Genomic DNA, 225,311 nt, shown 5'->3' on the forward strand with positions numbered 1-225,311 from the left:
ACCGACACCTCGTGGCACTTCACGTGGTCGGGGTGCGGGTAGCCGCCCTTCTCGTCGTAGGTGAGCATCACGTGCGGGCGGAAGTCGCGGACGGCGCGCACCAGCGGCTCGGTCGCGGTCTCCAGCGGCTCCAGCGCGAAGCAGCCCTCCGGGAGCGGCGGCAGCGGGTCGCCCTCCGGGAACCCGGAGTCGACGAAGCCGAGCCAGCGCTGCTGGACGCCGAGGATCTCGCGGGCCCGCGCCATCTCCGCCTCGCGGACCTTGCCGATGTCGGCCTTGATCTCCGGACGGTCCATCGCGGGGTTCAGGATGTCGCCGCGCTCGCCGCCGGTGCAGGTGACCACGAGCACCTCGACGCCGTCCGCGACGTACTTCGCCATCGTGGCCGCGCCCTTGCTGGACTCGTCGTCGGGGTGGGCGTGCACCGCCATGAGCCGCAGCGGCCCGGCGCCGCCGCCGCACGGCCGGTCGAGCGTCGTACCGTCGATGACCTCGGACACGGATCTTCCTCTCGGAACTCTTCATGGGCGCCCCCCGGTTCGAGGCATGCGCCGGCACAGACGAGAATTGTCCCTGACAACGTCCGCCCACCGCACGGAGATTCCCCGCCATGACGACCAGCGTGTCGAAACCCGCGGCGCCCGCCGAACCCCGGCGCGGCCGGCTCGGGATGGTGATCGCCGGACTGCTCGCGGCGTCGACGGCGCTCGGTATCGGGGTTCTCGCCGCCCATGCTGGGCAGACTCCCGGCATAGTGCCACAGACCGTCTCGTACGACATCACCGATACCTCGGTGACGATCACGTACACGGTGGCCAAGGGAACGGGCGACGAGGTCCGCTGCACGGTCGACGCCTACGACGCCGACTTCGCGATCCTCGCGAAGAAGGAGGTCTCCGTACCGGCCGGGAAGTCCGGAGTGAAGGGCACGGAGACGCTGACGACGCCGGCGCGCGCCACCGGGGCCCGGATCCACGACTGCCGGAAGGCGTGACCGGACGGACCGGACCGAAGATGCGCCCGGGGCACGGCGACCCGCGATTGGCGGATTGCGGACGCCGAGTTCAGGGAACCTTTACCCGCACACACCGGATAGGCTAGAGGTTTCACCCGGCCGCACTTCATGTCGATGTGACACCCACCCGCGTGGGCGGGTGAGGATCGCAACATGTGGATGAGGAGTACCCGTGACCGAGACCCGCGCTGACAACGTCACCTGGCTCACCCAGGAGGCGTACGACCGGCTCAAGGCTGAGCTGGACCATTTGTCGGGCCCGGGCCGCATCGAGATCGCTCAGAAGATCGAAGCGGCGCGGGAGGAGGGCGACCTGCGCGAGAACGGCGGCTACCACGCGGCCAAGGAGGAACAGGGCAAGATCGAGGGCCGCATCCTGCAACTCCAGGGCATCCTGGAGAACGCGCGCGTCGGGGAGGCCCCGCGCACCGAGGGGGTCGTCGGCCCGGGCATGACCGTCACGATCTCCTTCGAGGGCGACGACGAGGAGGTCACCTTCCTGCTCGCCTCCCGCGAGGAGGTCGGCGCCCCCATCGACGTGTACTCGCCGAAGTCGCCCCTCGGCTCGGCCATCGACGGCAAGAAGGTCGGCGAGAAGGCCACCTACACGCTGCCCAACGGCCGCCCCATGACGGTCGAGATCATCGACGCGACCCCCTACGGAGCCGCCTGACCGCCCACCCGGCGGCCCCGGCCGCCCGGCCGGAGCGGCACTCTTTCGCGGCCGAGCGCAGAGCGTCTCCGGGCGCACCCGGCGACACGTGGCGACACGTGGCGCGGAGGACTCCGCCCAGGCGGCGTGCGCGCCCGGTCCCCGGTCGGCAGCCCGGCGATGGAGACGCGCACGCGAGGTGATGGCTTCACGCGGTGCCCTGCCGGTCGGAACGCCCCCGGGCGTTCCGACCGGCAGGGCACCGCTCATTTCTCGCGGTTCTGTTCTCGCGTCCCGGTGGCCGCCCGCACCAGCGGAAGGGTGCGGTAGGGGATCTGGTTGGCCAGGGAGATCACCGAGGAGGCGCGCTCCACGCCCGCCACGTCCACCAGCACGTCGATGACGCGCTGCAGGTCGGTGTTGCTGCGGGCGACGACGCGGCACAGCATGTCGCCGGGGCCGGTGATGGTGTGCGCCTCGATCACCTCGGGCACCTGGGCGAGCCGCGCGGCGACCGGGTCGTGCCCGCCCGCCTGGCGCAGCTGCAGGGTGACGAACGCGGTGACGCCGTAGCCGAGCGCGGCCGGGTCGATCTCCGGGCCGAAGCCGGCGACGACGCCGTCCCGGGCGAGCCGGTCCAGCCGCGCCTGGACGGTCCCGCGCGCGACGCCGAGCCGGCGGGACGCCTCCAGGACGCCGACGCGCGGCTCGGCGGCGAACATCTCGATCAGCCGGGCGTCCAGGTCGTCGATCGCCACGGCACCTCCCGTGATCGTGGTCACGATGTACAGAAATACCGGTGTGTTCCGGAGTTCACTGTACAGATTGTGCAGTGATTCAAGCCACTCTTGCGCACCTTGTAGCCGTCCGCCGAGATTAGGTGGCATGGATGAGTTTCCGGTCAAGGGTATGGACGCCGTCGTCTTCGCCGTCGGCAACGCCAAGCAGGCCGCCCACTACTACTCGACCGCGTTCGGGATGCGCCGGGTCGCCTACCGCGGCCCGGAGAACGGCAGCCCCGACGAGGCGGTGCACGTGCTGGAGTCCGGCGGCGCCCGGTTCGTGTTCCGCGGCCCGGTGAAGGCGGGCACGGAGATCGGCCGGCACATCGCCGCGCACGGCGACGGGGTCGTCGACCTCTCGATCGCGGTCCCGGACGTGGAGCACGCGTACCGGCACGCGCTCGCGAAGGGCGCGAAGGGCCTGGAGGAGCCGCACGTCCTGGAGGACGAGCACGGCAAGGTGACCATCGCGGCGATCGCCACCTACGGCGAGACCCGGCACTCGCTGGTCGACCGCTCGAACTACACCGGCCCGTACCTGCCGGGCTTCGCGCCCGCCGACCCCATCGTGGAGGGGCCGGACAAGCGGTACTTCCAGGCGATCGACCACTGCGTCGGCAACGTCGAGCGCATGGACGAGTGGGCCGACTACTACCACCGCGTCATGGGCTTCACCGACATGGCGGAGTTCATCGGCGACGACATCGCGACCGAGTACTCGGCGCTGATGTCCAAGGTCGTCGCGGACGGCACCCGCAAGGTGAAGTTCCCGCTGAACGAGCCGGCGGAGAGCCGGCGCAAGTCGCAGATCGACGAGTACCTGGAGTTCTACGGCGGGCCGGGCGTGCAGCACATCGCGCTCGCCACGAACGACATCCTGGCGTCGGTCGACCGGATGCGCGCGGCCGGCGTGGAGTTCCTCGCCACCCCCGACTCCTACTACGAGGACGCCGAGCTGCGGGCCCGCATCGGCGAGGTGCGGGTGCCGATCGGGGAGCTGCAGAAGCGCCACATCCTGGTGGACCGGGACGAGGACGGCTACCTGCTGCAGATCTTCACCAAGCCCGTCCAGGACCGTCCGACCGTGTTCTTCGAGCTGATCGAGCGGCACGGCTCGCTGGGCTTCGGCAAGGGCAACTTCAAGGCCCTGTTCGAGGCGATCGAGCGCGAGCAGGAGCGCCGCGGCAACCTCTGAGGCCCCGCCGCCGGCGCGCCCCGCCGCCGGGACTCCCCGCGACTCGGGGCCCGGTTCCGGACACCGTCCCGTCCGGAGCCGGGCCGGCGCGGTGTGCCGCGTTCGGCCGGCAGCGGGCACACTGTGGGGGCATGAGCGAACCCCCTAAGGACCCACGGCCCGCGGAAGGCGACTGGGCGGCCCCCGGCGCCGGAGGCGAGTCGCCGCCGGCCGAGGCGCCCGGCTCGTCCGAGCGTCCGCCCCCGTACCAGGGGACGTACGGCGCCCAGCCCGGCCAGGCCCCTCCTCCTCCCCCGACGGCCGGTCACGGGCAGCCCGCACCGCCCCCGGCCGGCTACGGACAACCCGCATACGGACAACCCGGTTACGGCCAGCCCGGTTACGGCCAGCCCGGATACGGCCAGCCGCTGCCCCAGGCGCCGCCCCTCCCCGGCTACGGCGCCCCCGGCGGCCCGCAGAACGAGCTCGCCGGGCGCATGGCCCGCCTCGGCGCCGGCATCATCGACAGCATCGTCCTCAGCGTCGCGGCCATCCCGGCGGCCCTGTTCTCCATCCGCTGGGACAAGATGCAGGAGTCCGTCGAGTCCGGTGAGCCGATCACCGACCCGATGGACCTGTACAACATCCCGCGGCTGCTGACCGGGTATCTGATCGTCTTCGTGCTGGGCTACGCCTACTTCACCGTCCTGCACGCCAAGTACGGCCAGACGCTCGGCAAGAAGGCGTTCAGCATCAGGGTGGTGAAGGCGTCCGACCTGTCCGCGGTGACGTGGGGGCAGGTGTTCGCCCGGCAGGGCTTCGTCTACGCGATCGCGCTCGTGACGGTGGCGCTCAACTTCCTGTCGGCGAGCGCCGGGATCATCGGCATCCTCGGGCTGCTCGACAACGCCTGGATCCTCTGGGACGAGCGGCGCCAGGCGGTGCACGACAAGGTCGCGGGGACGGTCGTGATGAAGGCGACGCCGTGGACGCCGAACCCGTACGCCCGTACGCCCGCGCCCGGTCAGGCGAACGGCCCCGGCAATATTTGATCATCAATGGTGACCATTTCGGACGATCCCGGACGCGGGGATGTTTGGACGGCGGTGGCGCGGCCACGCTGACGGCATGACGCAACCGCCGAGAGACCCCGCGTCCGGGGAAGGGCCGGAGGAGAACCGGCCGCAGGGACACGAGGAGCCCGGGCGGCCGGGGCCGCACCAGGGCGAGCCGTACGGCGGCCTGCCCCGCTACGGCGATCAGCAGTCCTACGGGCAGCAGCCGCAGGGCGAGCAGCCGTACGGAGGGCAGCAGCCCTACGGCGGTGAGCAGCAGCCCTACGGGGGCCAACAACCGTACGGTGAGCAGCAGACCCACGGAGGGCAGCAGCCCTATGGAGGCCAGCAGCCGTACGGCGAGCAGTCCTACGGCCAGTCGCCCTACGGCGGCCAGGCCGGGTACGGGAGTGTGCCGGGGTACGGCGGGGGCGGCTACGGCGGCCCCACGGCGGAGCTGGCGAGCCGCTGGGCGCGGCTCGGCGCCGGCATCCTCGACCTCATCATCGTCGGGATCGTCGCGGGCCTGATCTCGATCCCGTTCATCAACTGGGACCGCGTGGTCAACCCGGAGCCGGGCACGAACTTCTACAACGGCGCCCAGGTGGGGACGAACGCCGTCAGCGTCATCGTCGCGTTCCTCTACTTCTGGCTGATGCACGCCAAGTGGGGGCAGACGCTCGGCAAGATGCTGCTGCGGATCCGCGTCGTCCGCGACGACGACGGGCAGGCGATCACCACCGGGCAGGCCCTCGGGCGCTCGGCGTTCTACAGCGTGCTCGGCGGCATCTGCGGCTGCATCGGCCTCATCGACATCCTGTGGATCCTGTTCGATCCCCGCAAGCAGGCCCTGCACTGCAAGGTGGCGCACACGGTCGTCGTCAAGGCGGGACCGAACATGCCCAACCCGTACGACTTCCGCTGACCCCGCCACCGGCGGATCCGAGTTGCCCGGCGGGGTTCGGTACGGGCAGGCTGGGCGGGTGCATATGGCCGGATACTCCCCCAGTCACCGCCCGCAGGGGTCGCGGGCCGTCCGCGGTGCCGCGGGGCTGGCCGCCCTCGCCGTCGCGGGGTCGCTGACCGCAGCCTGCCAGGTCCCCCTCGGCGACGACGACCCGGGCGGGTCCGGCGGGTCGCCGAAGGGGGCCGCGACCGGGCCGGCGGGCCCGACGACGGCGGGCGACAACTACGTGCCCGGCGACGGCAACGGCGGCTACGACGTCCAGCACTACGGGCTGAAGCTCACCATCACCCCGGACGGGCCGACGCAGCTCGACGGCACCGCGACGATCACCGCGACCGCGACCGAGCGCCTCGCCCGCTTCAACCTCGACCTGACCGGCCTGGACGTCTCCTCGATCAAGGTGGACGGGGCGGCCGCGCGGCAGCAGCGCGCCGGCGAGGAGCTGGAGGTCACCCCGGCCAAGCCCCTGCAGAAGGGGACGAAGTTCACCACGGTGATCAAGTACTCGGGCAACCCGGAGCCGGTGTCGGACCCGGTGCTCGGCCGGTACGGCTGGATCCGCACGTCCGACGGCGTGTTCATCGCCTGCCAGCCGAGCGGCGCGCACACCTGGTTCCCGAGCAACGACCATCCGAGCGACAAGGCCACGTTCGACTTCGAGATCACCGTCCCGCAGGGCCTGACGGCCATCGCGAACGGGGAGCCGGAGACGCCGCCGCAGGGGACGGGCGGGGCGCCGACCCCGCCGGGCACACCGCCGACCGGCGGTCCGGGCACGGGCGGCGGCCCCGGCGTCGAGCCCGTCGCGCAGCACGGTCGCACGCTGCCCGGCACGGCGCTCGCCGCTCAGGGCAAGCGGGCGATGACGACGTCGAAGTGGCGCGTGAAGAACCCGATGGCCACCTACCTGGCGACCGTCGACGTCGGCCGGTTCGGGGTGCGGTCGAGCAAGACGGCGAGCGGGATCCCGAACATCACGGCGGTCGACCCGACGCTGCCCGGCGTGGACCTCGACCAGTTCCACAAGCTGAACGCCGACATCACCGAGGAGTGGTCGAAGCTGTTCGGCCCCTACCCGTTCTCCTCCACCGGCGGGCTGATCGACAACGCCGACGTCGGCTTCGCGCTGGAGACCCAGACCCGCCCGGTGTACGGGGCGTTCGGCCTGCAGCCGACGATCGTGGCGCACGAGCTGGCGCACCAGTGGTTCGGCGACAGCGTCAGCCTCACCCGCTGGCAGGACATCTGGCTGAACGAGGGCTTCGCGACCTACGCCGAGTGGCTGTGGGACGAGAAGACCGGCGGGGAGACCGTCCAGCGGCACTTCGACGAGGCGTACGAGGTGGGCGGCCGCGAGCTGTGGGACGTCCCGCCCGGCAACCCGGGGCGCAAGCAGATGTTCGGCCGCTCGGTGTACGACCGGGGCGGCATGACGCTGGTGGCGTTGCGCGGCCGGGTCGGCGAGGACGTCTTCTACAAGATCCTCCGGGAGTGGACGAAGGAGCGGGCGCACTCCAGCGGGACGACGGAGCAGTTCGTCGCGCTGGCGAACAAGGTCTCCGGCAAGAACCTCGACGCGTTCTTCGACGACTGGCTGTACCAGAAGGGCCGGCCCGCGAAGTAGCGGCGGGACCGGCCGAAGCGGCGGGCCGGATGCCGGATCCGGCCACAAAATCGCCTCCTCCGGGCGAAGTCGAGACCAAATCGCGCTTGCACGGGCCCGGATCACGAGAAAGTCTTGATCACGGTTGTGACGGCTTACCGATGATCCGAGGACGAGGTCGATGAGCAGAACCCCCAGAGCCCTGGCCGCCGTGTCGCTGGGCGTCGCCGCGAGCCTCGCGGTGACCGCCGCCCCCGCGGGCGCCGCCACCGCGCGGTTCACCCCCGGCGCGCCCGGCGCGGGCGACCCCTACTTCCCCGACATGGGCAACGGCGGCTACGACGTCGCCCACTACGACATCGGCCTCAAGTACGACCCCGCCACCAAGGGGATCGAGGCCGTTACCAAGATCAAGGCCAAGGCGACGCAGAACCTGTCCCGGTTCGACCTGGACTTCCTCGGCCCGCTGAAGATCTCCTCGCTGACGGTCGACGGGCACAAGGCGTCCTTCACGCGGACCGGCGCGCAGGAGCTCGTCATCACCCCGCGCAAGGGGCTGCGCAAGCACCGGACCTTCACCGTGACGGTCGCGTACTCGGGCGTCCCGACGACGATCAACGACGCGACGCTCGGCACGTCCGGCTGGATTCCCACGGCGGACGGCGCGGTCATGCTCAACCAGCCGTTCGGCGCCGCGACCGTCTACCCGGTGAACGACCACCCGACCGACAAGGCCACGTACACGTTCACGCTGTCGGCGCCGAAGGGCCTGACGACGCTCGCGAACGGCGACCCGCGCGGCAGCCGGACCCGGGACGGCTGGACCACCACCCGCTGGGACATGCGCAGCCCGATGGCCAGCGAGCTCGCCATGCTCGCGATCGGCAAGTACGACGTCCTCAAGGGCCGGACGGGCGCGGGCATCCCGAACCTGACCGCGACCGACCACGCGATGGCGATCAAGCCGGAGGACGCGAAGAAGTTCTTCGACCAGACCGCCGCGGTCACCGACTTCGAGGCGTCCGTCTTCGGCCGCTACCCGTTCGCCTCGACGGGCGGGATCGTGGTCAAGGCCGGTGTCGGGTACGCGCTGGAGACGCAGGGGCGCCCCGTGTACGACCTGGGCCGCAGGCCGGGAAGCATCCCGAGCGGCGGCCTGCTCGCCCACGAGCTGGGCCACCAGTGGTTCGGGGACGCGGTGTCCCCGGCGAAGTGGGCCGACATCTGGCTGAACGAGGGCTTCGCGACGTACTCCGAGTGGCTGTGGGCGGAGCACGCGGACGGCACGCCCGTCCAGCAGAGCTTCGACTCCGTCTACGCGACGCCGGCGAGCGACGGCCTGTGGAAGGGCAAGGTCGCCGACCCGGGCCGCGACCACATCTTCGACGGGCTCGTCTACGACCGCGGGGCGATGGCGATCCACGTCCTGCGCAAGACGATCGGCGACCGGGACTTCTACCGGCTGCTGGAGGCGTGGCCCGCCGCCCACCGGTACGGGAACGCCTCCACGGCGGAGTTCGTCCGCTTCACCGAGCGGCTCTCCCACAAGAACCTGGACGCCTGGGCGAAGGCGTGGCTCTACTCGGAGGGCAAGCCCTCCCTGTGACGTTGATCTGCGGCGTGTTGTTGTTATGAGGGCAGCGAAAACAACAACACGCCGCAGATCAACGAAGGGTCAGCTCAGGGTCAGGGTGTAGCCCTTTTCGCGCAGGCGGCCGATCACGTCTTCGGAGTGGTCGGCCCCTCGCGTCTCCAGGTGCATGAGGACCTCGGCCTCCTCGACGTGCAGGCGGGCGGCGATGCGCTCGTGCATCACGTCCAGGACGTTGACGCCCAGCTCGGCGAGCTCGCCCAGCAGCGTCATCAGGGCGCCGGGACGGTCCTTCAGCCGGCAGCGGACGACGAGGTACCGCCCGGCGCCCGCGAGGCCGTGCCGCAGCACCTTCGACAGCAGCAGCGGGTCGATGTTGCCGCCCGACAGCACCACGACGACGGGCGGCTCGACCGCGTACGCGTGCTCCAGCAGCGCCGCGACCCCGGCGGCGCCGGCGGGCTCGACGACCTGCTTGGCGCGTTCGAGGCAGAGCAGCAGCGCCTGCGAGATGGACTCCTCGGTGACGGTCACGACGGCGTCCACGAGGTCGGTGAACAGGTCGTAGGTGAGGTCGCCGGGGCGGCCGACGGCGATCCCGTCCGCCATGGTCGGCTCCAGTTCGACCGCGACGGGCCGGCCGGCCGCGAGCGAGGGCGGGAACGCCGCCGCGCGCTTGGCCTGGGCGCCGAGGATCTTGACCTCCCGGCCGCCGGCCTCCTTCATCGCCCCCTTGGCCGCCACCGCGATGCCGGACAGCAGGCCGCCGCCGCCCACCGGGGCGGCGATCGTCCGGACGTCCGGGCACTGCTCGGCGATCTCCAGCCCGATCGTGCCCTGCCCCGCGACGACGTCGGGGTGGTCGAACGGGTGGATGAACACCGCGCCGCACTCGTCGGCGTACTTCTGCGCGGCGATGAGGCAGTCGTCCACGGTCGGGCCGGGGAACACGACCTCGGCGCCGTAGCCGCGGGTCGCGGCGATCTTGGGGAGCGGCGCGCCGACCGGCATGAACACGGTGGCCTTGCAGCCGAGCATGGACGCGGCGAGCGCGACGCCCTGCGCATGGTTGCCGGCGCTGGCGGCGACGACGCCGCCGGCCCGCTCGGCCTCGCTCAGCCCGGCGATCCGCACGTACGCGCCGCGGATCTTGAACGAGCCGGTGCGCTGCAGGTTCTCGCACTTCAGCAGGACGGGCCCGCCGAGCTGCTCGGACAGCACCCGGGACGGGATCAGGGGGGTGGGAACGGCGACCTCGCTGAGCAGGTCGTGCGCAGCTCGGACGTCGTCGACGCTGACGGTGGTCATGCCCCGATCCTCGCACCCCGCGCCGCTCAGCCGGCACTCCAGTAGCGGTCCTGCGCGTACACCAGGGCGGCCGCGCCGACGAGCCCGGCGGTCTGCCCGAGGGCGGCCGGGACGATCCGGGCGCGGCGCGCGAAGTCCATCCGGGCGTGCGTCCGGAACGCCTCGTCGAGGGGGTCGAAGAGCAGCGGCCCGGCCTGCGAGAGGCCGCCGCCGATCGCGGCGACCTCCAGGTCGCACAGGTGGGTCGCGGACGCGATCGCGATGCCGATGGCGCGTCCGGCGCGCCGCATCGCCGCCCCGGCGACCGGATCGCCCCGGCGCGCGTCGGCGGCGAGCTCGACGCCGGTGAGGTCGGAGCCGCCCTGCCGCCACCCCTGCCGCCGCGCCCAGTCGACCAGGCCCGGCCCGCGCGCGATCGCCTCCAGGCAGCCGCGCCCGCCGCAGGCGCACGGCGGCCCGTCCGGTTCGACGACGACGTGCCCGATGTGCCCGGCGTTGCCGCTGGCGCCGTTGACGAGGCGGCCGTCGAGGATGAGCCCGCCGCCGACCCCCGTCGACACGACCATGCCGAGGACGTTGTCGTGGCCGCGTCCGGCGCCGAGCCAGTGCTCCCCCGCCGCGACGCAGATCGCGTCGTTGTGGATGCGGACGGGCAGCCCCGGATGGCGGGCGCGGAGCCGCTCGCGCAGCGGGAAGCCGCGCCACGCCGGGATGTTCAGCGGGGACACCTCCGCGGCGGGCCAGGTCATCGGCCCGCCGCAGCCCGCGCCGACGCCCGCGAGCGGCGGGTCGCCGGCGTCGGCGGCGACCTTGTCGAGCAGGGCCTCCAGCGCCCGCCACAGCTCATCGCCGTCCACGCCCGGCTCGTTGGGGGTGGGGGCGCGGTCGTAGGCGGCGATGCGCCCGTCCGGTTCGACGAGGGCGGCGGCCAGTTTCGTCCCGCCGATGTCGATCGCGAGGACGGGGCCGTCGATCGGGTCGCTCAAGAGTCCTCCGCACGGCCGAACGCGAGGATGGACGCGGTGAAGCCGTGCACGTGGTTGCGCCCCGAGACGGGGCCGATCTCGCCGGCGGCGAAGAACCCGCCGACCCCGGCCGGGCCGAACGCGCGGTCGAGGACCTTCGCGTCGTGGTCGGAGTCGGGGAACATCGCCTGGCCGCGCCCGTTGCAGGAGAACAGCAGCGCGCCCTCCACCGGCGCCAGGTCGAACCGTTCGAGCAGCGCGGCGAGGTCCTCCTCGGCGGCGCCCGCGTCCCGGACCTGGAACCGGACGGTGCGGCCCACGTCGACGACGTCGCCGATCGCGATGGCGCCGCTGTCGGTGTCGGCGCCCACCACGCCGCGGACGAGGAAGTCGCCGTGCTCGTGCTCGTCGGCGTACTCGTTCATCGCGACGCCGATGAGCAGCCCGCGGCCGGCGAGCTCCTGCTCGTCCTCCGGCAGGCCGAGGACGATCTGCTCCAGCTTCTCCAGCGCGGGGACGCCCGCCAGCTCGTAGAGGACGTTCTCCTCCGCCTTCGTCACGACCATGTCGGGCCCGATCGGGCGGGCGCCCTGGCTGACCACGGTCGCGGCGGCCACCGGCCCGCCGATCACCACGCCGACCGCGCCGTCCCCGTAGACCTCGCCGCCGACGAACAGCCGCGCCTGGCCGCGTCCCGGCTCGCCGGTCAGCCCCTCCTCGCCGGGGCCGGCGCTCTCGGCGAGGCCGCCGACCAGCGGAAGGCCGGGCAGGGCCTCGTCAGAGCGCTCCACGAAGGCGTCCACGGGGAAGCTGTACGGGTCGGCGAGCAGCACGCCGACGACGTCGTCGTCCTGTCCCTCCGGCATGCCGACCACGACGAGGCGGTCGTCGGCCTTGAGGGTCTCCAGCCGGAACGCGTCGAGCCGCGCGCCGGGCAGCACCGCCGCCCACGCGCTGACCGCGCCGCGCTCCTCCACCCCGCGCCCGGCGCCGATCACGCCGGACGCGCTGCAGCCGAGCAGCATCGCCGGGCCCGCGGCCCGCTCCGCGGCCACGGCCGCCGCCTCGATCTCGTCCGGGTCGTCGCCCGTGACGAACACGCACACCAGGTCGGGCGCCGCGCTGAGCGGGGCGAGCGCCTGCTCGACCGCCGACTCGGCGGCGCTGGACAGGTCGGGCCCGAGGGCCAGGCCATCACCGAATCGCGCCATCGGCGCCGCCTCCCTCACTGCGTTCACCGGCTCCGTTCACACTCTCAGTGTCCCCCGCCGGAGGCGCTCCACCCAAACGTCATCGAGACGGGCCAACCGGACGAATCCAGGGGCGGAGGGTGCGATTCCGCGGGACGGCGACGTAGTGTCGGTCGCGTGCGTCCATCCACACCCCGTGAAACGACACGCTCTGGAACAACGCTGGGCGAGCTGCGCAACAGCGGCCACGTGCAGCTCTCGGTCAAGGCCGAGATCCGCCGCAACCTCCTCGACCGGCTGCGCTCGGGGGAGCCGCGCTTCCCCGGCATCCTCGGGTTCGACGACACCGTCCTCCCCCACCTGGAGCGCGCCCTGCTCGCCGGGCACGACCTGGTGCTGCTGGGCGAGCGCGGCCAGGGCAAGACGCGGCTGATCCGCACCCTGGCCGGGCTGCTGGACGAGTGGACGCCCGTGGTCGCCGGTTGCGAGATCAACGACCACCCGTACGCGCCGGTGTGCGTGCGCTGCCGGCGGCTCGCCGCCGAGCTGGGCGACGCCCTGCCGGTCGAGTGGCTGCATCGCGACGACCGCTACGGCGAGAAGCTCGCCACCCCCGACACCAGCGTCGGCGACCTCATCGGCGACGTCGACCCGATCAAGGTGGCCGAGGGCCGCACGCTCGGCGACCCCGAGACCGTGCACTTCGGGCTCGTCCCGCGCACCAACCGCGGCGTCTTCTCCATCAACGAGCTGCCCGACCTCGCCGAGCGCATCCAGGTCGCGCTGCTGAACGTGCTGGAGGAGCGGGACGTGCAGATCCGCGGCTACGCGCTGCGGCTGCCGCTGGACGTGCTGCTCGTCGCGTCCGCCAACCCCGAGGACTACACCAACCGCGGCCGCATCATCACCCCGCTGAAGGACCGCTTCGGCGCGGAGATCCGCACCCACTACCCGCTCGAACTGGACGCCGAGCTCGCGCTGATCCGGCAGGAGTCCGACTTCGCCGACCTCGCCGGGCTGCCCGCCGAGGTGCCCGACCACCTGATCGAGGTGATCGGGCGGTTCACCCGGCTCGTCCGGGAGTCCACGGCGGTGGACGCGCGGTCCGGCGTGTCGGCGCGGTTCGCGCTGGCCGGCGCGGAGACCGTCGCGGCGGGCGCGGTGCGGCGCGCCGCGCTCACCGGCGAGGAGCACGCCGTCGCGCGGGTCTGCGACCTGCCCGCGGTCGTCCCGTCGCTGATGGGCAAGGTCGAGTTCGAGGTCAGCGAGGAGGGCCGCGAGCAGGAGGTGCTGGAGCACCTGCTGCGCCGCGCGGTCGCCGAGACCTACCGGCGGACGCTGGGCGCCGCCGACCTGACCGGGCTGCTCGACAAGTTCGACTCCGGCGAGCGCGTCGAGTCGGGCGAGCTGGTGCCGGCGAACGAGCTGCTGCGCCGCATCGGCCACGTCCCCGGCCTCGCCAAGATCATGGAACGGCTCGGGCTGAGCGGGGAGTCCCCCGGGCAGGCCGCGGCCGCGCTGGAGTTCGCCCTGGAGGGGCTGTTCCTCACCCGGCGGCTGTCCAAGGACACCGCCGAGGGCCGCTCCGACGGAACGGCCACCTACCGGACCTGACCGTCCGGACCTGAGGTCTCCACGCGTAAGGAGCTTCGATGAGCCGATATCGCTACGGGGCCTACGAGGACGGGCCCGACCCGCTCGCGCCGCCGTACGACGTCCGCGACGCCCTCGACGCGATGGGCGACGCGGTGCTGGACGGCACCCGCCCCGACGACGCGCTGCGCGAGCTGCTGCGCCGCGGCCTGCCCGGCGCGCAGAACCGGCGCGGGCTCGACGACATGCTGCGCCGGGTGCGCGAGCGGCGCCGCGCGCTGCGCGACCGGGGCCGCCTCGACGGCACGCTGGAGCAGGCCCGCGCGCTGCTGGACACCGCGATCGGGCAGGAGCGGGCCGAGCTGTTCCCCGACCCGGGCGACGACGCGCGGCTGCGCGAGGCGGAACTGGACGCGCTGCCGTCCGACACCGCGCAGGCCGTCCGCCGGCTGTCGGACTACGAGTGGCGGTCCGACGCGGCCCGCCGCACGTTCGAGCAGCTGAAGGACCTGCTGCGCCGCGAGGTCCTGGACGCGCAGTTCCAGGGCATGAAGCAGGCCCTGGCGAACCAGGACCCGGCCGCCATGGAGCGGGTCAAGGACATGATGGCCGCGCTCAACGGGATGCTGGAGCGCGACGCCCGCGGCGAGCACACCCAGGACGACTTCGACCGGTTCATGGAGCAGTACGGGGACATGTTCCCCGACGATCCGCAGAACCTCGAAGAGCTCGTCGACGCGCTCGCCCGCCGCGCCGCCGCGATGGACCGGCTGCTCGCCTCGCTCAGCCCCGAGCAGCGCGCCGAGCTGGCCGGGCTGATGGAGCAGGCCATGCAGGACGCGGGCCTCGCCATGGAGATGACGCGGCTCGGCGACGCGCTGCGGGCCCGCCGCCCCGACCTCGGCTGGGGGCAGCCGGAGCAGATGACCGGCGACGACCCGCTCGGCATGGGCGACGCCACCACCGCGCTCGCGGAGCTGGCCGACCTCGGCGACCTGGAGGCCGCGCTCGGGCAGGACTACCCCGGCGCGCGGCTCGACGACATCGACGAGGAGGCCGTCCGGCGCGCGCTCGGCCGGCAGGCCGTCGACGACCTGGACGCGCTGCGCCGCATCGAGAAGGAGCTGGAGCGGCAGGGCTACCTGCGCCGCAACCGCGGCAAGCTGGAGCTGACCCCGAAGGCGGTGCGGCGGCTCGGCGAGACCGCGCTGCGCCGGGTGTTCGCCCAGCTCGCCTCCGGCCGGCAGGGCGACCACGACCAGCGCGACGCCGGGCAGGCGGGCGAGCTGACCGGTGCCAGCCGGGAGTGGCGGTTCGGCGACGAGCAGCCGCTCGACGTCGTCCGGACGGTGAGCAACGCGATCCGCCGCAGCGCCATGGACGGCGGCACCGGCCTCACCGCGCGACCGTCGCTCGCCAAGGTGGCCGAGCCGAGCACCGCCGAGGTCGTGGAGATCAACGGCGGCGTGCCGCGGCAGGGCGGCGGCGTGGAACCCGCTGACGCGGCCCCCGGCGGGGTGGGGTCCGGTGGTGTGCGACTCGGCGTGGACGACTTCGAGGTCCACGAGACCGAGCGGCGCACCGGCGCGGCCGTCTGCCTGCTGGTCGACCTGTCGTACTCGATGGTGCTGCGCGGGACGTGGGCCGTCGCCAAGCAGACCACGCTGGCCCTGCACACGCTCGTGACCGGCAAGTTCCCGCAGGACGCGATCCAGATCATCGGGTTCTCCAACTACGCGCGGGTGCTGCACCCCGAGGAGATGGCCGGGCTCGACTGGGACATGGTGCAGGGCACCAACCTGCACCACGCGCTGATGATCGCGGGACGGCACCTGGACCGGCACCCCGACTTCGAGCCGATCGTGCTCGTCGTCACCGACGGGGAGCCGACCGCGCACCTGCGCCCGGACGGCCGCTCGCTGTTCGACTACCCGCCGTCCACCGAGACCCTCGTCCTCACCCTCGCCGAGGTCGACAAGATGACCCGGCGCGGCGCCACCATGAACTTCTTCATGCTCGCCGACGACCGGCGGCTCGTGTCGTTCGTGGAGGAGGTCGCGCGGCGCAACGGCGGCCGGGTCTTCGCGCCCGACGCCGACCGCCTCGGCGAGTACGTCGTCAGCGACTACCTGCGGGTGCGCCGCGGCCGCCGCTGAGGGGTTAGTGTCGGCGGCATGTCGACATCCGATCGCATCCTGCTGATCCTGCACATCGGCTTCGCGATCTTCACGCTGGGGCCGCTGACCGCCGCGACCATGTCCACCCCGCGCTACATCCGCAAGCGCAACGTGGCCGTGGTCCGCTTCCTCAACTGGACCACGCGCGTCTACGGCCTCGCCGCGCTGGGCATCTTCCTGTTCGGCCTGGGCCTGGCCGACGGGAACTTCGCGCAGGTGTGGCTGACGGTGTCCATGACGCTGTTCATCGTCGCGCTGGTACTGCTGCTGATCGTCGAGCGCGACCAGCGGAAGGCCGCGCATCTGCTGGAGCTCGCGGCGGCCGAGGAGGCGCGCACGGCGGTGGCCGTCCGCCCGGACGCCGACGCCGCGGACGCGGGCGCCACCGAGGCGGGCACCGCGGAGGCCGCGGAAGGCGACGAGAAGGCCGCACAGGCCACCGCCGCCCCGCCCGCCGCCGGCGGCGAGATCGCGCAGGTGGAGCGCGGCCGGGTGGCCGCCATCTCCGGCGTCATCGCGCTGCTCTGGCTGGTGATCCTCGTCCTGATGGTCTGGAACGGCTGAACCGGCCGTGCCCTAGCCGGTCGCAGGGCCCTACTCGGCGGGCTTCAGGTGGCTCTTGAGCCAGCTCACGATCGTCGGGTAGGTGTGCTCGTCGCTCAGCATCTGCGTGGCGTGCATGTCGCCCTCGACCGTCTTCACCGTGCTCTGGACGCCGGACGCGCGCAGCGCGGCCGCCAGCCCGGTGCTCTGCGCGACCGGGACGAAGTCGCCGGTGGCGTGCATGAGCAGCATCGGCGCGTCGCCCGGTGAGACGTGCGTGACGGTGCTGGCGTCGTCCACGCGCGGCCAGCAGTCGGTCTCGATGCCGGCCTCGGGTTCGGTGCCGGCGCCGGCCTCCGTCCCGGTCGGGGCGCCGGGCACGCAGCCCATGAGGTCGACCACGGCACGGCGCAGCTTGCGCTGGGTGTTCGAGGCTCCGGGCTTCGCGCCGTCCTGGTAGGCGAGGTAGGGGTTGTTGGGCGGCGACAGCGCGACCACGGTGCGGACCTGCCGGGTGCCCGTGCCGAGCGTGCCGAGCTGGGTGGCGAGCTGGCCGCCCGCCGACGAGCCGACCACCGCCACCCGGGCCGGGTCGGCGTTCCACAGCTTCGCGTGCCGCTTGACGAAGGCGAGCGCGGACATCGAGTCGTCCCGCTGCGCCGGCCAGTGCGCCTTGGGCGCGAGCCGGTAGTTCGCCGACAGGACGACGAACCCCTCCTCGGTGAGCCGCCGCGCGAAGTACTTCCAGCCGCCGCCCTTGTCGCCCTGCAGCCAGTAGCCGCCGTGCAGGATCAGCACGACCGGGCGGGGCACGGCCCGGGGACCGGTGTCGCGCCAGTACGCGTCGATCTTCTGCGCGGCGGCCTTCCCGTAGGCGTAGGTGCGGAACTTCGGCAGCTCCGGGGTGACCATGACGGCCTGCGCGGTGACGGTGCCGTCGGGCTCCCCGTCCGGGGCGCCCTGGCCGTCCTCGGGCAGCGTCGTGGAGGACGCCGACGGCGACTCCGTCTCCGGGGCACCGCTCTCCGGACCGCCCGACGGCCCCGGCTCCCCGGTCGCGGGCTGCGACGGGGCGGCCGACGACGGAGTCGGCGCCGGGGCGTTGGCGTGGGCGCCCATGGGGACCGCCACGGCGGAGACACATGTCGCGGCGAACGCCGCCCCGCACACCAGAACCTTGCGCACCCTGAGGCCCTCCTTCACGAACCTGGCGCGCCGAGTATAGATGTTTTGATCAAGTAGGGGCGGGAATGGTCAGCTGGTTCTCAGCCGAGCGCCTGCTCCAGATCGCGCCGCAGGTCGTGCGCGTCCTCGATCCCGACCGACAGTCGCACCAGGTCGGAGGGCACTTCCAGCGGCGACCCGGCCGCCGATGCGTGCGTCATCCGGCCCGGGTGCTCGATCAGCGACTCGACGCCGCCGAGCGACTCGCCGAGCGTGAACAGCTTCGTCCGCTCGCAGACCCGGACGGCGGCCTCCTCCGACTCCATCCGGAACGAGACCATGCCGCCGAACGCCTTCATCTGCTTGGCGGCGACATCGTGGCCGGGGTGGCCGGGCAGCCCCGGGTAGAGGACCTCCCGGACGGCCGGGTGCCGCTGCAGCATCTCCACGATCCGCTCCGCGTTCGCGCAGTGCCGGTCCATCCGCACGCCGAGCGTCTTGATGCCGCGCAGCGTGAGCCAGGCGTCGAACGGCCCGGCGACGGCGCCCATCGCGTTCTGGTGGAACGCCAGCCGCTCGCCGAGGTCGGGATCGGCGACGATGAGCGCGCCGCCGACGACGTCGGAGTGCCCGCCGATGTACTTGGTGGTCGAGTGGACGACCGCGTCCGCGCCGAGCTCCAGCGGGCGCTGCAGGTACGGCGAGGCGAAGGTGTTGTCGACGGCCAGCAGCGCGCCCGCGTCGTGCGCGACCGCCGCGAGCGCGGCGATGTCGGCGATGCCGAGCAGCGGGTTGGTCGGCGTCTCCACCCAGATGATCTTCGTTTCGGGGCGGACGGCGGCCCGCACCGCGGCGATGTCGCCGAGCGGCACCGGGTCGAAGGTGACGCCCCACGGCGCGGCGACCTTCGCGAACAGCCGGTAGGTGCCCCCGTAGGCGTCGTTCGGGATGATGACGTGGTCGCCCGGCCGGCAGACGGCGCGCAGCAGCGCGTCCTCGGCGGCCAGCCCCGACGCGAACGCCAGCCCGCGCGCTCCGCTCTCTATCTCGGCCAGGCATACTTCCAGCGCGGTACGGGTCGGGTTGGCCGACCGGGAGTACTCGTAGCCGCCGCGGAGGCCGCCGATCCCGTCCTGCTTGTAGGTGGAGACCTGGTAGATCGGCGTGACGACCGCGCCGGTGGCGGGGTCGGGCTCCTGTCCCGCGTGGATGGCCAGGGTCTCGAACCCGTGCTGAACCTCGTTGTCCATGGGTACGAGGCTATCCAGCGCCCGCCCCTCCTAGAGGAGGAGGTGCTCCCCCGGAGGTATCAGCCTTCATTTCGGCGCTCAGGGTGACCCCAAGGGCCCGCGTGATCTCTACCGTTTTAGAGGTATCCCAACGACCCTGATTAAGGAAGCCCCATGTTCGCTCGGCTCGCGCGCTTCGTCGTGAGACACCCGTGGTGGACGATCGTGGCGTGGCTCGTGGCCGCAGTCGTGATCATCGCCTTCTCCCCCAAGCTCACCACCGAGTCCGACCAGGGCGACTTCCTGCCCTCGAAGTACGAGTCGGTCCAGGCGATGCAGATCGCCGAGAAGGCGTTCCCGCAGCAGGAGGACACCTCCTCGCTGATCGTCGTGAAGCGGTCGGACGGGCAGCCGCTGACGGCCCAGGACACCGCGAAGGTGACCGAGGCCGCCAAGTCGCTGAACGCCGACAAGCCGCCGACGGTGCTGAACTTCCTGACCGGCCCGCAGACCGTGGCGCCGAACAAGGCCGTCCAGGTGATCATGGTGCCGATGCAGGGCACCTCGATGGCCGACAGCGAGAAGCAGGGCGACGCGGTCAAGGAGATCCGCAAGGACCTGCCGGCGCTGCTGAAGGGCAGCGGCATGGAGGCCAAGGTCGGCGGTGACGTCGCGAGCTTCGTCGACAACGAGGACTCCTTCAACCAGTCCTTCGAGATCGTCGGCATCGCGACCTTCGTGCTGATCATCGGCCTGATCCTGCTGATCTTCCGGGCCCCGCTGGCGGCGGTGCTGCCGATCATCGTGATCACGGTGACGATGCAGGTCTCGATGGGCCTGATCGGCGTCGCCTCGAAGATCTTCGACTTCTCCGGCGACGACAGCCTCAGCACCATCATCCTGATCGTGCTCTTCGGCATCGGCGCGGACTACTACCTGTTCCTGATGTTCCGGTTCCGGGAGCGGCTGCGGGCCGGCGACGACAAGAAGACCGCGATGATCACCGCGGTGGAGCGGGTCGGCGAGGTCATCTCCTCGGCCGCCGCCGCCATCGCCGTCACGTTCCTGGTGCTGCTGCTCGCGACGTTCGGCGTGTTCAGCGCCTGGGGCCCGTCCCTCGCCATCGCCGTCATCGTGATGGGCATCACCTCGCTGACGCTGATGCCCGCGCTCGTGTCGCTGCTCGGCACCGCCGTGTTCTGGCCGTCCAAGGCGTGGAAGAAGCAGCCGAAGGGCTCGATCTCGCAGGCCATCGGCCGGGGCGTCGGCAAGCGCCCGGCGGTCGCCGCCGCCGCGTCCGGCCTCGTGCTGGTCGTCCTCGCGCTCGGCGCGCTCGGGTTCAAGGCCGACTACGACTTCGCCGCCGGCTTCCCGCAGGACACCGAGTCCGCGCAGGCGACCAAGGACATGGAGAAGGGCTTCCCGCCCGGCCTGACCACCCCGGTCCAGGTGTTCATCAAGTCCGACGGCGGGCAGCCGGTCAGCGAGCAGCAGCTCGCGTCCTTCAGCCAGGCGGCCAAGACCGCGCCCGGCGTCGGCGCGGTGCAGCAGCCCGTCCCCGGCCAGGACAAGTCCGTCGTCCGCGTCGACCTGATCCTCAAGGAGAACCCCGCGTCCAACGAGGCGATCAGCCTGGTCAAGGACGACCTGACGCCGGCCGTGCACAAGGCGGCGCCGGAGGGCACCCGCGCCTACGTCGGCGGCTCGACGGCGATCTTCGCCGACATCAACGCCGTCAACAACCGCGACCTGTCGGTGATCCTGCCGGTGGCGGCGGTGCTGATCGCGCTGATCCTGGCGCTGCTGCTGCGCTCGGTCGTCGCCCCGCTCTACCTGGTGGTGGCCGTCCTGCTGGGCTTCGCCGCGACGCTCGGCTCCGCGGTGTACGTCTTCCAAGGCGGGATGGGCGAGGCCGGCGTCACCTTCCAGCTGCCGATCATCCTCTACCTGTTCGTGCTGGCCATCGGGACCGACTACAACATCCTGATGACCGCGCGGCTGCGCGAGGAGGCCAAGGAGGGGCACAGCCCGCGGGAGGCCGCCGCGCTGGCCGTCCACCACGGCGGTCCGACGGTCGCCGCAGCGGGCCTCATCCTGGCCGGCACGTTCTCGGTGATGATGCTCGCGCCGGTGTCGATGCTCCAGCAGATGGGCTTCTCCGTCGCGATCGGCATCGCGCTGTCGGCCTTCGTCATGTCGATGTTCCTGGTGCCGGGCATCACCGCGATGCTGGGCCACCGCGCCTGGTGGCCGGGGCACGCCGACCGGCCGCAGAAGCAGCCGGTCGGCCCCGCCGACACGCGCGAGGACTACGTCCCCTCCGGGTTCCGCCAGTAGGAGCCCCCTGGACGCCGGGTTGCGGAGCACGGCCCGAAACGCCGCCCACCGGCCGGCTCCGCAACCCGGTATAGAGAGAAACGAGAGCGCCGGAGACCGCATCAGGTCTCCGGCGCTCTCGCGCGTGGGCGGGGGTCAGCCGGTGGTGGCGGACGCCAGGAAGGACAGGAGGTCCTGGCGGGTGACGAGGCCCTTGGGCTTGCCGTCCACGAGGACGACCGCCGCGCCGGACTTCTCCAGGACGCCGACGGCCTTGCTCACCGGCTCGCCGTAGCCGAGCGTCGGCAGCGGCGGCGACATGTGCAGCTCGACCGGCTCGGACATCTTCGCCTCGCCCTTCACCATGACGTCGAGCAGGTCGGTCTCGCCGACCGAGCCGACCACCTCGGCGGCCATGACCGGCGGCTCCTCCTTCATCACCGGGACCTGCGACACCTCGTACTCGCGCATGATGGCGATCGCGGTCTGCACGGTCTCGTGCGGGTGGACGTGCACGAACTCCGGCAGCGTCCCGCCCTTGCGGGTGAGCACCTCGCCGACCCGGGCCTCCTCGCTGTGCGGGGTGAGGAAGCCGTAGTCGGCCATCCAGCCGTCGTTGAAGATCTTGCCGAGGTAGCCGCGGCCGCCGTCCGGCAGCAGCACCACGACCACCGCGTCGGGACCCGCCTTCTCCGCGACGCGCAGCGCCGCGACGACGGCCATCCCGCAGGAGCCGCCGACGAGCAGCGCCTCCTCGCGGGCGAGCCGCCGGGTCATGAGGAAGGAGTCCTTGTCGGACACCGCGATGACGTCGTCGCAGATGTCGCGGTCGTAGGTCTCGGGCCAGATGTCCTCGCCGACGCCCTCGGTCAGGTAGGGGCGGCCCGAGCCGCCCGAGTACACCGAGCCTTCCGGGTCGGCGCCGATGATCTGCACCTTCCCGCCGGAGACCTCCTTGAGGTACCGGCCGGTGCCGCTGATCGTGCCGCCGGTGCCGATCCCCGCGACGAAGTGGGTGATGCGGCCCTCGGTCTGCTCCCACAGCTCCGGGCCGGTCGTCTCGTAGTGCGACCGGGGGTTCTCCGGGTTGGTGTACTGGTTCGGCTTCCAGGCACCGGGGATCTCGGCGGCGAGCCGGTCCGAGACCGAGTAGTAGGAGTCGGGGTGCTCGGGGTTCACCGCCGTCGGGCAGACGACGACCTCGGCGCCGTACGCGCGCAGCACGTCGATCTTGTCCTTGCCGACCTTGTCGGGGCAGACGAAGACGCAGCGGTAGCCGCGCTCCTGCGCGACGATGGCGAGCCCCACCCCGGTGTTGCCGGAGGTCGGCTCGACGATCGTGCCGCCCGGCCGCAGTGCGCCGGACTTCTCGGCCGCGTCGATCATGCGGACCGCGATGCGGTCCTTCACCGATCCGCCGGGGTTGAAGTACTCCACCTTGGCGAGCACCTGCGGCCGCAGGCCGTCGGTCACCTTGCGCAGTCGAACGAGCGGGGTGTTGCCCATCAGTTCGACGAGCGAGTCGTGTACGTGCACCGCGACTTCCTTGTCGGTTCAGTGTTGATCTGAGCATCGCGTCCCCGATCCGCCGACGGTAGCGCGGCGGAGCGGACGCGGCTCCGGAAGGTTTCCCGTTTCCGACGTTAGCCGAGATCCACGGGGCAGGCATCAAAGCATCGGCGGGCGGGTAGGTAGTTAATCACGGAGGGTCAGCGCACCATGTTGAGAGCATTCACCGCGCGCCGGATCGCGGCCGCGGCGGCCTACGGCGGCGGCGGCATCACCGCGATCGGCGGCGTCACCTTCGGGCTCATCGTCGTGGAGGCGAGGCTCGCCCGCAGGATCATCCAGGCGACGCCCTACGGCGATCCGCCCGCGGCCGACGGCCTGTACGGCGAGCAGTTCGGCGGCGAGCCCCTGTCGCTCGCCATGCTCGGCGACTCGACCGCCGCCGGGCTCGGCGTCCACACCCCGGCGGAGACGCCCGCCGCCCGGCTCGCCACCGGGCTCGCCGGGATCGCCGGGCGCCCCGTCCGGCTGACGAACGTGGCCCGCTCCGGGTCCCGGTCGCAGGCCCTCGGCGGCCAGCTCGACCAGGCCCTGCAGGTCCGCCCGGACATCGCCGTCATCATGATCGGCGCGAACGACGTGACCGGCCGGGTCTCCCCCGCCGAGTCCGTCCGCCACCTGTCGGACGCGGTCGCGCGGCTGCGCGCCGCGGGCGGCCAGGTGGTCGTCGGCACCTGCCCCGACCTCGGCTCGGTGAAACCGCTGATGCAGCCGCTGCGGTGGTTCGCGCGGCGCGCCTGCCGCCAGCTCGCCGCGGCGCAGACGATCGCCGTCATCGAGCACGGCGGCCGCTCGGTGTCCCTCGGCGACCTGCTCGGGCGCGAGTTCGCCGCCGACCCGCTGTCGATGTTCAGCGAGGACCGCTACCACCCGTCCGCCCGCGGCTACGCCGCCGCGGCGGCGGCCATCCTGCCGTCGGTGGCGGCCGCGCTCGGCCTCGAGCCCGACCTGCCCGGCGAGACCGCCCGCCCGGTGTCGCTGGCCGCCGCCGAGGCCGCCGAGCGCGCCGGGACGGAGGTCACGGGCGCGTCCGTGGCCGGGGACGACCGGGGGCCGCGGGGCCGCTGGGCCACGCTGCGCTACCCCCTGCACCGCCCGCTGCGCCGGGCCCTGGGCCGCCGGCTGTCCACCGGCATCGCGGCGGTCGGCGCGATCGCCCCGGCGCGCCTCGCGGCGCGCTGCTCGACCGGCCTGTCCGAGGCCCGCAGCCGCCTGCGGGCGCGGTCGCGCCGCGCCGGGCTGCCGGCGGCCGAGCATGGCTAGCGGCCGGACGCGCACGCGCGCCGGCCGGTCCGCCGCCCGCGCTTGCGCCGGACCGGCCGGTGGCGTGGCCTCCAGGGTCGGCCCGCCGGCGTCCCGGACGCATGGGGCGAACGTCACCGGGAAACCGGGATTCGCCGCAGGTGAGCGGCGTAAGTGAAGACTTATTGGACTCGCCGTCCATAAAGCCGGGGGGTCGGCGTGTACGGACCCGCCGCCGGCGGTTAGATTGGCGACGTGACCGGTGAGTAGGTTGACATCTTTTCGGCCGCTGAGACAGGAGACACCCGCTATGCCCGAGGCAGTCATCGTCGCAACCGCGCGCTCGCCCATCGGCCGCGCCTTCAAGGGCTCGCTGAAGGACATCCGGCCCGACGACCTCACCGCCCAGATGATCACCGCCGCGATGGCGAAGGTCCCGCAGCTCGGCCCGGACCAGATCGACGACCTGCTGCTCGGCTGCGGGCTGCCCGGCGGCGAGCAGGGCTACAACATGGCCCGCGTCGTGTCCGTCCTGCTGGGCTGGGACAACGTGCCCGGCGCCACCATCACCCGGTACTGCTCGTCCTCGCTCCAGACCACCCGGATGGCGCTGCACGCGATCAAGGCCGGCGAGGCCGACGTCATCGTCTCGGCGGGCGTGGAGACCGTCAGCCGGTTCGCCAAGGGCAGCAGTGACGGCCTGCCCGACACCCAGAACCCGCTGTTCGCGGACGCGCAGGCCCGCACCGCCAAGGCGGGCGAGGGCGGCGCGCCGGTGTGGCACGACCCGCGCGAGGACGGCACGCTCCCCGACATCTACATCGCGATGGGGCAGACCGCCGAGAACGTGGCCGGGCTGCGCGGCGTCAGCCGGCAGGCGCAGGACGAGTTCGGCGTCCGCTCGCAGAACCTCGCCGAGAAGGCCCTCGCCAACGGCTTCTGGGAGAAGGACATCACCCCGGTGACGCTCCCGGACGGCAGCGTCGTCGCCAAGGACGACGGCCCACGGCCCGGCACCACCTACGAGAAGGTGTCGCAGCTCCAGCCGGTGTTCCGCCCGGACGGGACGGTCACCGCGGGCAACTGCTGCCCGCTGAACGACGGCGCCGCCGCGGTCGTCGTCATGAGCGACACCAAGGCCGCCGAGCTCGGCATCACCCCGCTCGCCCGGATCGTGTCGACCGGCGTCACCGGCCTGTCCCCCGAGATCATGGGGCTCGGCCCGGTGGAGGCGTCCCGCAAGGCCCTGGCGAAGGCCGGCATGACGATCGGCGACATCGACCTCGTGGAGATCAACGAGGCCTTCGCGGCGCAGGTGCTGCCGTCCGCCGAGGACCTCGGCATCGACCACGACAAGCTGAACGTGAACGGCGGCGCGATCGCGGTCGGCCACCCGTTCGGCATGACCGGCGCCCGCATCACCTCCACGCTCATCAACGGGCTCAAGTTCCACGACAAGCAGTTCGGTCTGGAGACCATGTGCGTGGGCGGCGGCCAGGGGATGGCGATGGTCCTGGAGCGCCTCTCCTGACGGATTCCCCGTGAATTCGCGCGGTGGCCCGTGCGGTACGGCCTTCCCGGCCGTCCCCCGGGCCACCTGCGCTTTTCCGGGGAATATCCCCGCTAAAAATGATCTACGTAACGCAAAAGATAGGTCCCCGTTAGGGTCTTGTCACATGCGGAGACGTGTTGCAGAGTCAGCAGGAAGAGCCCCGCGACCTGGAGGTGCCAATTGTCACTGAACCACTCGCCGGAGACGCACAGCAAGCTGATCGCCCGCATTCCGCAAGTCACAGGACGTGACATCCCCGAGTGGTTCACCACCATCGAGAACGGTCCCTCGTTCACCCGCTGCGAGGAACGCAGCAGCTGGCTGGCCGACGAGCACAACCTCTCGCACGGCTACGCCGCCGCGCTGGTGCGCGAGCACGAGCGCACGCGCCGCGCGCGGCACTACTGAGGGCCGCACCCAAGAACCCGGTGGGATCCCGCCAGCGGACGCCCCCGCCGTCGTGCCACCGTGCACGACCATGGCGCAGAGATCCCACATGGATCAGCCCCGCACCGTCCGGCGCGGGGCTGATCATTGTGGCGGCTAGTCGCGTCCGCTGAAGTAGCTGAGCAGCCGCAGGATCTCCAGGTAGATCCACACGAGGCTGAGCACCAACCCGAACGCGCAGTACCAGGCGAACTTCTCCGGCGCCCCCTGGCGGACGCCCTGCTCGACGGCGTCGAAGTCCAGCAGCAGGAAGAAGCAGCCGACGAGGATGGCGACGACGCTGAAGATGTAGGCGAGCGGGCTGCCCGGGTCGCGGATGCCGATGCCCTGCTCACCGCCGAACAGGTACACCACCATGTTGATGAGCATCAGCCCGATGAGCGCGGCGCCCGCGGCGATGGCGAACTTGGCGAACTTCGGCGTCACCCGCACGATGCGCAGCGCGTAGACGGCGAGCGTGGCGCCGAACGCCAGCGCGGTGCCGACGACCGCCTGGAACACGACGCCGTGGTAGAGGTCGTTGTAGGCGTGGCTGATGATGCCGACGACGATCCCGTAGACCGCCGCGAACGTGAGCACCAGCGGCGCGTTCGCCTTGCGGCCGAACGTGATGAACGCCCAGATCCCGATCTCGGCGATGAGCGCCACGACCAGGACGGGGGCGGCCATCTCGACCGGCACCAGCGCCCAGGCGAGCGCCGCGGTGACCACCAGGGCGGCCAGGGTCAGGAACCCGCGGACGACGACGTCGTCCATGGTCATCGGCCGGGTCGCCGGCGGCGCGTACCCGGCGGCCCCGTACTGCTCAGTACCGTACTGCTGTGCTCCGTAGCCGGGTGCGCCGTAGGCCGCACCCCCGGCCCGCGGGTCGAAGGCGTTCCCCCGGAACGCGGGGTTTCTGCTCTCCATCAGGTCTCCACTGTCGGCCGACGTGACCCCCCAGTCTAAACGCGAACCCCCGCCATGATCAGCCCACATCCCCCCGATCCAAGCCGCCGCGCCGCAGGGTCCACGGCCCCACTCACCGCAACCCCGCACAAACGCGGCGGCAGAGCCGCCACACCAAGAGTTCCACCGCCCACCCACCACACCCCCGCACCAAGCCACAGCGAAACCGCCGCGCCGCACGGTCCACGGCACCGCTCACCGCAACCCCGCACAAACGCGGCGGCGAAGCCGCCGCATCGGGGGTTCCAGGGGGTCGCCCCCCTGGGCAAACACCGCGGGCCCCCGCGAAGCCGATCGAAGATCGGCGAGCATGGCGAGCCGCCACGTGCCCCTGGTCGGACTCGAACCGACACAATGGCTCTTTTAGGGAGCCTGCCTCTGCCATTGGGCTACAGGGGCGGCGTCATCATATCGAGTCAGAGGCTCGCAGCGGCGCGTCCTTTCACGGGGTGCGGGCACACGGCCGGGTCCGGCCAGTTCGACAAGAGCTGTCAAGGCGCGTCGAAGGCAGACGGGCGGGCCACTGGATGTCCTCTCACCCCGGCTTACCTCGGCGTACGGGTTCACGCGCCCACGTTCTCGCGGGACCGTCCGGCGGCGAGTTCGAATTCCTTGCGCGGCCGTTCCAGTTCGGCGAGGGAGATGATTTCGCGGCGGAAGAAGAGCGCGAGCGTCCAGTCCATGGTGATGCGGAACTTGCGGTTGGCGGTCGGCATCCGCGACAGGTGGTAGGTGCGGTGCATGACCCATGCGGGGAGGCCGCGGACCTGCAGCCCGTAGACGTTCGCGACGCCCTTGTGCAGGCCGAGGCTGGCGACCGAGCCGACGTAGGCGTGCTTGTACGGCTTCCGCGGTTTCCCGCGCAGGTCCGCCACGATGTTGTCGGCGAGGCGCTTGGCCTGCCGCACGGCGTGCTGGGCGTTGGGCGCGGTGAACTCGCCCTTCCCGCTGAGGTCGGGGACGGCGGCGTTGTCGCCGGCCGCGTACACGTTCGGGAGCCCTTCGACGGTGAGTTCGGCGGTCGCCTTGACGCGTCCCTTGTCGTCGATCGGGAGGTCGCTGTTCTGGACGACGGGGTGCGGTTTCACACCGGCCGTCCAGACGAGGGTTCCGGCGTCGAACTCCTCGCCGTCGCTCAGCACGATGTGGCGATTCTCGGCCGATTTCAGAAGCGTCTTCATCTTGACCTCGATGCCGCGGCGGCGCAGGGCGTCGGCGGTCCAGCGGCCCATCTCGGGTCCCACTTCGGGCAGGATCCGGTCGGTCGCCTCGACCATCACCCAGCGCATCTCGCCGGGGTCGATGTTCGGGTACCACCGGCAGGCGTCCCGGGCCATGTCCTCCAGTTCGGCCATGGCCTCGATGCCCGCGAATCCGGCGCCGACGAAGACGAAGGTCAGCGCGCGCCTGCGGACCCGCTCGTCGCCGGGATTGGCGGCGGCGATGTCGAGCTGGTGCACGATGTGGTTGCGCATGAAGATCGCCTCTTCGACGGTCTTGAAGCCGATCCCGCATTCGGCGAGCCCGGGGATGGGCAGCGTCCGCGAGATCGAGCCGGCCGCGACGACGAGGACGTCGTAGGGGACGTCCCGTTCGGCGACGCCGTCGGTCCGGGTCCCGGCCGGGCAGATGGTGACGCGCCGGGCCGCGTTGTCGATCCGCGTCACGAACCCGTTCACGATCCGGCAGCGGTTCAGGACCTTGCGCAGCGGTGCGACCACGTGGCGGGGCTCGAGGTTTCCGGCCGCGGCCTCGGGAAGGAAGGGCTGGTAGGTCATGTAGGACTGGGGATCGATGACGGTGACGGCGACCTCGCCGCGGCGCAGTTCCGCGCGGAGCTTCTTCTGCAGGCGCAGTGCCGTGTACATGCCGACGTACCCGCCGCCGACGACCACGATCTGCCTGACGGACCCGCCGCCGCGCCCCGAGGCGACCGCGGGCCCGCTCGTCCGAGTTGTTGTTGAAGGCATGTCGGTGCCGATACCCGCCTGCCCGCGGCGCGAACTTCGCGCCCCGATCCGGCATCTCACCGGATGTACCACCAGAAATGAGACGGCGGGGACAGGGCCGGACGGGGGCGCCAAGCGGCCGCGGGCGGCGGACCGGGACAGGGGCCGGTCACCACGCCACGGCCGCTTGGCCAAGGCCCTGCCCCGTCGTCGCTCCTCACCGGGGGACGCACCATGCGACGACTGATCTGGGGGACGCTGGCCGCCACCGCCATCACCACCGCGCTCGCCGGATGCGGGTCCAGCTCGAATGCGGGCCATGCGTCGTCCAGCGGCGGCACGGCGCCGACGCGGGCGGCCACGTCCGCACCGGCCGAGGCACCGAGCCCGGGGGCCGCCACCCCGGGCAACGGGACGAGGAGCGGCGGCGGGACGTCCGGCGCCACGGGTTCCGGCAACGCCGCAGGACGCCCGCACTGCACCAGTGGGATGCTCACCGCCTCGCTCACCGACCTCGGCGCGGCGGCGGGCAACCGCTACGCGACGCTCGTCCTGACGAACACGTCGGGGAAGCACTGCACGACCGGCGGCTGGTCGGGTCTCCAGCTGGCCGGCGCGGACGGGACGATCCCGACGAACGTCGTCCCCGAGGGCACCGCGCGCACGATCACGATCTACAACGGCGGCCACGCCTACGAGCGGCTGCACTGGGGGGTCGTCCCCGCCGGGGACGAGCCGGACACCGACCGCTGCGAGCCGGTTCCGAGCACGCTCAAGGTGATCCCGCCCAACGACACCGAGCAGATCGCCGCCGGCTGGACCTACGGAGCGGTCTGCCGGCACGGCCGGATCCGCCTCCAGCCCCTCACAACGACCCCAGAACCCCGCTGACAGCCGCCGACTCCGTTGACCTGCGGCGTGTTGTTGTTATGAGCGTCCGCATAACAACAACACGCCGCAGGTCAACGTTGGGGGGAACCCGGGTGGTGTTCGTGGGCCGCGTTAGTCGTAGTCGCGGGCGCGGGTGAGGACTGCGTCCAGCATTGCCTCGGTTACCCGGCCGGTGAAGGTGTTCTGCTGGCTCGGGTGGTAGCAGCCCAGTAGCAGGACGGGGTCGCGGCGGGCCACCGAGGGCGGCGGCGCCAGTTCCGCCTCCGCGCCGTGGCCGAACTTCGGCCGGGGCCGCGGCACCCCGTATCCGGCCTGCTTGAGCGCGGGCCACACGCCCTGCCAGGCGAACCCGCCGAGGCACAGCACGCAGCGGACGCTCGGCGCGACCATCTCGACCTCGCGGGCCAGCCACGGCAGGCAGGTGGTGCGCTCCAGCGGCGTCGGCTTGTTGTCGGGCGGCGCGCAGCGGACGGTCGCCGCCATCCGCGCGCCGATGAGCCGCTGCCCGTCCCCCGCGTGGACGCTGGTCGGCTGCGCCGCGAGCCCCACCCGGTGCAGGGACGCGAACAGCCAGTCGCCGGACCGGTCGCCGGTGAAGATGCGCCCGGTGCGGTTGCCGCCGTGGGCCGCGGGGGCCAGCCCGACGATCAGGATGCGCGGCTCCGGGTCGCCCCATCCCGCGATCGGACGCCCCCAGTACTCCTCGTCCGCGAACGCGCGGCGCCGCTGCACGGCGACCTTCTCCCGCCACTCCACGAGCCGGTCGCAGGCGCGGCACACCGACTGGCGGGCGCACAGCTCGTCCAGATCGGGCGCCTTCGCGGCCAGCTCGACGACCTCCCCGGTGCCGTGGGCGACGGGGGTGTCCGGTGTCGCGGGGTCCTCCGGCCATCCGGATCCGGGCGGCACGAAGGGAGCGTTGGCGGTGGGCATACCACCGATCGTCCCACGCCGGGCCCGGTGGCCGGGTTCCGCCCATGGCGGGTGCGGACCGGGCCCGGTCGGTACGATGCGTTCGCCGGTCGGGGAGGCGGGTGTCCGGCGCCGCCATGGGCCAAGCGGGAGGCAGGAGTGTCGCAACCGGGCTGGTACCCCGATCCGTACGGCACCGGAAGCCTGCGCTGGTGGGACGGCCGGATCTGGACCGAGCGCCTGAACCCCGAGCCGGACCGTCCGCCGCGCCTGCACCCGCCGAGGACGCCCAGCGAACCGGTCCGCGAGGAGACCGCGGCCCCCTACGTGAGCCCCTACGCGGCACCGCACGCGCGGCCCACCTGGGAGCGTCCCCCGTCCGTGCGGGCGCTGGACGTGAACGTGCACGGCCTGAACCTGTACGCCGACGACCAGCTCGTCGCCTACGGGGACGCCTCGCTCACCTGGCCGCGGGTGGAGTGGGTGGCGTACTGGGCGGCCGAGCGCCCGGCCGGTTCCGGCCACCGCACCGGCGCGCAGCAGTGGATCTTCCAGGCGGGGCGGTTCCCGTTCCGCGGCGGCCCCCGCGTCGAGGTGGTCATCGAGCCGGACGCCGTGCCGGGCGTGGACGGCGAGCCCGAGCACGTCTGGGGGCGGCTGATCCAGCTCTGCCAGGAGCACGCCGAGCGGCGGCTGGTCGCCGAGCTGGCGCGGCACGTCCGGGCCGGGGAGTCGGTCGACGTGGCGCAGGGGCTGACCGTCCATCCGGGCGGCGTGCGCGGCAACCGGGTGTCGCTGAGCTGGTCGTCGATCTCCGGCGCGACCGTCGACCGGGGCCGGGTCTGGATCCAGCAGGCCGCGAGCAGCTCGCCGATCCTCTACGTCCCGCAGCAGAACCCGAACGCGGTGCTGATCCCGGCGCTGCTGGCACTGCTCAAGCACTGAGCCGCCGCTCAAGCAGTGGGCCGCCGCTCAAGCGGTGAGCGCTGGCCGCGCGGTCAGAGCAGCGACCAGGCGATGCCGTCCAGGATGTCGTGCTCGCTGACGACGACGGCGCCGAACCCGTACTCGCGCATGATGCGGTCCAGGATGAGCGCGCCCGCGCCGATCACGTCGACGCGGCCGGGGTGCATGACGCCGATCCGGGCGCGCTCGGCGCGGGTCGCGTGCAGCAGCCGCCGCGTCACCTCGTGCACCTGGGTGGCGGTGATGCGGGACAGGTGGATGCGGGACGGGTCGTACTCCGGCAGGTCGAGGGCGATCCCGGCGACCGTGGTGACCGAGCCGGCGAGGCCGACGAGCGTGCGCGCCTCGTCCACCGGGACCCGCTCCCGGACGGTGGCGAGCGCCGCGTCGATGTCGGCGGCCGCGCCCGTGATCTGCTCCGGTGAGGGCGGGTCGCCCTTCAGGTGCCGCTCGGTCATCCGCACGCAGCCGATGTCGATCGAGCGGGACGCGTCGGCCGAGGAGCTGCCGAGCACGAACTCGGTGGAGCCGCCGCCGATGTCGACGACCAGGTAGGGGCGGGCCGGCCGCAGCTCGGCCAGCTCGCGGGTGGCGCCCATGAAGGACAGCTCGGCCTCCTCGTCCCCGGTGATCACCTCGGGGACGACGCCGAAGATGTCGACGACGCCGCGGACGAAGTCGTTCCGGTTCGCGGCGTCGCGGGTCGCGCTGGTCGCCACCACCCGGGTCTTGATCGGGCCGCGCCCGGCGCCGCCGCCGTGCCGCTCGATCAGCTCGGCGTAGCCGCGCATCGCGGTGAAGGTGCGCTCCAGCGCGGCGGGCGAGAGCCGCCCGGTCTCGTCGACGCCCTCGCCCAGCCGGACGATCTCCATCCGGCGCTCGACGTCGGCGAGCCGGCCGCCGCCGTCGCCGGACTCGATGTCGGCGATGAGCAGGCGGACCGAGTTCGTCCCGCAGTCGATGGCCGCGACCCGTGTCACGCGTCCTCCCCCGGTTCGGCGCCGCTGTCCTCGTCCCGCGCGCACCCGGGCTCGACGCAGGGCCCGGAGCGCCACCATTCGGGCAGCGCCTCCAGCGCCTCGCGGCCGAACGGGTTCACGCCGGGCACCGCGAGCTCGTGTGCGACGAGGGCGTGCAGGCACTTGACCCGCTCGGGCATGCCGCCGGCGCTCTGCATCCCGGCGGGCAGCGGCTCGATGCCCTCCTCGCGGGCGGCCTCGCCCCTGCGGCGCAGGTAGTCCTCGTGGGCGGCGGTGTACTCCGCCCGGAGCGACGGGTCGGCGGCCAGCCTGGCCTGCATGTCCCGCATGATGCCGCCGCCCTCCAGCGTCCCGATGGCCGACGCGGCCTTCGGGCACGTCAGGTAGAACAGCGTGGGGAAGGGCGTCCCGTCCGGCAGCCGCGGCGCGGTCTCGATCACCGCGGGCAGCCCGCACGGGCAGCGGCTCGCCACCGCGCGGACCCCGCGCGGCTCGCGCCCCAGCTGCGCCGCGACGGCGGCCGTGTCACCTGCTTCGATCATCCGTGTCCCCACCCGCGGATCAGCGCGGCCGGTCGGCGGCCTCCACCGACCGCCACAGCGTCTCGTACCAGGGCGGCCGGCTCGGCGGCCCGCCCTCCTGCGCCTCCCGGCCCTCTCCCCCGCCGCCGTCCAGCACGATGTAGCACTTTACGTCAGGACGGCAGTAATGAAGCCGCCGCGTGGCCTCACGCTCAATGTACGACTTATCACCCAATTGTTGCTTGCGCTGGAGGAGTTCCTCGACCTGGCCGCGCGCCACCGCCTCCTTGTGCCGCAGGTCGGCGATCTCCTTGCGCTGGGCGATGTACTCGCGCACCGGGTAGGCGAGGCTCAGCGCGATCGCGCACACCACGACCGCGAGGATGGCGGCGCGGCTGGTCAGCGCCGGATTCCCCCGGCGCCCGCCGTCCGCGGGGCCGTCCGCGGGGTCGTCCGGGCCCAGGTCGTCCGCGTCGGTCGCGTGGTCGTCGCGCTTCGCCATCGTGTCCCCTGCCTCCGGCTCGGCCGCCCGGGGCCCGGCGGCGGGACGCGGTCCCGCCCGCCGGGCCGCGGGCTCCTGCTCAACCCCGCGCGTCGAAGCGCGGGAACGCGGCGGCGCCGGCGTAGCGCGCGGCGTCGTCCAGCAGCTCCTCGATGCGCAGCAGCTGGTTGTACTTGGCGACGCGGTCGCTGCGCGCCGGGGCGCCGGTCTTGATCTGGCCGCAGCCGGTCGCGACGGCCAGGTCGGCGATCGTGGTGTCCTCGGTCTCGCCGGACCGGTGGCTCATCATGCACTTGTAGCCGCTGGTCTGCGCGAGCGTGACGGCGTCGAGGGTCTCGCTGAGCGTGCCGATCTGGTTCACCTTGACCAGCAGCGCGTTCGCGGCGCCGGACTTGATGCCGCGGGCGAGCCGCTCGGGGTTGGTGACGAACAGGTCGTCGCCGACGATCTGGACGCGGTCGCCGACGGCGGCGGTGAGGCCCTCCCAGCCGGCCCAGTCCTCCTCGTCGAGCGGGTCCTCGATGGAGACGAGCGGGTAGTTGCCGAGCAGCTCGCCGTAGTAGGCGGCCATGTCGTCGGCCGACCGCTTGGTGCCCTCGAACGCGTACTGGCCGTCGGCGTGGAACTCGGTGGCGGCGACGTCCAGCGCGAGCGCGATGTCGCGGCCGGGGGTGAAGCCGGCCTTGCCGATCGCCTCCACGATGAGGTCGAGCGCGTCCCGGTTGCTCGGCAGGTCGGGGGCGAAGCCGCCCTCGTCGCCGAGCCCGGTGTTCAGGCCCTTGGACTTCAGCACCGACTTCAGCGCGTGGTAGGTCTCGGCGCCCCAGCGCAGCGCCTCGGCGAAGGTGGCCGCGCCGATCGGCGCGATCATGAACTCCTGGATGTCGACGTTGCTGTCGGCGTGCGCGCCGCCGTTCAGGATGTTCATCATCGGGACGGGCAGCAGGTGCGCGTTCGGGCCGCCGACGTAGCGGAACAGCGGCAGGCCGGCGGAGTCGGCGGCGGCCTTGGCGACGGCGAGGCTGACGCCGAGGATCGCGTTGGCGCCGAGCGCGGACTTGGCCGGGGTGCCGTCCAGGTCGACGAGGAGCTGGTCGATCAGCCGCTGGTCGGACGCCGGGTAGCCGACGAGCTTCTCGTCGATGGTCTCGTTGACGGCCTTGACCGCGTTGCGGACGCCCTTGCCGCCGTAGCGCTCCCCGCCGTCGCGCAGCTCCACGGCCTCGAACTGGCCGGTGGACGCGCCGCTCGGCACGGCGGCGTGCGCCTCGGTCCCATCGGCGAGCAGGACCTCGACCTCGACGGTCGGATTGCCGCGGGAGTCAAGGATCTCCCGGGCGAGTACGGCCTCGATCGACGACACGGGGAACCCCCTGAGGATGCGGATTTTCTGGTGCGGTCACCGAGCCTATCCGCGCGGCCCCCGGCCCGACCAACTGGCTCGCCGTGACCGGGTGCGGGCCGGGCCCGGGGGCGGGCGCGGGCCGGGTGCGGCCGGCCGGGGCGCCCGGCTGCGGACGCATCGTGCGGCGAAGCCGGGCGTGGGCGCGCCATGACCGGGTTTTACCCGTCCGCCACGGTGGCGTTTGCCCCGTTCAGGCAAGGAATCTCGCGTACTGACAGGAACATACCCGGGAGGTCGCCATACGCGTCCGGCTCCGCCGGCCGGCCACCGGAACGGGCCACCGGATCCGGCGGGCCGTCCTGAGTCATCCGGAGATCCGCATCCGGGTGACGCTGACGGCCGCGCTGGTCGCGCTGGTGCTGTCGACCGCCCTGTGCGCGGGGCTGCTGGTCCTGATCAGGCAGCAGGCCGTGGCCGACACCGTGCGGGGGCTGGCCCGCGACGGGCGCCGGGTGGCGACGTCGATCAACATCGGCGCGCTGGGCACGTCGATCGAGGCACCCGCGGGCGAGCTGCTGCAGGTCACGGACCTGCGGCACCGGGTGATCTCCGCCTCGCCCCGGATGCAGGGCCGCCCGCCGGTCGGCATCCCCCCGCCGCCGGTGTACGACGACCGCCGCGACATCCGCACCTGCGCGATCGACGCGCCCGGCGGCGACTGCTTCATCGTCGTCGAGTACCAGGTCGGTCTCGGGCCGTCCGCGAAGCTCGTCTACTCGCTGGCCCCGGAGCCGGGGCCGCTGCCGCGCCCGCTGGCGGCGACGCTGCTCGGGCTCGGCGTGCCGTTCATCACGGGCCTCGTCGGCTACGCGACGTGGCTGTCGGCGAGCCGGACGCTGCGGCCGGTCGGCGAGATCCGCCGGGAGCTGGACGAGATCACCGCCACCGACCTGGAGCGCCGCGTGCCGGTGCCGGGCCGCATGGACGAGGTGGGCCTGCTCGCCGCGAGCGTCAACGCGACCCTCGACCGGCTGGAGCAGGCGGTGGCGCGGCAGCGGGCGTTCGTCTCCGACGTGTCCCACGAGCTGCGCAGCCCGCTCACCGCGCTGCGGATGGAGGTGGAGCTGGCGCTGGCGGCGCCGGAGGACAGCGACGTGGCGGAGACGCTGCGGGCCGTCCTGCTCAACACCGAGCGGCTGTCCGCGGTGGTGGACGACCTGCTGGCCCTGGCCCGGCTGGAGGCCGACCGCAGCTTCGAGCGCGAGCCGGTGGACCTGACCGAGCTGACGGACGCGGAGGTGCTGCGCCGCCCGCGCCGCACCCAGGTGACCGTCCTCGCGGAGGGGTCGGTGACGGTGCACGGGGGCCGCAGCGAGCTGGCGCGGTTGCTGACGAACCTGCTGGACAACGCCGATCGGCACGCGGCGGCCGAGGTGACCATGATCCTGCGGGCGGAGCCGCCCGCGACGACCGTCGTCGAGGTGATCGACGACGGCCCGGGCATCGCCCCCGAGGACCGCGAGCGGGTGTTCGAGCGGTTCACCCGGCTCGCCGAGGGCCGGCACCGCGACGCGGGCGGCACCGGCCTCGGCCTCGCGATCTCCCGGGACATCGCCCAGGCGCACGGCGGGACGCTGGTCCTCACCGACCGGGTGGACGGCCGGCCCGGCGCCCGCTTCGTGCTGCGCCTGCCCCGCGCGTGAGCCGCCGTCCCCGGCCCGTCAGTGCAGGTCGGCGGCGGTCACCGAGACCTCGGTGCCCGGGGCCGGCTCGACGCCCATCGCGCGGGCGAGCCTGCGGAAGGCGACCGCCTCGTCCGCGCGGCCGCGCCGCTCCAGGGTGCGGGCCAGCGCCTCGTGCGCCCAGCCGTTGCAGGGGTCGAGGTCGACGAGCCGGCGGAACGCCGTCTCGGCGCGGCCGAGCTGCGCGCTGTGGAAGTACGCGCGGCCCAGCAGCTCGGCGACGGCGCGGTTGCCGGGGTCGTCCTCGGCGATGGGGGCGAGCAGGCGCGCCGCGCCCGCGTAGTCCCTGGCGTCGAAGAACAGCGTCGCGCGCTCGAACTCCTCGTAGGTGGTCATCCCGCCTCCCTTCAGTTGCCTGACGCAACCATGGAGGGGAGGGCTTTGTTCCCGGGCGCTCCGGCGGCGCGGCTCAGCCGAGGCCGAGCGAGTCGCGGAGGCGTTCGCGCTCGGCTTCGAGCAGCTCGATCTGGCCCTGCAGCTCCTCCCGCTGGGCGAGGTACTGCCCCGAGTCGACGAAGTCGCCGGCGTCGCCGGGAGGCGCGGGAAGGTCGGCGCGGAGCCGGTCGAGCGACTCCTCGATCTCGCTGAGCCGGGCGCGGCGCTCGTCCTCGGGCTGGTTCATCTCATCCTCCCCGTCGGGTACGGATTCTGCATGCCCACGGCGGACCCGTGCACTCATCGCCCGCCGCGGTCAGACGCGGATCACCGTCTTGCCGCGCGCGCCGCCGGCCCGGTTGGCGGCCAGCGCGTCGGCGGCCTCGGCGAACGGCACCTCGCGCTCCACCCGGACGCGGAGCTCGCCCGCGTCGATGAGGCCGGACAGCCGGTCCAGCAGCTCGGCCGAGGGCTCGACCTCGAAGTTGACCCCGCGCAGCTCCCGGGCCGCCATGGCGTCCGGGTTCACCGCCCAGTGGGTGCTGACGTACGTCCCGCCGGGACGCAGCAGTTGCGCGAGGTGCTCGACGGCGCCGGTGTCGCTCGCCATGTCGAGGATGACGTCGATCCCGTCGGAGTGGACGGCGAGCACCTGCCCGTTGAGGTCGCCCTTGGAGTGGTCGACGGTCTCGTCCGCGCCGAGGCGCCGCATCGTGCCCGCCATGTCGTCGCGGGCGGTCGCGATGACCTTGGCGCCCGCCAGGGCCGCGAGCTGCACCGCGCTCTGCCCGGTGCCGCCGGTCGCGCCGACGACGAGGACGGTCTGCCCGATGTCGACGCCGGCCTCCTCGACCATCGCGAGCGCGCTCATGCTCGCGATCGGCACCGCCGCGGCCTGCGTGTAGATCATGCCCTCCGGCATCCGCGCGACCGGCCCGTCGTCGCGGGCGATCGCGTACTCGGCGTAGCTGCCGCGCCCCCGCTCGGGCGCGCCGAACGTCCCGTAGACCTGCTCGCCGTGCCGCAGCCGGGTCACGCCGTCGCCGACCGCCTCCACCACGCCCGCGCCGTCCTGGCCGAGGACCAGCGGGAACGCCGCGTCGACCGAGTCCTTGAGCAGCCCGTCGGCGATCTTCCAGTCCATCGGGTTGAGGCCGGCCGCGATCATCTTGACGAGGATCTCCCCCGGGCCCGGTTCCGGGCGCGGCAGGTGCGTCGGCGCCGGTGTGGCGCCGTACTCGGACACGGCGATGGCTCGCATTGACGATCGTCCCCCCGATCGGGTCCCCCGGGGCGCCGGGCACCCCCCATGATCAGCTACGGGTCCCCCTACCCGGTCATCCCGGCGATCACACGGATCCGCAGGTCGGACGGGTCACATCGGCCGCGGTCGTCAGGCGGGCGCCTGCTGTGCGGGGCCGCCGGGCAGCGGCGGGATCGTCACCGGCGGGGTCGGGCCGGGCCGACCGCCGGGGCCCGGACGGCCGCCGCCGTCGCGCTTCTTCGAGCCCTTGCTGACCCGCAGCGTGATGGTCGAACCGGGCTCGGCCGAGCCGGGGCCGGGGGACATCTCGGCGACCGTCCCCTTCTTGTACCGGTCGGACTCGACCGGCGTGCTGACGTTGGTCGTGAAGCCGGCGTCGCGCAGTCTGGCGACCGCCTCGCCGAGTTCCATGCCGCGCACGTCGGGGACCTTCACGCGGTCCTCCCCGGAGCCCTTGCTGAAGTAGAACGACGGCGGGCGGTGGAACGAGGACGCGTCCGAGCCCCGCAGCGCCCCGCTCATGCTCTGCTGCCAGATCGGCGCGGGGATCGTCGCGCCGAACACGGCCCCGTAGCAGGTGCCGTCCATGCAGAGGTTCTCCATCGGGTGCCGGTAGCCGCCGCGCGGGTCGCCGACCCAGACGGCCGCGGCGAGGTCCGGGGTGTACCCGGCGAACCAGGCGGCGGAGAAGTTGTCGACGGTGCCGGTCTTGCCGGCGGCGGGGCGGCCGATGCCCATGCCGCGCGCGGTGCCCTTGGTGAGGACGCCCTGCAGCACGTAGTTGACCGCGTCGGCGACGCCCTCGTCGATCGCCTGCTCGCAGTCGCGTCCCGGCACCTTCAGCCTGTGCCCGGCCGCGTCCTTGATGGACGTGATCGCGATCGGCGCGCAGTACTCGCCGCGCGCGGCGAACGCGGCGTAGGCGGCGGCGAGCCGCAGCGGGGACACCGGGTTGAAGCCGAGCGTGAAGGACGGGTACTCCTCCAGCGGCTTGCCGTTCGCCTGCTTCATCCCGAGGCGCTCCGCCATCCGGACGGTGTCGCAGAGGCCGACCTTCTTCTCCAGTTCGAGGAAGAACGTGTTGACCGAGTGGTGCGTGCCGGTGACGAGGCTGAACTCCTTGCCGCCCTCGCCGTCGGCGGCGTTGCGCAGCGACGCGGTCGGGTCGCCGACCCTGTCGCCGTCGCAGTTGCGGAAGCCGACGGGGGTGAACTCGCGCGGCGCCATCAGCCGGGTGCCGAACGGCATGCCCTCGTCCAGCGCGGCGGCCAGCGTGAACGCCTTGAACGTGGACCCGGCCTGCATGCCGATGCTGGAGCCGTGGCTGGCGTCCGCGGCGAAGTTGATCCAGGTCTTGCCGCGCTTCTTGTCCGGCCCGAGCGCGCGGTCGACGACCATCGCCTTGATCTCGCCGGTGCCGGGCTCGACCATCGCCTCGGCGGCGGCCTTGTGCGCGGAGTTCTTCGGCGGGACGTGCTTGTCGACGGCGCGCTGCGCGGCCTTCTGCGCCTGCGGGTCCATCGTGGTGCGGATGGTGAGGCCGCCCCGATTCAGCAGCTTCTCGCGGTCCTTGGCGGTCTTGCCGAACACCTGGTTGGTGAGGATCTCGCGCTGCACGTAGTCGCAGAAGAACGGCGCCTTGCTGGACACGCAGCCGCTCCGGACGTTGTCGATGTCCAGCTGGATGGGCCTGCTCTTCGCCGCCGCCGCCTTCGCCGGGTCGAGCCAGCCGAGCCGCACCATCCGGTCGAGGACGGTGTCGCGGCGCTGCCGGGCCTCGCCGGGGTGCCGGATCGGGTCGTAGGCGTAGGGGTAGCGGATGACGCCGGCGAGCAGCGCCGCCTCCGGCAGGGTCAGCTCGGACGCGTGCTTGGAGAAGTAGTGCCGGGACGCGGCCTCGACGCCGTAGGCGCCGTCGCCGTAGTAGGCGATGTTGAGGTAGCGGCGCAGGATCTCGTCCTTGCCGAACTTCTCCTCCACCGCGACCGCGTACCGCAGCTCGCGGATCTTGCGGGCGGCGGTGATCGCGGTGGCCGCCTCCCGCTCCTCGTCGCTGTCGGCCTGGGTGAGCAGCAGGTTCTTCACGTACTGCTGGGTGATGCCGGAGCCGCCCTGCGTCACCTCCCCGCTGCTGAGGTTGCTGGCGAGCGCCCGCAGCGTGCCCTGCGGGTCGATGGCGCCGTGCTCGTAGAACCGGCTGTCCTCGATCGCCACCACGGCCCGGCGCATCACCGGTGCGATCTTGGCGAGCGGGACGTCCACCCGGTTCTGGTAGAAGAACGTCGCGATCGTCGAGCCGTCCGCGGCGAGGATCGTGGAGCGCTGCGGGACGCCGGTCGTCGTCAGGTCGACCGGCTCGCTGTCGAACCAGCGGGCGGTGTCGCGGGCGCCGACCCCGGCCGTGCACGCGGTCGGCAGCAGCATCAGCGCGACGAGCAGGCCGGCGAGGCCGCCGAGGGCGCCCAGCCCGCGCAGCGCGCGGGCCTTCTCGGCGCGGGTGGTGGACGAGGTCAGGACCCTGCGGCGGCGCGGTGGGACGGGGGCACCGCCCCCTCGGGCGCGATCCCCTGCGTCACCATCGGCCCCGTCAGGCACGCGCCTAGGGTAAACGTGCTGCCGCGGCCGGACCACCCCATCAACGATGTTCCGGATGATTCCGCGCGAATCAGGCGCGCTGCCGCCCTCGTTCCCACGCTCGGACACGATCGCGGAATACCCGGGAAACGGCGCGCAACTCGGCCTCCGGGTCGACTCCCCGCTCCGCCGCCTCCCGGACGAGCGCGAAAAGCCGCGTACCGACGTCATTCCCCTCGGCGGGCAGGTCGGCCGCGAGATCGGCCGGGGCCTCCATCCGCGCCGCGCGCCGCTGGAGCTGCGCGGCCAGCGACAGCGCCGGCTGCCCCAGCGGGACGCCGTCGAGCGCCGACGCCTCGGCGCCGCTCTTCGCCGCCCGCTCGGCCGCCTTGATCTGCTCCCAGTTGGCGTTGACCTCGTCGGCGCCGGAGACGGTCACGTCCCCGAACACGTGCGGATGGCGGCGGACGAGCTTCTCCACGATCGCGCCCGCGACGTCGTCGATGGTGAACGCCGTCTCGTCGTCGCGCTCGGCGGCCACCACCGAGTGGAACGCCACCTGCATCAGCACGTCCCCGAGCTCCTCGCGGAGCGCGCCGTAGTCGCCCGACTCGATCGTGTCGAGGACCTCGTACGACTCCTCCAGCAGGTACGGGACGAGCGTGGTGTGCGTCTGCTTGCGGTCCCACGGGCATTCGCGGCGCAGCGTGTCCATCACCGAGACCAGGTCGAGCAGCCGCGCGCCGGGCAGGTCGTAGGAGCCGTGCAGCACCTCGACGTCCAGCGGGTCGTTGACGACGAGCGTCCCGACCTCGCGCATCAGGTCTTCGTCGCCCTCGGGCGCGGCGACCCACACGACGGTCGCGTCCGGGCCGGCGTTGCGCGCGTCGGCGACCAGCCGGGCCGCGTCGGGCTCAACGACCGTCTCCGGGACGATCCCGGCGTCGCGCAGCGAGGGCAGCAGCGGGTGGCCGTCGCGCACCCGGACGGCGGACGCCGAGCGCAGCGCGTCCCAGGCCCGCCAGGTCAGCAGGCCCGGGGCGACCCGGTGCGTGGTCGCCAGCAGTGTCAGGCCCATGCGCCTCAGATACCCGAATCGGGGCTGGACAGCCGGTAGGTGATCGGCCCGATCTCGAACTTGTCCGGGTTGTAGGTGCCGTAGCGGGGGTTGACCTCGATGTGCATGCCGTCGGCGGTCCGCTTGAACAGCTCGTTCCACTGCCGGCCGGCCTGCTGCGTCGCCGGGCTCAGCCGGTTGTCGACGTCCGCGCCGAAGTGCCGCATGACCGCGACCTGGGTCGCGACGAGGCGCGCGAGATCGCGGGCGTGCTCGCGGGGCAGCCCGCTCGCCAGCGTGATCGAGTCGGCGCCGCCCTGCCGGTCCAGCGCCTGCACCGCGTTGTCGACCTCGCCGCCGCTGACCTGGACGCCCGCCCGGTCGGCGACCTTCTCGGCCACCTGGAAGTTGATCAGCAGGGTGAGGGCGCCCTGCAGGTCCGACTCGGAGTCGCCGGCGAGCTGCGGCGCCGGGTTGGCGGGGTTCGCGCGCAGCTCGTTGGCGGCCGGGTCCGCGCGGAACTGGGCACGCCAGTCGCGGACGGTCTGGCTGAGCTCGGTGACGGTGATGCGGTCGTCGCCGACGAGGGCGGCGGTGCCGACCTTCGGGGAGCCGCCGCAGCCGGCCAGCGCGCCGGCCGCCAGCACGACCGCCACCGCCGCCTTCACGGACTTACCAGGCACGGAATCCTCGTCTCGTCATGGATCTTCTGGTCGGGGCGGGCCCAGGCTACCGCTTGGCGGCGGCGGTCGCGGATTCCAGGAACAGGGCCTCGACCAGGTCGGTCGCCCACCTCAGCAGCTCCTGGTCGCGCAGCGGCCGGCCGCCGATCGGCGCCGTCTTCGGGGCGGGCACCAGCAGGGTGTCGGTCGCCGGCTTCAGGATGCTCTTCGGGTACAGCCGCTGCAGCCTGACCTGCTTGGAATCGGGCAGCTGCACCGGCGTGAACTTCACGAAGTTGCCCTGCAGGGTGACGTCGGTGAGCCCCGCCCTGCGCGCCTTCGCCCGGAACCGCGCCACCTCCAGCAGGTTCAGCACCGGGACGGGCAGCGGGCCGAAGCGGTCCTTCAGCTCGTCGTGCACGGCGCCGATCTCGTCGTCGGAGGTGATCGCGGCGATGCGGCGGTAGGCGTCCAGCCGGAGCCGCTCGCCCGGCACGTACTCGTGCGGCAGGTGCGCGTCGACGGGCAGCTCGACCTTCGTCTCGACGGCCTCGGCCGCGCCGGCGCCGCCGTCCTTCAGCTCCCGGACCGCCTCCCCGACCATCCGGACGTACAGGTCGAACCCGACGCCCGCGACGTGCCCGGACTGCTCGGCGCCGAGGATGTTGCCCGCGCCGCGGATCTCCAGGTCCTTCATCGCGACGTACATGCCGGCGCCGACCTCGGTGTGCTGGGCGAGGGTCGCGAGCCGCTCGTGCGCGGTCTCGGTCAGCGGCTGCTCCGGCTGGTACAGGAAGTAGGCGTAGGCGCGCTCCCGGCCGCGCCCGACGCGCCCGCGCAGCTGGTGCAGCTGCGACAGCCCGTACATGTCGGCGCGGTCGACGATGAGGGTGTTGGCGTTCGGCACGTCCAGCCCGGACTCGACGATCGTGGTCGCGACGAGGACGTCGTAGTTCTTCTCCCAGAAGTCGACCATGACCTTCTCGAGCTCGTTCTCGTTCATCTGGCCGTGCGCGATGCCGATCCGCGCCTCCGGGACGAGCCGCGCCAGGTTCGCCGCGACCTTGTTGATCGAGCGGACCCGGTTGTGCACGAAGAACACCTGGCCCTCGCGCAGCAGCTCGCGGCGGATCGCCGCGGCGATCTGCTTCTCCTCGTACGGCCCGACGAACGTGAGCACGGGGTGCCGCTCCTCCGGCGGCGTGAGGATCGTCGACATCTCCCGGATGCCGGTGAGGCCCATCTCCAGCGTGCGCGGGATCGGGGTCGCGGACATGGCGAGGACGTCCACCTGCGTCCGGAGGCGCTTCAGCTCCTCCTTGTGCTCGACCCCGAACCGCTGCTCCTCGTCGATGATGACGAGGCCGAGGTTCTTGAACCGGGTCTGCGACGACAGGATGCGGTGCGTGCCGACGACGATGTCCACGGTGCCCTCGGACAGCCCGCGCAGGGTCTCGTTGATCTCCGCGTCGGTCTGGAACCGGCTGATCGGCTTCACCACGACCGGGAACGCGGCGAACCGCTCGGTGAACGTCGACATGTGCTGCTGGACGAGCAGCGTCGTCGGCACCAGCACCGCGACCTGGCGGCCGTCCTGGACGGCCTTGAACGCGGCCCGCACCGCGATCTCGGTCTTGCCGTAGCCGACGTCCCCGCAGATCAGCCGGTCCATCGGGACGGCCCGCTCCATGTCGCCCTTCACCTCGTCGATGGCGGCGAGCTGGTCGGGCGTCTCGTTGTAGGGGAACGCGTCCTCCAGCTCCCGCTGCCACGGGGTGTCGGGCGCGAACGCGTGCCCGGGGCTCGCCATCCGCGCCGAGTACAGGCGGATCAGCTCCCCGGCGATCTGCTTGACCGCCTTGCGGGCGCGGGACTTGGCCTTCTGCCAGTCGGCGCCGCCGAGCCGGTGCAGGCTCGGCGCCTCGCCGCCGACGTAGCGGGTCAGCTCCTCCAGCTGGTCGGTCGGGACGAACAGCCGGTCGCTCTTGGCGTACTCCAGGATCAGGTACTCGCGGGTGGCGCCCTGCACCGTCCGGCTGACCATCTCCACGTACCGGCCGACGCCGTGCTGCTCGTGCACCACGTAGTCGCCCGGCTTGAGCTGCAGCGGGTCGATGCCGCCGCGCCGCCGCGACGGCATCCGCCGGGCGTCCTTGGTGGACGACTTCTGCCCCGACAGGTCGGTCTCGGTCAGCACCGCGAGCCTGACCGACTCCCAGACGAACCCGTTCTCCAGCAGCCCGGTCGTCACCGCCACCACCGACGGGGCGGGCGGCTCGGCGAGGTCGGCGCGCCGGGCGCCGAGCCCCTCCTCCCCGACGAGCTGGACGAGCCGCTCGGCGGGCCCGTGCCCGGCGGTCACCATCACGACGCGCCAGCCGGCGTCGATCCAGCCCTTCAGGTCGCCGACGACGCGGGAGGTGTCGCCCCGGTAGGACTCCGCCGGCGCGACACCCAGGTTGAGCGCGTCCCCCTCGGGGTTGAGCGCCGTCACGCTCCAGCGGGGCAGCCCCAGCTCGTTGCTGTGCTCGCGGACCTCCTCCAGCGAGCGGAACGCGGCGGCGCCGAGGTCGATCGGCGCCTCTCCCCCGGCGGCGGCGGTGACCCAGCTCGCCTCCAGGAACTCCTGGCTCGTCCGGACCAGCTCCACCGACCGGGTGCGGATCCGCTCCGGCTCGCACACCAGCAGCGCCGACCCGTCCGGCAGCAGGTCGGTCAGCAGCTCCATCCGGTCGGCGAGGACGGGCGAGAACGCCTCCATCCCCTCGACGGTGTCGCCGTCGGCGATCCGGCCGAGGATCTCCGCCAGCGCCGGGTGCCGCTCGGCGAGCAGCTTCGCCCGCTCGCGCACCTTCTCCGTCAGCGGCAGCTCGCGGCACGGCGGCGCCCACAGCCCGCTCTGCGCGACCTCCAGCGAGCGCTGGTCGGCGGCCTTGAAGTAGCGGATCTCCTCGACGGTGTCGCCCCAGAACTCCACCCGCAGCGGGTGCTCCTCGGTCGGCGGGAACACGTCCAGGATCCCGCCGCGCACCGCGATCTCGCCGCGCTTCTCCACCAGGTCGACGCGGTGGTACCCGGCGTCGACCAGGCGGCGGACGGCCTCGTCCATGTCGGCGTCCTCACCGGAGGCGAGCCGGACCGGCTCCAGGTCGGCGAGCCCGGCCACGATCGGCTGCAGGACGGCCCGGACCGGCGTCACGACCACGTCCAGCGCGCCGCCCTTGAGGTCGCCGGGGCCCTCCTCGCCGGCCTGCGCGGCGTCCGGGTGGGCGAGGCGGCGCAGCACCGCGAGCCGCTGGCCGACCGTGTCCGACCGCGGCGACAGCTTCTCGTGCGGCAGCGTCTCCCAGGCCGGGAAGTGCGCCACCCGGGCCGGGTCCAGCAGGCTCGACAGGGCGGCGGTCAGGTCCTCGGCCTCGCGGCCGGTCGCGGTCACCGCGAGCACCGTGCCCCCGCCGCCGGGCGGCCCGTCCGCGCGCAGGGCGCGGCTCAGCGCGGCGGCGAGGATCGGCCACAGCGCGGCCGGTGCCACGACCTCCTGGTCCGCGCGCGCCCGCTTGAGAGCGCGCTCCAGCACGGAATCGGTGCACGCAAGGTCAACAAGTCCAGAAAGCGTCATTTTCGCCCGCACAATCGCCGAAAAACCCCGTGGCAGGGCAGCCCGAAGCCCCGGAATCCCACCGGACCCCGGTACCGCGTACCAGGGTACGCGACACGGCCCTTCCCAAGAATGCGCAAATAGCCGACGGAACGCAGTCGGGCGATTACGCTGCGAGATTGTGACCGATCTGCGTACGCCGCCGGTCAGCGACGGCGATCTCTTCTCAGAACGCGCCCGACAGTACGCCCTAGAGAAGCCCCTGCAGCGGATCCACATCCTGGAGGCGGGCTGCGGCTGGGGCACGGGCCTGGACCTCGGCGACCGCGAGCACCACGTCACGGGCGTCGACCTCGAGTCCCCGGAGCTGCGCGCCTACACCTGCGAGCGGCCCGACCTCGACACCTGGCACCTCGGCGACCTGCGCACCGTGCCGCTGCCGCCGCGCGCCTTCGACATCGTTCACGCCGCGTACCTGATCGAGCGGGTCCCGCACGCCGAACTGGTGCTCGACCGGTTCGTGGCCGCGCTCAAGCCCGGCGGGCTCCTGCTCGTGCACCTGCGCGACCGCAACACCGCGTTCGGCTTCCTGGACCGCACGCTGCCCCGGTGGCTGCGGACGTCCGGGCGCCGCCGGCGGCCGCGTCCGAACCGGGGGCCGCGCGGCGCCCACGCCCGCGTGCCGTACCCCGGGGACGAGCGGATCGCCGGGCCGGGGGCCGGAGCCGGCGCCGCGCCCGCACCCGCGCCCGCGCCGCCGGAGCAGGCGGCCCCGCCGCCCGAGCCGCGGCCCGAGCCCGTGTCCCGGCCGGTGCCGGTCGTCCGGACGAGCCCGCCTCCCGCGGTCTACAGCCCGGTCGCGTCCCGCTCGGGCATGCGCTGGTACTGCGTGATGCGCGGGCTGGTGGTCGCCGAGGAGTACACGTCCCGGCAGGCCATCGACGCGCTCGGGGCCGGAACCGGCCTCGCCGACCTGCTGTGCCGGCTGGTGTCGGCGGCCACCCGCGGGCGCCTCACCGCCGACCACAGCGAGATCACGCTGGTCATCCGCAAGCCCGAGAACCGTTTCGCCAGGGTCATCTGACCGGGCCGGGTGTGCACGGGCCCGGCCCGACGCAGTATTTTTCCTGCGGAAACTCCCACTGACACGGACGAGCCCGGTTCCCCGCCGCCGGGCGGGATCGGAGATCGCGGTGACCGCCGACGCCGGCCTTCCCGACACGCTGCGGGACCTGCCCGCCTGGACCCCTGACCCGGTGGAGCTCGCCGACCTGGAGCTCCTCCTCGCCGGGGCGTACCGGCCGCTGGCCGGGTTCCTGGGCTCCTACGACACCGCGATGGTGGTCGCCGGCGGGCGGCTCGCCGACGGCACCCCGTGGCCGGTCCCGGTCACGCTGACCGTCCCGAAGGAGCTGACCGGGCAGGAGCGGGTCGTCCTGCAGGACCCGGAGGGCGTGCCGCTCGCCGTGCTGGAGGTCGCCGAGGCGTGGCAGGACCCCGCCACCCAGGACTGGCGGCTCGCGGGGCCGCTGGAGGCGCTGCGCGCCCCCGCGCACGGCCCGTTCCACGCGCTGCGCCGCCGCCCCGACGACCTCGCCCCCGCCGAGGGGCCCCTGCTGGCGGTGGCCACCCGGCGGCCGCTGCACCGCAAGCAGCTCGGCCAGCTCCGCCAGGTCGCCGAGCGGCTCGGGGCGCGGGTGCTGGTGCTGCCGCTGCTCGGCGGCGAGCACGACGAGTCCCTCGTCCGCGCGCTGCTCGGCGTCCGCAAGGACCTGCCGGACGGCGCCCGGATCGTCCCGGTGCCGCTGCCCGCGCGCGGCGCCGGCGCCGAGCAGGAGGAGCGCGACGTCCTGCTCCGCGCGCACGTCGCCGCCGCGTACGGCGCCACCCATCTGCTCGCCGACGCCGAGCTGGAGGGCACCGCGATCCCGCTGGTCGTCCCGGAGCCGTGGGCCTACGACGCCGACGTGGAGGTCTGGCGGCCGGTCGCGCGCATCGAGCCCGACCACGTGCAGGCGGAGCTGACCGCCGAGCGGCTGGACGAGCTGCTGGACGCCGGCGAGCCCGTCCCCGACTGGTTCACCCCGCCGGCCGTCGCCGCCGAGCTCGTGCGGGCGCGCCCGCCCAAGCACGCGCGGGGCATCACGGTGTTCTTCACCGGGCTGTCGGGCTCGGGGAAGTCCACGGTCGCGCGCGGCCTGTCCGACGCGCTGATCGAGCGCGGCGGCCGGACCGTCACCCTGCTGGACGGCGACGTCGTCCGGCGGATGCTGTCGGCCGGGCTGACGTTCTCCCGCGCCGACCGCGACCTCAACATCCGGCGGATCGGGTTCGTCGCCGCCGAGATCACCCGGCACGGCGGCACCGCGATCTGCGCGCCGATCGCCCCGTACGCGGCGACCCGCGCCGAGGTCCGGCGGATGGTGTCGGCCGTGGGCGACTTCATCCTGGTGCACGTGTCGACGCCGCTGGAGGAGTGCGAGCGCCGCGACCGCAAGGGCCTGTACGCCAAGGCCCGCGCGGGCCAGATCCCGGAGTTCACCGGCATCTCCGACCCCTACGAGGCGCCGGACGACGCCGACCTCGTGCTCGACACCTCCCGGATGACGCCGGAGGAGGCGGTCGGCAGGGTCCTCGACCTGCTCACGGCCGGCGGCTGGATTCGTCCCGAATAGAACATCTGCCTCGTTTGTCCCTCGCCACCCGGGTTAGACCCATCCGGGGAGCGTCCCCTAGGGTGTACGCGAGTTTTCCTACATGACAGGTAGGTCATGCCGATGGACTTCGATTGGACGATGGCGTTCGGCTCGTTCCTCGTCGCCATCATCGTCGGGCTGACCGGCATGGGCGGCGGCGCGCTGATGACGCCGATGCTCGTGACGTTCTTCGGCGTGAGCCCGCTCGCCGCCGTGTCCAGCGACCTGGTCGCCGCCGCCGTGATGAAGCCCGTCGGCAGCGCCGTCCACTACCGGCAGGGCACGATCGACATGCGGCTGGTCGGCTGGCTGTGCGCCGGGTCGGTGCCCGCCGCGTTCTCCGGCGTCCTGCTGGCCCGGGCCCTCGGGCACGGCGACTCGATCCAGGACTTCATCAGCATCGCGATGGGCGTCGCCCTGATGATCGCCGCGGGAGGGCTCGTCCTGCGCGCCTACCTGGCCCGCCGCGGCAGGGCCGGCGCCGACGACGGCGGCGGTGAGGCGCCCGAGATCCGCGTGCGCCCGCTGCCGACCGTGCTGGTCGGCGCGGTCGGCGGCCTCGTCGTCGGCATCACCTCGGTCGGCTCCGGCTCCCTCATCATCGTCGCGCTGCTCGCCCTCTACCCGGCGCTCAAGGCCAACCACCTCGTCGGCACCGACCTGCTCCAGGCCGTCCCGCTGGTGTTCGCCGCCGCCCTCGGCCACCTGCTGTTCGGCGACTTCCGGATGGAGGTCACCGCCGCCCTGCTCGTCGGCTCCGTCCCCGGCGTCTACCTCGGCTCCAAGATCTCCTCGCGCGCGCCCGGCGGCCTCATCCGCCGCGTCCTCGCCCTCGTCCTGGTCGCCTCCTCGCTGAAGATGTTCGGCCTCGCCACCGTCCCCCTCGCCTGGACCCTGACCGCCCTCACCCTCGCCACGATCACCCTCCCCCTCCTCCCCCGCCTCCGCCGGACCCCGGCCTCCTCCTCCGCCCCGGCCGACGGACCGGCCGCGGGACCGCCGCCGCGCTCGCAGTCGCCCGCCGTACGCTGAGGGCGGCCAGTTCCGGCCGGGACGCCCGTCCTGCCCGGCAATGGCGCGAATCGGCGCTCGGACGGAGCGGCGATCCATACAATCGCCCCATCAGTGCTGTTCATCCCCTCCTGAGGAGGCCGTCCGTGCCGTCCCTGCCGCCCCAGCCGGTCCGCCGCGCCGCGATCCCGATCGCACTGGCGGCCCTACTCGTGCCGCTGGGCGCCCCCGGCGCCCTCGCCGCGGCGCCGAGCGGCGTCGAGCTCGCCGACGTGGTGGAGAGCCTCACCGAGAACGGCGGGCTCTACATCTCCCCCGGCGTCCAGGACCTGAGCGACGGCCAGCTCGACAAGCTGCGCGGCCCGCTGGAGACCGCCCGCCTCCCCGTGTACATCGCGATCTTCCCGGCCGGGACGCTGCCCGACCGGGCCACCGCCTACAACCGGCTGATCGTGGACATCTACCAGGCGGTGAAGCGCAAGGGCACCTACGCCGTCGTCGTCGGCGGGAAGCTGCGCGCCTACTCGTGGAGCGTCGCGCCGGGCACCACCGCCAAGGCGTGGGCCAACGCGAGGAAGAACGGCGGCGGAAGCCTGATCAACGAACTCTCGCTGTTCGCGCGCAACGCCGGCACCGCCCCGCCCGGCAAGCCCGGCCCGGGGCCGAAGGTCGGCGAGGAGAGCCCCGTCGCCACGCCGCCGCCCTCGCCCGACGAGAAGGCGGCGACCGATCCCGGCAACGCGTCGGTGCCCATCGACGACGAGGGCGGCACCCCGGTCGGCCTGATCGCGGGCGGCGCGGCCGCCGTGGCGGTGGCCGCCGGCGGCGCGGTGTTCCTGCTGCGCCGCAAGCGGCGGCCCGCCACCGCCACGGCCGGCGGACAGGCTCCCGCAGCCGGCGGACCGGGGGGGCCGGGAGGTCCCGGCGGGCCAGGCGGACCCGGTGGACCCGGCGGACCCGGTGGACCCGGCGGACCCGGTGGACCCGGCGGACCTGCGGGCGCAGCCGGCCCGCACGGAACCGGTGGGCCGGGTGCCGCCGCACAGGCGCCGCCACCGCCGCCCGGGAGCGTCCCGCCGCCGGGGGCCGCGCCCCGCGACGTCCCGCGTCCCAACCACGGCCCCGCGACCGGCGACGACCGACCCCCGACCGCCTGATGCCCGCACTCATCGCCTTCTGCGCGGTGGGCCTGCTCCTGGCCTTCCCCATCGGATACGTCTGGGCCAGGCGCCCCGCGGGCGCCCAGAGCGCGACGGCGGCGCGGCTGCGCGCAGCCCGCGCGCAACTCGACCGCACACTCGGCCCGGCCGGCTCCTTCGTCGTCTTCCTCGGCGCCGGCACGTTCCTGGTCACCGCGGTGTGCCTGCCCCTCGGCGAGCTGTGCCAGCGCCTCCTCAGGGCCCACGACGTCCCGATGTTCGACCTCGCGCAGCGCCATGTGCGTCCCGGCGTGTGGACCGACGCGATGAACGTCATCACCCAGTCGGGGAACGTGTGGCCGACCCGGTACGTCGCGGTCGCGGGGGTGGTCGTCCTCACGCTCGTCGCCCTGAAGACGGGCCGCCGCCCCTGGGTGCCGGCGCTGCTGATCGGCTCGGTGACCGCGGTGGAGCGCTTCCAGCAGACCGCGCTCGCCGCGCTGGTCGACCGGGGCCACCCGCCGACCACCCTCGGGACCTACCCGTCCGGCGGCTGCGCCCGGCTGATCTCGATCTACGGCGCGATCACGCTGGTCACGCTGTCCTACCTGAAGGCGGCCCCGCGGGTGCGCGCCGCCGTCTGGGGCGGGCTCGCCGCGTTCGCGTTCCTGGAGGGGTACACGCGCTGGTACCTCAGCAAGCACTGGATCACCGACGTGTACGCCGGCTGGATCTACGGCTACCTGCTGCTGGGCGTGGCCGTCTTCGCGGGCTGGTCGCTGCTCGCCGAGCGCACGGACGGGGAGCCGCCCGGGGACGGCGAGCAGGAGCCGCTCAGGGCGGCGTCAGTCGGTTGAAGTCGGGCATCCCGGCGACCTGCCGGAAGGCCCGCGCCGAGGCGCCCGTGGCGTTCCACCTCGTGTCGCCCACGGGCGTCTTCGGCGACTCGAAGTAGAAGAGGGCCTTCAGCCGGGGGTACTTCGGCAGCTGGCGCGGGACCGAGGCGAAGAAGCGCCGGCTGAAGTCGGGGTCGTCCTTGCGGTTCACGGTGCCCCACTCGGCGAGCATGAGCGGCTTCTTCGGGAACCGCGCCGACGCCCACGCATAGAATCCGGGCCACCGCGGGTAGTCCGGACGCGTCTTGTTCACCAGCGTCGAGAAGTCGTTCACCCACTTGTCGGCGTACAGGTCGGCGGCGACCCAGTCGATCACGTCGTCGCCCGGGTAGAGGTCGTTGAACCAGGGCTGCGACCCCCAGTTCGGGACCCCCATGTAGGCCATCACGGTCACCACGTTGTCGGCGCCGCCCGCCCGCAGCCGCTTGATCACGTGCCGGACCATGGCGCGGTAGTCGCGGGCGGTGTAGCCCGACCCGGGCGCCGGGCGGACCTCCTCCTCCGGCTCGTGGTGGACGGCGAGGAAGAACCGGTGCGGATACGCGTCGCGGATGCGGCGGGCGATGTCGTCGATGTGCTCGTCGACCACCGGGTCCCCGGCGGCGACCTGCGCCCATGTCCGGCCCATCTCGGGCTTCCAGTTCAGGAACAGCAGCCGGTTACGGCCGCCCTCGCGCGCCATCGCGATCTCGCGGTCGGTCGGGAAGACCTCCCCGTCCCGGTGGTAGAGGTGCACGACGTCCGTCGGACGGCGGGTCTTGTCCTCGAAGTCGGTGAGGGCCCGCTCGGTCGACTTGTTCGTGAAGACGCCCGGCGCGACGCCCCACCACCGGCCGCACTCGGGCACCAGCCGGTCGGAGACGGCGCAACGGGGGCCGTCCGGGGAGTCGTCCCCTCCGAGGTGGACGCCGATCCCGACGCCCGCGGCCAGGAAGACCGCGCTCGATCCCGCGGCGAGCGCCCAGCGCGCCTTCCCCGTGATGGCCATCTGAACAGGACTCCCGTCATGCGTGAAGGCCAGGCGCCCACCTTGTTCAGGCGGGCGCCTGGCCCGATATCACTGCCCGCTGAGCCGCACGGGGGGTTCTCCCGCCTCCGCGCGGCTCGCGGTGAGCGGCGCGTCAGCCGACGAACAGGCCGCGGCCCCTCCAGTCGTCCGAGCTGACCACCGTGGGGCTTCCGCTCGGCGCGCCGTCGGCGAACTTCACCGCCATCAGCTTGCCGTCACTGGCGACGTAGTACAACTTGTCGCCCGAGACGAACATCCCGCGGACGTTCGACCAGCCGGAGGACGCGGCAGTGTACTCGATGGCGCCGAGGATCCCGCTCTCCGGAGTGAAGTAGCGGTAGTAGAGCGCCGAGCTGCCGGACCGGGTGTAGTACATCCGGCCGTTGTCGTAGAACATCCCGAGCGTCCGGCCGCCCTGCAGCGAGCTGTAGAACTCCGGCGCCCGGCCCTTCCAGCCCGGCTCGTCGGCGTCCCACGCCGGGTTCGCGTACGGGTTGACGAGTTCCTCGGCGCCGACGGTCGTCCCGTTGAACGCGCGCTTGTACAGCTTGCCGTCGGCCTTGGCGTACCAGAGGACGCCGTTGATCAGCATCGTGCCGCGCACGTCCGACCAGTCCATGCCGCCCGCGACCGTCTCGGTGGTCTCGGTGCCGGCCGTCGTGCCGTCGAACGTCCGCGAGACCAGCTTGTTCGGCTGGACGAGCGACCCCGGCGCGGCGATGTACACCTTGCCCGGGAGCTGCGCGGTCGTGTCCTCGGGCAGCGTCTTGCCGCCCTCGAACGGGAAGTAGCCGATCTTGCCGCGGAACTTGTGCGACGACGGCGGCAGGAAGTAGTTCGTGTCGCTGCCGACCCACAGGCCCTCGGAGGTCACCAGCAGCGACCAGGCGCCGTCGCCGCGCGGGTCGCGGCCCGGGTTCCAGGAGAACGGGACGCCGTTGGCCGGGTCGAGGGCGGCCAGGCCGGGCCGGGTCACCGCGCCCGGGCCGGCGGTGTCGCGGCCGTTCGGGTTGTTGGACCAGCGGGGGTGCCCGCCGGCGAACACGGCCGCGCCGGAGACGGCGACCGAGTCGATGGTGTCGCCGCCCGTCCAGTTCACCCACGCGGGCTTCACGTCCGAGCCGCTGGACGCGGTGTCCCAGCGGGTGACGCTGTCGCAGAGCTGTGCGGTGCCGTAGGGGCCGCCGGTCGCGCCGACGACGACGAACTTGCCGTCCGGCGACATGGCCAGGTCGCGCAGGTAGCTGTCGAAGACCGTGTTGCAGGAGGTGGCGAACCCGGAGGTCTTCCACGTCGTGTCGAGCGCGTCGGAGGAGTCGCCGAGGTCCAGCCGGGCGAACTGCCGCCGCTCCTCACCGCCGGCGGTGCGGAAGTTGCCGATCGCGTACATCTTGGTGCCGTCCGGGGTGGCGGCGATCCGGCGAACGCGCGAGGTGCCGCCGTTGTGCACGCCCGCGAACGGGACCATGCCGAACTTGGTCGACAGCCCGCCCGTCGTCGGGCTGAGCGCCGCCAGGCGGTTGCGCTTCACGCCGGCGACCGTGGTGAACTCCCCGGCGATGTACAGGCGGCCGTGCGCCTCCTCGATGTCGTAGACGGCGCCGCCCTTGACGCCCGGCGTCTTCCAGGTGCCGTTGGCGAGCTCCTTGCCGGTGCTCGCGTCCAGCCGGGCGAGCTTCGGCCGCGCGTTGCCGTTGACCGTGTTGAACTTGCCGCCGACGACCACCGACTTGCCGTCCGCCCCCGGCGCGAGCGCGAGGACGTCCCCGTCGAGCTGCGGCTTGAAGGCGGTGTCGAGGTGCTTGTTCGACGCGTTGATCGCGATGAGGTTGGTCACCGGGTAGGTCGTGTCGCCCTGCTTGACGGACTTGAATTTCCCGCCGACGAAGATCTTGTCCCCGACCTTGGTCATCGCGTAGACGATGCCGGCCCAGCCGCCCTGGTTCGGCTCGATGTTCGGCGTCCCGCCGTACGGGGTCTCGGCGGGCATCTTCCCGGCGGTCTGGGCGGCGCTGGCGACGACCGGGACCTCGCGGTCCCCGGCGAACTGCGGGGCGGCCACCAGGCCGATCCCGGTCACTGCCGTCACCGCGACCGCCGTGCTACGGCGCAGACGCGACACTTGTGCCTCCTCGGCGGGGAATCCTCGGAAAAGAAGAAGTACTGACCAATACGCCCATCGTGTCGCAGGTACAGACGCATGAGGCGAGAGTTACCCGACTGATACCTATGGGGGGAGCGTGCGCAAGGATAGCGGTGGGGCCCGACGCCCCGCCAGGCCCGTGGCCCACATCTGCCACACGGCCGCGGCGGCCGGCCGCGGACGGACGACCCGGTTCCGCGGGCGCGGACCCGTCCCGCGCACCGGTTCCTCCCGGGCGATGCCTGTCGCGCGCGGATTGTCTGAACCGGGCCCTCGCTCCCTATATAGTGACCGCGACGCCACGCCCCCCACCTCAACCGGCGACTCCGGCGGCCAGCCCCGGCGGACCGGTCCGTTCGCGCGGCGGCGGGGGCGGTGACCGGGAAGGACCGAAGTGTCGTCTAGTCCAGCACCCTCCAAAGAGTTCGTCGACTACACCGGATTGATACGGCGGCGCTGGGGGATCGTCGTGTGCTGCGCCGCGGCGGTGCTCGCCGTCGTGGCCGCGTACACGTTCACGCTGGCCAAGACCTACACCGCCGAGGCGCAGGTCCTCGTGGCGCCCACCGGGTTCGACGACGCCGCCCCGGCGGCCTCCAAGACCAAGAACGAGGTCAACCTCGACACCGAGGCCCAGGTCGCCAAGTCGCTCGAGGTCGCCAAGGAGGCCAAGCGCCTGCTCAAGTACGGCGACTCCGAGAACCACCTGCTGTCGCACGTCACCGTCTCGGTCCCCCCGAACTCCGGTGTGCTGACGATCGCCTTCACCGACGACAAGCCCGAGTCCGCCGCCAACGGCGCGAACCTGTTCGCGCAGGCGTACCTGAACCAGCGCACAGCGTCCGCGCAGGCGAACCTGGCGCGCCAGATGGACGCCATCAACAAGAAGGTCGAGGACCTCAACAAGAGGAACAAGATCCTCCTCGACCAGATCCCGCGCACCACCGGCGCCACCCGCACCTACGCCCGCAGCCAGCAGCAGATCATCGGCCGCCAGATCACCGAGCTGACCGGCCGGCTGGGCTCGCTCAGCACCACCACCATCAACCCCGGCCGGATCATCAGCAACGCCTCCACGCCGACGCAGCCGAGCGGCCCGAACGTGGCGCTCTACCTCATCGGCGGGCTCATGGCCGGGCTGCTGGTCGGCCTCGGCGCCGCCGCCGTCCGCGACCGCATGGACACCCGCCTGCGCAGCGCGGCGGACGTGGAGCGGATGCTCGACATGCCCGTCCTGCTGGAACTCCATCCGGCGGCCAAGGGCGAGCGGCTCGGGCTGCTGCCCGCCCGCAGCCGCAACGGGCAGGAAGTCCATGAACTGAGCCACCAGCTCAACGCCGTGCTCGGGCACGGCAACCACGTGATCCTGGTGACCAGCGCCACCAGCGGGCCCGGCGCCGGCCTGTCGGCCGCGAACCTGGCCGCCGCGCTCGCCCGTACCCAGTCCCGCGTGGTGCTCGTGTGCGCCGACCTCCACTCCCAGGAGTCGGCGCGGCTGACGGAGGTCCCGGGCAACGTGGGTCTCGCCGAGGTCCTGCTCGGCTCGCGCCCGCTGCGCGACGCGATGGTCCGCTCGCCCGTGCAGAAGCGGCTGTGGGTCGTCCCGCCCGGCGTCGACACCGACCTCGCCTACGAGATGCTCCAGACACGGCAGATGGTCCACATCATCGACAAGCTCCGCTCCAACACCGACTACGTCGTGATCGACGCGCCGTCCACCAGCAGCAGCGCCGACGCGCAGGCCATCGCCGAGGCCGCCGACACCGCGCTGGTCGTCGTGGAGATCCCGGACGTCAGGCGCAAGGACGTCGAGGAGTCGGTGCGCGCGCTCGACCGGATGAGCGTCGCGGTGCTCGGCACCCTCGTCGTCCCGGCCCAGCCGCGCGCCGCCGCGGGCCAGCCGCGCTCCGGCGCGGCCCGCCCGCACCCGCGCCGCGCGCCGCGGCCGGTGGCGTCGGCCGACACGACCGAGACCGCCGGCCTGGACCTGCGGGCCTTCGGCGACGGGCCCGCGGACCGCACCGTCGTCGACGGCCCCGGCGACCGCTCCGTCGCCGGCTCGCGGCAGAGCGGGCTCGCCCTGCCCGGCCCCGGCGAGGACGCCGAGCACGGCTCGTCCGCCAACGGCAGCGAACCGGACGCGACGGCGGCGATACCGCGCTACGGCCGGCACGCCGAACCGGACGACCCGTCCGACCGCTCCTGAACCGTTGCCCCCCACCTCCCCATCGAGCGCCGCGCCGGAGTCCGCGCCGGGCGGCCCGGTCCCCCCGTCGCGGATCGACGAGCCGCTGCCGACGCGGCTGCGCGACCTGCCGCACACGACGTGGCCGCTGATCGCGCTGCTCGTCGGCTTCCCCGTGTGGTGGATCCTCGGCCTCGGCGTGTTCAGCTTCGTCATCTGCGCGGTGCCGATGGCGCTGGTCCTGCTCAACCGCCGCCCGCTGCGGTTCCCGCCCGGCTTCGGGCTGTGGGTTCTGTTCCTGATCTGGTACCTGGTCAGCCTCTCCATGCTCGACCGGAACCCGCCGGGCGCGTACGGCGACCTCGACGCCGGGCGGGTCATCTCGGTCCTGGTGCGGCTGGTGGTCTACCTCGCGTCGGCGGTCATCGCGCTGTACGTGGGGAACCTCACCGAGCGGGAGCTGCCGCGGCTCGCGCTCGTGCGGATGCTCGGGGCCCTGTTCATCACGACCACGCTCGGCGGGCTGCTCGGCGTCGTCTACCCGGACTTCCACGTCCCGCCGCTGTTCGGGATGCTGCTGCCCGGGCGGTTGCGCGGCGACGCGTTCGTGCAGAACATCATCAACCCCACCGCGGCGCAGATCACCTGGGTCGGCTCGGTCAAGGCGATCCGTCCCGAAGGCCCCTTCGAATGGGCCAACACCTGGGGCAACAACTACTCGATCCTGCTGATCTGGTTCGTCCTCGGCTGGTTCGTGTACGCCTCGCGGCGGCGCCGGATGCTGGGCCTCGGCATCCTCCTGCTGTCCATGGTCCCGGTGGTCTACGGGCTGAACCGCGGGCTGTGGGTCGGGATCGGGCTCAGCGTCGTCTACGTGCTCGTCCGGCTGGCGCTGCGCGGACGGGCCATGGCGCTCGGCGTGGGCGCGGCCACGCTCGTGCTCGGCGGCGCCCTGTTCGCGATGTCGCCGCTGTACGACCAGGTCCAGACGCGGCTCGACAACCCGCAGAGCAACAGCATCCGCGCCTACACCCGCGCCAAGACGATCGAGGCGACGTTCACCTCGCCCATCATCGGCTACGGCAACACCCGGTACGCCGTCGGCAGCGACAAGACGGTCGTCACCGGCAAGACGGAGGCGTGCCCGGAGTGCAAGCACCCGCCGCTCGGCTCCGACGGCCAGCTGTGGCTCCTGCTGATCTCGCAGGGCTTCGTGGGAGCGGGCCTGTACGTCATGTTCTTCCTGAACGCGATCCGGCGGTACTGGCGGGACATCTCCCCGATCGCGACGGGCGGCGTCCTGACGATGCTGCTCGTGCTCTTCTACATGACGATCTACGACGGCCTCTACACCCCGATGCCGCTCTACCTGCTGTCCTTCGCGGTGATGTGGCGCAACGGCATGGACCTGAGCCCGCCGCGCGTGGAGCCGATCGCGGTCCGCGCCAAGCGGGCCCGCGACAAGACGCTCACCGCGGCCCGCACCCGGCGGCTGCTGGAGAGCAAGACGCGCCGGGCCGCGCTGGCCGCGCGGACGAACGGCACGCCCATCAGGATCGGGGAGGGAAGACGTGAGCGACACGACGGACCGGCTGGCGGCGCTGAGTGAGACGGCCCGGCTGCTGTGGCCCGAACCGGCCCGCGTCACGTTCGGCTCCGGCGACCGCCTGCTCGCCCCCGGCGCCCGCCGGCCGCGGATCCTGCTGCCCGCCGACCGCGCCGCCGCCGTCGCGGCGCTGCGCGCCTACGGCCGGGTCGAGTCGCGCGCCGCGCGGCTGGTGACGGCCGGGCTGATCGGGTCGCTGCGCGGCGGGGTCGCGCGTGCGGTGCTGCGGCAGGGCGTCCGCGTGGAGGTGCCCGATGGGGCGGAGACCGTGGAGACGTACCTGAGTGAGGCCCTCGGCCGTCCGGTGTGCGCCGCGCTGTACGCGCGGCCAGCAGGCCGCGCCAATGACAAGCCGGTCCTGCAGGCGCTCTCCCCGGGATCGGGCGGGCCGCCGGTCGCGTTCGTCAAAGTGGGGGTGAACGAGCTGACCGGTCGGCTCGTGCGCGCCGAGGCGGCGGCGCTGGCGCGGCTGCCGCGCGTGGCGGGCGCCGTGGTGCGCGCGCCGGAGGTGCTGCACGCCGGGACGTGGCGCGGGCTCCACATCCTCGCGCTGACCCCGCTGCCGACCTGGGAGCCCGAACGCCCGGTCACCCCGGATCTGCTGGCCGCCGCGCTGCGGGAGATCGCCGAGGCCGCCGGAACCGAGCGGCTGCGACTTGCGGACTCGCCCTACTGGACGGCGCTGCGCGACCGCGCCGAAGCGCTGCCGGGCGAGGCGGCGGACCGGCTGCGCGCCGCACTCGCGGCGATCGGCGAACGCCAGGGCGACGCCGAACTCGTCTTCGGCTCCTGGCACGGCGACTTCACGCCCTGGAACACCGGCGGCGCGGACGGCCGCCTGCTCGTGTGGGACTGGGAGCGGTTCGCCACCGGCGTCCCCGTCGGCTTCGACGCGCTGCACCACCGCCTCCAGCGGGCGGTCTCCGACCCGGCGGCCGACCCGGCGCGGGCGGCGGCCGACTGCGTGCACGGCGCCGCCGGCACCCTGGCCCCGTTCGCCGCCGCCCCCGAGAGGGCCGCGCTCGTCGCGCGGCTCTACCTCGCCGAACTCGCCGCGCGCTATCTCGCCGACCGGCAGGCCGAGGCGGGCGCCCGCCTCGGCGACGTCGGCGCGTGGCTCCTCCCCGCCCTCACCGAGGGCTTGCACGGAACGAAGGAAACGCATGGCTGACAAGCACCAGGCGGCGCGTCCCCCCGGCCACAAGCGGCTGGCCCAGGCCGCCGCCGTCACCGCCGGCAAGGCCACCCACCGCGCCCGCATGCTGCCCGGATTCCTCATCGTCGGCGGGCAGCGCTGCGGCACGACGTCGATGTACCGGACGCTCAGCCAGCACCCGGCGCTGCTCAAGGCCCTGTGGCACAAGGGCGTCCACTACTTCGACACCGGCTACGGCAACGGGCCCGCCTGGTACCGGGGGCACTTCCCGCTGCGCAGCACGGCCGCGCGCGTGGAGAGCCGGCACGGCGTGAAGCCGCTGGCGTTCGAGTCGTCGCCGTACTACGGGTTCCATCCGCTGGCGGGGGCGCGGATCGCCGCCGACCTGCCGGACGTGAAGCTGCTGATGCTCGTGCGCGACCCGGTCGAGCGGGCGTACTCGGCGCACTCCCACGAGCTCGGGCGCGGCTTCGAGACCGAGCCGTTCGAGTGGGCGGTGGAGCTGGAGGAGCAGCGGCTGGAGGGCGAGGCCGAGCGCCTCGCCGCCGACCCGTCCGCGACGAGTCACGCCTACCAGCACAACGCCTACCTGGCGCGGGGCCGCTACATCGAGCAGATCGAGCGGCTGGAGAAGCTCGTGGGCCGCGACCGCCTCCTCGTCGTGGACAGCCACGAGTTCTTCACCGAGCCGGAGACCGTGTACAAGGGCGTCCTGGACTTCCTCGGCGTCCCGCCGCTCGGCTCCCCGGTGTTCGAGCGACACAACGCGCGCAGCCGGTCGCCGCTGCCGGACGCGCTGCACGCGCGCCTGGAGGAGTACTTCCGCCCGTACGACGAGCGGCTGGCGGAGTGGCTCGGCCGCACCCCGTCCTGGCGCCGATGAGCGCGCCCGCGACCGGCGCGGCCGAACCCGCCGCGAGCGGCGGCGCGGACGGTGGCGCGGGCCCGGGAGCGAAGGGCCCGCGATCGAAGGGCTCCGACGTCGGCTCCCTCGCCCGCGGCGGCGCCCTGAACATCGTGGGCGCGGCGGTGTCGGCGCTGGCCCAGCTCGTCGTCGTCGCCGTCATCACCAACGCGTTCTCGCAGGCCGAGGCGGGCGTCTTCTTCGCCGCGACATCGGCGTTCCTGCTGTTCGGCGCCGTCGCCGAGCTCGGCACCCAGACGAGCCTGGTGTACTTCATCGCCCGGTTCCGCTCGCGCGGCCGCACCGAGCGGATCGGCCCACTGGTCCGGCTGGCGCTGCGGCCGATGGTGCTGGTCTCCGCGGTCCTCGGCGCCGCGCTGTTCGCGGCGGCGCCGTGGGTGGCCGAGGTGATGGTGAACGGCGACCCGGGGGACGGCGCGACCTACCTCCGGGTGCTGGCGGTGTTCCTGCCGGTGATGAACCTGTCGGCGGGCGCGCTGGCGGCGACCCAGGGGTTCCGGCGGATGCGGCCGTCGGTGCTGGTGGAGAACATCGGCCGCCCGCTGGTGCAGCTCGCCGCGATCGGCGCGGTCGCGGTCGCCGGCGCGTCCGGACTCATCGCCATCGCGTGGGTCGGACCGTACCTGCCCGCCGCCGTGCTGGCCGTGGTCGCGATGCTCGGGCTGGTCCGGCGCACCGCGCCGGTCGGCGACGCCGCCCCGGACGTCCCGGCCGACCTCGGCCGCCGCTTCTGGCGCTACTCGCTGCCGCGCGGGCTCGCGGGCATCACCCAGATCCTGCTGCAGCGCATGGACATCCTGCTGGTCGCGGCGATGCTCGGCGCGCGGGAAGCGGCGATCTACACCGCGGCGTCCCGGCTGCGGGTCGTCGGGCAGCTCGCCAACCGGGCCATTTCGCAGGCCGTCCAGCCGCAGCTGTCGGAGGTGCTCGCGCACGACGACCGGCGCTCGGCCAACACGCTCTACCAGACCGCGACGAGCTGGCTGATGCTGGCGAACTGGCCGCTGTTCCTGCTCTCGGCGCTGTTCGCCGAGCAGTTGCTGCGGATGTTCGGGAGCGGCTACCACACCGGCGCCTCGGTGATCGTGGTGCTGGCCGCCGCGATGCTGGTCAGCGCGGGGACGGGCATGGTCGAGGTCGTCTTGATGATGGCGGGCAAGACCACCTGGAACCTCGTGAACATCGTGCTCGCGCTCGGTGTGAACGTCTGCGTCAGCGTCCTGCTCATCCCGCACATCGGGATCATCGGGGCGGCGCTCGGCGGCGCCGCCGCGCTGCTGACCCGCAACGTCGTCCCGCTGCTGCAGCTGCGCTTGAAGCTGGGCCTGCACCCGTTCGGCCGGGGCTCGCTGGCGGCCGCGGCGCTGACCGGCGTCTGCTTCGGCGCGGTCCCGCTCGCCGTGCGGCTGGCGGCGGGCGACGGGCTGCCCCAGCTGGCCGCCGCCGCAGCGGTCGGCGCCGCCGGGTACGTCGCGGGCTGCTACCTGCTGCGCCGCCCGCTGAACCTCGACGAGGCGGCGCGCTCCATCCTGCGCCGCGGCCGCCCGCGCCGCTGACCGGTGGGGGCGCGCCGTCCCGGCGCGCCCCGGCCGGAGTTCAGCGGCGGTAGCGGTCCAGCGCGCAGCCGGTCAGGAACCGCGCCGCGAACGGGAGGTCGTGCAGGATGTACCGGCTGAACAGGCGGCGGGGCTCGCCCACCAGGCGGTGCAGCCACTCCAGGCCCGACCGCTGCATCCACTCCGGGGCCCGCTCCAGCTCGCCCGCCGCGAACGGGATCGCCGCGCCGCACCCGACGAACCACGCGCCGGGCAGCGCGGGCCGCAGCGCGGTGATGAGGCGGTCCTGGCGGGGGAAGCCGAGGCCGACGAACACCAGGTCCGGCTTGAGCGCCGTGAGTTCGGCGGCGACGGCGGCGACCTGGCGCTCGTCCCGGTCGAACCCCATCGGCGGTGCGGACGCCCCCGCGACGCGCAGCCCCGGGTACCGCCCGGCGAGGACCTCGCCGGCACGTTCGGGGACGCCGGGCGCGCCGCCGCCGAGCAGGTAGACCGACCGGCCGTCGCGCGCCATCGCCTCGCTCAGCGTCCAGATGAGGGACGCCCCGGTGACGCGGGCGGGCAGCGGGCGGCGGGCGAGCCGGGCCCCCCACAGGATCGGCGTCCCGTCGGCGACGACGAGGTCGGCGCCAACGACCAGCGACCGCGCCTCCCCCTCGCGCCGGGCCTGCCGGACGATGTCGATGTTCGGCGTCACCAGGTGGCCGCCCGCGCCGCGGACGAGGGCGGCGGCCACGTGCTCGACCACCTGCTCCTCGGTGAGCGCGTCGAACGGCAGCCCGCGCAGCACGGCGCGCGGCGCGGTGCCCGTCATATGCCGTGCCCCCGCGAGTGCAGGGTCCGCAGGACCCGTTCGTCGGAGACCAGCCCGGAGGCGACCGCGAGCGCGAACGGCACGCGCCGCTCCCGCCAGTTGGCGCGCACCGCGCGCCGCGACCAGCTCAGCGCCTCCCTGCGGTGGCCGAGGCCCGCGCTCCAGAACGCGATCTGGGCGTAGACGCGGGCCGCCCCGACCTTGTCCTCCGCCAGCTCGGGGTGGTGCCGCAGCATCCACCGCAGGCCCTCGATCTTGGTGGCGTACTCGCCGGCGAACAGCGACGTCCGCCCCCACAGCACCCGCACCAGCGGGCGGTCGACGTTCACGATCGGATGCCGCCGGGCGGCGCGCAGCGCGAAGTCCCAGTCCTCGTTCTGGCCCGCCGGGATGGTCTCGTCCACCAGCCCGATCCCGTCCGGCCCGGTCAGCGCCGCGCGGCGCGCCAGGTACGTGGACGAGTGGACCATCACCATCCGGGACCGGACGAGGTCGGCGTGCGTCACCTCCGCGGCGCCCGCGAGGCGCGCGTTGCCGCCGCCGCGGAACTCCACCAGGATGCCGCAGCTCGCCAGAACGGCGTCCGGACGGGCGGCCAGCGCCGCCGTCTGCGCGGACAGCTTCTCCGGGAGCCACTGGTCGTCGTCGTCGCAGAACGCGACGAGCTCGGTGTCCAGCGCGAGGATGCCGGTGTTGCGCGCGCCCGCCAGTCCGGGCGTCCGGTCGTTGGCGACGACGCTGACGCGGCCGTCCGCGCCGGGCACGTCGGCCAGTGACGGGTCGGGCTCGGCGCGGTCGAACACGACCACGACCCGCAGCTCGCCCCTGTAGTCTTGGGCGAGCACGGCGTCCAGCGCCGCGCGCATCAGTTCCGGACGGTTGTGCGTGGGGATCACCACGCCGACGGACGGATGCCCGTCCCGCTCCCGCGTCATGCGTCGCCTCCGAGGTAGCTGTAGTGGCGCAGCAGCGGCAGGGTCATGGCGGTGACCCTTCGCTGGTCGGCGGCCGGCAGCGCGGTCCGCCACCGGTCGTCGGACCGGACGTCGATGCGCCCGGTCCGGAAGCGCATCGGGTTGCCCGAGGCCGTGTGGTTGGCGGTCAGCTCGGCACGGCCGTCGCCGACGAAGGCCAGCGCCTCGTCGTCGGCGGGCAGCCCCGCGAACCGGGCGATCTCGCGGAGCCGGGCGCGGGGATCGGCGACGAAGTCCTCGTAGCGCATCCGCTTCACCCGCACGCCGCGGCGGGCGAGGAGCTGGTAGGCGCCGTTCTCGGCGTTCCAGTGGACGGCGGTGCGGGGCGGCGTCCACCGCGTCATGTACTCGTCGCCGCCCGCGTCGGCCTCCGGACGGCGCACCTCGCGCGTCCACGAATAGGCCACGCCGCGGCTGTCCCGCACGACGTGCAGGACCCGCAGGTCGAGGTGGCCGGCGCGCGCCGCCCAGCGCAGGCAGAATGCGAGCGACGCCTGCTTGCTGGAGTCGATCAGCACGGTAGCGCCGGCCTCGGCGGCGACGGCCCGGTACAGCCGCAGGTAATGGTCGACGTACTCGGCGACGAGCGGCGCCCGGTCGGCCGGGAGCCGGCCGCGGGAGAGCATCGGGATGTGGCGGGTGCGGTCCACCGCGGCGTGCAGTTCCGCGAACCGGTCGAGGTCGACCGCGTCCCAGCCGCCGAACGCGGCCTCCCCGACGCGCCGCCAGACCGGGCACTCGCCGAACGCGACGCCGCAGCCGCAGCGCTCCCCCGCGTGGACGCCGCGCTCCCACAGGTGGACGACCTCGCCGAGGGCCATCGCGCCGGGCAGCTCGCCGAGCAGTCGCTCGACCAGCGTGGTGCCGCTGCGGCCGAGACCGCCGAGGAACAGGACGCGGGGCGGGGCCGTCCCGTCCGCGGGCCCGTCCGCGGGTTCGGCGGACGCGTCCGCTCTGCGATGGGGGGCAGACGTCATCGGCTGGACCTCGCGGGCGTTCGGGGGGTGATGGTGGGGACAGGGGGTCGGAGCTGGGGGTTCAGGGTGGTCGCGGGACCATTGTTCCGCACCTCAGCAGGCGGCGCGGCCCGGTTCGAGGCCCCGGCACGACCTCCGCCGGCAGGTCCGCGTCGCGCACGTCACCGTGCGGGAACACGAACCCGCCGTCCACCGGGATCGCGGACGTGGTGCGAGCCGACGAAGCCCGCCCCGCCCGTGACCAGCACCCGCGGCGCCACCGCCTACTTCGCGCCGAGGATCATGCCGGCCGCGACGGTGTTGCCGGTGGCCTCGTCGATCAGGATGAAGCCGCCGGTGAGGCGGTTGCGGGCGTAGTCGTCCACGAACAGCGGGTGCGTGACGCGCAGCGAGACGCGGCCGATCTCGTTCAGGCCGAGCGACTCCGCCTGCTCGTCGCGGTGCAGCGTGTTGACGTCCAGCCGGTAGTGCAGGGCCTTCACCAACGTCTTCGCGGTGCGGGTGGTGTGCTTGATGACCAGCTTGGAGCGCGGGGTGAGGGTGCGGTCCGGGGTCATCCAGCAGACCATCGCGTCGAGGTCCTGCGCGACCTCGGGCCGGTTGTTCGGCCGCGCGATCATGTCGCCGCGGGAGATGTCGATGTCGTCGGCGAGGCGGAGCGTCACCGACATCGGCGCGAACGCCGCCGCCACCGGCCCGGACGGCCCGTCGATGTGGGTGATCGTCGTGGTCAGCCCGGACGGCAGGTGCACGACCTCGTCGCCCGGCTTCAGGACGCCGCCCGCGACCTGCCCCGCGTAGCCGCGGTAGTCGTGCAGCTCGGGGTCGGTCGAGGCGTGCGGCCGGATCACGTACTGCACCGGGAACCGCACGTCGATCAGGTTCCGGTCGGACGCGATGTGGACGTGCTCCAGGTGGTGCAGCAGCGACGTGCCCTCGTACCACGGCATGTTCACGCTGCGCTCGACGACGTTGTCGCCGTGCAGGGCGGAGATGGGGATGAACGTCAGGTCGGTCACGTCCAGCTTGGACGCGAACGCCGTGAACTCGTCCACGATGCGCTCGTAGACGGCCCGGTCGTAGTCGACGAGGTCCATCTTGTTGATCGCCACGACCAGGTGCGGGACCTGCAGCAGCGTGGTGAGGAACGCGTGCCGGCGCGACTGCTCCAGGATGCCCTTGCGGGCGTCCACCAGGATGATCGCGAGGTCGGCGGTCGACGCGCCCGTCACCATGTTCCGGGTGTACTGGATGTGCCCCGGCGTGTCCGCGATGATGAACTTGCGGCGCGGCGTCGCGAAGTAGCGGTACGCGACGTCGATCGTGATGCCCTGCTCGCGCTCGGCGCGCAGGCCGTCGGTCAGCAGCGCGAGGTTCGTGTACTCCTCGCCGCGCTCGGTGCTGGTGCGCTCCACCGACTCCAGCTGGTCCTCGAAGATGGACTTGGAGTCGAACAGCAGCCGGCCGATCAGGGTCGACTTGCCGTCGTCGACGCTGCCGGCGGTGGCGAACCGCAGCAGGTCCATCGGCTTGCCCGCGGGCTCCTCGTTCCCGGCCATCAGAAGTAGCCCTCCTTCTTGCGGTCCTCCATCGCGGCCTCACTGGTCCGGTCGTCGGCGCGGGTCTGGCCGCGCTCGGTGATCCGGGTCGCCGCGATCTCCTCGATCACCTCGTCCAGCGTCGCCGCCGACGACTTCACCGCGCCCGTGCAGGACGCGTCGCCGACCGTCCGGTACCGGACCGTCGCCTCGAACTCCGGCTCGTCGTCGCCGCGGTGCGCGAAGCCCGTCTCGGCGTCCAGCAGCAGCCCGTCCCGCTCGAAGACGCGGCGGGTGTGCGCGAAGTAGATCGAGGGGAGGTCGATCCCCTCCCGGCGGACGTAGTCCCAGATGTCGAGCTCGGTCCAGTTCGACAGCGGGAACACCCGGACGTGCTCGCCCTGCTCGATCCTCGTGTTGAACAGGTTCCACAGCTCGGGGCGCTGGTTCTTCGGGTCCCACTGGCCGAACTCGTCGCGGAACGACACCACCCGCTCCTTGGCGCGGGCCTTCTCCTCGTCGCGCCGCGCGCCGCCGAACGCCGCGTCGAACCGGTGCTCCTCGATCGCGTCCAGCAGCGGCACGATCTGCAGCCGGTTCCGGGACGCGCGGCGCCCCTTCTGCTCGGCCACCCGGCCGCTGTCGATCGCGTCCTGCACCGACGCCACCACCAGCCGCACCCCGAGCTCGGCCACCCGCCGGTCGCGGAACTCGATCACCTCGGGGAAGTTGTGCCCGGTGTCGACGTGCATCACCGGGAACGGGATCGGCGCCGGCCAGAACGCCTTCTCGGCCAGGCGCAGCATGACCAGGCTGTCCTTGCCGCCCGAGAACAGCAGCACCGGCCGCTCGAACTCGGCGGCCACCTCACGGAAGATGTGGATCGACTCGGCTTCAAGGACGTCCAACTGCGACAGCAGGTAATCGGAACGCTGCATGGTCTGGGGCTCTCTCCACGCTGGTCTGGCAGATGCAACCGATGGTCACGGGACGGGGACGTCCCACCGGGTCGAACCGCGGCCCGCCGCGATTCAGTCCCGGCTAGTCCGGCCGTGCGCCGCTTGGCGTCTCTGTGTGGGGGGACGCCCCCCCACACCCCCCGGTGAGGAGGGGTGCGATGCCGGTCAGCAGCATCGACGCCGACACGGGATGGCACACCAGGATATCCGGGAGCCGCGGGTCCTCCCGGTTGTACTCCAGCGGCGCCCCGTCGACGCGGGACGCGTGCGCGCCCGCGCCGAGCGCCACCGCCGCCGGCGCCGCCGAGTCCCACTCGTACTGGCCGCCCGCGTGCACGTACGCGTCGACCTCGCCGAGCAGCACCGCGGAGATCTTCGCGCCCGCCGACCCGATCGGCACCAGCTCCACGTCGACGTCCAGCTCCTCCGCGAGCCGCCGGACGAACTCCGGCGGCCGCGTCCGGCTCACCGCGATGCGGAGCTTGCCCGCGTCCGGCGCCGGGACGTGCAGCGGGACCTCGCGCGGCTGCGCGGACCCCGGACCGGCCGTCACCGGGTCGGGCTCCCCCGGGTCGGTCCGGACGAGGGAGGCGCCGCCCGTCGCGTCCGTGCGCAGCGTCAGGCCCTGCGCCGGCAGCGCCACCGCGCCGGCGGCCAGCCGGCCCCGCCCGGACGCGTCCCGCTCCCACAGCGCCACGTGGACGGCCCAGTCGCGGCGGCCCTCCTCGGAGAACTCGCGGGTGCCGTCCAGCGGGTCGACGATCCACACGCGGCCGGCGGTGAGCCGCTCGGCGGTCGCGGTGTTGCGGGTCGGGGCGCGCTCGTCGCCCTCCGCCCGCTTCCCCGCCACCGAGGAACGACCCTCCTCCGACAGGACGGCGTCGCCCGGACAGCGCTCGGCCAGCGCCGCCATCAGGTACTCGTGGGCCCGCAGGTCGCCGGTGTCCTTCAGGACGCGCGCGTCCCCGTACCCGACCTCGTCCCGAACACCGAGCAGCAGCCGCCCCGCCGCACCGGCGAGCTCCGCCGCCAGCGCGTGGTCGTCCACATCCCTCATCCGCTGATCACATTCCCGACTCGAATGGTCTGTTCGGTCTACTTTCTCATGCCTACCCGAGCCGCCCCGAAGCCCGGTCCCGCTCAGTAGGCCCCGGACCCCCGCAGCACCGCCGACCAGGTCTTCCACATGATCTGGAGATCGAGCGCCAGCGTCCAGTTGTCGACGTAGCGCAGGTCGAGCCGGACCGACTCCTCCCAGGACAGGTCCGAGCGGCCGCTCACCTGCCACAGGCCCGTCAGCCCTGGCTTCACCACCAGCCGCCGGTACACGTCGCCGCCGTACTGGGCGACCTCCTCGGGCAGCGGCGGACGCGGGCCCACCAGCGACATGTCGCCGCGCAGCACGTTGATCAGCTGCGGCAGCTCGTCCAGCGAGTAGCGGCGCAGCCACCGCCCCACCCGGGTGATCCGCGGGTCCTCGCGGATCTTGAACAGCACGCCGTCGTTCTCGTTCAGCTGCACCAGTTCGGTCTTGCGGGCCTCGGCGTCCTGCACCATCGTCCGGAACTTCAGCACGGTGAACTCGCGGCCGCCGCGTCCCACCCGGGTCTGCCGGAACATCACCGGGCCCGCGCTCGTCACCTTGATCAGGAACGCGACGATCAGCATCAGCGGGCTCAGCACCAGCAGCCCCGCCAGCGCGGCCGTGCGGTCGAACAGGCCCTTGAACAGCCTGCGGCCGCCGTCCAGCTCCGGATGCTCCACGTGCAGCAGCGGCAGGCCCGCCACCGGGCGGATCGAGATCCGCGGGCCGGTCACGTCCATCAGCGCCGGCGCCACCACGAGCTCGATGTCGTTGCGCTCGATCTGCCACGCCAGCCGGCGCAGCGCCACCCCGTCCATCTCCGGACACGCCAGCACCGCCACCGACTCCGCGCCGATCCGCTCGGCGACCGCCGCCGCCTGCGCGAAGTCGCCCAGCACCGGGACGTCCTCGACCGCGGCGACCGCGTCGTCACCGGACGCGAGCGCCGGCGGGAGGCACACCGCCACGATGTCCATGCCGTGGTACCGCTTCTTGCGCAGCTCCCGGATCAGGTCGGCCACCGACGTGCGGTGCCCGACCGCGACGACGCGCCGCATGCAGTCGCCGTTCCAGCGCCGCTTGTGCAGCCACTTGCGCAGCCGGTACCGCGCGACCAGCGCGAGGAACGTGCCGAGCGGCAGCGCCATCACCACATACCCGCGCGCCACCTCGGTCTTCGTCGCGTACGCCACGATCGCGACCGCGGCCGTCAGGATGAAGCCCGCGCGGATGACGCGGTGGAACTCCTCGTACCCCACGCCGATGTAGCGGGGCTGGTAGGCCCGGCACATCATCAGCGTCGGCAGCCACAGCAGGGGGAGGGCGACGGTCAGCGCCACGTACGGCGCGTTCGGCGCGTCCGGATCGATCGGCACCCCGGGGAACCGGAGCACGAACGCGATCACGCCCGCCAGCAGCATGCTGACGAAATCGAGGCACAGTGCGACCCGGCGGTACGACCCGCTCCAGTTCTGCGAGGGCGCGTGCCTCCGCTCATGGCGAATCGATGACTCGGCCTGCACCTTGTCAACGACGGCCATAGACCACTCACCAATCCCCTGTAACGCGCGCCCCGACAGCACGGTTCACACCGAAGACGGCTGAACTTCGCATGAGGTTCACACGCATCTCGAACCTCAATCGAGCAGCATCTTACGTGTGCTTTGCCGTGGTCACGGAGGGAACGTCTCCATCACCCCAGCAACATCAGCAAACCACGACGAACCCGGACGAATAGTCAACCGCAGGGGCATGATCGGCCGCTGTCCAGCCCTGTTCGCGGCCGGATCCGGTCAACCCGCGTGGAACACGTTCTGCGCCGCGGCGAGCCCGTCCGCCATCAGCGCCTCCACCGCGTCCGCCGCGCGGTCCACCTCGAGCGCCAGGTCCTTGCGCTCGGCCGCGGAGAAGTCCTTCAGGACGAACGCCGCCGCGTCCATCCGCCCGGGGGGCCGGCCCACGCCGAACCGCACCCGCTGGTACTCCCTCGACCCCAGCGACTTCGTCACCGACCGCAGTCCGTTGTGACCGTTGTCACCGCCGCCCTGCTTCAGCCGCACCGCACCGAACGGGATGTCCAGCTCGTCGTGGACGACGACCAGCCGCTCCACCGGCACCTTGTAGAAGTCGCACAGGCCCTTCACCGGCCCACCCGACTCGTTCATGAACGACCGCGGCTTCGCCAGCACCGCCCGCGTCCCCGCGAGGCGGCCCTCCAGCACGTCCGCGCGCGCCCGGTGCGACTTGAACCGGCCGCCGGCCCGTGCCGCCAGCACGTCCAGCACCATGAACCCGGCGTTGTGCCGGTTCCCCGCGTACGAGGGGCCCGGATTGCCCAGCCCCACCACCAGCCAGAGATCCGCGCTCACCCGAACTCCTCACGCACGAACGCTCTCCATGCACGAACACGGCCCCCGCCGGTGCGCACGCACCCGCGGGGGCCATGAAGGACCATGCGGCGGAAACGCCGTCCGCCCTACTCGGCGGCGGCCTCCGCCTCGCCCTCGGCGGCCTCGCCCTCGGTCTCCGCGGCCTCGGCCTCGGGAGCCGTCGCCGCCGTCGCGTCGAGGATCTGCAGGATCAGCGTGTCCTCGTCCGCCGCGAGCGTCGTCCCCGACGGCAGCTTCAGGTCCTTCGCCAGCACCTGCGAGTCGATCTCCAGGCCGGAGATGTCCAGGTCGACCGACTCCGGAATCTTGGTGGCCTCCGTCTCCACGGAGATCTCCACCTCCGTCTGCGCCACCTGGCCGCCCGCGACCACGTCGCCGACGACGTTCACCGGCAGGTCGACGACGACCTTCTCGCCGCGCTTCACCAGCAGCAGGTCGACGTGCTCCAGGAAGCCCTTGATCGGGTCGCGCTGCACGTCCTTCGGCAGCGCCAGCTCCGAACCGCCGCCGAGACCCTCGATGGTCAGCAGCACGTTCGGGGTCTTGAGCGCCAGCATCAGGTCGTGCCCCGGCAGCGAGATGTGCTGCGGGTCGGTGCCGTGACCGTAGAGGACGGCGGGCACCTTGCCGGCCCGGCGGGTGCGCCGCGCGGCACCCTTACCGAACTCGGTGCGCGGCTCGGCGGCAATGCGTACCTCGGACACGGCGAAAACTCCCTGCTTGTTGCGATCCACGGCCGTCCGGCGTCGGACGTCCGCTACGGACGGTTGCGATCCACGCACGCCGACTAAGGGCGGGCGCCTCAAAGATTCGTTGCGTCCCCCGGGGAGTGCGGCCCCTGTGCCGGCACCGCACTGAACGACCCGGAGGCATGCGCGATTCAAAGAGTCTAGCCGATCGCCGCGCCGCGAAACGCCAGAGCCCGCCGAGACCCGCGCCACCCCGGAGGGCTAGCTGTGGCCGCCGAAGAGGCTCGTCACCGAACCGTCGCTGAACACCTCGTTGATCGCGCGGCCGACCAGCGGCGCGATCGACAGGACGGTCAGCTTGTCGAACTGCTTGTCCTCCGGGATGGGCAGCGTGTTCGTCAGCACCACCTCGGAGATCCGCGAGTTCTTCAGCCGGTCCACCGCCGGGCCCGACAGCACGCCGTGCGTCGCCGCGACGACGACCTTCGCCGCGCCCTGCTCGAACAGCGCGTCCGCCGCCTTCACGATCGTCCCGCCGGTGTCGATCATGTCGTCGACCACCACGCAGGTGCGGCCCTTGACCTCGCCGACGACGTCGAAGACCTTCACCTCGTTGGCCACGTCCGGGTCGCGCTTCTTGTGGATGATCGCCATCGGCACGCCGCCCAGCCGGTCCGACCAGCGCTCGGTCACCCGCACCCGGCCCGCGTCCGGCGCGACGACCGTCACCTGCGAGGTGTCCAGCCGGCTCTCGAAGTGGCGGGCCAGCAGGTCCAGCGCGAACAGGTGGTCCACCGGGCCGTCGAAGAAGCCCTGTATCTGCGCCGTGTGCAGATCGACCGTGATCAACCGGTCCGCGCCCGCCGTCTTGAACAGGTCCGCCATCAGCCGCGCCGAGATCGGCTCGCGGCCGCGGTGCTTCTTGTCCTGCCGCGCGTACCCGAAGAACGGCGCCACCACGGTGATCCGCTTGGCGGACGCGCGCTTGAGCGCGTCCACCATGATCAGCTGCTCCATGATCCACTGGTTGATGGGAGCCGTGTGGCTCTGGATCACGAAGGCGTCCGAGCCGCGCACCGACTCGAGGAACCGTACGAACGTCTCACCGTTGGCGAAGTCGTACGCCGACGTCGGAGTCAGCTCGATGTGGAGGTTGTCGGCGACTTCCTTGGCCAGGTCCGGGTGGGCTCGGCCGGTGAAGAGCATCAGCTTCTTCTGACCGCTCGCTTTGATCCCACTCACCTCTGACAACTCCCCCTCAATGGAACGTGCCTTACCCGTGGGGTGTCGTCCCCACTCCCCCGCGCACCACAAGAGCCGGGCGCACGGGTTGCTCTGGGTCACCGGAAGACGCCACTGTCCTCCACGTCCCCGCTGCGAAGCGGGGCTGTCCTCACCGGGCCGCGCTAGGGCGCGCCCTCGTCCTCGGCCTTCGCCCGCCGGGCCGCGTCGGCCGACGGCGTGCCGGGCCGCCTGCGCTCCACCCAGCCCTCGACGTTGCGCTGCCGCGCCCGCGCGACCGCCATCGCCCCCGGCGGGACGTCCTGGACGATCACCGACCCGGCCGCGGTGTAGGCGCCGTCGCCCACCGTCACCGGCGCGACGATCATGTTGTCGCTGCCGACCTTCACGTGCGACCCGATGACGCTGCGGTGCTTCTCCACACCGTCGTAGTTCACGAACACCGAGCTCGCGCCGATGTTGGAGCCCGCGCCGATCTCGGCGTCGCCCACGTAGGTCAGGTGCGGCACCTTCGTGCCCTCGCCGATGTCGGCGTTCTTGGTCTCGACGTACGTCCCGATCTTGGCCTTGCGGGCCAGCCGGGTTCCCGGCCGCAGATAGGCGTACGGGCCGACCGAGGCCTCGGGCCCGATCTCCGCCTCCGTGCACACGGCGTTGATCACCGTCGCGCCCTCGCCGACCGTGGTGTCGGTCAGCGTGCACCCGGGCCCGACCCGCGACCCCTCGCCGAGATGCGTCTTCCCGTGCAGCTGCGTGCCCGGGTGGATCTCGGCGTCGGGCTCGGCGGTCACGTCGACGTCGATCCACGTGGACGCGGGGTCGACGATCGTGACCCCGGCCCGCATGTGCGCTTCGAGGATCCGGTCGTTGAGCTGCCTGCGCGCCTGCGCGAGCTGGACCTTGTCGTTCACGCCCTGGGTCTCGACCCAGTCGGCGACCAGGTGCGCGCCGGCGCGGTGCCCGTCCGCGCGGACGATCGCCACCACGTCGGTGAGGTACTCCTCGCCGCCCGCGTTGTCGGTGGTCACCCGCTTCAGCGCGTCGGCCAGCAGGGCCCCGTCGAACGCGTACATGCCGACGTTGATCTCGTTGATCGCCCGCTGCGCGTCCGTGGCGTCCTTGTGCTCGACGATCGCCTCGACGCTGCCGTCGGCGGCCCGGACCATCCGCCCGTACCCGGTGGCGTCCGGCATCTCGGTCGTCAGGACGGTCGCGGCGTTGCCCTCGCCCTCGTGCACCCGCACCAGCGCCTGCAGGGTCTCGCCCCGCAGCAGCGGGTGGTCGCCGTTGGTGACGACCACGGTGCCGTCGAGGGCGCCGGTCTGCTCCAGCGCCATGCGCACCGCGTGGCCCGTCCCGCCCTGGTGCTCCTGGACGACGGCCTCGGCATCGGGCGCGTGCGCGCCGAGATGCTCGACGACCTGCTCGCGCCGGTGCCCGACGACGACGACGAGCCGCTCGGGCTCCAGCCGCCGCGCGGCGGCCAGCACATGCCCGAGCATGCTGCGCCCGCACAGCTCGTGCAGGACCTTCGACTTGCGGGACTTCATCCGGGTGCCCTCGCCCGCGGCGAGAACGATGACGGCGGCCGGTCGGCTCGCAGCGCTCACAAGGAGGCTCCTCGGCATCGCGGACGGGATCGGTCTAGGACGCGCCCACCTGCGAGATCACACCACGGCAGGCCGGAACGCATCCAACACGGGCAGGATACCGCCCGCTCCCCACCTGTCACCCCGTCCCCCACCTCGCGCACCCCGCGAGGGACACTCAAGACAGCTCCGGCGCAAGGACTCGAACCTTGTCTAAGGGCACCAAAAACCCTTGTGCTGCCAATTACACCACGCCGGATCAAAGCGGACGATTCGGGCAACAACCCGAGCCGACCGGCCCAACGATACCGACACCCGCACAGGGAAACCCACCCGATTCCAGGTGTCGCGGGCCCCGCACTCACCCCGCGCCGAGGTCCAGCCACGCGGGAAGCGGTTCGCGAGCCTCCACCCACGTTTCCGGGATCGCACCCCGACCGAGATGGGCCGCCACAATGCCCCCGACCATGGCGGACGTCGTATCCATGTCCCCACCCACCCTCACGCCGGCTCGGACGCGCGGTGCCAGGGGGCGCCGCTGCGGATCCGCTCCAGGAGTTCGAAGGCGCCGGCGCCGTATCCGCGGCGGTGGTCCATGCGGTCCGCGAAGGCCGCGGCCAGGGCGTCTTGGTTGACTTGTCCGAATTGGTTTAGAACGTCCACTACGGAGCAGGCCATCTCCGTGTCGTCCGACCAGGGCCACGGCGCGGGCGGCACATCGGTTTCGGCAGAGACGCGGCGGTTGGCGAGCAGGAAGAACTGGTCGCCGAACGCGTCCCCCACCGACAGGCCGGCGAGGGAGTCGGCGGCGCGGGACCGGCGGTCGCGGCAGGTGGGAGGCATCTCCCCAGTGTCCCGCGGGCGGCGGGGCGCGGGAGGCTTTTGTGGCTGGAGGGGCAGTTTCCCCCTGAATTTACCGTTCGGCTCTGTCCAACTTACGGTGCCGTAGGTTACGTTGGCGTAGGTAAGGATCCCCTAGTCACAGGAAGTGGTGACGCATGGCAACGGCTCCAACCGTGGAAACTCCTCCTCGACGGCGACCGCGGCCCGAGATCAACCCCGAGGCCCGGGGCACCGCGGAACGGGTGCTCATCGCGGTGTTCACCGGCGTGCCGTTCCTCGCGCTGTTCGCGGCGGTACCGCTGGCCTGGGGCCGGTTCCTCGGCTGGACGGACGTCGTGCTCACGGCGGTGTTCTACGTGCTGTCCGCCGCGGGCATCACGGTCGGCTACCACCGGTACTTCACGCACGGGTCGTTCAAGGCCAAGCGCGGGCTGAAGATCTTCATGGCGCTGGCCGGGAGCATGGCGATCGAGGGGCCCGTGATCACGTGGGTCGCCGATCACCGGCGGCACCACAAGCACTCCGACAAGGAGTTCGACCCGCACTCCCCGTGGCGGTTCGGCGACGACTGGAAGGCGCTGGCCAAGGGGCTGGTGTGGGCGCACTACGGCTGGCTGTTCGACGCCAACCGGACGTCCAAGCAGCGGTTCGCCAAGGACCTGCTGAACGACCCCGACATCAGGCGCATCCATAGGGCGTTCCCCGGGCTCGTGGCGGTGTCGTTCCTGCTGCCGGCCGTGATCGGCGGGCTGGTGACGATGTCGTGGATGGGCTTCCTCACCGCCCTGTTCTGGGCCGGGTTCGTCCGGATCACGCTCGTCCACCACGTGACGTGGTCGATCAACTCGATCTGCCACACCTTCGGCAGCGAGGACTTCGAGGTGCGCGACAAGTCCCGGAACGTGTGGTGGCTGGCGATTCCGTCGCTGGGCGAGTCGTGGCACAACCTGCACCATTCGGACCCGACGTGCGCGCGGCACGGGGTGCTGAAGGGGCAGGTCGACATCAGCGCCCGGATCATCCAGGGCTTCGAGAAGGCGGGCTGGGCGTACGACGTCCGGTGGCCGAACAGCGACAGGCTGGCGGCGAAACGCACGAAGCAGGCGGTTTGACCGCCACAATTGATCCTGTGACAGAACCCGCTCCCAGACCGCGCAGAAAGCGGATGACCGGCAAGGAACGCCGCGAGCAGCTCCTCGACATCGGCCGCTCGCTGTTCGCCGAGCGCGGCCTGGACGGCACCTCGGTGGAGGAGATCGCCTCGGCGGCCGGCGTGTCCAAGCCCGTGGTGTACGAGCACTTCGGCGGCAAGGAGGGCCTCTACGCGGTCGTCGTCGACCGGGAGTTCGAGCGCCTGCTGAAGCTGGTCACCGACGCGCTGAACTCGGCGATCCACTACCGCGGGAAGCTGGAGAAGGCCGCGCTGGCGCTGCTGGAGTACATCGAGGGGCATCCGGACGGGTTCCGGATCCTCGTCCGCGACTCGCACGGCGGGACCGGCACCGGCAGCTACGCCAGCCTGCTGAGCGAGATAGCGGGCGAGGTGGAGTACGTCCTCGCGCAGGAGTTCGACCGGCACGACTACGACGACAAGTTCGCGCCGATGTACGCGCAGATGCTGGTCGGCATGGTCGCGATGACGGGCCAGTGGTGGCTGGACGTCCGCAAGCCGCGCCGGGAGGAGGTCGCCGCGCACGTGGTGAACCTCGCGTGGAACGGCCTGGCGGCGCTGGAGCCGAAGCCCTCGCTGGACCCGCGGCGGCGCCGCAAGGAGCAGGAGCGCCGGGAGCGGGCGGCGGAGAAGGCCGCGGCGAAGGCGGAGAAGGCCGAGGAGAAGGCCGCCGCGCGGGCGGAGAAGGAGCGGCGCAGGGCGCGCCGGGACCTGGACGGCATCGCCGACCCGTCGACGTGACGACCGGTGGCCGCCGGAGTTCGTCCGGGCGGCCACCGGCCAGGGGTCGCCGGGCTCGGGTCGCGAGTCCGGGAGCTGCGGACGCCGCCCTCCCGTCCGAGTTGGCACACCGCAGGGGAACGAGTCGCTTCCCTCGGCGGACGGGCGGCATCCCGTCTAGGTGGTGTTCCGGGTGGCGATCACGAAGATCCGCCTGAAGGGGAACACGGTGCCGTAGGGCGCGGCGGGGTAGGCCCGGCGGAGCCGGTCCCGGTAGTCGGTGAGGAATTCGGCGGCCTCGTCCGGGTCGAGCGCGGACAGGACGGGCCGGAGCGCGGTGCCCTTGACCCATTCGAGGACGGGGTCGTCGCCGTGCAGCACCTGCGCGTAGGTGGTCTCCCACGCGTCGACGGCGCAGCCGTGCCGGGCGAGGAGGTCGAGGTAGCCGGCCGGGTCGAGGACGGGCGCGTCCCGCTGGAGGTGACCGAGCTTGGCGCGCCACCGGTCGGAGCGGGCCAGCTCGCGCAGCAGGACATGGCTGGGCGCGCCGAAGTTGCCGGGGACCTGGAAGGCGAGGCGTCCGCCGGGGGTGAGCGCGTCCGCCCACCGGGGCAGCAGGTCGAGGTGCTCGGGGACCCACTGCAGGACGGCGTTGGAGACGATGACGTCGACGGGCCGGCCGGGCTTCCAGGCGGCGACGTCTCCGACGCGGAAGGAGAGCCGCCCGGGGATCTCGTGCCTGCGGGCCTCGTCGATCATCTGCGGTGAGCTGTCGAGGGCCTCGATGACGGCGCCGGGCCAGCGGGCGGCGAGGGTGGCGGTGAGTTCGCCGCTGCCGCAGCCGAGGTCGGCGACCCGGGCCGGCGCGTCCCCGCCGAGGTGCGCGGCGAGGCGGGCGACGAGCTCGGCGAAGGGCCGCGCGCGCTCGCCGCCGAAGATCCCGTACTGCGCGGGATCCCACTCGGCCGTGTTTTCTCTCGACATCAAGACACAGCATGCCCGGCCCTTATCTTGATGTCAAGAGTCCTGCGGCGCGTCGCGGGAACCGGCGCCGGAACCTAGGCCCGATGGCCGATCCACCCCGCCCCGGGCGGTTCCTAGGCTCGCCACCATGAACGCGAATGGATGGGCCCTGGTGCTCGGGCCCGGGGCCCGCCGACGTGCCGGCGTCCAAGCCCGCGCCGGCCGGGTCCACGCCCGCCTCCCGCAGCCCGGCCGCGAGGCCGAGCAGCCATGCCGTCCCGACCGGGGCGAAGTTCGCCACCGATCTGGCGGAGGGCGCCGGAACGGTCGTCGTGGTCGAGCCGCTCGCCCACCTGTCGGACGGCGCGGGAGCCGACGTCCGGATCGTTCCTGATGAGCGGGCGCTGGAGGGCTTCGGCGACAACGTGGGCGACATGTCGCGCTGGACGCCGGTCTACCGGGAGGGACGGCGGCAGGCCCCGGCGGCGGCGAGGCTCCTCGCCGCCGCCCTGCCCGCGGACGCGCCGCCCTCGGCTACTACGGCGTGATCGGGGCGTGTGTCTCGATATCGAGACAGGTAGGCTGGCGGGATGCGCGATGAGGTCGACAGGCTGGTCGAGGCGTGGAACGCGGAACGTCCGGACCTGGACGTCCGGCCGCTGCAGGTCCTCAGCCGCGTGTCCCGGCTGGCCCGGCACCTGGACCGCGCCCGCCGCGCGGTGTTCGTGGCGCACGACCTGGAGTCCTGGGAGTTCGACGTGCTCACCGCGCTGCGCCGGGCGGGCGCGCCGTACCAGCTGAGCCCCGGGCGGCTGCTGCGCGCGACGCTGGTGACGTCCGGCACGATGACGAACCGCATCGACCGGCTCGCGGCGGCCGGCCTGGTCGAGCGCCACCCCGACCCGCAGGACAAGCGCGGCGTGCAGGTCCGCCTCACCGAGGCGGGCCTGACGCGCGTCGACGCCGCGTTCGCGGACCTGCTCGAACGCGAGCAGGGGATACTGGAGGGCCTCAGCCCGGAGCAGCGGGCGGCGCTGGCCGACCTGCTGCGCACCCTCCTCGTCCCGTTCGACCGGGACTAGGTTCGATCGGCACTAGGCCAGCGCGGCCTCCAGGGCGGCGGCCAGCCCGCAGAGCCGCTCCTCTCCCCCGGCCGGGCCGATGAGCTGGACGGACGCCGGCAGATGCGAGCCCGGCAGCGGCACCGGCAGCGCGAACGCGGGCAGCCCGGCCACGTTGACCTGGCCGGTGAGCGTGGTCAGCAGGAGGTCGGACTCGTCCGCCTCGTCCGCCTCGCCGGGCTCGGGGGCCACGCAGGTCAGCACGGGCAGGGCGATCGCGGCGTGCCGGGCCAGGATCGCGTCCAGTTCCGCCCGGAAGGACTTCTGGAAACCGAGGGCCCAGTCGAGCATCCCGGCCTCCGCCACGTCCTTCATGTGCTGGATGCGGCGGTGGATGCGCCCGCTCAGCTTGTCCGGCTCGCCGAGCAGGTGGCCGTTCTGCTCCCAGCCCTCGACGCTGACGATGACGCCGTTGACCGTGGCCGCTTCCTCGTAGTGCGCGGACGCGACCTCGCTGAACGGGCCGAGGCGCCGCAGCGCGTCGTCCACGGCCGCGTCGATCGCCGGGTCCACACCGGGCACCCGCAGCCGCGCGATCGGGAGGGAGGCGTCATACGGGACGGGCGTGAACCCGGGCTCGATCAGGTCCATGCCGAGGACGACGGCGGCGACGTCGCGTCCCATCGGCCCGACGACGTCCAGGGTCGGCGACAGCGGGTGCACGCCCTCCAGCGGGACGCGCCCGTTGGTGGTCTTCAGCCCGGCGATGCCGCAGCACGCGGCGGGGATGCGGATCGACCCGGACGTGTCGGTGCCGAACGCCACGTCGGCCTCGCCGGTGGCGACGGCGACGGCGGAGCCGCTGGACGACCCGCCCGGCACCCGCGACGGGTCGAGCGGGTTCGCCGGCGTGCCGGACCACGGGTTGACGCCGTCGGCGGCCATGCACAGCTCGTTCAGGTTGGCCTTGCCGGCGATGCGGGCGCCCCGCGCGCGGGCGGAGGCGACGACGGGCGCGTCCGCGGCGGCGGGTCCGGCGCGCTCGGCGACGGCCGCGCAGCCCGCCGTGGTGGGCAGCCCGGCCACGTCGATGGCGTCCTTGACGGCGAGCCGCGGGCCGTCCCCCGGCGCGTCCGTCTTGATGATCCAAGTCGTCATTGGGGGATCATGCCCGCCGCGGACCGGATACTCCAGCCGGGGTCCTGTCAGCCGAGATCCTCGGCGAGCATCAGCCATTCCTCCTCGACGCCGGCGGCCTCGGCCTGGACCTCCCGCAGCCGGGCGTCCAGTTCCTGCAGCTTGGCGTAGTCGGTGGCGTGCGCGGCGAGCTGCTCGTGGAGCTCGGCCTCCTGCCCGGCGAGCTTCTCCAGGCGGCGTTCGAGGCGGTCGAGCTCCTTGCGGGCCTTCCAGTCCTGCCCGCCGCCCTTGGCCTTCGGCGGCGCCGGCGTCTCCGCGGGCCGACCGGCCGGCGTCGCGGCGGAGGGCGCGGCGCCCGGCTTCGGCGCGGTCCCGGCGGCGCGGCGTTCGAGGTACTCGTCGACGCCGCCGGGCAGCATCGACACGCGGCCGTCGCCGAGCAGCGCCACGACGTGGTCGGTGATGCGCTCCAGGAAGTAGCGGTCGTGGCTGACGACGACGAGGGTGCCCGGCCATCCGTCGAGGAGGTCCTCGACCTCGGTGAGGGTCTCGATGTCGAGGTCGTTGGTGGGCTCGTCCAGGAGCAGGACGTTCGGCTCGCCCATCAGCAGCCGGAGCAGCTGGAGGCGGCGGCGCTCCCCGCCGGACAGGTCGCCGACCGGCGTCCACTGCCGGTCCCCGGCGAAGCCGAGGCGTTCGAGGAGCTGGCTCGCCGTCCAGTCGCGCTTGCCGACGGTGATGCGGCGGCGGATCTCCTCGACCGACTCCAGGACGCGGCGGGTCGGGTCCAGTTCCTCCAGGTTCTGCGACAGGTGCGCGAGCTGGACGGTCTTGCCCTGCACGACCGTCCCGGACGCCGGCCGGACGGACCCGTCCAGCAGGCGGAGCAGGGTGCTCTTGCCGCTGCCGTTGACGCCGACGAGGCCGACCCGGTCGCCGGGCCCGAGCTGCCACGTCATCCGGGTGAACAGTTCCTTGCCGCCGAGGTCGACGGTGACGTCCTCAATGTCGTAGACCGTCTTGCCGAGCCGCGCGGTCGCGAACCGGGTCAGCTCGACCGAGTCGCGCAGCGGCGGCTCGTCGGCGATGAGCGCCTGCGCGGCGTCGACCCGGAACTTGGGCTTGGACGTGCGGGCCTGCGGGCCGCGGCGCAGCCACGCCAGCTCCTTGCGGAGCAGGTTCTGCCGCTTGGCCTCGGTGGCGGCGGCGATCCGGGAGCGTTCGGCCTTGGCGAGGACGTAGGCGGAGTAGCCGCCCTCGTAGCGCTCGACGCGGCCGTCGACGACCTCCCACGTCCGGTCGGTGACCTCGTCGAGGAACCAGCGGTCGTGGGTGACGACGAGCAGCGCGACCTTGCGGCCCTTCAGGTGCCGGGCGAGCCAGTCGATCGCCTCGATGTCGAGGTGGTTGGTGGGCTCGTCCAGCATCAGCAGGTCGGACTCGGGGACGAGCAGCCGGGCCAGCGCGACGCGGCGGCGCTCGCCGCCGGACATCCCGGCGAGCGGCGCGTCCAGGCCGAGGTCGGCGAGCAGCCCGGCGAGGATGTCGCGGACGCGGACGTCCCCCGCCCACTCGTGCTCGGCCCGGTCGCCCAGCACCACGGACCGGACGGTGGCGCCCTCCGGGAACACGTCCCGCTGGGTCAGGTAGCCGAGCCGCAGCCCGCGCGCGTGCGTGACGCGCCCGGCGTCGGGTTCGGTCTCGCGCGCCAGCACGGACACGAGGGTGCTCTTGCCGCCCCCGTTGCGGCCGACGACGCCGACGCGGTCGCCCTCGTCCAGGCCGAGGGACACGGCGTCGAGCAGCGGCTTGGGCCCGTAGGCCTTGGCGACGTTCTCAAGGTTGATCAGATTCACGGCACCGTCAACCCTATTGCCCCCGCCGCACCGCTCGTACGGCCCGCCGCGCCGATCAGCCCCCGGACGCGTCCGGCCGGTCGTCGGACGGCGTCTCCGCCTCCCCCGACGGGACGGCTCCGGACGGCGGCGGCAGCGGTGGCGGCGCGGGCTCCGGGTAGGCGGGCTGCGGGTACCCCGCCTGCTCGTACCCCGCCTGCTCGTACCCGGGCTGTGCGTAGCCGGGTTGGCCGTACCCCGGCTGGCCGTACCCCGGCTGGCCAAAGCCCGGCTGACCGTACGCGGGGGGCGTGCCCGAGCCGTCCGACTTGCGGATGACGAGCACGACGACGAGCACGAAGGCCCCGATCAGGAGGACCGGGACGAGGAGCAGCACGAGCAGGATCACCATGCTCAGACCTCCGGAACTCGACTCCATCACCGGCCTCTCGTGTCGGTCCGGTCAGCGGACGGCCGGCGGCGTGGAGCGGTCGCCGGCACGGCCCCGCACAGTAGCGTTCCGGAGGGTCGCGCCAGGTGCGTTGTGGCGTATGTCACGGTCGCGGCGTACGGCCAGCACGGCCAGCGTCGCCATCATGGCGATCGCGACCAGCCCGAGCAGCCCGGACAGAATCGTCATCGCTCCACCTCGCCGGAGGGATCGGTGCGGCAGGGAATCGCTGTCACGGAGAGTAGGACGTCCGTCGCGCGCGGGAGGTTCGCTTGTGTGCCGAGCGCACCTACCTGGCGCCCTGAGCACGCCACCGCACGTCAGAACCGCTGGACGTCGGCCCGCGATACGGCGGTCAGATGACGGTCGCGCCGGGGACCGGGCCGGACGCCCGGACGATCTGCTCGGCGACGCCCGCGCCGTGCAGCGCGTCCGCGAGGTCGGCGGCGTCCTCGGCGTCCTCGGCGAGGAACGCGCAGGTGGGGCCGGAGCCGGAGACGAGCGCGCCGATCGCGCCGAGGTCGCGGCCCGCGTCGATCGTGCGGCGCAGCGACGGGCGCAGCGACAGCGCGGCGGCCTGCAGGTCGTTGGACAGCGCGCCGCCGAGCCCCTTGGCGTCGCCGGTGGCGAGCGCCGTCATCAGCTCCGCGGAGACCGCCGGCCACGCCGCCGCCTCCCCCGCCGCCAGGCGGAGCCGGTCGCACTCGCCGTAGACGGCGGGCGTGGACAGGCCGCCGTCGGCGGTGGCGAACACCCAGTGGAAGGTTCCGCGGGTGAGGGCGGGGGTGAGCCGCTCACCGCGGCCGACGCCGACGGCGGTGCCGCCGAGGACGGCGAAGGGGACGTCGCTGCCGAGGTCCGCGCCGATCTCCATCAGGTCGTCGCGGGACAGGACGGGCTGCTCCCGGTCGTCCCAGAGCCGGGCGCAGGCGACCAGCGCGGCGGCGGCGTCGGCGCTGCCGCCCGCCATGCCGCCCGCGACCGGGATCGCCTTGCGGATCCGCAGCGCGACCCGGGGTTCGACGCCGAGCCGCGCGGCGACGAGCCGGGCCGCCTTCGCGGCGAGGTTGCGGTCGTCGGTCGGGACGCCGGCGACGTCCACCCGGGAGTGCGGCGCCGCCCGGACGCTCACCGCCAGCTCCCCGGCGGGCTCCGCCGTCACCTCGTCGAACAGGGAGACGGCGTGGAAGACGTTGACGAGGTCGTGGTAGCCGTCGTCGCGGATCGGCCCCACGCCGAGCTGAAGGTTGACCTTGGCGGGGACGCGTACGGTCACTGCGGTCACGGTCGAAACCCTACGGGACCGCTACCCCCCGCTGGTGACGGGGAGGTTGCGGGGGTTGAAGTACGGGGTGGTCGCGAGCTCGCGGAGCGCGGACATCGCGTGCTTGTCGCCGGTCACCGAGTAGGCGTGCCGCTTGTCGCGGGCGCTCGCGGCCTGCTCGTCGGAGTCGAAGTACACGACGGCCTTGACCTGCGGGTCCTGCAGGGTCTCGGCGGCCCCGCGGAGCCACTCGGCGCGGCGCGTGCCGTAGGACTTCGGCACCCCGAACTCGGCGATCATGATGGGCTTGCGGTGCTTGCGGGCCCACTGCATGAACAGCTTCACGGCCTCGGACAGGTCGCGGTAGTCGTAGTCGCCGCCGGGCTCGGCGTCGGCGCAGATCCAGTCGACCTGGTCGTCGCCCGGGTAGAAGGAGCCGGCGTCGGCGCCGCCGAACCCGCGCGCGGTGGGGCACCACACCCACGCGACGTTGTCGACCCTCTGCTGCTTGAAGATCTCCCGCAGGTGCTTCCACGCGGCGACGAAGTCGTCCGGGGAGTGGACGCGCTTCTGGGCGGCGGACCGGTCCATGTCCCGCGACCAGCGCAGGAACACCGGCTTGCCGAGGGCCTTCACGGCGCGGGCGCGCTTGGCGATCAGGTCGTCGTACTTGCCCTGGACGATCTCCCGGGTGTCGGCGCCGCCCCAGGTCAGCAGGAGGTACCGGTTGCCGTCGGCGACGGACTTCTCCAGGTCGCCGGGGAACTCGCTCTTCCAGCCCCGGTAGCTCTGCACGATGTCGAGCTGCCGGCCGAGCCGCTGCTCGAAGCGGGCGATGGGCGCCATGCCGGGCTTGCCGGCGTCCCGGCCGGACGGCGACCCGGACGGCGATCCCGACGGCGATCCCGACGGCGATCCGGACGGCGACCCGGACGGCGACCCGGACGGGCTCGGCGACGCCGACGGCCCCCGGCCCTCGTCCGGCGGCACCCAGGCCCCGAAGTAGGCGCCCTGCCGCGGCGGGACCGGCGCGACCCCGGCCCGCGCCGTCGTGGTGATCTTCGGGGCGGCGCCCGCGCCGTCCCCGCAGCCGGCCGCCACCGTGGCGACCATGCCCGCGGTCGCGAGCAGCGCCGTCCCCACGAGGGGCGCCCGCATCCCCCTGCGGGGCACCCTGGTCCGCGCCGTCCGCGAACGCGCCTTCACATCGACCTCCGGCTCGTGCTGGTGTTGTGCCGCCCCGCTGGGGCCGTCCCCCGGGGAAGCGCCCGCCTAGGGGGTCGGGAACCGATCTCCCCGGCGTGAAGGACCATACTCGGCAATACGGGCGAAGGCGGCCACGTCCAGAGCTTCGCCGCGGGCCCGCGGATCGACGCCGGCGGCGCGCAGCGCCTCCTCGGCCGCGGGTGCGGACCCCGCCCAGCCCGCGAGGGCGGCGCGCAGCGTCTTGCGGCGCTGCGCGAACGCGGCGTCGACCACCGCGAACACCTCCGCACGGGACGCCGCGGTCGCCGGCGGGTCGCGGCGGGTGAACGCCACGAGCCCGGAGTCGACGTTCGGCGCCGGCCAGAACACCGCCCGGCCGACGGCTCCGGCGCGGCGCGCCTCCCCGTACCAGGCGAGCTTCACCGACGGCACCCCGTAGATCCTGGAGCCGGGCGCGGCGGTCATCCGGTCGGCGACCTCGGCCTGCACCATGACCAGCGCGGTCCGCAGCGACGGCAGCACGGCCAGCAGGTGCAGGACGACCGGGACGGCGACGTTGTAGGGAAGGTTCGCGACGAGCGCCGTGGGCTCCGGGCCCGGCACCCGTGTGATCTTCATCGCGTCCGCGTGCACGACCTCCAGCCGCTCCGCGAGATCCGGCTCGCGGGCCGCGACCGTGGCGGGCAGCTCGGCGGCGAGCGCCGGGTCGATCTCGACCGCGACGACGCGCCGCGCCGCCGGCAGCAGCGCGAGCGTCAGCGACCCGAGCCCCGGCCCCACCTCGATGACGGCGTCGTCCTCGGACAGCCCGGCGGCCCGGACGATCCGCCGGACGGTGTTGGCGTCGATGACGAAGTTCTGCCCGAGCGTCTTGGTCGGCCGGATGCCGAGCCGTGCCGCCAGTTCCCGCACGTCCGCCGGCCCGAGCAATCCCCGCGTCTCCCCCATCCGTCGATTGTTTCAGCTAGGGAGGAGGTCAGGAGAACAGGAACTTGCCGCAGTTGGGCCACTGGCCCTGCCAGCGTCCGTTGACCTTGTTGTAGAGGAGCTGGGCGCGGTAGGTCTGCTCGCCCGCGCTGGCGTCGGACGGCTTGCCCTTGCCGCCCACCGAACCCCAGGTGGCCATGGAGAACTGGTAGAGGCCGTAGTACCCGGCCGGGTTCACCGACTTGGGGTTGCCGCCCGACTCGCACTTGGCGAGCCCCGCCCAGTTCAGCCGCGCCGCCGACCCGGTCGCGGCCGACTTCGGGCCGACCGCGAGGATCCGCGCGACCGGCTTGCGCTTCACCTTCTGCGCGATGATCTTCGGGACCTTCCTGCCCTTGTGCCGGACGTACGCCCACTTCACGATCTTGATGCCGGACTTGCCCTCGCGCAGCACCTTCTCGCTCCACGGCGGCACCGACGAGCTGTTCTTCCGGATCGTCTTGGCGGGCGTCTTGACGACCTTGAGCTTCGGCTCAGACAGCAGCCGCAGGATCTTGACGACGTCGCCCGGCGGCTGGTCGACGGCCGGCTTGATCAGGTCGTACGGGCCGAGCGCGAGGCCCGCCTGGTCGAGGACCTGCTGGACGGTGGCGCCCGTCGTCATCGTCTCGGTCTTCTTGCCGTCGACCACGAGGACGACCTTGCGCGGCGCGGGGGCGCTGGTCTTCGGGGCGTCCGCGACCGGCGAGGTGCCCTTCGGGCCCGCTCCGTCGCCGCCGCACGCCGTCGCCAGCATCGCCGCGGCCAGCACGGCGGAGACGGCCGGAAGCATGGCTGTACGGCGGACTGTGTTCGCAAGCACGGGGGTTTTCCTCCAGGGGGCCGGGCTCGGGGGCGCCCGCTCAATGGGCCAGAGATTAGAGGCAGCCGCCCGTGCTCCGCCACCTCAACGCCCCCAGAAGCACCATTCGGCACGCTTCGTCCCTCGGCACCGAGCCCCCCGGACGGCACTCGCGTCCCCGGTCTCGTTCGGTCCGCCCGGGGCTACCAGGGGCCGAAGACGCGCTCCCCGTTCGCGGCGATCGCCGTGCACAGCTCCGCCACGTCCACGCCCTTCACCTCGGCCATCGCACGGACCGTGTGCGGGATCAGGTAGGACGCGTTCGGCTTGCCCCGGTGCGGGATCGGGGTGAGGAACGGCGCGTCGGTCTCCACGAGCAGGAGGTCGAGCGGCGCCGCCCGCAGCGCGGCCCGGAGCGGCTCGGCGTTCTTGAACGTGACGTTCCCGGCGAAGCTCATCAGGTAGCCGTTCTCGGCGCAGACCTCGGCCATCAGGGCGTCGCCGGAGTAGCAGTGGAAGACCACCTTCTCCGGCGCGCCCTCCTCCGCGAGGATCGCGAGCACGTCGTCGTGGGCCTCGCGGTCGTGGATGACCAGGGCCCTGCCGGTGCGCTTCGCGATCGCGATGTGGGCACGGAACGAGCGGTGCTGGTCGTCCTTGGGCGCCCAGTCGCGGTAGTAGTCGAGGCCGGTCTCGCCGATCGCGCGGACCTTCGGGTGCTCCGCGAGCCGCGCGACGTCCTCCAGGACGGCGTCGGAGATCCCCGTCGTCTCGTTCGGATGGATCGCGACCGCCGCGTACACGTCGTCGAACTCGTCGGCGGCCTCCACCGCGAACCGGGACGACGGCAGGTCGCAGCCGATCGTGACGATCCGCGCGATGCCCGCCGCCTTCGCGGCCTTCAGCTGCTCGTCGACCGGCGTCTCGACGATGTCGAGGTGGCAGTGGCTGTCGAAGACGTCCACGGGCAGGCGCTCGGGCAACGGCGGGTAGGACCGTGCGGCCTGCCCGTCCCCGTCTCGGGTCACGTGTTCTCCAGCCTGGCGAGTTCCTCGTCCACCACGGAGGCGTCCAGCTTCTTGAACAGCGGCGCCGGCTTGGCCAGCGGCACGCCCGGCTTGATCGGCACCGACTCCCAGCGCGCCTCGGTCGCGTAGTCGCCGGTGAGGACCCGGTAGTCGGGCCCGCCGTCCTCCGACACGGTCTCCAGCCGCGGCATGCCGCTCCACACGCCCTCGCCGCCGAGCATCTCGTAGACCTTCTGCGAGGAGTTCGGCAGGAACGGCGTCAGCAGCGTCTTGGCGTCGTCCACGACCTGGAGCGCGGTGTGCAGGATCGACTTGACCCGCTCGGGGTCGTCCTTGAGCTTCCACGGCGCCTGGTCGGACAGGTACTTGTTGGCGTCGCGGACGACGTCCAGCGCCTCGGTGATCGAGTTCTTGAACCGGGACCGGCCGAGTTCGGCGCCCACCGCCGCGAACGCGTTGCGGCTGCGCTCCATCAGCGCCCGGTCGGCGTCGGTGAGGTCGCCCGCGTCCGGGATCGCGCCGAAGTTCTTCGCCGCCATGTTCACCGACCGGTTGACGAGGTTGCCCCACGCGGCGACCAGCTCGTCGTTGTTACGGCGGACGAACTCCGCCCAGGTGAAGTCGGTGTCCTGGTTCTCCGGCCCGGCGACCGCAACGTAGTAGCGCAGCGCGTCGACGTCGTAGCGCTCCAGGAAGTCCTTCACGTAGATGACGACGTTGCGGGACGAGGAGAACTTCTTGCCCTCCATCGTCAGGAACTCCGACGACACCACCTCGGTCGGGACGTTCAGCGCGCCCAGCGAGCCGGGCGTGCCGCCCTTGTCGCCCTGGCCGCTGTAGCCGAACAGCATCGCCGGCCAGATCTCGGCGTGGAAGACGATGTTGTCCTTGCCCATGAAGTAGTAGGAAAGGGCGTCCGGGTCCTGCCACCAGGCGCGCCACGCCTCCGGGTCGCCGGACCGCCGCGCCCACTCCACCGACGCCGAGAAGTAGCCGACGACCGCGTCGAACCACACGTACAGCTTCTTCGCCGGGTTGTCGCGCCAGCCGTCCAGCGGGATCGGCACGCCCCAGTCGAGGTCGCGGCTGATCGCGCGGGGCTGCATGTCGTCCAGCAGGTTCAGCGCGAACTTCAGCACGTTCGGCCGCCATTGGCCCTGCTTGCCGCGCAGGTACCGGCCGAGGACCTCGGTGAACGCGGGCAGGTCGAGCATGAAGTGCTCGGTCTCCACGAACTTCGGCGTCTCGCCGTTGATCCGCGACACCGGGTTGATCAGGTCGATCGGGTCGAGCTGGTTGCCGCAGTTGTCGCACTGGTCGCCGCGCGCCCCGTCGTACCCGCAGATCGGGCAGGTGCCCTCGATGTAGCGGTCCGGGAGGGTGCGGCCGGTGGACGGCGAGATCGCGCCCATCGTCTTGGTCGGGAAGATGTAGCCGTTGTCGTACAGGCCCTTGAAGACCTCCTGGACGACCGCGTAGTGGTTCAGCGTCGTCGTCCGGGTGAACAGGTCGTAGGTCATGCCGAGGCCGTGCAGGTCCTCGGCGATCACGGAGCTGTACCGGTCGGCCAGCGCGCGGGCGGTCACGCCCTCCTTGTCGGCCTGCACCTGGATCGGGGTGCCGTGCTCGTCGGTGCCGCTGACCATCAGGACCTTGTTGCCCGCCATCCGCTGGTAGCGGCTGAACATGTCGGCGGGCAGCGCGAATCCGGAGACGTGCCCGATGTGACGGGGCCCGTTGGCGTACGGCCATGCGGGCGCGGTCAAGATGTGACGGCTTGACGAGGACATGCAATCAAGGGTAGTCGCGTCACGGAGGCCGCGGCACGCGAGTAACCTGGTCCGGGTTCCGGGGCAGGTTGATCAGCGGAGGCGGGGGAGCCCAGGCATGGCCCAGACCACGTCCGACGAGGCCGTCGGCCGGTCGCCGAACGAGGCCGGACCGGACGCGCCGCCCCGGGGCCGCCGCGCCGCGCGGGTGCTCGGCCGGGTGCGCCGGACGCGCCGGGTGGTGTGGCTGTCCCTGCTGGTCGCGGCGTCCGCGGTGCTCGCCCAGTGGGTGGTCATGGTGCCGCCGCTGTACTTCGACCCGTACTACGTGTGGCTCGCCGCCCGCGACTGGCCGGACATCCCGCTCACCCAGTGGCCGTTCGACGAGGTCCCCCACCAGGTCACCCGGATCGGGCTGGTGCTGCCGGCGCGGCTCGTCCAGGACGTCCTCGGGCCCGGCCAGGCCGCCTACTTCACCGTGGCGGCGCTCGGCGGGATCCTGTTCTTCACCGGGACGTACCTGGTCGTCCGGTCGCTGTTCGGGGACGTGGCGGGCGTCGCGTCCGCGGCGGTCCTGCTGGTCCACCCGTTCTTCACGATGACGAACCCGTTCGGCCACGAGATCACCTGGTCGACCGGGGTGATGCTGCCGGACATGCCGGGCGCCGGGCTGTTCGCGATCGGGATGGCGGGCCTCGTCGTCGCGAGCCGCCGGACCGGGCGGGCGCAGACCCGGCTGCTGCTCGCCGCCGGGGTGTTCCTCGGCGCGTCGTTCCTCGTCCGCGAGTTCCTGGCGTTCCTGTTCCTCGCGATCCCGGCCTACCTGGCGCTGCTGCGGATCCCGTGGCGGCGCAACGTCACGGTCGGCGCGCCGATGCTCGCGATCCTGCTGCTGAACTTCGTCCACAACCAGCTGGTGTGGGGCAGCCCCCTCGCCGGGCTGCTGTCGGCGGCCGAGCACGGCGGCCAGTCCCGCGACTACGTGACCCGGGAGCTCGCCGCCCGCTCGTTCCTGCGCGCCATGCACGACTGGAACCCGCTCGGCCTGGTCTTCACCGCCGCGCTCGCCCTCACGATCGTCGGCTGGGCCGTCACCCGCGACCGGCGCCTCGCGCTGGTGCTGGTGTGGTTCTTCGCCCTCGCCGTCCCGCTGACGCTGTTCTCCGGCGTCCTCGACCCGAACAGCATCTCGCTGCGCGCCTGGCTCCAGCGGTACTGGTTCGCGGTGCTGCCCGCGCTGCTCGCGGGCGGGTTCGGGTCGCTGACCCTGATGTTCCGGATGCTGCCCGCCCGGTGGGTCGCGCGGTGGCGGCTGACGACCGTCGCGGTGCCCGTCCTCGCGGTCGCGCTCGGCGGGTGGTACGCGGTCGCGGCCGTCCAGGCCGTCCCGGACCTGCCGCGCGACAAGGCGTGGAACGAGCTGCGCGGCTACCTCGGCCACCACCGCGACATCACGCTGATCACCGCCGACCGGCGGCTCGCGCAGACCCTCACCTTCTACACCCGCGACATGTGGGGCGACCCGGTGTGGCGCGGCGAGATCCGCGACTGGCCGCACTACATGCCGCAGATCCCGCGCGACGCGATGGAGGGCCCGATGCTCTACACGCGGTGGCGCGGCATGGAGTCGCAGATCGCGGCCGGCTGGCGGCCGTCCCCCGCCGAGGGCTGGACGCTCAGGTGGCGGTCCTCCGACGGCGTCCTGCAGCTGTGGAACCCGCCGCCCCTTCCCCCTGAGGAGTAGCTCCGCCGGGGGTCAGCGGGTCCAGGCGACCCAGTCGCCCTGGATGGTGCGGCGGCTGTCGGCGACGTGCCAGCCGGGCGGGGCGCCCTTCGGCCAGGACGCGGTGGCGGGGACGTCCTTCGGCCACGCCAGCACGACCATGTCGACGTTCTGCGGCGGGGCGGTCCAGCGGGCGTCGAAGACGCTGCCGTCGCTCCACCAGGCCCAGTAGAACTGCGAGAGCCGCAGCGTCCACGGGACGTTCCAGTCGACGGCGATGGACCGCTGCGCGCGCAGGTCGACGCGGTCGCGCAGGTCGGTGTGCGCGGTCTCGGCGCGCACCAGCGGCTGCGCGATCCGGTCGATCGCGGTGGCGCACATGGCGACCGCGACGGCGGCGAGCAGCCCCGCGAGCAGCAGCGGGCCGTGCCGGCGCAGCCGCGCGACCGCCACCGACAGGCCCAGCAGGACGAGGCCGGTCAGCGTCGCGTGCCAGAGGCGGAACGACGTCCAGTCCCAGGTGAGCAGCGACGTCTCGGGGAAGTCGTAGGCCGTGTAGGTGTACTGGCCGAGCAGGTCGCCCGCGTACCACTGGACGACGCACGCCGCCGCGACGGTCAGCGCGGCCGCCGCCGACGCCGCCCGCAGCAGCGTCCGTGCCGGGGCGCGCGTCAGCACGGCGACACCGACGGCGAACAGGACCGGGGTGATGCAGGCGAGGTAGCGGCCGTACACGTAGTTGCCGATGCGGTACTCGACGGGCAGCGCCGCCGAGGTCGCGAACGCGATGCCCGCCACGATCGCGAGGACGGCGAGGCCGAGCGCCCGCGTCCGCCCCGGCGAGCCCGGCAGCATGATCGGCGGCCGGACCACCGCGGCCGCGACCGCGAGCAGGCCCACGGCCGCGATCCCGCCGGTCGCGACGGCCTGGTACCAGACCTGGCCGGTGCCGAGCGAGAGCATCCAGCCCCACCCGTCGTGGGTGGTCAGCCGCCGGACGACGTTCCCGCCGAGATCGTTGTCGCCGTACGGGTACATGTTCGGCAGCAGCGACCGGTTCAGCAGCATCCCGGCGGCCGTCGCCGCGGCGAGGACCAGCGCGGCGGCGGACGCGTTCCGCCACGACCGCCACCGGAACACCGGCGCGGCGAGGATCAGCGCCGCCTGCACGGCCAGCAGGATCGCGCCCCGCGTATGGCAGGTGGCGGCGTAGGCGACGAGCGCCGACGCCCCCGCCCCGCACAGCAGCGCCCGGACGGACACGCGGCGCCCGAGCGGTTTCGCGGGCGCGGTCAGCCACGCGTGGGCGAGCAGCAGCCAGCCGGTGAACAGGACCGGCAGGATCGCGTCCGTCAGCACGAACGCGGAGTAGAACAGCACGCACGGCAGCAGCGCGGTGACGTGCGCGAACACGTACGACCAGCGCCGCCGCACCCGCAGCCTGCGCAGCAGCAGGTAGCCGAGCGGCAGCATCAGCGCGCTGAGCAGCGCGTTGATGACGAGCGCGGCCCGGTAGACGGCGACGGGGCCGTCGCCGAGCCAGACCGCGGGGAGCAGCAGCAGCGGGTAGCCGCCGCGGTAGACCGTCCCGAACGACATGTCGGCGTCGGGGCCGCCGGTGAGGACGCGGGCGGCGAACAGGTATCCGGACTCGTCCGGCGTCGCCACCGGGATCGTCTGCCCCGAGCCGAGCCACAGCCGCAGCGCGACCTGCGCCGCCCAGCCGAGCACGAACAGCCAGGCCCAGCGGCGGCGCCCCGCCCGGGACGGGACGTCGCGCGGCTCGGCGGGGGCGACCGGCGGCCGCGCGGCGGACCGCGCCGCGGCCTGCGCGCCCGCCGGCGGACGGGCGCTCATCGGCGCGCGCCGCGCCGCGCGCGACGGGTCGGTGAACGAAGATCCATTGCTGGACAAGCCTGTCACAGTGGGGACGGGGCGCCCGATCGCGGCCTGGAAACGCTCGGCAACTTCTCAGTATGGGCGCATGCGTCAGCGCCCGGACGCGCCGTCGCCGTCCTCGGCCGGGGCCGCGTCGCCCGGGCGGGCGGACACCTTCTCCTCGGCCCTGCCGGTCTTCCCGGCCTTCCCGGCCTTCCCGCCCTTGCCGCTCTTCTCCGCCGTGCCGCTCTGCTCGGCCTGCCCGGCCTGCCCGGCCTGCCCGGCCTGCCCGGCCTGCTCGGCGGCGCGCCGGGCCCTGTGGGCGGCGGCGTCCACGACGCCCGCGGCCTCCTCCGCCGGGTCGGTGAGCGGCGGGTGCTGGCGGCGGCGGATGCCGAGGATGCTGACGAACAGCGAGGCGAAGATCGCCTGGAAGCTCATGACGAGCGCGGTGGCGGCGGGCACGACCATGCGCAGCGAGTGCCGCGGGTCCAGTTCGCCGAAGTTGTTGACCCGCCAGTGCAGCAGCGACGCGACGAGGCCGCCGAGGCCGGCGAGGGCGAGCAGGCCGCCGATGAGCAGGCCGCGCTCCAGGCTCCACCAGTCGATGATCTTCTGCACCCGCCGGTCGTGCGGGAGGAACCCCTCCTGCATCGCGTAGACCTTCGTGAGCAGCGCGAACAGCACCGCCTGGAAGCCGATCACGAGGGCGGCGGACGCGCCGACCAGGGTGTCGACGTCGAAGGCGATCTCCCCGACGGTGACCGGGCCGGTCGACAGCGCGATCCCGGCGACGAGGCCGAGAGTCATGAAGACCAATCCGGGGATGAGGAACAGCCAGCGGGGACTGTAGAGCATGAGGAAGCGCAGATGACGCCATCCGTCACGCCAGGTGTTGAGGTGCGGGGCCCGGGACCGGCCGTCCGGGGACAGCGTGGTGGGCACCTCGCGGATGTCGTAGCCCTGCAGCGTGGCCTTGACCACCATCTCGCTGGCGAACTCCATGCCGCCGGTCTGCAGGCCGAGCCGCATGATCGCGTCCTTGTCGAAGGCGCGCAGGCCGCAGTGGAAGTCGCCGATCTTGCTGCCGAAGAACAGCCGGCCGACGAAGCTGAGCACCGGGTTGCCGAGGTAGCGGTGCAGCGGCGGCATGGCGCCGTCGGCGATGCCGCCCTTGAACCGGTTGCCCATCACGAGGTCGGCGCCGTCGCGCAACTCGTCCAGGAACGGGCCGAGGGTGGTGAAGTCGTAGGAGTCGTCGGCGTCGCCCATGGCGACGTACGTCCCGCGCGCGGCCCGGATCCCGCCCATGAGGGCGTTGCCGTAGCCCTTGTCGATCACCGGCACGACCCGCGCGCCCGCGTCCCTGGCCAGCTGCTGGCTGCCGTCGGTGCTGCCGTTGTCGGCGATGACCACCTCGCCGTCGATGCCGTTGTCCTCGAAGAAGCCGATGGTCTTGCGGACGCAGGTCTCGACCGTTTCGGCCTCGTTCAGACATGGCATCACTACGGAGAGTTCCACGCGATCTCCTTCGTTACCCCTGGTGACCGTCTGCGGTGTTTTCCACTAATCTCAGTTGTTCCGCGGGGCGGCCCGTCGTCGTTCATGATGCCTGCCGAGGACGGGTCATGATGGCCGCTCTCGTCAAGAGCACCCGTATCGTGTTGCCCACTTGCAACCGAAAAACCCTCTCCGGAACGGTCGCGGGCGGCAGGCTAGGACGTCAAGCATACGGGCACGGCGGCCCGGAAAGGGTGGGACGGCTGTGACGCGCGCCGGAGAACGCAGTGTCGCCGGAACGAGCAGCAGTGCCACCGGACCGGGGGCGGGACACCGAAGGGGAGGTGCGGCAGTGGCGGGGGATTCGCCGCAGGGCACCGCGCTGGACACAGGACCCGGCTCCGCGCCGGACGGCGCCGGACCGGCCGCCGGCGGCGCGTCCGCTGAGGTCGGCGGGCCCGCGGAGGCCGCCGGGCCGGGCGCGGCGGGCACGGCGGGCGGGACGTCCGCGAAGGCCGACACGCCCGGCGGGACGACCACTCCGGCAAATTCCGGCAAAGGTGATGCGGACGGCCCGGAATCCACCACTGCGACCGGCCTGAAGAAGCGCCGCGGGGCCGGCCGGAAGGCCGGCGAAAAGGGCGGCGACGCTCTGGATAATGCGGGAACCGCCGAAGATGCGGCGGTTTCGGGTGGTAAGCGGCGTGCGCGCGGGCTGTGGACGCTGGCGCGCCGGCATCCGGTGTTCAGTGTGATCATTGCCACAGCGGCGCTGCTCCGGCTCATCGCGATGCTCGGCTACCAGCCGGTGATGTTCTTCAACGACAGCTTCGATTACCTGCACGTCGCCACCGACCCCTATCCGCACCCGCTGCGCCCCGACGGCTACGCGTTCCTCCTCTACGTCCTGAAGCCGTTCCACAGCTTCGCGCTCGTCGCCGCGATCCAGCACCTGATGGGGCTGGCCATGGGCGTGATGGTCTACGCGCTGCTGCGGCGCAGGTTCGGGCTGCCGGGCTGGGGCGCGGCGCTCGCCGCCGCGCCGGGCCTGCTGGACGCCTACCAGATCCAGCTGGAGCACCTCGTCCTGTCGGACACGATGTTCACCTTCCTGGTGATGAGCGCGGTCACGCTGCTGCTGTGGCGGGACCGCCCGTCCTGGAAGATCGCCGCGGCGGTCGGGCTGATCGTCGGGATGGCGTGGCTGACCCGCTCGGTCGGCATGCCGGTGCTGCTCGGCGTGCTGGTGTACCTGCTCATCCGGCGGGCCGGCTGGCGGCCGATCGCGATCACGCTCGCGGCGTGCATGCTGCCCGTGGTGGCCTACATGGGCTGGTACAAGGTCGACGGCGGCAAGTTCGCGATCACCGAGAGCAACGGGATCTTCCTGTACGCGCGGGTCTACAAGTTCGCCGACTGCCACCAGATGAAGGACCTGCCCGTCCGCGAGTACCCGCTGTGCACCGAGCCGGCGAACCGGCTGCCCAACTCCCAGGACGGCATCTGGAACCGGCAGTCGCCGCTCAACCGCTACACCGGCACCCGGTTCAGCCCGGAGAACAACGCGCTCGCCAACGACTTCGCCAAGCGCGCGATCATCGCGCAGCCCGGCGACTACCTCCAGGTCGTCGCGCACGACTTCTTCCGGGTCTTCCGGTGGGAGCGGACGGTCTTCCCCGACCCGGCCACGTACTCGCAGTACGAGTTCGAGAGTAAGAGCCGCAAGCTGCCCGACTGGCACATGCCCGGCGGCGGGGTCGCCTCGCAGGAGGCCAAGGCCTACGAGCGGGGCAGCGCCGAGACGCAGGTCGTGGAGCCGTTCGCCGGGGTCGTCCGCGGCTACCAGGACGTCTTCTACCTGCGCGGGACGATGCTCGGCGGCATCCTGCTGCTCGGCCTGGCCGGGCTGGTCCCGCTGTGGCGCCGGTTCGGCGGCGAGGCGCTGCTGCCGTGGACGCTCGCGACCGGGCTGCTGCTCGCGCCCGCCGCGACCGCCGAGTTCGACTACCGGTACGTGCTGCCGGCCGTCCCGCTGGCGGCGCTCGCCGCCGGGATGGCGTTCACGCCCGAGGTCCGCGCAACCGTCGCCGGCTGGACGCGGCGGCTGCGCCGCGGCCCCGGCGCGAAGGACACTCCGGCGCCGGACGCGCCGGAGATCGAGGCCAAGGTCCCCGAGGTCGCGGCGAAGTGAGCCGGCCCGCTACCAGGCGTGCATGCGGCGCAGGTGGAACACCATCGCGACGTCGCTGCCGGTGCGCGCCTTCGGGATCTCCGCCTCCTTGCCCCGCATCGCCGACAGCGCCTTGACGTTCTGGCTCTGGCAGTTCGGGCAGATGCGGTCCATCCACGGCGTCATGCAGGGCTGGCCCCGGTGCTCGTAGACGACGGCCTCGTTGCCGTGGCCGTCTCCGGCGTGCTGGACCTCGAACTCCTCGCTCCAGGTCGTCGCGCAGCTCAGGCACTCGAAGACCCATACTTCGTGGCTCGACCATGCATCCTGCACGGCACTCACCTCCTCGGCGACCGTCTCGCGCGTCCCGCTTCCCCGCGCCCCCAGTTCCATGGTGGCCCCGCCGAGCACATACCGCCCCCGCCACGTGTCACCGATCTGAGTTATTCCCCGAACGAACCGGTTGGACCGCTCCGATGCCGGTGACTATTTCCTGGCTTTGACGACGGCGTCGTAAACCATGCGTTTCGGGGCGCCGTTCTCCTTCGCGACCTCCGCGATCGCCTGCTTGCGGGGCGTCCCCGCCTCCTCCCGGGCGGCGACGGCCGCGGCCAGGTCGGCCGGCTCGGTCAGCCCGGCCCGCTCGGGCGCGCCCCCGACGACCAGGGTGATCTCGCCGAGCACCCCGCCGTCCGCCCACGCGGCCAGCTCGCCGAGCGTCCCCCGCCGGACCTCCTCGTAGGTCTTGGTCAGCTCCCGGCACACCGCGGCCGGGCGGTCCGCGCCGAACGCCTCCGCCATCGCCGCGAGCGTGGCGGCGAGCCGGCGCGGCGACTCGAAGAACACCAGGGTGCGGGGCTCGTCCGCGAGCGCCCCGAACCGGCGGGCCCGCTCCCCCGGCTTGCGCGGCGCGAAGCCCTCGAAGCAGAACCGGTCGGTGGGCAGCCCCGACACCACCAGCGCGGTCGTGACGGCGGACGGCCCCGGCAGCACCGTGACCGGCGCCCCCTCGGCGACGGCCGCGCGCACCAGCCGGTATCCGGGGTCCGACACCCCCGGCATGCCCGCGTCCGTGAGCACCAGCACGTCCCGGCCGGCCGCCAGCTCCGCCACCAGCCCCGCCGTCCGCGCCCGCTCGGTCACGTCGTTGTAGACGACGATCCGCGCGGTCAGCTCCACCCCGAGGTCGGCCGCCAGCCGCCGCAGCCGCCGGGTGTCCTCGGCCGCGATCACCGGCGCGTCCACCAGCGCCTCCCGCAACCGCACCGAAGCGTCCTCGGCCCGCCCGAGCGGCGCCGCCGCCAGCACCAGAGTCCCAGTCACGTTCTCAGTCTCCCAGGGAGAACGGTGGCCGGGGTCTGCGCCGCCGCGCACCCTTACGATGACTGGATGGCGACGACGGATCTGGTTCCCGCCTCGGCGGTCGCGGTACGGCGCCGGGGGACCTCGCTGCGGGAGTGGCTGGCCCCCGCCGTTCCGGGGAGCGCGCTGCTGTCCTGGCTCGGCCCGCTGCTGGTCACCGTGCTCGCCGGGTACCTGCGGTTCGACCGGCTGGGGTCGCCGAAGGCGGTGGTCTTCGACGAGACGTACTACGCCAAGGACGCGCTGGCCCTGCTGACGTTCGGCTGGGAGCACAACACCGTCGAGAACGCCGACAAGCTGCTGATCGCCGACCCGGACGCGCACATCTGGGCGAACGGGCCCGCGTTCGTCGCGCATCCGCCGTTCGGCAAGTGGATGATCGCGATCGGCGAGTGGATGTTCGGCGCGACGCCGTTCGGATGGCGGTTCATACCGGCGCTGGTCGGGACGCTGTCGGTGCTGATCCTGTGCCGGGTCGCCCGCCGGATGACCGGGTCGACGCTGCTCGGCTGCGCCGCCGGGCTGCTGCTCGCGCTGGACGGGCTGGCGTTCGTGACCAGCCGGGCCGCGCTGCTGGACGTCTTCGTGATGTTCTGGATCCTCGCCGGGTTCGCATGCCTGGTGAACGACCGGGACCGGTCCCGGCGCGTCCTCGCGGGGAAGATCGAGCGCGGGGACACCTCGGTCTACGGGCCGTTCCTCGCGCACGGCTGGCGGTGGGCGGCGGGGATCTGCCTCGGCCTCGCCTGCGCCACCAAGTGGACGGGGGTCTTCTACGTCGCCGCGTTCGGGCTGATGGTCGTCCTGTGGGACTACGGCGCCCGGCGCGCGGCCGGGGTGCGGGCGCCGTTCACCGGGACGCTGCTGCTGGAGGCCGTGCCGGCGTTCGTGCAGCTCGTCGTGGTCGGCGTGGTGACCTACCTGGCGACGTGGTGGGGGTGGATCTTCAAGCCGGGCGGTTGGGGGCGCGGCACGGTGTCCGGCAACCCGCTGTGGCGGCCGGTCGAGGCGATGCCGAACCTGTGGGAGTACCACGCGCAGATGCTCGGCTTCCACACCGGGCTGCACGCGAAGCACCCGTACCAGTCGTGGCCGTGGGACTGGCCGATCCTGCGCCGTCCGGTGGCGTTCTTCTACACCGAGCCGAAGGGCGGCTGCGGCGGAGCGGCGCGCTGCTCGCGGGAGATCCTCGGGATCGGCACGCCCGCGCTGTGGTGGGGCGCGCTGGTCGCGCTGGTCGTCGTCGCGTTCCTGTGGCTGATCCTGCGCGACTGGCGGGCGGGCGCGATCCTGCTCGGCTTCGGCGCGGGCTGGCTGACCTGGTTCCCGTCGGCGTTCGCGGACCGGACGATGTTCCTGTTCTACGCGACGCCGCTGATCCCGTTCATGGTGCTGGCGGTCGTGCTGGTGCTCGGGTACCTGATAGGCCCGGCGCCCGCCGGGATGGCGGGCGCGCACGCGGCCCGGTCCGGGGACGATCACGTGCCGGACGCTCCCCCCGGGCCCTACGGCGCGGGGCCGTACGGGGACGCCGGGCCCCCAGCGCCGGTCGCGGTCCAAGGGGCGGGGATGCGGCGGCTGGTCGGTGCCGCCGCCGCGGGCGCGTTCCTGCTGGTGGTGCTGGCGAACTTCGCGTACTTCTACCCGATCCTGTCGGCGCAGACGCTGCCCTACGACGACTGGCACGAGCGAATCTGGTTCCAGTCCTGGGTGTAGAGCCCGCCCGACTTCGTTGATCTGCGGCGTGTTGTTGTTATCGCCGTCTCCATAACAACAACACGCCGCAGATCAACGGAGGGAGGGGGCGGTTTGCGGGTGGAACGTCCGGCTGCCGAGGAGGCAGAGGGTGAGGGCTAGGACGCCGCCGACGCCGGCGCCGGCGAACGCGCCGGGGACGCCCGCCGCGTCCTGCCCGATCCCGGCGACGAACGAGCCGAGCGACCCGCCGGCGCCGACCGCGGCGACGACCCACGCGAACGCCTCGGTGACCGTCCCGGCCGGGGCGAGCCGGTCGACGAGCGCGAAGCTGCACGCCAGCACCGGGGCGAGCGACACCCCGGACACGAAGGCCAGCACCGACATGACGGGCAGGCCGGGCGCGAGGACGAGCGGGACGTACCCGGCGGCGAGCGCGGCCAGCAGCCAGCGCAGCCGGCGGTGCGGCTCACCCGCCCACGGCCGGGCGCCGTAGAGGATCCCTCCGGCGAGGGCGCCGGCCGCCATGCACGCCAGCAGCAGCCCGGACGCGAGGTCGCTGCCCTGCTCCTCGGCGTAGGCGACGACGGCGACGGCGTAGACGCCGAGCGCGATCCCGGCGCAGGCGAGCGACAGCAGCAGCACCCGCAGGCCCGGGGAGCGCAGCGGCCCGGCCCAGTCGGCGGCGCGCGGCTCGCTCCGCCACCGGCGGGACGGCCCGGAGGCCGCGACGACGAGCGTCCCGGCGATGCCGAGCGCGCCGGTGAGCAGCAGCGCGGCCTCGGTGTTCACGGCCGCCGCGGCGACGACGAGCAGCGGCCCGGCGGTGAAGAGGATCTCCTGGGCGGCGGCGTCGAGCGCGTAGGCGGCGTCGACCTGCTCCTGGCCGTCCAGGACGTCGGGCCAGAGCGCGCGCAGCCCGGCCTCCAGCGGCGGGGTCGCGAATCCGGCGAGGACCACGGCGGCGACGGCCACCGGCAGCGGGTGTGCGCCGACGGCGGCGAGCAGCGCGAAGCCCGCGGCGGAGGCGCAGGCGGCGGGCAGCAGGACCGGCGGCTGGCCGTAGCGGTCCATGACGCGGCCGAGGACGGGCTGCCCGGCGGCGGTCGCGAGGCCGAGGATCGCGGCGAGCGTCCCGGCGAGCGGGTAGCCGCCGTCGCCGGCGCGGACGTGCAGCACGACGGCGAGCATGCCCATGCCGTTGGGCAGCCGGCCGAGCAGCGTGCCGCCGAGCAGCCGCGCCGCGTGCGGCCTCCGCAGGAAGACGACGTAGCCGCGCATCCGATGGCCCCCGAAGATCCCCGTCATACGTAGTACTCGACCCGTCATACGTACCACTCCCGGGGCCTTCCGCTCTAGTCTGTTTTCGTCACAATGTCCGCCAGGGAGGTGCCGGTGCCGGCGATCGGCCGTCCCACCAGCAAGGACGTGGCCCAGGAGGCGGGGGTCTCGCAGTCCACGGTCTCCCTCGTGCTGGGCGGCAAGTGGAGCGGGCGCGTCTCCCCCACGACGGCGCGCAGCGTGCGGGACGCGGCCGAGCGGCTCGGCTACCGGCCCAACCAGGCGGCCCGCAACCTGCGGCTCGGCACCACCCGGACCGTCCTGCTGATGGTCCCGACGCTGACCGCGCCGTTCTTCGGCCCCGTCTACACGGGCGCGGCGCGGGTCGCGGCGCGGCACGGCTTCGGCGTCGTCGTGTCCACCTGGCCGGACGACGCGGAGGGGCCCGCCGACAGCCCGTTCGGGTCGGACGAGGCCATCGACGGCATCCTCGCGTCCTCGCTGGCCCCGGACGCGCTCGCCCGGTTCCGCGGCACGCCCGCCGTGATGCTCGACAGCGGCCCGGACGGCGCCGTCCCGACCGTCGACTTCGGCGTCGCCGACGGCATGCGGGCGATCGCCCGGCACCTCGCCGGCCTCGGCCACCGCCGGTTCGGGCACGTGGCCGCCGCCGTCGACCAGTGGACGTTCCGCGCCCGCGCCGCGGCCCTCGCCGCCGCCGTCGCGGCCCTGCCCGGCGGCGTCCTGGCCCGCGACTCCTGCGCGATCGACGTCGCGTCCGCGAAGGACGCCGCGGTGCGGCTGCTGTCGGCGCCGCACCCGCCGACCGTCCTGGTGTGCGACGACGACCTGATCGCGGCGGGCGCCTACAAGGCGGCGCGGGCGCTCGCCCTCGACGTCCCGTCCGAGCTGTCGGTCACCGGGTTCGACGACGTGCTGCTCGCCACCGCGCTGGAGCCGGAGCTGACGACGGTCCGGCTGCCCGCCGAGGAGCTGGGCGCGCAGGGCATGGCGGCGCTGCTGGACCTGCTCGCCGGCGGCCGGCCCGCCCCGCGCGTCCTGCCGGGAGAGCTCATCGTGCGCGACTCCACGGCCCCGCCCCGGATCAGGCGGGTATAAGGGTCGCATGGGATCCCATCCGTCCGAGTGCGACATCGACGAGCATCCGGAGAATCGCCTCGGCACGGCGCCGCCCCGGACGCGCGCCTGGCGCAACGGGAAGGTCGTGGCTGAGGGGTTCCCCGTGCCCGAGATCAGCGACTACCTGGAGCGTCCGGACACCGTCGTCTGGCTCGACCTGACCCGTCCGCGCCACGAGGACCTGCGCGTCGTCGGCGACGAGCTCGGCCTCGACCCCGTCGCCGTGGAGGACGCGGTGTCCCGCCACGAGCGGGCCAAGCTCGACCGCTACCACGGGTACGCGTTCCTCAACGTCTACGTCCCGCACGTGAACGGCGGCGAGCTGGCGCTGCACGAGCTGTCGGCGTTCATCGCCGAGCGCGCCCTCGTCACCGTCCGGCAGGACAGCGGCATCGACATCGACGCCCTCATCGGACGCTGGGACCAGAGCCCGGACACCGGCCTCACCGAGCCGACCGCCGCGTTCCTGCTCTACGGGATGCTGGACCTCGTCATCGACCTGCAGCTCGCGGCCGTGCAGGCGCTCGACGACGAGGCCGACGCGGTCGAGGACCTGGTGTTCGGCGACGCGTTCCCGGTGAAGGAGATCCAGCGGCGCAGCTACCGGCTGCGCAAGAACCTCGCCAAGATGCGCCGGATCGCGCTGCCGATGCGGGAGGTGCTCAACACTCTGCTGCGCCGCGACCTGCGGCTCGTCCCGGCGCCGCTGGTCCCCTACTTCCAGGACGTCTACGACCACACGCTGCGCGTCGGCGAGTGGACGGACGCGCTGCGCGACCTCGTCGCCGACCTGCTCGACACGCGGCTGGCGCTGCAGAGCAACCGGATGAACGAGGTGATGAAGAAGGTCACGAGCTGGGCGGCGATCATCGCGGTGCCGACCGCCGTCACCGGTTTCTACGGGATGAACGTGCCCTATCCCGGCTTCTCCCGGCACGACGGCTTCATCGCCGCCGCGGTCATCATCGTGCTGTGCAGCACCACGCTCTATGTGATCTTCAAGGTCCGCGACTGGCTGTGACGCGGCGCGCAGGCGCAGGTCGCGGGGCTCTCATACGGGAATGGATATCGTGCGGAAACCAATATCAATATTGGACATCGCCGCCGCGGCTCTGGTCTGCTCACCGGCATGACGAAACACGCTCCCGCCGTCCGGACGCTCGCCGTCGCCCTGGCCGTCTCCGCCGCCGCCGTCTCCGCCGCGGCCGGGTGCGGTGCGGGCCCCTCCCCGGAGGCCGCGACCGCCGCGCCGCAGAGCAACACGTCCCGGCTCGCGGCGTCCCAGAGCGCGGCACCGCAGAACGCGGCACCGCAGAACGCGGCGGCGCAGGCCGATGTGACGAAGCGGCTGACCCGCCTCGAACGCACCCGCCACGCGCGCATCGGCGCCTTCGCGATCGACACCGGCACCGGCCGCGCCGTCTCCCACCGGGCGGACGAGACCTTCCCGTTCGCGTCCACGTTCAAGGCGATGGCGTGCGGCGCGGTCCTGCGGAAGGCGCGGCAGAGCGCCCCCGGGCTGCTCGACAAGGTGATCCGCTACACCGAGGCCGACCTCGTCGACTACTCCCCCGTGACCGAGAAGCACGTCGGCACCGGCATGACCGTCGCGGACCTGTGCCATGCCGCGATCACCCAGAGCGACAACACCGCGGGCAACCTCGTGCTGAGGCAGATCGGCGGGCCCGCCGGGCTCACCGCCTTCCTCCGCTCCCTCGGCGACCGGGTCAGCCGCAGCGACCGCTGGGAGACCGCCCTCAACGAGTGGAGGCCGGGCGAGGTGCGCGACACGACCGCGCCGCGCCCCTGGGCGAACGACCTGCGCGCCCTCACCACCGGCACCGCGCTCGTCCCCGCCGACCGGCAGCGGCTCGTCGGCTGGCTGAAGGCCACCGTGACCGGTGACAAGCGCATCCGCGCCGGGCTGCCGAAGAGCTGGACGGTCGGCGACAAGACCGGCACCGGCGGCACCTACGGCACCGCCAACGACATCGCGGTCGCCTACCCGAAGACCGGCGCGCCGCTCATCATCGTGATCACGACGAACAAGCGGACCCCGGACGCCGAGGTCGACGAGACGGCCATCGCCCGCACCGCCGGCATCCTCGCCCGCGCCCTCCGCCCCGCCGGCTGACGCCCCGGCCCCTGCCGCAAACGTCACGGCCGCCGTCCTCCCCCGGACGGCGGCCGTGACGCCATAGCCCTGTCAGAGGCCCTTGAGGAACTTCGCGGCGATGGGCGCGGCTGCCTCGGCGCCGGTGCCGCCGCCTTCGACGATCACGGCGAAGGCGACGTCCTTGCGGTAGCCGATGAACCAGGCGTGGGTGGGCGGGTTCTCACCCGAGCCGAACTCGGCGGTGCCGGTCTTGCCCGCGGTTCCGGCCGGGAAGCCGACACCGGACGCGGTGCCCTCGCTCACCACGGCGGGCATCAGCGAGTGCAGGGCCTTCTCGACGGCGGGCTCCAGCTTCTTCGGCGCCTCCGGCTTGCGGCCCTTGGCGTCGGCTGCCTGCGCGGCCACGGCGGCGTCGACGAGGCGGGGTGACCGCCAGGTCCCGTCGGCCGCCGCGGCGGCGACGCTCGCCATGTTGAGCGGGCTGGTCAGCACCTTGCCCTGGCCGAAGGACGCGGACGCGAACGCCGTGTCGTCCTTGTTGGCGGGGAACGCGGCCCGGACGGCGGGGAGCCCGGCGATGATCGGCGCGTTGAACCCGAACTGCGCCGCGACCTGCGCGAGCCGCGCCTCGCCGAGCTTGTCCACGGCGAGGCGCGCGAACGTGGTGTTGCAGGAGTGCGCGAACGCCTCGCGGAACGGGATCGTCCCGAAGTCCTCGTGCTGGTAGTTGTGGAACGACCGGCCGTTGACCGTGGTGGTCGCGGGGCAGCCGACCTTGGTGGCCGGCGACACGCCGTCCGCGACGAGGGCGGCGGCGGTGACGACCTTGAACGTGGAGCCGGGCGGGTACTGGCCCATCAGCGCCCGGTTGTAGCCGCCGGGCTTGTTCGCGACCGCGAGGATCTCCCCGGTGGACGGGCGCAGCGCCACCATCGACGCCGGCTTCTTCACGCTCGCGAGCGCGTTGCCCGCGGCGGCCTGCACCTTCGGGTCGATCGTCGTCCTCAGCGGCTCGCCGTCCGTGCCGCCGAACCGCTTGAGCGTCTTCACCGCGTTGTCCTCGGCGTCCACGATCTGGACGGTGAGGGCGGGCGTGCCGGCGAGGCGGCGCTCGTACTGCCGCTGCAGGCCGTCCGCGCCGATCGGGTCGCCCTTGCGGTACGGGGCGCCGAGCCGCTTCGCGTCCTCCTCGGACGCCGCGCCGACCGGCCCGGCGAGCTGCCGCGCCGAGCCGGACTCCGAGCCGCTCAGGTCGCTGCCGTCCGCCGCCAGGACGGACGCGCGGTCGGACCAGGCGCGGGCGGCGCGGAGCCGCTGCCCCTCCTCCAGCGCCGGGTGCACCACCTGCGGCGACCAGCGGACGAGCCACTCGCCGTCCTGCTTCACGAGCGGGAGCTGCCCCTCGTACGTCCACTTCCGGTCACCGGCGAGCGTCAGCTCCGCCGTGTAGGAGCCGCCGGCCTTGTCGCCGTCCGGATCCCCCACCGAGGCGACCGTGTAGCGCTGGGCGGTGACGCCCAGTTCCTCGCGCATCTTGGTGAACCGCTGGTCGAAGTCGGCGGGCGGACGGTCGGTGAGCAGCTTCATCGCGGCGAGGTCGCCGCCGCTCCAGGCCGCGAGGTAGCGTTCCGCGGTGTCCCGCGGGTCCTTTCCGTCGCGCAGGAACCACACCGCTCCCGCCCCCACGATCAGCACCGCCACCGCGATCGCGGCGACGGTCAGCACCCGGGATCGGCGCATCGTCGAACTCCCTTCCCCCTGTCATGGAGGCACAAGAACATCAGGCACTGCCTGGAAAGTCCAAGATTGATATTGATGTCGCAGGTATATCCGAATCGGTATCATGCCTGGTCGTGAACCTCGTGGGGCATCTGCGGTGCTTCGTGGTGGTGGCCGAGGAACTCCACTTCGGCCACGCGGCGGAGCGGCTCGGCATGGCCCAGCCGCCGCTGAGCCAGCGGATCCAGCGGCTGGAGCGGGAGCTCGGCGTGCGGCTGTTCGACCGGTCCAGCCGGAAGGTGGAGCTGACCGCGCCCGGGAGGCTGCTGCTGGACGAGGCCCGTGACATCCTCGCCCGCGTGGAACGCGTCTACTCCCTCGCCGAGCGGGCCCGGCTCGGCGCGGACGGCACGCTGCGCGCGGGCCTGCCGAGCGGCCTCGGCGGACGGGTCGTCGCCGCGCTGATCGCCGCGTTCCGCGAGCGCCGCCCCGACCTGCGGCTGGACCTGCGCGAGACCGGCACGGCCGAGCAGGTCCGGGCGCTCGCCGAGGGCACGCTGGACGCCGGGGTGGTGCGGCACCCGTGCGACTCCCGCGGGCTGGAGCTCGGCCCGATGCTCGGCCGGCGGCTCGGCGTGCTGCTGCCCGCCGGCGCGGACCTCGCCGCGTCCCCCGAGGTGCATCTCGCCGACCTCGCGGGCCGCGACCTCGTCACGACCCCGCGCGAGGAGGCGCCCGGGGCCCACGACGACCTCCTCGCCTCCTGCCGCCGCCACGGGTACGCGCCCGCCGCCGTCCACGAGGCGCGGCACCCGGAGTTCGCGCTCGGGCTCGTCCTCGCGGGGACGGCGGTGGCGCTCGTCCCGCGCGGAGAGGACGTGCCCGGCACGACATGGCGGCCGCTGGTCGGCGAGCCGCTCGCCTGGCGGACGTCGTGCGCGTGGCGGCGGACCCGCGACCCCGGCCACGCCCGCGCCATCGCCGACTTCACCGCCGCCGCGACCGCGGTGCTGCGCCGCGAGGCGGGCATGGAGCCGCTGGACACCGCCCCCGCGCGCCGCGTCGTCCCGCGCCCGTCCTCGGGATTCCTGGCATGAGCGAAGCAGAGCGCGGGGCCGGCCCCTCACGGGAAACGGGCATGAGCGCCACGAAGCGGGACGCCGCCCTTCCGCAGGACGCGGGCGGGAGCGGCGCGGAGCGGGAGGTCGTCGGGCGGATCGAGGCGGAGTTCCGGGCGGCCGGGGTGACGGGGTTCCTGCACGTCGCCGACATGGACACGGGGCGGGAGGTCGCCGTCCGCGCGGGCGAGCCGGTCGTGCTCGCGTCGGTGTTCAAGGTGCCGCTGCTGGTCGCCTTCCACCGGCGGGCCGCCGCCGGGCTGCTCGACCCGGCCGAGCAGGTCACGCTGGCGCCGGGCGACCGCACCGCCGGGCCGACCGGGGTGTCCGCGCTGCTGGACGAGGTGCGCATGTCCCTTCGCGACCTCACCTGCCTGATGATCACGGTGAGCGACAACGCCGCCGCCGACGCCGTCCTCGACCGGGTCGGCCGGGACGCGGTGAACGCGGCCGCCGCCGACCTCGGGCTGCGCGGGACGGTCGTCGAGGTCAACGGCCGCGAGCTGCACGAATCCCTGCTCGCGGACGCCGGCGCCGCCACCTTCGCGGACGTGTGGGCGCGGCTGGACGAGCCCGGCGTCCTCGGCCGGCTGCGCGCCCTCGACCCCGCCCGCACCAGCCGCAGCACGCCGCGCGACATGACCCGGCTGCTGTCGATGATCTGGCGGGACGAGGCCGCCCCGCCGGACCACTGCGCGGCGATGCGGCGGCTGCTCGGCCTGCAGGTGTGGCCGCACCGGCTGTCGTCCGGCTTCCCCTACGACGACGTCGTCGTCAGCGGCAAGACCGGCACACTGCCGACCGTCCGCAACGAGGTCGGCGCGGTCGAGTACCCCGACGGCGCCCGCTACGCCGTGGCGGTGTTCACCCGGTCGACGCTGCCCATCGCCGTCCTGCCGCGGGCCGACGCCGTGATCGGCACGGCGGCGCGGCTGGCCGTGGAGTCGCTGCGCCGCGCGTGAGCATCGCGACACGAACACGAAAAAGTGTCGCATCCGGTGCCGCGGATCGAGTGGGCGATACGGCAGCAGTCCCCTGGAAAACATAGGCTGTACCCCTGCTTTAACCGTTCTTGAGGGGTGTTCTTTGCGGCTGCCGGACCATCTGGGGCTACTGCTCACCGACGAGCCGGTGCTCGACGTCTACTCGCACGGCCCGTGGCGCGTCCCGGACGGGCTGTTCGAGGAGATCTCGGCGCGGATCGACGGGCTGGCGGCCGATCCGCGGGCCGCGGAGCTGACGACCGACGAGCACAAGCTGCTGACGCTGCCGGCGTCGCTCGTCACCGCGGAGATCTTCGGCATGCTGGCGTTCCTGCCCGGCGGCGGTGCGATCAAGGCGGGCTCGTGGTCGCAGCTGCCGGAGCGGCTGCTGCACCGGCACCTGGTCAACCCGGGGCCGCTCAGCACCCGGATGACCCGCTGGGACGCCCCGGGAGGCCGGTGGCGGCCGCCGGTGGACTGGCTGATCGAGGCGCCCGACCGGGGCCTCGCGATCGAGCTGGCCCGCGACTGCCTGGCGGCGCTGGAGGGCATCGAGCCGCTGGAGGAGCGCCGCAAGGCGCTGCTGCGGCTCTACGACGACCCGCCGGAGTGCGAGATCGGCCTGCCGAAGGCGGAGCTGCGCGAGCACTGGCATGCGCACGCCGGCGACGACATCGTCGCGGCGGTGCCCGAGCTGCTCGGCCCCGTCGGCTACCTGGAGTGGGTGTGCGCGGGGCTGCTCGCCGCCTACGAGCATCTGACGGACGTGGCGCCGCGCGACGAGACCGTCGAGGTCCACCTGCTCCAGCTGCTGCTCCAGGGCAGCATGGAGCACGTCCCGGCGGAGCTGGCGGTCGCGCTGGGCGAGGACCGCTACGGCGAGCTGCAGCAGCGGTTCGCCGCCGAGCGACGCGGGTTCAAGGCGGGCGCCTGGCAGGAGCGGACGCGGGCGTGGCTGGTCCGGGCGCTGGTCGCGGGCGCGGCGGACGCGTGCCGCGGCTGGCTCGACATGGCGATGCGGTTCATCGCGACCGTGCAGGGGCTGCCCGGCGACCCGTGGTTCCCGAAGGCGGAGTGGATCCCGGTCGGCCAGTTCCAGACCGACCTGCGGCGCCTGTACGCGCCGCGCCGCCGCGTCGTGAACCCGCTGACCGAGACGCTGCACAAGGCGCCCGCGGCGGACGGCGGCTCCGGAGCGGCCGGCGCCTCCGGGGCCGCCGGGCCGGCCGTCGTCCGCCCGGAGCTCGCGACCTCGCTGGTCGGGCAGCCGGAGGTCACCGCGGTGCTGGCGGAGCTGACCGGCGGCGGCGAACCGGTCCGGCTGCTGCTGGCCGGGCCGGACGGCACGGGCAAGCGCGACGCGGCGCAGGAGCTCGGGAAGGCGCTCGCGTTCGGCCGCGACCCGCACTGGGTCACCGACAACCTGTACACCGGGCAGCGGCTGCCGGACGCCGTCGCCCGGCTGCACGCCGACGCCCGCGACTGCGCCGGCGACCGGCTGCTCGTCATCGAGGGCCTGGACGGGATCGTCACCGACCCCGGCAACGGGGAGGCGCTCGCCGCCGAGCTGCACCGGCTCCTCGCCGTCCACCCCGACCTGAACCTGGTGGCGCTGTGCGACACGGGCGGGGAGGAGCGGATCCGCGAGATCAACCCCGTCCTGCCGCAGCTGTTCCGGATCGCACGGACGCGGCCGTTCACCGCGGACGGGCACGCCGAGCTGTTCCGCCGGGCGCTGGCCGCCCGCGGCGCGCGCGGCACCCGGCAGGCGGTCGCGGCGGCGGGCGCGCTGCTGGCGGCGACGCCGCCGATGCAGACGCTCCGCAACGCGCGGCTCGCCCCGTACCTGGCGGACCAGGTCGTCGCCGCGGTCCGCGCGCGACGGGGGGCGGGCGACGGCGAACTCGTCGTCCGCAAGCAGGACGTCCCCGGCATCCTGGACATCTCCCGGGCGGCCGGGAACCCGCTCGCCGAACTGCGCGACCTGACCGGACTGGAGACCGTCAAGCACGAGATCGCGCTGCTCGTCGCCGGGACGCACGCGGCGCGGCTGCGCAGCGAGAACGGGCTGAAGATCACCCCGCCGACCCGGCACATGGTGTTCACCGGCAACCCGGGCACCGGCAAGACGATGGTGGCGCGGCTGCTCGGCCGCATCTACAAGCGGCTCGGCGTGCTGTCGTCCGGGCATCTGGTCGAGGCGTCCCGCGCCCACCTCGTCGGGGAGTACATCGGGCAGACCGCACCGCGCACCCGCCGGCTGGTCGAGCGGGCCATCGGCGGCGTCCTGTTCATCGACGAGGCGTACACGCTGACGCAGTCGCCGCTGAAGGGCGACTACGGGCACGAGGCGATCGCCGAGCTGGTCAAGCTGATGGAGGACCACCGCGACGACCTGGTGGTGGTCGTCGCCGGCTACCAGCAGGAGATGGCCGAATTCCTCGCCGCCAACCCCGGGCTGGACTCGCGGTTCCCCAAGCAGATCCACTTCCCCGACTACACCGACGACGAGCTGATCACCGTGTTCGGGCAGCTCGCCGCGGCGGACGGGTTCGAGCTCGCGCCCGGCACCGACGAGGTGCTGGCGACGATGCTGCGCCGCGCGCCCCGCGGACCGTCCTTCGGCAACGGCCGGCTCATGCGCAACATGCTGGACGTCGCCGTCGCCAACCAGGCCGACCGGGTCGCGTCCGCCGCTGTGACGGCGCAGCGGGAGCAGGCCAAGGCCGGAGCCGGGAAGGCCGGGGCCGGGGCTGGGGCCGGGGCTGGGGCTGCGAAGGCCGGGGTCGGGGCCGGGAAAGCCGGAGTCGGGAAGGCCGGGGTCGGGAAGGCCGGGCGGGGGAAGGCCGTCCGTGCGGAGGCCGTTCAGGGCGGGGAGCCGTCGGTGCAGGCGCCCACGCGGCAGGAACTGGTGACGATCACCGCCGAGGACCTGCCCCCGCTGCTGGAGCACCCCGAAGAGTTCTTCGGCCTCTACCTCTGAGGCGCGAGCGGTTCTCTACCGGGTGAGCCGTTCGGCGGCATCGAACAGGATGCCCTCCGCGCCGCGCCGGGTGACGAGCTGCGCGCCGACCGGCAGGCCGCCGACCGTCCCGGCGGGGACGCTCAGCGCGGGCAGCCCGAGCACGTTCCACGGCGAGGTGCAGCTGACCAGCAGCGCGGTCAGCGGCCCGAACTCGTTCTCCGTCGCGCCGATCTCCGGTGCGGTGATCGGCATCGTGGGCATCGCCAGGTAGTCGTAGCGGTCGAGCAGCCCGGCGATCTCGCGGGCGTACCGGTCCCGCTCGCGCAGGGCCCGGACGAGCCGCCAGCCGGGCATGCGTCCCGACTCCTCCAGCCGTCCGAGGGTGGCCGGCAGGTACAGGCCGGGCGCGTCCGCGATCCGCTCGGCGTGCACGTCGTACGCCTCGCTGAACTCGATCGCGATGAACACCTCCCGCAGGCCGGCGAAATCGAGCGGCTCGGCCGGCGCGTCCGGGAACAGGGCCCGGACGGTCCGCACCACCTCGGGGTCGGCGGCCGGCGGCTCGATCCAGGCCGCGCGGCCGTGGCGCGCGACCTCGTCCCCGGCAGGCGGGGTTTCTCCGGACGCGGCGCCCCCAGGCGCGGCGACCCCGGACGCGGCGGCCCCGGGCGGGGCGGCCAGCACGCGGTAGGCGGTCAGGCAGTCGGCGGCCGAGGCGGCGAGGACGCCCACATGGTCCAGCGAGCGCGACAGGGGGAACACGCCGTCGGCGGGGACGGCGCCGTGCGCCGGCTTGAACCCGGCCACCCCGCAGAACGCGGACGGGATGCGCACCGACCCGCCGGTGTCGGTGCCGAGGGCGAGCGGCACCATGCCGGCGGCGACCGCGACCGCGCTGCCGCTGCTGGAGCCGCCCGACATGCGCGACCGGTCGTGCGGATTGCGGACCGGACCGCTCGCCGACACGTCGCCGGTGGCGCCGAACGCGAACTCCTGCGTGCCCGTCTTGCCGACGACCACGGCGCCGGCGTCCCGCAGCCTCCGCACGCACGCCGCGTCCTCCTCGGCCAGGTGGCCGTCGAAGTGCGCCGACCCCATGCCGGTCCGGAAGCCGGCGACGTCGATGATGTCCTTCACCGCGACGGGGATGCCGTGCAACGGGCCCAGGTCGACGCCGCGCGCCCGCTCCTTGTCCGCCCACCGGGCGTTCTCCTGGGCGAGTTCGGGGTCGAGGTCCACGAAGGCGTTCAGTTCGGGATCGGCCGACTCCAGGACCCTGGCGACCAGATCCTGCGCCGTCTGCTCGCCGCTGCGCAGGGCCCGTCCGAGGTCCGCCAGCGTCCGTCCGGTGAAGAACCCGCCCATACCGCCTCCTACCTGATCAGCCGTCCAGCTCTACCTAGCACACCGGGCCCGGCGCGAGACAAGCCGGGCGTCCCGTTCGTGGCTTTCCGTCCTTGATCCGTCGCTCTGTGTGAGCCATTCGTCGCAGCCGCCCTACCGCCGGTCGAGTGCACGCCCATCGCGGTGAACCTACGCGCGAGTAGGCGGCAGGCTTCAACACGCCCAGAGGAGACGCTCCCGCCGGTTCGCTGGGGGGCGGGGCGGAGCCCGCGCCCGGGATCCGCCTCTGTAACCGGCGGCGTCCACCCTGTTGTCTCGGCGCCTCCGGGTGCCGGGGGCCGACCGCGCCCCGGCCCCGGAGGCCCCGGGCACCTCTGCACTCCACCGCTTCGGGTTGTCGGGTTCTGGCCTCAGACTGTCGGGTTCGGGCGCTTGGTGCCGTTGGGTTCTGGCATCTGGCCGTTGGGTTCGGGCGCTCTGGCTGTTGGGTTCTGGCTTTGGGTTCTGGCTTTGGGTTCTGCGCCGGTTCTGGTTGTGGGGACTTTGGGCCCTGGGTGCGTCGCGGCCCGTGTGATGGGCTCTGCGTGACGGTTGACCGCGCCGAGGGTGGGGACGTGATCTCCCTGAGGCGGGACCGACAGCGGAGGGACGCGCCATGGCCGAGCCCATGATGTCCGATGACGAGGTACGGGCGATCGATGCGTACTGGAGAGCCGCCAACTACCTGTCCGTGGGGCAGATCTACCTGCTCGCGAACCCGCTGCTGCGCGAGCCGCTCGGACGCCGGCACATCAAGCCGCGGCTGCTCGGGCACTGGGGCACCTCGCCCGGCCTGAACTTCTGCTACGCGCACCTGAACCGGGCGATCAAGGCGCGCGACCTCGACATGATCTACATCATGGGGCCGGGGCACGGCGGGCCGGCGGCGGTCGCGAACGCGTGGCTGGAGGGCACCTACAGCGAGGTGTACCCGCACGTCTCGCAGGACGCCGAGGGCATGCGGCGGCTGTTCCGCCAGTTCTCGTTCCCCGGCGGCATCCCGTCCCATGTGGCGCCGGAGACGCCGGGCTCCATCCACGAGGGCGGTGAGCTGGGGTATTCGCTGGCGCACGCGTTCGGGGCGGCGTTCGACAACCCGGACCTCGTCGTCGCGTGCATCATCGGGGACGGCGAGGCGGAGACCGGGCCGCTCGCGGCGAGCTGGCATTCGAACAAGTTCCTCGACCCGGTGAAGGACGGCGCCGTACTGCCGATCCTGCACCTCAACGGCTACAAGATCGCGAACCCGACGGTGCTGGCGCGGATCCCGGAGGAGGAGCTCGCCCAGTTGCTGGACGGGTACGGGTACCGGCCGCTCATGGTGAGCGGGGACGAGCCCGCGTCCATGCACCGGAAGATGGCCGCCGCGCTGAGCCAGGCCCTGGACGAGATCGCCGGGATCCAGCGCGACGCGAGGGCGGGGCGGACGTCCGAGCGGCGGCGCTGGCCGATGATCGTCCTGCGGTCGCCGAAGGGCTGGACGGGGCCGAAGGAGGTGGACGGGCTGCCGGTCGAGAACACGTGGCGCTCACACCAGGTCCCGCTGGCGGGCGTGTGCGACAACCCCGAGCATCTCGCGCAGTTGGAGGAATGGCTGCGCTCCTACCGTCCGGACGAGCTGTTCGACGCCGACGGCCGCCCCGTCGAAGCGGTGCGGGCGCTCGCACCCGAGGGCGAGCGGCGGATGAGCGCCAACCCGCACGCGAACGGCGGCCTGCTGCTGAAGCCGCTCGCGCTGCCCGACTTCCGGGACTACGCCGTGCCCGTCGACAAACCCGGCACGACGCTCACCGAACCCACCCGGACGCTGGGTTCGTTCCTGCGCGACGTGGTGAGGGCCAATCCGACCAATTTCCGCATCATGGGCGCGGACGAGACGGCGTCCAACCGGCTCGGGGACGTGTTCGAGGCGACCGAGCGGGTCTTCGAAGGCGAGATCCTCCCGACCGACGAGCATCAGGCGCCGTCCGGGCAGGTCATGGAGGTGCTGAGCGAGCACCTGTGCCAGGGTTGGCTGGAGGGCTACCTCCTCACCGGACGGCACGGGCTGTTCAACAGCTACGAGGCGTTCGTGCACATCGTCGACGCGATGTTCAACCAGCACGCGAAATGGCTGAAGGTGACCCGGCACCTGCCGTGGCGGCGGCCGATCGCGTCGCTGAACTACCTGCTGTCGTCGCACGTGTGGCGGCAGGACCACAACGGCTTCACCCACCAGGATCCCGGCTTCCTCGACGTCGTCCTGAACAAGAAGCCGGAGATCGTCCGGGTGTACCTGCCGCCGGACGCGAACACGCTGCTGTCCGTCGGCGACCATTGCCTGCGGTCCCGCGACTACGTCAACGTGATCGTGGCCGGGAAGCAGCCGGCGCTGAACTGGCTGCCGATGGACGCGGCGATCGCGCACTGCACGCGCGGCATCGGCATCTGGGAGTGGGCGTCGACCGACGGCGGTGAGGACCCCGATGTCGTCATGGCCTGCGCGGGCGACATCCCGACGTTGGAGACGCTCGCCGCGGTGGACCTGCTGCGGCAGCTGTTCCCCGAACTGCGCGTCCGGGTCGTGAACGTCGTCGACCTGATGCGGCTCCAGCCGTCCAGCGAGCACCCGCACGGCCTCGCGGACCGCGACTACGACGCCCTGTTCACCACCGACAAGCCCGTCATCTTCGCCTTCCACGGGTACCCGTACCTGATCCACCGGCTCACGTACCGGCGCGCCGGGCACGCCCACCTGCACGTCCGCGGCTACAAGGAGGAGGGGACCACCACCACGCCGTTCGACATGGTCATGCTGAACGACCTGGACCGCTACCACCTGGTGATGGACGTCATCGACCGCGTCCCGTCCCTCGGCGGCCGCGTCGCCCACATCCGCCAGCGGATGTCCGACCAGCGCCTGGCCATGCGCGCCCACACCCGCGAACACGGCGAAGACGCCCCCGAAGTCCGCGACTGGACCTGGCCCTACTAATGCCCACCCCTACCACTCGGGCCACCACCTGGGCCACTGGCGAGCGGGCCACTGCCGAGCGGGCCACTGCCGAGCGGGCCACTGGCGAACAGCCCGTGGGTGGGCCGTCCGCTAAGGAGCAGCCTGCCGATGGACGGGTCCCCGCCGAGCACGCCACTCGTGGGGGTCTGGTGAACCGGCCGCCGCCGCCAAGCAGATCCATGCCGAGCGAGTCAGTGGCGAGCGGGTCCCCAGTGAGCTGGCCGCTGGGCGGCAAACCGCCGATGGACGGGTCACTGCCGGGCATCCCAGTCGTAATGGCACGGGTGCGCGGAACTGCAGCCGGGCAGGCATCTGCCGAACAGAGCGCCGGTGAGAGATTTGCTGTGGCGTCTGGTGGCTCGGGGGCGCTCGTGAAGGGTGCGCTGAGAAATGGGGCGCTGTCGAGCACGCTGTCGAGCATGCCGTTCGTGAGGGGGATGTCCTGATGCGTGTTCTCACGGTCAATCCCGGGTCCAGCAGTTTGAAGGTGAGCCTGCTCGATGCCGATGACCGCGTACTGGCGGAGGACTCCGGGGCGGGTCACGAAATGGCCGACGTGACCGCGAACATGCCGCGTCCCGATGCGATCGGCGTCCGGTTTGTTCATGGCGGTACTGACTACACCGCTCCAGTGCGCATCGACGCCGCGGTCACCGAGCGTCTGCATGAACTCGCCGACCTGGCGCCTTTGCACCAGCCCGCGTCATTGCATGCGCTTTCGGAAATCACCTCCGCGCTGCCCGGCGTACCGGCCGTCGCCTCTTTCGATACCGCGTTCCACGCGACGCTGCCGGCGGCCGCCGCGACTTACGCGCTCCCTGCCGAATGGCGTGAACGGTTCGGGCTGCGCCGCTATGGCTTCCACGGCTTGTCGTTCTCCTACGCGGCCCGCCGCGTGTCCGAGATGCTCGGCACGGTCCCGACCCGGACGGTCATCTGCCACCTCGGCTCCGGCGCGTCCCTCTGCGCCGTTGCCGAGGGCCGCTCGATCGACACGACCATGGGTTTCACCCCGCTCGAAGGGCTGGTCATGGCGTCCCGGGCGGGCAGCATCGACCCCGGCATCCCGCTGTGGCTGATCAAGCACGGCCTCGATCCCGCCGACGTCAACCGGACTCTCGAACGCGACTCCGGGCTGCGCGGCCTCACCGGCACCGGCGACATGCGCCGCATCCGCGACCTGGCCGCGGACCGCGACGTGACCGCCCTCGCCGCCCTCGACGTCTACCACCACCGCCTCCGCGCCTGCGCCGCCGCGATGACCGCGTCCCTCGGCGGCCTGGACACCCTGGTGTTCACGGGCGGCGTCGGCGAGCACGACCCGTCCGTCCGCATGCGCCTGGCGGAAGACCTCTCCTACCTGGGCGTATCGATCGATCCCGACCGGAACGCGTCCGTCGATGGGGACGTCGAGATCACCGCCCCCGGCGCCCCTGTCCGGACGTTGGTCATCGAGGCGCGGGAGGACCTGGAAATAGCCGCAGGAGTCCGCAAGGCCCTTGCACCTGATTGATCTCCTCTCCGCGCGGCATCGCCTCTCAATCGTTCACTCAGACGGGCGCGCCGTTCCAGGTGATTCCGTATTCGTCGTTCGCCGAACGTGCGGTGGGGCGGCGCTGCGTACGGGGCCGCCCCTCCAAAGTCAAGGGCGCCTTCGGCGTCGCTTCGCGATGGCCTTCGGCCACCCTTGACTTCGGAGCCTCTGCGGCCCCTGAGTGCAGCTTTCGTCGGGCAGGCTCCGCCTGCCCTCTGCCCGACGCGCCGCCCCACCGCCCTCCAAGAGACGCCGTCCGTCTTTGGATTGCACACCCTTCGACCGCGACCCGACCCGACCTGGCCCCGCCTCGCTCGGTCGATATGAGCGATGAGGAATCGGGCTGCAAGGCCGACCATCTGGTCCATGTCAGTGGCTCGTCCGGAGAACGACACCCGCTCTCTAGTAACATCAGTGGATGCATTTCCCAATTCGGGCAATATGCATATTTTGAGTCGCTGCAATCGGCGTGATTTTCTTAGTGCTGGTGCATATTGTCACTGGGTTCGAGTATCATGTATTCATGAGCTCAATCGCGGTCGACCTCGGTGAGGCGTCCACCATGGAATTGGTGAACGCCGCTTCGTCGATCGCCGCCGAGCTCGCTTCTCGTGTCGCGCCGGAGTCCCCGGCAGCGTGCATGGAGCTCACCGAATCCCTTGCCGCGGCCAGCGATATGCACGAGGCCGCCATTTCCGGTTTCGTCGGCGTGGTCGATCGGAGCCGCGAAGTGCAGCGGTGGGGGTTTCCCTCCACTCGGTCCTGGCTCCGCAACCGCCTCGGGATGCGCGAATCCCGCGCCAAAGAACGCCTCACCCTGGCGCGCCAACGCGACCGCCTTCCCGAGGTGACGAAGCGCTGGGCGACCGGCGATCTCTCGCTCGGGTACGCGGCAACCATCGCGGGCGCGGTCACCCGCCTGGACGGCGAAGACTGCCGGGCCGCCGAAGGGATCCTGCTGGGCATGGTCGACCGGGAGTTCTCCGCCGGAAAGGTCGCCTCGTTCGGCCGCCGCATCGGCGATCTGATCGCCGAACGCGACGGGACCGACCGCGCACCCGCCGAGGCGCGCCACGGCTACGAGCGCTCCTGGGTCGACTCCACCCGTTCCTTGGACGGCGGCCGCTACATCAAAGGCTGGCTGAACGCCGAAGACGCCGCCCTGTGGGAGGGCACCCTCGGCCCCCTTGCCAAGCCCGCCGGGACGGACGACCACCGCGACCTGTCCGAGCGAACGGCGGCAGCCCTGACCGGTGTCCTGGCGAACGGCCACCGCGCCACCAAGGTGACGGTCATCTGCGACCTGGACACTCTCACCGGCGGCACCGCCCCAGCCCGGCTCCCCGACGGGACACCGATCCCCGCCGAGCAGGCCCGCCGCATCGCCCTCAACGCCGGAGTCTCGCCCCTCCTCCTCGGACGCGGGAACCTGCCGCTCTACCTGGGACGCACCGAACGGTTCGCCACTCCCGCCCAGCGCCGCGTCCTGGAGACCCTCTACTCCACGTGCGCGGTCCACGGCTGCCACGTCCCCGGCACCCTGTGCGAGATCGACCACGTGGACGGTTGGGCACTCGGCTCCCCCACCGACATCGACAAACTCGCTCTCACCTGCGGCTGGCACAACCGGTACAAACACAGCAACCCGGACGGCCTCAAGATCACCAAGTCCCCGGACGGCCGCTACACCTACCGCCTCCCCCCACCCGGACTCCGAACCCTCGGCCGGACGGCACCACCTGCCGAACGACCACCCCCATGGTCCGAAGCCGCATAGCGGCCCCCCACCCACCGTCGTCGCCCGCCGCATCCACGCCGCCGGGGCGATACGAATGCGGCACGCGGTTCTCTGATCATGCTTGCTGGGCGGTGATCACGGCCGCATCATCGCCACCGCCCCCCGACCGGCTCAAGGCCCCCGAAGCCTCCATCGGCGACCGCCTCGACATCGTCCTGCAGCGCCGGGGCCACCTGTCCCTGGGCGGCGACCGCTGATTCCTTCCTTCGGCGCGTTTGCGCTGGCAGGCGCCCCGGCCAGCGGTCTGCCGACAGGTTTGGGCGATGACCAGATTCGCATTCAGCCGGGGACGTTCGAAGTCTCCGAACGAGGCGTCCAGCGGTGCCGCCCCCGCAGTGGGAGGCGGTTGCGAGCCGAAACCGGTCGCCGCCTCGCGAACCAATGATCTCGACCGCCGACAAGCCATCGGTGCCGTGCAGGTCGGTCGGACCTGTCGTACCGTGTTTCAGAAGTCGTTCGACGTACTCGCGATGGACGGCCGTCCCGGCGCCCGAAGACGGCAGACCAACGGCAGCATGCCCGGCCGCAGCCCGTCACCATTACGAGACAGCCTTCCCATAAGCGTTCCTGGCGCCGCTGCTGCCTCTCCGGCGGGTGCGTGCGGTTCTTCGAACGCTCCGGGGCCGCGGTGCGGGCCGAGACGTTCCTCTTCGACGGCGCATTCCCTCCCGTGTACGTCCAGGCGCAGCGTGCGCTTGGGGTCGGCATCGGCGTCCTGTGCCCAGCTCAACGCCGAGGTCCCGTTCCAGGGCGAGGCCCTGCGCCGGTTCGAGCAGGCGGTTCGTTGACTTGCAGGTCAGCGGAGCATGTCGGCGGGTGCGGCCCGGTGTCCGTCCGGGCGGGGGACGCGAGGGCTCGCCGGCGCCGGGTACAGGGCCGCCAGCGCGGTGTCGAGGTCGCGCCGCAGGGAAAGGCTGTCCGGCCGCATGGCGCTGACCAGGACGGCGGGGCCGGTCAGCGCCATGCGGGCCGCGTCGCCGTCGAGCGGACGGCCGGGCGGCGGGCCGCCGCGCCAGGCCGGGTCGACGACCAGCAGGGACCCGATCGCGCGGTGGCCGCCGGTCACGGCCGGTCCGTCCCAGCCGGCGGTCTGCGGGGCGATGGCGAGCTGCTGGTGGTGGAGCGCGCGGCCGTCCAGCCGGACGCGGATGTCCTGCCGGACGGTGCCGGGCTCCTCGCCGTGCCGTCCGAGCAGCAGTTCCTCGCGGAGCAGCAGTCTCGCGCCGCGCTCCAGACCGACGCGGACATCCGTCCGGTGGTCGCAGCCGCGAGCGGCGATGACCGGCTCGGGCAGCCAGACGAACGTCGCATCGGCGGCCACCTGGACGTCGATGCGAGTCCGGGACCGCTCGTTCGCCGGGCCGGGGAGCAGGAGGGTCGACGAGACGTCCCGCAGGACGAGCGCGCTGCCCGCGCCCACGTCGACGCGCAGGGCCAGGTGGTCGCCGCCGATGGGTCCGGCGGCGCCGGCGGTGAGATGGACGTGGGCCGCGCCGGCGAGCCGGGACGTCCACGGCGGGTGCCCGGCGATGCGCGCGGCCAGCGTCGACCGGAGCATCAGCGGCGCTTCGGAGCGGAGCGCCGAGATGCGGGTCCGCCCGTCCGCGGTGCGCTCGGTCGCGAGGTGGGCGCGGGCCCGCATCAGCCGGGCACGGCGGCGAGGCGTTCGCGGACCCAGGCGGCGACCGGCGCGGCGCCCGGGTCCTCGACCAGGGACAGGAAGCACATCGGCAGGTCGCCGCGCTTGGCGCGGGCGTCGCGGTCCATCACCGCGAGGTCGGCGCCGACCTGGTCCGCGAGGTCGGTCTTGTTGATGACGAGCAGGTCGGCGGTGGTGACGCCGGGGCCGCCCTTGCGCGGGACCTTGTCGCCGCCGGCGACGTCGACGACGAAGATCTGGTGGTGGACGAGCCCGCGGCTGAACGTGGCGGTGAGGTTGTCGCCGCCGCTCTCCACGAGCACGACGTCGAGTCCGGGCAGGCTGCCCTCCAGTGCTTCGATGGCCTCGATGTTGGCGGAGATGTCGTCGCGGATCGCGGTGTGCGGGCAGCAGCCCGTCTCGACCGCCAGGACCCGCTCGGACGGCAGCACGCCGTTGCGCAGCAGGAACTCGGCGTCCTCGCGGGTGTAGATGTCGTTGGTGACGACGGCCATGCCGAGGCCGTCCCCGAGCGAGCGGCACAGGGCGGCGACGAGCGCGGTCTTGCCGGAGCCGACCGGCCCCCCGATCCCGATGCGGAGCGGCCGGCCGGGGTCGCGGGGCAGGGTCGCGGTGCCGTGCGGCATGTGGTCGTGGTCACGAAGCAAAGAGACGCACCTCCCAGGTGGCGTGGTGTTCGGCGGCGATGTCGAGCAGCGGCGCGCTGAGCGCGGGCAGGTCGGCCGGCGCGGTCCGGGCGTGCCCGGCGGCCGTGGTCGCGAGGTCGTCCAGGAGCGGTCCGAGCCGGGCGAGGGCGGCGTGGACGGCGTGCGGGTCCAGGCCGAGCAGCCGGACGGCGGCGGTCGCCGGGCCGGTGACCGCCTCGTGCAGCGCGGCGTGGGCGGCGGCGTGCGGGTCGAGTGACGCGGCGGCGCAGACGGCGCCCAGGACGATCGGCTGGTGGGGCGCGGCTCCGAGGCCGTCCCAGGCGGGTGCCGGCCATACGGCGCGGGCGGTGCGCAGCAGCTGGCGGCCCAGCGTGCGGGACGCCGATCGGACGGCGGCCGATGGCAGGCGCGCGTCCAGTTCCGCGTCGAGTTCGCCGAACCGCGTCGCGAGGGACGCGGCGGCGGCGAAGGCGGCGGAGACGGCGCCGCCGGTCGCGGCGCGTCCGCGCAGGAACGCCTCCAGGGTCGGCACGTCCCGGACCCGTCCGGTGGCGGCGAGCGGTTCCAGCCCGCCGGAATGGGCGTGGCCGCCGGCGGGGAACCGGCCGTCCGCCAGCAGCAGCAGGTGCGCGAGGTCGCCCGGCACGGTCAGAAGAGGAAGTAGCGCTGGGTCATCGGCAGTTCGGTGCCCGGCTCGTGGTCGACCCTGTCGCCGTCGATGCGGACCTCGAACGTGTCGGGATCGACCTCGATGTCCGGCAGCGCGTCGTTCAGCGGCAGGTCGGCCTTCGTGCGGCCCCGCACGTCCGCGATCGGGACGAGCCGCCGGTGCACGGCGAGGCGGTCGGCGAGCCCGTCGTCCACCGCGGCCTGGGCGACGAAGGCCACGCTGGTGGCCTGCGCGGCGCGGGTGCCGACGTTGTAGCCGTGGCGGGGCAGCACCGGCTGCGGCGTCGGGACGGAGGCGTTCGGGTCGCCGAGCATCGCGGTGGCGGCCATGCCGCCCTTGAACACCGAGGTCGGCTTGACGCCGAACAGCGCGGGCTCCCACAGGACGAAGTCGGCGAGCTTGCCGGGCTCGATCGACCCGACCTCCCGTTCCACGCCGTGGATGACGGCCGGGCAGATCGTGTACTTGGCGACATAGCGGCGGGCCCGGTGGTTGTCGGCGCGGCCGTCGCCCTCCAGCGGGCCGCGCAGGTTCTTCATCGCGTGGGCGGTCTGCCAGGTGCGCTGGACCGTCTCGCCGAGCCGCCCCATCGCCTGCGCGTCCGACGACATCGCGGAGATCGCGCCGATGTCCTGCAGGACGTCCTCGGCGGCGATCGTACTCGCCCGGACCCGGCTCTCCGCGAAGCCCAGTTCGCTCGGCACCTTCGGGTTGAGATGGTGCGCGACGAGGATCATGTCGAGCTGCTCGTCGACGGTGTTGACGGTGAACGGCCGGGTCGGGGTCGTGGACGACGGCAGGACGTTGCGCTCCCCCGCGATGCGGATGATGTCGGGCGCGTGGCCGCCACCGGCGCCCTCGGTGTGGTAGCTGTGGAACGTCCGGCCGGCCGCGGTGCGCATCAGGTCCTCGACGAACCCGGCCTCGTTGAGCGTGTCGCTGTGCACGGCGACCTGGACGCCGTGCGCGTCCGCGACGGTGAGCGCGGCGTCGATCACCGGCGGGGTGGCGCCCCAGTCCTCGTGGCACTTGAACCCGGCGGCTCCGGCGCGCAGCTGCTCGGTCAGGGCCTCCTCCGAGACGGTCGTGCCGCGCCCGAGGAACGCGATGTTGACCGGCCACGGGTCGAACGCCTCGAACATCCGCTCCAGCCACCACGCGCCGGGGGTGGCGAGCGTGGCCTGCGAGCCGCTGGTGGGGCCGCTGCCGCCGCCGATCAGCGTGGTCACGCCCGCCTCCAGCGCCACCGTGCACATCGCCGGGGACACCATGTGGACGTGGGTGTCGATCGCCCCGGCCGTCATGATCAGGCCGGTGCCGTTCATGAGCTCGGTCGACGGGCCGATCACCAGATCGGGATGGACGCCGTCCATGATGTCGGGGTTGCCGGACTTGCCGATCGCGACGAACCGCCCGTCGCGGATGCCGACGTCCGCCTTGACGATCCCCCAGTGGTCGAGGACGACCACGTTCGTGACGACGAGGTCGGGGGTGCCCTGCGTGCGGGGCGTGTGCGACTGCCCCTGGGAGGCGCGGCCGGACTTGCCGCCGCCGAAGACGGTCTCGTCGCCGCCGACGCAGCGGTCCTCCTCGACCTCGATCAGGAGGTCGGTGTCGGCCAGCCGCAGCCGGTCGCCCGTCGTCGGGCCGAGCATCGACACGTACATCTGCCGCTGGATCTCAGGCATCGGCCGTTCCCCCGCCCTCGGTGCCGGAGCCGGCGGCGCGGAAGCCGGGGACGATCCGCCGGCCGGCGTACGGGACCAGTTCGATCTCCTGGCGCACGCCCGGGTCGAAGCGGGTCATGCCGCCGGAGATGATGTTCTGCCGCCGTCCGCGCGCCGCCTCCCGGTCGAACTCCAGCGCCGGGTTCGCGTCGGCGAAGTGGTAGTGCGATCCGACGGTGACCGGCCGGTCCGCCGTGTTGACGACCGACACCGTGACCACGTCCCGGCCCACGTTGATCCGCACCGGGTCCTCGGCGTACAGGATCTGGCCGGGCCTGCCCGGCTTCGCGCTGGAGTCGGCGCCCGGATGGGTGATGCCGATCGCGCCGCCCTTCCCGGAGCCGAGCCCGACGTCCTTCCCGCTCCCGGGGCGCTTGCGGGTCGGCTCCGGTATCCGGCGCTGCACCCTGTCGACGGCCCTGGCCAGGCGCGGGCTGCGCTCGGCGGCGCGCTGCGCCCGCGCCGCCGCCCGGCCGGTCAGCCGGACCACCCGCGAGTCCTCGCGGGCCTTCTGCAGCCGGTTCGACACGGTGTCGGCGATCGTCCTGCGCAGGCCGCTCATGAGATCGGGTCCGCGACCGTGATGAGCTTGGTGCCGTCGGGGAAGGTCGCCTCGACGTGCACCTGGGCGAGCATCTCCGGTACGCCGTCCATGACGTCCTTGCGGGTCAGGACGCCGCGCGCCGCGTTCTGCAGGTCGGCCTTGGTCCGGCCGTCCCGCGCGCCCTCCAGCAGGTAGGACGTGATCACGGCCGTCGCCTCGGGCAGGTTGAGCTTCAGCCCGCGCTCCTTGCGCTTGAGCGCGAGCTCACCGGCGGTGAAGATGAGCAGCCGTTCCCGTTCCTTCAGGGTCAGCAGCATCGGCGGCCTCCGTGGCGACAGCGTGAAGCAGATCTGTCACTGTGCGTGACATCGCCGCCTTACCCGGGATTCCGCCGGTCATGTTCGGCGGGCGCGGCGTTCCTCGTCCTCCAGGAGGGGGCCGACGCGGAACGGGACCTGGTGGGTCAGGACGATCGACGTCGTGCTGCGGCGGACGCCGGGGCAGGCGAGGATCGAGTCGATGACCTCGTGCAGCTGCTTGCCGTTCGGGGCCACCGCGCGGACGAGGAGGTCGCCCTGGCCGGTGATGCCGAGGACCTCCAGGACGCGCGGGATCGCCGACAGCGCCGCGGCGGCCTCGCGCAGGCGGCCCTGGGCGACTTCGAGGGTCACGAACGCGGTCAGCTCGAAGCCGATCGCGCCGAGGTCGACCTCCCGGCCGCGGTGCCCGATGACGCCCTCGCGTTCGAGCCGCTCCACGCGCGCGTGCGCGGTGTTGCGGGCGATGCCGAGCTTGGCGGCCAGTTCCGTGATGCCGATGCGGGGCTGCTCCACGAGGCGGCGCAGGATCTGCAGGTCGAGGAGAGTGGCGCTCGTCACAATGCTCAGCTCCGATACGTGAGTCCGGTCCGATTTGAGCAATCTGCTCAAGTATCGCCCCACCATCTTGCACACCGCTCAGGGCGAGGGGCTCAATGCAGGCATGAGCACCACCGTTACTTCCTCTCCGCTCCGCGACCGGCTGGAGCTGGAGCGCGGCCGGATCGCGATCGGCGGCGTGCACGCGCTCGTCCGGCTGCTGCTCGACCAGCGGCGCGCGGACGCCCGGCGCGGCTGGACGACGGCGGGGTTCGTGTCCGGCTACCGGGGGTCGCCGCTCGGCGGGCTCGACCAGCAGCTGATGCGGGACGCGACGCTGCTGGAGGGCCACGGCATCCGGTTCGTCCCGGGCGTGAACGAGGAGCTGGCGGCGACGGCGGTCTACGGGTCGCAGCTCGCCGAGCACCTGCCGGGGCCGCGCTACGAGGGCGTCTTCGGGCTCTGGTACGGCAAGGCGCCCGGCGTCGACCGGTCGCTGGACGCGTTCAAGCACGGGAACTGGCTCGGCACGTCCGCGCGGGGCGGGGTGCTCGCGGTGGTGGGGGACGACCCGTCCGCGAAGTCGTCCACGCTGCCGTCGGCGACGGAGGGCGCGCTCGCGGAGGCGTTCATGCCGGTGCTGGTACCCGCGTCGGTCGGCGACGTGCTGCGGTTGGGACGGCACGGGTTCGAGATGTCCCGGTTCAGTGGTGCCTGGACCGGTTTCAAGGTCGTGACGGACGTCGCCGACTCGCACGAGATCGTGGCGGCGGAGCCGGTGCCCGACCCGGTGATCCCGGACTTCACATGGCGGGGGCGTCCGTGGAAGCCGACGCGCAAGCCCGGCGTCGACCTGAAGGGCACGACGGCCATCGAGACCGAGGTCCTGCAGGGCCGGCTCCAGGCGGCGACGGCGTACGCCGCCGCCAACGGGCTCGACCGGATCGAGGGCGCGGCGGACGCGGCCATCGGCCTCGTCGCGGCCGGGCGCACCTACCTTGAGCTGCGCGAAGCCCTCGACCGGATCGGGCTCGACGACGAGGCGCTGGCGCGGCGCGGTGTGCGGCTGCTGCGGCTCGCCCTGATCTATCCGCTGGACGCCGACCGGATCCGGCGCTTCGCGAAGGGCCTCCGCGAGATCGTGGTGGTGGAGGAGAAGCGCGCGTTCATCGAGACGCAGATCCGGGACGTCCTGTACGACCAGGCGGAGCGTCCGGCCGTGTACGGGAAGAACGGACCCGATGGGGCCGGGCTCGTCCCGGCCGACGGCGGGCTGGACGCCGACCGCGTCGTCAAGGCGCTCGCCCGGTTCATCGCCGACCGCGTCGGGACGGAGCACGTCGACCTGCGCGACCCTGCGCTGACGCCCCGCAAGCCGCAGATCGACCTGCTGGCGCCGGCGCGCACCCCGTACTTCTGCTCGGGCTGCCCGCACAACCGGTCGACGGTCGTCCCGGACGGGTCGATCGCGGCGAGCGGCATCGGCTGCCACGTGATGACGGTCTTCCAGGACCGCAGCATCGGCACGACGCAGATGGGCGGCGAGGGCGCCATGTGGGTCGGCGCGGCGCCGTTCAGCGACACCGGGCACATGTTCCAGAACCTCGGCGACGGGACGTTCTTCCACTCCGGCAGCCTCGCCGTCCGGCAGGCGGTCGCCGCCGGCACGAACATCACCTTCAAGATCCTCTACAACGCGGCGGTCGCGATGACCGGCGGGCAGGACGCCGACGGCGGCTCCAACCCGGCCGCGATCACCCGGATGCTGCACGCCGAGGGCGTCGCGAAGATCACCGTGGTGGCCGACGACCCGTCCCGCTACCCGCGCGGGACCGACTGGGCGCCCGGCGTCCGGGTCCGGCACCGCGACGACCTCGACGCCGTCCAGCGGGAGCTGCGCGAGATCCCCGGCGTGACCGTGCTGCTGTACGACCAGGCGTGCGCGGCGGAGTCGCGGCGCAAGCGCAAGCGCGGCCTCGCCCCCGACCCGCAGGTCCGCGTGCTGATCAACGAGGCGGTGTGCGAGGGCTGCGGCGACTGCGGCGTGAAGTCGAACTGCCTCAGCGTCGAGCCGGTCGAGACCGAGTTCGGGCGCAAGACGCAGATCAACCAGACGTCCTGCAACAAGGACTACTCGTGCGTGGACGGCGACTGCCCCTCGTTCCTCACCGTGATCCCCGGCGAGAAGAAGGCGCGGCCGTCGCTGCCCGAGATCGGTGAACCGGCCGAGCCGGAGAGCCGTCCCGGGTCGGCGGACGTCCTGCTCGTCGGCATCGGCGGAACCGGCGTCGTGACCGTCAACCAGGTCCTCGCCACGGCCGCGCTCGTCGACGGCCTGCACGCCCGCGCGCTCGACCAGACCGGGCTGAGCCAGAAGGCCGGCGCGGTCGTGTCGCACCTGCGGATCGGGGACGCCGAGCGGGACCGCCCCGGCATGGTCGGCGCGGGCGGCGCCGACGCCTACCTGGTGTTCGACGCGCTCGCCGGGACGTCCGAGCCGAACCTGCGCCGCTGCGCGCCCGGCCGGACCGCCGCGGTCGTGTCGACCAGCGAGGTCCCCACCGGGCGGATGATCACCGACACGGCGGCGGCGCTGCCGCCGAGCGCGGCGCTCGTCCGGCGGATCGCCGACCGGACGCGGCCGGAGGGCCTCGTCGCGCTCGACGCCCTCGCGCTCGCCGAGCGCTGGTTCGGGAGCACGACCACCGCGAACTTCATCGTGGTCGGCGCCGCGTACCAGTCGGGCCTGCTGCCGGTGTCGGCGAAGGCGATCGAGGAGGCGCTCGCGCTGAACGGCGTCCAGGTGGCGGCGAACGTGCAGGCGTTCCGGGCGGGGCGGCGGCTCGTCCTGGAACCGGGCTGGGCGGCCGAGCCCGCCGCGACCGCCGCCGCTCCGCGTCCGCTGGACGCGACCGCGCCGGCTGCGATGAGCCTGGTCGATGCGTCCGGCGCGGACGGGGAACTGGCCCGCGTGCTGCGGATCCGCGTCCCCGACCTGGCCGCGTACCAGGACCTGGCGCTCGCCAGGCGGTACCTGGACGCGGTCATGCGCGTCGCGCGCGCCGAGCGGGCGGCGGGTGCGGACGGGCGGCGGCTCGCGGTCGCCGTCGCGCGCAACCTCTACAAGCTGATGGCGTACAAGGACGAGTACGAGGTCGCCCGCCTGCACCTCGACCCCGAGCTCGCCCGGCGCGTCGAGGAGCAGTTCGGGCCCGGCTCCACCGTCCGGTACATGCTGCACCCGCCGCTGCTGCGGGCGATGGGGCTCGGCAAGAAGGTCGCGCTCGGCCGGACGGCCCGCCCGGCGTTCCACGCGCTGCGCGCCATGCGGCGGCTGCGCGGCACCCCGCTCGACCCGTTCGGCGCCACCGCGCAGCGGCGCACCGAGCGCCGCCTCGTCACCGGCTACGTCGCCGTCCTGAACGAGCTGGTCGCGGGCCTGGACGCGGGCCTCACCACGGACCGGCTCGACCTCGCCGTGCGGATCGCGGAGCTGCCCGACATGATCCGCGGCTACGAGGAGGTGAAGACCGCGAACGTCGCCCGCTACGAGGAGGGCCTCGGCGAGCTGCTCGCCGCGTGGCGCGCCGCCGCCGGGTCGAACCCGGTGCGCGGGGCCGCGCGTACCTCCTGACACGCCGGGGACCGCGCCCGGCACGGAGCACGGCGAGGGTGGACGTCCAGTGGAATCGGGCTTGCGGCTGACCGAGCGCTACCGGCTCGTGGAGCGCCTCGACGGCGGCGGGGCGATGGAGGTCTGGCGCGCCCGGGACGAGCTGCTCGACCGCCCCGTCGCGGTCAAGCTGCTGACGCCCGCGCGCGCCGGCCTGCGGCCCGCCTTCCAGCAGGGGGTCACCCGCGCCGCCGGGCTGTCCCACCCCGCGCTGGAGACGATCTTCGACAGCGACCAGACCCGGGACGCGTCCGGGCGGCTCACGTCCTACCTGGTCACCGAGTTCCTCGACGGCACGACCCTCGCTGACCGGCTGCGCCGCGGCCCGCTCACCGCCTACGAGACCGCCGAGGTGTGCGGGCAGGTCGCCTCCGCGCTGGACCTCGCGCACACGGCCGGCGTGGCGCACGGCGACCTGAGGCCCGGCAAGGTCGTGCTGCTCCCGGACGAGGTCAGGCTCGTCGACACCGGCATCGGCGGGATCGTCCGCAGCGCCCGGGGGCCGGAGGCCGCGGCGCCGGCGGCCGAGCCCGCGGCGACCGCCGACATCCGGGCGCTGGGCGCGCTCATCTCCGCCTGCGTCACCCCCGGCGCGTCCGAGGAGCTGTCGGTGCTCGTCGCCCGCTGCCTGAGTCGGGAACCGCCGTCCGCCCGGCAGATCGCCGACCTCCTCACCTGCGACGAGGACGCCCCGCCGAACCACTGCTTCACCGCCCCGGCGCCCCTCGTCCCGCCCCGCCGGACCACGACCCTGCGCCCACCGCGGCCCGACGCTCTGCACTCGCCGCCCCGGCTGACGCAGGCCCCGCGCCCGCCGGTGCGGCGGCATGCCGCCCGCCGCGTTCGGCTGGCCGCGTCCGCCCTGGTCGTCGTGGTGCCGGTTTCGGCGGCCGCCGCGATCCTGGCGTCGGCGCCGCGCACCCCCGTGTCCGTCTCGCCGCCCCTCCCGGGCGATGCCGCCGCGCCGTCCGCATCGGCGGCGCCGGACCGGACGCCCGCCGTCGAGCCGGCCGGGGTGCGGGGCGCGCTCGGCCGGCTGCGCCCGATCGTCAGCCGCGGCTACGCCTCCGGCGAGATCCGCTCCGACGTCGCCATCGACCTCACCAACGTGATCACCAACCTGGAGAACGACCTCACCTCCGACCGGGACGTGGACGTCGGCCGCCGCGTCGCCCAGCTGCACGACAAGATCGACACGCGGCGGCGGGAGCGGGCCCTCACCCCCGGCCTCGCGGACGAGCTGAACCGCGTCCTCGCGACCATCCGGGCATGACCGCCGGCCAGGAGCCCGGACGGTGGCGGCGGGAGGAGATCCGCCGCTCCCGGCGGGGCCTGCGCACCCCGTGGCTGGCACTCGCGGGAGTCGCCGCCACGATCGCGGCCGCGGCGGCCCTCATCATCGGGATCGGCGACAACCTCTCCAGCCGCGACCGCTCCTCCGGCCGCCTCCTGCCGCTCCAGGCGGCGTCCCCGTCCCCGTCCGCCACCGCCGAACCGGACCCGCCGAGCAGCGAACCGGCCACCGAGCCGTCCACGGAGCCCGCCACAGAGACGCCCGGGACCTCCGCGCCGCCCGAGACGCGCATCCACGACGCGCTCCTGCGGCTCCGCTCCGCGGTCTACCAGGGCGTCGCCGACGGGGACGTCCGCGACGACGTCGGCCTCGACCTCACCAACGTGATCGAGGGCATGCTGCGGCGGCCGTGGTCGCCGCTCGACCGCCGCCGCGCCGACGTCGCCTACCTCCGGCACAAGATCTCGACCCGCGCCCGCGAGGGCGCCATCAGCGGCGGCCGCGCCGAGGAGCTGCGGCTCATCCTCGACGACGCGGCCGGCGCCGGCGGCTAGACGCAGCCCTCGAACTGCGGCACCTCGATGATCGACAGGTCCAGGCCGGTGCCGCCGAACCACTTGCGCGTCAGCCGCTCGGCGGTGCCGTCCTGGTACATGCCGGTGATGACCCGGTTCAGCGCCTCGCAGCCGTCGATGTCGCCGCGGCGGAGCCCGATGCCGGTGTTCTGCTCGCTGATCCGGGCGTTGACCAGCCGGAAGCCGCGCCCCTCGCGCCGGATGAGCCCGGCCAGGATCACGTCGTTGGTGGTGATGGCGTCCACCGTCCCCGCCTTGATCATGGCCATGCACTCGTCGTAGCTGCGGGCGGGCACGTTCCGGGCCGTCATCCCGCTGAGCGCGCGCAGCCGCTGGATCGGGTCCGCGCCCTCGACCGCGCAGAACCGGCGGCCCTTCAGATCGCGGACGCCCTTGACGCCGCGCTCGTCCGACCGCACGAGGACGTCCTGGTACGACATGTAGTACGGGCCCGCGAACGCGATCCGCGTCTTGCGCTCGGGCGTGACCGACAGCGTCGCGAGGACGAGGTCGGCCCGCCCGGACGTCAGCGCGGGGATCCGCTCGGACGCCAGCACCTGGACGAACCGGATCTTCTTCCCGAGCCGCTCCCCCACGTACCGCGCCACGTCGATGTCGAACCCCTCGAACCCGCCGCCGGGGCGCCGCAGCCCGAGACCGGGCAGGTCCGGGCGCACGCCCACCACCAGCGTCGACTTGCCGAGCAGCGACCCGGACCCGCCCTCCCCGCAGGCCGCGGCCGTCCCGGCCGCGAGGACGACCGCCATCAGAGCCCGCGCAACACCCATCCCCGAACCTCCGCCCGAGTTTCCATTCGGGCATAGCGCTCGTTGCGGGAGCAGCCCGGGAATCTGTGACAGAGACCCTAATTCCTCGGACGGTGATCGTCACGGATCAGCGCAGCGCGGCGAGTGCCTCCGCCCGGTCGGTCGTCGTGGGGATCGCGCGGTCCAGCCCGGTGATCTGGATGACGCGGTTCACCGGCCCGCTCGGCGGCGAGAGCAGGCCGACCCGGATGCCGAGGGCCTTGGCGCGGATGCAGGCGCGGAAGATGGCGTCCACCCCGCAGGCGGCGCAGAAGCGCGTCCCCGACAGGTCCAGGACCAGGCCCCGGGGGCTCGTGTTGAGCAGCCAGAGCAGCTGGGTGCGGATCCTCTGGTCGTTCAGGAGATCGACCTCGGCGGGAAAGGTCACGATGTCGCAGTCGTCCGCCTGGTAGACGTGCAGCACCGATGATGTCGGTCGCATCGCGTTCTCACCCCATCTCACTCGTCCCTCAATTTATCGTGGCACGATATATTTGTCACGCCTCGGCGTCCCACCTGCGCTGATACCGGCGGTGAAGTAGCATCGAGGCGTCACAGGACGGACTTCCAGGCCCATGGACGGGGTGCGCGTGCAGGAACTCAGCCAGGAGGAGTTCACCTCTCTGCTCGCGTTCCGCACCGGGCTGCGCCGCTACCTGCGCTGGAGCGAGCAGGCGGTGCGCGCGGCGGGGCTGACGCCGGCCCAGCACCAGCTCCTCCTCGCCGTCAAGGGCCACGACGCCGAGCGCCCGCCCACGGTCGGCGAGCTCGCGGAGTACCTGCTGCTGCGCCACCACAGCACGGTCGAGCTGATCAACCGGGCGGAGCACGCCGGCCTCGTCGGCCGCGAGCGCGACCCCGACGACAACCGGGTGATGCGGGTGCGGCTGACCGCGGCGGCCGACCGCGTCCTCGCCGAGCTGACCCGCGTGCACCTCGCGGAGCTGCGCAGCCTCGCGCCGATCCTGGACCGCCTGAGCGCCGAACTGAAGACCCTGGAGGACCAGCCGGACCGCTAGCCCGCGACGGCGGCGGCGATCGCGCCGAGCGCGATGACCGACACGATCAGCACCGCCGTGAGGACCAGGCACAGCCTCCGGCTCGGCCCGAGATGCTCCCGGCGCGGCGGCGTCTCGGCCGCCGTCAGGCGGTTGAACACGGCGAACCGGGCCGCGAGCTCCCGGTCCTCGCGGCACAGCCCCATCTCGATGAGCGCGAGAACACGGCTCTCGTGCAACGGCAGGCTCATCGTTCCTCCAGCCCGATCGACTTCGGCTACAGCGACGCTCCTTAGTGACTTACCGGGAGAAGCAAGATCTATCGCCCGGATCCATCGCCTCCCGACCCAAATCGGGGCGGATCACTCGTCGCGCGGGCCGAACTCGACGCAGCAGTACCCGGAATGCGGGGCGAGTTCCGCCCGCACGCTGGAGGCGCCCAGGCCGTCCACCACGCCGGACAGGAACGCGTGGTTCACCCCGCACACCAGGCCGGGATCGTCCCCGGCCATGGGGTGGAAGGGGCAGTTGCGCAGCCGCAGCCGCTTCGGGCCGTCCCGCTCGGGTTCGAACCCGTAGCGCTCCAGGAGCTCGGCCGCGCAGGTCAGCGCGCGCTCCGCACCGAGCCGGCCGCCCCGCACGGGACGGCTCTCCGCCGCGCCGAGCGCGCGGCCCCGCTCCCCGGCGGCCCGGAACGCCGCCTCCTGCGCGCTCTCCCCCGGCTCCTGGTCGCGGACGGCGTCCAGCAGGATGCTCGCCAGCAGCCCGTGCTCGCGCTGCGGGATGCTGACCCGCACGTCCACGCCCGACGGCTCGTACACCTTCGGCGCCCGACCCACCCGCCGGACGCCCGCCGGGTTGGCGTAGCGGGCGGACAGCAGCCCCGCGTCCACGAGCTTGTCGAGGTGGAACGCGGCCAGCTTCCGGGAGATGCCGACGCTCGCCGCCGCCTCGTCCCGGGTCACCGGCGCGTTCGCCGCGCGGATGAACGCGTACATCCGGCGCCGCAGGTCGTCGCTGAGGATCGCGGCGGCCTCCAGTCCGGCGGAGTCCGAAGTCACGACCCCACCCTAACCCGCGATCGCCATAACGCCCAAAAAACCTCTCGAAACCGGACGACACCCCGGCCGACCGCGACCCCATTGACGCGCTGCTGCTATAACACCAATACTTGTTGGCGAAATAGGAGGTCGTCATGGACGATCCGCAGCAGCAGTCGAAACGGCCGGTGAGCGCGCTCGCCGGCGGCTACGGCCACCCCCTGCACCCGATCCTGGTGACGGTCCCGATCGGCGCGTGGGTGGCGAGCCTCGTCTTCGACATCGCCTCGCACCTGGTCGACGACCCGGACTTCCTGGCCAAGGGCTCCCTGTGGCTCATCGGCCTGGGCGTGGCGGGGGCGCTCGCCGCCGCCGCGACCGGTTTCCTCGACCTGCTCGCCGTCCCGCCGGGCACGCGCGCCTTCCGCACCGCCCTGGTCCACATGTCCCTGAACCTGGCCGTGACCACCGCCTACGCGGCGGCCTTCGGCTGGCGCCTCGGCGACGTCACCGGCCCTGTCTCCCCCGGACCGATCGCCCTCTCGGTCGCGTCCCTGGCGGGCCTGACCGCCTCCGGCTTCCTGGGAGGCAAGCTCGCCTACCGCTACGGCGTCCGCGTCGCCGACGAGACCACCCAGTCCGAGGGCTTCGCCAAGACCGAGCCCGCACCCCGTCCCACCACCCACCAAGGAGAGAACGCATGACCATCGGCGCACTAGTCACCTGGCTGATCACCGCCCTGGGCGGCTTCTACATGCTCGGCACCTGGATCGCCCGCGGCGGCGTCCGCGGCGGGACGTCCCGCCTCCCCGTCCCGGTCATCTTCGGCCACTTCCTGCTGGCGGCCGCCGGCCTGGTGGTCTGGATCATCTACGTCCTGGCCGACACCGCGGCCCTGGCCTGGACGGCCTTCGGCCTCCTCCTGCCGGTCGCCCTGCTCGGCTTCGTGATGTTCTTCCGCTGGCTGGCGGTGACCCGCACCCCCGCGGTCCGCACCGCCGCGGACGCCCCCGGCTCCGCCAAGGCGGAAACCGCCCCCGAAGCCGCCTTCCCCATCCCAGTCGTCCTGGCCCACGGCCTCTTCGCAGTGATCACCCTGATCCTGGTGATCCTGTCAGCCCTCCAAGCCTGACCAACAACCGCAACCAACACCGCAACCACGCAACGACCCCGACCGTCGCGATCGCGACCGAAGGCAGGTTCGAGCCTGCGAGAACCTGATCGCGCAGCGAGCCGCTAGGCGAGTCGGATGCGATGCAGCGATCGCACGTGTTCTTCGACGATGGAGGGCCGCCAGGCCCGAAGGAGGAGAAAAATACAATAAATACAGCAGGCACCTCTGGCCATGAGGTGCCTGCTGTGGGTCGGGCGGTCGGGCGAACCGGGCCTCGCGGTCCGGGTCAAGGCTTCGTCCGATGCCCGCGTTCTGCGGTACTCGTCAAGGCGGAGTCAGGTGCCGGCGACCACTTCCTTCTCTGGCTCGGGGACGGTTGGGGAGGGCCGAAGGCGGCGCGGGGTCATGCCAAGGGCGGCGATCGCTGCGATCACCATGAACCCGGCGACCATCAGCCAGGCGTCGGTGTAGGCGGTGTGGGCGGTGTGGGCCTCGGGCCGGCCGCGCGGGGTGCCGAGGGCGGCGACGGCGAGGCTGACGCCGAGGACGGTGCCGATCTGCCGGCTCATGTTCACCACGGCGCTGCCGGTGGCGTAGCGGTGGGACGGCAGCTCGACGGCGGCGGCGGACAGGATGGTGGGGAGGGCGAGCCCGACCCCGATCCCGCCGATGAGCCAGCCCGGCAGCAGCTGCGACGCGTAGGCCGGTGCCGGGCCGAGGCTCATCGCGATCATGACGACGCCGAACGCGCACAGCATGCACCCGACGGCGGTGATCAGTCCGACGGGGACCCGGGCCGCGGCGAGGCGTCCGGCGATGAGCGCCATGATGGGGACCATCAGGGGGCCGGGCGCGACGGCGAGCCCGGTCCTGATGGGCGAGTAGTGCCAGACCTGCTGCATCCACAGCACGCCGAGCAGCAGGTTCGCGGCGAACGCGACGGTGAACAGCAGGACCGCGGCGTTCGACCAGAAGAAGGTGCGGACGGCGAGCAGCGCGGGCTCGATGACGGGCGCGGGGTGCCGCAGCGAGCGCAGCCAGAACCAGGCGAGGCCGAGCAGCGCGGCGCCGATGACGACGGTCGTCCGCTCGCCGGGCCAGTCGTTGATCTTCACGAGGCCGAGCGCGAGGAGGGCGATCGCGCCGGTCAGCACGGCGGTGCCGGGCAGGTCGGGGACGCGGGCGGTGGCGCCCTCGCGGGAGTCGGGGACGAATCGCAGCGCGAGCAGCACCGCGGCGATGCCGATGGGGATGTTGACCTCGAAGACCCAGCGCCAGGAGACGTCCACCAGGACGCCGCCGATCGCGGGCCCGGCCGCGGCGGCGAGCGCCGAGGACGCCGACCAGATCCGCACCGCGCCGCCGCGGCGCGGCGCCGGCATCGCCGACAGCAGCAGGCCGAGGCTGGTGGGGATGAGCGCGGCGGCGCCGGCGGCCTGCAGGACGCGGAAGCCGACGAGCCACCACAGGTCGGGCGCGGCGGCGCACGCCTGCGAGGCGACGGTGAAGACGGTCAGGCCGAGGACGAGCCCGGCCTTGCGCCCGTACCGGTCGGCGAGCCGGCCGAGCGGGACGAGCAGCGCGGCGAACACGATCGCGTAGCCGTTGAGGACCCAGGACAGGTCGGCCATCGGCGTGCCGGCGAAGTCGCGGCCGATGTCGTCGAAGGCCACGTTGACGATGAACAGGTCGAGGCCCGCCATGAAGGAGGCGACGGAGAGCACCGCGAGGACGGGACCGGTGCGTACCTGACTTTGTTTCACCATAGTCAGGGACGCTAGCGCCCGACCTGACTTTGGTCAAGCGAAGTCAGCAGGTTTATAGTGGGTCGCGTGACAATCGCACTTGAGGGGCACTTCGCCGACCGCGACGCCTGGTCGATGCAGAACTGCCCGGTCGCCCGTACCCTGGCCGCGCTCGGACCGCCGTCGGCGGTGCTGGTGCTCAGCGAGGCGTTCTTCGGGACCAATCGTTTCGGCGACTTCGTGCGCAACCTCGGCATGACCGAATCCGCCGTCACCGCCCGCCTGCGCCACCTCGTCAAGGCCGGGCTGCTCACCCGGGAGCCGTACCAGGAGCCCGGCCAGCGCACGCGCTACGAGTACCACCTGACCAAGATGGGCCTGGACCTCGCGCCGACCCTCGTCAGCCTCATGGAATGGGGCGAGACGTACCTGCCCAACGAGGAGGGGCGCCAGGTCATGCTGACCCACGCCCGCTGCGGCGAACGCGTGACGGCGCAGGTGAGATGCGCCGAAGGCCACGACGTGGGCGTAGACGACATCATCATGCGCCCCCCGAACCCCGGAGAAGACTCTCGTTGACCTGCGGCGTGTTGTTGTTATGGCGGGCCGGATAACAACAACACGCCGCAGATCAACGAGGGCGGTCAGTTGGGGCGGCGGGGGCTGGCGCCGCCCGCCAGGCGCAGGGCGTGCTCCACCAGGGACACCAGGACGTCCTTCGCCGACCCCGTCCGGCGCGCGTCGCACAGCAGCACCGGGACGTGCGGGTCGATGTCGAGCGCCGTCCGGATCTCCGGCGGGTCGTAGCGGTCGGCGTCGTCGAAGCAGTTGACCGCGACGACGAACGGCGTGCCCTTGCGCTCGAAGTAGTCGATCGAGGCGAAGCTCGCCATCAGCCGCCGCGTGTCGGCGAGCACGACCGCGCCGAGCGCGCCGCGCGACAACTCGTTCCACATGAACCAGAACCGCTCCTGGCCCGGCGTCCCGAACAGGTAGATCGCGACGCCGTCGCGCAGCGTGATGCGGCCGAAGTCCATCGCCACGGTCGTGGTGGTCTTGGCGGCGACGCCGTCGAGGTCGTCGACTCCGATGCTCGCGTCGGTCAGCGCCTCCTCGGTGCGCAGCGGCCGGATCTCGCTGACCGCGCCGACCAGGGTCGTCTTCCCGACGCCGAAGCCGCCGGCGACGAGGATCTTCAGGGCGACGCGCGGCCCGTCCGCCCGGTCGTCGGTCTCCTCGGCGACAGGCGGGGGGTCAGAGTGCACGGAGTTCATCGAGCACCATCCTGAGCAGGTTCTGGTCGGTATGCGGCTGGATCATGGCGGGCTGCCCGGTCGGCGTGGCCGGCGTGGACCACCGCTGGACGTCCACGAGGCCCGACTCGATCAGGTCGCCGGCCAGCACCCGGATCACCCCGAGCGGCAGGCCGAGGTCGGAGGCGAGGTCGGCGAGGGCGTGCGGGCGCCGGCACAGCGCGAGCAGCCGGCGCTGGTGCCGCGACAGCCGGCCCGGCTCGGCCGGCGGCCGCCCGGTCGCGACGAGGATCGCCACGATGTCGAGCGGCTCGCCGGCCGGCCGGGTCCGGCCGCGCGTCACCGCGTAGGGGCGGACGATGGGCCCGGCGGCGGCGTCGAGCCACCGTTCCCGGCCGGGACCCCGGGGAGCACCGGGCACGTCACTGGGGTCCATGGCGGGTCACCTGGGTCCGGGGCCGGCGGCGCTCTGCCTGACTCCGGTGGACAGCTGCCGGCCGACGCGCTTGACCAGCATCGTCATCTCGTAGGCGACGAGGCCCGCGTTGGCGCCGACCTCGCTGAGCAGCGCGAGGCAGCTGTTGGCGCCGGCGGGCACCACGAAGAACAGGCCCTGGTCCATCTCGATGAGGGTCTGCCGGATCTCGCCGGACTCCAGCTGCGGCCGCGCGCCGTTCGCGAGGCTGTGGAACCCCGCGGCGAGGGCCGCGAGGTATTCGGCGTCCTCGCGGCCGACACCGCGCGACTTGCCCATCACGAGCCCGTCCCGGGACAGCACCACGACCTTGCGGATCTGCGGAACCCGGTCGACGAGGTCGTCGAGGAGGAAGTTGAGCTCGGCGGCGACTCCCTGCTGGGTCATGATCTTCCCTCCATGCCGTCGGCCGGTCCTTCGTCCTCGTCCCTGCCCCGCAGCCAGCCGGCCTGCAGGGAGGCGAACAGGTCGCGGGACGCCTCCGCCGAGCGCTCCTCCCAGGCGGCGAGCGCGTCCTCCGGGGGCGCCGCCGGGGCCGGCTCGTCGTCGAAGGCGTCCGCGTCGCGCAGCTGCGGCGCCAGGTTGCCGCCCCGCACGCGGCGCGGCAGCGGGGCGCGCCCGCCGTTCCCGCCGCGGGCCTGCACCTCGCCGAACGACTGCGCCTGCCCGAAGGACTGCGCCTCACCGAACGACTGGCCCTCGCCGAACGAGGCGGGCGTCTCGTAGCGGCCCTGGCCGGCGTAGGGGTCGTGGCCGTAGGCCGGGATGCGCGGGCCCGCGGCCTGGAACGGGCGCGTCGCGTCGAACGCGGGCGGCGGTCCGGGCTGCGCCCCGTGCGACGGTGGGGCGCCGTACGGCGTCGGGGTCTCGGTTCCGTCGTACGGGCCGAACCCCACCGTCGCGTCGTGCTCCGGCCGCTCCTCCAGGGACGCCGGCGTATCGGGCGCCGCGGTCTCGTACGGCGGCGCGCCGCCGTACGGGGACGGGCCGTCGTACGGCGGCCCGGGGTCGTAGGGCGGCGCCGCGTCGTAGGGCGGCGCGTCCTGCACGGTGTCGTACACCGGGGCGTTCAGCATCGCCGTGGACGACGGCGCCGACGGCGTGGGCCACTGGCGCGTCGAGCCGTTCGCCGCCGCGTGCCCGTTCTGCCGGACGGGCCCGGCGACCGGCACGTCCCCGCCGGACGCGCCGGACGCGGCGCCGCCCTCGTCCTCGGGCTGGTCGACGTCCACGATCAGCTCGCGCGGGATCAGCACGACGGCGCTCACGCCCCCGTACAGCGACGGCTGGAGCGCGACCCTGATGCCGTGCCGGCCGGCGAGCCGGGCGACGACGAACAGGCCGAGCCGGTCGGTGACGGCCAGGTCGAACTCGGGGGGCCGCGACAGCCGCAGGTTCAGCGCGTCCAGCTCGGACTGGTCGAGCCCGATGCCGCGGTCGATGACGTCGACGGCGAACCCGTTCGCGCCCATCTCGCCGCGCACCAGCACCTCGGTCGGCGCGGGCGAGAACACGGTGGCGTTCTCGATCAGCTCGGCGAGCAGGTGGATGATGTCGGCGACGGCCTCGCCGATCAGCGCGGCCTGCCCGGACATGACGACGACCTCGACGCGGGTGTAGTCCTCGACCTCGGCGACGGCGGCGCGCAGCACGTCCTCGACGTGCACCGGCCGGCTCCAGCCGCGGCCCGGGGACGTCCCGGACAGGATGACCAGGCCCTCGGCGTGCCGCCGCATGCGGGTGGTGAGGTGGTCGAGCCGGAACAGGTCCTCCAGGGCCTTCGGGTCGGACGCGCCGCGCTCCATCTCGTCCAGCATGCGGAGCTGGCGGTGCAGCAGCGACTGGCTGCGCCAGGCGACATTGAGGAACACGCGGCTGATGCCCTGCCGCAGGTACGACTCGCGGACGGCGGTCTCGATCGCGGTGTGCTGCACCTGGGTGAAGGCGTCGCCGACGCGCGCGACCTCCTTGGTCTTGCCGATGACGAGCGGCGGCGCCTCGGCCTCCACATCGACCTCCTCACCGCGCCGGAGCCGGGCGACGACGGCGGGCAGCCGGTCCTCGGCGAGGTTCAGCGCGGCGCGCTGCAGCCCGCGCAGCTCGCGGGACAGGCTACGGGCCGCGAGCAGCGACAGCACGATGGACGCGATGACCGCGAGCAGCCCGAACCCGCCGGCGAGGACGAGCCGCATGACGATCCGCTCGCCGATCGGCTTGGCCAGCTCGTTCAGCGCGAGGCTCGCCTGCTGGACCTTCTGCCCCCACGCCTGCGACAGCAGCTGGGTGGTGGCCTGCCAGTCGGCGGCCTCGGCCGGCAGCCGGTCGCCGCGCGCGTTCACGATCGCGTCCTCGGCGGCCCGGTACCGCTTGAACTGGTCGGACGCGGCGAGCTGCTGCAGCGGCCCGCGGATCTGGTCGTCGAGGTCGGCGAGCCCGGCCTCGAACTCCCGCCGCCCCTCCGCCGCCCACTGGACGAACGCGGTGTGCTCGGCCGGGGTGAGCCGGCCCTTGCGCGCCATCGCCGCGGTGACGAGGGAGTCCTCGCGCAGCATGTAGGCGCGGGCGTTGCCGATGCCGATCAGCGCGCGGCCCTGGGTGAGGATCGCGACGTCGTTCACCGAGACCAGGCCGTCGAAGACCTTGATGACCTGGTCGAGCATCGTGCTGTAGGAGTTGATGACGTCCAGCGGGGCGACCTGCCCGGTGTCGACCCTGCCGCGCAGCCGCGGCAGCGTGTCGAGGGCCTTGATCGCCTCGGCGAGGCGCTGCTTCGTCTCGGGCTGCGCCGCGTCCTGCGCGTCGGCCGACAGCGCCGTCCCGCGGAAGGACTTCTCGACGGCGCTGACCCGGGCGCGCTGCACGCCGAGCTTCTGCTTGTTCGCGGCGTCGCCGGAGACGAGCGCGACGACGCTCAGGGAACGCTCCGCCTGGAGCTGGTTCACGAGGTAGAGGCCGGGGAGGCCCATCTTCTCGTACGTCGTCGAGAAGTCGTACTTGTCGAACGCGTCGCCGAGCGTGATGTTCGCGGCGAACGCCCACAGGGTGATGAGGGACACCAGCGGGACCAGCAGCAGCGCCGTGATCCGCAGGCGGATGGGACGTCTCCGCCGGGCCTTGCCGCCGGGGACGTCGTCGCGGGGTGCCTTCGAGGCCATCAGATCACAACCTCATGCCGAGGGCGGGCCGGGATCGCGGCCCGTGTCGTGGGGGGAATGCGGGGGCGGGGTGGCGTTCTCGCTTCTCAGCGCTCGCCTGTCAGGGCTCGCCTCTCACGGACGCACCTCGTCCAGCGCCGCGCGGGCGACCAGTCCGCGCAGCCTGCCGGAGATCATGGCGACGGCCTGCGCGTGGCCGCGCGCGGCCTTCTCCCGCGAGGTGTACTGGCCGATGTCGGCGTGCATCGAGAGGTCGGACACGATCGTCTGCCACAGCAGCGGCCGTCCGTTCGCCGCGATGCCGAGGTCGACCACCGTGAACCAGGTCGAGACGACCACGACGGCGGCGCCGACGCGGATGACGTCCTGCGCGAGCAGGCGTCCCCGCACGTCCAGCAGCAGCCGCTGGGCCTCCTCGGCCGTGGCGGGGCTCCCGTCCGACCGGTGGTAGCGGGCGGTGTGCGCGTTCTCGGGCATGGCACGTCCATTCGCCGAACCGGGGGCTGCGGACGGGGTGCTCAGTGCCCGGGGTGCTCGTCCCGCGGCCAGGCGCGCACTTCGCACCACACCGACTTGCCCGACGGCGTGTGGTCGGTGCCGTGCCGGTCGGCCATGACCGCGACGAGGAACCAGCCCCGGCCCGTCTCCTCCATGAGGTCGACCCGGCGCGGCCGGGGGACCCCGGTGCCGTGGTCGTGGACCTCGACGCGGAGCCGGGTGCCGGCGCGCAGCAGCCGCAGGCGGAGCGCGGCGCCGGACACCGTCGCGTGCCGGACGGCGTTGGTGACCAGCTCGGAGACCAGGACCTCGGCGTCGTCGCGGATGTGCGCGATGCCGGAGGCGACGGTGACGGACCGGCTGAACCGCCGGGCCCGGGGCACGGACTCCCGTTCCGCGGGGAGCGTCAGCTCGCCCAGCAGCAGCGGGGGCGGTTCGTCGATCGCCGGCAGGCCGTGCGCGGCGGTGGCGACCATGTCGCCGGCCGGCGCGGCCGCGGGCAGCGCGTCGGTGCGGAGTGAGTCGGCGGGCAGGGCGTCGTCGGCCAGTGCGGTGTTGGGGAGTGGGCTGCTAGGGAGTTCGATGGTGTGGTGTTCGCCCGACATGGTGAACGCCTCCTTGACTAAGGCGTGTCGCCCGGGTCCAGCCCGGCCGGGGTGCGGGGCTGGGGTGGGCGTGAGGGGTCGGCGCGGGTGGCGCCGCGTTCGAGGGGGCCGCGGGCGGCATGATGGCCGTCATGACGCCTCGTCCCCCTCGGCCTGGGTGCCCGTCCGGCTGCGCAGCAGCCGGGCGGTGCTGGTGAACCACTCGTAGTTCTCCTGCTCGAAGCGGCGGCCCCGGAGGCAGGTGAGGTAGGGGCCGAGCGGGGACCCGGTCCGCAGGAACGTCTCCTCGTCGAGGTCGCCGCGCAGGTGCTTGAGGGTGTGCTCGAAGACCTCGACCTTGGCCGCGGCCGCGACCGCGCGGTCCTCGAGCTGCGCGATGACGGACTCCGCGCGGATGTGGTCGACGGCCTGGACCATCACGAGCAGGTTCTCCCGGATGATCCCGGGTTTGGCGGGGGTGACGGCGAACCGCTCGAGCTCGTCGACACCGGCCTGGGTGACCGTGTACACCCGCTTGTTGGGACGGTCGTGCTGGATGATCTGCCGTCCGCGGATCAGGCCCTCCGTCTCCAACCTCGACAGCTCCGAGTAGAGCTGCTGCGGTACGGCATGCCAGAAGTTGGAGACCGACAAATCGAAGATCTTGGCCAGCTGGTAGCCGCTGTACTCGCCATCGAGCAGCGCCGCCAGCACCGCGTGACGTAGCGCCATCGGCCTTCTCTCCCCGCCTTGACTCAGGGTTGCGACCGACGTTAGCAGACAAAGACATGATTAGTCATGCTTTTGACTAGGATTGGTCAGCACTAATTTTTGGATCTTCGAAATGGCACGTCACGGGCCTGCGCACGGTTTTCATGCCGGTGCCCGCCGGAGGTCGGCGACGTCCGATTCGAGATCATCGGCGAGTGCGGTGATCTCCCCGGTGAGGAACGCCTCCCGGGTCAGCCGGCGCTGCATCTTCCCGCTCGTGGTGCGCCGCACGGTGCCGCGCGCGGCGAGCACGACGCTCACCGCGGGCAGCTCGAACGCCCGCGCCACACGGGCCTTGATGAGGGCCGCCAGCTCGTCCAGGGGCGTTCCGGCGGCCGCCCGGGTACTGATCTCCTGGACGAGGACGACGTGCTCCCTGCCGCCGTCCAGGCCGCCGCCGACATCGGCGTCGATGGCGCCGTCGATCGCGAACGCGGCGCCGATCAGCGCGGCCGGATGGGCCGCGCGCGCCGCCTCCTCGATGTCGTGGGCGTGGATGTTCCGGCCGTTGACGATGATCAGGTCCTTGATCCTTCCGGTGACGAAGAGTTCGCCGGCGAGGACGAATCCCAGATCACCGGTCCGCAGATAGGGACCGTCGTCGGCAATGGTGCGCGCACCGAAAGTCTTTCTGCTTTCTTCCGGGCTGCCCCAATAGCCCCGCGCGACGCTTCCGCCGCGGACCCATATCTCGCCGACCCGCCCTTCCGGGCGTTCGGCGCGCGTCTCCGGGTCGACGATCCGCACGTCCAGGGTGACGGGGCGCCCGCTGCTGACGAGCCGCCGCGTCCCCTCCGGGCCCGCGCCCTCCCGGCCCGCGCCCTCCTGGGTCGGGAGGGGGACCGCCTCGTCCTTCGTGAGGGCCTCGGCGTCGAAGTCGCGGACGACCGGGCCGGTGCCGCGCGGGGCGCCGGTGATGAGCAGCGTCGTCTCCGCCATCCCGTAGCAGGGCATCCACATCCCGGGCCGGAACCCGACCGGGCCGAACCGCTCGGTCAGCGCCTCCAGCGTCGACGCCCGCACGGGTTCGGCGCCGTTCTTGGCGACCGTCAGCGACGACAGGTCCAGGCCGTCCAGCTGCTTGTCGGTGACGCGGCGCAGGGCCAGCTCGTACCCGAAGTTGGGCGCGACGGTAATCGTGCCCTTGTGGCGGGTGATCAGCTCCAGCCACAGCACCGGACGCTTGATGAACGCGATCGGCGAGGTGAACACGTACCGGCAGCCGAGGTAGAGCGGTTCGAGGAACTGGCCGACCAGGCCCATGTCGTGGTAGTGCGGCACCCAGCCGACGCCGACGGTGTCGGGCGAGCCCTCGATGCGGCGCTTGATCTCCTCGCCGTTGCACAGCAGGTTGCCGTGGCAGACCATCACGCCCTTCGGGTCGCTGGTCGAGCCCGACGTGTACTGGAGGAACGCGATGGTCGCCGGCTCGAACTCCGGCGGCGTCCAGTCGCCCGGATCGGCGTCCTTGCCCGCCTGGGTGTCGAGGCAGTGGACGCGGTTGCGCAGACCCGCCGCCCGCAGCCACGCGTCGAGCGTGGCCCGGTGGGCGGTGTCGGTGAGGATCAGCGCGATGTCGGCGTCCTCGATGATGCGGCGGGTGCGTCCGAACCGTCCCGCGTCCAGGTCGGGCAGCGGCGCCGGGACGGCGATGACCCGCGCGTACAGGCAGCCGAGGAACGCCGTGATGAACTCCAGGCCCTCCGGGTACAGCAGCAGGACGGCCCTGTCGCGCAGCCCGCGCGCCTCCAGGCGGCAGGCGAGCGCGCGCGCCTTGCGGTCCAGCTCGGCGAAGCCGAGCACGTTCTCCTTGTACTTGCGTCCCGGCTCTTCGCTGATGAAGGTGAACGAGCGGTCGTCACCGTACGTCTGGATGTTGTCCCGGACGAGGGACACGAAATCCGTGTACACGGCCTATCACTCGTCCTCGGCCAGGGAGAGCAGCGAGAACCAGCGCCGTTCCTCGAAGCTGCGGAACATCGCGTCCTCCAGCGACGGGAGGAACTCCTCCGACAGGGCGGCGTCGGGCTGCGCGCGCTGCAGCAGGCGCTGCAGGCACAGGGCGAGCCACTGGCCGTCCGCGAACGGGCCGCCGAACGCGTGGCGGTTGTGCAGCCACGTCAGCATGCAGGAGACCATCGCGTGCAGTTCGCAGTACCGCTTGGCGCGGGCGAGCGCGGCCACCGACGAGGTGTCGCCCTCGGCCGCCCTGATGCCCTCGTCCACCTTGGCGCGCAGGCCGCCGATGCTCGACACGAGGTCCTTCAGCTCGGCCGCGACACCGGGCGCGGCGTGCGCGTTCGCCGCCTCCAGCACCGCCTCGGCGATCTGCTCGAACCGCTGCCCGACCTCGTCGCGTCCCTCGTTGGTGAGCTGGAGGCGCCGGCCGTCCGGCTCCCACGCGGGCGGGGTCCGCGTCCAGCAGAACAGCTCGGCGAGCAGCCCGTCCTCGCCGCCGGTCTCCTCCGGCGGGTCGATCAGGTACGGGAGCTGCCCGGCGACGTTCGCCAGGTTCACGTGCGTGGTGCCCTCGAAGATGCTCGCGATCGCGTGGTCGCGCTGGAGCTTCTGGAACACCCCGTGCGCCACGCCCTCGCGCAGGTAGCCGCGCGCGGCGAGGACCGTCCCGATGCTCGCCACGACCTCCTCCCCCAGCACGGGGACGAAGTACTTCGCGATCGACGACCACAGGCTGAGCCGCCCCGGCGCGACCGTCAGGCAGCGCGTCACCGGGATCGCGACGCACTCGGCGATCAGCAGGTCCAGATGGGCCTTGAGCAGGTGGTCGCGGATGACGGGGATCTTGTAGATGTCCGAGCCGTAGAGGGTGCGCTGCCGCGAGTACTCCATCCCGATGCGCACGACCGCGTCGATCGTCCCGACCGACAGCGCCGCGATCGCGGTCCGGGTGATCTGCAGCGTCTTCAGCGTCTGGACGAGCCCGGACCCGCGCCGCCCGATCACCCGGTCGGCGGGCACCCGCGCGCCCGAGAACGCCACGCCCGACAGGTCGTGGCCGCGCAGCCCCACCGTCCGGACGGGCGGCAGCGTCGACCAGGCGGCCGGGTCCAGCTCCCGCTTGTCGACCAGGATCAGGGAGAAGTCGCGCGGGCCGGTCTTGGCATAGGTGGTCACGAACCGGCCGCGGGTGGCGTTGCCGACCGGCCACTTCACGCCCGTCAGGACCAGCTCGTCGCCCTGCAGGTCGGCCTCCGACTCCGACGCCATCACGTCGCTGCCGTGGTCGGCCTCCGAGACGCCGAAGCAGGCGAGGTCGCCGCGCAGCACCCCGTCGGCGACCGTCCTGCGCTGCCACGCGCTGCCCCACAGCCACACCGGGTTCACCGCGAGCAGCCCGGACCCGTACATCACCGCCACCGTGACGCTGCGGCGGGAGATGCCGCGCGTGACGAAGAACAGCTCCTCCAGCGTCGACAGCCGCCCGCCGAGCGGGCACGGCACCAGGTACTTCGGGAAGCCCCACGCCCGGACGGCGTCCACCGCGCCCGGCGGGAGCTCGTCGCGCTCCTCGGCCTCCACGATCGCCTTGTAGGAGAACGGCCCGGCCTCGTCGTCCATCGGATCGCCGAGGTAGCCGTCCAGGTCGGCGGCGATCCGGTGCGCCGGGGACAGCCCCGGGAGCAGCCGGCTCGGACGCGCCGGGCCCGCGTGCCCGGATTCCGACACCGCTTCATCCGGCAGCGCCTGGTCCGGGGTGGCCCTACCGGGCACGGCCTCATCCGGCACCGTTCTGACCGGCAGCGCTTTGTCCGGCACTGCCTGATCCGCCGCCGCGGGTTCGGGCGCCGCCCGGTCGGGGACGGCGGCGGCCGGGACGGGCGGGCCGGCGAGCGCGGGATCCGCGAGTCCGGGGTCCGCGAGCGCCGGGGCCGCGACTGCGGGGTGTGCGGGGACCTTACTGTCCATCTTTCGTTCCACTCCCTTTTCCTCGGTCGGCTCCCCGCGGCCCGCCGTCCGGCCGCGCCCCGGGGAGCGCGGCCTATGACCGCGTCGTGCCGGACGGGCCCCCCGTTCCCTCCGCTCCCCCCGAGTCGCCGGAATCCCCCGAGCCGCCCGGGTCCCCCGGGCCGTGCGCGTCCTCGTGCGCGCCGTCCGCGGCGTCCTCCATCCGCCGCCCGACCGCCCGCGCGAGCGTCATCGCCGCCGGCAGCGGGCGGACCATGACGGTCAGGCCGGTGACGAGGCCGGTGCCGCCGAAGCTGAGCAGGTCCAGCCCCTGGACGGACTTGCCCAGCACCCGCGCCTCGAAGATCAGCGCCTGGGTGGGCGGGCCGGCCCCGTTCGGGGCGCGGCTCACCAGGTCGTCGGTGTAGCGGAACTCCTCGAAGACCTCGAACAGCACCGCCAGCAGCCTGCCGACGGTGTCGCGGCCGAGGTAGGGCTTCACCATCACCGGGCTGCGGAACTCGATGCCCGGGTCCAGGGCGCGGGTGACGGCGGCGAGGTCCTTGGCCTCCACCGCCGATCGGAACGTTCCGGGAACCGTCATCCGAGCTGCTCCCTTCGCTTGCGGCGTGTCAGTTCTTCCGGGGCGGGGCGGTGCCGGCGGGGGGCGTGCTCGTGCTCTCGGCGGGACGCGCCCGGACAGGCGGCGGCCCCGCGGCGGGCGGGACGGCCTTCGGCATGGCGTTCGGCATGCCGGGCGGCACGGCGGGCGGGACGGTGGGCGGGGCCGCGGTCGGGGCCGCGGCGCGGGCGAGGTCGTGCGCCCAGGCCCGGTAGCCGGCGGGCGACGGGTGGAAGCCGTCGGAGGCGAACAGCGCGCGGTCGCGCGCCATCGCCTCGTCCATGGGAGCGTGGACCGCCCCGCCGGCGCGCGCCGCGTCCCGCGTGATCCGGTCCATGGTCCGCGCGCGTGCGCCGAGCACGTACCGCAGCGGCTGCGGGAGGGCGGGGAACCGGTGCACCGGCGGCATGCCCGCCACCAGCACGCTCGCGTCCGGGTACCGCTCGCGCACGGCGCCGACCAGTCCGGTCACGTCGGCGGCCCAGCGGCGCGGCGGGCGGCGCCGGATCAGGTCGTTGATCCCCGTGGTGACGACCACGAGGTCGGGCCCGAGGTCGGGCCCGGGGCCGCCCGCCGCGGGGATGAGGCCGGCGGTGATGCGGCGGGCCGTCGCGCCGTTCTCACCGGAGACCGACCACGCCACGCTGCGCCGCAGCCGGTCGCGCAGCGCCTCGGCCAGGAAGCCCGGCAGGGCCTCGGCGTGCCGGGACGCGCCGACGCCGACCGCGGTGGACTCCCCGATCACGACGACGCGGAACGCGGGGCGGCCGGTGCCGGGGTTCGCGCCCGGCACGAAGCCGTGCTCGTCCCCGCCGGCCGGGTCGAGCCGGGGTGTCCGGCGCACGGTCCGCCACGCCTGGACGGCCAGCACGGGAGCCAGCGGAATCAGCATCATCGACTGGGGCGCGCGCGCGAACGCGAATGGTCTCTTCATCTGCATCCCACACTGCTGGATCGGCCCCCGAGGCTCAGTTCAGCTCACCCGCTCCCCGAGCAGGCTCCCCGCAATCTCCGCGATCACCTCCGCCACATATGCGTGCCCTCTCGGGTTCAGGTGGATTCCGTCGGAACTCCACATCGCGGGGTCAGCGACTTTCGCCACCGTCTCCGGTTCCGGAAACGACATTCCGAAGTCGCGGGAGACGCGGTCGAGCTCGGCGTTGAAGTCGTGAATGCGCTGGACGGTCCGTTTCTTGCGGAACTGCGAGATGGGCGAGAGGTCGAGCAGCGGCGGCCGCGGCACCGGGATCGCCACCACCACCGCGCCGCGCCCGCGGGCCCAGCCGAACAGCTCGTCCAGCCGCACCGCCGCGGCCGGCCGCTCGAAGCCGCGCAGCGCGTCGTTCATGCCGCAGCCGAGCACCACCAGGGCCGGCCGCAGGTGCCGGACGGCCGGCAACTGGTCGCGGGCGACGTCCTCGACCGTCGCGCCGGGATCGGAGACGTTCAGCATCGATTCGCGGGGAATGCCCAGGTGGGCGGCCAGACGGCCGGCCCAGCCGAGCCATCCGCCGGCCGGGTCGGGGTCGGCCTGCCCCTCGGCCACGCTGTCGCCGAGGACCACCATCACGGGCCCGTCCCCGGGCCGGCCGCCCATCACGCGACGAGTTCGAGCAGGTAGTCGGTGAGGGCGGTCACGGTCTCGCGGCGCCGGGCCTCGGCCACGTCGACCTCGACCTGGAGGTGGTCCTCGATGTCGCTGATGATGCTGATCGCGTAGACCGAGTCCACCCCGTAGCGGGCGAGTTCGACCGACGGATCGATGTTTTCCGGGGGCCTGTCGAGGTAGAAGGCGATCCTGTCAAGAAGCCACGATTGCAGCTCGCCGTGGGAAATTGTTTCCGATGTGGTCACCGCACTCCTCCTTATGTCAGAGGATCGTCGAATCAATCGCGATAGGCATTGGGTGACGAGCAACACGCAAGATACAACCAAACGCTTGATGTGTCCTCAAGGGGCCGGGTGAACGATCGGACACGGCCATGTCTCTGTTCCGTAAATTAAGTCAGCAGGCCGGTAAAACGGCACCCTGCCTACCCGCCGGTAACCCTGCCGTTAAGGGGCCCAGCCGACGATGATCGGAAAACGCTGTCCCCGCCCGTCCCAGCGGTCCGCTTCTCCCCCGCGCGCCGTCCCGCGGCACGCCACCTGCGTCGTTCCCCAGCAGCCGCGCGGCGGCGGGCCGGGCGGCGGCCCCGGCCGGCCCGGCACGTTCCATGAGAATTTCGGACAACCGGCCAGAATCACCCAGCGCGATGGTCCCCCGTACTCCTTGCCCTGGGGACAGAGTCACCTGTCTCTGGCGCGTCAGTCCTCAGACCCTCCGGTCAGCGGCACCGGTCCGGTCAGCAGAGAGGCGACGGGGTTGGGCTCGCGGCCCTGGGCGAGCCGGTCCCGCACCGCGTGCGCGTGCCGGGTCCGCCAGCGGTGCGCGGCGAGCCGGTGGAACTTCGCGAGCTGCGCGGCGGCGGGGCGCGGCACGCCGGTCAGCTCGTAGCCGTGGTGGCGCAGCCGGTCGGCGAGGACGTGCTCGACCAGGTCCGCCTCCTCGTCCTCGAAGCGCTCCCGCCACGCCCCGACCACGCGCGTGTTGGGCGCCTCGTGGGTGCGCAGGTGCCAGGTGCGCCGGGCCGGCACCGTCTTGCGGGCGTGCTGGTACGCCTTGGTCATCTCGGCGTCGTACTCCTCGCCGAGGAACGCGCACAGCTTCACCAGCTCGCCCTCCGGCTCGGTGACGAGGTCCTCGTAGCGGAACTCGTAGAAGGTGTCCGGACCGAGGCGGACGCCGAGCCGCCGCCCGGTGTCGACCGCCTCCCGCCAGGTGAGCGCGGCGGCGTAGAGGTCGCCCTTGAACCAGGGCATCCGCGTCAGCGAGCTCACCGCGTCCCGGCCGTCCCGGACGAGGTGGACGAACTGCGCGTCCGGGAACATCCGCCGGAGCATCGGCACCCGGCGGAAGTAGCTCGGCCGCTTGTCGCCCCACCGCGGCTTGCCGTGCGCCCGCGCGTAGGCGCGGAAGACGGCGGCGAGCGCCGACCCGAGCGTCGGCGGCGCCTGCACGATCTCCTCGACGACGGCGGCGGGGTCCAGGCCGAGCGCTGTGAACTTGGTGTCCGCGCCGCCGGTGATCCATTCGGCGAGCGCCCGCCGGTTCCGCTCCCGCTCCAGATCGCCGAACTCGTGCCGCATCGCGTAGGAGACGTGCACGAACCGGGTCTCGGAGGGGAACGCGATGCGCCGGTGCGAATGCAGCATCTGCTGGAGCAGCGTGGTTCCCGAGCGCGGGCACCCGAGGACGAAGACGGGCCGGCAGGAGTCCTGCGTCGCCGCAGGTGGGAGCATGGCTGGCGGGGTCATGGCGGGCGACGGTAGCGACCGCTCCTGAGCCGGGGCTCCAGCGGACCTCAACGCTCCCTGAACGTCCGCGCGGGCACCGGGGAGTTCGCCGTATTCGCACTGAAATGCAGGTCAACGCCCTGTACCCGCCCATCCGCCGCTTAAAGACTTCCCTTCCGGCAAGAAATAAGCTAAAGTAACTACCGGTGTGCCGGGAAGTCTGGTCGGCGAGACAGGATCTGTCTCCGACCAGGAGGGTGTGAATGACTCCCCGGCACTTTTTCATTGCGCCGGCTCCGCCGCGCAGAGCCCGCCCCCAGGACGCCAGGCCGTACGACCTGAGCCACATCACCTGGGCGCACGCCTTCCCAGATAGCTGAGCTCGACCCCTTTCCACGCTCAGCGAATCCTTTCTCAATGCCGGACCGCCGTTTTCGGCCGCCCGGCGGCCAATGACGTCTCGAAGCGGAAGCGTGCATTTCTCATGGGCGAATTCTTCGACGCAGCGCTCGGTTTCCCCACCGCTCTTTTCAGCTTCTCCCTCCTGGTCGTCGCCGGGTACTGGACGCTCGTCCTGCTCGGCGGCCTGGGCGTCGACCTCCTCGGCGCCGGCACCGATGCCGATACGGGGGCCGGTGCCGGCGCCGGGGACGCCGGCGGCGCGGACGGGGACGGGGACGGGCTCGTCGCCGAACGCCTCGCGATGCTGGGCCTCGGCGGCGTCCCGGCCACGGTCGTCCTCTCCCTGCTGATCGCGATCGCGTGGTTCGTGAGCCTGGCGGCGTCCGCGCTGACCGGCGGCGTCGCCCTGCGGCTGCTCGGCATGTCCGGGGCGCTCGTGGCGGCCTGGGCCGGGACCCGCCTCGCCGTGCTGCCGCTGCGCCGGGTGTTCCAGAACCAGGTCGCGGCGTCGCTGCGCGACTTCGTCGGGCTGCCGTGCGTGATCCGGACGGGCCGGGTCGGGCCCGACTTCGGCCAGGCGGAGGTCACCGCGCCGGACGGGTCGTCCGCGATCGTCCAGGTCCGGCAACCCGCGGCGGACGTGCCCGTGGCGGGCGCGGGCCTCACCGCCGGCCTGCCCGCGGGCCTGACCGCGGGCAGCACCGCCCTCATCTTCGACTTCGACCCGGACGGCCAGTTCTTCTGGGTCATGCCGCACGAAACCGCGTCCGACCTGGCCGAAGACCGCCGCCGGACCGGCTGACCCCCCGCGACCTCGTCCCCCAGCAGAACAGGGATCCCGATGGACACCATCACCATTGGAGCCGGTGTGCTCCTCGCGCTCGCCCTGCTCATCGCCCTCGGCCTCGTGCTGATGGTGAGCCGGTTGTTCCGCAAGGTCGACCAGGGCCGCGCGCTGATCATCTCCAAGCTCAAGAAGGTCGACGTCACCTTCACCGGCGCGATCGTCCTGCCCGTCCTGCACAAGGCCGAGCTGATGGACATCTCGGTCAAGACGATAGAGATCGAGCGGACCGGCCGGGACGGGCTGATCTGCAAGGACAACATCCGCGCCGACATCCGCATCACGTTCTTCGTCCGCGTCAACAAGACCGTCGAGGACGTCGTGAAGGTCGCGCAGGCGATCGGCACCGAGCGCGCCAGCAGCCAGGACACGCTGCAGGAGCTGTTCGCCGCCAAGTTCTCCGAGGCGCTGAAGACCGTCGGCAAGCACCTGGACTTCGCCGACCTCTACACCCGCCGCAACGAGTTCCGCGACCACATCATCCAGGTGATCGGCACCGACCTGAACGGCTACAGCCTGGAGGACGCGGCGATCGACTACCTGGAGCAGACGTCGCTGCTCTCCCTGGACAAGACGAACATCCTGGACGCCCAGGGCATCCGGAAGATCACCGAGCTGACCGCGCTGGAGCACGTCCGCACCAACGAGTACACCCGCAACGAGGAGAAGGAGATCGCCCGCCAGGACGTGGAGGCGCGCGAGGCGATCCTGGAGCTGGAGCGCCGCCAGGCCGACGCCGAGCTCCGCCAGGAGCGCGAGATCGAGACCGTCCGGGCCCGCGAGCAGGCGGAGATCGAGCGGGTCAAGGCGGAGGAGCGGCTGCGGGCGCAGGCCGCGCACATCCGCACCGACGAGCAGCTCGGCGTGCAGCACGAGAACAAGGACCGCGAGGTGTCGGTCGCCGCGAAGAACAAGGAGCGCGTCCTCGCGATCGAGAGCGAGCGGATCGAGAAGGACCGCCTGCTCGAGGTGATCGCCCGCGAGCGGGAGACCGAGCTGACCCGGATCGCCGCCGACAAGGAGGTCGAGGCGGAGAAGCGGGAGATCGCCAATGTCGTCCGGGAGCGGATCGCGGTCGAGCGGACGGTCGCCGAGCAGGAGGAGGCCATCAAGCGGCTGCGCACGGTCGAGGAGGCCGAGCGCGCCCGCCAGTCGGTGATCATCCACGCGGAGGCCGAGGCGCAGGAGAACCTGGTCAAGGACATCAAGGCCGCCGAGGCGGCGGAGGCCGCCGCGCAGCACCGGGCCCGCGAGGAGGTGACGATGGCGGAGGCCCGCCGGCAGGCCGCCGAGCTGGACGCCGAGGCGAAGGTGCGGCTGGCCGAGGGCCTGCGCGCCGAGTCGGCCGCCCCCGGCCTCGCCGAGGTCGAGGTCCGCGAGCGCGACGCCGCGGCGATCGAGAAGGTCGGCCGCGCCGAGGCGCTCGCCGCGCAGGAGATGGCGATGGCGGAGGCCGCCCGGATCCGGGAGAGCCTGCGCGCCGAGGCCGAGGGCCTGCACGAGAAGGCCGGCGCGATGGCGGCGCTGGACGAGGCGTCCCGCCAGCACGAGGAGTACCGGCTGCGGCTGGAGGCGGAGAAGGACGTCCGCCTCGCGGGCATCGAGGTGCAGCGGCAGGTCGCGGAGGCGCAGGCCAGCGTGCTCGCGGCCGGGCTGGAGAAGGCCGACATCGACATCGTCGGCGGCGACTCGGTGTTCTTCGACCGGCTGGTCGGCTCGATCGCGCTCGGCAAGGGCGTGGACGGCTTCGTGCGGAACTCCGAGGTCGCGCAGTCGCTCGCGGGACCGTGGCTGGACGGGACGTCGTCCTTCACCGACGACATGACCCGGCTGCTCGGCTCGCTCGACACCGGCGGCGTCCGCGACCTCACGCTGTCGGCGCTGCTGCTGCGGCTGATCAAGTCCGGCGGCCCGGAGGCGGCCGGACTCCAGGACCTCCTGGACACCGCCCGCCGCCTCGGCGTCGCCGACGCGCCGCTGCCGGCGGCCAACGGAACCGCGGTGACCGCCGGCTGATCGAAGGGACCTGCGGCGGGTCGCCGGGTCCGGGGGCCGCCGGACCGGCGGCCCGCCGCAGCCGCGGCGGACCGGCGGCGCGGGGACGGCGTGGACTTCGGGTAGAGGGGAGCAACGGTGAGCGAGGTCGTCAGGGAGGCCGCCCAGGCCGAGCACGGGCGGGACGGGCTGGACCACGGGACGTACGAGGTCCTGCGGGCGCGGCTCGCCGGGCACGCCGGTGAGCTGGCGCGGCGCGCGGAGGCGCTGAACGCGCGGCGGCTGGAGGTCTTCGGCGGCACGGAGATGCGGCTGGCCGGCACCGAGCGGATCCGGACGGAGCACAGCTGCGTGCCCCGCGACGTGGTCGCGCTCGGCGGGGTCATGCTGTTCGGCTACAACGTCTTCCTCGGGCTGAAGCCGGAGACGGCGGTCGGCGACGTGTTCTCCCTGCACCGGTTCACCCGCGGCGAGGACGGCATCGCGTTCGTCCCGGCCGGGCCGGAGGCGGTGCCGGGCCTGCTCGACGACCCGCGCTTCCTGCGCGACTTCGCCGACATGTACCGGTACTACCGGCAGGCGCGGCTGCTCCAGCTCCGGCTGGTGGACGGGCGGCTGCTCGCGGTCTTCCAGACCGGCCCGCGCCTCACCGACCTGCGCGTCCTGCGCTGGCGGACGGCCCCGGACGGCACCGTCGCCTACGAGGACAACCAGGGCGAACGCGACCACTCGTTCCCGCCCGCGCACGACGTCGACTGGGTCGAGACCACGCGCGACGACCACGTCCTCGGGCGCCACCCGCACATCTCGATCGGCGGCGAGCTGTTCGTCGAGACGATCGGCGGCACGCTCACGGTGAAGATCGAGGACAACACCGGCACGGGCGAGGGCATCTACTCCGAGCCGGTCGACGAGCCCCTGCAGTCGCTCGCGGACGCCGACGTCCTGCACGCGCGGGTCGGGGCGCTGGTCCTCCTGCGGATCCGGCCCTACAACGAGTCCGCGTGGCGGCACCTGGTGTTCAACGTCCGGACGAAGGAGGTCACGCGGCTCGACGGGATCGAGCAGGCGTGCCGGCGGCTCCCCGACGACCACGGGATCATCTTCCCGGGCGGCTACTACCTCGACACCGGCGCCGCGAAGACGTTCGACACCGACGTGGCGGGGCTGGAGTACGAGCGGGTCGTCCGGTCGCCGAACGGCGAGGACGTCCTCTACGTCTTCCACTCGCGGGAGGACGGCCGGTCGCTGCTGCTGCCCTACAACGTGATCCGCAAGCGGGTCGCGACGCCGGTCACCTGCCACGGGTACTCGCTGTTCGAGGACGGGACGCTCGTCGTGATGCGGGCGTTCTCCGACGAGCCGTCCCGCGTCCACCCGATGCAGATCTGGGCGACCCCGTACGTGTCGGACGCGCACGCCGCCGCGCAGCCGGTCGGCACCGGGCCGCTGGAGCGGGTCGGGAACGCCGACCTCGTCCGCGGCATCTCCGAGTGCCTGTCGATCACCCGGATGGTGGACGAGATGTCGCCGTCCGCGCGGGTGTTCGAGGCGCTGATCGCGTCCTGCACGCGGGTCGCGGACCTCTACCACTGGCTCGCCGACGAGGAGCTCGGCGACGTCACCGCGCCGCTGGCGGACGTCCGCTCGACGGCCGGCCAGGTGCTGGACGAGTTCGAGAAGGTCCAGGCGCTGACCGAGCAGGCCGTTTCCGCCGTTTCCGAGGCCGCCGACGGCATCGCCGCGCTGGTCCGGAGCGCGCGGACGGAGCCGCCGGCGACGGCGGACGGCTGGATCTCCCGGCTCGCCGAGTTCCGCCGTGCCCAGGGCCGGCTGGAGACCCTGCGCGACCTCCGCTACGCCGACACCGCCCGGATCGACGAGCTCTCCGAATCCGTCCAGGCCGAGCTTCGCGACGCGGGCGAGGGCGCGGTCGAGTTCCTCCAGCGCGAGGACGCCTTCACCGGCTACCACGCCGAGGTCGAGCGCATCGCCGAGGCCGCCCGCGCCATCGAGACCGCCGCCGACGCCGCACCCCTGGCCGACCTCCTCGCCGCGCAGAACGAGGGCCTTGAGGTCGTGACCGAGGTCGTCGGCGACCTCGACATCACCGACGCGACCGCCCGGACCGCGATCCTGGAGCGGGTCGGCGAGGTGCTCGGCGGCCTCAACCGGGCCCGCGCCGTCCTCGACAACCGGCGCCGCGACCTGCTCGGACGGGAGGGCCGCGCCGCGTTCGCCGCCGAGCTGGCGCTGCTCGACCAGTCGATCGCCGGGGCCCTGGCGACCGCCGGCACGCCCGAGGACTGCGACGAGCAGCTCGGCCGCCTGCTGCTCCGCGTCGAGACGCTGCAGGCGCGCTTCGCCGAGCTGGAGGAGTTCCTCGCCGAGCTGGAGACGAAGCGGACCGAGGTCTACGAGGCGTTCTCGTCCCGCAAGCAGACGCTGCTGGACGAGCGCGCCCGCCGCACCGACCGGCTCACCGGGTCGGCCGAGCGCATCCTCGCCGGGGTCCGCCGCCGCGCGGCCGCGCTCTCCTCGCCGGACGAGGTCAACACCTACTTCGCCACCGACGCGATGGTGGCCCGGCTCCGCTCGATCGCCGAGGAGCTGCGCGGGCTGGACGACGGCGTCCGGGCCGAGGAGCTGGAGGGACGCGTCAAGGCCGCCCGCCAGGAGGCCGGGCGCGCGCTGCGCGACCGGCTCGACCTGTACGGGGACGGCGGCGGGACGATCCGGCTGGGCCGGCACCGGTTCGCGGTCAACACGCGGCCGATCGAGCTGACCCTCGTCCCGCACCGCGACACGGTCGCCTTCGCGATCACGGGGACCGACTACCGGGGGCCCGTCCGGGACGAGGGGTTCGCCGCGACCCGGCACCTGTGGAACCAGACCCTGGTCTCGGAAACCCCGGAAACCTACCGCGCCGAGTACCTGGCGGCGTCGATCCTGGCGGCGTCGCCCCTCGACGACCTGCGGCGGGCCGCGGCCGACGGGCGCCTCCTCGCCCTCGTCCGGGACGCGGCGGCCGACCGCTACGACGAGGGCTACGAGCGGGGCGTCCACGACCACGACGCGGCCCGCATCCTGGAGGCGCTGCTGCGCCTGCGCACCGACGCGGGCCTGCTCCGCTACCCGGGCGCGGCCCGCGCCACCGCGCAGCTCTTCTGGACGCACGGCACCGACGAGGCCGGACGCTCCACGTGGACGACCCGGGCCCGCTCCCTCGTCCGCGCCCGCGAAGCCTTCGGCCGCGCCGACGCCCTGACCGGCCTCACCGCCGAACTCGCCACGTCGATCACCGGCTTCGCAACGGCGCACGACCTGCCCGCACCCGACCCGCTCACCGCCGAGTACCTGGTCGAGGAACTGGCGGCCGCACCCGACGGCTTCGTGACGAGCCAGGGCGCCCGCACGCTCCTGAAGGGCTTCGCCCAGGCGGCGGGCGACGGCACCCTGGACGACGACCTGCGCGGCGCCGGCACTCTCGCCGCGCGCCACCAGCTCGCCGAAGCCTGGCTCACCTCCTATCTCGGGACGGGCGCGGACGGCGACCCGGCCGACGTCCCCGAGGCCGTCGCGACGCTGCTCTGCGCGTCCGACCGCTACGACTCCCCCGCCGCGCTCACGGCCACGATCGAGGACCTGCTCGGCGACCACCCGCGCATCGCCGACCGCAGGCTCGTCCTGCGCCTGGACGAGCTGCTCGCCCGCACCCACCGCTTCCGCACGGAGCGCGTCCCCGCCTTCCGCGCCTACCAGAAGACCCGCAACGACCTGATCGCGTCCGAGGAGAAGCGCCTCGGAATCGCCGACCTGAAGCCCCGGACCATGAGCGCGTTCGTCCGGAACCGCCTCGTGGACGAGGTCTACCTGCCCCTCATCGGAGACAACCTCGCCAAACAACTCGGCGCCACCGGCGATGGCAAGCGCACCGACCAGATGGGCCTGCTCCTGCTCATCTCACCGCCCGGCTACGGCAAGACGACCCTCATGGAGTACGTCGCCGACCGCCTCGGCCTGGCCTTCGTCCGCGTCGACGGCCCCGCCCTCGGCCACGACGTGACGTCCCTGGACCCGGCGCAGGCGCCCAACGCGACGGCGGCCCGCGAGGTCGAGAAGATCAACCTCGCCCTCGACATGGGGAACAACGTCCTGCTCTATGTGGACGACATCCAGCACACCTCGCCCGAATTCCTGCAGAAGTTCATTCCCCTCTGCGACGCCCAGCGCCGCATCGAGGGAGCGGCCCGCACCTACGACCTGCGCGGCAAGCGCTTCGCCGTGTGCATGGCGGGCAACCCGTACACCGAGTCCGGCCGGCGCTTCCGCATCCCCGACATGCTCGCCAACCGCGCGGACGTGTGGAACCTGGGCGACGTCCTCTCCGGTAAGGACGACCTGTTCGCGCTCAGCTACATCGAGAACACGCTGACCTCGAACCCCGTCCTGGCGCCCCTCACGACCCGCGACCGCGGCGACGTCGACCTGCTGGTGCGTCTTGCCTCCGGCGACGAGACCGTCCGCCCCGACCGCCTGTCGCACCCCTACTCCCAGGCCGAGTTGGACGAGATCCTGTCCGTCCTCGAAAAGCTGATCCACGTCCAACGGACCGTCCTGACGGTGAACCGCGCCTACATAGCCTCCGCCGCCCAGGACGACGCGTCCCGCACCGAACCGCCGTTCCGCCTCCAGGGCTCCTACCGCGACATGAACAAACTCGCCGAGCGCATCCTCCCGGTCATGAACGCCACCGAACTGGAAGCGGCGATCGACGACCACTACAAGGCCGAATCGCAGACCCTGACCTCCGACGCCGAAGCCAACATCCTCAAACTCGGAGAACTCCGCGGCACCCTGACCACCCCCCAAGCCGACCGCTGGACCCAGATCAAAGCCGCCTACCAACGCTCCCAGACCCTCGCGGGCAGCACCGAGGACCCGTCTGTCGGCGCCCTGCTGCACCTGGCCGACAAGCTGGCCGCGATAGAGAAGGCCCTCCGCACCCCCTGAAACCGGCGGACGCGCGTCCCAGCGACGCGCGTCCGTCCTACATCCCCTCCCCCACCCGCCCCTCGTACTGATCCCACAATTCGAACGCCTCGATCAGGACGTTCTCCACCTGCTCGGCCGCCGCCCGGTAGGCCTCGGCCCGCCCGGCGCACACCCCCGCGTCCCACGCGCGCCCGTCCCGCCGCCAAGCCCGAGCCCGCACGATCTCCCTCTCCGCCAGCGCCCGCCAGGCCCGCGCCTCACCGGGAAACATCTGAAGCGCACGCCCAGCCCCGGATCCCGGCCCGGATCCAGCCCCGGCGAACAAGATCACAGCCTCGGGCCACTCCTCCCGCCCTTCCGGACGAGGCCGCCGAATCCCCCGGAGCACCCGCTTCACCCGGCCACCTCGAACCACACCGTGGTCTGACCGGTGTTCCCGACGGACGTGCCCCACCGGTCCGCGAGCCCGTCCACCACCAGGAGGCCCCTCCCGGACTCGGCCCATCCGCCGCCCTGGGACGGGATCGCCGGAACCGCCCGCGCGCCGCCGTCGTCCTGGATCTCCACCCGGATCCGGCGGGACGCGAAGAGCATGGTCACCCACACCCCGCCGCCCGCCGAACCGCTCGCGCTGTGCCGGACGGCGTTCGTCGTGATCTCGCAGACCATGAGATCGACGTCCCCCGCATCGAATCCGTGGTCGCGCGCCGCCAGGGTCTCGGCCAGCCTCCGCCGGACATTCGCCCGGACCTGCCGGACGTCCAACACACCATCCGAACACAGCTGCTCCGTGTACCCGACGTCCCAGACGATCATCGCTCGACCTCCGCGATCTGCCGCGCGGCCATGAGAGTGGACCCGGCCGGGGCCTTGCAGACCCCGTCCCACAGGAACGCCCACCCACCGTCGCACTCCTGGACGCCGAGGACGGCCACGGACCTCCGCCGGGAGGGCACGGGAACCGAAAGCACCGGTTCAGCCTCAGCGTCCAGGACGAGCACCGACCCCCGCCCCACCCCGCGCAGGGCCCACATGAGCCCGACCAGCAGTTCGAACCGCTCCAGCGTCACGCTTCCCTGCCTACCGGGTCTCTCCATCGCGATCACCACCCCACGACTCGACCTTGCCGATCGGACACCGTCCGTCATCGACGGCTGACATACTGCTACTGAGCACCTGCAAGCTAGATTGCATCTTGCAGATTTACAAGCCAGTTGCAGAGATCAACAAAAAGTCCGCAAGGACGAATCAGACAAGGACCTGCATATGCCCCCGCGCTCAAGCCCCACGGCTCGTCGACGGCGCCTCGCCGGCGTCCTCCGACAGCTTCGCGAAGATCGCAGTTTGAGCTGTGCCGAAGTGGGCCGTGCAGTCGGCTGGTCGGAGTCGAAGGTCAGCCGCATCGAGACGGGCCGCACCGGCATACGGGCCGACGACCTTGATCACCTGCTCGACGTCTATGAGGTGGACGGCGACACGCGGAGTACGCTTCGTACACTCCGCAAACAGGCCCACCACCGCGGATGGTGGAACTCCTTTTCGGACGCCTTCCCCCATTGGTTCCGGAACTACGTCGGCCTTGAGGACGGCGCCAAGGCTCTGATGATCTACCAGGCGGACCTGGTTCCAGGCCTCATGCAGACCGATGACTACGCGGAAGCGATCATCCGTGCGCACCGCCCCTCACTCGAATCGGACGAGGTCGAGCGGCAACTCACGGCCCGAGCCGCACGGCAAGCCCTGCTGACTCAGCCCGACCCCCTCGAACTCTGGGTCGTCCTCGACGAGGCCGCGCTGCGCCGCATGGTCGGCGGCCCCAAGACGATGGCGGCACAGTTGCGCCGCCTCGAACACCTCGCCGACCTTCCACACGTAACCCTGCAAGTCCTGCCGTTCGACCAGGGGGCCCATGCGTCCATGGGGACGTCCTTCCACCGCCTGACGTTTCCCGAGCAGGACGCCGACGACATCGTCTACATCGAAGACCTCACCAGCAGCCAATATCTAGAGCAACCAACCGACATCGAGCGCTATACACTCGTCTCGGATCATCTGCGGGCATCTGCCCTGTCCCCGGAAGCATCCAAAGCCTTCATCAGGCGTCTCGCCGAGGGCCTGAGCGAGTGAGAGGGAGTACGGCGTGGCTCCGCCAAGTTCGACCAGCGCGACATGGCGCAAGAGCAGCCGAAGCAACGGAGCGGGTGGCGCCTGCGTGGAGCTCGCGGACATGCGCACACATGTCAAGGTCCGCGACAGCAAGGACCCGGCCGGCGCCGTCCTGACCATCCCCACCGACCAGTGGGCCGAGTTCCTCCACGCGATCAAAACCGGAACCCACGACCTCTGAACTGCACCGCGCGGAAGAGCTAGCACCTTCCTCCAGCCCGACCCCATCCGCACCGTGCCCACATCAGAGCCGCTCCCAGCCCACGCCGTCCGAACCTGCACCCCCAGGGGACCTCAATCGCCCTCATCTGCCGATGGCCGAATGGGTCGTCCTGGATGGTCGGACTGTAGGTTGGGCGGGTGAATCGAGAGGTGTTCGCCGCGCGGTTTAGTGCTTCAGTTCGGGCCGCACGGCAGTTCGCTCAGTCGCTGGTTTCCGAAGAGTTGCCGGAGCCGTTGGTGTTCCGGGTTCGGCTCAACCAGTCCTACGACGGGCACACCCCACAGCCCGGCGAGTTGAGATTTCCGAAAGACAGCGTCCATCGCCGGGCTGTCGCACTGAGCAGATGTGACACGGAAACCGCCGTGGCCGAATTGTGGCGTGACGGCCACGTTCCCGAATGGGTGAATGTCGCGGCGGTCAGTGAGACGGGCACGGCGACGGTTGTCGAAGTCGTTTGTTGCGGGCGCTTCACGAATGACGATTCTCGACTCTATCACTCCCAAGAGGGGGCACCACCATTTCATGTTCTGGGTCCGCCGCTGCCGCCTCGGCACGACGGCACCCCTTTCAGCATTCACACGCGTGCTGAATGCTGGCAGCGTTCCGACCTCAAACATCTGGCGACCGCCTCTAGCAAGGTGTGGTCGTTCACCCTGATGACCGAAGAGTTCGATGACCAGCTACTTTCCGCATTGCCGGATCTGCCATGCGTTGAGGTCTTCGAGCATCAGGCGTGCACAATCGAGGCCGAAGCCATGTCGGCCTTTCTGCGATTCCCGAAACTACGGAGCTTGCGCCTGCATCTCAGGGAACCGAGTGCATTCCATGTCGGCGCCGACGGCGGGAAACTCGACGCTCTCGCCGATCTGACAATTACCAACCTTCCACCGCGTCCATGGGGTCAGGCAATGCTGACCGAAGTCGCCCCCCACCTTAGGAACGTGCGCCTCAGCGCGAAGGACACTCTCCTGTTGGACGCTGCTTTCTCTCCGTCCCTGTATGGCGTGAGCCTTACGGCCGCCAACGTCGCCGGCTCGACGAGCCTGCCGGCAAAGCTTGATAATCTGACCATCCGCCTCACCGCTGCCGCCGATGAGGACCTGATCACGCTACTCGACGGCGTCACGCGCATCAGATCGCTGTCCCTTCGCGGGACACCGGTCAGCGATGCGATCATCCCGGTGCTCGAGCGGTACGACCTCGACCACCTCGACCTCGTCGATACCAAGGTGACGGCCACAGCACTGTCCCGGTTCCACATCGACCATCCCAGGACCAGGGTGCTTCCGCGTGTCCATCATCCTTGAGCACGCTGGTCTGCTCAGCGACGCCGCCAACGACCGGCTCTCGCAGCACGCCACCGACGGGCTCGCGATCGGTACGTGGCGCGCGCAACTCGCCCTCGGCGAACCGGCTCCCCTGTCGCCCGAACCCAGGACTGACGGTCTTCCCGGTGACGTCTTTGCACTCCTACCCCGCGACCACGAAGTCTGATCACAGCACAGACGATCACTAGCGCCCACATCTCTAACGCCCTCTGCCGCAGATCGGATGCTAAGGGCCTGCGGGCGCCTCCAGGCCTACTGGCTTGAGAGCGTCGTCTCCGGACTGCCAACCGCTGAACTTTTCACTCGATCTGCCTTCTGGCGTTACTCGGACGGGGTCTTCCGGGAGTCCTCTTCGCTGGGAATCGGCCGCCGAATGTCGTAGAAGCCGACGTCGGAATCAGCGTCAGTAGCGGTTGCTTCCGCGTGGTGTGGTCACGATGGTTCTGGCGCGTTCGGGGGTGACCAGGTCTTGCAGCATCGGGTCGGTGAGCAGTACGACCGGCGCGATGCGGCATGGGGAGTCGGAGTGCCAGTGGGGTAGCGCGGCTTCGAGGATGCTCCAGGCGTGGTCGGTGGCTCCGGCCTGGACGAGCGTCCGGGCTCGGTGTAGCGCCTCCTGAAAGTCGGGCGATTCTGGTAGCTGTGTCGGACTGAAGGTGTCGATCTGCTCGATCTCTTCCTCGGTCAGGATCCCGGCGAAGAGCTGACGGTGTGGTGCAACCGACGATCCAGTACGGGCCGAGTGGTAGAGGAACAGCGGCACCGCCTCGGCACGCACCTGTTCCAGGCCGACCTCCTCGACCACGTGAGGGTGGGCGAGGATGCCGTTGCGGATCTCGTGGTGCGTATGGGCCGGATCAAGGAAAGCATTCAAGATGACGGCGAGGTAGGCGCCCGTACCCGAGCCCTTGACAGCGGCGTCCGCGAAGGCCTCCGCAGCGGCGCGGACCTCACCCTTCAGAGCCCATTCGCGACCCTCGCCCACCAGCTCGTCGGCACCGTCGGGGTGGACCGGACGGCCATCGCGTCCACTGAGGTCTTCGAAGGATGCGCGTTCGGCATCCACCAGTTCGGCGAACGAGTCGTATCGGTCCCCAAGACCGGGATACCAGCTGGCCCAGACGTAGGCCGCCCATTCGCCGGCCGCCGACACATCACCGGGGTCGAGCAACCAGTACTGGGCGTCGCCGTCACCGGAGACCAGCAACGCACGGTCGGCGAGCGCGCCCTCCTCAGGCGTGGCGTTTTCGCGGAGGATCTCCCACAAACCAACATCGGCATCACGGAGCCAGCCGACCTCGCCGCTGGTACGCATCGTCCACATGAACGGGCCGAGGTTCAGCCACCCGTCAGACGCTGCCAGGAACGACCGATAGCTCTGTGGCAGCCGAACGCCCAGACGCTGCTCGAGAGCAGCGAGCCGACCCTCGCCAGCGCCGTCGAAGCCCAGCCAGCCGGCGGACCGTTGCAGGTCGCCGACCTCATGTAGCTCATCCTCGGGGGCACCCCGCAACACCTCGGCGCTGTACTCGGCGAGGTATCGGCGCCACTGCTCGACAGTACGCCCGCCATCAGGAGAAGCCATGCCGTATCCGCTCCAGGTCCAAGGCCGAAGGGAGAGGTCCCTCGATCCGAGGCCCTACACCACCGTTCGGGTGTCAGTTGTATCCCCGACACGTTCGGGTGTGTCCAGAAAACCGACCAAGACCGGACGCCTTCGGCCGAGTCCTCTCATGTCGCGGAGCGTCACCAGCCTGCCTGTAGCTTGACGCGCGAAGGCGGTGATCGGTCGATGGAAAGCACTCCGGCTTCTTCCAGGAGGGCAGCGACCCACCCTGCCGTAGCCCGCTTGAGGAAGCGTTTCAGGTGCTCATCCAGGCTTCCGACTTTGGCGTCCACCGAGTACACGCTGCCGATCAGTACCCAACCGCGTCCCCGCAGGAGTTCTGGAACTTCCTCCAACGCCCGCCACGGCAATGGCGTCCATGCTTCCTTCTGACCGAGGAGCAGAACCAGCCCGTCGGCGGTGTAGCGGGCAACGGTGAAGCGGCCACGACCTGACGGGGTCGCCAACGGCTCCCCAGGAGAGACAGCCGCGCGAATCGCGTTCTCCACTCGTCCTGTCACACAGCCGATCCTGCCCCACTCCATAAGGACTGTCGACGTCGGCTCATGGTATGAACTCAGGGAGCTCGTGGAGTGGCCGGTCGGGCCCTGTGGAGCTGTCTCCTTTGCGGTTCTGCCGAGTGAGTGTCATCATCGCGGCATGATCTTCTATGGAAAGGGCGTCCTGCGCCGCGGCCGATGAGCCCCGGCCAGTGGGAGCCAGACCGTGGTCCCGTCGATGACCGGACCACCCTGCTGGCCCATGCTCTCGCTCTGCACGCACTGCACGGCCCCGGCCCCTGGCCGGACGGCGGATTCCCGCTCCCCGACGAACCGCCCCGCCGCAACGGCGAGGACGGGCCCCTCATCACGAGCGTGGTACTCGACGGCGTCCGGACCCACCACTTTGGCACGGCCTCGGAACCGGCGGCCATCACGCAAGTGGCCGATCTCCTGGAAGCGGCAGTGTCAGCCTTCCCCGATCCCGCATCGTTGGCCCGGCTGCATGCGGTCCTCGCCCGGCAGCCTGCGGTCGATCTGGCCGATGACCTGGTCGAAGAGCTTCGATCTCACACTCTGCCCCGTGAACCGCTGCACGGGGTGGCGCGGCATCTGACCGAGTACGGCAGGGCGCGAAACGCCGTCAAGCTGGGCATCGTGGTGCTGGGGGAATGCGGAGACGAACGCGACCGCGAGCTGCTGCTCCTGCTCGGCGCACTCGAGGAACTCACCCTGTACGCCGTGGTGGCCCTGGTCAAGACCCAACCAGACCCGCAACGCGCCGCCTATGAGTTGGCGCAGCGGGTCAAGAACTGGGGCCGGATCCATGCAGTGGAACGCCTGGAGGGCAGCAACGATCCTGAGATCCAGGCATGGCTGCTGCGTGAGGGGTTCCGCAACGGCGTTCTGAACGAGTACTTGGCGCACATCGCCGCAACTACCGGGGACCTCTACACCGCCCTCCTGGAATCCGAAGTGGACCAGGCCCTGCTGAAAGGCGCCGGGAACATCCTCGCCACGCTCGCCCTCATCGGCGGTCCGGCCAAGGACATGACCGACTACGACGACGCCGTGCCCGCCATGCACCGCTACGCCGAACTCGCCGCCACAGCCGAACCAACACTGGACATGCTGCACGATCTGCTGACCATCAACCGGTGCGCGTTACAGCATGACGCGGGCATCGACTGGCCCCGTGGCGAGCCCGAACACTTGACACATCGCTATGAGGAACTGCTGGCCAGACCCGTCTGGCGCGAGCTGGTGCTGGCGGTCCTCAACAATCCGCACACCTACGGCCCGTACGGGTTCGAGACCGCGCTGTCCTGCGCCGGCCGTCTCAAGTTGCCGGTGGTTGCCCAAGCGCTCCGCCACCTGGAGCAAGATCCGTCCAGCGCCTATGTTTGGAGTTGGGTGGTCAAGCACTCCAACAGCGAGACCGCCGGTTCCGTGATCGCCCTGGCCATGCGGATCCTCCCGCTCGATGTGCTCACCAGCGGCCCCACCGTCAGCCGCGGTCTCGGGCCCGAACACACCCTCGATCGTGTGCTGGCCGCCGTCATCAACGACCTGGACGAACATCCCGGCGCCGGCGTCGAGCTGCTCAGGCGCTGCCTGTCCGCTCGAACAACGCCGACGCGGCGCCGTGCGCTCCAGATCTTGACGGCCTGGCCTCCGGAGCACCGACCGAGCCGTCTTCGGGACTGGATCAGCGCTGCCGCATCAGCTGAGCCCGACAGCAAACTTCAGGAAGAGATGCAAGCCTTCCTGCCCGGCTGAACCGACAACCGGTGCGGTACGAACACTAGGAACCTTGTGACCTGCACAGGTGCACCTGGGTTCGTACCGCACCCATCTCCGTCTCGCCGCGGCAGGACCGCCCCCGAACACTCACCCCAAGATCCTCCTCAGCGCTAACGGCTGAGTGAGCAACGCCCTCTTCTGCCGCGATGGGGAGCGGTTGCGGGTTCGGGGACGGCCGGGTTCGGGGCCGCGTGGGTCTGGATGTTCTCCAGGACGTGGGCGTTGTAGTTCACGCCGAGTTGGCTGGGGACCCTGAGCAGCAGCGTGTCGGCGGCCTGAATGGGTTCGTCGCCGACGACATCTGCTGTGCTGCTGGATGCGCAGCGGTTCGTTTGTATCATCGTCCTTCAGGGTGAAGTTCTGCAGGTTCAGGCCCAGCTCGGCCGCCCACACGTTGGTGGCATTGGAGCCCGACCCGCACCAGATGCGGTCGCGCAGGACCTCGGCATGCGGCTCGACGTCGTCCTTGGACGGCTCGTACCCGGATCACCGCCACCCGTCGATGACCTGTTCGGCTTATGCCCGGCTGCAGCCGTCCACCGGAGGTCGGGGCGGCGGCCCCGGCGTCTGCCTAGTTGTCGCGGAGGGTGGCGGCGGGGCGGGGGAATGGTAGGCGGGTGAGTCTCCGGACAGCCAGGACGGCAGGTCGGGGGCCTGGGGGCGGGCGCCGCCGGTCAGGAGGAGGGCTAGGGAGGCGACGCCGCCCGCTGCCACGATGAGCAGCATGATCCAGATTGCGAGGTGTATCCCCTGGGAGAGGTCGGTGCTGGTCATCGCGATGTGCACGAGGACGGGGCCGACCAGGAAGGCGGCCTCCGCGCGCAGGAGTTCCACCAGCGCGAACGTCGGGCCGAGCCGGGTGGACGGGACGCTGAGGCCCGCCATGAACAGTCCGGGGGTGACGCCCGCGCCGGCGCCGAAGCCGAGGAGGACGCTCGCGACCGCCACGACCGGGGTACTGCTGGACGGTTGGAGCCACAGCAGCAGCGCGCCGCCGGCCACCACCACGCCCGTCCCGGTGAACGCGAGCACCGGCAGCCAGCGGGTGGTCAGCATCGACTTGAAGAGCCAGGCCGCCACGACCACGCCGGCGATCTGGGTGGCGAGCAGTTCCCCGGTCGCCGCCGGCGTCCGGTGGTCGACCTCCAGCAGGTAGATCACGGCGAGTTCTACCAGCGTGGTGAAGCCGGCGCCGGCCACCATGGCGATGGACACCCCGGTCACGGGGAGGGTGTGGGCGAGGAGTTTCAGCGGCATCAGCGCCCGCGGCTTGCGGTACTGGCGGACCAGCAGGGTGCCGAGCGCCGCCGTGCCGAGGAGCAGCGGGACCAGGAAGCCCGGCGAGGTGAACGAGCCGCGGCCGAGCCAGGCGACGCCGAGGAACGGCAGGATCGTCGCGCAGGCCGCGACGGGGATGGCCGAGTAGTCGAAGCCGATGCGCGGGGACGGGGCGGTGGAGCGCTCGAAGGTCAGCGCGCCCATGAGCAGGCCGATCGCGCCGAACCCCGCGATCCCGAGGTAGAGGGCGCGCCACGCGTCGAAGCCGGCCGCGACTCCGCCGATGAGCGGGCCCAGGGTGACCATGCCGAACAGCCCGAGGTTGACGAACGCGGCGGTGAGCGGCAGTTTCTCCACGCCGTGGTTGGTGACCAGCGGCGGTAGGGCGGCGACCAGCAGCATGCCGGTGGCCGCCCCCTGCAGGACGCGCCCGGCGATGAACACCTCGATGCCCGGTGCCAGGGCCGCGAGCAGCGACCCGGCGACGAAGGCCAACTCGCAGGACAGGAAGAGGCGGCGGCCCGGTACCCGCTGGATGAGGTCGGCGGCGGCGACCGCGCCGAACGCGTAGAAGGCGTTGGACAGTCCCCCGGCCAGCTGCGTGCCGAAGCGCCCGCCGCCGAGGTCGCGCTCCACCGGCTGCCGCAGCAGCAGGGACGCGGTCGACAGCACGATGAACGGGCAGAGTGCGAGCAGCGCCATCGCGACCGCCGCGGCATAGCTACCGCGCAAAGGGACCCCGGTCAGCCACGATTTCGTCGCCACCATGTGGCGTCGGCTACCCCTGCTCCCCTGGGGCAAACGATCGGGACAGTGTTCCTGCGGCGAATTCCTGCACGACACAAAAAAGGCGCGCCCGGCCATACCGGACGCGCCTTTTCATCGTGCATTCCTTTTCCGCCGGGCCGCCGCGCGGGCGGTCAGGCGCGGGCGGTCAGGCGTGGACGCGGGCGTCTGCCTCGATGGCCTCGCGGAGGTGGCGCTCGGCGTCCTCGCTGAGCGAGGTCTGCAGGATCTCGCCGCCGTACGGGGTGATCTGCGGGATGACCTTGTCCGGCGTCACCCGGGTGACCAGCAGGAACAGGGCCGCGCCGCCGGGCTGGAGCTTCGCGCCGAGTTCGCGCATGAACGAGTCGTCCACGCCGACGTCGGTCATCTTGCCGCTCGCGGCGCCGGCCGCGGCGCCGACGGCCATGCCGACCAGCGGGGCGAAGAAGAGCATCCCGAGCAGCCCGCCCCAGACGGTCCCCCAGGCCGCGCCGCGGCCGGTCGTGTTGTGAATCTGGTGGAGTTTGATCCCGCCGTCGAGGCGCTTCTCGACGACGGCGGCGTCCGCGAGCGCGATCACGTTCTGGCGCTGCATGTCGATGAGCCGGTCACGGACCTCAATGGCACTGTCGACGTCCGGGTAAGCGATGGCGATGAGATCGCTCATGAAAGTGTCCCCCAAGGATGTGTCGCCTGAGCGTCTCCGGGAGGTGCCCCGTCTCACCCCGGGGCAATACACCCCAACGAGAGCTTGACCCCCTTCAGATCAGATCTTGAACTCTCGCCCCATTTCCGGACATGCCACCGCCACCCCGAGCGGAGCCGATACAGCGCGACGACCGGCCGCGAGACGGCGCGCACCCCCATGTCGATGACCTGATCCGGACGACGCCCCGGCCGAATGTCATGGTTCTCCACGATCCCCGCTGATCCGAACCGCGTGTTACGGACCCCGGCATCCCCGTGACTCAGGGTCATCGATCCCCCGGTCGCACGCCGATCACTCTGGACGCTTGGTCACTATGACTATCCGCGCGTGCGCGATCACGCAGCGCAGGAGTTTTCGGTCGCCTTTACAAATTTCCTTGCTGATCAAAAGAATTGTTTCTGACAAGCACTCCGAACGGGGTGGAAGAGGACGGCGCCGTCCAATGCGGCGCTCTCCGGAAGGGGTATTCATGTACAGCTCCCGTAAGGCCGAGGGGACCGGTCTGCGGAAGGCCGGCGCGGCCGCCGGGCTCATCGCGGCGGCCCTGCTCACGACCGCCGCCACGATGGCGCCGGCGCAGGCCGCGCCCGCGCCGAAGCCGCCGGTCACGGTCACGCAAGGGGCGGACGGCGCCCTGATCCTGCACTTCGGCCGCCCGACCGGGAAGGTCGCGGACGTCACGGCGAGCGCCGTGCCGACGACCTCGCCGACCGTCAGCCACCTGTTCCTTCCCTATGGCGAGACCACCGACTGCCCGAGCGGTTACGCCTGCGCCGCGGTGCCCTCCACCAGCGGGTGGTACGTCTTCAAGTTCTACAACTACGGCGGCTACTCGCTCAGCTACTGGGGCGGCACGGGAAGCGTCTGGAACAACCAGACCGGCGGTGCGGCACTGCGGGTCGACGACGTCAACGGCGGCCAGTTGCGCTGCATCGCGGCGGGGGCGATCAAGGACGTGGACTGGGATCCGGCCTGGCGCATCCGGCTGACGTCCAGCGGCTGCTGACCGGGACATACGGCGGCGGGTGTCCGGCGGCGGGTGCCCGGCATGGGCGCCCGCCGCCGCATTCAGCAGATTCGGGGTGCGGAGTCGTCCGGCAGGGGGCCGATGGGCTGGGTGCCGTCGAAGGCGGTGTTCAGCAGGACGGTGCCGGGCGGGTCGTCGTGCAGGTGTCCGATGACGGCGGCGCCCGTGCCCAGCGGGTGGGCGCGCAGTGAGGCCAGGGCGGTGCCCGCGGCCTCGGGTGCGACCACGATCACGGCCCGGCCCTCGCACGCGACGTGCAGCGGGTCGATGCCGAGGAGCTCGCAGGCGCCCCGGACGGCGGGCCGGACGGGGACCGCCTCCTCGTCCACCACCGCGGCGAGGCCCGCGCCGGCCGCCAGCTCGTCCAGGACGGCGGCCACGCCGCCCCGGGTCGCGTCCCGCATGCGGCGGACGGCGCCCGGGCAGCGGGCGGTCAGGTCGGCGAGCAGGCAGTTCAGCGGCGCCGTGTCGGAGGCCAGGTCCGCCTCGGTGTCGAGGTCGCCGCGCGCCAGCATGATCGCGGCGCCGTGCTCGCCGATCGGGCCGGTGACCAGGATCGCGTCGCCGGGACGGACGTCGTCCGCGGGCGGGGAGTGGACGACGCCCACGCCGGCGGTGGTGATGTAGCAGCCGTCGGCCTGCCCGCGCCGGACGACCTTGGTGTCGCCCGTGACGATGTCGACGCCGGCGGCCTCGGCGGCGGCGCTCATCGACGCGGTGATGCGGCGCAGCGACGAGACCGGGAAGCCCTCTTCGAGGATGAAGCCCGCCGACAGGTGCAGCGGCATCGCACCGGAGACCGCGAGGTCGTTGACCGTCCCGTTGACCGCCAGGTCGCCGATGTCGCCGCCGGGGAAGAACAGCGGCGACACCACGTGCGCGTCGGTGGTGAAGGCCAGGTCGGCGCCGTTGACGGCGAAGCACGCCGAGTCGTCCATGCGGTCCAGGAACGGGTTGTCGAACGCGTCCTTGAACACCGCGTCGACCAGGGTGCGGGTGGCCCTGCCGCCGGCGCCGTGCGCCAGGGTGACGGCGTCCTCGCGAAGGCGGGCGCGGGCCCGCGTGGTGCGGTCGAGGACCTGCTCTTCCCGTAGGGCCATCAGAGGGCCTCCTGCGTCAGTTCCCAGAGGGCGTGGCAGATCGTCGTCTGCGCCTCCTGGATCCGGTGGACGGACGACGACGGCACGGCGAACAGGTGGTTCAGGCCGGGCGTCTCCGCCATCCGCCCGCCGGTGCGTCCGGCGAGCCCGACCGCCGTCATCCCGCGCCGCGACGCCTCCCGCAGCGCGGCGATCAGGTTGTCGGAGTCGCCGCTGGTGGACAGCGCGAGCGCGATGTCGCCGGGGCGCCCGAACGCGGCGAGCTGCCGCGCGTACACGACCTCGAAGCCGATGTCGTCGGACAGCGCGGTGACGACGGCGGCATCGCCGGCCAGGGCCAGCGCGGGCAGCGGCCTCGCGGAGCCGCCCGGGTCGAGGAACAGCGCGGCGACGGCCTGCGCGTCCGCCGCGCCGGTGCCGTTGCCGAACGCGAACAGCCGGCCGCCGGAGCGGAACGCGTCCGCCATCCGCGCGGCGCAGGCGGCGATCTCGTCTCCGTACTCGGCGAGGACGGCCTCCCGCAGCCGGACGATCTCGTTCGCCTTGTCGGCCGTCGACCGCCGGACGTCCTCCAGGAGGGTGTCCAGCCCCGAGCCGCCCGCGTACAGGAACGGGTAGAGCATCTCGGTCACGCGACCACCTCCCGGTCCAGCACGTCCGGCTGCTCCAGGAACACGTGGACCAGCTCCCAGAGCAGGTGGTACGCGGTGACGTGCACTTCCTTGACGACGCGCGGGTCGGTGGACGGCACGGTCACCAGGTGGTCGGCCGCATCGGTGAGCGCCCCGCCGTCGCCGCCCGCCAGCGCGACCGTGAGCATGCCCCGGTCGCGTGCGGTCCGCAGGCCGTGCGGGACGCCGCCGCAGTGCCCGTCCGGCGAGATGCCGAACGCGATGTCGTCCGGGCCGCCGAGGCAGCGGATCTGGTGCGCGAAGACGTCGTCCGGCCCCTGGCCGGCGCGGATGCCGGTGACGGTGGCGGCGTCGCCGGTGAGCGACACCGCGGGCAGCGGCCGCTTCCCCGCGACCGCCGGGTGGACGAACTCGACCGCGACGTGCCGGGCGTCCGCGGCGGCGGCGCCGAACGCGAGCAGCCGCCCGCCGCGGTGGAAGCGCCCCGCCATGGCGTGGGACGCGGCGGCGATGACGCCGGCGGCGCCCGCAAGCGCCCGGCCCGGTTCGGCGCGCCGCCCGAACACCTCCGCCACCGTGCTCCCCGCCGTGCTCACCGGCCGCTCCCGGGCGGCGGCGGGGCGTCCCGCACGCCGTGCTGCCGCAGCGACAGCTCCACGGCGAGGTCCCACCGGTCCGACAGCTCCGCCGACATCGCGTGCGCGTCGTCGCACATCGCCTTCGCCACCCGCGCCGTCTCGGCGTCCCCGGCGCGCTCGGCGACGCGCCGCAGCATCTCGGCCGCCGCGATCTGCAGGTGGGCGGCGACGTAGGCGTCCCGCATGTGCTTGCCGGCGGCGTCGCGGCGGCTGCGGCCGAGCCCGGCCTCCGCGACGGCGGCGAACAGCTGCCCCGCGTCCCGGACGATGGACGGGGACGAGTGGTGCGCCCGCAGCCGCGCCTCGATCTCGCGCATGTGCAGCCGCGTCGTCTCCGCGAAGCGGCCGAGCGGGCGGCAGGCGTCCGGCTCGTCCGCCACCGTCGTCAGCAGCTCGCTCAGCGTGGCCTCGACGTGCTCCTGCAGCGCGTGCGCGTCCTTCAGGTAGCCGACGAGATGCCGGTCGATCGTCCTCATCGCCGGGTTCCGATCCTGTGTCAGCGGCGCCGGGGTCACCTGGTCCCTGAGTTGATGTACCGGCGCAGCACCGGCGTCCGCCCGGCCACCATGACGATCATGGCGAGCACCGACAGCGCGGACAGCGCGACCATCAGCCTGACCATGCGCGGGCCGACCCGCTTTCCCTTCCTCATGACACGACTCCCTCTCTCTGTACGGTGAGTTCTCTCTGTGCCGAGAGTTCCTTCGCGACCAGCCGCTCGATCAGCCGGACGGTCTCCCCGACCGCCGCGGCGACCGGCGCGCTGAGGTCCATTTCCCAGGTGGCGTCGGCCGCCTGCGCGGACGGCTCGCACGCGACCAGCAGGATCCGCGGCGGGACCGGGCCGTTCTCGCGGGCCAGCCGCAGCACCCGCGCCGGGTCGAGCCCGTGCGCGTCGACCGCGGCGCCGCCGAAGCCGCCCGAGTCCGGGTCGGGTTCGGCGACCCGGACGGTGCCGGGCGCGTCGCCGCGGGCGGCGGCGCCGACGAGGACCGCGGTCCGGTGGCCGTCCCCGAGCGCGCACATCAGGTCGACGCCGCGGATGCCGAAGTCGATGACGTCGACGCCGTCCGGCACGGGGCGCCGCCGCAGCCGCCGGACGACCTCCACCCCGAACCCGTCGTCGCCGTGGAAGACGTTCCCGATCCCGGCGACGAGGACCTTGCGGGACGGCTCGTCGCTCGGCAGCGGGTCCACCTCGTCCAGGCCGATGAAGAACCGGTGGCCGAGGACGTCGCCGCCGGGCGTCCCGCCGGGGCCGCCGTCGACCGCGACGAGCAGGTGCAGGCCGCCCTCCAGGTCGTCCTCGACCCGCTCGACGGTGGCGGCGCGGCCGACGATGGCGAGGTCGAAGGCGTCGGCGCCGCTGCTGGGCCGCAGCCGGACGCGGCTCCCGGCGGTCAGCTCCCGCCCGCGGACGAGCGCCCTCGCGCTCACCACGCCGCCGTCTCCCGCCGCTCGTCCCCGGCGAGGCCGAGCACGCTGAGGAACAGCAGCCCGTCGCCCTCGGTCCCGAAACGCAGGTCGCCGGGGCCGTCCGGGGCGACCTGCGGCCAGTCGTAGAGGACGACCGGCGCGGCGAGGACGGTGCCGTGGTCGCCCGGCCGGCCCGCGAGCACGGGCCACAGCCCGTCGCTCCGGCATCCGGCGACGGCGCCGGCCAGCCGGTCGGGCGGGTCCGCGGACGAGACGAACACCCCGCCGCTGGCGTTCGCCACGACGTGCGCGCAGAGCATCCCGGCGCGGGCGGCGTCCTCGCGCTCGGCCGCGTCCCCGCCGTTGACGATGTCGATCCGCAGCCGCACCGCGCCGTGCCCGGCCGGGACGGCGGACGCGTCGACCCAGCCGGCCACCCGCCCCCACGACCGCCGGAGGCGCGCGCCGCCGCCGATCTCCTCGTCCTCGGCGCCGGGCGGTACCGCGACCGGGATCCGGATGGGGCCGGTCAGCATGCGCCGCACGCTGATCCGGCCGCCGGTGATCTCGCGTTCGCGGGCCTCGTCCCAGGTCGTGAACGTCTCGCCGCCCCGGTGGAGCGCGTCCACCGGGGTGTCGCCGTCCATGACCTGGCGGTGCACCACCTGCAGGAAGCGCAGCGTGATCTCGATGTCGGCCTCGGGCGCCGCGTCCAGGACGAACTCGGCGCGGACCGTCCAGCGGTCGCCGGTGCGTTCGGCGTAGGGGCGCGGGTGGACGCCGCCGATCGTCCACCGCCGGCGGTTCTGCGACGGCGGCCGGCGGTAGGGCCACAGCAGGTGGCCCTCGTAGAGGACCGCGTCCGCGACCGCCCTCACACGGTCCACTCTTCCTCCTCGCGCCGCGTCTCGGCCTTCCGGAGCAGTTCGTCGACCGTGTCGTCGAACGAGGAGTGCGCGCGGCGCGCCCGGTAGTCCGACAGCCGGCCGAAGCAGGCGTCGTCCAGGCGGAGCCAGCGGGCGGGGCCGTAGTAGTGGTCCATGAGGTCCCGCCACGCCTGGACGGGCAGCACGCCGGCCGCCTCGTGGCGCCACGGGGCCTGCCGGGTGCGCAGCGGCCCGTCCTCGCCGGGGTAGAAGACCGTGCCGTCGAAGGCGAGGTCGAGGGGGACGTCGCCGCCGTCGAGCGCGCGCAGGTAGCGGTCGGCGCCGGCCTGCGCGTCGTGCCCGCACGGCAGGGACAGGGTGACCTCCGTCGCGCCGCGGAACGTCGGCACGGTCGCGCCGACGCGCGCCCAGGCGAGGGCGTCCAGCGTCGTGTCCCAGGTGTCGGGCGTGCCGAACACGGCGGTGAGCCGCTCGCGTTCGGCGTCGTCGTGGTCGCGGCGCGACGCCGCGATCGTCACGGCCGCGGTGAGCAGGACGCACTGGACGGGCCCGCCGTCCGGCCGCCGCAGCCCGATCCGCAGGTCCAGCGCCGGCGTCGCCGCGGACGTCCCGGCCTCGATCCCGAGCAGCTCGAGCCCGAGCTCCGGCGCGCCGCTCATGCCCGCCTCCCGCGCGCGGGTTCGCAGATCATCACCAGAGCGGACTGCCCTGCCGCCCGCCCCCGAAACACCGCCCGGAAAGCCGCCGCACGCCGCCCCAGCATTTGGTAAACGCCAGGCCCGCGGACGCCGAAAGTGCCGCTAGGACACGCCTGCGAGCTGGGCAAATGCCGAGAAATAGGAAGCCTGAAACAAACCCGGGCCGAGCATCACGACGGCATTTTCCAGCCAATTGCCCGATTCACAACCCACGGCCACCGCCCCGGCAATGGGGAAGTTTTCCGCGACCATGCCGGACGCCCGACCCGCCACCTCCCCGAGCATCAGCCGAGCCCGCCGCCGGCGTCGCGGCGAAGCCGGTCGGCCGCGGCCGGGTGCGGGGCTTGACCTTGAGCGCGCTCCAGCTCTTAGCGTTCTGCGCGGTCGCCTAACGAGGGAGAGCGCAGAATGCAGTACCGCAAGCTCGGCCGTACCGGTGTCGAGGTCAGCAGCCAGTGCCTCGGCGCGATGATGTTCGGCGCGGTCGGCAATCCCGACCACGACGACTGCGTGCGCATCGTCCACCGGGCGCTGGACGCCGGGATCAACTTCATCGACACCGCCGACATGTACTCGGCCGGGGAGAGCGAGGAGGTCGTCGGCAAGGCCGTCAAGGGGCGCCGGGACGACATCGTCCTCGCGACCAAGTGCTTCTTCCCGCTGGGCGAGGAGCGCAACAGCCGGGGCGGGTCGCGGCGCTACATCGTCCGCGCCGTGGAGGACAGCCTCCGGCGGCTGGGGACCGACCGCATCGACCTGTACCAGATGCACCGCCGCGACTGGGGCACCGATCTGGAGGAGACGCTCGACGCGCTGACCGACCTCGTCCGCCAGGGCAAGGTGCTGTACGCGGGGTCGTCGTCGTTCCCGGCCGACCAGATCGTGGAGGCGCAGTGGGCCGCCGAGCGCAGGGGCGGCGTCCGGTTCGTCTGCGAGCAGCCGCAGTACTCGGTGTTCGCCCGGTCGATCGAGGAGTCGGTGCTGCCCGCCGCCCAGCGGCACGGCATGGGCGTCATCCCGTGGAGCCCGCTGGCGGGCGGCTGGCTGACCGGCAAGTACCGGCGCGGCGAGCAGCCGCCCGCGGGCGCGCGGTTCGGGCACTCCGACAACCCGGCGTGGCGCGGCCGCACCGTCGACGTGGACCCCAGCGCCCCCGTCCGCTACGACGCCGTCGAGCGCCTCGCGAAGATCGCCGAGGAGGCCGGCCTCTCGCTGACGCACCTGGCGCTCGCCTTCGTCGGCGAGCACCCGGCCGTCACCTCGACGATCATCGGCCCGAAGACGATGCCCCAGCTGGACGACCTGCTCGCCGCCGCCGACGTCCGCCTGGACGCCGCCGTCCTGGACGCGATCGACGAGGTCGTCCCGCCGGGCACCGACATCGCGGGCATCGACCACCGCACCGGCACGCCGGCACTGGACGCCGGGAACCGCCGCCGGTGAGCCCTACTTGATCAGCGGGTCGCGGGGCAGCTTGAGGATGCGTTCGGCGATCTGGTTGCGGGTGATCTCGGAGGTGCCGCCGGCGATCGACATGCCGCGGGAGCCGAGGCGCATCAGGCCGGCGAACTGGCCGAGGCCCTCGTCGAACGCCGTGCCGGGGCCGGCGAACTCGGCCAGCAGGTCGGCGGTGGCGTGGCCGTGCTCGGCGAGGACGAGCTTGGTGATGTTGCCCTCGGGTCCGGGTTCGCCGCCGGCGACGGCGCGCTCGGCGGAGCGGAGGTTGAGCAGGCGGAGGGCCTGCTCCTCGGCCAGGTAGGCGCCGACGCGCTCGGCGGCGGCGGGGACGCGGTCGCCGTGCTCCTTGTAGAGCGCGACGAAGTCGGGCCCGGGCGGGCCGCCGACGCCGCCGCCGATGCTGACGCGCTCGTTGCCGAGGGTCGCGCGGGCGACCGTCCAGCCCCGGTTCGGTTCGCCGACCACGTCCGCGTCGGGGACGAAGACGTCGGAGAAGAACACCTCGTTGAAGTCGGAGCCGCCGGTGATCTGGCGGAGCGGCCGGACCTCCACGCCCGGATGCTGCATGTCGATGACGACCATGGTCACGCCGGCGTGCTTGGCCGCGTCCGGGTCGGTGCGGACGGTCGCGAACCCCCAGCGGCAGTGCTGGGCGCCGCTCGTCCACACCTTCTGGCCGTTGACGATCCAGCCGCCCTCGACCTTGACCGCGCGGGTCTTCACGGCGGCGGCGTCCGAGCCGGCCTCGGGCTCGCTGAACAGCTGGCACCAGACCTCGTCGCCGGTGAGCGCGGGCCGCACCCAGCGGTCGACCTGGTCCTGCGTGCCGTGCTGGACGAGGGTGAGGATCACCCAGCCGGTGATGCCGAGCTGGGCGCGCTTCACCCCGGCGGCGCGGAACTCGTCCTCGATGACGAGCTGCAGCCCGGCGCTCGCCTCCACGCCCCACGGGCGCGGCCAGTGCGGCTGGACGTAGCCGGTGTCGATGAGCTTCCGCCGCTGCTCGGCGGCCGGCAGCGCGGCGATCTCCCGGGCCAGCGCCCGGATCTCCGGGCGCCGCGCCTCCGCCTCGGGCGGCAGGTCGAGGGTCGTCTCGCGGACGACGCCGGCGGCCTTCAGGCGGGTCACGTCCCGTTCGGCGGAGTGCGGGTCGAACACGGCCGCCAGCGTCGCGGCGCGCCGCATCAGCAGGTGGGCGTCGTGCTCCCAGGTGAAGCCGATGCCGCCGTGCACCTGGATGTTGAGGCCGGTGTTCGCGGTGAACGCGGGCAGGGCGAGCGCCGCGGCGACGGCCGCCGCCAGCTCGAACTGGCCGGCCGGCCCGGACGCGGCCCGCGCGGCGTCCCACACCGCGGCCGTGGCCAGCTCGGCGGCGACGAGCATGTTCGCGCAGTGGTGCTTGACCGCCTGGAACGTCGCGATGGGACGGCCGAACTGCTGCCGCACCTTGGCGTACTCGACGGCGTTCTCCACGCATTCGAGGGCGCCGCCGACCGCCTCGGCAGAGACGAGCGTGCGGGCGATCGCGGTGGACAGAGCCCGAGCGCCGGGCAGGACGTCAACGGCGGCGCCGTCGAGCGTGACGCGGGCCGAGCGGCGCGCCGGGTCCAGGTTTCCGGGGACCTCGACGGTGACGCCCGGCGCGTCCGCCCGCACGACGACCATGTCGTCGCCTGCCGCGAGGACGAGCAGCTCGGCCAGGCCGCCGCCGAGCACGACTCCCCCGTCACCGCTGGCGGTGCCGTCGCCCAGGGTCAGCGAGCCGCCGGTGCCGAGCGCCGCCGGGACCGCCCCGGAGGCGAGGTCCGGCAGCAGGCGCGCCCGCTGCCCGCCGTCTCCGGCGGCCGCGACCACCGCGGACGCGATCATCGTCGGCAGCATCGGGCCGGGCGCGGCGGCGCGGCCGAGCTCCTCGGCGACCACGACCAGTTCCTGAAGGCCCGCTCCACCGCCGCCGTGCTCCTCGGGCAGGTGCAGGCCGAGCAGCCCGAGGCCGGCGAACTCCGTCCAGAACGCGGGCAGCGGCTCCTTCTCGGCGTCCAGCAGCGCGCGGTTCGCGGCCCGCGCCCCCTGGTCGCGCAGGAACGCGCGCGCCGTCCGCGCCAGCTCGCGGTGCTCCTCGCCGATGGCGATCGCCATGACCCCTCCAAGCGTCGTTCCGTCCGGTGACCAGAATGGCATTCGGTTGCCGTCCGGGGCGAGGGGGTGTCGCGATCTATCTGAGCGCTTCGACGAAACGCATCGCCTCGTCGCGGCCCATCCCCGTCTCCGCGCAGACCACCGCGACGGCCGACTCGTAGTCGCCCGCGCGCCGGAACGCCCGCGCCCGGTCGGCCAGCGTCCCGTCCCCGTCCACCGGTGGCGGGGCCACGAACCCCTTGTGGACCGCGTCGACATAGTCCTTGGCGGCCTGCCGCACGAGCGCGGTCTCCACGCGGACCATCGCGACCGCCGGCTTCACCTTGCCCTCGGCGAGCAGCGCGCGGACCTTGGCCTCCACCTCCGGCGGCACCTGCCGGGCCAGGACCTCGCCCTTCAACCCGTCCACGTACTCCTTGGCGTCCTTGAGGCCGAGCCCGGTGACCTCCCGGACCAGCTTGATGGCCGGAATGTACTGGCCCCTCCCGATCAGGTCGTCCACACGCACGCGGGCCTCCGGGGTCAGGTGTCGGACGGGTGCCGAAGATTTCACGAGGTCACTCCTCTGGCCGGGGGCGGACGGCCCGATTCTCGCCGACGCGCGGCCGCGCCGCATCCGCCCCGAGGGCGTCAGGCCATCGGGCGGCGGCCGAGGAGCGCCACCAGCCGCTCGCCGCCGGCGGCGTCCGACGGGATCTCGACGGGGGCGGCGAACAGCGGGCCGCGCGGCGGCTCGGGCAGCACCAGCGGGCAGACGGCCAGCAGGTCCTCGGCGAGCAGCGGCGGGATGGGCCGGGGCCTCCCGGTGGCCTGCGCGATGTCCCAGCCGTGGACGGCGACTTCGAGCGCGCCGGCCCGGGCCAGCATCCCGCCCGGCAGCCGCCGGTCCCCGACCGCGACCGCGTCGAGGGCGGCGGACGCCCGCAGCACGCGGACGGCCCGGACCCGCAGCGCCGACACCGGGTCGTCCGGCGGCCTCTCCGGTCCGGGCTCCCTTCCGACCCGTCCCGCGCTCATGCCCTCGTGCAGCGCGGCCAGCGATTCGCCGAGGTGCACCAGGAGCATGCCGAGGTCCCAGGCCGCGCACGGCGTCCGGCGCGCGAGCATGTCCGGCGTCACCGCCTGGACGGTCGTCAGCGCGAACCCGATCGCCCGGTCCAGCAGCCTGCCGCCACACGCGTCCGCTCGCACACCGGCCTCCGATCGGGTGATGTCCCACTGCTCTGTGGACCGCGCCCACAGCGAAAAGTCATCGCGTGGGCGGGGGTGCGGGGGCGCCGGGTGCGGGACGTCAGGCGTGCCCGGCGAGCCGCGGCCACGGCTCGGCCGGCGCCGTCCAGAGCCACGCGTCCGTGCACGTCTCCTTGACCTCGACTCTGATCATCTCGAAGTCGGCGGCGTCGACCAGGTGGTAGCCGGTCGCCGCCTCGTAGACGTAGTCGGACATCACGAGGGCGAAGTCGGTCCCGTCCACCGCCAGGCGGTCCTTCATCACCGGCGCGTCCAGGAGCCGGAACAGGCGGTTGACCGAGGAGCCGGCCACGCCGTGGGCGTCCTCGTGCAGGAACCCCGCGTGCAGCGCCATCCGCAACTGGATCCGGGCCGCCGGCACCGCATTCCTGTTGTGCTCGCGGATCCCCGCGCGGATGTTCTGGATGAGGGAGCTCAGCACGACGTCGAGCCCGGTCCGCGGGCCGACGATCATGAAGATGCCGTCCCCGCGGTCCTCCAGGCGGCGGCCGGCGCGAGCGGTCACGTACGCCTCGTCGACGATCCGGTACATGACCTCGCGCAGGTGGATCTGCATCGCCTCGTCCCGGCTGGTGAACCGGGCGATGTCGAGCGCCAGCATCACGTGCAGGCGGGGCCGCGCGCCCTGCGGGCGCCGGCCGGACAGGAGGCGGCGCAGCCACTGGAGAACGCTCGTCATCGCGGCTCACCGGCCTTGGGCGTCGTCGGGGCGAGGCGCTGGTCGCTCCGGGGTATCGGGGGCATCGCCGTGCCTTCTCCTCTCCGCGGATCACTGGTTTCTCGGTGCGCAGGCCTGACTCTTTCGCTCACTTAAGTCGAGTCCGTGGTGATTTCGCGGGAAAAACCCGGTAGAGACCTATTGAGCACTCCAGTGGCCGCCGCGGAACGCCAGGGAACGCCGCGACCGCCCGAGCGCACTGCCCCGATTACGGGAAATGCTCGATGACCGGCGATGCCCGCGCGCAGGACCGCTCAGAGCCGCGGGGCGGGATCGGCGTCGGCCGCGGCGGCGCAGGAGAGGAATGCCTGTGCCGCCTCCCTGTCGCCGCGCCTCCCGGCCGCGTACGCAAGGACGTGGGCGTGCGCCACCGCCAGCGCCCGGTCGACCTCCGCGCCGTCCACCGGCACCAGGTTCGCCGCGACGCTCAGGCCGGCCGCCGCGGCGTTGATCAGGTAGCCGGCCGCCTTGTGCCCGTGGCCCGGGACGCAGCCGAGCAGGACCGCGATCTCGTAGACGGCGTCGCGGTCCCCGGCGGCCGCCCGCCGCTCCAGGGCCGCCGCGTACCGGCCGTGCACCCGGAGTTCGGCGCGCTCGCGGGGTTCGAGCACGACCGGGTCGGCCCGGCGGCGCGGACCGTCCGCGGGCACCGGGGCCGGCCGGCGGGACGCCGCCGGGCGTGCGGCGCGCGCGGCCTGCGCCTCGCGGAGCAGGCGGTGCCACTCGGGGAGCGCGTCCGGCCCCGGGTCGTCGTCCAGGCTGCCGTTCTCCCAGCCGCACCGCTGCAGGCTCAGCACGATCGCGGCGAGCATCCCCGCCGTGGGCAGCCGGGTGCCCTTGACGACCTGGCTCAGCGTGGACCGGCTGATGCCGCGCGGCACCGAACGGCGGCCGCCGCCGAGCGGGTAGAACTCCTCCAGCCGGGCCGCGGTCGCGTCCACCAGGGCGGACGAGGGCGAGCCGGCCCGCAGGTAGAGCTCCCGGAGCCGGCGCTGGAATTCCTGATCAGGCTGCTCATCGACCATGGAAGCCTCGTTCTGTTCGGCCCCGTGCCGCGCATACGATCCCATGCCCGCGGACGCCGTTCTGTGTCACACGACACGTCCGCCGTCACAGCGAGGAGATCACGTCGCTGAGGATCGCCGCGGTGCGCGCCGGCGGCAGCGCCTGCACCCCGAGGGCGTTCATCGCGTGCCGGTAGTAGTCCTGGTCGCCGGGACGGTCCGGATACAGCGCGTTGTCGAGCTGCTCCAGGAACACGACATCGGCCAGGTCCTCCTCCGGCATCCGGAGGAGCGTCATGGCACCGGTCAGCGCGGCGTGCCCGCCGGCGGCGAACGGCAGGATCTGGATGGTGACATTGGGCGCGTCGCACATGTCGAGCAGGTGCTCCAGCTGCCGGAACATCGTGGCGTGCCCGCCGACGGGGCGGCGCAGCGCCGCCTCGTCCAGGATCGTCCAGAGCAGGGCGGGCCGGGAGCGGTGCAGGATGTCCTGCCGGCGCATGCGCAGGCCCACCCTGGAGGCGATCTCCGCTTCGGGCTCCGTACGGTGCACCAGCGTGATCTGCGCGCGGGCGTAGTCGGGAGTCTGCAGCAGGTCGGGGACGTACTGGACGGCGTAGCAGCGGATGACGGCCGCGACCTGCTCCGCGCCGACGTACCGCAGGAACCACGCCGGGATGACCTCCCGGTAGGACTGCCACCAGCCGGGCCGGTGGGACTGGCGGGCCAGTTCCAGCAGCGCGACGCGGGTGGCGTGCTCGTCGACGCCGTAGAGGTCGCACAGCGCCATCGCGTCGTCGAGCCGGCACCGGGTGGTGCCGGCCTCCAGGGCGGCGAGCCTGTCCTCGGAGCCGACCGCCGAGGCGGCGGCTCCCCGGCTCATGCCCCGCCCGCCGCGCAGCCGGCGCAGCCGGGCGCCCAGCACGAGCCTCGGCAGCGTCAGCCCGGCCGCCGCGTCGGCGGCCGGCTCGGTGACCGGCTCGGCGATGTGCCGCCCGGCCGGGACCGCGCTCATGACCTGCTTCCTCTCGTCACCATGGCCGCTCCCCCGGATACGGTCCGCACCGGGGCGCGGTTCAGGGCTTGCGCGCGACCCCGCCGAACTGGTCGCTCTCGGCGGGCTCTCCGAACGGCGCGGCCTCCGGCCGCCACCGCGTGCAGGAGACGACTCCGGGCTCCACCATCTCCAGCCCGTGGAAGAGGTCCTGGATCTGCCGGGGCGTGCGGTGGACGCCGGGCGGCTTGCCGAACCGGTTCCACTGCCGGATCGCCTCGGCCATCTTCTCGCCGGTGACCTCGATCGTCGGGTGCGCGATGGCCAGATGGCTGCCGGACGCCATCGGCTCCATCAGCCGCCCGATGATCGAGCGGGCCTCGTCGTCGTCGGTGATGTGCCACACGACGCCGAGCATCGTGACCGCGATGGGCTGGGAGAAGTCGAGTGTCCCGGCCGCGCCGCGCAGGATCGTCTCCGGGTCGTGCATGTCGGCGTCGAGATAGTCGGTGGCGCCTTCCGGAGTGCTGCCCAGCAGCGCCCGCGCGTGCGTCAGCACCAGCGGGTCGTTGTCGACGTAGACGACCCTGGAGGCGGGCGCGACCCGCTGGGCGACCTCATGGGTGTTGTCGGCGGTGGGCAGCCCGGTCCCGATGTCGAGGAACTGCCGGATGCCGGCCTCGCCGGCCAGATAGCGCACCACCCGCCCGAGGAACAGCCGGTCGGCGCGGGCCTGCTCCACGATGTCGGGCAGCACCGCCGCTATTTGATCGCCCAGCTCACGATCGACTACGTAGTTCTCTTTGCCGCCCAGCCAATAGTCCCAGATGCGCGCCGAATGGGACACCGTCGTATCGATCCCCGGAGTCGACTGCGGGTACGGTGCGTGTGAATCGCTCATGGCCTGCCCTACCTCCGGGATCGACACAGCGTCTCCCACAATAGATGCCGGGCCAATCCCATCAATGGCCCATTCAGGCCACGGGAGAAATCGAACCCCGGCCGCGAGTGCCGTTCCCGTCCCCCAACGTGCGTCAAATCCCGGAGGCCGTCCAATACACCGGTGGCGGCGCCGGGCCGGGCACCGGTACGTCAGGCGGTGGCCTCGACCTCGGCGCGGGTCAGGACGGGGTCGGGGGCGGTCGAGGCGACCGCGGCGGTGACGCCCGCCGCGACCCGCGCCTCGGCCTCGCGGTACTCGCGGATCGGGCCCGTCGCGTCGTGCAGGCCGTTGAGGACGAGCCACAGCGTGCTCCGGCGCGCGCGCACGACGAGCGGGTTCGGCGGACGGTAGAGGCAGAGCTTCTGCGCCCAATGCGGGAGCAGGTCGCGGGCGGCCCAGTCCATGAACGGGCCGCCGGGCTCCCACGGCTTGGCCTTGCCGCCGCGGAGGTTCGGCCCGGTCTGGAACGCCTTGATCGGGGTGAGCGCCAGCCGCGGCAGATACGACTCCAGGCATTCGGCGACCTCGGCCTTGGTCGCCGGCAGGTCGGTGCCGCCGAGGGACTCGCCGACGCGGACGAACTCGCGGTAGTAGCGGTCGATGTCGCGCAGCGGACGCCGGTGGTAGCGCTCGTGCGCGGTCGCCAGCCCCCAGACGACGGTGGCGTAGTTCCAGCGCAGCCATTCGGGGTCGTCGGCGTCGTAGGCGAGCCCGTCCGGCCGGGTGCCCTTGATGGTGTGGTGCATCGCGCGGACGGTGCGGGCCAGCCGCTCGGCGGTCGGCGTGGAGCCGTAGGCGGTGCCGATGAAGAAGGACAGGGAGTGCCCGAGCCGGACGGCGGCGCCCTCCGGGTCGATCCTGCCCGTGGGGATGCCGTCGACGCGCTCCGGAATGCGGGAGTGGTCGTAGGCCATCCAGCTGATGCTCGGGTCGAGCCCCTCGATGTAGGCGGCGCCGACCAGCCCGAGGATCAGCGTGGGCAGGTGTGCGTGGACGTACCAGACCGCGCTGCCGGGCCCGAACCAGCCGGGGTCGCCCTCCGGCCCGGCGAAGTCGAGGCCCTTGAAGAACCTGGAGCGGATCTCGGTGTCGAAGGCCCGCTCGAACCGCGTCGCGACGGGGTTGGTCTTGCCCGGACTGGTCCTGCCCTGGCTGGTCTCGGCCGGCATCTGCGCTCCCAATTCTGGCTACAACTGTGGCCAGAATAAGCATCTGGGTACACCCGTGTCCAGACTGGGCGGTGCGGACGGGCGGGGCCGGTATCGTCGGGGCATGGCGAACGCGCGCACGGCCACGTCCACCCGGTGGGCCGGGGTCCCGGCGGGCCGCCGGCGGGACGAGCGGCGGGCCATGCTCGTCCGGGCCGCGTACACGCTGTTCGGGGACGAGGGCGAGGCCGCCCTCACGGTGCGCGCCGTGTGCCGCGAGGCCGAGCTGCACACGCGCTACTTCTACGAGAACTTCGCCGGCACCGACGAGCTGCTCGCGGCCGTCTACGACCGGGAGGCCACCGCCCTCGCCGACGCGCTGGCGAGGGCGCTCGACGAGGCCGGTCCGAGCCCGAAGGTCCGCACCCGCGCGGGCATCCGCAGCGTGCTCCGCTTCATCAGCGACGACCCGCGCCGGGGGCGCGTCCTGTTCGCCGAGGCGCGCGGCAACGAGGTCCTCGCCGAGCGGCGCCGGGCCGCGCAGACCGCCCTGCTGGACGGCGTGCTCGCGATGAGCAACATCGAGGATCCGTCGCTCCCGGTCGTCATCGCCGCGACCATGTTCACCGGCGCCATGACCGAGCTGGCCCAGCAGTGGGCGGACGGGAGGCTCGGCGACGACCTCGACGCGGTCGTGGAAAGCGCCGTAGACCTGTCCCTGGCCCTCCACACCACCGCCGCCAAGCACGCCTGACAAACGTTGACCTGCGGCGTGTTGTTGTTATGCGGGCCCTCATAACAACAACACGCCGCAGGTCAACGATTAGGTGATCAGTTCCAGGGCGCGGGCGAGGGAGATCACGTCGGCGTACTTTGCCTGGAGGTCCAGCAGGTTGGCCTCGTGCAGGCGGCGGTCGCGGTCGCCGCACGCCTCGTCCACCACGAGGGGGCGGAACCCGTGCTGCAGGGCGTCGGTCGCGCTCGCCCGGATGCAGCCGCTCGTGGTCAGCCCGCAGATGAACAGCGTGTCGATGCCGGACGCGGTCAGCGTCGCCGCGAGCGACGTCCCGTGGAACGCGCTCGCGTACTGCTTGGTGACGACCGTCTCCCCCGCCCGGGGGGCGGCCCCCTCGGCGAAGTCGCCGAGGGGGCTCCCCTCCTCGAACACCCGCAGCGCGGGGACCTTGCGGCGGAACAGCCCGCCGTCCGCGCCGCCCGGCTGGTAGCTCACCCGCGTGAACAGCACCGGCACGCCGGCGGCCCGTGCCGCCCCGATGAGCGCCACGGTCGCCGACAGCGCGTCCTCGACCGGGGCGCGCAGCGGCGAACCGTCCGCCAGGTACGCCTGGACGAAGTCGACCACCAGCACCGCCGGGGCGTCACCGCAGCCGAGGCTCTCGCCGAACCCCGACGCCCGGTAGTCGGCGACGAGATCGCCCGAGCCACCCGGGCCGTCCGGGCCGGTCATCGGCGGAGGGCGTCGGCGGAGCGGACGTCGACCGGCGGGCGCGGCGCGGGCAGCCCGGTCTCCTCCTCGCAGCGGTCGAGGATCTCCGCGAGCGGCGGCCCCATGTCGAACACGGGGATCTCCGTCCGCGCCGCGGTCATCTCCGCCCGCAGCAGCTCGGTGGCCTGCGCGTCGAGCACGCCGTCGGCGCCGCAGACGACGCCGTACCCGGCACGGGCGCCCTCGGCGGTGACGAGCCCGCGCAGCACCTCCTGCGCCACCAGCTCGGCGGGGCGGGCGAGCGGGTCGCCCCATCCGCCGCCGCCCCACGTCACGAAGTGCAGCACGTCGCCCGGAGCCACCGGCACGTCGTGGACCTTGCTGGGCAGCACCTCGCGGGTGCCGTCCGCCCGGTCGATCCACTTGCGGCCCCGCTCCCCCGGACGCCCGCCGTTCACGCCCCACGGGTAGGTGAGCCAGCGGTCGTCGTGGATCGCGATCGTGCCCGGCTCCTCGAAGTGGTAGGCGACGTCCACGCCGTTGCCGCCCCGGTGCAGGCCGGCGCCGCCGGAGTCGGCGATCGTCTCCCACCGCTCGATGCGCAGCGGGTAGTACGACTCCAGGTACTCGCAGGGGATGTTGACGAACGACGGCCACAGCGAGTGCCCGTCGGGACCGTCCCCGACCGGGCGCCCCGGCACCCCGCCGAACCCGATCGAGTACAGCTGGAACCACTCGCCCTCGCGCGGCCCGGACGTGTAGTGCCCCGAGTACATGAAGTGCGGCGAGGACGAGAACCCGGCCGCGTTCAGGATCTCCGGGTTCGTCTGCCCGAGCAGCCCGCCGAACAGGTCGAACACGCGGCCGATGCCGTGGTTGCGGGCGTTCAGCGCGGCCGGGTGGCGCGGCTTCCAGAACGAGTCCTCGGGGATCGTGACGTCGATCAGCGGGTAGAAGCCGTCGTTCCACAGGATCTGCGGGTCGGCGACCGTGATGACGTAGATCCCGAAGAACATCCGGACGAGGTTCTCGTTGATGAAGTAGTTGACCGGCCCGACCGCCTGCGGCGCCGCGTGGCTGAAGTCGAGATGGATCTTCTCCCCGGTCCGGGTGAGGGAGATCTTCAGCTCGTAGGGGCCGTAGCCGCAGCCGTCGTCGCAGATGTAGTCGGCGAACTCCAGCGTCTGCCCGTCCTCGAAGAGGGTCGCGAGCAGCACCTTCATCGCCTGGTAGTTGCGGTCGAGCAGGGCGTCCAGCGCGGACAGGTACGTCTCGACGCCGAACCGGTCGCACAGCTCGGTCACCCGCCGCGCGGCCGTCGTGCAGGCCGCGACGAGGCCGTTCAGGTCGGCGCGGTTCCAGTCGGGCATCCGCACCTGATTGAGGATGATGCGCAGCGCCGCCTCGTTCAGCTCACCGCCCTCGTACAGCTTGAACGGCGGGACGATCACGCCCTCCTCGTAGATGGTCCGGGCGTCGGCGGGCATCGAGCAGGGCGTCTTGCCGCCGACGTCCGACATGTGGCCGAACATCGACGACCAGCCGACGAGGCGCCCGCGGTGGTAGATCGGCACGACCAGCAGCCAGTCGTTGGCGTGGCTGATCGCCGCGCCGCACGCGTACGGGTCGGACGTCATCAGGATGTCGCCCTCGCCGATCGTCCCGTCGAAGTTCTCCAGGAAGTCGGGCACCGACAGCCCGAACTGGCCGACGACCATCTTCCCGGACGGGTCGGCGATCAGCGGGAACTCGTCGTGCTGCTCGCGGATGCCCGGCGACAGCGCGGTGCGGAACAGCACCTCGTCCATCTCGTAGCGGGCGTTGCGCAGCGCGTTCTCGATGATGTCCAGGGTGACCGGGTCGACGTCGACCCGGTCGACCGGCTCGGTCGTGGTCTGCAGGATCTCGGCCATCAGCCCTCCTCAGTCGGACGGATCAGCAGGCTGCCGCTCGGGTGCACGGTCGCGGCGTGCCCCGGCAGGACGAGGGTGGTGGAGTCCATCTCGACCACGACGGCCGGTCCGGCCACCACGTCCCCGGCGCGGAGCTTGGAGCGGTCGAAGATGCCGGCGGGCACCGAGGCGCCGTCCATCCACACCTCGGTCTCGCGGACGCGCGCCGCCGACGGGTCGCCGTCGCCCTCGGGAAGCGTGCGCCAGGCGACCTCGGGGCGCGGCCCGCTGACCGTGACCCGCAGGTTGATGACCTCGCGCTCGTTGTCGAGCAGGAACGAGAACAGCCGCTTGTGCTCGGCGTCGAACGCGGCGCCCAGCTCGGCGAGCAGGTCGCCGTCCACGGTCTCGCGGTCGACCTCGACGGGGATCTCGAAGCCCTGCCCGTGGTAGCGCAGGTCGATCTGGTACGCCGCGGTCTGGCTGCCGCGCGGCACGCCCTCCGACTCCAGCCGGGCGGCGGCCTGGTCGGCCAGCTCGGCGAGGACGGCGCGCAGCTCGCCGTCGTCGAGGGTGGAGAAGCGGCGCACCATCGTGCGGGCGCTCTCGTCGCGGGCGCAGGTCGTCGCGTCCCCGTAGGCGCACAGGACGCCCGGCGACGGCGGCACGATCACCGGCCACGCGCCGGTCAGCCGGCCGAGCGCGTTGGCGTGCAGCGGGCCCGCGCCGCCGAACGACATCAGCGCGAACTCGCGCGGGTCGAAGCCCTGCTGGACGCTGATCAGCCGCAGCGCGCCCAGCATGTTCTCGTTGACGATGTCGATGATCCCGGCCGCCGCGGCCTCCACGCTCGGCAGGCCCATCGCCTCGGCGATGCCGCTCACGGCCTTGCGGGCGGCCTCGACGTCCAGCGAGATCTCCCCGCCGGCGAGCTGCGTCGGCAGGTAGCCGAGGACGACGTTGGCGTCGGTGACCGTCGGCTCGGTGCCGCCCGCGCCGTAGGCGGCGGGGCCGGGGTCGGCGCCCGCCGACTGCGGGCCGACCCGCAGCGCCTTGGTCAGCTCGGGGACGTGCGCGATCGAGCCGCCGCCGGCGCCGACGCTGCGGACGTCCACGCTGGTGGCCCGGACGGTCAGGTCGCCGACGCTCGTCTCCCGGCCGATCCGGGGGTTGCCGCCGAGGACGAGCGCCACGTCCGTGGACGTCCCGCCCATGTCGAAGGTGAGGAAGTCGCCGAACCCGGCCTGCTCGGCGAACCACACGGCGCCGGTCACGCCGCCCGCCGGGCCCGACAGCAGCAGCGACACCGGGTCCTCGGCCGCCTTGGACGCCTGGGTGAGCCCGCCGTCGCTGCGCAGCACCGAGAGCGGCGCCGCGATGCCGCTGCCGGTCAGCGACCGGTCGAGGTTGCTGACGTACCGGGCGACTTCGGGCTGCACGTAGCTGTTCGCCACGGTCGTGACGGTCCGCTCGTACTCCCGCATCTCCGGCAGGACGTGGCTGGACAGCGACACCGGCACGCCGGGCAGCTCCTCGGCCGCCAGTTCCGCGACCCGACGCTCGTGCTCGTCGTTCGCGTACGCGTTGATCAGCGAGACGGTGAGCGCCTCGATGCCGGCCCCGGCGAGCCTGCGCAGCTCGGCGCGGGCGCGCTCCTCGTCCAGCGGGGTGACGACCCGGCCGTCGGCCGCGATCCGGCCCGGGACCTCGACGGTGTGCTCCAGTTTCGCCAGCGGCTCCGGCTTCGGCCAGATGATCCAGCCGGCCAGCCCGCCCGGCACGAACGACCGGGCGATCTGCAGCACCTGCCGGAACCCCTCGGTCGTCACCAGCCCGACCCGCGCTCCCCTGCCCTGCAGGATCGCGTTGGTCGCCACCGTCGTGCCGTGCAGCACGTGCGCCACCTCGGACAGCCCGATCCCCGCGTCCCGGCACACCTTCCGGATGCCGTTGAGGACGCCCTCGGACTGGTCCGCCGGAGTGGACGCGGTCTTGGCGCGGTGGCTGACGCCGGTCTCCTCGTCCACCAGCAGCACGTCGGTGAACGTGCCTCCTACATCGACGCCTAGGCGATAGCCCATGCCGGCCTCCCGGTGCCGTGCTCGTTACTCAGATGGATCCGCGCTCGGCCAGCGCGGCGATCTCGTCTTCTCGCAGGTCCAGGAGGCCGCCGTACACCTCCCGGTTGTGCTCGCCGAGCGCGGGGCCGGCGTGGCGCACCGACCCCGGCGTCTCGCTGAGCCTGGGGAACGCGTTGTGCATCGGGAGCTCCCCGAAGTCGGGGTGGACGAGGCGCACGATCGCCTCGCGGGCCGCGAAGTGCGGGTCGTCGAACATGTCCTTGGCGGTGTAGATGCGTCCGGCCGGGACGCCGCCCTCGTGGAGGGTCTCCAGGAGGGCCTCGGTGTCGAGGGTCGCCGACCAGGCGGAGATCAGCTCGTCCAGCTCGGCCATGTTGCGGCCCCGGTCGGCGTGCCCGGCGAACCGGGGGTCATCGGCGAGTTCGGGCCGTCCCATCGTCTTGGCGAGGCGTCCGAACACGGTGTCCTGGTTGGCGGCGATCAGGATCATCTCGCCGGACGCGGTCGGGTACACGTTGCTGGGCGACACGTTCGGCAGCACCGACCCGGTGCGTTCGCGCTGGTAGCCGGCCACGGCCCACTCGGGCAGCAGCGACTCCATCATCGCCAGCACCGCCTCGTAGATCGCCGAGTCGACGATCTGGCCGCGCCCGGTGTTGCTCCGGTGGTGGACGGCGACGAGCGCGCCGATCGTGGCGAACACCGCGGCGAGCGAGTCGCCGAGCGAGATCCCGGCCCGGGACGGCGCGTTCCCCGGGTCGCCGGTCACGTACCGGATGCCGCCCATCGCCTCGCCGATCGACCCGTACCCGGCGCGCGGCGCGTAGGGGCCGCTCTGCCCGAAACCGGACACCCGCACGAGGATCAGCCCCGGGTTCGCCTCGCGGAGCGTGTCGAAGTCCAGCCCCCAGCGCTCCAGCGTGCCGGGGCGGAAGTTCTCCACGACGATGTCGGCCTGCGCGATGATCCGCCGCGCGAGGTCCTGCCCCTCGGGCGTGCGCAGGTTGCACGTCACCGACTTCTTGTTGCGCGCGACCACGGGCCACCACAGGGACTTGCCGTGCGGCTTCTCCCGCCCCCACTGGCGCATCGGGTCGCCCGCGCCCGGCGCCTCCAGCTTGATCACCTCGGCGCCGAAGTCGCCGAGCAGCTGCCCGCAGAACGGACCGGCGAGCAACTGCCCCATCTCCACCACGCGCAGATCGGCGAGCGGCCCCCGGGCGTCCTGCATGGCACCGTCGTGCGTCGACATCTGGCAAACCCTCGTTTCAGTCGTCTCATTCAGCCCGGCCGGCACCGGCCGGATCGTCGTTCAGGCCGGGCGGTTCCCAGCCGGTCGTCCTTCGGGCCGGGCGGTCCCGGCCGGTCGTCGTTCAGGCCGGCCGGCTCCAGCCGAGTCGTCGTTCGGGCCGGATGGTTCCGGCCGGGTCGTCGTTCGGGCCGGCCAGTCGCGGCCGGGTCGTTCAGGTCGGGTCGTTGTTCGGGGCGGGCTGGGTGTTCGGGGCGGGCTGGGTGTTGGGCTGGGTGTTCGGGGCGGGCTGGTCATTGGGGACGGGCTGGGCGCGGGCGGCGCGTAGGAGGACCGCCTTGGCGGCGAGCACGTGTGCGCGCATCACCGACTCGGCCCAGGTGCCGTCGGCCGCGCGCAGGGCGGCGACCAGTTCGCGGTGGTGGGCGGAGCTGCGGGTCAGGTCGTCCGGCGAGTAGCGGTGGAAGGTGCGCATGACCAGCGGGAGCTGCACCACCGCGTTGAGCATCGACACCAGCCGGGTGCTGGCGGCCGCGGCGCGGACGATGCCGTGGAACTCGGCGTTCAGCTCGGCGACCCGGTCCAGGTCCTGGCCGTCGCCGGAGGCGGCGGAGCGCTCCATGAGGTCGCACAGCTCGGCCATCCGGTCGGCGGCCTTGGGCTCGATCCGGGTGGCGGCGCGGCGGGCGGCGGCGCCCTCCAGCAGCATCCGCAGGTCGTAGATCTCCTCCAGGTCCTCCGGCGTCCAGTCGGGGACGCGGGCGCCGCGGTGCGGCAGGACCTCGACGAGGCCCTCGACCTCCAGCCGGCGCAGCGCCTCCCGGACCGGCGTCCGGCTGGAGCCGGTCTGCTCGGCCAGCTCGGCCTCGCCGAGCCGGGCCCCGGGCGGGTGGACGCCGTCCAGGATGTCGGCGCGCAGCCGTGTGTACACACGGTCCACGGCACGGACCATCCGAACCTCCTCGGTGGATCGATTGCATGCAAGATAAGCATTTCAGTCGCTTGACACAAGGGTTCTTCCTGAACGATTCTGCAGTACATCCACAGATTGCATACAAGGGAAGGCCGATGGCGGACGTCGAACTGATCGAGGTGGGCCCCCGGGACGGGCTGCAGAACGAGGCCGCGATCCTGCCCACCGCCGACAAGGTGCGGCTCATCGAGCGGAGCGTGGCGGCCGGGCTGCGGCGGATCGAGGCGGTCAGCTTCGTCAACCCGAAGCGCGTCCCGCAGATGGCGGACGCGGAGGCGGTGATGGAGCGCGTCCCCCGGCCGGACGGGGTGCGCTATGCCGGGCTCGTCCTGAACCGGCGCGGCCTCGACCGGGCGCTCGCCACCGGCGTGGACGAGGTCAACGTCGTCGTCGTGGCCACCGACGAGTTCAGCCGCCGCAACCAGGGCTGCACGGTCGAGGAGGGGGTGGCGACCTGGGCGCGGATCGCCGCCGACGCCCGCGCCGCCGGGCTCTTCCGCACCGTCACCATCGCGGCGTCCTTCGGCTGCCCGTTCGAGGGCGAGGTGCCGGCCGAGCGCGTCCTGGACCTGGTGCGGCGGGTCGCCGAGAGCGAGCCCGACGAGATCGCGCTGGCCGACACGATCGGCGTGGGCGTCCCCGCGCAGGTGCGCACGCTGCTGGCGGGCGCCGCCGAGATCGCCCCGCACGTCCCGCTGCGCTGCCACTTCCACAACACGCGCAACACCGGCTACGCCAACGCCCTCACCGCGCTCGACCACGGGGTGAGCGCACTGGACGCGAGCACCGGCGGCTTCGGCAGCTGCCCGTTCGCGCCGGCCGCGACCGGCAACATCGCGACCGAGGACCTGCTCTACTCCCTCGACCGCATGGGCGTCGCGACGGGCGTGCGGATGGCCCCGGTGACCGAGACGGCGGCCTGGCTGGGCGAGCGGCTCGACAGCCCGGTGCAGGCCCTGCTCGGCCGCGCCGGGCCGTTCCCGTCGGCCCGCTAGCGCGTCACCACTGCGGGACCGTGCCGTCCCGCTGCAGGAACTCCAGCCGGTTGCCCAGGTTGTCGAACGCGTAGAACCGGCGGTGACCTGGGAAGTTGTCGTCCCAGTCGACTTCGATGCCGTGCTCGGCCAGCCGCTCGGCCAGCCCGTCCAGGTCCTCGACGCGGATGCCGGGGTGCGCCTTGCGGGCCGGGCGGAAGTCCTGCTCGACGCCCAGGTGGATCTCCAGCCCGTCGGCGCGCACCCACAGCCCGCCCCGCGCGGCCAGCACCGGCGGCTTCGCGACCTCGCTCATCCCTAACGCGTCCACGTAGAACGCGCGGCACGCGTCCTCGCCGCCCGCCGGGATGGCGATCTGCACGTGGTGCACCCCGAAGGCGAACGGCGTCTCGTGGTCCGGCCCGTATCCCTGCGCGGAAATCTCACTCATGATCACATCATGGCGCGGGTGAAGTACACGCGGACAGTGGTCCCGTCCGGCCCCGTGTGGATGCGCACCAGGTCGGCGAGCTTGTGGACGAGCAGCAGCCCGCGGCCGCCGACCGTGTCCGGCGGGACGGGACGCCGCCCGGCCAGCGGATCGGTGATGTGCCCCGCGTCGCTGACCTCGATGATCAGGTGGGTGGCGTCGTACCAGAGGCACAGCACGCCCGAGCCGCCGCCGTGCTCGACGGAGTTGGCGGTCAGCTCGCTGGCGACGAGTTCGGCGTCCTGGACGCGGTCCTCGGTGAGGCCCGCCGCGGCGGCGCACTGCACGACCATCGCCCGCGCCACCTTCAGCGTGCGCGCGTTGAAGGGCAATCGCCGCGGCCGGTCGGACGGCTCGACGGCGGCCCGCGCCCCCGCACCCGGGTGATCGCCGACCCGCTCCCCGCTGCCGGTCATGACCGTCCCTCCGACCGCACTCCTTGCCCTACGGCAATCATGAATGGTACCGACTGAGAGCGAACGGCACGCCCGCTTCCCCATGGCTCTTCCCTGGTCACCGCAACTTAGACGACCGGCAGCGGTCTGAGCGGCCTAGACCCGGGTGTCGTCCACTCTGAAGGCCCGCGACTAGTGCGCGGCGTGCAGGTGATCCGGGCCGACCAGCCGCATGCCGTGTTCGCGGCAGGCGGCGAGCAGCGCACGCTCCTGGCCCACGGTCATTCCCGAACTGCTCACCATGAGGGCGGAGATCCCGGACCTGCCGCACGCCTCGGCAACGCCGGGCACGGCGTACGCGGGGACGGCGATGACGGCCAGATCGGGCACCTCGGGCAGGTCGGCGAGCGTCGCCACGCACGGCACGCCGTCCGCGGCGTTCCCGGCGCAGTGCGGGTTCACCGCGTAGACGGCGCCGTCGAAACCGCCGCCCAGCAGGTCGGCGAGGAGGGCCCGGTGCTCACCGGACACCCCGATGACCGCGACGACCCGCGCCCGCGCCCCGCCGGAGACTTCTGTCATGTGCCCAGCCTCTGACGCGGCAGGTCGCAGAGCAGGGTCCCAAGGTCCCCGGCCGGTGGGACCAACGTCCCGGTTCCGTCTTTACCTCCCGCTTCGCACACTGGAGGGAGGACGGCCTTCGGGCTTCCCCACCGTGAGGGACGGCATCCCGTGGATCTCAACGCACCCGACCGCACGCTCCGGATCGGCGGCCGTCCGCTGCCGGTCGCCGGACCCGCCCGGATGTACGTCTGCGGGATCACCCCGTACGACGCGACCCACCTCGGCCACGCCCGCACCTTCGTCTGGGCCGACGTCGCGGCCCGCGTCCTGCGGCACGCGGGCGCGGACGTGCGCGTCTGCCGCAACGTCACCGACGTCGACGACGTCCTGAACCAGGCGGCCCACCGCGCCGGAAGCCCCTACGACAGCTTCGCCGCCGTCCAGCAGTACTACTTCGAACGCGACCTCGACACCCTCGGCGTCCACGCCGTCGACCACCAGCCCCGCGCGCACAACCACGTCCGGGAGGTCATCGCGCTCGCGCAGGGCCTTCTCACGTCCGGCCACGCCTACGTCCACGACAACGCGGTCTACTTCCACGGCGCCGACGTCCCTGCTCTGCCCGACGACGAGGCGCACGCCCTCCTGGCCGAGTACGGGGACGAGCCCGGCGCGCCCGGCAAGAGGCATCCGTTCGACGTCGCGGTCTGGCGCCCGTCCCGCTCGGGCGAGCCCGCCTGGCCCAGCCCCTGGGGTCCCGGCCGTCCGGGCTGGCACGCCGAGTGCGCCGCGATGGCCATGACGACCTTCGGACCGTCCCTCGACCTGCACGCCGGCGGCACGGACCTGCGCTTCCCGCACCACGCCTACGAATCCGCGATGGCCGAGGCGCTGACCGGCGTCCGCCCCTTCTCCCGGGCCTGGCTGCACGTCGGCATGGTCCGCCGCGACGGCGAGAAGATGGCCAAGTCGACCGGCAACCTCGTCCTGGTCTCCGACCTCGTCCCCGGCCACCCGCCCGCCGCCGTCCGCCTCATGCTGATGAGCACCCCCTGGCAGGACGAATGGGACTACACCCCCGAAGCCTTGGAGCAGGCCGCCGCCCTCTTGGACCGCCTCCACACCGCCGCCGGCCGTCCGGGCAACTCCCCCACCGCCGAAGCAGCCGTGACCAAGGCCCTCCTCAACGACCTCGACGTCCCCACCGCCCTCCGCACAGCCGAAGAGGAAGGCGCCCGCACCGCCCGCCTGACGATGCGAACACTCGCCCTCACCTGACCCGCGGATCGGACGGCATCAAGGCGTCCTACGACACCGGCATCGCATGACCATCGAGAAGTGACACGCACGAGGGGCACCGGACGGCCGACCCGTTGCTCTCACCAGCACATGTGGCTACGGCTCCAGCCGGGTATGAGGGGCTGCCGGCGTGCGCGGGGCAGCGTCGCGGTGGCTCCCGGTGTGGCCGTCCGGGTTCCGGTGGTGTGCGGTTCGTGCTGGTCAGCGGGGGTATGGCACGGCGGGTCGAGCCAGCGGGGGACATCGGGGGGACGCGATGCGGGTGCGTTCGCGGCGCCGTGTGCGGGCGATGCGGTGGCCCGTGGGCATGGGCATCGCGGGGTGGCGGTGGCTGCGGCGCTCTCGCACGGTCTCGCGGTACAGGCTGCGGGCCGGGGACCGCTCGGAGATCGACCGGCTCCCCCGGCGGGACGGGGAGCGGATCCAGGGCCCTCGGGAGGGCGTCGGGCCGCTCTACCAGCGGCGATACACCGTCCGTATCGCCGGCAGCCCGCTGTCGCCCGCGGAGTTGATCAGCCGTGTGGGCGCCGATCTGAACGCCGCCTCACCGGTCGAGGTCGCCGTCTTCGACAAGACCGCGGGGACGTCCCGGCCCATGCAGATGGGGGACGAGTACGTCGTCCACATGCCGGGGCCGTGGAACTGCCCGGTCCGGGTCGTGGAGCGCACACCGGAGTCATTCCGGTTCGTGACGCTGAGCGGACATCTGGAGGCCGGGGAGATCGAGTTCCGGGCGTCCAGGACCAGGGACGACGAGCTCGTGTTCACGATCGAGTCCTGGGCGCGGAGCGGTGATCGGCTGGCGGAGGCGCTCTATGAAGGGGTGGGCCTCGCCAAAGAGATGCAGCTCCATATGTGGGCGCATTTCTGCGCTCGCGTCGCCGAGATGTCGGACGGCCACCGGGTCGGCGAGGTCGAAGTCCATACCGAGCGAACCGACGTCCCCGGCAGCGGCCCGGCGCAGCAGCTCCTCACCCGCGCCGTCACAGCGGCGTTCGCGCGGCCTTTCGCGCTGGCGGCGCGGGTGCGCGACCGGCCCCTGCATCCCCGGGGGATCGTGTTCGACGCCGTGCTCATGCTGGACGGGGCGTCCCGATACTGGGGCGTCCCATTCCTGGACGAGCGTGCGGAAATGCGGGCCGAAGTCCGGTTGTCCCGCGCGATCGGGCTGCCGCCGCAACTGCCCGATCTGCTGGGCCTGGCGCTGCGCTGGACGCAGCCTTCGGCAGGCGACGCGGGGTCGGACGCCACCTCCGACCTGCTGCTGGCCACGACCGGGCACACGCCGATAGGCCGCCGGCTATTGCGGCCCGGATACCACTGGAGTCCGGCGTTCTACGGTTCCCTGCTCGCCTACCGGGCCGGCGACCGCCGGGTCCTGCTGGGCGCGGTCGGAGACTCGTCCCGGTTCATCCCGGCCGACCTGACGACGCTCGCATCCGCCGTGGACTACCGGCCACTGGAACTGGACCTGGTGGTGGCGACCGAGGCCGGCCGCTGGGAGCGCTTCGGCAGGCTGCGAATCCTGGGCCCGGGACGAGGCGACAACGAAACGATGCGCTTCAACCCGGCCCAGAACCCCATCCCGGAACTGCCTCCCGCTGGGCTGCTCCAGCAGGTGCGCGGCCCCACGTACGCCGCCGTCCAGCGGGTGCCCCATCGCACCCGGGACCTCCGGTCAGCGCAACGCCGTCAACCGCAGAGGACGCCCCGATGAGAGGCAGTACCCGCGTCCAGCGGCGCATGCTGCGCCGGCGCGCCGAACTGCATCGCCTCCCGCTCAACTTCGACCCGCGGCAGCACGACATGCACCGGCCGGAGGACGGCTGGCACATCGACGACTACCGGCAGGCGCTGCCGAGCGAGCCGCCCGGCCCGCCCGTCCACGGCGGAAGCTGGGAGACCGCCCGCCACCTGGTGGCGAACTACGAGTACGCCGACCCGGCCATCATCCGGGAGGTCAGCCGGTCGGGCCCGCCCGAACCCGGCAAGGACATGCTCCTGCAGGCCCGCTTCTACGGCCTCCGCTTCTACCTCGGGCTGCGCATCGGGGACGTCGTCGACGGCTACATCGAGGAGGACGGCCGCCGCGCCCGCGTATGGGGCTGGAACTACCGGACGCTGAAAGGCCACCTCGAACGCGGCCAGATGGACCAGGAGGTGCGCAAATGGCTCGACACCGGCGAGGTCGAGTTCCACATCCACGTCTTCTCGCAGCGAGGCCCCATCCCGAACCCCATCGTCCGGCTCGGCTTCATCGTCTTCGGACGGCTCACGCAGGTCAGGTTCTACAGGCGAGCGTGCAAGCGCATGGAGACGCTGACAACGGCCGCACTCGCCGACCGGCGCCAGGCCGCCTGAGGAGCACTTCGCCGCAGCGGGAATGACTGATCGCGGCGATCAAGCGTCAGGCCGCGCGCCCACCGGGACACGGCGTCCGGACGGCCGGCGCAGCGCCGGGGCCAGCCAGCGGTCGAGGAAGGCCCGGAGTTCCGCCTCCGGCCGCGGCGGCTCGCCCGGGTTCTCCAGCAGCGAGGTCAGCAGCCGCATGATGATCTCGGCGAGGCCGTTGAGGTCGTCCTCGCCGACCCCGGCGGACGTCCAGTCGACCGGGAAGCGCTTCAGCATCTGGGCGCCGTAGGCGATCGCGTCCGCGGTGGTGGCGCCGCGGCCGAACGCACCGGAGTCCCTGAGCTGCAGCAGCAGGCTCAACCGCGGCTCGGTCGGGATGGTCCGCAGGCAGAACATCATGCCCTCGACCACGGCCTCGGCCGGATCGCCTATCCCCTGGAGGTGGGCGACCAGCCGATCGACGAACGACTCCGCGCCCTGGGCCGCCACCTCGCCCACGATGTCGCTGATGCGGGCGAAGTGGCGGTAGACGGTCTGGCGGGTGACGCCGAGCTCGGTCGCCACGTCCGACAGGGTCGTCTTCACGACGCCGTGCCGGTCGATGCAGCGGGCGGTCGCGTCGACGATGCGCTGCCGGGCCTCGGCGTCTGATGCAGGGGGCCTGCCTCCCCAGCCGTGGTGCGCCATGGCCCTAGGATCCCACAGGCTCCACGGCCGGACGCGGCGCCCGCACGCGCACCGCGGCCACGACGAGCACCGCCGCGGCGACGGCGCACAGTGCGGCGTACCAGAGGCTGCCGACCGGGGTGCCCTGCTCGGTGACGCCACCGGACGACGCGAAATACGCCGGGAGCGCGGTCAGCCAGAGAACGACGAGCACGCCCAGGTACACCGCCGGGTAGACCCGCGCGAACGCCGGCGACTGGACAGGGCCGGAGTCGGTACGCGTCGCGCGCCAGGCGTCCACGAGCAGGTAGAGGCCGGCGATCCAGACGACGGCGAGCTCGGCGGACAGGATGCCCCGCTGGATACCGAGCTGGTCCTCACCGCGGAAGGCGCCGCTGGGCGCGCTCACCACGATCATCGCCAGCGGCGTCGCGGCACCCGCGAGGACGGTGCGCCAGCCGATGCTCCATCCCGTGCGCGCGTCACGCCCCTCGTCCACCCCGACCAGCCGGACGACGAGGTAGGTCATCGCGCCGAACGACACCGAGGCGAACAGGAGCATGCTGTTCATCGGGACGGACGCGAGCGCCGGCTGGTTGATCATCTCGTTGCCCGGGTTCCACGCCCACCACTTCAGCTGCGGCCCGAGCTGGTCGAAGATCTCGTAGAAGACCTGGCAGGCGAACGCGACCGCCACCGAGCCAAGCAGCGGACCGCGCCGGGCGAACACGCCCAGGACCCGCACCAGCTCGTAGGCGAGCTGCGAGATCGCCGGGTAGAAGGCCACGATGTAGAGCGGCAGCCGGTCGTACATGAACTGCACGGTGAACACGTTGTGGGAGAAGATGAACCCGACGTGCTCCTCCAGACCGAACCAGCCGGGGAAGTACAGCGGCGGCTCGATCACGGCCAGGTACACGACCGAGGCGAACCACAGCGAGATGTTGACCGGGTCGCCGTCGCGCCGCCACCGTCGCCACGCGTGGACGAGCGCGAACACCGCCCCGCCGATGATGAGCAGTTCGAGGAACGGCATGGTGCCGTTCTCCAGCCCGAACGGATTGCGGAACGTCACCACGGCGTCCGCGCCGCGGCAGGAGAACCCGAGCCCTTCGGCGATGCGCTCGGCCACCGGGTCGCACGTGTAGCCCATGTTCAGCTCCCCTGATCAGGTTTCGACGAGGTCGTCGCCCCGGCGCGCTCCGGCGGACGGCGCGCCCGCCCGGCCGGTGTAGCCGGTGTAGTCGGTGCCGGGCGGATCGTCCCGCTCGTCGAACCCGCCGGGCACGACCGTCCGTCCGAGCCGCTGGCGCAGCTTGTACCGCGCGATGCCGAACCAGAACCGCGGGTCGGCGGCCATCTCCCTGAGCGACTTGTCGAGGTTGAACACCTGGGCGAACGTCTGCTCGACGTAGGCGTCCTCGCGGCTCGCGGCGTTGATGGCGTTGAAGACCGGCCAGCTGAACCGCGCGGCCAGCCTGCGCCGCCACGGCGCCGCGACCTCGCTCCCGGTCGCGAAGTCGTAGGCCTGGTCGCGTGCCATCGCGAGCATCCAGGGCACGTCCAGCGACGTCTTCTGCCGGGCGAGGAACTCCTTGGAGAAGGCGGCATCGAGGACCTCCCGCCCGGCCAGCATCTCGCCGAGGATCAGCGCGGAACGCGCCGCCGAACTCATCCCCTGGGCGTAGAACGGATTGAAGGCGCAGATCGAGTCGCCGACGGAGACCAGCCCGACCGGCGGCACGTCGAGCAGGTCGAAGCGGCGCCACTTGTTGCCGGTGGAACGGGTCAGATGGACCTCGGACGTCGGGGTGCACGCCCGGGTCGCCCGCCCGAAGGCCGCGGCGCGGACCCGGTCCACCGCGTCCTCGAACGCCTCGGTCTTGCGCGGCATCTGGATGCCCCACGACCCCATGCACACGATGGCGCGGTCGCCCTCGATCGGGAAGAAGTTGCTGAGGAACTCGTGCTCGTCGGGATGGTCACCGGTGTCCTGGGTCGGGGTGATGACCAGGTGCCGCCACCACCACGACTCGGGACGCCGTCCGGCCGGCGGCAGGTCGTACCAGCGCGAGACGTACGTGACCTTGGCGTCCAGGGTCTTCTCCGGCGGCGCGGACCAGCCGTCCGCCACGAGCCACTCGACGACCGAAGACCCTCGCCCGAGCGCATCGACCACGAGGTCGGCGGCCAGATAGCCCGCACCGTCCCCGCCGCGGAACTCGACCCCCTCGACGCGCCCGCCCACCGTGCCGCCACCACTCGACCGCAGCCCGGTGACGGTCACGCCCTCGCGGATCTCGATGGCCGGCACCTCGCGGACCTTCTCCCGCAGGACGCGCTCGATGAGCACCCGGGAGCTGTAGACCATCGTCATCGACCCGGACTTGCGCGGCGCCCAGCCGTCGTTCTCGCAGTAGGCCGCGTCCATCGACGGCATCAGCCGCATCCCGCCCGCGGCGATCAGCGCCTCCTCGAACCCGGGGAAGATCTCCCCGATCGCCCGGCGCCCGGAGTTCAGCAGGAAGTGCGGATGCTTGCTCTGCGGCACTCCGCGCCGATGCTCGGCCCCCGGCGGAAGCTCGTCCCGCTCCAGAACGACCACTCTCTCAAAGCGCCTGGCCAGCACCCCCGCCGCACACAACCCCGCGACGCTCCCACCCAGCACCACCGCCGTCCCAGACCGCATCCAGAGCCTCCATTCATACACTTATTGATCGAATGTATGATCACCCCAACCCCGGGTCAAGACCCAAGAACACCCCGCCCCCAACAAGTCGCTACCGACGGGGACACCACCCACGAAGAGGCGCGGGCTGACCGTGCGGCCCGCGGCAGGGCGTTCCCGCTGCGTCGCCGGCCGCCGCCATCAACCACAAAACCCGTCCGATACGATCACCAGCTGGACACTTTCGGCTGATGACATGGGCGAACTACCGACTTGTTCTGACTCGACGCATCCGGACCGGGAACTGCCGACCGGGGCGCGAGCGCGGGGGGGGAGCCTTATGTTCGTGAAGACCGGTCAGCACCTGATCGGTGCGGCAGTCGCCTGCTTGGCATTCATCGTGCAGGCCGCCGTCATCTACGCCGGTCTGCTCGCGTACGCAGTCGTCACTGATACGGACACCGGCGGTCCACTGGCCGGGCCTTTCTTGGTGCTGCTTGCCGGCCTGATGGGCGTCGTCCTGGTGCCGCTGCTGTTCTTGCCGGCCGGCGTTATCGGAGAGATGGCCGCAAAGAAGGGGCGCCTGCTGACCAAGTGGCTCGTCGCCACCACCGTGGCCGGAGCCCTGGCCATGGTCTACGCATTTCTTACCGCCGTGGCCACCGGTGTGGGCATTGCGCACTCCCTACTGGCGAGCCTGTTCGGGGCACTCACAGTCCTCGCCCCCACGGCGCTGTGCGTAAGCGTCTCCCACGGCACCCTGAAGCTCATGCCGAGCACACAGCGGAAAGCCCACGGCTAGAGTCACCGACGACGCCCAAAGTCCCGAAACCGAGGCCAGGCCACACCCGACGTGCGCCCGTGGTGCTACTTGATAGCCATCATTACCCGTCATTGGTCAGCCCGTCGACCTCAGCGTTCGAACGCCAACCGTGCCGCTGATGCCGTCCGGCGCGGGTTGCTGGGCACGGTCGCGAGCACTTGCACAACGCGCACCGGGCTGGCGTCCAAGAGACGGGCCCCGCTCAAACCTCCTGTGCCCCCTGAGCGGCGCCGCTGATTGCGCCAATCCCAGCCGCGCGCGCCTCGTCCTCCATGCGCGCCGCTCCCCCGGTACAGGCGCACGCGGGTTTCACACCCGAGCCGTCCCCAACCTGGCAATGCTGTCGTGCCTGAGCACGTTTACGCTGTGGCACTGTCACTGCGGCGGTGCGGCGGCGGGTTACGTTCGCGCGGACGCCGCTTGAGGTTGGAGTTGGCAGATGTGCCTGCATGATCTGGCAGACCGGGAGGCGGCGATCGCCCGGTTCCTGGAGAAGTTTCCATCACTGGCCCAGGCCTCATGTGATCACCCTGCGCTCCAGGGCTTGGACGACACTCGCTGGGCAGACATCCCAGGGTGTCCTGCGCAGACCCCGGCGGTATTCGCAGGGCTTCTGGACGCTGCCGCCGCTCCGGAGGCGGTGCGGGTGCTGGGCATCGTCTTGAATGACGGGCTCTTCCAGGTGAGCACAGCAATGCCGACGGCCTTGCCGTACTTGATCCGACTTGCGGTCGATCCCGCCGTGCCGGCCCGCGCCGAGCTGGTTGAGCTGCTGGCCGTGACTGCGGTGTTCAGCGAGCCGCTGGCCCCGGACGACAACTGGTCAACGCTCCTCGGCCCTGACTGCGATCACCCCGAGCGACCACAGTGCAAAGCTGTTTTTCTCGAGCACGCGGACGCCCTACGCCTGCTGGCAGAGGACGCCAGTCTGCCTGAAGAACTGGTCGGCCCCCAAGAACGCAGCTTGCTCCTGCAGGCAGCAGCGCCGCTCTGACTCCACCGCCCCCGGAACGTGGCGGATCACAAAAGCCCATGAGCTGCGGACGAACCCCAGGACCAGTCCATACAGATAGGTGCTGCACCCGCCAGGGTGGCGCGCCGTCGAAGCCGGGAGTTGGTGGGTTCTGTCTGCAAAGCCACGGCGTCCCACGCCAGGGCACTTCTACAGTGGGAGGTGCAGAAATCGTTGAGTGATCGCATGGCGGGCGTGGTCCGTCCGCTTATGACGTCCTGGTTCATTCGTCAGCGTCTGGACCGGATGGAGCAGCACACGCGTGAACGCGTGGAACAGCTTCGGCAGAAGCTAAGGCAAGCCGAGGGACCGCTAGAGCCGCGAAGTCGCGCGCGCTGCCCGACCGATAGCCAATAGGGACTCGCGCTTCGACGCATAATCCAGCTGACGCTCGTTCGGACTCGTCGAGCCGTAATTACCTGCCGCCTGGTCCGCGACGACGATGTGGCGGCCAAGGCAGGTGAAGAGGCCGACGATGCCATGTCTACCCAACCGCCATCCATCACTCCGGACGACGACCGATCCGCTCGTGCCGACCGGTGCCGCTCCGGTCACCCGTCAGCGCGTCTGACGGCCGGGTCGGACGACCGGCCGCAGTCGTGGGCCAGGGCGTGACCCAAGCGGGCGACAATGGCGACGTCCGGCCAGGAGCATCCACTCAAAAGATCGGCGCGATGACCTGCTGGTTCACCCCGGAAGCGGCGGTTGGGCCGCAACTCCGCCCGCTGTCGGCCTGGGCGACGGGCAGTTGGCGGGCGATGTGCTGGACGGTGGCCGGCGCTGCCAGGTCGCCGGTGAACCGGCTATCCCGGCCGGTCATGCCCGCCTCGGGCCCGCGATCAGGAGCGTCGGCCAAGTCCCGCGGGGCCCGGGAACAGGCCCGTCCACACACCATGAGGTCCGGGCCGGTGGCTACCGCCCCGCCGACCTTGGCCAGTTACCTCGCGTACTGGCTCCGGGAGCTCGTAGACCCGAACCTGGCACCCGCGACGGCGACGAACTATGACATGTTCGTGCGGCTCTACATCGTTCCTGAGCTGGGCAAGAAGCGACTCGACAAGCTGAGCGTTCAGGGACGTCCGGGCGTGGCTCAACGGGCTCCGTGGCCGCTGCCAGTGCTCCGCACAAGGCAAGGACGAGCGGCGATGCTGCGCCGTCGGTGAGTACTGCGAGCAGTTCACCTCCGACCGGACCGTTCGGGACGCCTGGACGGTCCTGCGGGCGGCCCTGAACAACGCCGTCCGGGAGGAGGTACTACCGCGCAACGTGGCAGCCTCCTGCGCGTCCCCAAGCCTCGCCGGCGCAAAGTGAAGCCCTGGACGGTCGATGAGGCCCGCAAGCTCCTCGAAGCGGCCCGTACGCGCCGTTACCCGCTGTCCCCCGCCTACGTCCTCATCCTCGTCCTGGGCCTGCGGCGCGGCGAGATGCTCGGGCTCTGCTGAGAAGACGTCGACCTGGACGGGGCCGAACTGACGGTCGTCTAGCAGATCCCGCACCGGGCAGCCGATCGAACCGCGCAACTTCAATCGCAGCTTCGTCACCGCCTGCCGTAAGGCGGGCGTCCGACAGATCCCCGTACACGCGACCCGCAAGACGTGCGCCTCGCTCCTGGTGGCGATGGACGTACACCCGCGCGTGGCGATGCAGATCCTCCGGCACAGCCAGATCTCGGTCACGATGAACGTCTACAGCGAGGTGTCATCGGACGCGACGCGGCTCGGTCGGAGCCTCGACTCCAAGCGTGCGGGGTCGTAGCTGTACTTCGCTGCTGTACGGGCACCAAAAAGGCCGGTTTCTCTTCGGAGAACCGGCCTTTGACCTGGGTGGAGCTGAGGGGATTTGAACCCCTGACCCCCTCGATGCGAACGAGGTGCGCTACCGGACTGCGCCACAGCCCCGAGGACTCCGTAAGGTTAGCAAACATTGGGGGGTGCTCGCGCACCGGTTACTCGCCGACGGCGCGGCGGTCGTCGGCGTACTGGTCGAAGACCTCGTCGGGGGTGATGAGGTCGATGACCTCGGCCGGCTCGGCCTCCTCGGCGGCGCGGCGGGCCTCCAGGGCGCGGATGCGGGCCGCGGCGCGGGCCTCGGCGGCGGCGCGGCGGCGGGCGGTGTCCATGCCGACGGCGACGCGGAGCAGCGCCAGGTGGCCGGCCAGCAGGGCGGCCGGGGGCATGGTGATCCACCAGGGCGCGACGCCGGACGCGACGACGGCGACGGCGGTGAGCACGAGCGCGGTCAGGCCCGTGGTGCGGCGGCGGCGCCGGGCGATGACGGTGGCCCGGGTGACGCGGCGGCGCGGCTCCGGGGTCTCCTCGGGAAGCGGTTCCTCCTCCTCGTCCTCCTCGGGACGTTTGTGGAGGAGGCGGGAGATCCCGGTCGTCTCGGTGTCGCGGCGCAGCCACATGGGCACGAGGACGACGGCCCAGACGGCGACGATGGCGAGGTACAGGACGGCGCTGCTCACCGGCCCCACCGTCCCAGGGCACGCTTAACAGGCGGGCCGACTTTCGGCGCGCGAACGTGCAATGGGAGCAGGGTCACGCCCCGCACGGTACGAGGGGGTGTCAGAGGTTGACGAGCATAAGGGGCGGTGTGTCGCGAGATCGATCCCGCCGTTACTCTCCGTTTGCCGCGCCTTCTCGATCGCAGGATTCTTACGGCGGGAAAGTCACGGCGGGCTCATGTGCCGCGGGGAAATGCCTGTTTGCGCTCGGCGAGCCAGCGGGCGCGCAGGCCACCGGGCACGTCCTCGACGGTGAGGGCGTAGCAGATGTGGTCGCGCCAGGCGCCGTCGATGTGCAGGTGGCGGCGGCGAATTCCCTCTTCGCGGAATCCGAGCTTTTCGACGACGCGGCGGCTCGCGGTGTTCTCCGGGCGGATATTGGCTTCGAGCCGGTGGAGGCCGACGGTGAAGAAACAGTGGTCGACGGCGAGCGCGACGGCGGTGGGAATGACGCCGCGTCCGGCGACCCGCTTGTCGACCCAGTAGCCGATCTGCGCGGACCGGGCCGAGCCCCAGACGATCGCGCCGATGGTGAGCTGGCCGGCGAATTCGTCCTCGTGGGTGACGACCCAGGGCAGCGCGAGACCCTGGCGGGCTTCGCGGCGCATGGTGTGGACCATGCTGAGGTAAGGCCCGAGGCCGCTGCGGAACAGCGGCGTCTCGGGGTTGGTCGGCTCCCACGGGCGGAGCCAGTCGGCGTTGCGGACCCGCAGCTCACGCCAGACCGCGGCGTCGCGATGCCGCAGCGGGCGCAGGCCGACAGGGCCCTCGGTCAGGGTGACCGGCCATCCCCGTAAACGTTCCACGGTTCCATGATTCCCTGGTCGGACGTCTGGACGCCATCAATTGTCGCCGAGAATTCGGGCACGCGGGACGATCGTGCCCTGTTTCATCACCCGGGTGACACGGAGATCGTCGTCCAGGACGACCAGGTCGGCGTCCTTGCCGGGCTCCAGGGAGCCGGTGCGGGCGTCGATGCCGAGCGCGCGGGCGGGGGTCAGGGACGCGGCGCGGGCGGCGTCCTCGATGGGGAGGCCGGTGTCGGTGACGGTGCGGCGGAAGGCGTCCGCCATGGTGATCGTGCTGCCGGCGATGGACGTCCCGCCGGCGAGGGTGGCGCGGCCGCCGCGGACCTCGACGTCCATCACGCCGAGGCGGTAGTCGCCGTCGCCCATCCCGGCGGCGGCCATGGCGTCGGTGATCAGCGCGACGCGGGACGGGGCGGCGGCGAACGCGAGGCGGGTCACGGCAGGCTCCACGTGGACACCGTCGTTGATCAGCTCGACGGTGACGCGCGGGTCGCTCAGCGCGGCGGCGATCGGGCCGCCCTCGCGGTGGTGCAGCGGGCGCATGGCGTTGAACAGGTGCGTCGCGACGCGGGCGCCCGCGTCGAACGCGGCGCGGGCGGTGGCGCCGGTGGCCTCGGTGTGGCCGACGGCCGCGATCACGCCCGCGTCGACGGCCTGCCGGACGAGGTCGAAGGCCCCGGGCAGTTCGGGCGCGATCGTGATCATGCGGAGGTGCCCGCGCCCGAGCCGGGCGAGCCGGGCGAACTCGGCGGGGTCGGGGGCGCGCAGCAGCGCCGGGTCGTGGGCGCCGCAGCGGTCGCGGGCCAGGTAGGGGCCTTCGAGGTGGATGCCGGCGATCACGCCGTCGGCGGCGAGGTCGGCGAGGTGGGTGACGGCGTCGGCGAGTTCGTGCGGGTCGCCGGTGACGAGGCTGGCCATCGTGGTGGTCGTGCCGTGGGCGAGGTGGAAGGACGCGGCGCGTCGGGCGCCGTCGTCGGGGCGCTGGTAGGAGACGCCCGCTCCGCCGTGGACGTGCATGTCCACGAAGCCGGGGACGACGTACCGGCCGGCGAGGTCGATCTCGTCGCCCGCGGCCGATGTCGTGATCTTGCCGTCCGCGATGTGGAGGTCTCCGCGGCGGACGCCGTCCGGGAGCACGATCCGGGCGCTGGTGAGGATCGTCCCGCGAGCTGGCCCATCGTTCGGGTTTGGCATGAGGTCCTCTCGATGCGCGCACATGACCGTTGCTGATTGTTCCACGGCCTGAACGTGCAGGTAGGGCCAGGGCCACGCAGGCTAGAATCCATCGGATGACCTCAGCCCCTGACCTTCCCCCGTCCGCGCGAAAGGGGGCCGGCGTGACCCGGCACGAGCGCTGGAACGCGCTGCTCGGACTGCTCGCGGACGCGGGCAGGCTGACGGTCGAGGAGGCGTCCCTGCGCATGGGGGTGTCGGCCGCGACGATCCGCCGCGACTTCGACCAGCTCGCGCAGCAGCAGATGCTGACCCGCACCCGCGGCGGCGCCGTCGCGCAGAGCGTCAGCTACGACCTGCCGCTGCGCTACAAGGCGGCGCGGCACGCGTCGGAGAAGCAGCGGATCGCGGCGGCGACCGCCGAGCTGGCCCGGCCGGGGTCGATCATCGGGCTGAACGGCGGGACGACGACGTCCGAGGTCGCCCGGGTCCTCGCCACCCGCGCCGACCTGCACGCCGAAGGGGCGACGCCGGCGCTGACGATCGTGACGAACGCGCTGAACATCGGCAACGAGCTGGCCGTCCGGCCGCATGTGAAGATCGTCCTGACGGGCGGGGTGCCGCGGCCGCAGTCCTACGAGCTGACCGGGCCGCTCGCCACCGGGATCTTCGACCACGTGACGCTGGACGTGGCGGTCATCGGGGTGAACGGGATCGACGCGCGGCACGGCGCGACCTGCCACAACGAGGGCGAGGCCGACGTGAACCGGCTGATGGCCGAGCGGGCCGAGCAGGTCGTCGTGGTGGCGGACGGGTCGAAGGTCGGCCATCGGGCGTTCGCCCGGATCTGCGACGTCGGCGACATCGACGTCCTCGTGACGGACGGGACGGTGCCGGACGCGGAGGTGGCCGCCTTCACCGAGGCCGGCGTCCGCGTCATCCGCGCCTAGCCCGCCGCTCCTAACCACGGTGTCCAGCCCGCCGCGTCTAGCCCGCAGTGCCCTTGCACTACGTCGGAGTGTTGGCAGACTTGACCCGTGATCAGGAAGCTTGCCCCCACGGGCTACAACGAGGCGCTCCACGTCGGGCACTTCTTCTGCAAGGGCGACCCCGTGCTCATGGATCTCACCCAACTGACCGACGACGTGGCCAGAGAGCTGGTGGACTTCTGCGCCGGCCTGATCTGCGGGCGAGGTGGAGAGATGGAGCGGCTGGACAAGAAGATCTTCCTTCTCCAGCCGCCGGCCAGGCCCCGGATCGCCGCCGCGCACATCCCCGACCTGGCCCACATCGCCGACTGATTCGCTCGGGCGGGCGAAGGCCCGCCGCAGCACCTACGCGTCTGCGGCCATAGGACGAGGGTGGTCGCCGCCCTTGATCTGGTCTACCGCGTGGGTCAGGACTCTGCCCAGCACCGCCATGCCGTCGCGGACGCCGCCGGTCGAGCCGGGCAGGTTGACGATGAGCGTGCGGCCCGCGACGCCGGCGAGGCCGCGGGACAGGATCGCGGCGGGCACCTGCTCGCGGCCCTCCAGCCGGATGGCCTCCGCGATGCCCGGTATCTCCCAGTCGAGGACGCGGCGGGTCATCTCCGGGGTCTGGTCGGTCGGGGTGAGGCCCGTCCCGCCGGTCGTCACGACGACGTCGTAGCCGCCGGCGACCGCGTCTGCCAGGGTCTCGGCGACCGGGTCGCCGTCGGGGACCACGACCGGGCCGTCCACCTGGCAGCCGAGGTCCTCCAGCATCTCGACCAGCACGGGCCCGGACTTGTCGGCGTAGACGCCGGCCGCGGCCCGGTTCGAGACGGTGACCGCCATCGCCCTGATCAGAGGCGTCCCGGTCACCGCCGCCACACCCCCGTCTTCCCGCCGGTCTTCTCCTCGACCCGGACGTCGGTGATCACGGCGGCCGGGTCGACGGCCTTCACCATGTCGACCAGGGCGAGCGCGGCGACGCTCACGGACGTGAGCGCCTCCATCTCGACGCCGGTGCGGTCGGCGGTGCGGGTAACGGCCGTGATCGCGACGCCGTCGTCCGTGATCTCCAGGTCGACGGTGACGCCGTGCAGCGCGATGGGGTGGCACAGGGGGACGAGGTCGGGGACGCGCTTGGCCCCCATGATCCCGGCGATGCGGGCCACCGACAGGGCGTCGCCCTTGGGGATGTCACCGGCGCGCAGGAGGCCGACGCACTCCGGTGACAGGCGGACGAAGCCCGTCGCCGTCGCGGTCCTGGCGGAGACGTCCTTCGCCGACACGTCGACCATGCGGGCGGAGCCCGTGTCGTCCAGGTGGGTGAACTCGGTCAAGACGGCAACCTCAGAACGTTGACGTGGGAACCGGCGGGGAGGGCCTCGACGTCCTCCGGTAGCTCGATGAGCGCGTTCGCAGAGGAGAGCGACCCGAGCTGGTGGGAGCCCTGTACCTCGGCCGCGGTGACGCTGTACGAGCCCCGGTTGAACGACAGCTTGCCGCGCAGGTAGTGGCGGAGCCCCACGGGCGACTTGACGTCTTCGGCGAGGACCGCGCTCACGGTCGGCAGCGGTTCCGGCGCCAGCCCCTGCATGGCGAGCAGTGCCGGACGGACGAAAACCTGGAACGACACGTAGGCGCTCACAGGGTTCCCAGGGAGGGTGAACACGGGCGTGCCTTCGAGGAGGCCGAACCCCTGCGGCTTACCGGGACGCATCCGCACCTTGTGGAAGCCCACCGTCCCGGTGGTGCTGAGCACTTCCTTGACGACGTCCCTGGTGCCCATGGAAACGCCGCCGGTGGTGACGATGGCGTCGGCCCGGACGAGCTGGTCCTGGAGCATTTCGAGCACCTTGCCCGGCTCGTCCTCGACCGTCGCCTGCCGGAACCCCACTCCGCCCGCCTCGACCACGGCGGCCGTGAGCATGAAGCTGTTCGACTCCCAGATCTGGCCCGGGGCCAGGGTGGAGCCCGGCTCGCGCAGTTCGTCGCCCGTGGCGACCACCACGACGCGCGGTTTCGGACGCACCGTCACCCGGGGGCGTCCCACCGCCGCGATCATGCCGAGCTGCGGCGCGGTGAGCCGCGTGCCCGCCGCGGCGACGACCTGGCCCGCGAGGACGTCCTCACCGGCACGCCGGATGTAGTTCCCCGGCGGTGCGGCGCGGAAGACCTTGACGGTGGCGTTGCCGCCGTCGGTCCACTCGACCGGGATGACCGCGTCGGCGCCGGCGGGCAGCGGCGCGCCCGTCATGATCCGCGCGGTCAGCCCGGTCCGGATCGCCGACACGCCGGAGTCGCCCGCGACGATGTCGCCGACGACGGGCAGCGCGACCGGCGCCGCGTCGGTGGCCGCCGCGATGTCGGCCGCGACGACGGCGTAGCCGTCCATCGCGGAGTTGTCGAACGGCGGCAGCGGCACGGGCGCGGACACGGGCTCGGCGAGCACCGTGCCCTGCGCCTCCAGCAGCGCCAGATCGAGCGGCGGCAGCACCTTCACGCTGCCGAGGATCTCCGTCAGATGCTCATCGACCGTTCTCATGACCAGGCTTCCCTCATGACCACGCTTTCCGTGCGACGGGCCGTCACGCGCCGCCCGCGCCGTCCCCCGCGCCGTTCGCCGCACCGTCCTGGCGCTCGACGAACTCGCGCAGCCACGGGATGAACTCCGGCGCCAGGTCGGGGCGTTCCGCCGCGAACTGGACGACCGTCCGCAGGTACTCCAGCTTGTTGCCGGTGTCGTAGCGGCGGCCGCGGAACTTCACGCCGTAGACGGTCCCGCCCTGCTCGGCGGGCGTGTCGGCGAGGGTGCGCAGCGCGTCGGTCAGCTGGATCTCGCCGCCGCGCCCGGGCGGGGTCTTCTCCAGGACGTCGAACACGGCGGGGTCGCAGACGTACCGGCCGATGATGATCCAGTTGCTCGGCGCCTCCTCGGCGGCGGGCTTCTCGACGAGGTCGGAGATGCGGACGACGTCCTCCTCGTCCGTCGCCTCGATGGCCGCGCAGCCGTAGGCGGAGACCTGGTCGGGCGCGACCTCCATCAGCGCGATGACGCTGCCGCCGTACTGGTTCCGCACCTCGATCATGCGGCGCAGCAGCTTGTCGCGGTCGTCGATCATGTCGTCGCCGAGCAGCACCGCGAACGGCTCGTTCCCGACGTGCTGGCGGGCGCAGTGCACGGCGTGCCCGAGCCCCTTCGGCTCGCCCTGCCGGACGTAGTGCATGATCGCGAGGTCGCTGGACTCGCGCACGGCGTCGAGCCGGTCCTCGTCGCCCTTCGCGCTCAGCGCCTCCTCGAGCTCGTAGGCTCGGTCGAAGTGGTCCTCGATGGACCGCTTGCTGCGGCCGGTGATCATCAGGACGTCGCAGAGTCCGGCGTCGACCGCCTCCTCGACGACGTACTGGATCGCCGGTTTGTCGACGATGGGCAGCATTTCCTTGGGCGTCGCCTTCGTCGCGGGCAAGAATCGGGTACCGAGGCCGGCCGCGGGGACGACCGCCTTGAGCACAGGTGCACTGTCGGCCATGTACCGACCATAACCATCCGTGAGGACGACGACGTGCAGGACATCGTTTCGAAGACCGATCTCCGGGCCGAAATGCTCGGCCGACGTGCGGCGATGCCATCGGAGACCCGCGCCGCGGCGGCGCGGCCGATCCGGGACGCGCTGCTGTCCCTGCCGGAGGTGGAGATGGCGGGGACGATCGCGGCGTACGTGTCGATCGGCGACGAGCCGGACACGCGCAGCCTGCTGTTCGCGCTCTGGAAGCGCGGGACGTACGTGCTGCTCCCCCGCCTGCTCCCGGACGGCGACCTCGACTGGGCGTCCTACGAGGGGCCCGATTCGCTCGTCCCGGGGGCGCGCGGGTGCCCGGAGCCGTCCGAGCCGCCGCGCGGGCCCGGCGCCATCGCCGGCGCGGACGTCGTCCTGACCCCGGCGGTCGCCGTCGACCGGACGGGTGTGCGGCTCGGGCGCGGCGGCGGCTCCTACGACCGGGCGCTGGCCAGAGTCGGCCCGGCGATCCTGACGGTCGCGCTGCTGTACGACGGCGAACTGGTGGAGTCGCTGCCGTCCGAGCCCCACGACCAGCGCGTCCGCGCGGCCGTCACCCCGTCCAGCGGCCTGGTCCGGCTGGGATGACGGGCGACATGGCGAACGGGTCGACGGCCGGGACGGCGGCGCCGTGGCGGATCCTGTCGCTGCCACCGGTCGGCAAGGAGGTCGTCCGCGGCCTGTTCGCGCCGCTCGGAGACGCCGCCGAGGTGGTGTTCCCGGCGACCAGGGACCGCGCCGGGCTGCTCGCCGCGCTGCCGTCCGCCGACATCGTGATCGCCGACTTCTCGCGCGGGTTCGTGCTGGACGCCGAGGCCGTGGCCGCCGCGCGGCGGCTGGCGTTCGTGCAGATGCCCGCGGTCGGCGTCGACAGGCTCGACCTCGCCGCGCTGACCGCGGCGGACGTCCCGGTGGCGAACGCGGCGGGCTTCAACGCGCGCGGGGTCGCCGAGTGGGCGGTCGGGGCCGCGTTCGCGCTGTGCCGGAACCTGGCCTGGGGCGACCGGGCGGTCCGCGCGGGCGGGTGGCCGCAGGCGGAGATGGCGGAGCGCAACCCGCGGGAGGTCCACGCCCAGCGGGTCGGTATCGCGGGGTTCGGCGCGATCGGCGCGGAGGCGGCGCGGCTGTTCGCGGCGCTGGGCTGCGCGGTCTCCTACTGGACGAGGCGCAGGCGCCCCGAGGCGGCGGCGACGTACCGGGAGCTGGACGACCTGGTCGCGACGTCCGACATCCTCGTCCTCGCCCTGCCGCTGACGGACGAGACCAGGGGCCTGATCGGCCCGGAGCGGCTCGCGCTCCTGCCCGCGGACGCGCTGCTGATCAACGTGGCGCGGGGCGGCATCGCGCCCGACGGCGCCGTCCTCGCGGCGCTGGAGTCCGGACGGCTGGCGGGCGCGGCGCTCGACGTGTTCGAGCACGAGCCGCTGCCGCCGGAGCATCCGCTGCGCTCCCGCGAGGACGTCCTGCTGTCGCCGCACGCGGCCGGATCGTCGGTCCAGTCGCAGCGGAACCTGCTCGCGGCGGTGCGCGAGAACGTCACCGCGGCCGTTCAGGGACGGGACGTGCGGAACATCGTGAACGGGGTAAAACCGCAGGTCATACGACGATAATGCCGGTTCGCGACATGCCGTCCCTCAACTGGAAATGCGCGATCGACCGTTGAATCTGTAGGATTGCTAAACGTTCAACTTTGACGACCCCGAAGGGTGGGATGTGCATCTCGACATCTGGCTACTCCTCGGGGCCACGCTCGTACTCTGCGCCATCATCGCCGTCCGGCTGTCCCACAAAGCGGGACTGCCGACCCTGCTGGCGTACATGGGCCTCGGCCTGTTCATCGGCGAGTCCGGCCCCCTCCACATCCAGTTCGACAACGCGGAACTGGCCGAGACCCTCGGCCTCGCCGCCCTCGTCCTGATCCTCTACGAGGGCGGCATCACCACCGACTGGCGGCGGATGCGGCCGTCGGTGCCCGTCGCGATCAGCGTCTCCACCATCGGCACCCTGATCAGCATCGGCGTCGTCGCGCTCGCCGCCATGTGGCTGATCGGGATGGACTGGCGCCCGGCGTTCCTGCTCGGCGCGGTGCTCGCCCCGACCGACGCGGCGGCCGTGTTCTCGGTGCTGCGGCGGCTGCCCCTGCCCTCGCGGCTGATGGGGCTGCTGGAGGGCGAGTCCGGCTTCAACGACGCCCCCGTCGTCATCATCGTGGTCACGCTCAGCGCCCACAGCGCCGCCCCCAACCTGGCCGAACTCCTCGGCGTCATGGTGTACGAGCTCGCCGCCGGCGCCGTCATCGGCATCGCCGTCGGATGGCTGGGCGCGCAGGGCCTCCGGCGCGTCGCGCTGCCCGCCTCCGGCCTCTACCCCATCGCGGTGCTGTCGCTGTCCGTCGGCTCCTACGGCGCGGCGTCGCTGCTGCACGCCAGCGGGTTCCTCGCCGTCTACGTCAGCGCCGTCGTCCTCGGGAACGCGCGGCTCCCGCACCGCCCCGCGACGCGCGGCTTCGCCGAAGGCGTCGGCTGGCTCGCGCAGATCGGGCTGTTCGTGATGCTCGGGCTGCTCGCCGACCCCGGCGACCTGCCCGGCCAGATCGTGCCCGCGCTCATCATCGGGTTCGTGCTGCTGCTCGTCGCCCGTCCGGTATCGGTCGCGCTGTCCACGATCGGGTTCAAGCTGACCTGGGGCGAGAAGGTCTTCACGTCCTGGGCCGGGCTCCGCGGCGCCGTGCCGATCGTCCTCGCCACCATCCCGATGGTCGCGGAGGTCGCGAGCGCCGACCGGCTGTTCGCGATCGTGTTCAACATCGTCGTCCTGTTCACGCTGCTCCAGGGCCCGACGCTGCCGCTCGTGGCGCGCTGGTGCCGGCTGAAGGGCGACGAGCAGGCCCGCGAGCTGGACGTGGAGGCGGCGCCGCTGGAGGAGCTGCACGCCGACCTGCTGGAGGTGCGGATCCCGGCCGACTCGATGCTGAGCGGCGTGGAGATCTTCGAGCTGAGGCTGCCGTCCGGCGCGTCCGTCACCCTCGTCGTGCGGGACGGGTCGAGCTTCGTCCCCGAGCCCACGACGCCGCTGCAGTCGGGCGACACCCTGCTGGTCGTGACCACCGACTCCGTGCGCGAGGCCGCCGAACGCCGGCTGCGCGCCGTGAGCCGCAAGGGCAGGCTGGCCGGCTGGTTCGGCGAGACCGGCGCCTGACCTGCGGTGGACGTTCCCTGACCGGTCAGGGAACAGGCCGGGGGGAAATCGTGTTCCACACGCGAGTACCATTAGCAGTCGTTCAGAGTGAGTGCCAGTCCGGACTCCGCCGGGCTGAGTCAGCTAGGAGGAACCGTGCCGACGTATCAGTACGTTTGCACCGAGTGCGGCGAGCCGCTGGAGGTCGTGCAGAAGTTCAGCGACGACGCGCTGACCGAATGCCCGGCATGCAGCGGCAGGCTCCGCAAGGTCTTCTCCGCGGCGGGGATCATCTTCAAGGGGTCGGGCTTCTACCGCACCGACAGCCGCGGCTCCGGCAAGTCGTCCTCGACCGCGGGCTCCTCGTCCAACGGGTCGTCCAACGGGTCGTCCAACGGCTCCTCGGGCGGTGACTCCGGGGCGTCGTCCTCGTCGTCCGCTGACTCGTCGTCCTCGTCGTCGTCCGGCGGCTCCTCGTCGTCCGGCACGTCGGCCGGCAAGTCTTCGTCCGAAAAGGTCGCCTGACCTTCTAGGACGTTCTCCACGCCCACCGGGGGATCCCATCCGCGGGTCCCCCGGCTTTCGGCGTATCAGCCGCCGACTACATCTCTAGAGGTAGTCGGCGGCTTTCTCATGCCCCGAGCGAAGTAGCCGCGTTCACTTCTCACGCCGGACGCGCGGACGCCTCCCCTGGCGAACGATTGAGGGGATGGAGCTCGGCGGCCCCCGCGGTTCCCGCGCCCATCGCCCACCGCCCACCGCATCGCCGGCCTCGCCGGGAAATCTCGCGATAGTACTTGACTTATTCTCGACAAGCGAGAGACCCTGAGGCAACGCGACATATCTTGATTTGCCAGCGCCTTCGGGAGAGGAACATGAACGCACCAAGACCGGCTCCGCCGAGACCACCCGCCCATCGGATCGCCGGACTCATCGCCGGACGGCGCAGCAAGTGGGCCGTCCTCGCCGTCTGGATCGCCCTGCTGGTGGCCCTCGGCCCGCTCGCCGGCAAGCTCGGCGACGTGGAGGAGAACAACGCGGCGGCATGGCTGCCCGCCGGAGCCGAGTCCACGCAGATCGTCCAGCTGGAGGAGCGGTTCCGCAAGGACGAGACGATGCCCGCCGTCATCGTCTACGAGCGCTCCGGCGGGCTCACCGCGGCGGACCGCGCCAAAGCCGCCGCGGACGTGACCGCCCTGCAGAAGCTCCCCGGGGCGCAGCAGGTGCAGGGGCCCTTCGCGTCCAAAGACGGCAAGGCCCTGCAGACGCTCGTGCCGCTCACGGACGAGGACCTCACCGGAGCCGTCGACGGCGCGCGCGACATCGCCAAGCGCGGGCCTCCCGGGCTGACCGCGCACGTCACCGGTCCCGCCGGCAGCGGCGCCGACATGTTCGAGGTCTTCCAGAGCCTCGACGGCTTCCTGCTCATGGCCGCGGGCCTCGTCGTCATCGTCCTGCTGCTCTTCATCTACCGCAGCCCCATCCTGTGGTTCGTCCCGGTGCTCAGCGCCGTGTTCGCCTTGGGGCTGGCCCAGTCGACGGTGTATCTGCTCGCCAAGTACGGCGACCTCACGGTCAACGGGCAGAGCGCCGGGATCCTGACCGTCCTCGTCTTCGGTGTGGCGACCGACTACGCCCTGCTGCTCGTCGCCCGCTACCGGGAGGAGCTCCACCGCCACGAGGACCGGCATGAGGCCATGGCCTTCGCGCTGCGTCGCGCTGCGCCCGCCATCATCGCGTCCGCCGCCACCGTCGCGGTCGGGCTGCTGTGCCTGATGCTCGCCGACATGAACTCGACCGCCGGTATGGGTCCGGTCGCCGCCGCCGGTGTCCTCACCGCGCTCGCCGCCATGACGACGCTGCTGCCGGCCCTCCTGGTCATCTTCGGCCGCTGGCTGTTCTGGCCGCTCGTCCCCCGGTACGACGAGAAATACCTCAAGCCCGAGGCGTACGAGGCCGAGCACAGCGTATGGAGCCGCGTGGCCGGTCTCGTGGGCAGGCGCCCGCGCGCGCTCTGGGCCGTCACCATGCTCGGCCTGGTCGTGCTGACACTCGGCCTGGGAACGCTCAAGACGGACGGCCTGTCGGACGCGGGACAGTTCACCGGCACGCCCGACTCGGTGAAGGGCTCCGCGTCCGTCGCCCGGCACTTCCCCGCCGGATCGGGCTCCCCCGCCGTCATCATCGGGCGCGCCTCGGCGTCCGAGCAGATCGCCCAGACCGTGCGCGGGACGTCCGGCGTCGCCGAGCTCGGATCGCCCATGACCGTGAACGGCCTGGTCAAGTACGAGGCGGTGCTGAAGGACCCGGCCGACAGCGAGGCCGCCCGCACGACCATCGACCGGCTGCGCACCGCCGTGCACGACGTCCCGTCCGCGGACGCGAAGGTGGGCGGCACGACCGCGACGGCGCTGGACATCAAGCGCGCCTCCGCCCGCGACAACAAGGTGATCATCCCGATCGTGCTGGCCGTGGTGTTCCTGATCCTCGTCGCGCTGCTGCGCGCCGTCGTCGCGCCGCTGCTGATGATCGGCACCGTCGTGCTGTCGTTCCTGGCCTCGCTCGGCGCCTGCGCGGTGATCTTCCAGGAGGGCTTCGGGTTCGAGGGCACCGACGCCGGCTTCCCGCTGCTGGCCTTCATCTTCCTGGTCGCGCTCGGGGTCGACTACAACATCTTCCTCATGCACCGCGTCCGGGAGGAGTCGCAGACGCTCGGCACCCGCCGCGGCATCCAGCGCGGCCTCACCGTGACCGGCGGCGTGATCACCTCGGCCGGGCTGGTGCTGGCGGCCACGTTCGCGTCCATGGTCACGCTGCCGCTCGTGAGCATGGTGGAGATGGGCTTCGTGGTCGCGTTCGGCGTCCTGCTGGACACCCTCATCGTGCGGTCCCTGCTGCTCCCCGCGCTGGCGCACGACATCGGACGGCGGATCTGGGCGCCGGGACGCCTCGCCGCGCCGAGGCCGGCCGCCGAGCCGCGGGTCCTGGACCCGGTCGGCTGACCGACTCCCGGCTCCGGCCGGGACGGGGAAGCGAGGGGGTCCGGCCGGGCGGCCGGGCCCCCTCCGCCGAGTTATCCACAATCGGCGAACGCCCTGCCGCCGGCCGGGGGCGGGTGGCTAGTGTCGGCGGCATGCCAACTTCCGCTTCCCAGCCCGCCGCCGAGATCGGGGTCATCGGCGGCTCGGGGTTCTACTCGTTCCTCGACGACATCGAGGAAGTGCGGGTCGACACCCCGTACGGCCCGCCGAGCGACCCCATCGCCGTGGGCGACCTCGCCGGCCGCCGGGTCGCGTTCGTCCCCCGGCACGGCCGCGACCACCGGTTCCCGCCGCACCGGATCCCCTACCGGGCCAACCTGTGGGCGCTGCGCTCCCTCGGCGTCCGGCAGGTCCTCGCGCCCTCCGCCGTCGGCTCGCTGACCCCCGCCTACGGGCCCGGCACGCTCGCCGTCCCCGACCAGATCGTCGACCGCACGTCCGGACGCGGCCAGACCTACTACGACGAGGGCGCCGCGATCCACGTGTCGTTCTCCGACCCGTACTGCCCCTCCGGCCGCCGGGCCGCCACCGACTCCGCCCGCACCGCCGGGTGGGACCCGGTCGACCGCGGCACCCTCGTCGTCATCGAGGGCCCGCGCTTCTCCACCCGCGCCGAGTCCCAGTGGTTCGCCTCCCAGGGCTGGACGCTGATCGGCATGACCGGGCACCCGGAGGCCGTCCTCGCCCGCGAACTCGCGCTCTGCTACACCTCCCTCTGCCTCGTCACCGACCTCGACGCGGGCATCGAGGAGGGGGAGGGCGTCACCATGCAGGAGGTGCTGCGCGTCTTCGGCGAGAACATCGGCCGCCTCCGCACCCTCGTCGCCGACGTGGTCAAAGCGCTGCCGACCGAACGCACCTGCCCCTGCCCCCACGTCCTGGACGGCATGGATCTCCCGTTGGAACTGCCGTGAGCCCCCGGTTAGCCCGCCTGCGGCGGCCCCTGGCGGCCCTGTTCGCCGCGGCCGCCGCCGGGCTCGCCCTGCTGGCCCTGCGGCCCGGCCCGCCCCCGTCCGTCCGCGTCCTGTCCGCCGCCCGCGACCTCCCGGCGGGCACGACCCTCACCGCCGCCGACCTCGGCCACGTCGACCTTCCGCCTCCCGCCGTCCCGTCCGGCGCGCTCCGGTCATCCGCCGTGGGCCGCGTCCTGGCAGGCCCGATGCGCGAGGGCGAACCGCTGACCGACGTCCGCGTCCTGGGCGAAGCCCTCCTCAAGGGCTACGCCCCGGGCACGGTGGCCACCCCGATCCGCATAGCCGACCGAGCGGCCGTCCACCTGCTCCACCCGGGCGACCACATAGACGTCCTCTCAACCCCACCCCCCGACACCCTCGCCGGGACCGAATCAGCAACCACCCCGCTCCGAACCAAATGGCGCGGCGCCCGAGTCGTGGTGTCGGGAGTACCGGTCGTCGCGATCCCACCGCCGACCGAGGACGGCGGGCGGGAAGGCGCCTTGATCGTCCTAGCGACCGACAGAGCCCAAGCCCTGGCCCTCGCAGCCGCCCCCGAACCCCTCTCCCTGACGATCACCGAGAACTGACCGCCCCACTCCCCCACCGCCCACCACAGCGCAGTCGACGCGCGAGACGAGCAGACGCGCGAGACGAGCAGACGCGCGAGACGAGCAGACGCGCGAGACGAGCAGACGCGCGAGACGAGCAGACGCGCGAGACGAGCAGACGCGCGAGACGAGCAGACGGGCAGACGGGCAGACGGGCAGACGGGCGAATCATGGGAGCGACTTGGCGAACGCGGGAGGGTTCTCTACGATCCGTAGCCGTTCCGGTGCCCTCGTCAGCCAGGAGGGCGCTCCCCTGATTACCCCTGGAGTCCATACATGAGCGGATTCAAGAAGTTCCTCCTCCGCGGGAACCTGGTCGACCTCGCGGTCGCGTTCGTCGTCGGCGCCGCCTTCGCGGGCCTGGTGAAGGACTTCGCGAGTTCGTTCATCACCCCGCTGATCGCGCTCATCGGCGGCAAGCCGGACTACACCCGGCTGGCCGTCTCCATCAACGGCACGACGTTCCCGTACGGGATCTTCCTCACGTCCGCGATCGCGTTCGTCATCACGGCGGCGATCGTGTACTTCCTGGTCGTCCTGCCGACGGCGAAGCTGATCGAGCGGCTGGACCGCGGCAAGGAGGCCACCGAGCGCGAGTGCCCGCAGTGCCTCAGCGAGATCCCCGTGAAGGCCCGCCGCTGCCGCTACTGCACCGCGGAGGTCGTCCCCGCCAACGAGGTTCCGTCCTACCAACCGCACCGGCAGTAGGCACGCCGGGTGCCGGGGTCACTCGTCCTCGGTCCCGAACTCCCAGTGCCAAGGCTCGAACGGGTTGCTGTAGGCCCACGCCGGATGAATCCAGCCGTACTTGCCGGCGTGGGCCTCCATCCAGTTGAACTGGACCGACCCCGAGTTCTGGACGCCGCCGCACAGGTCCAGGGCCTGCCCCTTGCCGTGGTTGCTCGTCCCGGGGACGGCCGCGAAACCGGGGCGCCGCGCGTAGACCGCGTGCTGTTCGGACAGGCTCCGGTAGGCGTCCGTCACGCACATGTCGCGACCGAACCGGCGCTTGTACGCGGCGTTCAGCTTGTAGAAGGCCAGCGCCGCGTCCGCCCGCAGCCTGTGCCCGCCCTTCTGCGGCAACGGGCACAGGTACTTCGACGGGATCAGCCCGTTGGGGAACTTCTTCGCGTCCGCGGCGAGGGTCTTGTCGCAGCCGAGCTCCAGCCGCTTCTGCCTGGACACCGCGAGCTTGTCGAGCATCGCGTTGAGCTGCTTGGTCAGCTGCGCCGACTTGTTCTTCAGCCCGTCCACCTCCTGCTGGAGGCGGGTCTGCTCCACCGCGTTGCGCGACTGCAGCTCCTGCGCCGTGGACGCGAGCCGCTGCCGCCGGTTCTGCAGCTCGTCGGCACGGTCCACGAGCGCCTGCTGCGACCGCGCGAGCAGCGTCACGTCCGCCGTCGACCGCAGCGCCTCGCTCGGGTCGCCGCCCCCGAAGATCGCCATCGAGCCGGCCGCGCCGCTCTGCTGGTAGGACGAGTTCGCCAGCCTGGCGAGCGGCTCCCGGATGGTGTTCAGCTCGGCCTCGGCCACGGCGAGGTCCTTCAAGGTGGCGCGCAGCTTCACCTGCGAGGCGGCGAGCTCCTTCTGCCGGCCCTTCATCTGATCGGTGGCCTTCTCCAGCTGGTCGCGGGCCTTCGCCGCCTCACGCCGCAGCGACTCCAGCGTGTCGGCCCGCGTCGCGGCCGCGGCGCCGTGCGGCGAGAGCACCGCCATCACCAGGAAGACCGCGGTCAGCGCCGCCGACCGAGGGTACGGCACGGTGGTTTTCCTCCAGATGCCCAAATGCGGAACAGCGGCAGAACGCTACTACAGGTTCTACGATGACCTGTGCGTAACCGGTTCACCGGTCACGGTAACCGTTCCGCTCGCACCACCGGCGCATCCACCAGACATCGTCCCACCCGGACGGGCACGGCCGGCGCACCCACCTCGTCGGTGACGGCGTCGGCGCCGGAGTCGCGGCCTTCCGCGGCTTCGTCACCGGCGCGGGCGCCCGCCTCGGCACCGCCTTCGTCGCCGCCTGCTGCTCGGACTCGGGCGGCACGTACTTCCCGTACGTCGGCTCGGTCTCCGGCGGGACCGGCGCCACGTTCTGCACCGGCGTGCTCGCCGTCTCCGGCCGCTGCGGGGCGGACTCCTCCCGCAGCCCGACCGCGATCACGGACGCCACCACGACGGGAACCAGGAATGCACCGGCGATCACCGCGATCCGTCTACCCCGGGACGCGCGCTCGTCCACCTCGTCCTCGGCCGCCTTCGGCTGCCCGCGATGCCGTCCCGTCACGGCACCGAAGCGTACCCACACCGGCCCCACCCGGCCTAGAGCCCCCGGCCACCCCATAAGGGGAAGCGCACACCGCTCCCCTTCCCCTACCCTGTACCTGCCGTCCGCTACGCTCTAGCGCGAGCGACGACACGCCTCCGTAGCTCAGGGGATAGAGCACCGCTCTCCTAAAGCGGGTGTCGCAGGTTCGAATCCTGCCGGGGGCGCCACCGCCAAAGCGCGCCGACCAGCCACAACACAACGGCCGGACGGCGCGTTCGTCGTTCCGGCAGCCCACCACGGCCCCGCACCCGGCACCACCCCGCCCCCGCGCGGCCCCGGTACGTCACAAACAACGCACCCCAGTACCCGACGTCCTCGGAGAATCTTCCGGCCACCACCGCGTAGATCTGCGCGGCAGACGAGCGCGGCCAGAAGGTCCGACATGTCCTTGAGGCCCGACCAGCAGCGCCGCCAAGCCGTGCCGCACAGCATGTGGCCGGACGAGCAAGACCAGCGCCCAGCGAGCGCCATAACCACCTCATGCAGCGTGATTCCCGTCCGCCTTGACGCCCTGCTCGTCCATCCACCAATCCGCTGAGGCCGACGGATCAAGCCCTACCAGTGGGCGGGCGAACACCCACGGCCGTCCGCCGACCACGCTAATCCGCCGCCCCCCGTCCGCCCGGGTCGCTGTGCTCGGTGTGTTCGTGCTTCGCTGCTCCGTACGGGGTGTTCGGGCTGCTGTTTGTGTTGCGTTGCCTTGGATGGTCTCGGTGGTGCGTCTGGTCGGGCAGTCGTACGTCGGTGGGGCGTGCGGGGTGGGTTCGCGGTTTGTTGGGTGGTGGCGGGTGCTTGGTCAGGGGCGGGATTGCGGTGTGGTGAGGAGGGCGGCTGCGTCGTTCACGGAGACTACGTTCGCGAAGACTGTGGCCATTAGGCGCAGGCTGTTCAGGTGGAGGTCCTCGAAGTAGCCCGCGACGGCCTCTCGGGCTACGACTGCCTTCAGGTCGCGGAAGAAGGCCGCGCGGACGGTCGACTCGACGCAGAAGTCGGTGCGGACGCCGGCCATCACGAGTGTCTCCACGCCGAGGTCGCGGAGCAGGTCGTCCAGGCCGGTGCGGTGGAAGGCGTCGAAGCGCGGTTTGACGATCTCGTGGTCGCCGGGCGC

The 225,311-nt window shown here is 72.5% G+C and carries 208 protein-coding genes and 4 tRNA genes (2 of these 212 cut by a window edge); 82 read left to right on the forward strand and 130 right to left on the reverse strand.

What is annotated here, in order from left to right:
- Positions 1 to 431, reverse strand: the 5' portion of a protein-coding gene (mca, locus tag ABFX46_RS06025; RefSeq protein ID WP_346040690.1) for a mycothiol conjugate amidase Mca. Its footprint begins 433 nt before the window's first position; the window shows 431 of its 864 coding nt (coding positions 1-431); the start codon lies at positions 429 to 431; its stop codon lies beyond the left edge, outside the window.
- A gap of 179 nt (positions 432 to 610) precedes the next feature.
- On the opposite strand from mca, the gene ABFX46_RS06030 reads away from it, so the two are divergent.
- Both ABFX46_RS06030 and greA read left to right on the forward strand, forming a co-directional pair.
- Positions 611 to 994, forward strand: a complete 384-nt coding sequence (locus ABFX46_RS06030; RefSeq protein WP_346040335.1) for a DUF4307 domain-containing protein — start codon at positions 611 to 613, stop codon at positions 992 to 994.
- Positions 995 to 1,187: 193 nt separating this feature from the next.
- Positions 1,188 to 1,688 carry a transcription elongation factor GreA gene (gene greA / locus ABFX46_RS06035; protein ID WP_346040336.1) on the forward strand — a complete coding sequence of 167 codons (501 nt, stop codon included), beginning with the start codon at positions 1,188 to 1,190 and terminating at the stop codon, positions 1,686 to 1,688.
- Positions 1,689 to 1,933: 245 nt separating this feature from the next.
- Here the strand turns inward: greA and ABFX46_RS06040 are convergent, their stop codons facing one another.
- Positions 1,934 to 2,449, reverse strand: a complete 516-nt coding sequence (locus ABFX46_RS06040; RefSeq protein WP_338071240.1) for an Lrp/AsnC family transcriptional regulator — start codon at positions 2,447 to 2,449, stop codon at positions 1,934 to 1,936.
- Between the two features lie 103 nt (positions 2,450 to 2,552).
- Between ABFX46_RS06040 and hppD the strand changes: the two genes are divergently transcribed.
- The 5 genes from hppD (at position 2,553) to ABFX46_RS06065 (ending at position 8,854) form a co-directional block, all read left to right on the forward strand.
- Positions 2,553 to 3,644, forward strand: a complete 1,092-nt coding sequence (hppD, locus tag ABFX46_RS06045; RefSeq protein ID WP_346040337.1) for a 4-hydroxyphenylpyruvate dioxygenase — start codon at positions 2,553 to 2,555, stop codon at positions 3,642 to 3,644.
- A gap of 131 nt (positions 3,645 to 3,775) precedes the next feature.
- Positions 3,776 to 4,675, forward strand: coding sequence for an RDD family protein (locus tag ABFX46_RS06050; RefSeq protein WP_346040338.1), 900 nt, complete (start codon positions 3,776 to 3,778; stop codon positions 4,673 to 4,675).
- A 76-nt stretch (positions 4,676 to 4,751) separates the two neighbouring features.
- Positions 4,752 to 5,603: an RDD family protein gene (locus ABFX46_RS06055; RefSeq protein WP_346040339.1), complete on the forward strand. Its 852-nt coding sequence runs from the start codon at positions 4,752 to 4,754 to the stop codon at positions 5,601 to 5,603.
- A 64-nt stretch (positions 5,604 to 5,667) separates the two neighbouring features.
- The gene (locus ABFX46_RS06060) at positions 5,668 to 7,269 is read left to right on the forward strand and encodes a M1 family metallopeptidase (RefSeq protein ID WP_346040691.1); all 1,602 of its coding nucleotides are present in this window, start codon (positions 5,668 to 5,670) and stop codon (positions 7,267 to 7,269) included.
- Positions 7,270 to 7,429: 160 nt separating this feature from the next.
- Positions 7,430 to 8,854 carry a M1 family metallopeptidase gene (locus tag ABFX46_RS06065; RefSeq protein WP_346040340.1) on the forward strand — a complete coding sequence of 475 codons (1,425 nt, stop codon included), beginning with the start codon at positions 7,430 to 7,432 and terminating at the stop codon, positions 8,852 to 8,854.
- 69 nt (positions 8,855 to 8,923) lie between these two features.
- Here ABFX46_RS06065 and ilvA read toward each other — a convergent pair whose 3' ends face one another.
- From ilvA to ABFX46_RS06080, 3 genes are read right to left on the reverse strand one after another with little or no spacing between them, the layout of a single operon-like run.
- Positions 8,924 to 10,147 (reverse strand): threonine ammonia-lyase, encoded by a 1,224-nt coding sequence (gene ilvA / locus ABFX46_RS06070; RefSeq protein WP_346040341.1) that lies wholly within the window; start codon positions 10,145 to 10,147, stop codon positions 8,924 to 8,926.
- A 26-nt stretch (positions 10,148 to 10,173) separates the two neighbouring features.
- Complete coding sequence (locus ABFX46_RS06075; protein ID WP_346040342.1) at positions 10,174 to 11,133, reverse strand: ROK family protein; 960 nt, start codon at positions 11,131 to 11,133, stop codon at positions 10,174 to 10,176.
- Complete coding sequence (locus ABFX46_RS06080) at positions 11,130 to 12,323, reverse strand: FIST signal transduction protein (protein WP_346040692.1); 1,194 nt, start codon at positions 12,321 to 12,323, stop codon at positions 11,130 to 11,132. The genes ABFX46_RS06075 and ABFX46_RS06080 overlap by 4 nt, the downstream gene beginning before the upstream one ends.
- A gap of 156 nt (positions 12,324 to 12,479) precedes the next feature.
- On the opposite strand from ABFX46_RS06080, the gene ABFX46_RS06085 reads away from it, so the two are divergent.
- From ABFX46_RS06085 to ABFX46_RS06095, 3 genes are read left to right on the forward strand one after another with little or no spacing between them, the layout of a single operon-like run.
- Positions 12,480 to 13,916, forward strand: coding sequence for a sigma 54-interacting transcriptional regulator (locus ABFX46_RS06085; RefSeq protein ID WP_346040343.1), 1,437 nt, complete (start codon positions 12,480 to 12,482; stop codon positions 13,914 to 13,916).
- Positions 13,917 to 13,954: 38 nt separating this feature from the next.
- Positions 13,955 to 16,051 (forward strand): vWA domain-containing protein, encoded by a 2,097-nt coding sequence (locus ABFX46_RS06090; RefSeq protein WP_346040344.1) that lies wholly within the window; start codon positions 13,955 to 13,957, stop codon positions 16,049 to 16,051.
- Between the two features lie 18 nt (positions 16,052 to 16,069).
- The gene (locus ABFX46_RS06095; RefSeq protein ID WP_346040345.1) at positions 16,070 to 16,636 is read left to right on the forward strand and encodes a hypothetical protein; all 567 of its coding nucleotides are present in this window, start codon (positions 16,070 to 16,072) and stop codon (positions 16,634 to 16,636) included.
- A gap of 30 nt (positions 16,637 to 16,666) precedes the next feature.
- Here ABFX46_RS06095 and ABFX46_RS06100 read toward each other — a convergent pair whose 3' ends face one another.
- Positions 16,667 to 17,800, reverse strand: coding sequence for an alpha/beta hydrolase (locus ABFX46_RS06100; protein WP_346040346.1), 1,134 nt, complete (start codon positions 17,798 to 17,800; stop codon positions 16,667 to 16,669).
- Between the two features lie 80 nt (positions 17,801 to 17,880).
- Entirely contained in the window at positions 17,881 to 19,029 is a 1,149-nt protein-coding gene (locus ABFX46_RS06105) for a cystathionine gamma-synthase (RefSeq protein ID WP_346040347.1), read from the reverse strand.
- 153 nt (positions 19,030 to 19,182) lie between these two features.
- Between ABFX46_RS06105 and ABFX46_RS06110 the strand changes: the two genes are divergently transcribed.
- The gene (locus ABFX46_RS06110; protein ID WP_346040348.1) at positions 19,183 to 21,345 is read left to right on the forward strand and encodes an MMPL family transporter; all 2,163 of its coding nucleotides are present in this window, start codon (positions 19,183 to 19,185) and stop codon (positions 21,343 to 21,345) included.
- Positions 21,346 to 21,480: 135 nt separating this feature from the next.
- On the opposite strand, the gene ABFX46_RS06115 is transcribed toward ABFX46_RS06110, so the two are convergent.
- On the reverse strand, positions 21,481 to 22,860 hold the full coding sequence (locus tag ABFX46_RS06115) for a cystathionine beta-synthase (RefSeq protein ID WP_346040349.1): 1,380 nt from the start codon (positions 22,858 to 22,860) through the stop codon (positions 21,481 to 21,483).
- Between the two features lie 183 nt (positions 22,861 to 23,043).
- On the opposite strand from ABFX46_RS06115, the gene ABFX46_RS06120 reads away from it, so the two are divergent.
- The 3 genes from ABFX46_RS06120 (at position 23,044) to ABFX46_RS06130 (ending at position 26,095) form a co-directional block, all read left to right on the forward strand.
- Positions 23,044 to 24,156: an SGNH/GDSL hydrolase family protein gene (locus ABFX46_RS06120; protein ID WP_346040350.1), complete on the forward strand. Its 1,113-nt coding sequence runs from the start codon at positions 23,044 to 23,046 to the stop codon at positions 24,154 to 24,156.
- 289 nt (positions 24,157 to 24,445) lie between these two features.
- Positions 24,446 to 25,666 (forward strand): acetyl-CoA C-acetyltransferase, encoded by a 1,221-nt coding sequence (locus ABFX46_RS06125; RefSeq protein ID WP_346040351.1) that lies wholly within the window; start codon positions 24,446 to 24,448, stop codon positions 25,664 to 25,666.
- 201 nt (positions 25,667 to 25,867) lie between these two features.
- The gene (locus ABFX46_RS06130) at positions 25,868 to 26,095 is read left to right on the forward strand and encodes a DUF4287 domain-containing protein (RefSeq protein WP_163052925.1); all 228 of its coding nucleotides are present in this window, start codon (positions 25,868 to 25,870) and stop codon (positions 26,093 to 26,095) included.
- 135 nt (positions 26,096 to 26,230) lie between these two features.
- On the opposite strand, the gene ABFX46_RS06135 is transcribed toward ABFX46_RS06130, so the two are convergent.
- The 3 genes from ABFX46_RS06135 to ABFX46_RS06145 form a co-directional block, all read right to left on the reverse strand.
- Entirely contained in the window at positions 26,231 to 27,043 is an 813-nt protein-coding gene (locus tag ABFX46_RS06135; RefSeq protein ID WP_346040352.1) for a Bax inhibitor-1/YccA family protein, read from the reverse strand.
- Positions 27,044 to 27,408: 365 nt separating this feature from the next.
- Positions 27,409 to 27,481: transfer RNA gene (locus tag ABFX46_RS06140), tRNA-Leu, on the reverse strand.
- A gap of 164 nt (positions 27,482 to 27,645) precedes the next feature.
- Positions 27,646 to 29,052 carry an NAD(P)/FAD-dependent oxidoreductase gene (locus ABFX46_RS06145; protein WP_346040353.1) on the reverse strand — a complete coding sequence of 469 codons (1,407 nt, stop codon included), beginning with the start codon at positions 29,050 to 29,052 and terminating at the stop codon, positions 27,646 to 27,648.
- Between the two features lie 213 nt (positions 29,053 to 29,265).
- On the opposite strand from ABFX46_RS06145, the gene ABFX46_RS06150 reads away from it, so the two are divergent.
- A complete protein-coding gene (locus ABFX46_RS06150) occupies positions 29,266 to 29,922 on the forward strand; it encodes a DUF4232 domain-containing protein (protein WP_346040354.1) in 657 nt (218 codons plus the stop codon).
- Between the two features lie 111 nt (positions 29,923 to 30,033).
- On the opposite strand, the gene ABFX46_RS06155 is transcribed toward ABFX46_RS06150, so the two are convergent.
- Positions 30,034 to 30,855, reverse strand: a complete 822-nt coding sequence (locus tag ABFX46_RS06155; protein WP_346040355.1) for a uracil-DNA glycosylase — start codon at positions 30,853 to 30,855, stop codon at positions 30,034 to 30,036.
- Positions 30,856 to 30,993: 138 nt separating this feature from the next.
- Here ABFX46_RS06155 and ABFX46_RS06160 point away from each other — a divergent pair, with 138 nt between their 5' ends.
- Positions 30,994 to 31,779 carry a DUF2510 domain-containing protein gene (locus ABFX46_RS06160; RefSeq protein ID WP_346040356.1) on the forward strand — a complete coding sequence of 262 codons (786 nt, stop codon included), beginning with the start codon at positions 30,994 to 30,996 and terminating at the stop codon, positions 31,777 to 31,779.
- A gap of 53 nt (positions 31,780 to 31,832) precedes the next feature.
- On the opposite strand, the gene ABFX46_RS06165 is transcribed toward ABFX46_RS06160, so the two are convergent.
- The 4 genes from ABFX46_RS06165 to eno form a co-directional block, all read right to left on the reverse strand.
- Positions 31,833 to 32,780: a Ppx/GppA phosphatase family protein gene (locus ABFX46_RS06165; protein ID WP_346040357.1), complete on the reverse strand. Its 948-nt coding sequence runs from the start codon at positions 32,778 to 32,780 to the stop codon at positions 31,833 to 31,835.
- Complete coding sequence (locus tag ABFX46_RS06170) at positions 32,777 to 33,322, reverse strand: DUF501 domain-containing protein (protein ID WP_346040358.1); 546 nt, start codon at positions 33,320 to 33,322, stop codon at positions 32,777 to 32,779. Before ABFX46_RS06170 ends, ABFX46_RS06165 begins: the two co-directional genes overlap by 4 nt.
- Before the next feature lie 19 nt (positions 33,323 to 33,341).
- On the reverse strand, positions 33,342 to 33,803 hold the full coding sequence (locus tag ABFX46_RS06175; protein WP_346040359.1) for an FtsB family cell division protein: 462 nt from the start codon (positions 33,801 to 33,803) through the stop codon (positions 33,342 to 33,344).
- A 79-nt stretch (positions 33,804 to 33,882) separates the two neighbouring features.
- On the reverse strand, positions 33,883 to 35,166 hold the full coding sequence (gene eno, locus ABFX46_RS06180; RefSeq protein WP_131942304.1) for a phosphopyruvate hydratase: 1,284 nt from the start codon (positions 35,164 to 35,166) through the stop codon (positions 33,883 to 33,885).
- A gap of 368 nt (positions 35,167 to 35,534) precedes the next feature.
- Between eno and ABFX46_RS06185 the strand changes: the two genes are divergently transcribed.
- Positions 35,535 to 36,851, forward strand: coding sequence for a sensor histidine kinase (locus tag ABFX46_RS06185; protein WP_346040360.1), 1,317 nt, complete (start codon positions 35,535 to 35,537; stop codon positions 36,849 to 36,851).
- A gap of 18 nt (positions 36,852 to 36,869) precedes the next feature.
- Here ABFX46_RS06185 and ABFX46_RS06190 read toward each other — a convergent pair whose 3' ends face one another.
- From ABFX46_RS06190 to mfd, 7 genes are all read right to left on the reverse strand, one after another.
- Complete coding sequence (locus ABFX46_RS06190; RefSeq protein ID WP_131942306.1) at positions 36,870 to 37,226, reverse strand: tetratricopeptide repeat protein; 357 nt, start codon at positions 37,224 to 37,226, stop codon at positions 36,870 to 36,872.
- 73 nt (positions 37,227 to 37,299) lie between these two features.
- Positions 37,300 to 37,512: a hypothetical protein gene (locus ABFX46_RS06195; protein WP_131942307.1), complete on the reverse strand. Its 213-nt coding sequence runs from the start codon at positions 37,510 to 37,512 to the stop codon at positions 37,300 to 37,302.
- Between the two features lie 69 nt (positions 37,513 to 37,581).
- Entirely contained in the window at positions 37,582 to 38,526 is a 945-nt protein-coding gene (locus ABFX46_RS06200) for an NADP-dependent oxidoreductase (RefSeq protein ID WP_346040361.1), read from the reverse strand.
- Positions 38,527 to 38,658: 132 nt separating this feature from the next.
- Positions 38,659 to 41,124, reverse strand: a complete 2,466-nt coding sequence (locus ABFX46_RS06205; RefSeq protein ID WP_346040362.1) for a penicillin-binding protein — start codon at positions 41,122 to 41,124, stop codon at positions 38,659 to 38,661.
- Between the two features lie 70 nt (positions 41,125 to 41,194).
- On the reverse strand, positions 41,195 to 42,181 hold the full coding sequence (locus ABFX46_RS06210; RefSeq protein WP_346040363.1) for a nucleoside triphosphate pyrophosphohydrolase: 987 nt from the start codon (positions 42,179 to 42,181) through the stop codon (positions 41,195 to 41,197).
- Between the two features lie 5 nt (positions 42,182 to 42,186).
- The gene (locus ABFX46_RS06215) at positions 42,187 to 42,843 is read right to left on the reverse strand and encodes a SurA N-terminal domain-containing protein (RefSeq protein WP_346040364.1); all 657 of its coding nucleotides are present in this window, start codon (positions 42,841 to 42,843) and stop codon (positions 42,187 to 42,189) included.
- A 46-nt stretch (positions 42,844 to 42,889) separates the two neighbouring features.
- Positions 42,890 to 46,441 carry a transcription-repair coupling factor gene (gene mfd, locus ABFX46_RS06220; protein ID WP_346040365.1) on the reverse strand — a complete coding sequence of 1,184 codons (3,552 nt, stop codon included), beginning with the start codon at positions 46,439 to 46,441 and terminating at the stop codon, positions 42,890 to 42,892.
- A 160-nt stretch (positions 46,442 to 46,601) separates the two neighbouring features.
- Here mfd and ABFX46_RS06225 point away from each other — a divergent pair, with 160 nt between their 5' ends.
- The 5 genes from ABFX46_RS06225 to ABFX46_RS06245 all read left to right on the forward strand — a co-directional run bounded on the left by ABFX46_RS06225 (position 46,602) and on the right by ABFX46_RS06245 (position 52,123).
- Positions 46,602 to 47,504, forward strand: a complete 903-nt coding sequence (locus tag ABFX46_RS06225) for a class I SAM-dependent methyltransferase (protein ID WP_346040366.1) — start codon at positions 46,602 to 46,604, stop codon at positions 47,502 to 47,504.
- Between the two features lie 109 nt (positions 47,505 to 47,613).
- Positions 47,614 to 49,095, forward strand: coding sequence for an adenylyl-sulfate kinase (cysC, locus tag ABFX46_RS06230; RefSeq protein WP_346040367.1), 1,482 nt, complete (start codon positions 47,614 to 47,616; stop codon positions 49,093 to 49,095).
- A 102-nt stretch (positions 49,096 to 49,197) separates the two neighbouring features.
- Positions 49,198 to 50,148 (forward strand): sulfite exporter TauE/SafE family protein, encoded by a 951-nt coding sequence (locus ABFX46_RS06235; protein ID WP_346040368.1) that lies wholly within the window; start codon positions 49,198 to 49,200, stop codon positions 50,146 to 50,148.
- 125 nt (positions 50,149 to 50,273) lie between these two features.
- Positions 50,274 to 51,284: a hypothetical protein gene (locus ABFX46_RS06240; RefSeq protein WP_346040369.1), complete on the forward strand. Its 1,011-nt coding sequence runs from the start codon at positions 50,274 to 50,276 to the stop codon at positions 51,282 to 51,284.
- Positions 51,284 to 52,123 carry a phosphatase PAP2 family protein gene (locus ABFX46_RS06245; RefSeq protein WP_346040370.1) on the forward strand — a complete coding sequence of 280 codons (840 nt, stop codon included), beginning with the start codon at positions 51,284 to 51,286 and terminating at the stop codon, positions 52,121 to 52,123. Before ABFX46_RS06240 ends, ABFX46_RS06245 begins: the two co-directional genes overlap by 1 nt.
- Here ABFX46_RS06245 and ABFX46_RS06250 read toward each other — a convergent pair.
- A complete protein-coding gene (locus tag ABFX46_RS06250) occupies positions 52,101 to 53,150 on the reverse strand; it encodes a glycoside hydrolase family 26 protein (protein ID WP_346040371.1) in 1,050 nt (349 codons plus the stop codon). The two genes, ABFX46_RS06245 and ABFX46_RS06250, sit on opposite strands and share 23 nt — an antisense overlap.
- Positions 53,151 to 53,283: 133 nt before the next feature.
- On the reverse strand, positions 53,284 to 55,293 hold the full coding sequence (locus ABFX46_RS06255; RefSeq protein WP_346040372.1) for a delta-60 repeat domain-containing protein: 2,010 nt from the start codon (positions 55,291 to 55,293) through the stop codon (positions 53,284 to 53,286).
- Between the two features lie 415 nt (positions 55,294 to 55,708).
- On the opposite strand from ABFX46_RS06255, the gene ABFX46_RS06260 reads away from it, so the two are divergent.
- The 5 genes from ABFX46_RS06260 to ABFX46_RS06280 are packed head-to-tail and all read left to right on the forward strand — an operon-like array spanning position 55,709 to position 62,742.
- Positions 55,709 to 57,520, forward strand: coding sequence for a Wzz/FepE/Etk N-terminal domain-containing protein (locus ABFX46_RS06260; RefSeq protein ID WP_346040373.1), 1,812 nt, complete (start codon positions 55,709 to 55,711; stop codon positions 57,518 to 57,520).
- A gap of 4 nt (positions 57,521 to 57,524) precedes the next feature.
- The gene (locus tag ABFX46_RS06265; RefSeq protein ID WP_346040374.1) at positions 57,525 to 59,108 is read left to right on the forward strand and encodes an O-antigen ligase family protein; all 1,584 of its coding nucleotides are present in this window, start codon (positions 57,525 to 57,527) and stop codon (positions 59,106 to 59,108) included.
- Entirely contained in the window at positions 59,071 to 60,276 is a 1,206-nt protein-coding gene (locus tag ABFX46_RS06270; RefSeq protein ID WP_346040375.1) for a hypothetical protein, read from the forward strand. The genes ABFX46_RS06265 and ABFX46_RS06270 overlap by 38 nt, the downstream gene beginning before the upstream one ends.
- A complete protein-coding gene (locus tag ABFX46_RS06275) occupies positions 60,269 to 61,144 on the forward strand; it encodes a sulfotransferase domain-containing protein (protein WP_346040376.1) in 876 nt (291 codons plus the stop codon). Before ABFX46_RS06270 ends, ABFX46_RS06275 begins: the two co-directional genes overlap by 8 nt.
- A complete protein-coding gene (locus ABFX46_RS06280; protein WP_346040377.1) occupies positions 61,141 to 62,742 on the forward strand; it encodes an oligosaccharide flippase family protein in 1,602 nt (533 codons plus the stop codon). The genes ABFX46_RS06275 and ABFX46_RS06280 overlap by 4 nt, the downstream gene beginning before the upstream one ends.
- Positions 62,743 to 62,782: 40 nt before the next feature.
- On the opposite strand, the gene ABFX46_RS06285 is transcribed toward ABFX46_RS06280, so the two are convergent.
- The 14 genes from ABFX46_RS06285 to ABFX46_RS06345 all read right to left on the reverse strand — a co-directional run bounded on the left by ABFX46_RS06285 (position 62,783) and on the right by ABFX46_RS06345 (position 75,841).
- Positions 62,783 to 63,556, reverse strand: a complete 774-nt coding sequence (locus tag ABFX46_RS06285) for a WecB/TagA/CpsF family glycosyltransferase (protein WP_346040378.1) — start codon at positions 63,554 to 63,556, stop codon at positions 62,783 to 62,785.
- Positions 63,553 to 64,491, reverse strand: a complete 939-nt coding sequence (locus ABFX46_RS06290) for a glycosyltransferase family 2 protein (RefSeq protein ID WP_346040379.1) — start codon at positions 64,489 to 64,491, stop codon at positions 63,553 to 63,555. Before ABFX46_RS06290 ends, ABFX46_RS06285 begins: the two co-directional genes overlap by 4 nt.
- Positions 64,488 to 65,507, reverse strand: coding sequence for a sulfotransferase (locus ABFX46_RS06295; protein ID WP_346040380.1), 1,020 nt, complete (start codon positions 65,505 to 65,507; stop codon positions 64,488 to 64,490). Before ABFX46_RS06295 ends, ABFX46_RS06290 begins: the two co-directional genes overlap by 4 nt.
- A 263-nt stretch (positions 65,508 to 65,770) precedes the next feature.
- On the reverse strand, positions 65,771 to 67,033 hold the full coding sequence (locus ABFX46_RS06300; protein ID WP_346040693.1) for a sulfate adenylyltransferase subunit 1: 1,263 nt from the start codon (positions 67,031 to 67,033) through the stop codon (positions 65,771 to 65,773).
- Between the two features lie 32 nt (positions 67,034 to 67,065).
- Entirely contained in the window at positions 67,066 to 67,983 is a 918-nt protein-coding gene (gene cysD / locus ABFX46_RS06305) for a sulfate adenylyltransferase subunit CysD (protein ID WP_163059804.1), read from the reverse strand.
- Positions 67,984 to 68,086: 103 nt separating this feature from the next.
- Positions 68,087 to 69,061 (reverse strand): inositol monophosphatase family protein, encoded by a 975-nt coding sequence (locus ABFX46_RS06310; protein ID WP_346040381.1) that lies wholly within the window; start codon positions 69,059 to 69,061, stop codon positions 68,087 to 68,089.
- An 83-nt stretch (positions 69,062 to 69,144) separates the two neighbouring features.
- Positions 69,145 to 70,629, reverse strand: coding sequence for a sugar transferase (locus ABFX46_RS06315; protein WP_346040382.1), 1,485 nt, complete (start codon positions 70,627 to 70,629; stop codon positions 69,145 to 69,147).
- A 252-nt stretch (positions 70,630 to 70,881) separates the two neighbouring features.
- On the reverse strand, positions 70,882 to 71,457 hold the full coding sequence (gene pth / locus ABFX46_RS06320; protein WP_346040383.1) for an aminoacyl-tRNA hydrolase: 576 nt from the start codon (positions 71,455 to 71,457) through the stop codon (positions 70,882 to 70,884).
- Positions 71,458 to 71,564: 107 nt separating this feature from the next.
- Positions 71,565 to 72,182 carry a 50S ribosomal protein L25/general stress protein Ctc gene (locus ABFX46_RS06325; RefSeq protein ID WP_346040384.1) on the reverse strand — a complete coding sequence of 206 codons (618 nt, stop codon included), beginning with the start codon at positions 72,180 to 72,182 and terminating at the stop codon, positions 71,565 to 71,567.
- A gap of 246 nt (positions 72,183 to 72,428) precedes the next feature.
- On the reverse strand, positions 72,429 to 73,409 hold the full coding sequence (locus ABFX46_RS06330; RefSeq protein WP_163059816.1) for a ribose-phosphate diphosphokinase: 981 nt from the start codon (positions 73,407 to 73,409) through the stop codon (positions 72,429 to 72,431).
- 164 nt (positions 73,410 to 73,573) lie between these two features.
- Positions 73,574 to 75,019 carry a bifunctional UDP-N-acetylglucosamine diphosphorylase/glucosamine-1-phosphate N-acetyltransferase GlmU gene (glmU, locus tag ABFX46_RS06335; RefSeq protein ID WP_346040385.1) on the reverse strand — a complete coding sequence of 482 codons (1,446 nt, stop codon included), beginning with the start codon at positions 75,017 to 75,019 and terminating at the stop codon, positions 73,574 to 73,576.
- Positions 75,020 to 75,185: 166 nt separating this feature from the next.
- Positions 75,186 to 75,257, reverse strand: a tRNA-Gln gene (locus ABFX46_RS06340).
- Between the two features lie 102 nt (positions 75,258 to 75,359).
- Entirely contained in the window at positions 75,360 to 75,485 is a 126-nt protein-coding gene (locus ABFX46_RS43420) for a hypothetical protein (RefSeq protein WP_428831214.1), read from the reverse strand.
- 14 nt (positions 75,486 to 75,499) lie between these two features.
- Complete coding sequence (locus tag ABFX46_RS06345) at positions 75,500 to 75,841, reverse strand: ADP-ribosylglycohydrolase family protein (RefSeq protein ID WP_346040386.1); 342 nt, start codon at positions 75,839 to 75,841, stop codon at positions 75,500 to 75,502.
- 155 nt (positions 75,842 to 75,996) lie between these two features.
- Here ABFX46_RS06345 and ABFX46_RS06350 point away from each other — a divergent pair, with 155 nt between their 5' ends.
- Together ABFX46_RS06350 and ABFX46_RS06355 are read left to right on the forward strand one after the other, a co-directional pair.
- Positions 75,997 to 76,953, forward strand: coding sequence for an acyl-CoA desaturase (locus ABFX46_RS06350; protein WP_346040387.1), 957 nt, complete (start codon positions 75,997 to 75,999; stop codon positions 76,951 to 76,953).
- A 53-nt stretch (positions 76,954 to 77,006) separates the two neighbouring features.
- Positions 77,007 to 77,753, forward strand: a complete 747-nt coding sequence (locus tag ABFX46_RS06355; protein ID WP_346040388.1) for a TetR/AcrR family transcriptional regulator — start codon at positions 77,007 to 77,009, stop codon at positions 77,751 to 77,753.
- A gap of 156 nt (positions 77,754 to 77,909) precedes the next feature.
- On the opposite strand, the gene ABFX46_RS06360 is transcribed toward ABFX46_RS06355, so the two are convergent.
- Complete coding sequence (locus ABFX46_RS06360) at positions 77,910 to 78,716, reverse strand: trans-aconitate 2-methyltransferase (protein WP_346040389.1); 807 nt, start codon at positions 78,714 to 78,716, stop codon at positions 77,910 to 77,912.
- A gap of 137 nt (positions 78,717 to 78,853) precedes the next feature.
- Between ABFX46_RS06360 and ABFX46_RS06365 the strand changes: the two genes are divergently transcribed.
- Together ABFX46_RS06365 and ABFX46_RS06370 are read left to right on the forward strand one after the other, a co-directional pair.
- Positions 78,854 to 79,243: a hypothetical protein gene (locus ABFX46_RS06365; protein WP_346040390.1), complete on the forward strand. Its 390-nt coding sequence runs from the start codon at positions 78,854 to 78,856 to the stop codon at positions 79,241 to 79,243.
- Positions 79,244 to 79,285: 42 nt separating this feature from the next.
- A complete protein-coding gene (locus tag ABFX46_RS06370) occupies positions 79,286 to 79,777 on the forward strand; it encodes a MarR family winged helix-turn-helix transcriptional regulator (RefSeq protein WP_131942168.1) in 492 nt (163 codons plus the stop codon).
- Positions 79,778 to 79,789: 12 nt separating this feature from the next.
- On the opposite strand, the gene ABFX46_RS06375 is transcribed toward ABFX46_RS06370, so the two are convergent.
- The 10 genes from ABFX46_RS06375 to metG all read right to left on the reverse strand — a co-directional run bounded on the left by ABFX46_RS06375 (position 79,790) and on the right by metG (position 90,235).
- Positions 79,790 to 80,914 carry an amidase gene (locus ABFX46_RS06375; protein WP_346040391.1) on the reverse strand — a complete coding sequence of 375 codons (1,125 nt, stop codon included), beginning with the start codon at positions 80,912 to 80,914 and terminating at the stop codon, positions 79,790 to 79,792.
- 47 nt (positions 80,915 to 80,961) lie between these two features.
- The gene (locus ABFX46_RS06380; protein WP_346040392.1) at positions 80,962 to 82,749 is read right to left on the reverse strand and encodes an ATP-binding cassette domain-containing protein; all 1,788 of its coding nucleotides are present in this window, start codon (positions 82,747 to 82,749) and stop codon (positions 80,962 to 80,964) included.
- A 55-nt stretch (positions 82,750 to 82,804) separates the two neighbouring features.
- Positions 82,805 to 83,140, reverse strand: coding sequence for a hypothetical protein (locus ABFX46_RS06385; RefSeq protein WP_346040393.1), 336 nt, complete (start codon positions 83,138 to 83,140; stop codon positions 82,805 to 82,807).
- A gap of 51 nt (positions 83,141 to 83,191) precedes the next feature.
- Positions 83,192 to 83,368 (reverse strand): hypothetical protein, encoded by a 177-nt coding sequence (locus ABFX46_RS06390; RefSeq protein WP_163053480.1) that lies wholly within the window; start codon positions 83,366 to 83,368, stop codon positions 83,192 to 83,194.
- Between the two features lie 166 nt (positions 83,369 to 83,534).
- The gene (locus ABFX46_RS06395) at positions 83,535 to 84,464 is read right to left on the reverse strand and encodes a 4-(cytidine 5'-diphospho)-2-C-methyl-D-erythritol kinase (RefSeq protein ID WP_346040394.1); all 930 of its coding nucleotides are present in this window, start codon (positions 84,462 to 84,464) and stop codon (positions 83,535 to 83,537) included.
- A 21-nt stretch (positions 84,465 to 84,485) separates the two neighbouring features.
- A complete protein-coding gene (locus tag ABFX46_RS06400) occupies positions 84,486 to 85,601 on the reverse strand; it encodes a glycoside hydrolase family 26 protein (RefSeq protein WP_346040395.1) in 1,116 nt (371 codons plus the stop codon).
- 114 nt (positions 85,602 to 85,715) lie between these two features.
- Positions 85,716 to 86,597: a 16S rRNA (adenine(1518)-N(6)/adenine(1519)-N(6))-dimethyltransferase RsmA gene (gene rsmA, locus ABFX46_RS06405; protein ID WP_346040396.1), complete on the reverse strand. Its 882-nt coding sequence runs from the start codon at positions 86,595 to 86,597 to the stop codon at positions 85,716 to 85,718.
- Positions 86,598 to 86,625: 28 nt separating this feature from the next.
- Positions 86,626 to 87,408, reverse strand: coding sequence for a resuscitation-promoting factor (locus tag ABFX46_RS06410; protein WP_346040397.1), 783 nt, complete (start codon positions 87,406 to 87,408; stop codon positions 86,626 to 86,628).
- A 212-nt stretch (positions 87,409 to 87,620) separates the two neighbouring features.
- Complete coding sequence (locus tag ABFX46_RS06415) at positions 87,621 to 88,445, reverse strand: TatD family hydrolase (protein WP_346040398.1); 825 nt, start codon at positions 88,443 to 88,445, stop codon at positions 87,621 to 87,623.
- Entirely contained in the window at positions 88,442 to 90,235 is a 1,794-nt protein-coding gene (metG, locus tag ABFX46_RS06420) for a methionine--tRNA ligase (RefSeq protein ID WP_346040399.1), read from the reverse strand. The genes ABFX46_RS06415 and metG overlap by 4 nt, the downstream gene beginning before the upstream one ends.
- Before the next feature lie 97 nt (positions 90,236 to 90,332).
- Here metG and ABFX46_RS06425 point away from each other — a divergent pair, with 97 nt between their 5' ends.
- Complete coding sequence (locus ABFX46_RS06425; protein ID WP_346040400.1) at positions 90,333 to 91,958, forward strand: glycosyltransferase family 39 protein; 1,626 nt, start codon at positions 90,333 to 90,335, stop codon at positions 91,956 to 91,958.
- 12 nt (positions 91,959 to 91,970) lie between these two features.
- On the opposite strand, the gene ABFX46_RS06430 is transcribed toward ABFX46_RS06425, so the two are convergent.
- Both ABFX46_RS06430 and ABFX46_RS06435 read right to left on the reverse strand, forming a co-directional pair.
- A complete protein-coding gene (locus ABFX46_RS06430; protein ID WP_346040401.1) occupies positions 91,971 to 93,851 on the reverse strand; it encodes a hypothetical protein in 1,881 nt (626 codons plus the stop codon).
- 75 nt (positions 93,852 to 93,926) lie between these two features.
- The gene (locus ABFX46_RS06435) at positions 93,927 to 95,318 is read right to left on the reverse strand and encodes a glycosyltransferase family 2 protein (RefSeq protein ID WP_346040402.1); all 1,392 of its coding nucleotides are present in this window, start codon (positions 95,316 to 95,318) and stop codon (positions 93,927 to 93,929) included.
- Between the two features lie 349 nt (positions 95,319 to 95,667).
- Here ABFX46_RS06435 and ABFX46_RS06440 point away from each other — a divergent pair, with 349 nt between their 5' ends.
- The gene (locus ABFX46_RS06440; RefSeq protein WP_346040403.1) at positions 95,668 to 97,506 is read left to right on the forward strand and encodes a hypothetical protein; all 1,839 of its coding nucleotides are present in this window, start codon (positions 95,668 to 95,670) and stop codon (positions 97,504 to 97,506) included.
- 9 nt (positions 97,507 to 97,515) lie between these two features.
- Here ABFX46_RS06440 and ABFX46_RS06445 read toward each other — a convergent pair whose 3' ends face one another.
- Both ABFX46_RS06445 and rsmI read right to left on the reverse strand, forming a co-directional pair.
- On the reverse strand, positions 97,516 to 97,818 hold the full coding sequence (locus ABFX46_RS06445; RefSeq protein WP_346040404.1) for a hypothetical protein: 303 nt from the start codon (positions 97,816 to 97,818) through the stop codon (positions 97,516 to 97,518).
- 153 nt (positions 97,819 to 97,971) lie between these two features.
- Positions 97,972 to 98,808 carry a 16S rRNA (cytidine(1402)-2'-O)-methyltransferase gene (rsmI, locus tag ABFX46_RS06450; protein ID WP_346040405.1) on the reverse strand — a complete coding sequence of 279 codons (837 nt, stop codon included), beginning with the start codon at positions 98,806 to 98,808 and terminating at the stop codon, positions 97,972 to 97,974.
- 66 nt (positions 98,809 to 98,874) lie between these two features.
- On the opposite strand from rsmI, the gene ABFX46_RS06455 reads away from it, so the two are divergent.
- Positions 98,875 to 100,563, forward strand: a complete 1,689-nt coding sequence (locus ABFX46_RS06455; RefSeq protein WP_346040406.1) for a dolichyl-phosphate-mannose--protein mannosyltransferase — start codon at positions 98,875 to 98,877, stop codon at positions 100,561 to 100,563.
- A 72-nt stretch (positions 100,564 to 100,635) separates the two neighbouring features.
- Here ABFX46_RS06455 and ABFX46_RS06460 read toward each other — a convergent pair whose 3' ends face one another.
- The gene (locus ABFX46_RS06460; protein ID WP_346040407.1) at positions 100,636 to 101,850 is read right to left on the reverse strand and encodes an MFS transporter; all 1,215 of its coding nucleotides are present in this window, start codon (positions 101,848 to 101,850) and stop codon (positions 100,636 to 100,638) included.
- Between the two features lie 66 nt (positions 101,851 to 101,916).
- Between ABFX46_RS06460 and ABFX46_RS06465 the strand changes: the two genes are divergently transcribed.
- From ABFX46_RS06465 to bla, 3 genes are all read left to right on the forward strand, one after another.
- Positions 101,917 to 102,942, forward strand: a complete 1,026-nt coding sequence (locus tag ABFX46_RS06465) for a LacI family DNA-binding transcriptional regulator (RefSeq protein ID WP_346040408.1) — start codon at positions 101,917 to 101,919, stop codon at positions 102,940 to 102,942.
- Between the two features lie 7 nt (positions 102,943 to 102,949).
- Positions 102,950 to 103,984: a magnesium transporter CorA family protein gene (locus tag ABFX46_RS06470; protein WP_346040409.1), complete on the forward strand. Its 1,035-nt coding sequence runs from the start codon at positions 102,950 to 102,952 to the stop codon at positions 103,982 to 103,984.
- A 108-nt stretch (positions 103,985 to 104,092) separates the two neighbouring features.
- On the forward strand, positions 104,093 to 105,097 hold the full coding sequence (bla, locus tag ABFX46_RS06475; RefSeq protein WP_346040410.1) for a class A beta-lactamase: 1,005 nt from the start codon (positions 104,093 to 104,095) through the stop codon (positions 105,095 to 105,097).
- A 72-nt stretch (positions 105,098 to 105,169) separates the two neighbouring features.
- On the opposite strand, the gene ABFX46_RS06480 is transcribed toward bla, so the two are convergent.
- Positions 105,170 to 106,819, reverse strand: a complete 1,650-nt coding sequence (locus ABFX46_RS06480) for a penicillin-binding transpeptidase domain-containing protein (RefSeq protein WP_346040411.1) — start codon at positions 106,817 to 106,819, stop codon at positions 105,170 to 105,172.
- A 113-nt stretch (positions 106,820 to 106,932) separates the two neighbouring features.
- Here ABFX46_RS06480 and ABFX46_RS06485 point away from each other — a divergent pair, with 113 nt between their 5' ends.
- The 3 genes from ABFX46_RS06485 (at position 106,933) to ABFX46_RS06495 (ending at position 111,882) form a co-directional block, all read left to right on the forward strand.
- Entirely contained in the window at positions 106,933 to 107,895 is a 963-nt protein-coding gene (locus ABFX46_RS06485) for a LysR family transcriptional regulator (RefSeq protein ID WP_346040412.1), read from the forward strand.
- 41 nt (positions 107,896 to 107,936) lie between these two features.
- A complete protein-coding gene (locus ABFX46_RS06490) occupies positions 107,937 to 108,878 on the forward strand; it encodes a serine hydrolase (RefSeq protein ID WP_346040413.1) in 942 nt (313 codons plus the stop codon).
- Between the two features lie 124 nt (positions 108,879 to 109,002).
- The gene (locus ABFX46_RS06495) at positions 109,003 to 111,882 is read left to right on the forward strand and encodes an AAA family ATPase (RefSeq protein WP_346040414.1); all 2,880 of its coding nucleotides are present in this window, start codon (positions 109,003 to 109,005) and stop codon (positions 111,880 to 111,882) included.
- Between the two features lie 15 nt (positions 111,883 to 111,897).
- On the opposite strand, the gene ABFX46_RS06500 is transcribed toward ABFX46_RS06495, so the two are convergent.
- Positions 111,898 to 113,229 (reverse strand): amidase, encoded by a 1,332-nt coding sequence (locus ABFX46_RS06500; RefSeq protein WP_346040415.1) that lies wholly within the window; start codon positions 113,227 to 113,229, stop codon positions 111,898 to 111,900.
- Between the two features lie 634 nt (positions 113,230 to 113,863).
- On the opposite strand from ABFX46_RS06500, the gene ABFX46_RS06505 reads away from it, so the two are divergent.
- The 4 genes from ABFX46_RS06505 to ABFX46_RS06520 all read left to right on the forward strand — a co-directional run bounded on the left by ABFX46_RS06505 (position 113,864) and on the right by ABFX46_RS06520 (position 119,771).
- Positions 113,864 to 116,221, forward strand: a complete 2,358-nt coding sequence (locus tag ABFX46_RS06505) for a phosphoketolase family protein (RefSeq protein ID WP_346040416.1) — start codon at positions 113,864 to 113,866, stop codon at positions 116,219 to 116,221.
- Between the two features lie 466 nt (positions 116,222 to 116,687).
- The gene (locus ABFX46_RS06510; RefSeq protein WP_346040417.1) at positions 116,688 to 117,755 is read left to right on the forward strand and encodes an acetate/propionate family kinase; all 1,068 of its coding nucleotides are present in this window, start codon (positions 116,688 to 116,690) and stop codon (positions 117,753 to 117,755) included.
- A 544-nt stretch (positions 117,756 to 118,299) separates the two neighbouring features.
- Positions 118,300 to 119,553, forward strand: a complete 1,254-nt coding sequence (locus tag ABFX46_RS06515) for an HNH endonuclease signature motif containing protein (RefSeq protein WP_346040418.1) — start codon at positions 118,300 to 118,302, stop codon at positions 119,551 to 119,553.
- Positions 119,554 to 119,645: 92 nt separating this feature from the next.
- Complete coding sequence (locus tag ABFX46_RS06520; RefSeq protein ID WP_346040419.1) at positions 119,646 to 119,771, forward strand: hypothetical protein; 126 nt, start codon at positions 119,646 to 119,648, stop codon at positions 119,769 to 119,771.
- A 599-nt stretch (positions 119,772 to 120,370) separates the two neighbouring features.
- Here ABFX46_RS06520 and ABFX46_RS06525 read toward each other — a convergent pair.
- The 7 genes from ABFX46_RS06525 to ABFX46_RS06555 all read right to left on the reverse strand — a co-directional run bounded on the left by ABFX46_RS06525 (position 120,371) and on the right by ABFX46_RS06555 (position 125,700).
- Positions 120,371 to 121,216: an urease accessory protein UreD gene (locus ABFX46_RS06525; RefSeq protein ID WP_346040420.1), complete on the reverse strand. Its 846-nt coding sequence runs from the start codon at positions 121,214 to 121,216 to the stop codon at positions 120,371 to 120,373.
- Positions 121,216 to 121,881 (reverse strand): urease accessory protein UreG, encoded by a 666-nt coding sequence (gene ureG / locus ABFX46_RS06530; protein WP_428831215.1) that lies wholly within the window; start codon positions 121,879 to 121,881, stop codon positions 121,216 to 121,218. Before ureG ends, ABFX46_RS06525 begins: the two co-directional genes overlap by 1 nt.
- A complete protein-coding gene (locus ABFX46_RS06535) occupies positions 121,871 to 122,527 on the reverse strand; it encodes an urease accessory protein UreF (protein ID WP_346040421.1) in 657 nt (218 codons plus the stop codon). Before ABFX46_RS06535 ends, ureG begins: the two co-directional genes overlap by 11 nt.
- Positions 122,528 to 122,529: 2 nt before the next feature.
- Positions 122,530 to 124,239, reverse strand: coding sequence for an urease subunit alpha (locus ABFX46_RS06540; protein ID WP_346040422.1), 1,710 nt, complete (start codon positions 124,237 to 124,239; stop codon positions 122,530 to 122,532).
- The gene (gene ureB / locus ABFX46_RS06545) at positions 124,232 to 124,840 is read right to left on the reverse strand and encodes an urease subunit beta (protein WP_346040423.1); all 609 of its coding nucleotides are present in this window, start codon (positions 124,838 to 124,840) and stop codon (positions 124,232 to 124,234) included. Before ureB ends, ABFX46_RS06540 begins: the two co-directional genes overlap by 8 nt.
- Positions 124,837 to 125,139 carry an urease subunit gamma gene (locus ABFX46_RS06550; RefSeq protein WP_346040424.1) on the reverse strand — a complete coding sequence of 101 codons (303 nt, stop codon included), beginning with the start codon at positions 125,137 to 125,139 and terminating at the stop codon, positions 124,837 to 124,839. Before ABFX46_RS06550 ends, ureB begins: the two co-directional genes overlap by 4 nt.
- Before the next feature lie 78 nt (positions 125,140 to 125,217).
- The gene (locus ABFX46_RS06555) at positions 125,218 to 125,700 is read right to left on the reverse strand and encodes an Lrp/AsnC family transcriptional regulator (RefSeq protein WP_346040425.1); all 483 of its coding nucleotides are present in this window, start codon (positions 125,698 to 125,700) and stop codon (positions 125,218 to 125,220) included.
- 103 nt (positions 125,701 to 125,803) lie between these two features.
- Here ABFX46_RS06555 and ABFX46_RS06560 point away from each other — a divergent pair, with 103 nt between their 5' ends.
- Genes ABFX46_RS06560 through ABFX46_RS06570 form a run of 3 tightly spaced genes read left to right on the forward strand, consistent with a single transcriptional unit; the run spans position 125,804 to position 131,200 of the window.
- Entirely contained in the window at positions 125,804 to 129,313 is a 3,510-nt protein-coding gene (locus tag ABFX46_RS06560) for an indolepyruvate ferredoxin oxidoreductase family protein (RefSeq protein ID WP_346040426.1), read from the forward strand.
- 49 nt (positions 129,314 to 129,362) lie between these two features.
- Complete coding sequence (locus ABFX46_RS06565; protein WP_346040427.1) at positions 129,363 to 130,625, forward strand: protein kinase domain-containing protein; 1,263 nt, start codon at positions 129,363 to 129,365, stop codon at positions 130,623 to 130,625.
- The gene (locus ABFX46_RS06570) at positions 130,622 to 131,200 is read left to right on the forward strand and encodes a hypothetical protein (RefSeq protein WP_346040428.1); all 579 of its coding nucleotides are present in this window, start codon (positions 130,622 to 130,624) and stop codon (positions 131,198 to 131,200) included. Before ABFX46_RS06565 ends, ABFX46_RS06570 begins: the two co-directional genes overlap by 4 nt.
- On the opposite strand, the gene ABFX46_RS06575 is transcribed toward ABFX46_RS06570, so the two are convergent.
- A complete protein-coding gene (locus ABFX46_RS06575; RefSeq protein ID WP_346040429.1) occupies positions 131,197 to 132,009 on the reverse strand; it encodes a transporter substrate-binding domain-containing protein in 813 nt (270 codons plus the stop codon). The two genes, ABFX46_RS06570 and ABFX46_RS06575, sit on opposite strands and share 4 nt — an antisense overlap.
- Positions 132,010 to 132,115: 106 nt before the next feature.
- On the reverse strand, positions 132,116 to 132,469 hold the full coding sequence (locus ABFX46_RS06580) for an STAS domain-containing protein (RefSeq protein ID WP_346040430.1): 354 nt from the start codon (positions 132,467 to 132,469) through the stop codon (positions 132,116 to 132,118).
- A 133-nt stretch (positions 132,470 to 132,602) separates the two neighbouring features.
- On the opposite strand from ABFX46_RS06580, the gene ABFX46_RS06585 reads away from it, so the two are divergent.
- Positions 132,603 to 133,046 carry a MarR family winged helix-turn-helix transcriptional regulator gene (locus ABFX46_RS06585; protein ID WP_346040431.1) on the forward strand — a complete coding sequence of 148 codons (444 nt, stop codon included), beginning with the start codon at positions 132,603 to 132,605 and terminating at the stop codon, positions 133,044 to 133,046.
- On the opposite strand, the gene ABFX46_RS06590 is transcribed toward ABFX46_RS06585, so the two are convergent.
- Both ABFX46_RS06590 and ABFX46_RS06595 read right to left on the reverse strand, forming a co-directional pair.
- Positions 133,043 to 133,276 carry a DUF3040 domain-containing protein gene (locus tag ABFX46_RS06590; protein WP_346040432.1) on the reverse strand — a complete coding sequence of 78 codons (234 nt, stop codon included), beginning with the start codon at positions 133,274 to 133,276 and terminating at the stop codon, positions 133,043 to 133,045. The two genes, ABFX46_RS06585 and ABFX46_RS06590, sit on opposite strands and share 4 nt — an antisense overlap.
- Positions 133,277 to 133,387: 111 nt before the next feature.
- A complete protein-coding gene (locus ABFX46_RS06595) occupies positions 133,388 to 134,086 on the reverse strand; it encodes a helix-turn-helix transcriptional regulator (protein WP_346040433.1) in 699 nt (232 codons plus the stop codon).
- Positions 134,087 to 134,220: 134 nt separating this feature from the next.
- Here ABFX46_RS06595 and ABFX46_RS06600 point away from each other — a divergent pair, with 134 nt between their 5' ends.
- Both ABFX46_RS06600 and ABFX46_RS06605 read left to right on the forward strand, forming a co-directional pair.
- A complete protein-coding gene (locus ABFX46_RS06600; RefSeq protein WP_346040434.1) occupies positions 134,221 to 134,769 on the forward strand; it encodes a DUF2231 domain-containing protein in 549 nt (182 codons plus the stop codon).
- Complete coding sequence (locus ABFX46_RS06605; RefSeq protein WP_346040435.1) at positions 134,766 to 135,197, forward strand: hypothetical protein; 432 nt, start codon at positions 134,766 to 134,768, stop codon at positions 135,195 to 135,197. The genes ABFX46_RS06600 and ABFX46_RS06605 overlap by 4 nt, the downstream gene beginning before the upstream one ends.
- Positions 135,198 to 135,514: 317 nt before the next feature.
- Here ABFX46_RS06605 and ABFX46_RS06610 read toward each other — a convergent pair whose 3' ends face one another.
- Positions 135,515 to 136,945, reverse strand: coding sequence for an MFS transporter (locus ABFX46_RS06610; protein ID WP_346040436.1), 1,431 nt, complete (start codon positions 136,943 to 136,945; stop codon positions 135,515 to 135,517).
- A 66-nt stretch (positions 136,946 to 137,011) separates the two neighbouring features.
- Between ABFX46_RS06610 and ABFX46_RS06615 the strand changes: the two genes are divergently transcribed.
- On the forward strand, positions 137,012 to 137,503 hold the full coding sequence (locus tag ABFX46_RS06615; RefSeq protein ID WP_346040437.1) for a winged helix-turn-helix transcriptional regulator: 492 nt from the start codon (positions 137,012 to 137,014) through the stop codon (positions 137,501 to 137,503).
- A 65-nt stretch (positions 137,504 to 137,568) separates the two neighbouring features.
- Here the strand turns inward: ABFX46_RS06615 and ABFX46_RS06620 are convergent, their stop codons facing one another.
- The 14 genes from ABFX46_RS06620 to ABFX46_RS06685 all read right to left on the reverse strand — a co-directional run bounded on the left by ABFX46_RS06620 (position 137,569) and on the right by ABFX46_RS06685 (position 151,545).
- Positions 137,569 to 138,198, reverse strand: a complete 630-nt coding sequence (locus tag ABFX46_RS06620; protein WP_346040438.1) for a GTP-binding protein — start codon at positions 138,196 to 138,198, stop codon at positions 137,569 to 137,571.
- A complete protein-coding gene (locus ABFX46_RS06625; RefSeq protein ID WP_346040439.1) occupies positions 138,179 to 138,613 on the reverse strand; it encodes a DUF742 domain-containing protein in 435 nt (144 codons plus the stop codon). The genes ABFX46_RS06620 and ABFX46_RS06625 overlap by 20 nt, the downstream gene beginning before the upstream one ends.
- Before the next feature lie 6 nt (positions 138,614 to 138,619).
- Complete coding sequence (locus ABFX46_RS06630; RefSeq protein WP_131939610.1) at positions 138,620 to 139,039, reverse strand: roadblock/LC7 domain-containing protein; 420 nt, start codon at positions 139,037 to 139,039, stop codon at positions 138,620 to 138,622.
- Positions 139,036 to 141,807, reverse strand: coding sequence for a nitrate- and nitrite sensing domain-containing protein (locus tag ABFX46_RS06635; RefSeq protein WP_346040440.1), 2,772 nt, complete (start codon positions 141,805 to 141,807; stop codon positions 139,036 to 139,038). Before ABFX46_RS06635 ends, ABFX46_RS06630 begins: the two co-directional genes overlap by 4 nt.
- Before the next feature lie 114 nt (positions 141,808 to 141,921).
- Positions 141,922 to 142,284, reverse strand: coding sequence for a hypothetical protein (locus tag ABFX46_RS06640; RefSeq protein ID WP_131939612.1), 363 nt, complete (start codon positions 142,282 to 142,284; stop codon positions 141,922 to 141,924).
- A 41-nt stretch (positions 142,285 to 142,325) separates the two neighbouring features.
- Positions 142,326 to 142,910 (reverse strand): ATP-binding protein, encoded by a 585-nt coding sequence (locus ABFX46_RS06645; RefSeq protein ID WP_346040441.1) that lies wholly within the window; start codon positions 142,908 to 142,910, stop codon positions 142,326 to 142,328.
- 129 nt (positions 142,911 to 143,039) lie between these two features.
- Complete coding sequence (locus ABFX46_RS06650; RefSeq protein ID WP_346040442.1) at positions 143,040 to 143,621, reverse strand: PadR family transcriptional regulator; 582 nt, start codon at positions 143,619 to 143,621, stop codon at positions 143,040 to 143,042.
- Positions 143,622 to 143,762: 141 nt separating this feature from the next.
- Positions 143,763 to 145,571: a fatty acyl-AMP ligase gene (locus ABFX46_RS06655; RefSeq protein WP_346040443.1), complete on the reverse strand. Its 1,809-nt coding sequence runs from the start codon at positions 145,569 to 145,571 to the stop codon at positions 143,763 to 143,765.
- A 6-nt stretch (positions 145,572 to 145,577) separates the two neighbouring features.
- Positions 145,578 to 147,587 carry an acyl-CoA dehydrogenase family protein gene (locus ABFX46_RS06660; protein WP_346040444.1) on the reverse strand — a complete coding sequence of 670 codons (2,010 nt, stop codon included), beginning with the start codon at positions 147,585 to 147,587 and terminating at the stop codon, positions 145,578 to 145,580.
- Between the two features lie 73 nt (positions 147,588 to 147,660).
- Complete coding sequence (locus ABFX46_RS06665; protein WP_346040445.1) at positions 147,661 to 148,170, reverse strand: hypothetical protein; 510 nt, start codon at positions 148,168 to 148,170, stop codon at positions 147,661 to 147,663.
- A 28-nt stretch (positions 148,171 to 148,198) separates the two neighbouring features.
- Positions 148,199 to 149,122 (reverse strand): SGNH/GDSL hydrolase family protein, encoded by a 924-nt coding sequence (locus ABFX46_RS06670; protein WP_346040446.1) that lies wholly within the window; start codon positions 149,120 to 149,122, stop codon positions 148,199 to 148,201.
- A gap of 39 nt (positions 149,123 to 149,161) precedes the next feature.
- Entirely contained in the window at positions 149,162 to 149,755 is a 594-nt protein-coding gene (locus ABFX46_RS06675) for an SGNH/GDSL hydrolase family protein (protein WP_239067882.1), read from the reverse strand.
- 29 nt (positions 149,756 to 149,784) lie between these two features.
- Positions 149,785 to 150,042 carry an acyl carrier protein gene (locus ABFX46_RS06680; protein ID WP_346040447.1) on the reverse strand — a complete coding sequence of 86 codons (258 nt, stop codon included), beginning with the start codon at positions 150,040 to 150,042 and terminating at the stop codon, positions 149,785 to 149,787.
- Between the two features lie 453 nt (positions 150,043 to 150,495).
- Complete coding sequence (locus tag ABFX46_RS06685) at positions 150,496 to 151,545, reverse strand: sulfotransferase family protein (RefSeq protein ID WP_346040448.1); 1,050 nt, start codon at positions 151,543 to 151,545, stop codon at positions 150,496 to 150,498.
- A 463-nt stretch (positions 151,546 to 152,008) separates the two neighbouring features.
- Between ABFX46_RS06685 and ABFX46_RS06690 the strand changes: the two genes are divergently transcribed.
- The 3 genes from ABFX46_RS06690 (at position 152,009) to ABFX46_RS06700 (ending at position 159,778) form a co-directional block, all read left to right on the forward strand.
- Positions 152,009 to 152,728, forward strand: coding sequence for a hypothetical protein (locus ABFX46_RS06690; RefSeq protein WP_346040449.1), 720 nt, complete (start codon positions 152,009 to 152,011; stop codon positions 152,726 to 152,728).
- A 39-nt stretch (positions 152,729 to 152,767) separates the two neighbouring features.
- Positions 152,768 to 154,786, forward strand: a complete 2,019-nt coding sequence (locus ABFX46_RS06695) for an SPFH domain-containing protein (protein ID WP_346040450.1) — start codon at positions 152,768 to 152,770, stop codon at positions 154,784 to 154,786.
- Positions 154,787 to 154,903: 117 nt separating this feature from the next.
- A complete protein-coding gene (locus tag ABFX46_RS06700; RefSeq protein ID WP_346040451.1) occupies positions 154,904 to 159,778 on the forward strand; it encodes a DNA repair ATPase in 4,875 nt (1,624 codons plus the stop codon).
- A 37-nt stretch (positions 159,779 to 159,815) separates the two neighbouring features.
- Here ABFX46_RS06700 and ABFX46_RS06705 read toward each other — a convergent pair whose 3' ends face one another.
- From ABFX46_RS06705 to ABFX46_RS06715, 3 genes are all read right to left on the reverse strand, one after another.
- Positions 159,816 to 159,980, reverse strand: coding sequence for a hypothetical protein (locus ABFX46_RS06705; protein WP_346040452.1), 165 nt, complete (start codon positions 159,978 to 159,980; stop codon positions 159,816 to 159,818).
- Positions 159,981 to 160,153: 173 nt separating this feature from the next.
- Positions 160,154 to 160,576 carry an ATP-binding protein gene (locus tag ABFX46_RS06710; RefSeq protein ID WP_346040453.1) on the reverse strand — a complete coding sequence of 141 codons (423 nt, stop codon included), beginning with the start codon at positions 160,574 to 160,576 and terminating at the stop codon, positions 160,154 to 160,156.
- The gene (locus tag ABFX46_RS06715) at positions 160,573 to 160,857 is read right to left on the reverse strand and encodes a hypothetical protein (protein ID WP_346040454.1); all 285 of its coding nucleotides are present in this window, start codon (positions 160,855 to 160,857) and stop codon (positions 160,573 to 160,575) included. The genes ABFX46_RS06710 and ABFX46_RS06715 overlap by 4 nt, the downstream gene beginning before the upstream one ends.
- A 169-nt stretch (positions 160,858 to 161,026) precedes the next feature.
- Here ABFX46_RS06715 and ABFX46_RS06720 point away from each other — a divergent pair, with 169 nt between their 5' ends.
- The 4 genes from ABFX46_RS06720 to ABFX46_RS06735 all read left to right on the forward strand — a co-directional run bounded on the left by ABFX46_RS06720 (position 161,027) and on the right by ABFX46_RS06735 (position 163,643).
- Positions 161,027 to 161,887: a helix-turn-helix domain-containing protein gene (locus tag ABFX46_RS06720; RefSeq protein WP_346040455.1), complete on the forward strand. Its 861-nt coding sequence runs from the start codon at positions 161,027 to 161,029 to the stop codon at positions 161,885 to 161,887.
- Positions 161,888 to 161,900: 13 nt separating this feature from the next.
- Entirely contained in the window at positions 161,901 to 162,107 is a 207-nt protein-coding gene (locus tag ABFX46_RS06725; RefSeq protein ID WP_346040456.1) for a DUF397 domain-containing protein, read from the forward strand.
- Positions 162,108 to 162,286: 179 nt separating this feature from the next.
- Complete coding sequence (locus ABFX46_RS06730; protein WP_346040457.1) at positions 162,287 to 163,456, forward strand: hypothetical protein; 1,170 nt, start codon at positions 162,287 to 162,289, stop codon at positions 163,454 to 163,456.
- A complete protein-coding gene (locus ABFX46_RS06735; protein WP_346040458.1) occupies positions 163,440 to 163,643 on the forward strand; it encodes a hypothetical protein in 204 nt (67 codons plus the stop codon). The genes ABFX46_RS06730 and ABFX46_RS06735 overlap by 17 nt, the downstream gene beginning before the upstream one ends.
- Before the next feature lie 237 nt (positions 163,644 to 163,880).
- On the opposite strand, the gene ABFX46_RS06740 is transcribed toward ABFX46_RS06735, so the two are convergent.
- Together ABFX46_RS06740 and ABFX46_RS06745 are read right to left on the reverse strand one after the other, a co-directional pair.
- On the reverse strand, positions 163,881 to 165,062 hold the full coding sequence (locus ABFX46_RS06740; RefSeq protein WP_346040459.1) for an SMI1/KNR4 family protein: 1,182 nt from the start codon (positions 165,060 to 165,062) through the stop codon (positions 163,881 to 163,883).
- A 161-nt stretch (positions 165,063 to 165,223) separates the two neighbouring features.
- A complete protein-coding gene (locus ABFX46_RS06745) occupies positions 165,224 to 165,550 on the reverse strand; it encodes a hypothetical protein (protein ID WP_346040460.1) in 327 nt (108 codons plus the stop codon).
- A 231-nt stretch (positions 165,551 to 165,781) separates the two neighbouring features.
- Here ABFX46_RS06745 and ABFX46_RS06750 point away from each other — a divergent pair, with 231 nt between their 5' ends.
- On the forward strand, positions 165,782 to 167,362 hold the full coding sequence (locus ABFX46_RS06750) for a hypothetical protein (RefSeq protein WP_346040461.1): 1,581 nt from the start codon (positions 165,782 to 165,784) through the stop codon (positions 167,360 to 167,362).
- Positions 167,363 to 167,902: 540 nt separating this feature from the next.
- Here the strand turns inward: ABFX46_RS06750 and ABFX46_RS06755 are convergent.
- On the reverse strand, positions 167,903 to 169,432 hold the full coding sequence (locus ABFX46_RS06755) for an MFS transporter (RefSeq protein WP_346040462.1): 1,530 nt from the start codon (positions 169,430 to 169,432) through the stop codon (positions 167,903 to 167,905).
- Between the two features lie 166 nt (positions 169,433 to 169,598).
- Complete coding sequence (locus ABFX46_RS06760; RefSeq protein ID WP_346040463.1) at positions 169,599 to 170,099, reverse strand: DUF1269 domain-containing protein; 501 nt, start codon at positions 170,097 to 170,099, stop codon at positions 169,599 to 169,601.
- A 511-nt stretch (positions 170,100 to 170,610) separates the two neighbouring features.
- Between ABFX46_RS06760 and ABFX46_RS06765 the strand changes: the two genes are divergently transcribed.
- Positions 170,611 to 171,147: a hypothetical protein gene (locus ABFX46_RS06765; RefSeq protein WP_346040464.1), complete on the forward strand. Its 537-nt coding sequence runs from the start codon at positions 170,611 to 170,613 to the stop codon at positions 171,145 to 171,147.
- A gap of 62 nt (positions 171,148 to 171,209) precedes the next feature.
- Here the strand turns inward: ABFX46_RS06765 and hypE are convergent, their stop codons facing one another.
- From hypE to ABFX46_RS06810, 9 genes are all read right to left on the reverse strand, one after another.
- Complete coding sequence (gene hypE, locus ABFX46_RS06770) at positions 171,210 to 172,268, reverse strand: hydrogenase expression/formation protein HypE (RefSeq protein WP_346040465.1); 1,059 nt, start codon at positions 172,266 to 172,268, stop codon at positions 171,210 to 171,212.
- A complete protein-coding gene (locus ABFX46_RS06775; protein WP_346040695.1) occupies positions 172,268 to 172,891 on the reverse strand; it encodes a D-sedoheptulose-7-phosphate isomerase in 624 nt (207 codons plus the stop codon). Before ABFX46_RS06775 ends, hypE begins: the two co-directional genes overlap by 1 nt.
- A gap of 5 nt (positions 172,892 to 172,896) precedes the next feature.
- Positions 172,897 to 173,496, reverse strand: coding sequence for a D-sedoheptulose-7-phosphate isomerase (locus ABFX46_RS06780; protein ID WP_346040466.1), 600 nt, complete (start codon positions 173,494 to 173,496; stop codon positions 172,897 to 172,899).
- Positions 173,493 to 174,014, reverse strand: a complete 522-nt coding sequence (locus ABFX46_RS06785; RefSeq protein WP_163060085.1) for a DUF892 family protein — start codon at positions 174,012 to 174,014, stop codon at positions 173,493 to 173,495. Before ABFX46_RS06785 ends, ABFX46_RS06780 begins: the two co-directional genes overlap by 4 nt.
- Before the next feature lie 35 nt (positions 174,015 to 174,049).
- A complete protein-coding gene (locus tag ABFX46_RS06790) occupies positions 174,050 to 174,190 on the reverse strand; it encodes a hypothetical protein (protein WP_346040467.1) in 141 nt (46 codons plus the stop codon).
- Positions 174,187 to 174,978: a hydrogenase maturation protease gene (locus tag ABFX46_RS06795; protein ID WP_346040468.1), complete on the reverse strand. Its 792-nt coding sequence runs from the start codon at positions 174,976 to 174,978 to the stop codon at positions 174,187 to 174,189. Before ABFX46_RS06795 ends, ABFX46_RS06790 begins: the two co-directional genes overlap by 4 nt.
- Positions 174,972 to 175,841 (reverse strand): hypothetical protein, encoded by an 870-nt coding sequence (locus tag ABFX46_RS06800; RefSeq protein WP_346040469.1) that lies wholly within the window; start codon positions 175,839 to 175,841, stop codon positions 174,972 to 174,974. Before ABFX46_RS06800 ends, ABFX46_RS06795 begins: the two co-directional genes overlap by 7 nt.
- Complete coding sequence (locus ABFX46_RS06805) at positions 175,829 to 176,500, reverse strand: DUF6084 family protein (protein ID WP_346040470.1); 672 nt, start codon at positions 176,498 to 176,500, stop codon at positions 175,829 to 175,831. The genes ABFX46_RS06800 and ABFX46_RS06805 overlap by 13 nt, the downstream gene beginning before the upstream one ends.
- Before the next feature lie 141 nt (positions 176,501 to 176,641).
- Positions 176,642 to 176,824 (reverse strand): hypothetical protein, encoded by a 183-nt coding sequence (locus ABFX46_RS06810; protein WP_346040471.1) that lies wholly within the window; start codon positions 176,822 to 176,824, stop codon positions 176,642 to 176,644.
- A 123-nt stretch (positions 176,825 to 176,947) separates the two neighbouring features.
- Here ABFX46_RS06810 and ABFX46_RS06815 point away from each other — a divergent pair, with 123 nt between their 5' ends.
- Positions 176,948 to 177,982, forward strand: a complete 1,035-nt coding sequence (locus ABFX46_RS06815; RefSeq protein ID WP_346040472.1) for an aldo/keto reductase — start codon at positions 176,948 to 176,950, stop codon at positions 177,980 to 177,982.
- Between the two features lie 3 nt (positions 177,983 to 177,985).
- Here ABFX46_RS06815 and ABFX46_RS06820 read toward each other — a convergent pair whose 3' ends face one another.
- The 8 genes from ABFX46_RS06820 to ABFX46_RS06855 form a co-directional block, all read right to left on the reverse strand.
- A complete protein-coding gene (locus ABFX46_RS06820) occupies positions 177,986 to 180,136 on the reverse strand; it encodes an acyl-CoA dehydrogenase family protein (protein ID WP_346040473.1) in 2,151 nt (716 codons plus the stop codon).
- A 76-nt stretch (positions 180,137 to 180,212) separates the two neighbouring features.
- Positions 180,213 to 180,689, reverse strand: a complete 477-nt coding sequence (locus tag ABFX46_RS06825) for a ribosomal protein L7/L12 (RefSeq protein ID WP_346040474.1) — start codon at positions 180,687 to 180,689, stop codon at positions 180,213 to 180,215.
- Positions 180,690 to 180,766: 77 nt separating this feature from the next.
- A complete protein-coding gene (locus ABFX46_RS06830) occupies positions 180,767 to 181,327 on the reverse strand; it encodes a TIGR03086 family metal-binding protein (protein WP_346040475.1) in 561 nt (186 codons plus the stop codon).
- A 100-nt stretch (positions 181,328 to 181,427) separates the two neighbouring features.
- Entirely contained in the window at positions 181,428 to 182,066 is a 639-nt protein-coding gene (locus ABFX46_RS06835) for a hypothetical protein (protein ID WP_346040476.1), read from the reverse strand.
- 293 nt (positions 182,067 to 182,359) lie between these two features.
- Complete coding sequence (locus tag ABFX46_RS06840; protein WP_346040477.1) at positions 182,360 to 183,130, reverse strand: hypothetical protein; 771 nt, start codon at positions 183,128 to 183,130, stop codon at positions 182,360 to 182,362.
- A gap of 85 nt (positions 183,131 to 183,215) precedes the next feature.
- Entirely contained in the window at positions 183,216 to 184,124 is a 909-nt protein-coding gene (locus tag ABFX46_RS06845) for a DUF5753 domain-containing protein (protein WP_346040478.1), read from the reverse strand.
- 61 nt (positions 184,125 to 184,185) lie between these two features.
- Positions 184,186 to 185,004, reverse strand: coding sequence for an SAM-dependent methyltransferase (locus ABFX46_RS06850; protein ID WP_346040479.1), 819 nt, complete (start codon positions 185,002 to 185,004; stop codon positions 184,186 to 184,188).
- A gap of 191 nt (positions 185,005 to 185,195) precedes the next feature.
- Positions 185,196 to 186,215, reverse strand: coding sequence for an oxygenase MpaB family protein (locus tag ABFX46_RS06855; RefSeq protein ID WP_346040480.1), 1,020 nt, complete (start codon positions 186,213 to 186,215; stop codon positions 185,196 to 185,198).
- A 103-nt stretch (positions 186,216 to 186,318) separates the two neighbouring features.
- Here ABFX46_RS06855 and ABFX46_RS06860 point away from each other — a divergent pair, with 103 nt between their 5' ends.
- Positions 186,319 to 186,948, forward strand: a complete 630-nt coding sequence (locus tag ABFX46_RS06860; protein WP_346040481.1) for a TetR/AcrR family transcriptional regulator — start codon at positions 186,319 to 186,321, stop codon at positions 186,946 to 186,948.
- Positions 186,949 to 187,017: 69 nt separating this feature from the next.
- Here the strand turns inward: ABFX46_RS06860 and ABFX46_RS06865 are convergent, their stop codons facing one another.
- The 5 genes from ABFX46_RS06865 to ABFX46_RS06885 all read right to left on the reverse strand — a co-directional run bounded on the left by ABFX46_RS06865 (position 187,018) and on the right by ABFX46_RS06885 (position 193,803).
- Entirely contained in the window at positions 187,018 to 187,662 is a 645-nt protein-coding gene (locus ABFX46_RS06865) for an isochorismatase family protein (RefSeq protein ID WP_346040482.1), read from the reverse strand.
- Entirely contained in the window at positions 187,659 to 189,554 is a 1,896-nt protein-coding gene (locus tag ABFX46_RS06870) for a hydantoinase B/oxoprolinase family protein (RefSeq protein WP_346040483.1), read from the reverse strand. Before ABFX46_RS06870 ends, ABFX46_RS06865 begins: the two co-directional genes overlap by 4 nt.
- The gene (locus ABFX46_RS06875; RefSeq protein WP_346040484.1) at positions 189,554 to 191,614 is read right to left on the reverse strand and encodes a hydantoinase/oxoprolinase family protein; all 2,061 of its coding nucleotides are present in this window, start codon (positions 191,612 to 191,614) and stop codon (positions 189,554 to 189,556) included. The genes ABFX46_RS06870 and ABFX46_RS06875 overlap by 1 nt, the downstream gene beginning before the upstream one ends.
- A gap of 28 nt (positions 191,615 to 191,642) precedes the next feature.
- Positions 191,643 to 192,866 carry a CaiB/BaiF CoA transferase family protein gene (locus tag ABFX46_RS06880; protein WP_346040485.1) on the reverse strand — a complete coding sequence of 408 codons (1,224 nt, stop codon included), beginning with the start codon at positions 192,864 to 192,866 and terminating at the stop codon, positions 191,643 to 191,645.
- A 211-nt stretch (positions 192,867 to 193,077) separates the two neighbouring features.
- Complete coding sequence (locus tag ABFX46_RS06885; protein ID WP_346040486.1) at positions 193,078 to 193,803, reverse strand: GntR family transcriptional regulator; 726 nt, start codon at positions 193,801 to 193,803, stop codon at positions 193,078 to 193,080.
- A 128-nt stretch (positions 193,804 to 193,931) separates the two neighbouring features.
- On the opposite strand from ABFX46_RS06885, the gene ABFX46_RS06890 reads away from it, so the two are divergent.
- Positions 193,932 to 194,831, forward strand: a complete 900-nt coding sequence (locus tag ABFX46_RS06890; RefSeq protein ID WP_346040487.1) for a hydroxymethylglutaryl-CoA lyase — start codon at positions 193,932 to 193,934, stop codon at positions 194,829 to 194,831.
- A 4-nt stretch (positions 194,832 to 194,835) separates the two neighbouring features.
- On the opposite strand, the gene ABFX46_RS06895 is transcribed toward ABFX46_RS06890, so the two are convergent.
- The 3 genes from ABFX46_RS06895 to ABFX46_RS06905 all read right to left on the reverse strand — a co-directional run bounded on the left by ABFX46_RS06895 (position 194,836) and on the right by ABFX46_RS06905 (position 196,277).
- The gene (locus ABFX46_RS06895; RefSeq protein WP_346040488.1) at positions 194,836 to 195,261 is read right to left on the reverse strand and encodes a VOC family protein; all 426 of its coding nucleotides are present in this window, start codon (positions 195,259 to 195,261) and stop codon (positions 194,836 to 194,838) included.
- 2 nt (positions 195,262 to 195,263) lie between these two features.
- Entirely contained in the window at positions 195,264 to 195,716 is a 453-nt protein-coding gene (locus ABFX46_RS06900; protein ID WP_346040489.1) for an ATP-binding protein, read from the reverse strand.
- A gap of 171 nt (positions 195,717 to 195,887) precedes the next feature.
- Positions 195,888 to 196,277: a CoA-binding protein gene (locus ABFX46_RS06905; protein ID WP_346040490.1), complete on the reverse strand. Its 390-nt coding sequence runs from the start codon at positions 196,275 to 196,277 to the stop codon at positions 195,888 to 195,890.
- 150 nt (positions 196,278 to 196,427) lie between these two features.
- Here ABFX46_RS06905 and ABFX46_RS06910 point away from each other — a divergent pair, with 150 nt between their 5' ends.
- The 3 genes from ABFX46_RS06910 to ABFX46_RS06920 all read left to right on the forward strand — a co-directional run bounded on the left by ABFX46_RS06910 (position 196,428) and on the right by ABFX46_RS06920 (position 199,919).
- A complete protein-coding gene (locus ABFX46_RS06910) occupies positions 196,428 to 197,537 on the forward strand; it encodes a class I tRNA ligase family protein (protein WP_346040491.1) in 1,110 nt (369 codons plus the stop codon).
- A 310-nt stretch (positions 197,538 to 197,847) separates the two neighbouring features.
- Complete coding sequence (locus tag ABFX46_RS06915) at positions 197,848 to 199,275, forward strand: DUF1990 family protein (protein ID WP_346040492.1); 1,428 nt, start codon at positions 197,848 to 197,850, stop codon at positions 199,273 to 199,275.
- Positions 199,272 to 199,919: a DUF1990 family protein gene (locus tag ABFX46_RS06920; protein ID WP_346040493.1), complete on the forward strand. Its 648-nt coding sequence runs from the start codon at positions 199,272 to 199,274 to the stop codon at positions 199,917 to 199,919. Before ABFX46_RS06915 ends, ABFX46_RS06920 begins: the two co-directional genes overlap by 4 nt.
- Positions 199,920 to 199,958: 39 nt before the next feature.
- On the opposite strand, the gene ABFX46_RS06925 is transcribed toward ABFX46_RS06920, so the two are convergent.
- From ABFX46_RS06925 to ABFX46_RS06935, 3 genes are read right to left on the reverse strand one after another with little or no spacing between them, the layout of a single operon-like run.
- Positions 199,959 to 200,597 (reverse strand): TetR/AcrR family transcriptional regulator, encoded by a 639-nt coding sequence (locus ABFX46_RS06925; protein ID WP_346040494.1) that lies wholly within the window; start codon positions 200,595 to 200,597, stop codon positions 199,959 to 199,961.
- A 4-nt stretch (positions 200,598 to 200,601) separates the two neighbouring features.
- Complete coding sequence (locus ABFX46_RS06930) at positions 200,602 to 201,729, reverse strand: hypothetical protein (protein WP_346040495.1); 1,128 nt, start codon at positions 201,727 to 201,729, stop codon at positions 200,602 to 200,604.
- 15 nt (positions 201,730 to 201,744) lie between these two features.
- On the reverse strand, positions 201,745 to 203,265 hold the full coding sequence (locus tag ABFX46_RS06935) for an FAD-dependent oxidoreductase (RefSeq protein WP_346040496.1): 1,521 nt from the start codon (positions 203,263 to 203,265) through the stop codon (positions 201,745 to 201,747).
- 319 nt (positions 203,266 to 203,584) lie between these two features.
- On the opposite strand from ABFX46_RS06935, the gene ABFX46_RS06940 reads away from it, so the two are divergent.
- Both ABFX46_RS06940 and ABFX46_RS06945 read left to right on the forward strand, forming a co-directional pair.
- Positions 203,585 to 204,046, forward strand: coding sequence for a hypothetical protein (locus tag ABFX46_RS06940; RefSeq protein ID WP_346040497.1), 462 nt, complete (start codon positions 203,585 to 203,587; stop codon positions 204,044 to 204,046).
- A 460-nt stretch (positions 204,047 to 204,506) separates the two neighbouring features.
- Positions 204,507 to 205,061: a hypothetical protein gene (locus ABFX46_RS06945; protein ID WP_346040498.1), complete on the forward strand. Its 555-nt coding sequence runs from the start codon at positions 204,507 to 204,509 to the stop codon at positions 205,059 to 205,061.
- Between the two features lie 676 nt (positions 205,062 to 205,737).
- Here the strand turns inward: ABFX46_RS06945 and ABFX46_RS06950 are convergent.
- Positions 205,738 to 205,899, reverse strand: coding sequence for a hypothetical protein (locus ABFX46_RS06950; protein WP_346040499.1), 162 nt, complete (start codon positions 205,897 to 205,899; stop codon positions 205,738 to 205,740).
- 73 nt (positions 205,900 to 205,972) lie between these two features.
- On the opposite strand from ABFX46_RS06950, the gene ABFX46_RS43425 reads away from it, so the two are divergent.
- The 3 genes from ABFX46_RS43425 to ABFX46_RS06960 all read left to right on the forward strand — a co-directional run bounded on the left by ABFX46_RS43425 (position 205,973) and on the right by ABFX46_RS06960 (position 206,834).
- Entirely contained in the window at positions 205,973 to 206,242 is a 270-nt protein-coding gene (locus ABFX46_RS43425) for a tyrosine-type recombinase/integrase (RefSeq protein WP_428831223.1), read from the forward strand.
- A 144-nt stretch (positions 206,243 to 206,386) separates the two neighbouring features.
- A complete protein-coding gene (locus ABFX46_RS06955; protein WP_346040500.1) occupies positions 206,387 to 206,521 on the forward strand; it encodes a site-specific integrase in 135 nt (44 codons plus the stop codon).
- Positions 206,522 to 206,585: 64 nt separating this feature from the next.
- Complete coding sequence (locus tag ABFX46_RS06960; RefSeq protein WP_346040696.1) at positions 206,586 to 206,834, forward strand: tyrosine-type recombinase/integrase; 249 nt, start codon at positions 206,586 to 206,588, stop codon at positions 206,832 to 206,834.
- A 69-nt stretch (positions 206,835 to 206,903) separates the two neighbouring features.
- On the opposite strand, the gene ABFX46_RS06965 is transcribed toward ABFX46_RS06960, so the two are convergent.
- The 4 genes from ABFX46_RS06965 to nagA all read right to left on the reverse strand — a co-directional run bounded on the left by ABFX46_RS06965 (position 206,904) and on the right by nagA (position 209,588).
- Positions 206,904 to 206,977: transfer RNA gene (locus ABFX46_RS06965), tRNA-Ala, on the reverse strand.
- A gap of 47 nt (positions 206,978 to 207,024) precedes the next feature.
- A complete protein-coding gene (gene sepX, locus ABFX46_RS06970) occupies positions 207,025 to 207,546 on the reverse strand; it encodes a divisome protein SepX/GlpR (protein ID WP_346040501.1) in 522 nt (173 codons plus the stop codon).
- 215 nt (positions 207,547 to 207,761) lie between these two features.
- Entirely contained in the window at positions 207,762 to 208,391 is a 630-nt protein-coding gene (locus ABFX46_RS06975) for a GNAT family N-acetyltransferase (protein ID WP_131942706.1), read from the reverse strand.
- 36 nt (positions 208,392 to 208,427) lie between these two features.
- On the reverse strand, positions 208,428 to 209,588 hold the full coding sequence (nagA, locus tag ABFX46_RS06980) for an N-acetylglucosamine-6-phosphate deacetylase (RefSeq protein WP_346040502.1): 1,161 nt from the start codon (positions 209,586 to 209,588) through the stop codon (positions 208,428 to 208,430).
- A gap of 95 nt (positions 209,589 to 209,683) precedes the next feature.
- Here nagA and ABFX46_RS06985 point away from each other — a divergent pair, with 95 nt between their 5' ends.
- Together ABFX46_RS06985 and sepF are read left to right on the forward strand one after the other, a co-directional pair.
- Positions 209,684 to 210,517, forward strand: a complete 834-nt coding sequence (locus tag ABFX46_RS06985; RefSeq protein ID WP_346040503.1) for a DeoR/GlpR family DNA-binding transcription regulator — start codon at positions 209,684 to 209,686, stop codon at positions 210,515 to 210,517.
- Between the two features lie 87 nt (positions 210,518 to 210,604).
- Complete coding sequence (sepF, locus tag ABFX46_RS06990) at positions 210,605 to 210,868, forward strand: cell division protein SepF (RefSeq protein WP_346040504.1); 264 nt, start codon at positions 210,605 to 210,607, stop codon at positions 210,866 to 210,868.
- Between the two features lie 33 nt (positions 210,869 to 210,901).
- Here the strand turns inward: sepF and ABFX46_RS06995 are convergent, their stop codons facing one another.
- From ABFX46_RS06995 to galU, 4 genes are read right to left on the reverse strand one after another with little or no spacing between them, the layout of a single operon-like run.
- Positions 210,902 to 211,384, reverse strand: a complete 483-nt coding sequence (locus ABFX46_RS06995; RefSeq protein WP_346040697.1) for a MogA/MoaB family molybdenum cofactor biosynthesis protein — start codon at positions 211,382 to 211,384, stop codon at positions 210,902 to 210,904.
- 23 nt (positions 211,385 to 211,407) lie between these two features.
- Complete coding sequence (moaC, locus tag ABFX46_RS07000; protein ID WP_346040505.1) at positions 211,408 to 211,875, reverse strand: cyclic pyranopterin monophosphate synthase MoaC; 468 nt, start codon at positions 211,873 to 211,875, stop codon at positions 211,408 to 211,410.
- On the reverse strand, positions 211,872 to 213,080 hold the full coding sequence (gene glp, locus ABFX46_RS07005) for a molybdotransferase-like divisome protein Glp (RefSeq protein WP_346040506.1): 1,209 nt from the start codon (positions 213,078 to 213,080) through the stop codon (positions 211,872 to 211,874). Before glp ends, moaC begins: the two co-directional genes overlap by 4 nt.
- 43 nt (positions 213,081 to 213,123) lie before the next feature.
- On the reverse strand, positions 213,124 to 214,065 hold the full coding sequence (gene galU, locus ABFX46_RS07010; RefSeq protein ID WP_346040507.1) for a UTP--glucose-1-phosphate uridylyltransferase GalU: 942 nt from the start codon (positions 214,063 to 214,065) through the stop codon (positions 213,124 to 213,126).
- Positions 214,066 to 214,098: 33 nt separating this feature from the next.
- On the opposite strand from galU, the gene ABFX46_RS07015 reads away from it, so the two are divergent.
- The 8 genes from ABFX46_RS07015 (at position 214,099) to ABFX46_RS07050 (ending at position 222,582) form a co-directional block, all read left to right on the forward strand.
- Positions 214,099 to 214,680 (forward strand): 5-formyltetrahydrofolate cyclo-ligase, encoded by a 582-nt coding sequence (locus ABFX46_RS07015; protein ID WP_346040508.1) that lies wholly within the window; start codon positions 214,099 to 214,101, stop codon positions 214,678 to 214,680.
- Between the two features lie 8 nt (positions 214,681 to 214,688).
- Positions 214,689 to 215,702: an NAD(P)-dependent oxidoreductase gene (locus ABFX46_RS07020; RefSeq protein WP_346040509.1), complete on the forward strand. Its 1,014-nt coding sequence runs from the start codon at positions 214,689 to 214,691 to the stop codon at positions 215,700 to 215,702.
- A 103-nt stretch (positions 215,703 to 215,805) separates the two neighbouring features.
- Entirely contained in the window at positions 215,806 to 217,290 is a 1,485-nt protein-coding gene (locus ABFX46_RS07025; RefSeq protein ID WP_346040510.1) for a potassium/proton antiporter, read from the forward strand.
- Between the two features lie 135 nt (positions 217,291 to 217,425).
- On the forward strand, positions 217,426 to 217,794 hold the full coding sequence (locus tag ABFX46_RS07030; protein WP_346040511.1) for an FmdB family zinc ribbon protein: 369 nt from the start codon (positions 217,426 to 217,428) through the stop codon (positions 217,792 to 217,794).
- Positions 217,795 to 218,144: 350 nt separating this feature from the next.
- Entirely contained in the window at positions 218,145 to 220,271 is a 2,127-nt protein-coding gene (locus ABFX46_RS07035; protein ID WP_346040512.1) for an MMPL family transporter, read from the forward strand.
- 131 nt (positions 220,272 to 220,402) lie between these two features.
- On the forward strand, positions 220,403 to 221,224 hold the full coding sequence (locus tag ABFX46_RS07040; RefSeq protein WP_346040513.1) for an S-methyl-5'-thioadenosine phosphorylase: 822 nt from the start codon (positions 220,403 to 220,405) through the stop codon (positions 221,222 to 221,224).
- Positions 221,221 to 221,853 carry an SAF domain-containing protein gene (locus ABFX46_RS07045; protein ID WP_346040514.1) on the forward strand — a complete coding sequence of 211 codons (633 nt, stop codon included), beginning with the start codon at positions 221,221 to 221,223 and terminating at the stop codon, positions 221,851 to 221,853. Before ABFX46_RS07040 ends, ABFX46_RS07045 begins: the two co-directional genes overlap by 4 nt.
- 297 nt (positions 221,854 to 222,150) lie before the next feature.
- The gene (locus ABFX46_RS07050; protein ID WP_346040515.1) at positions 222,151 to 222,582 is read left to right on the forward strand and encodes an MscL family protein; all 432 of its coding nucleotides are present in this window, start codon (positions 222,151 to 222,153) and stop codon (positions 222,580 to 222,582) included.
- An 18-nt stretch (positions 222,583 to 222,600) separates the two neighbouring features.
- Here ABFX46_RS07050 and ABFX46_RS07055 read toward each other — a convergent pair whose 3' ends face one another.
- Together ABFX46_RS07055 and ABFX46_RS07060 are read right to left on the reverse strand one after the other, a co-directional pair.
- The gene (locus ABFX46_RS07055; RefSeq protein WP_346040516.1) at positions 222,601 to 223,635 is read right to left on the reverse strand and encodes a D-alanyl-D-alanine carboxypeptidase family protein; all 1,035 of its coding nucleotides are present in this window, start codon (positions 223,633 to 223,635) and stop codon (positions 222,601 to 222,603) included.
- Between the two features lie 82 nt (positions 223,636 to 223,717).
- Positions 223,718 to 224,161, reverse strand: coding sequence for a hypothetical protein (locus tag ABFX46_RS07060; protein ID WP_346040517.1), 444 nt, complete (start codon positions 224,159 to 224,161; stop codon positions 223,718 to 223,720).
- Positions 224,162 to 224,294: 133 nt separating this feature from the next.
- Between ABFX46_RS07060 and ABFX46_RS07065 the strand changes: the two genes are divergently transcribed.
- Positions 224,295 to 224,370 (forward strand) — tRNA-Arg (locus tag ABFX46_RS07065).
- A gap of 629 nt (positions 224,371 to 224,999) precedes the next feature.
- Here the strand turns inward: ABFX46_RS07065 and ABFX46_RS07070 are convergent.
- A protein-coding gene (locus ABFX46_RS07070) for a cysteine hydrolase family protein (RefSeq protein ID WP_346040518.1) crosses the window boundary here: on the reverse strand, positions 225,000 to 225,311 show its 3' portion. The gene runs 282 nt beyond the window's last position; 312 of the gene's 594 nt are visible here — the last part of the coding sequence; its start codon lies beyond the right edge, outside the window — the gene reads right to left on this strand; its stop codon occupies positions 225,000 to 225,002.

It is taken from the genome of Actinomadura chokoriensis (assembly GCF_039529475.1).
Classification (GTDB): domain Bacteria; phylum Actinomycetota; class Actinomycetes; order Streptosporangiales; family Streptosporangiaceae; genus Spirillospora; species Spirillospora bangladeshensis.

What these genes read in the sequence shown, in the direction of transcription:
- ABFX46_RS06030 (WP_346040335.1), top strand. Translation starts at nt 611, where the DNA reads ATGACGACCAGCGTGTCGAAACCCGCGGCGCCCGCCGAACCCCGGCGC.
- hppD (WP_346040337.1), top strand. Translation starts at nt 2,553, where the DNA reads ATGGATGAGTTTCCGGTCAAGGGTATGGACGCCGTCGTCTTCGCCGTC.
- ABFX46_RS06050 (WP_346040338.1), top strand. Translation starts at nt 3,776, where the DNA reads ATGAGCGAACCCCCTAAGGACCCACGGCCCGCGGAAGGCGACTGGGCG.
- ABFX46_RS06055 (WP_346040339.1), top strand. Translation starts at nt 4,752, where the DNA reads ATGACGCAACCGCCGAGAGACCCCGCGTCCGGGGAAGGGCCGGAGGAG.
- ABFX46_RS06060 (WP_346040691.1), top strand. Translation starts at nt 5,668, where the DNA reads ATGGCCGGATACTCCCCCAGTCACCGCCCGCAGGGGTCGCGGGCCGTC.
- ABFX46_RS06065 (WP_346040340.1), top strand. Translation starts at nt 7,430, where the DNA reads ATGAGCAGAACCCCCAGAGCCCTGGCCGCCGTGTCGCTGGGCGTCGCC.
- ilvA (WP_346040341.1), bottom strand. Translation starts at nt 10,147, where the DNA reads ATGACCACCGTCAGCGTCGACGACGTCCGAGCTGCGCACGACCTGCTC.
- ABFX46_RS06080 (WP_346040692.1), bottom strand. Translation starts at nt 12,323, where the DNA reads ATGGCGCGATTCGGTGATGGCCTGGCCCTCGGGCCCGACCTGTCCAGC.
- ABFX46_RS06090 (WP_346040344.1), top strand. Translation starts at nt 13,955, where the DNA reads ATGAGCCGATATCGCTACGGGGCCTACGAGGACGGGCCCGACCCGCTC.
- ABFX46_RS06095 (WP_346040345.1), top strand. Translation starts at nt 16,070, where the DNA reads ATGTCGACATCCGATCGCATCCTGCTGATCCTGCACATCGGCTTCGCG.
- ABFX46_RS06105 (WP_346040347.1), bottom strand. Translation starts at nt 19,029, where the DNA reads ATGGACAACGAGGTTCAGCACGGGTTCGAGACCCTGGCCATCCACGCG.
- ABFX46_RS06110 (WP_346040348.1), top strand. Translation starts at nt 19,183, where the DNA reads ATGTTCGCTCGGCTCGCGCGCTTCGTCGTGAGACACCCGTGGTGGACG.
- ABFX46_RS06120 (WP_346040350.1), top strand. Translation starts at nt 23,044, where the DNA reads ATGTTGAGAGCATTCACCGCGCGCCGGATCGCGGCCGCGGCGGCCTAC.
- ABFX46_RS06125 (WP_346040351.1), top strand. Translation starts at nt 24,446, where the DNA reads ATGCCCGAGGCAGTCATCGTCGCAACCGCGCGCTCGCCCATCGGCCGC.
- ABFX46_RS06135 (WP_346040352.1), bottom strand. Translation starts at nt 27,043, where the DNA reads ATGGAGAGCAGAAACCCCGCGTTCCGGGGGAACGCCTTCGACCCGCGG.
- ABFX46_RS06145 (WP_346040353.1), bottom strand. Translation starts at nt 29,052, where the DNA reads ATGCCTTCAACAACAACTCGGACGAGCGGGCCCGCGGTCGCCTCGGGG.
- ABFX46_RS06150 (WP_346040354.1), top strand. Translation starts at nt 29,266, where the DNA reads ATGCGACGACTGATCTGGGGGACGCTGGCCGCCACCGCCATCACCACC.
- ABFX46_RS06155 (WP_346040355.1), bottom strand. Translation starts at nt 30,855, where the DNA reads ATGCCCACCGCCAACGCTCCCTTCGTGCCGCCCGGATCCGGATGGCCG.
- ABFX46_RS06170 (WP_346040358.1), bottom strand. Translation starts at nt 33,322, where the DNA reads ATGATCGAAGCAGGTGACACGGCCGCCGTCGCGGCGCAGCTGGGGCGC.
- ABFX46_RS06175 (WP_346040359.1), bottom strand. Translation starts at nt 33,803, where the DNA reads ATGGCGAAGCGCGACGACCACGCGACCGACGCGGACGACCTGGGCCCG.
- ABFX46_RS06190 (WP_131942306.1), bottom strand. Translation starts at nt 37,226, where the DNA reads ATGACCACCTACGAGGAGTTCGAGCGCGCGACGCTGTTCTTCGACGCC.
- ABFX46_RS06195 (WP_131942307.1), bottom strand. Translation starts at nt 37,512, where the DNA reads ATGAACCAGCCCGAGGACGAGCGCCGCGCCCGGCTCAGCGAGATCGAG.
- ABFX46_RS06200 (WP_346040361.1), bottom strand. Translation starts at nt 38,526, where the DNA reads ATGCGAGCCATCGCCGTGTCCGAGTACGGCGCCACACCGGCGCCGACG.
- ABFX46_RS06210 (WP_346040363.1), bottom strand. Translation starts at nt 42,181, where the DNA reads ATGGGCCTGACACTGCTGGCGACCACGCACCGGGTCGCCCCGGGCCTG.
- mfd (WP_346040365.1), bottom strand. Translation starts at nt 46,441, where the DNA reads ATGACGCTTTCTGGACTTGTTGACCTTGCGTGCACCGATTCCGTGCTG.
- ABFX46_RS06235 (WP_346040368.1), top strand. Translation starts at nt 49,198, where the DNA reads ATGGACTTCGATTGGACGATGGCGTTCGGCTCGTTCCTCGTCGCCATC.
- ABFX46_RS06245 (WP_346040370.1), top strand. Translation starts at nt 51,284, where the DNA reads ATGCCCGCACTCATCGCCTTCTGCGCGGTGGGCCTGCTCCTGGCCTTC.
- ABFX46_RS06250 (WP_346040371.1), bottom strand. Translation starts at nt 53,150, where the DNA reads ATGGCCATCACGGGGAAGGCGCGCTGGGCGCTCGCCGCGGGATCGAGC.
- ABFX46_RS06275 (WP_346040376.1), top strand. Translation starts at nt 60,269, where the DNA reads ATGGCTGACAAGCACCAGGCGGCGCGTCCCCCCGGCCACAAGCGGCTG.
- ABFX46_RS06280 (WP_346040377.1), top strand. Translation starts at nt 61,141, where the DNA reads ATGAGCGCGCCCGCGACCGGCGCGGCCGAACCCGCCGCGAGCGGCGGC.
- ABFX46_RS06285 (WP_346040378.1), bottom strand. Translation starts at nt 63,556, where the DNA reads ATGACGGGCACCGCGCCGCGCGCCGTGCTGCGCGGGCTGCCGTTCGAC.
- ABFX46_RS06290 (WP_346040379.1), bottom strand. Translation starts at nt 64,491, where the DNA reads ATGACGCGGGAGCGGGACGGGCATCCGTCCGTCGGCGTGGTGATCCCC.
- ABFX46_RS06295 (WP_346040380.1), bottom strand. Translation starts at nt 65,507, where the DNA reads ATGACGTCTGCCCCCCATCGCAGAGCGGACGCGTCCGCCGAACCCGCG.
- ABFX46_RS06300 (WP_346040693.1), bottom strand. Translation starts at nt 67,033, where the DNA reads ATGGACCTGCTGCGGTTCGCCACCGCCGGCAGCGTCGACGACGGCAAG.
- cysD (WP_163059804.1), bottom strand. Translation starts at nt 67,983, where the DNA reads ATGCAGCGTTCCGATTACCTGCTGTCGCAGTTGGACGTCCTTGAAGCC.
- ABFX46_RS06310 (WP_346040381.1), bottom strand. Translation starts at nt 69,061, where the DNA reads ATGAGGGATGTGGACGACCACGCGCTGGCGGCGGAGCTCGCCGGTGCG.
- ABFX46_RS06315 (WP_346040382.1), bottom strand. Translation starts at nt 70,629, where the DNA reads ATGGCCGTCGTTGACAAGGTGCAGGCCGAGTCATCGATTCGCCATGAG.
- ABFX46_RS43420 (WP_428831214.1), bottom strand. Translation starts at nt 75,485, where the DNA reads ATGGATACGACGTCCGCCATGGTCGGGGGCATTGTGGCGGCCCATCTC.
- ABFX46_RS06345 (WP_346040386.1), bottom strand. Translation starts at nt 75,841, where the DNA reads ATGCCTCCCACCTGCCGCGACCGCCGGTCCCGCGCCGCCGACTCCCTC.
- ABFX46_RS06350 (WP_346040387.1), top strand. Translation starts at nt 75,997, where the DNA reads ATGGCAACGGCTCCAACCGTGGAAACTCCTCCTCGACGGCGACCGCGG.
- ABFX46_RS06355 (WP_346040388.1), top strand. Translation starts at nt 77,007, where the DNA reads ATGACCGGCAAGGAACGCCGCGAGCAGCTCCTCGACATCGGCCGCTCG.
- ABFX46_RS06360 (WP_346040389.1), bottom strand. Translation starts at nt 78,716, where the DNA reads ATGTCGAGAGAAAACACGGCCGAGTGGGATCCCGCGCAGTACGGGATC.
- ABFX46_RS06365 (WP_346040390.1), top strand. Translation starts at nt 78,854, where the DNA reads ATGGATGGGCCCTGGTGCTCGGGCCCGGGGCCCGCCGACGTGCCGGCG.
- ABFX46_RS06370 (WP_131942168.1), top strand. Translation starts at nt 79,286, where the DNA reads ATGCGCGATGAGGTCGACAGGCTGGTCGAGGCGTGGAACGCGGAACGT.
- ABFX46_RS06375 (WP_346040391.1), bottom strand. Translation starts at nt 80,914, where the DNA reads ATGACGACTTGGATCATCAAGACGGACGCGCCGGGGGACGGCCCGCGG.
- ABFX46_RS06385 (WP_346040393.1), bottom strand. Translation starts at nt 83,140, where the DNA reads ATGGTGATCCTGCTCGTGCTGCTCCTCGTCCCGGTCCTCCTGATCGGG.
- ABFX46_RS06390 (WP_163053480.1), bottom strand. Translation starts at nt 83,368, where the DNA reads ATGACGATTCTGTCCGGGCTGCTCGGGCTGGTCGCGATCGCCATGATG.
- ABFX46_RS06400 (WP_346040395.1), bottom strand. Translation starts at nt 85,601, where the DNA reads ATGCGGGCGCCCCTCGTGGGGACGGCGCTGCTCGCGACCGCGGGCATG.
- rsmA (WP_346040396.1), bottom strand. Translation starts at nt 86,597, where the DNA reads ATGGGGGAGACGCGGGGATTGCTCGGGCCGGCGGACGTGCGGGAACTG.
- ABFX46_RS06410 (WP_346040397.1), bottom strand. Translation starts at nt 87,408, where the DNA reads ATGCTTCCGGCCGTCTCCGCCGTGCTGGCCGCGGCGATGCTGGCGACG.
- metG (WP_346040399.1), bottom strand. Translation starts at nt 90,235, where the DNA reads ATGTCCTCGTCAAGCCGTCACATCTTGACCGCGCCCGCATGGCCGTAC.
- ABFX46_RS06425 (WP_346040400.1), top strand. Translation starts at nt 90,333, where the DNA reads ATGGCCCAGACCACGTCCGACGAGGCCGTCGGCCGGTCGCCGAACGAG.
- ABFX46_RS06435 (WP_346040402.1), bottom strand. Translation starts at nt 95,318, where the DNA reads ATGCCATGTCTGAACGAGGCCGAAACGGTCGAGACCTGCGTCCGCAAG.
- ABFX46_RS06455 (WP_346040406.1), top strand. Translation starts at nt 98,875, where the DNA reads ATGGCGACGACGGATCTGGTTCCCGCCTCGGCGGTCGCGGTACGGCGC.
- ABFX46_RS06460 (WP_346040407.1), bottom strand. Translation starts at nt 101,850, where the DNA reads ATGACGGGGATCTTCGGGGGCCATCGGATGCGCGGCTACGTCGTCTTC.
- ABFX46_RS06465 (WP_346040408.1), top strand. Translation starts at nt 101,917, where the DNA reads ATGTCCGCCAGGGAGGTGCCGGTGCCGGCGATCGGCCGTCCCACCAGC.
- ABFX46_RS06470 (WP_346040409.1), top strand. Translation starts at nt 102,950, where the DNA reads ATGGGATCCCATCCGTCCGAGTGCGACATCGACGAGCATCCGGAGAAT.
- bla (WP_346040410.1), top strand. Translation starts at nt 104,093, where the DNA reads ATGACGAAACACGCTCCCGCCGTCCGGACGCTCGCCGTCGCCCTGGCC.
- ABFX46_RS06480 (WP_346040411.1), bottom strand. Translation starts at nt 106,819, where the DNA reads ATGCGCCGATCCCGGGTGCTGACCGTCGCCGCGATCGCGGTGGCGGTG.
- ABFX46_RS06490 (WP_346040413.1), top strand. Translation starts at nt 107,937, where the DNA reads ATGAGCGCCACGAAGCGGGACGCCGCCCTTCCGCAGGACGCGGGCGGG.
- ABFX46_RS06500 (WP_346040415.1), bottom strand. Translation starts at nt 113,229, where the DNA reads ATGGGCGGGTTCTTCACCGGACGGACGCTGGCGGACCTCGGACGGGCC.
- ABFX46_RS06505 (WP_346040416.1), top strand. Translation starts at nt 113,864, where the DNA reads ATGGCCGAGCCCATGATGTCCGATGACGAGGTACGGGCGATCGATGCG.
- ABFX46_RS06510 (WP_346040417.1), top strand. Translation starts at nt 116,688, where the DNA reads ATGCGTGTTCTCACGGTCAATCCCGGGTCCAGCAGTTTGAAGGTGAGC.
- ABFX46_RS06515 (WP_346040418.1), top strand. Translation starts at nt 118,300, where the DNA reads ATGAGCTCAATCGCGGTCGACCTCGGTGAGGCGTCCACCATGGAATTG.
- ABFX46_RS06525 (WP_346040420.1), bottom strand. Translation starts at nt 121,216, where the DNA reads ATGCGGGCCCGCGCCCACCTCGCGACCGAGCGCACCGCGGACGGGCGG.
- ABFX46_RS06540 (WP_346040422.1), bottom strand. Translation starts at nt 124,239, where the DNA reads ATGCCTGAGATCCAGCGGCAGATGTACGTGTCGATGCTCGGCCCGACG.
- ureB (WP_346040423.1), bottom strand. Translation starts at nt 124,840, where the DNA reads ATGAGCGGCCTGCGCAGGACGATCGCCGACACCGTGTCGAACCGGCTG.
- ABFX46_RS06550 (WP_346040424.1), bottom strand. Translation starts at nt 125,139, where the DNA reads ATGCTGCTGACCCTGAAGGAACGGGAACGGCTGCTCATCTTCACCGCC.
- ABFX46_RS06560 (WP_346040426.1), top strand. Translation starts at nt 125,804, where the DNA reads ATGAGCACCACCGTTACTTCCTCTCCGCTCCGCGACCGGCTGGAGCTG.
- ABFX46_RS06570 (WP_346040428.1), top strand. Translation starts at nt 130,622, where the DNA reads ATGACCGCCGGCCAGGAGCCCGGACGGTGGCGGCGGGAGGAGATCCGC.
- ABFX46_RS06575 (WP_346040429.1), bottom strand. Translation starts at nt 132,009, where the DNA reads ATGGGTGTTGCGCGGGCTCTGATGGCGGTCGTCCTCGCGGCCGGGACG.
- ABFX46_RS06580 (WP_346040430.1), bottom strand. Translation starts at nt 132,469, where the DNA reads ATGCGACCGACATCATCGGTGCTGCACGTCTACCAGGCGGACGACTGC.
- ABFX46_RS06585 (WP_346040431.1), top strand. Translation starts at nt 132,603, where the DNA reads ATGGACGGGGTGCGCGTGCAGGAACTCAGCCAGGAGGAGTTCACCTCT.
- ABFX46_RS06590 (WP_346040432.1), bottom strand. Translation starts at nt 133,276, where the DNA reads ATGAGCCTGCCGTTGCACGAGAGCCGTGTTCTCGCGCTCATCGAGATG.
- ABFX46_RS06600 (WP_346040434.1), top strand. Translation starts at nt 134,221, where the DNA reads ATGGACGATCCGCAGCAGCAGTCGAAACGGCCGGTGAGCGCGCTCGCC.
- ABFX46_RS06605 (WP_346040435.1), top strand. Translation starts at nt 134,766, where the DNA reads ATGACCATCGGCGCACTAGTCACCTGGCTGATCACCGCCCTGGGCGGC.
- ABFX46_RS06610 (WP_346040436.1), bottom strand. Translation starts at nt 136,945, where the DNA reads ATGGTGAAACAAAGTCAGGTACGCACCGGTCCCGTCCTCGCGGTGCTC.
- ABFX46_RS06620 (WP_346040438.1), bottom strand. Translation starts at nt 138,198, where the DNA reads ATGAACTCCGTGCACTCTGACCCCCCGCCTGTCGCCGAGGAGACCGAC.
- ABFX46_RS06625 (WP_346040439.1), bottom strand. Translation starts at nt 138,613, where the DNA reads ATGGACCCCAGTGACGTGCCCGGTGCTCCCCGGGGTCCCGGCCGGGAA.
- ABFX46_RS06630 (WP_131939610.1), bottom strand. Translation starts at nt 139,039, where the DNA reads ATGACCCAGCAGGGAGTCGCCGCCGAGCTCAACTTCCTCCTCGACGAC.
- ABFX46_RS06635 (WP_346040440.1), bottom strand. Translation starts at nt 141,807, where the DNA reads ATGGCCTCGAAGGCACCCCGCGACGACGTCCCCGGCGGCAAGGCCCGG.
- ABFX46_RS06640 (WP_131939612.1), bottom strand. Translation starts at nt 142,284, where the DNA reads ATGCCCGAGAACGCGCACACCGCCCGCTACCACCGGTCGGACGGGAGC.
- ABFX46_RS06645 (WP_346040441.1), bottom strand. Translation starts at nt 142,910, where the DNA reads ATGTCGGGCGAACACCACACCATCGAACTCCCTAGCAGCCCACTCCCC.
- ABFX46_RS06650 (WP_346040442.1), bottom strand. Translation starts at nt 143,621, where the DNA reads ATGGCGCTACGTCACGCGGTGCTGGCGGCGCTGCTCGATGGCGAGTAC.
- ABFX46_RS06660 (WP_346040444.1), bottom strand. Translation starts at nt 147,587, where the DNA reads ATGGACAGTAAGGTCCCCGCACACCCCGCAGTCGCGGCCCCGGCGCTC.
- ABFX46_RS06665 (WP_346040445.1), bottom strand. Translation starts at nt 148,170, where the DNA reads ATGACGGTTCCCGGAACGTTCCGATCGGCGGTGGAGGCCAAGGACCTC.
- ABFX46_RS06670 (WP_346040446.1), bottom strand. Translation starts at nt 149,122, where the DNA reads ATGAAGAGACCATTCGCGTTCGCGCGCGCGCCCCAGTCGATGATGCTG.
- ABFX46_RS06675 (WP_239067882.1), bottom strand. Translation starts at nt 149,755, where the DNA reads ATGGTGGTCCTCGGCGACAGCGTGGCCGAGGGGCAGGCCGACCCCGAC.
- ABFX46_RS06685 (WP_346040448.1), bottom strand. Translation starts at nt 151,545, where the DNA reads ATGACCCCGCCAGCCATGCTCCCACCTGCGGCGACGCAGGACTCCTGC.
- ABFX46_RS06690 (WP_346040449.1), top strand. Translation starts at nt 152,009, where the DNA reads ATGGGCGAATTCTTCGACGCAGCGCTCGGTTTCCCCACCGCTCTTTTC.
- ABFX46_RS06695 (WP_346040450.1), top strand. Translation starts at nt 152,768, where the DNA reads ATGGACACCATCACCATTGGAGCCGGTGTGCTCCTCGCGCTCGCCCTG.
- ABFX46_RS06710 (WP_346040453.1), bottom strand. Translation starts at nt 160,576, where the DNA reads ATGATCGTCTGGGACGTCGGGTACACGGAGCAGCTGTGTTCGGATGGT.
- ABFX46_RS06715 (WP_346040454.1), bottom strand. Translation starts at nt 160,857, where the DNA reads ATGGAGAGACCCGGTAGGCAGGGAAGCGTGACGCTGGAGCGGTTCGAA.
- ABFX46_RS06720 (WP_346040455.1), top strand. Translation starts at nt 161,027, where the DNA reads ATGCCCCCGCGCTCAAGCCCCACGGCTCGTCGACGGCGCCTCGCCGGC.
- ABFX46_RS06740 (WP_346040459.1), bottom strand. Translation starts at nt 165,062, where the DNA reads ATGGCTTCTCCTGATGGCGGGCGTACTGTCGAGCAGTGGCGCCGATAC.
- ABFX46_RS06750 (WP_346040461.1), top strand. Translation starts at nt 165,782, where the DNA reads ATGAGCCCCGGCCAGTGGGAGCCAGACCGTGGTCCCGTCGATGACCGG.
- ABFX46_RS06755 (WP_346040462.1), bottom strand. Translation starts at nt 169,432, where the DNA reads ATGGTGGCGACGAAATCGTGGCTGACCGGGGTCCCTTTGCGCGGTAGC.
- ABFX46_RS06760 (WP_346040463.1), bottom strand. Translation starts at nt 170,099, where the DNA reads ATGAGCGATCTCATCGCCATCGCTTACCCGGACGTCGACAGTGCCATT.
- ABFX46_RS06765 (WP_346040464.1), top strand. Translation starts at nt 170,611, where the DNA reads ATGTACAGCTCCCGTAAGGCCGAGGGGACCGGTCTGCGGAAGGCCGGC.
- hypE (WP_346040465.1), bottom strand. Translation starts at nt 172,268, where the DNA reads ATGGCCCTACGGGAAGAGCAGGTCCTCGACCGCACCACGCGGGCCCGC.
- ABFX46_RS06775 (WP_346040695.1), bottom strand. Translation starts at nt 172,891, where the DNA reads ATGCTCTACCCGTTCCTGTACGCGGGCGGCTCGGGGCTGGACACCCTC.
- ABFX46_RS06785 (WP_163060085.1), bottom strand. Translation starts at nt 174,014, where the DNA reads ATGAGGACGATCGACCGGCATCTCGTCGGCTACCTGAAGGACGCGCAC.
- ABFX46_RS06790 (WP_346040467.1), bottom strand. Translation starts at nt 174,190, where the DNA reads ATGAGGAAGGGAAAGCGGGTCGGCCCGCGCATGGTCAGGCTGATGGTC.
- ABFX46_RS06805 (WP_346040470.1), bottom strand. Translation starts at nt 176,500, where the DNA reads ATGAGCGGCGCGCCGGAGCTCGGGCTCGAGCTGCTCGGGATCGAGGCC.
- ABFX46_RS06810 (WP_346040471.1), bottom strand. Translation starts at nt 176,824, where the DNA reads ATGCTCGGGGAGGTGGCGGGTCGGGCGTCCGGCATGGTCGCGGAAAAC.
- ABFX46_RS06815 (WP_346040472.1), top strand. Translation starts at nt 176,948, where the DNA reads ATGCAGTACCGCAAGCTCGGCCGTACCGGTGTCGAGGTCAGCAGCCAG.
- ABFX46_RS06820 (WP_346040473.1), bottom strand. Translation starts at nt 180,136, where the DNA reads ATGGCGATCGCCATCGGCGAGGAGCACCGCGAGCTGGCGCGGACGGCG.
- ABFX46_RS06835 (WP_346040476.1), bottom strand. Translation starts at nt 182,066, where the DNA reads ATGACGAGCGTTCTCCAGTGGCTGCGCCGCCTCCTGTCCGGCCGGCGC.
- ABFX46_RS06840 (WP_346040477.1), bottom strand. Translation starts at nt 183,130, where the DNA reads ATGGTCGATGAGCAGCCTGATCAGGAATTCCAGCGCCGGCTCCGGGAG.
- ABFX46_RS06845 (WP_346040478.1), bottom strand. Translation starts at nt 184,124, where the DNA reads ATGAGCGCGGTCCCGGCCGGGCGGCACATCGCCGAGCCGGTCACCGAG.
- ABFX46_RS06850 (WP_346040479.1), bottom strand. Translation starts at nt 185,004, where the DNA reads ATGAGCGATTCACACGCACCGTACCCGCAGTCGACTCCGGGGATCGAT.
- ABFX46_RS06855 (WP_346040480.1), bottom strand. Translation starts at nt 186,215, where the DNA reads ATGCCGGCCGAGACCAGCCAGGGCAGGACCAGTCCGGGCAAGACCAAC.
- ABFX46_RS06860 (WP_346040481.1), top strand. Translation starts at nt 186,319, where the DNA reads ATGGCGAACGCGCGCACGGCCACGTCCACCCGGTGGGCCGGGGTCCCG.
- ABFX46_RS06865 (WP_346040482.1), bottom strand. Translation starts at nt 187,662, where the DNA reads ATGACCGGCCCGGACGGCCCGGGTGGCTCGGGCGATCTCGTCGCCGAC.
- ABFX46_RS06870 (WP_346040483.1), bottom strand. Translation starts at nt 189,554, where the DNA reads ATGGCCGAGATCCTGCAGACCACGACCGAGCCGGTCGACCGGGTCGAC.
- ABFX46_RS06875 (WP_346040484.1), bottom strand. Translation starts at nt 191,614, where the DNA reads ATGGGCTATCGCCTAGGCGTCGATGTAGGAGGCACGTTCACCGACGTG.
- ABFX46_RS06880 (WP_346040485.1), bottom strand. Translation starts at nt 192,866, where the DNA reads ATGTCGACGCACGACGGTGCCATGCAGGACGCCCGGGGGCCGCTCGCC.
- ABFX46_RS06890 (WP_346040487.1), top strand. Translation starts at nt 193,932, where the DNA reads ATGGCGGACGTCGAACTGATCGAGGTGGGCCCCCGGGACGGGCTGCAG.
- ABFX46_RS06895 (WP_346040488.1), bottom strand. Translation starts at nt 195,261, where the DNA reads ATGAGTGAGATTTCCGCGCAGGGATACGGGCCGGACCACGAGACGCCG.
- ABFX46_RS06900 (WP_346040489.1), bottom strand. Translation starts at nt 195,716, where the DNA reads ATGACCGGCAGCGGGGAGCGGGTCGGCGATCACCCGGGTGCGGGGGCG.
- ABFX46_RS06905 (WP_346040490.1), bottom strand. Translation starts at nt 196,277, where the DNA reads ATGACAGAAGTCTCCGGCGGGGCGCGGGCGCGGGTCGTCGCGGTCATC.
- ABFX46_RS06915 (WP_346040492.1), top strand. Translation starts at nt 197,848, where the DNA reads ATGCGGTGGCCCGTGGGCATGGGCATCGCGGGGTGGCGGTGGCTGCGG.
- ABFX46_RS06920 (WP_346040493.1), top strand. Translation starts at nt 199,272, where the DNA reads ATGAGAGGCAGTACCCGCGTCCAGCGGCGCATGCTGCGCCGGCGCGCC.
- ABFX46_RS06925 (WP_346040494.1), bottom strand. Translation starts at nt 200,597, where the DNA reads ATGGCGCACCACGGCTGGGGAGGCAGGCCCCCTGCATCAGACGCCGAG.
- ABFX46_RS06930 (WP_346040495.1), bottom strand. Translation starts at nt 201,729, where the DNA reads ATGGGCTACACGTGCGACCCGGTGGCCGAGCGCATCGCCGAAGGGCTC.
- ABFX46_RS06935 (WP_346040496.1), bottom strand. Translation starts at nt 203,265, where the DNA reads ATGCGGTCTGGGACGGCGGTGGTGCTGGGTGGGAGCGTCGCGGGGTTG.
- ABFX46_RS06940 (WP_346040497.1), top strand. Translation starts at nt 203,585, where the DNA reads ATGTTCGTGAAGACCGGTCAGCACCTGATCGGTGCGGCAGTCGCCTGC.
- ABFX46_RS06945 (WP_346040498.1), top strand. Translation starts at nt 204,507, where the DNA reads ATGTGCCTGCATGATCTGGCAGACCGGGAGGCGGCGATCGCCCGGTTC.
- ABFX46_RS06950 (WP_346040499.1), bottom strand. Translation starts at nt 205,899, where the DNA reads ATGACCGGCCGGGATAGCCGGTTCACCGGCGACCTGGCAGCGCCGGCC.
- ABFX46_RS43425 (WP_428831223.1), top strand. Translation starts at nt 205,973, where the DNA reads ATGAGGTCCGGGCCGGTGGCTACCGCCCCGCCGACCTTGGCCAGTTAC.
- nagA (WP_346040502.1), bottom strand. Translation starts at nt 209,588, where the DNA reads ATGCCAAACCCGAACGATGGGCCAGCTCGCGGGACGATCCTCACCAGC.
- ABFX46_RS06985 (WP_346040503.1), top strand. Translation starts at nt 209,684, where the DNA reads ATGACCTCAGCCCCTGACCTTCCCCCGTCCGCGCGAAAGGGGGCCGGC.
- ABFX46_RS06995 (WP_346040697.1), bottom strand. Translation starts at nt 211,384, where the DNA reads ATGGCGGTCACCGTCTCGAACCGGGCCGCGGCCGGCGTCTACGCCGAC.
- glp (WP_346040506.1), bottom strand. Translation starts at nt 213,080, where the DNA reads ATGAGAACGGTCGATGAGCATCTGACGGAGATCCTCGGCAGCGTGAAG.
- galU (WP_346040507.1), bottom strand. Translation starts at nt 214,065, where the DNA reads ATGGCCGACAGTGCACCTGTGCTCAAGGCGGTCGTCCCCGCGGCCGGC.
- ABFX46_RS07020 (WP_346040509.1), top strand. Translation starts at nt 214,689, where the DNA reads ATGGCGAACGGGTCGACGGCCGGGACGGCGGCGCCGTGGCGGATCCTG.
- ABFX46_RS07035 (WP_346040512.1), top strand. Translation starts at nt 218,145, where the DNA reads ATGAACGCACCAAGACCGGCTCCGCCGAGACCACCCGCCCATCGGATC.
- ABFX46_RS07040 (WP_346040513.1), top strand. Translation starts at nt 220,403, where the DNA reads ATGCCAACTTCCGCTTCCCAGCCCGCCGCCGAGATCGGGGTCATCGGC.
- ABFX46_RS07050 (WP_346040515.1), top strand. Translation starts at nt 222,151, where the DNA reads ATGAGCGGATTCAAGAAGTTCCTCCTCCGCGGGAACCTGGTCGACCTC.